The sequence below is a fragment of the Agrobacterium sp. ST15.13.013 genome (assembly GCF_027956525.1).
Lineage (GTDB): Bacteria > Pseudomonadota > Alphaproteobacteria > Rhizobiales > Rhizobiaceae > Agrobacterium > Agrobacterium salinitolerans.
Genome location: NZ_JAQKGP010000007.1, coordinates 1 through 214,644 on the forward strand (window position 1 = coordinate 1; position 214,644 = coordinate 214,644).

A 214,644-nucleotide genomic window follows, 5' to 3' on the forward strand; every position below is an offset into this window, starting at 1 on the left:
AATTGTCAAAAAACAGACCACACTAAGCAGTCAATCAATCAATCCCCCAAGGCTCAAAACCCCGGAAACAAACAAGCATTCAGCTCATCTTCTTGATTTATTTAGAACGAAAGACTTCGTCGCCAGCAGCGCCGCCGCCCTCGTTCAGTGAGCGGACTTATAAGAGATCACCATCAAACAAGTCAACACACCAAATTCGAAAAAATAAAGAAATGTGATATCTGCATGATTATAAAAGGAAATTTGAAAATTATCGTATAATTTAACGACTTTTAACGGTTTTCCGTCTTTGACCGTCAAGCTTGATGGGCCTTCCGCTATATAGGGTCTCCATATCGCAATAACAGGAACGAAGGCCTTGCGGATATCAGTCGGAAGACGGGCTGAAGCGGGCGACCAGCGCATGCGCATTTCCGGGATAGGTGAAGCGCACATGGGTAACTGCGCCCGAATTGCTCCAGGTGCGGCGCTCCACGACAAGACACGCCTGCCTGTCCGAAATACCGAGCAGGCGCGCGATCTCCTTCGACGGTGTTTCGGCGCTGATCCGGTGTTCGGCAGTGCTCCAGGGAACATGGCCGAGCAGCCAGGGGCCTGGCGCAATTTCGGTAAAGTCGGTTTCAGCCGCTTCCGGCACGGCCGTCAAATTGATGAGGCGCTGTTCGACACAGAATTCGCGCGCACCGGCAAAATGGATGCAGAGAACGTCGAGCAACGGCGTGCCGACGGAAACGTCGAGCCGCTCACGATCCGTGCTTTCTGCACTGCGCATTTTGCGCGCCAGAATTTTGAAGCCATAATCGAGGCCAAGGGATTCGACCTCGGCCCCGATATCGTGAATTTGAAGAACGGCGGACTGAATCTGCGGCTGGCGCACGAAACTGCCGGATTTCTTGCGGCGTTCGATCAAACCGGCCTTGACGAGCTGACCCATGACCTTGTTCACGGTCATGCGTGAACAATGATATTGATCGGCGAGGTCGACCTCGAAAGGCAGTCGGTGTCCCGGCGGCCATTCTCCTGAAACGATCCGCCCCTCGATCTCGCTGAGGATACGCTGGTGCAGGGTCTGCCCGGCTGATGCTTTCGTCACGTCCGCAATGCCTTTCCCCGCTGGCTTTTTCCTGTTACCGCCGCGCCCATATCAGCTATCGAGAAGTTCAGCCATGACCTTGTTGAAACGGTCGGATATTTCGCGGCGATGGATATGCCGGCCGGCCTGCACGCGCTTTTTGCCGCGCATCCAAACGGAATCGACGGAAACGCCGCCCGCGAATATCCACTGATCGAGAATCTGCGATATCGGAAGATAGGACACGGCGGAAATATCGAGAGCGACGAAATCGGCGCTTTTTCCTTTTTCCAGACCGTTTCGCGACGCCAGAGCCCTGCCGCCGCCCTCGAGCGCCTGCCGGAAGAGTTTTTCTCCCGTGGAGCAGCCGGCATCGGCGATGACATTGCGTGCCCGATGCGAGAGACGTTGCGAATATTCGAGCGTTCGCAATTCTTCCGACACGGAAATCAGAATGTTGGAATCGGATCCGACGCCATAATGGCCGCCTTCAGCAAGAAACGCCGGAGCCGGGAAGATGCCGTCGCCGAGATTGGCTTCGGTGATCGGGCAAAGGCCGGCAACGGCGCCGCTTTTTGCCATGCGGCGCGTTTCGGTTTCCGCCATATGTGTCGCATGGATGAGGCACCAGCGGCCATCGACCGGCGCGTTTTCAAGCAGCCATTCCACAGGTCTCGCGCCGGAAAAGGCAAGCGAATCTTCCACTTCTTTCGTCTGTTCCGCCACATGAATATGGATCGGCCCGCCTTTTGCCAGCGGCTCGATGGCTGACAGCTCTTCCGCGGTGACCGCACGCAGACTGTGCGGCGCTATGCCGAGGGTGGCGCCCGGCAGCCCGTCCACCACGGCCTGCGCGCCCTGCATCAGCTTTCCGTAACTGTCGAGCGAATGGATGAAGCGCTTCTGCCCGTCGATCGGCGCCTGGCCGCCGAAACCGGAATGAGCATAAAAGACCGGCAGTAATGTGAGGCCGATACCCGTCTGCGAGGCGGCTGCGCCGATACGCTCGGCCATTTCGGCGATATTGCCATAATGCGAGCCATCCCTCTCATTATGCAGATAGTGAAATTCGCCGACCCGTCCAAAACCGGCCTCGAGCATTTCCATATAAAGCTGGGCGGCAACCGCTTCGACATGGTCGGGCGTCATGGAGAGCGCGAATTTATACATGACGGTGCGCCAGCTCCAGAAACTGTCGTCGCCCGGGCCGCGGATTTCGGCAAGCCCCGCCATGGCCCGCTGAAAGGCATGGCTGTGGAGATTGGGCATGGCTGGAACGATGAGGGCATGCCGCTCATCCTGCGATTGCGGGGAAACACCGGTTTCGACGGATGAAATACTGCCCTCGTCGCAGACGATGCGGACATCCTTCGCCCATCCGCCCGCCAGAAGCGCTGCGCCCGCGTGAATTGCCATCATGCCACCCTCTCCTTTGGTTTTATCCGGCAAGGCCATTTCAAACACGAAATTGCAGCTTGCCAAGCCAATTATTATGTATATACATTTAACTCACAAAGGAAAGGCGAAAAGCAAATGCCCGGCAACGAATCTGCAAACGGAACGGCGACGGGGAACGTCACGGCTTTGTGGCGCAACGCCCGGCTGGCAACCTTCAATCCCGCCATGGAAGGCATCGGCGCCGTCGAAAATGCCGTCATTGCCGTGCGTAACGGCCGCATCGCCTTTGTCGGCCCTGAAAGCGATCTGCCTGCCGATCTCTCGAGGGCCGAGGTGACGACCGATTGCGCCGGTCGCTGGATCACCCCCGCCCTGATCGACTGCCACACCCATCTTGTCTTCGGCGGCAACCGCGCCATGGAATTCGAGATGCGGCTGAATGGGGCGACCTATGAAGAGATCGCCAAAGCGGGCGGCGGCATTGTCTCTTCGGTGCGCGACACGCGCGCGCTTTCGGAAGATGTTTTGGTGGCGCAGGCTTTGCCGCGTCTCGACACGCTTCTTTCCGAAGGCGTTTCCACGGTCGAAATCAAATCCGGTTACGGTCTTGATATTGAAACCGAGCTGAAGATGCTGCGCGTCGCCCGCAGGCTCGAGACATTGCGGCCGGTGCGTATCGTCACCAGCTATCTCGCCGCGCATGCCACACCTGCAGACTATAAGGGGCGCAACGCCGATTATATTGGCGATGTCGTCCTGCCGGGGCTGGAAAAAGCCCATGCGGAAGGCTTGGCGGATGCGGTTGACGGTTTTTGCGAAGGCATCGCCTTTTCCGTCGAGGAGATCGACCGGGTTTTCAAGACTGCGAAACAGTGCGGCCTTCCGGTCAAGCTGCATGCCGAGCAGCTTTCCAATCTTGGCGGCTCCGCGCTCGCGGCATCCCATAACGCCCTTTCGGCCGATCACCTCGAATATCTTGATGAGGCCGGTGCGAAGGCGCTGGCGAAAGCAGGAACCGTGGCAGTGCTTCTTCCCGGCGCTTTCTACGCGCTCAGGGAAAAGCAATTGCCGCCAGTGCAGGCCCTGCGCGACGCCGGGGCCGACATGGCGCTGGCAACGGACTGCAACCCCGGCACTTCGCCGCTCACCTCCCTGCTGCTGACCATGAATATGGGCGCAACGCTTTTCCGCATGACCGTTGAAGAGTGCCTGACGGCGACGACACGCAATGCGGCAAAGGCGCTCGGCCTGCTTGCCGAAACCGGCACGCTGGAGGCTGGAAAATCCGCTGATTTTGCCATCTGGGACATCGAGCGCCCCGCCGAGCTCGTCTACCGCATCGGCTTCAACCCGCTCCATGCCCGTATTTTCAAGGGACAGAAGGTTTCCTCATGACCATGAAGACCATCACGCTTCACCCCGGCAACGTGACCTTAGCCAATCTCGCCGAGATATACTGGGAGAACGGCAGCGCCAAACTCGACCGCAGCTTCGATAAAGGCATTGAAAAGGCGGCAGCCCGCATCGCTGAGATCGCTGCCGGCAATGCGCCGGTCTATGGTATCAATACCGGTTTCGGCAAACTCGCTTCCATAAAGATCGATGCGGCGGATGTGGCGACGCTGCAGCGCAATCTCATCCTGTCGCATTGCTGCGGGGTGGGCGCACCGCTTCCTGAAAATATCGTGCGGCTGATCATGGCGCTGAAGCTGGTGTCGCTCGGCCGCGGCGCGTCCGGCGTGCGGCTGGAACTGGTGCGGCTGATCGAAGCCATGCTGGAGAAGGGCGTCATCCCCGTCATTCCCGAAAAGGGTTCGGTTGGGGCTTCCGGCGATCTTGCGCCGCTCGCCCATATGGCGGCTGTGATGATGGGCGAAGGCGAGGCCTTCTATGCGGGCGCGCTTCTGCCAGCTGGCGAAGCGCTTGCGAAAGCCGGACTGACCCCGGTGGTGCTTGCCGCCAAGGAAGGGCTGGCGCTGATCAACGGCACACAGACCTCAACGGCGCTGGCGCTTGCCGGCCTTTTCCGCGCCCATCGTGCGGCGCAGGCTGCGCTGATTACCGGTGCGCTTTCCACGGATGCCGCCATGGGGTCTTCCGCGCCTTTCCATCCCGATATTCACAGCCTGCGCGGCCATAAGGGCCAGATCGACGCAGGAGCGGCGCTTCGTAATCTGCTGGAGGGTTCGGAAATCCGCGTCAGCCATATCGAGAGCGATGAGCGGGTGCAGGATCCCTATTGCATTCGCTGCCAGCCGCAGGTGGATGGCGCCTGCCTCGATCTTCTGCGGCAGGTGGCCCGCACGCTGGAAATCGAAGCCAACGCCGTGACCGACAATCCGCTGGTGCTATCAGACAATTCCGTCGTCTCCGGCGGCAATTTCCACGCCGAACCGGTGGCCTTTGCCGCCGACCAGACGGCGCTTGCCATCTGCGAGATCGGTGCAATCGCCCAGCGCCGCGTGGCGCTGCTGGTCGATCCGGCGCTTTCTTATGGCTTGCCGGCCTTTCTTTCCAAAAAGCCGGGCCTGAATTCCGGCCTGATGATCGCCGAAGTCACCTCCGCCGCGCTGATGAGCGAGAACAAGCAGATGGCGCATCCGGCCTCGGTGGACTCCACACCGACTTCAGCCAATCAGGAAGACCATGTATCCATGGCCTGCCATGGTGCGCGTCGTCTGTTGCCGATGACCGACAATCTTTTTGCCATTCTCGGTATCGAAGCGCTTTCATCCGTGCAGGGTGTGGAGCTGCGCGGGCCGCTGAAGACGAGCCCCGAACTGCAAAAAGCGATTGCGGCATTGCGCGCGACGGTCCCTTCGCTGGAGGAAGACCGTTATATGGCGCCGGACCTGAAGGCTGCGGCGGAATTGATTGCCTCCGGCGCGCTGGTCGCGGCAATTTCAAACGGCATTCTGCCGAAGCTGGAGGTCTGAGATGCGTGCCCTCGACGTCAAGGAAGGTTCATCGCCGATCATTCTCGGCCTGCCCCACACCGGCACGGATGTGCCGGCGGATATCTGGCAACGTCTGAACGACAACGGCAAGATTCTCGCCGATACGGACTGGCATATCCATGAGCTCTATGCCGGCCTTCTCGAGAATGCGACAACCGTAAGGGCGACCTTCCACCGCTATGTGATCGACGCCAATCGCGACCCGGCCGGGATGAGCCTTTATCCGGGCCAGAACACAACCGCGCTTGTTCCGCAGACCGATTTCGACGGCGAGTCGATCTGGAATGAAGGACAGGAACCCACCGAGGACGATATTGCCTACCGTCTGGAAAATTTCCACGCGCCCTATCACGCGGCCCTCGCCACGGAAATCGAGCGGGTGAAATCCATCCACGGCATCGCCATTCTCTATGATTGCCATTCGATCCGTTCGCATATCCCCTTCCTGTTCGAGGGCAAGCTGCCGGATTTCAACATCGGCACGGATATGGGCAAGACCTGCGATCCGGCCATCGAAAAGATCGCCGTCGAGGTGACCGCCGCGGCGCAGGGTTACGACAGCATTCTGAACGGCCGTTTCAAGGGCGGCTGGACGACGCGCCATTACGGAAAACCGCAAAGCGACGTGCATGCCATTCAGATGGAACTGGCGCAGTCCACCCATCTTCAAACCGAGCACCCGCCTTTTGCCTACGACACGGGTAAAGCCGAACGGCTTCGCGCCCATCTCAAGACCATTCTCACGCGCATGGAAAAATTTGCGCTCGATACGAAACGATAAGGGGAAAACACATGAACAATCCACGCCACAATATCCGCGATGTCCGCTCGCCGCAGGGCACTGACCTCAATGCCAAAAGCTGGATGACAGAAGCGCCGCTACGCATGCTGATGAACAATCTCGATCCCGACGTGGCCGAGCGCCCGCATGAGCTGGTGGTTTATGGCGGCATCGGCCGCGCCGCCCGCACCTGGGACGATTTCGACCGCATCGTCGCAACGTTGAAGGATCTGAACGAGGATGAAACCCTCGTCGTGCAGTCCGGCAAGCCAGTCGGCGTGTTCCGCACCCACAAGGATGCGCCGCGCGTCCTCATCGCCAATTCCAACCTGGTGCCGCATTGGGCGAACTGGGATCATTTCAACGAGCTGGATAAGAAGGGCCTTGCGATGTACGGCCAGATGACGGCCGGTTCGTGGATCTACATCGGCACGCAGGGCATCGTGCAGGGCACCTATGAAACCTTTGTCGAGGCTGGCCGCCAGCATTACGACGGCAACCTGAACGGCAAGTGGATTCTCACCGGCGGTCTCGGCGGCATGGGTGGCGCGCAGCCGCTCGCCGCCGTCATGGCCGGCGCCTGCTGCCTCGCGGTCGAATGCGACGAGACCCGCGTCGATTTCCGCCTGCGTACCCGTTACGTCGATGCGAAGGCGCATACGCTCGATGAGGCGCTGGCGCTGATCGACCAATGGACAAAGGCGGGTGAGGCAAAATCCGTCGGCCTGATCGGCAATGCCGCGGAAATCTTCCCGGAACTTGTCCGCCGCGGCGTCCGCCCCGATATCGTCACCGACCAGACCTCGGCGCACGATCCCGTCCATGGTTACCTTCCCGCTGGCTGGACGGTCGCCGAATGGCGCACCAAGCAGGAAAGCGACCCGAAAGCCGTTGCCGCTGCCGCTCGCGCCTCCATGAAGGTGCATGTGCAGGCCATGGTCGATTTCTGGAACGCCGGCGTTCCGACGCTCGACTACGGCAACAATATCCGCCAGGTCGCCAAGGATGAGGGGCTGGAAAACGCCTTCGCTTTCCCCGGTTTCGTTCCGGCCTATATTCGCCCGCTTTTTTGCCGTGGAATCGGCCCGTTCCGCTGGGCGGCGCTTTCCGGCGATCCGGAAGATATCTACAAGACCGACGCCAAGGTGAAGGAGCTGCTGCCTGATAACAAGCACCTGCACAACTGGCTGGACATGGCGCGTGAGCGCATCGCATTCCAGGGCCTGCCGGCGCGCATCTGCTGGGTCGGCCTTGGTGACCGTCACCGTCTCGGCCTCGCCTTCAACGAAATGGTCAAGAACGGTGAGTTGAAGGCGCCAATCGTCATCGGTCGCGACCATCTGGATTCCGGCTCCGTCGCCTCGCCCAACCGCGAGACCGAAGCCATGAAGGATGGCTCGGATGCCGTTTCTGACTGGCCGCTCCTCAACGCGCTCCTCAACACCGCATCCGGCGCGACATGGGTTTCGCTGCATCACGGCGGCGGCGTCGGCATGGGCTTCTCGCAGCATTCCGGCATGGTCATCTGCGCCGATGGCACCGACGATGCCGCGCGCCGGCTGGAGCGCGTGCTCTGGAACGATCCGGCAACCGGCGTCATGCGTCATGCCGATGCCGGTTACGACATCGCCGTGGAATGCGCCAAGGAGCAGGGACTGCGCCTGCCCGGCATTCTCGGCAATTGATTGTTGTGCCGCGCGGTCCATCGCCGCGCGGCCTCCCCTTCCGCCAACCAAGCCGGGCGGGTAATATCCAACCCGCTCATCCGTCTGAAACTTTCGAGTCGATTTTCTCGTTGTTACTGTCGCTCAGGCATAACGGTTCATTTTTCGCGCCGACGATAACGCGGCGAGCTTTGATGGAGTGCGGACGACAGCATGGCACCACGGCGTATCTCATTCGGCCTTTCCCTTTTGATTGGTGCAATTTTTCCCGCTTTTTCTTTCGCCGCCGCTCCAGCCTCCGAAGCCCAAAAGGCCGCTCCGGTGAGAATCGATGTCGGCGGATACAAACTCAGCAGCCTGTTGATTGAGCCGCAGAAACAGGCAGACCTGCCGCCGATCGTTTTCCTGCACGGCGCAAGCGCAAGTCTTTATGATCCGCTGTTTTCCTTTGCGGATAAACTCACTGGCCGCGCAAGACTGCTGTTCATAGACAGGCCGGGCCATGGCGGCTCCGACATTGGCGGCAAGGAGAATATCCTGCCGGATGGGCAGGCCGATGCCGTGGCTCAGTTGATGAGAAAGCGCGGCATCCACAAGGCCATCATCGTCGGCCACTCCTTTGGCGGCGCCATCACCGCGGCATTCGCGCTTCGTCACCCCGAGATGGTGTCAGGCCTGGTGTTTCTTTCTCCCGCCGTTTATCCTTGGCCTGGCGGCATTGCCTGGTATTACACAGCGGCAAGCGCCCCGGTAACCGGCCCGCTTTTTTCGACCTTCGTCGCGCCGCCCGCGGGTCTCCTCGCACTCGATCAGGCGACGCGTGGTGTTTTTGCGCCCAATAATCGTCCCCGTGAATATGTGGAAGCGACACGCGCATGGGCCGCATTGAGACCGCAGGCTTTTCGCCATAACGCGCAGGAAGTTGCCGCGCTGAATGCATGGGCGCGGAGCGCCTCGCCAAGTTACTCCAAAATCAAGGCGCCCACCATCATCATAACCGGCGACACGGACAATGTTGTTTCAACGGAAATTCATTCTCGCCAGCTTGCACGCACTATCGACGGATCGACATTGATCGTTGTGAAAAATCTCGGGCACAAGTCTGACTATGTCGCGCGTGATCTTGTCGTCGAGGCGATAGAGAAACTCGCCGGGAAAAAAGCTGATCTCCACGCGGCGCAAAAACAGCTTGAACGGCGTATCGCCAGCGACGGCAAGTAGCGCCACCCTATCCAGCCGAATACACAGGGAATGCAAAAGATGAGATACCTACCAAAGGGCACCTACACATCCATGCCCTGGAAAAACGGCGGCGGCGTAACGACCGAGATCATCGTTCATCCCGCAAACGCCTCGATGGCGGATTTCGACTGGCGCATCAGTATGGCGGATGTTGCGCAAGATGGGCCCTTTTCCATATTTGACGGGATTGACCGCACCCTCTGCATCCTTGAGGGGAACGGCATGAGCCTCAGTATTGACGCATGCGAACCCGTTTCGTTGACGATGGAAAGCGATCCCTTGCCCTTCGCTGCCGATGTTTCCGTATACGCCGTTCTGGGGAATGGTCCCATCGTCGATCTCAATGTCATGTCCCGTCGCAGACACTATGCGCACCGTGTCGAGAGACATCGCGGCGCGCTCACCGTTCACTCAACGGTGTCAACGGCGACGGTAATTTTTGCCGCTGATCCCGTCAGCGTCTCATCAGGCGGCAGAAACGTGAATTTGCAGCGACGCGACAGCCTCCTTCTGGAGCCCGGCACCGGATTCGCCATAGAGGGCGTTGAAAAGGATGCTCGTTTCTTCGTTGTGTCGTTTGATCAGGTGTGAAGCTGCCTCACCTCAATCCAGCCCCAGCGGATCGGCCACCCGCGGCCAAAGCTCAAGGCTCGCCTTCCGATAGGGCGTTCTTGCCGGATCGGTCGGATAGGATGTCGGGGCAGCAATATAAACGATCTCGGATGCGACCGGCGCAAACCCCGCATGGAAATGGTTGGTGGACTTGACCAGCAGTACGTCTTTTTTTGCAAAATCGACGCCGAGATTGGAAAAGATATCCGGCTCATAAGTTTGTGTGCGGCTGGTAATGAGGATGATATCGATCCGCGTACCGAGCGGCCGGACGACAGCGGCACGGCCGAGCGTGACGCGGCTGTTGCGGAAACTCTGCCAGCCAGCCTCGGCCGTGCGCATCACCTTGATGCGGAAATCGAGCGGCTCGCCGCCTTCAGGGCTGGATTTGCCGCCGATGCGCAGATCGATCTCGGCCCCCTCGCCCGCCGCGTGACAGAAAGACACCGCAATCGGGTCCCAGATCGTCGCGACAGCGATATTGTCCATGCCGCGCTCCACCATGCGCCGCAGAATATGGGTGGCGTCGCCGGCAACACCGCCGCCCGGATTGTCCCAGATATCCGATACGACGACCGGCCTGTCCGGATTATTGCTGCGAATGGCAAGAACCTGGTCGAGACCGGATTCCGTATCCAGCATCGGCATGGCGGTCGACTTGCGCATGGCATAAAGCTCATGGCCGAGCTTTTGGGCCAGCACATCGCCCTTTGCCCTGTCATTATCCGTCACGACAACGATGCGCGTTCCCATATCCGGCACGTCACCCGCCATGAAACCGTGAATAACGGAAATCGACAGGATGCCATCCTTGCCTTCCAACGCCTTCAGCCGGTCGACGTAAGAGCGCATCGGTTCACGGCTGGTGGGATAAATGGTGATCATACGGCAATCGAAAGTGGAGATGACCGGCTTTATCTCCCCCCGAAGCGTGCGCAGCGCCATTTCCACCACATGCTCGCCGCGCTCTTCGAAATCCGTATGCGGAAACTCCAGAAACGTCGCCATAATATCGAGATTTTTGACCCGAAGCGCCGTCAGATGGCTGTGCGGATCGAATTCCGCCGCGATAAGTACATCCGGTCCGACTAATGCGCGGACCCGGGACAGGAAGTCCCCTTCCGGATCATCATAACCCTGTGCCACCATGGCGCCGTGCAGACCGAGCACCACGGCATCGACCGGCATGGCGGCGCTGAGTTCGGCGAAAATCGTATCCCGCAGCGTTTCATAGGTCTGGCGCTGGATAAGGCCGGCCGGTTCGGCCCAGCATGAAGTTCCCTCTATCACCGTGAACCCTTCCGCCTTGCCGCGACGGCGCAAGATCGGCACAGGCGACGAGCAGAGCGTCGGCGTTTCGGGATGCTCCCCCGGCCCGGCATAAAAAGCCGCGCGAAAGGCATCCATATCCGTCGGGACTGGTGAAAACGTGTTGGTTTCGGTGGCGAGTGACGCCGTGAAAATGCGCATGTCTCTAGGTTCTCGTTACCGCAATCTGCCCATTGGCAGCTTTACTTCAGAATTTAATTAGCCGGGTAATTTACCAGACCGTACCGCGCGCCGCGACCTGCTCAACCCGCGTCACGACGCCGTTTCGATGGAAGACCATCCTGTCGAAAAGATTGCTGACGACGCAGGTGTGGTTCGGGACAACCTTGACCATGTCGCCGACTTCAGGCCGGCCCGAGGCGCAGCCGGATAGATCGACAACCGCATGTTCTTCCGAAAGCGAGGTAATTTTCGCACCTTCGTAGCTTTCAAGCAGCCCGTAATCGCTAAAACCCAGGAGATCCGAAGTCAGGGCCTTGGAACCGCAATCCAGCACGGCACGATCGGCTGTCGGTCGCGATACGACGGTGGCGAGAATATGCATGGCGAGATCGCCCGCCGTGCAATGTCCGGCGCGCAGCATGGCGCGATCATTATAGACATAGGTGCCGGCCCGGTGTTCGGTGGCGGAAGGAACCAGATGGGCGGCGTAAAAATCGGGAGAACCACCGCTGGACCGCACCGGACAATCCATGCCCTTTGCCGCCAGCAATGCCATCGTCTCGCGAAGAAAGTTTTCCACCGTCACGGCTCCGCCCGGTGCGGGATAGGTCAAAATGCCCCTGAATGTGAGGCCCGGTGCCGCGACGATTTGTTCCGCAAGCGCCAATGCCGCTTCCGGGGTCTGCACACCGCAGCGCTTGCCGCCCGTATCGCATTCGACCAGAACGGCGAGCGGTCTTTCCGGATCAAATGTAGCCGCAAGACCGGCAATCGTCACGGCGCTGTCGGCCACGACACTCAGCCTACCGATGCGCGCATTCAACACCTTCAGCCGCGAAAGCTTTGCTGCACCGAGAATATTATAGGTGATCAGAATGTCATCAAAACCGGCATCCGCAAAAACCTCCGCCTCACTGACTTTCTGGCAATTAATGCCGATGGCGCCGGCCTGAAGCTGTTGTTTGGCGACAGCGGGTATCTTGTGCGTCTTGATATGCGGCCGAAAGGCCTTGCCGTGATCATCCAGATAAGATTGCGCCCTGAGGATATTGGCGGCGAGCCTGTCCTCGTCGATGACAGGCATCGGCGTCGAAATCGCATTGAGGGGTGTGCCCGCATCAGGCCAGGGATAGGTCATCATCTACTCTCAAACATCGGCAAATTGGGCTTCATGCCAGCGGCTTATAGGCGATAACGTCCATTTCCACCTTGGCATCGACCATCAGCGGCGATTGCACAGTAGAGCGTGCCGGCGGATGATCGATGAAATATTTCTGGAAGACAGCGTTGAAGCTCGAGAAATCCCGGGCATCGTCCAGCCAGACATTGACCTTGACCACATCGGCCAGCGAACAATCGGCAAGCGCCAGAACATCCTTGATATTCGCAACCACCTGCTCGGTCTGTGCCACGATCCCGCCATTCACCACCTCGCCATCGACGGTTGGCACCTGCCCGGAAACATAAACGAAATCGCCGGCCCGGACGGCCTTGGCAAATGGCCGTCGCTGTCCGCCAGCTTGATTATCCGCCGTCTCATATCGTATCAGTTTCGTCTTTTGCATGGGTCCTCGCAAATAATTTTCATAATTCCAGAAATTTTTACGATACGTAGCCGATTTTATGATGCATTTCCATAATTAATGTAAATAATTTAGCAATCGCGCACATTGCGCGCGAAATCCGCTGCCGTGCTTACCGCCGATACGTTATAGGGCAATGTATCGCTGATGGTCGATATATGGCGTGATTCATGGGGAATTGCATCATGTGCCCCCGTGGGCATTCGCACTGCGTTCCACTCGTAAAATTCGGCATCCATGGAATTTCCAGCACATTATTCAGAAAGCAAGTTTGCCGCGGCTAACCTCTTAGGAGAGGTACTAGACACGTCTCGCTTCGGCTGGCCCCTCAACGAGCTCACCCCCTGCGGAAAGCCGATCGTTCTGTGTCACTCTGTCCGTGATCTCTTGCGCGATCCTCTGCGCCTGAACACGAATATCCGGAACGGCGGTAATTTCCCAGAAGCGGCCCGCCGTCAGCGCACCGGTGGCAAAAAGACCGGGTCAGCTTCGTCCGTCCGGCCGCAGCAAACGAGACGGTCCATCAACTTCCACTCCAAGTCCCAAGGGATCGAGCAAAATGACACCGTCGCCCCGCATCGCTTCAAGAAGCCGCGAACGGCCAATGCCGGCCCGCTCCATTCCGGTACAATTGACGACCCAATCGACCTGCAGTTCCCTCAATATCTGCGTATGCCTGCGGCGGTAACGCACGGCGACCCCCTCCTCCGTTTCTTCAATGGAGCGAAGGTAACCCGCATGAAGTTCAACAACGCCATCGGAAAGCAACGTCACGAAAGCGGCAGACACTTCAGGTGAAATACGGTGCCGGTGGATATTCCACCACGGCAAGGCATGCCGAAGGAACCGGCTGCGCTCCGCCGGTGTAAGACGTTGCGAAAGTGATTGAGTTTGCGGCCGCAAGCCATCCATGACGGTACGCCACGGCGCCCCATCGCGCACCTGATTTCGCAGAGAGTGCAGCAACCCGCTGATCTCCATCGAGCCTTCAGGTAAATTCGGCTCTGCTGACGGTGACGGCGGGCTGACATGCGGATGCGACACCAGGCCGCGACGGGACAGAACATGGATCGACCCTTGATGTCTTTTTCCCCTCAGAGTCAAAACCTGATCGATCATCGTCAGGCCCGACCCCAGAATGCAGATACGATCCCCGGCTTTGATTTTGGACAACCATCCCGGCTGCCAGCAGTGGCCGATGATACGTTGTGGCCCCTCTTCTTCCCTTGCGACAGTTTGCACCGGCAAACTCGCAGCGCCGACACCGAGACACAGAACGACATTCAGCGCGCGCAGCTGCTCACCATTGTCAAGTGTAAACGAGAATCCGCCCGTGCCATCCGGCCGACAGGCCGAAGCCTTGGCCCGGACAAAGTCCACCCGGGCTCGTTGCTCCCTATTTCTAAGCAAGCCAGCCAGCCTGTCACGAAGATAAAGACCATAGTCACCGCGTGAGGCGAACAGCAGGGGATTGTCAGCGATCCCGTTTTCCGCCAACCAATCGACAAAGTCATCAGCCCTGTCAGGGAAGGCACTCATTCGCCCGGCCGGTACATTCAGACGATGAAAGGGCAGTTCGGCGCGATAGGCGGTGCCGCGCCCGAAATCCGGCTTATCGCCGACGATAGCAATAGTGCCTTCCGCAGGTAGGGATGATAAAAGATGGGCGGCGGTACAGATGGCCGAAAAACCCGACCCTACGAGAGCGGCATCATAGGACATTCACTCCTCCAACCAGCGACACTTTGAACAGTCAGCCGGCGGGTGTCGAACCCAACGATACTCTAGTCAACGAGTAGAGACTAACAGATGCGAATGTCTATCCTTCACTTTCTGGCGCCACGATCATCAAAGGCGTGGAAGGTCAGACTTAAGAAGTTAGCCGCGGCAAACTTCCGAACTGGGCGTAGATTTCGCATGCAAAAGACGTGATCAACGCCCGTCACCATGACCTCCAGAAAGAAGTTAGCCGCGGCCAACCGTCAAACCGTCACAAAAACCAAATGTGATTCTTCCACAATGCTTTAGCGGCGCTTTCCAACCTGAGAAAAAAGCCTATTGCGCCGAAAAGAGAATCGGCGCTTATATCTCAGTTGCGGAAAAAACCGCCTTTTTCGAAAAAAACCGCTACTGCAATTTCGAGCGAAAGAAGACCGATGACACAGAGTGCCGATTTAAGACGTGCCGCAGGAGCACCCGACCTGACGAGTCTTATACAACAGCATTCGGCTGCGTTGTCAGCCCAATTGCAGGCTCATAATGCAAATACATTTTCACCGCACACCGAAAAGAGCATGCGCCATTTTTCGCCGGCAGAAACCGCACGGTTGATTGGCATCGGCGAGGCCTATCTTCGCCAGATCGCCGCCGAGCGTCCGGAGCTGGATGCGGCGCAGGCTTCCGGTCGTCGATCGTATTCCGTCGAGGACATGGACGAGATCAGAAAATTTCTCGATCAGGGCGCGCGTGGCTCGCGGCGTTATCTGCCGCATCGCCGTGACGGCGAAGAATTGCAGGTCATCGCTGTCATGAACTTCAAGGGCGGCTCGGGAAAAACAACGACATCGGCGCATCTGGCGCAATATCTCGCGCTGCGTGGTTACCGGGTGCTTGCCATCGATCTTGATCCGCAGGCCAGCCTTTCCGCCCTCTTCGGTCATCAGCCGGAGATCGATGTCGGTCCGAATGAAACGCTTTATGGCGCGATCCGTTACGACGATGAACGTCGGCCGATCGCTGAGATCGTTCGTGGCACCTATATTCCCAATCTCCACATCGTTCCCGGCAATCTGGAGCTTATGGAATTCGAACACGACACGCCCCGCGCTTTGATGCGTCGCGCACCTGGCGATACGTTGTTCTTCGCCCGCATTGGCCAGGCGATAGCCCAGGCACAGAACTTCTATGACGTCGTGGTCATCGATTGCCCGCCGCAGCTTGGTTACCTGACGCTTTCAGCGCTGACGGCCGCCACTTCGGTTCTCGTCACTGTTCATCCGCAAATGCTTGATGTCATGTCGATGAACCAGTTCCTTGCCATGACCGGTGATCTCCTTGCGGAAATCGGCCGGGCAGGGGCGCGGTCCGACTATAACTGGATGCGTTACCTCATCACCCGTTTTGAACCGAGCGATGGACCGCAGAACCAGATGGTCGCGTTCCTGCGTTCTATTTTCGGTGAAAATGTCCTCATCCACCCGATGCTGAAGAGCACGGCCGTCTCGGATGCCGGACTGACCAACCAGACACTTTTCGAAGTGGAAAGAACCCAGTTCACCCGGTCCACCTATGACCGTGCGCTGGAAGCCATGAACAACGTAAACGCTGAAATCGAAGGACTGATTAAAAAAGCGTGGGGTAGGGCAGCATGAGCAGAAAACAAATATTCGCCAATCTCGGTACGCCGGGAGCCGAAAGCAACGAGACTGCCGCCGAGCGGTCGCGTCCGCGTATCCGGCCTATTCTCGGTTCTCCGGAACTCGTGACGGATGTTCTGAATTCCCCGGTCGGCATGATTGGCCAGTCGCTCAACGAAGTATCCGAACGCGCCAAGCGCGCAGAAGAGATCGAAAAGCAGCTCGCTGAAGGTCTTACGATCGTTTCGCTCAGCCCAGCCGATATCGATCCTTCTTTCATACCGGATCGCATGCCGGCCTCTGAAGAGGCGGATGCAGGCCTGGTGGAGGCCATTCGTGAACAGGGCCAGCAGGTTCCCATTCTGGTGCGCCCGCATCCCGAATTCCCCGGCCGTTATCAGGTCGCCTTCGGTCATCGTCGCCTGCGCGCCGTCTCCAGCCTCGGTATTCCCGTCAAGGCGGTCGTTCGCGATCTTAGTGACGAGCAGCTCGTCGTTGCCCAGGGACAGGAAAACAACGAGCGCCGTGACCTCACCTATATCGAAAAGGCGCGTTTTGCCCAGAAACTGCAGATGCGGTTTCCCCGCGATACGATCATGGCCGCCATGTCGCTGCACAAGGGCGATCTTTCCAACATGCTGTCCGTTGTCGGCCGCATTCCCGAGGATCTCGTCGACCTGATTGGCCCGGCCCCGACTGTCGGCCGTCGTAACTGGATGGATCTTGCCGATCAGCTTTCCTCCTCGCAAGTCAAGGAAGCAGCCCGCGCATACGTCAAGGACCCATTGGTTGCCGCCCTGCCATCGGAAGAACGTTTCAAGTCGCTTCTGGATTTTCTGAAACCCAAGGCGCAGCCCAAAAGAACCGGCGTCTGGTCATCGCAGACCGGCGGCCGGCTGGCGAAGGTGGTCGAAAGCGACCGCAAGCTGGATATCTCTATCGACAAGAACGAAGCCCCGGAATTTGCCGAGTTCGTTCTGGAACATCTTCAGACGCTGTTTGCCGAATACCGGTCCAAGCAGTGATTTTTAACTCGAACGACTAACAGGAGACGCATCACAAAAGAAAAAAGCCCCCGAACGTTGCCGCGCGGAAGCCTTTCTTTGATTTAAGCACCCGAAGAATCTCATTTCCGCGAATCATAGTCAAGAGTCTTGGCATCGAATTTTTCGGTGAGCGATTTTCTTTTGCCTTGTGAAAGGTGAAAGACATGGACAGCACATGTGTAACGACGCCCTTTGGGCGGCGAGCGATGTCGTTTGGCGTCCTCGCAACCCAGTTCGCCGCGCAGAAAAACAGGAAAATCGAAGCGGTCGACAAATGGAAACTCTATCGTTCGGTCTGTGAAGCCAGGCCATTGCTCGGCGTGACTGATCGATCGCTTGCGGTCCTGAACGCGCTTTTGAGCTTTTATCCGAAAAACGAACTTTCCAGCGAAGCCGGATTGGTCGTCTTCCCGTCGAATACGCAATTATCACTCAGGGCCCATGGCATGGCCGAGCAGACATTGCGCCGGCATCTCTCGGCTCTTGTCGAGGCCGGGCTTATCATTCGCAAGGACAGCCCGAACGGAAAACGATACGCCCGCAAGCACAGGGGAGGGGAAATCAGCGAGGCTTACGGTTTTTCGCTGGCGCCGCTTCTTGCCCGCAAAGCGGAAATCGAGGAACTGGCCGAACGCATCGTCAGCGAGCGGCTCGATCTTCAGCGGCTTCGTGAAAACATCAGCCTTTGCCGCCGCGATATCCAGAAACTCTGCGAAATGATTGCCGCAAGCGGTAAACTCGAAACCTCCGAAGGATTTCAGACCCGCTACAACGCCATTGCCCGCTCTCTCGGCCGCAACTCCAAGCCCGCGGAACTTCGGGAAATCGCCGGATTTTTGGCCTCTTTACGCGCGGAAGTGACCAACTATCTGGAAAATATTGAAAAACCGGAAAAAATGGGCGGCAATGACTGCCAAAATGAGCGCCTCATAAAGAATTCAGAATCCGAATCTATATCTGAACGGCAAGATTTGCGCGAACCGGCAACCGTTGCACCTGCCCGCACGGCAAGCAACCAGCCGGCATATGCGGCACCAGTCAGTGCCAAAGCGTTGCCGCAGTCAGCAGAACCTGTTCTTCATAAGCAATTTTTTGTTCCTGATATTGTTTTGGTTTTGAAGGCTTGCCCGGATATCTCGCTCTATGCCCCAGGCGGCGCAGTTACCGGATGGCGCGATCTCGAAGTGGCGACTTCGGTCATCAAAACCATGTTCAACATCAGCCAGTCGGCGTATCAGGATGCGCTTGCCACGTTCGGTCGACAGGGAACGGCAGCCATTCTCGCCTGCCTTTTGCAGAAAGCGGACCAGATAAGCTCGCTTGGCGGATATCTGCGTAATCTCACCCGCAAGGCGCAGGAAGGCGGCTTCGATGTAAAGACCATGCTTCTGGCGCAGTTGCGAGGGCGTAAGGACACCATGGAGGCGAACATGCTTTTGTGAGCTAACACGGGCCTCGGGAAATGGTCATCGCTTGCGAAAAAAGCAGACGGAAGATACATTAACGCCGTTCCCGCAGGTAGAAAGAGATTCGCACGAGGCTGCTGTAACGATCAATGCAGCTGGTGGATTTCTATGGTTAATGCAAGGTAATGAAAACTAAGTTCCATTTAGCTTTCGTTTGCGTTTTTCCGTGATTGGTTTCAATCCCTTGAGTCGAGGGCGTTTTTCGTCGAAATTGCGACGAGAAGAGCGGAAAAGTGCAATCTGTATGCGCGGAGCATATGGCGAACAGGCGAGTGGCACTGCATATAGCAGGGCATGGTCCATCTGACGTAGATGGTCTGTCAACAGACAAAGACACGTCCCCGAGACAGTGAAGTTGAACTTTCTGCAAGGTCCTGCGTTTGCGCTTCATTGCTTGAACGGATGGCTGATCTGATGAATTTTCCGGACGACATGGAACTGGCTGTCGCTCTTTATATGGCGGACAACGCCTTGCCGCGGGAAAGGGCTATCGAAAAGCTCCTACGGGCGGAGTTCGAAAACACCGGCCATCTGCCCGGCGACGAAGCGCGGCCGCCGGAGATCGTCGGTGGGCAACCGAGTGCCGAGTATGTTCAATACAGCTCCTACCTCGATGGGGATAACTGAAGAGCGGCGGAACCAAAGCTGGCGAGGGCTGTTTATGGCGCAGATAATTGACGCCAGGATATATGTCCCATGTTTCCAAGATCATTTGTTTTCTCAGCCGCACTCGCCGCGATGACAGGCCTGCCGGCGATTGCCCAGCCTCTCGAGGTCAGCACGCTTGCGGTTTCCGGCGCCGACCGGATTTCAGTGTCGCCGAACCCTACCGCCCCGCACTACATTACCGACGTGTCCGGGAAGAAAGTCCGTCTGGTTGGGCCACGCTTTTATCCTGACAGTGCGCGGGCGCTGGAATTTCCCGGCCGAAGGTCTAACCCGGCTGTATCGGACAGCGAAGAGGCTTTGTCGCAACAGTGAGGATGCGTGGTGACAGAACCGGTCGCGACGATCGACATCTGGCGGCGGAGGTGGAATGAGAACCAGGGGTGAACTTCAAGGTGGCATATCAGATGCGAAAAGCTGGATAAGGCAAGAGGGTCAGGACGCCGACACGGCCAGTTTCCCCGAACTGTTCTTCGATCTGGTCTTTGTTTTCGCGCTGATCCAGCTTTCCCACGCGCTGGCCAAGGATTTTGGGCCAACGGCGGCGCTTGAGGCCGGCATCCTGATATTGTCGCTCTGGTGGCTGTGGATACACACCACCTGGATCACAAACTTGCTGAACACGGAAAAGGAGCCAATCAGGATCCTGCTTTTCGTGCTGATGTTCGGCGGCGTTCTGCTGGCCATTGCGCTGCCGGAGGCATTTGCGGAACAGGGCCTCGTCTTCGCCCTGATCTACAGCGCAATGCAGGTCGGCCGAAGCCTGTTCGCCCTTTATGCGTTCAGGGGCGAAGACCGGCAGTCTTTTCTGGTCTTCGTGCGTGTGACGATCTGGCTTGCGGTTTCCAGCCTGTTCTGGCTGGCCGGAGGGCTCGCCGATCTGACGGACCGCATTCTCCTGTGGGGTATCGCACTTGCAATTGAATATGCCGGCCCCGCCTGCCGTTATGTCGTGCCGGGTGTAGCCTCGAGCGACGAGGACCGGCTGCATCTTTCCGGCGAGCATCTGGCGGAGCGATGTGCGCTCTTCGTCATCATCTGTCTTGGGGAAACGATCCTCACCACCGGGCGCACGGCAACCGAATATATGAATTCCGGCCTGACATTCATCGTCTTCTGCTCCGCTTTCATCAGTACCGTGGCGATGTGGTGGATTTATTTCCATCATGGGCAGGAAGAGGCCTCAAGGAAAGCCGAGAACGCTGAAGAAAAGACGAAGATCGCCCATAATCTTTTTAACTATGGGCATTTGCCAATCGTTGCCGGTATCATCCTGACGGCGGTGGGTGAGGATTTCAGCCTCTCCCACCCGCGAGAAGGCGCGACAATGCGGGAGGCGATCGCCATTCTCGGCGGTCCTGTCCTGTTTCTGGCCGGCAATATCGGCGTCAAGATCGCCGCCGCCTATCAGCGACCGGTCTCGCATTTTGCCGGCGTGACGGCGCTCTGCCTGCTTTTGCCGGTGCCGGGCATTCCGCTTTTCGCGTTGCAACTGGCGAGCATGGGCGTTCTTCTGCTTGTGGCGCTTTGGGAATACCTGGCGCTGGAAAGGGCGGTCGCCAATGCTTGATCGCTGATCAGGCGTTGACGAGATCGCGCGCCCTGTCGTTCCAGAGCCGAAGGCTGCGGGCATAGGCTTCCTCGAAGGACAGAGCCATATCGTTGACCAGCATCAGCGCGATGGCCGTTGTGGAGATGATGATGGTTTCCGCCCTTTCGTCCTTTGCGGCGCCCGTCCACACCGCCCGCCAATATTCGAAGGTTGTGAACATGGTCGGCATTTCAGCGGGCGGCGTCTCACGTGCGGGAACGATGAATTCCATATCCTTGCCCTTCGAAAGACCGAAAATCCGAGTGCTGCGAAACGGTGTGAATTGCGCGAAATCCCGCGTGTTGCTGAGAATGGCGAGGTTTTCCATTGAAAGCAGCCGTGCCGTGTCCCGATGAAGTTCCTGGTAGGAGGGGCGAGCGACACCGATGATCGTGCTTCTGGCGCGAAGCGGATTGAGAAGATGCACGACCGTATTGAGCGGCAGGCGCATCTCCAGAATGCCGTGGAGGCCGAGCAGGCTTTGAAACTGCAGGGACAGTCCGCCAATTGGAAGGTAGGCGATGCGTTCTGAAGCTGTGGCTTTCGCCGCCTGCGAAAGCGACCGGCAGAGGGGAATGCCGCAGGCCTGCGCTGCAAGTTCAAGCTTGCCGCCGTTTTCCCCCTGCCCCACATGCCCGTGCAGCAAGACGCTGTATCCCGCCATGACGACAAGACGGGCGGAGTGGAGAAACCATGGCGCATCACGATGTTTCGGTGACATATAAGCGGGCCAGTCGAGGTCCACCGATGCAGGGCCTTGCTGATCCCTTTTTATATGTCTCCACATGGCGTCGATAAAACCGGCCAGCTCCGCCGCGGTTACGCCGCGATACTGCATGGTGGCGAGCAGCGCGCCTATCTGTATCGGATCGGCATCGCCATCGAGAATGATCGAGAGCGCATCCATCGCTTCCACCTGGCTGAGCGGGCGGCTGTTGCCGATGCCCATCGCCGAGGTTGCGATATATTTGGCGAGCCTCTGCTGCGGATCGGCATTGTGGCCAATGCGCGCGAGACGGTCGGCGATGTTTTCCGGTGTCGGCTGACCTTCCAGAAGAACGCTGGGGCGAAGGGAAAGCGGCGGCGCCTTCATCAGTACGGGCCGCTCCCAGCCGCTTGCACTGGCGCTGGCCGGGGCGGCGGGTTTTTCCTGCGAATAGTCCATAAGATTCTCGGCCTCCGCTGCCAGCGACCGGATGCGCAGGCGCATGCTTTCGGCAAAGGGGGTGGGACGAAGGCCCTGACCGGTGCGCAGAAAAAGCTGGTCGCCATATATGTCGCGCAGCTGCTGCAATATCCGGCTCATGGAAGATGTCGGCAGTTCCATGCCCGCCGCGGCACGGCTGACGCTGCCTTCTCTTAACAAAGCATCAAAAGCGACAAGTAGTTTCAGCTGCCCAAGCCTGTCGGGTTTTGTTGTGGAGACCCGTTCATCTTTTCTCTTGCCGGTTGTCATCTTGCGATTTTTTACTCCCCCCACTCGTTCGTGGAGCCCTTTTTGCAATTTCTAGAATTTAGAATTGTTCGAAAACAAACGCATTGCGCCTGAACTCCCTCCTAAATAAGTGGGGTTAAATTCTCAAGTTAAATGCGGGGGCATAACATGGAATTGAAGTACCGCGGCCGCGAGAAGTCCGCGACGATAATAAAGGCCGGTCTTTCGGCAGCAATGGCTGGAACGGCGCTTTGCATCGCTCTGCCATCTTTTGCGCAGCAGGCGCCTGAAGGAAGCACGGTTCTCGAGCAGATCGTCGTCACCGCATCCGGTTTCGAGCAGAATGTGAAAGATGCGCCGGCCAGCATCACGGTTGTGACGCGTGAAGATCTTGAAAAGGGATCCTATCGCGATCTGACCGATGCCCTGCGCGAAGTTCAGGGCGTGTCCGTCACCGGCATTGCCAATGAAAAGGATATTTTCATTCGCGGATTGCCCGGCGCCTACACGCTGGTTCTGGTTGACGGCAAGCGGCAGAGCACGCGCGACGCCCGCACCAACGGCAATTCCGGCTTCGAACAGAGTTTCGTACCGCCGGTTTCGGCGATCGAACGTATCGAAGTGGTGCGCGGGCCGATGTCCTCGCTCTATGGTTCGGACGCTATGGGCGGTGTCATCAACATCATCACCCGCAAGGTGGGCGATGTCTGGTCAGGTTCCGTCACCACCGAAGGCACGGTTCAGCAGCATTCCAAATTCGGCAATAGCGGCCAGGTCTCCTGGTATGCCAACGGACCGATACTTAAGGACCGGCTCGGTCTACAGCTTTGGGGCAGGGGCTTCACGCGTGGCGAAGACCGTATTCTGAGCGGCACCACGGGCGCCAAGGAATATGATTTCAACGGACGCCTGACATTCACGCCGAATGAAGATCACGACATCTATCTCGAAGGCGGCAAGACGCGGCTGCGCCGCAGCGCCGAGCCCGGCGACACGCTGGCGGCGACGGACGCCAACGGCACATACAATACCAATACGCGTGACCATTGGTCATTGTCGCATACCGGCCGCTGGGGGCCGACCACATCCGAATTCTCGTTCCAGCAGGAATGGGCGGAGCGTACCAACTTCACCAGAAATATCCGCACCGGCCGGGTGACCGAAAACCCGCGCTCGCCGGAAGTGCGCAACACCGTTCTCGATGGCAAGTTCACGACGCCGTTCGAATTGTTCGGCAACCACACGCTGGTGACAGGCGGACAATATTTCGAGGCGCGGCTGGCGGACCAGAACCCGGGACGCCGCACCGGCCGCGACGAAACATTTTCGGCGACGCAATGGGCGCTCTTCCTCGAGGATGAATGGCGCATTGTCGATAATTTCGCGCTGACGGGCGGTCTTCGTCTCGATAATCACGAAAAATACGGCAATCATTTCAGCCCGCGTCTTTATGGCGTCTGGAGCGCGACCGAAGAGCTGACTATCAAGGGCGGCGTTTCCACCGGTTTCCGGGCGCCGGAAATCCGCCAGATCGCGCCGGGTTATGCCTATACGACGGGTGGCGGCGGTTGCAGCTATGGCCCCAGCGGCACCTGCGGCGTCATCATTGGCGACCCTAACCTCGAAGCGGAAAAGAGCACGAGCTATGAAGTGGCCGCGCTTTGGGACAATGGCGACGTCGCTCTCGGCGCCACCTATTTCTACACCGATTTCAAGGACAAGATTTCCAATGCGCTGGTGCTCAATCCGGATGGAACGCCGGCCCGCTGGAGCGAAGACCGCAACTATCGTCTCTGGTACAATTACAACATCGACGATGCGGTCATTCAGGGTGTGGAACTGACGGCGACCTGGTATGCAACGCCGGACCTGACGCTGCGCGGCAACTATACCTATACGCATTCCGAACAGAAAACCGGCGATTATGAAGGCTTCCCGCTGGCGCGCACACCGGAACATATGGCTAATCTGCGCGGCGACTGGGTAACCCCAATCGATGGTCTGGAAGCCTGGGCCTCGCTGAATTACCACGGATCGGAAATCAATGCCGGCCCGCGCATCGGCACCAACGGCACGCCGGTAACGATCAACGGCAAGGCCGGGCGTAAATATGACGCCTACACCACGCTGGATATCGGGGCGAAATATGCGGTCGCCGAAAATGTCGATCTCAAGGCCGCCATTTATAATCTCTTCGACAAGGATGTCGGCACCGACGATTTCAACACCGTCATGGAAGGCCGCCGTTTCTGGATCAGCATGACAGCTAAGTTCTGATCCGTCGCCACATTCACGAAAATTGCAGGCGCCTTTGGGCGCCTCTTTTTTTGGGCTATCGCCTATTGACCTCAACTATGGTTGAGGAATTATACCGGCTGCTCTTCACTATGTTTCCGCGTTTTCCGAGCGGAAATCGTTACGGAAGCAGGAGCCAGAATGGAAAATACCGTATTCAAGCACAGCCTGACGGTTGGGGAGGTTGCCCGCCGCAGCGGCATCGCCGTGTCCACCATCCATTTTTATGAGGCGAAAGGATTGATCGAGGGCTGGCGAACCGCCGGTAACCAGCGCCGTTATCATCGCGCTGTTCTGAGACGCATCGCCATCATCCGCATCGCGCAGCGCGCCGGGATACAGCTCAGCATTATCAGGGACGCGATGGCTGATCTGCCGCAGGATCGGGTGGCGACGACGGCCGATTGGCGCAGGTTCTCCCAATCGTGGCGGGAAATGCTGCAGCTTCGCATCAATAGCCTGATCATGCTGCGCGATCAGCTTACCGGCTGTATCGGTTGCGGGTGTCTTTCGCTGGATGATTGTCCGTTGCGCAATCCGAACGATGTTCTGGCCGATGACGGCGCAGGTCCGCGCCGCCTCGTTTCTGCGGAATGAACGGGATTTCCGGACCGGAACGGCTGAGCCTCACTCGGAATCGGCTGCAACCCAGACACTGACGCTGCCGCCATTGGTGGGAAAGACGCCCTTGCCGCTCTCATCGAGGGTAACCCGTTCTTCACGGTGCCCGAGAAAGTCGCGCCAGACCGCCCTGGCGTGATCGGGGCCGAGATCGATCTGCTTTTCCGCCGGCTCACCATTCGACATTATCACCACGCAGCCCGGCGCATCGGCGGTGCCGTGGCGGATAAAGGCGACGCAGCTGGCATCATCGAAAATATCCGTCTGGGCTCCGTTGGCGAAACGGCTGCGGGCCTCTATGAGCTTCGGCAGGCATTCAATGGCGGGCATATCGATCTTATATTCGTTGCCGTCATTGCCGGTGTCGGTGTAGCTCGTGCCGAACAGATCGGGATAAAAGACGCAGGGCACCCCATCTTCGCGCAGCAGGATGATCGCATAGGCAAGAGGTTTGAACCAGGGTTCCACTGGCGCTTCCAGCGATTGCAACGGCTGTGTGTCGTGATTGTCGACCAGCGTAACGGCGTGGTCGGGAACGGCGGAGACAAGCGAGCCATCGAAGATGCCGCGCATATCGAAATCGCCGCCCTGTTTCGAGGCGTCGTGGAAGCTGTGGTGAAGGGCCACATCGAAAAGCATCAGCTGCTTGTCGACGAGTTCGAGATAGCTTTTCAGCGCCTCGAGATCAGGGTGCCAATATTCCGCCACGACGAAAAGATCGGGATCGACCGTTTCGCGCATATGGCCGACCCAGTCGCGAAAGAACCAGGCCGGGATATGTTTTGCGGCATCCAGTCGGAATCCATCCACCTGCACCTGCTCGGAAAGCCAGCGGCCCCAATATTTGAGTTCCTCGTAAACCGCCCGGTTTCTGAACTCGACATCCGCGCCCATCAGATAATCGAAATTGCCGTTTTCCTGATCGACTTCCTCATTCCATTCCCCATCGCCATATTCATTGACGAGGCGGAATATCCCGTCTTCAGTCGGCTCTTCGATGTGGTCGACACCGCTGAAGCACTTCAGGTCCCAGACGAATTTGGAATGTTGGCCGTTGCGGCCGGGAAAGGTGAAACGCGTATAGGCCAGCGCCTGAAAGTCTTCATCGTCGATCTCAGTACGGTCTTCGGGATTGACGCGGCGAACCCGCACCTTTTCCTTTTCATCCGCACCCATCTTGTGATTGAGAACCACGTCATGAATGACGCGGATGCCATTCTCTTTCAGGGTCTTGCCCGCGTGCTCAAGGGCGCCACGGTCACCATACTTTGTCGCGACCGTGCCCTTCTGGTCGAATTCGCCAAGGTCGAAGAGATCGTAGGTATCGTAACCCACCGAATAACCGCCGGCGGCACCCTTGTAAGCGGGCGGCAGCCAAACGTCGGTGATACCCATTTTCGCAAGGCTTTCGGCCTTTTCCGTCACCTCGCTCCATAACTTCCCTCCGTCCGGATAATACCAATGGAAGAATTGAAGCAAGGTGCGTCCGGCCATATTTCCCTCACGATGGTTAGCAGGTCGCGCCATAAACGGCCCGGCGGCGAAAGGGTTCCGCCGCCGGTGCCGCGCGATCTGCGATTGTGAGGCCGATGGTCCGCCCGTATATTAGCCGGCTATATCGAGAAGGGCAGCGCCCGCCGGCAGATAGTCGCCTTCCTTAACGATCAGACGGACTTTGCCGGCCATGGGGGCGACAATCTGCGTCTCCATCTTCATGGCTTCCATGACGGCGAGAAGATCGCCTTGCGAAACCGTGTCACCGTCTTTTACCTTGAAGGACTGCAAAGTGCCGGAAACCGGGGCGGTGATTTCGCCTTCCTTTTCCTTGGCGGCGGCGGTGCCGCCGGGAACAGCTGCGCTGTTGCCGCTAACCGCACCGAGGCTGGAGAGCAGCAGGCTGGGCAGACCGACCGATACACGTTTGCCGTCGATTTCCAGGAAAGTGCGGGTGACGGAGGGATCGTCGGCCGGTGCCGGGCGCTCCATGGCATCCGGCATGGCGGCGAAATCAGTCTCGATCCAGCGGGTGTGAACCTTGAAACCGTCAGTGCCGATGAAGTCTGCGGTCTCGATTGCGGCGCGATGGAAGGGCAGCACCGTGGCGATGCCTTCGATACGGAATTCCCTAAGCGCGCGGCGGGCGCGGCGCAGGACCTGATCGCGGTCGGCACCCGTGACGATCAGCTTTGCCATCAGCGAGTCGAACACACCAGGCACGCTGGAGCCGCTGACGACGCCGCTATCCATGCGAATGCCCGGGCCTGAAGGCGCATCGAAAACCGAGATCAAACCGGGCGTCGGCAGGAAACCCCGGCCGGGATCTTCGGCATTGATGCGGAATTCCATCGAGTGTCCACGCGGTTCCGGCGTTTCGAGTACCCGAAGCTTATGGCCCTCGGCAATACGGAACTGCTCGATGACGAGATCGATGCCGGTGGTTTCTTCGGTAACGGGATGTTCCACTTGAAGGCGCGTATTTACCTCAAGGAAGGAAATCGTGCCATCGACGCCGAGCAGGAATTCGACGGTGCCGGCACCGGAATAACCGGCGGCAGCGCAGATAGCCTTGGCGGCCGTATGGATTTTCTGCCGCTGTTCGTCGGACAGGAAGGGGGCGGGAGCCTCCTCGATCAGCTTCTGGTTCCGGCGCTGCAACGAGCAGTCGCGGGTGCCGAGCACCAGCACATTGCCGTGCTTGTCAGCGATAACCTGCGCTTCGATATGACGCGGCCGGTCGAGAAATCGTTCTAGAAAGCACTCACCGCGGCCGAAGGCGGCGGTCGCCTCGCGCACGGCGGATTCGTAGAGATCGGCGATCTCTTCCATCTTCCACGCGACTTTCAGGCCGCGTCCACCGCCGCCATGGGCCGCCTTGATCGCGACGGGCAAGCCGTGCTTTTCGGCAAAAGCCGTGACTTCGACAGCGGATGCGACCGGGCCGTCGCTGCCGGCGACCAGCGGCGCGCCGACGCCGGTGGCGATGCGCCGCGCCTCGACCTTGTCGCCCAGCGCCTCGATGACGTGCGGATCGGGGCCGATCCAGATGAGACCGGCATCGAGAACGGCACGCGCAAATTCGGCGCGCTCGGACAGGAAACCGTAACCGGGATGCACGGCATCCGCACCGGCGCGTTTGGCAATCGCGATCAGCTTGGCCATATCGAGATAGGTCTCGGCAGGACGTATTCCCTCCAGCGCATAGGCTTCATCCGCCAGCCGGACGAAAAGCGCGTCCTGATCGGGATCGGCATAAACGGCGACCGATTGCAGGCCGTAATCGCGACAGGCGCGGATGATGCGCACCGCGATCTCGCCGCGATTGGCAATCAGCACTTTTTTCATCGCTTTTCTCCTCGGAATTATGCGTTTGTAGCCGCGATTTCGGCAAAGGGGCCGATCGGGCGGAATTTGATTTTGGCGTTGACGGGGATTTGCCCGGCAAGATCGAGATGATATTCCGCCACTGCACCGATGACGGGATAACCGCCGGTCAGAGGGTGATCGGCAAGGAAAAGAACCGGCTGGCCGCTGTGGGGAATCTGGATCGCGCCCGTTGCCGTGCCTTCGCTCGGCAATTCGGCGCTGTCCGTGCGTTCCACCGGCACGTCGCCGGCAAGGCGAATGCCGACGCGGTTCGACTGCGGCGTGACCTGCCAGAGCTGGCCGGTCAGGGTCTCGATACCCTTCTGCGTGAACCAGTCGGTGCGAGGGCCGAGAACAATGTCCAGCGTGACGACCTCACCCGTTGCCGGCGGTTCGAAGGCCGGAACCTCGTCGATCGATACGCTGGAAAGGCCGGTCTTCTCGCCCTTAAGCGAAAGGATGGCGCCTGCCCCCACCGGCTCCGGACCGACGACAGCCAATGTATCGGTCGCAAAACTGCCGAGCACCGGCTCGACATCGAAGCCGCCGCGCACCGCAAGATAACAGCGCATGCCCTTCGGCGGCTGCCCGAAGGTCACCACATCACCGGGTTCGAGTGACACCGGGCTATGGGCCTTGGCCGCGAAGCTGCGATCTGCCGTGGTAATCGTGACGGGGCAGGGCGCACCGGCAATACCAATGACGGTACGGCTCGTGCTTTTAAAGGAAAAGCCGCCGAGCGTCAGTTCGAGACACGACGTATTGGCGGGGTTACCGACGATGCGGTTTGCAGCGTTGAATGCGCCACGATCCAGTGCGCCGGAGGCCGAGACGCCCTGCCCGGTCTGGCCGAAACGGCCTAGATCCTGGAAGATGGCGGGCATGGGCGCGGCAAGCACTTCGAAATGCGGGCCGTCCTTTTTCGGTTCTTTTTTCTGAGGTGCCGGTGCCGGAACATCGACCGTTCTGCCGGCCTTGTCCATGTCGAAGAAACGCACCCGGTACCCCGGCTGGAACAGTGCGCCGGGATCACGATCTATATCCCACATCTTCACCGGCGTCGTGCCGATGATCTGCCAGCCGCCGGGGCTGTTTTGCGGATAGACACCGCTGAAGGCGCCGGCCAGCGCCACGGAGCCTGCCGGAATACGGGTGCGCGGGCTTTGCCGGCGCGGCACATGCAGGGCCGGGTCGCCACCGACCAGATAACCGAAGCCGGGGGCGAAGCCGCAGAAGGCCACGGTGAACTCGCTTTGGGTATGGCGGCGGATGACTTCTTCGATGCTCATGCCGGTCAATTCGGCAACATCGGCGAGGTCCTCACCATTATAGTGGACGGGAATTTCCACGAGATTGTCCGAAGGCGCGATTTTTGCGGAAAGATCGCGGCTTGCCAGCCGCGCGGCTAGCGCTTCGACGCCGATCGTTTCGGGGCGGAAACGGATCATCAATGTGCGGGCAGCCGGCACCGTTTCTTCGATACCTTCGACCGGATCGTTCTGAAGCGAGGCGAAAAGCGCCAGCGTTTCATCGAGATCGGCAAGTTCGACAAGAATAGTGGTGAGGCTGACGGGGAGAAAACGCATCATATCCTCACGCGTGATAGGCGGAATCGGGAATGTCGGTGATGAACATGTGTCCCGGCGCATGGGTAATCGCAAAGGGCACGCCTGATGCCATCACGGCGGCCTGGGGTGTGACACCGCAGGCCCAGAACACCGGAACTTCGCCCGGCTCGATCCGCACCGCATCACCGAAATCAGGCTTTGAAAGATCGGTAATGCCGATCTCTTCGGGTGCGCCGACATGCACGGGCGACCCGTGTACGGCGGGAAAACGTCCCGAAATTGTTGCGGCATCGGCCACGCGCGACGCCGGGATCGGCCGCATGGAAACGACCATATTGCCCTTCAGCCGACCGGCCGGACGGCAGGGGCGGTTGGTGAGATACATCGGCACATTGCTCTTGTCGGTCATGTGGCGGATTTCGATGCCCGCTTCCACCATCGGCGTTTCGAAGGTGAAGCTGCAGCCGATGAGGAAGGCGACGAGATCGTCACGCTCCGCCCAGGCGGCGGTGGCGTCGGCCGTTTCCTCGACAAGCTTGCCGTCCCGCCAGATGCGGTAGAGCGGCAGGTCGGTTCTCAGATCGGCGCCGGGCGCCAGAAGTGTGGTGGGCGAACCGGGATCGGAGACATCCAGCACCGGGCAGGGTTTGGGATTGCGCTGCGCATAAAGCAAAAAATCGAAGGCCCAGTCGCGCGGCAGCACGATCATGTTCGCCTGTGTGAAGCCGGGTGCAATGCCGGAAGTTGGGGCGACGAGGCCGTCACGATAGGTCGCACGGGCCTTTCGTGCGACGTCGGCGTTCGTGTGGTTGAGATAGGATGTCGGTATCGTCATCGGCTATCCTTTCAGAGACTGGATGCAAAAGAGCGGATGTCGATGCCATCAGCCTCGAAACGGCGGCGGATTTCCTGGGCGATCGCGACCGCACCGGGGCTGTCGCCATGCACGCAGATGGATTGCGCCTCGATTTTTATGACGCTGCCATCGATTGCCTCCAACGTGCCTTCGCGGGCAAGCTGCACCATGCGGTCGGCGATTTTTGCCGCGTCGTGCAGCACGGCCCCGGCTTCGCGGCGGGAGACGAGCTGGCCTTGAGGCGTATAGGCGCGGTCGGCAAAGGCTTCGGCAACGACGGCAAGACCGGATCTGCGGGCGAGATCGAGGATGGGCGCGTTGGCAAGGCCCATCAGCACCAGTGAAGGATCGATGGCCTTGATGCCGTCGATGACGGCCTGTCCCTGTTTTGCGTCATTGGCGATGCGGTTATAGAGCGCGCCATGCGGCTTGACGTAACGCACCGTGGTGCCGGCAGCGGCGGCAACACCCTTCAGCGCGCCGATCTGGTAGATGACATCGGCAATCAGTTCTTCCGAGGTGGCGTCCAGATCGCGGCGGCCGAAGCCGACGCGGTCCGGATAGGAGACATGAGCGCCGACGACCACGCCTTTTTCCGCAGCGGCCTTGACGGTGCGGTAGATGCCGGCAGGGTCGCCGGCATGAAATCCGCAGGCAATGTTGGCGCTGGAAACGATGGCGAGCATCGCCTCATCATCTCCCATGCGCCACGCGCCGTAACTTTCGCCAAGATCGCTGTTGAGATCGATAGCGGCCATGTTTGCCTCCCTTTAGAGCATTTCCAGCAAAAGTGTGTCGCGGTTTTGCGTCCGGAAAATGCGTAAAAACAGATATGTAGAGCGTTTCCGCTTTTCTCCGAAATGCGGAAACGCTCCAGTTTATTACAGGCCGAGCAGGCCGAAGATGGTGCCAGCAGACTTGTAGCCCATGTACCACGTCAAGGCACAGGTCAGAACGCCAAGCCCGAGCAGGATGCGCGAGTAGCGATGGCCGCCCATCAGGTCTTCGCGTTTCCACGCGGCAAACAGGAAGATGCTCAGGCCGATGGGCAGGATGAGGCCGTTCAGGCCGCCGACGAAAACCAGCATGGCGGCAGGCGGCGTGGTGATCAGCAGGTAGCAGACGAGCGAAACGGCGATGAAAATAATCGTCGCTATGTTACGGGCACGTTCGCTCATGTCCTGCTTGAAGACAGGCAGGAACGATACGGAGGTGTAGGCTGCGCCGATGACGCTGGTGATGGCCGCTGCCCAGAAGATGATGCCGAAGAGCCGGAAGCCGAGATCGCCCGCAGCCGACCGGAAAGCCTGTGCGGCAGGGTTGGCGGCCTGGCCGGACGTATCGATGATGACGCCGCTGGCGACGACGCCGAGAATGGCGAGGAACAGCACATAGCGCATGATGCCGGTGACGGCGATGCCGGTCAGCGCGGCGCGGTTGACGACAGGCAGGTTTTCAATGCCGACCATTCCCCGGTCCAGCAACCGGTGTGCGCCGGAATAGGTGATGTAGCCGCCCACGGTGCCGCCGACGATGGTGGTGATGGTCGCGAAATTGATCGTATCGGGCAAGAAGGTCTGGCGGAAGGCGTCACCCACCGGCGGTGCCGAAACGAACGCCACATAGAGCGTCAGCACGATCATCATGAGGCCGGCGAAGATAATGAACCGGTCGACTGCCAGCCCTGCACGCTTGGAAACGAAGATGGCGATGGAGAATATCGCGCTGATGGCGCCGCCGATTTTCGGGTCCAGCCCGAAAATGGCATTGAGACCAAGGCCGGTGCCGCCGATATTGCCGATGTTGAAGAACAGGCCACCGATGATGACGAGGATAGCCAGGAAATAACCGGCGCCGGGAATGGCGGCATTGGCGATATCGGATGCGCGCATACGCGTCAGCGTCACAATGCGCCAGATGTTGAGCTGGACGACGAAGTCGATGAGGATGGAGGCAAGAATGCCGAAAGCGAAGGCCGCGCCCAGCTGCGTGGTGAATGTCGCCGTCTGCGTGATGAAGCCCGGACCGATGGCGGATGTCGCCATCAGGAAGATCGCTCCCAGAAGAGATGCGCGTTTTGACATTTTTAGGTCGGCAGTCGGGGTGAGCTTTTTCTGCTCCATGGATTTTCTCCGCTCCTATCGCTATCCGCCCCTCGCGGATGCTTTATGGCAAGAGTTTGTCGTGTTCCGTGAATTTGTCAATATTGTTCAACAATAAATAATAATCGTTCTCTCATTTTGTCTATTTGTTGGACGTTATGCGCATGAATTCACCACGTTTTTTTCGTGCTTTGCTAATGCTTTGTGCTATGGGCAGAACATAGCCGTGTCTGAACATGCCTGTCACGGAATTCCCGATGCTGCATTGCTCTTCAGAAAGGAGCGCCATGACGGAAACGATAGAGGGTCTGCCGCTTGCGGATCGATTGGCAAAGGGTATTCGCACCCTGCTGATATCTGGTGAGCTGGCGCCGGGGCAGCGCCTTTCCGAGGCAGCCTTCAGCGAACGTTTCGACGTCTCCCGCAATTCGTTGCGTGAAGCCTTCCGGCTTTTGACCAAGGACGGGCTATTGCGCCATGAAGCCAATCGCGGTGTCTTCGTTGCCGTGCCCACCATGTCTTCGGTGATCGATATCTACCGGGTGCGGCGCATGGTGGAATGCGGCGCGTTGCGTCAGGCCTGGCACAAGCACCCCGCGATCAAGACGATGCGGGCAGCGGTCGAGGACGCCAAGGTCAAGCGTGAAGATGCCGACTGGCTGGGTGTTGGAAGCGCCAACATGAAATTCCACGCTGCGGTCGTCGATCTTCTCGACAGTGCCCGTCTCAGCGATTTTTACGAGCGTATCGCCGCCGAGCTCAGGCTTTGCTTCGGTTTGCTGAAAGATCCCGAACAGCTTCATTCCCCCTTTGTGGACATGAACAGCAAGATCCTGTCGCTGATGGAAGAAGGCAAGGCGCAACAAGCCGGTGAGGAGATGGAAATCTATCTCAATCTGTCCGAGCGTACGGTTCTGAAGGCGCTTGAACGCGCCGTCGAACACGCTTCCTGACATGACGGGCGGCAGGGGAGGAAACGACCCTTGCCGCTCCCGCCATTTTTTGCATCCGCAGCCGATTGCCAAGTTTGCTGCGCTGCGTCATCAATGACGACATGACGCTTCGCGACCTGACCATTCTCGTTATCGACGAAAACGCGATCCGCGCCTCCATCATCGAGGAGGGGCTACGCGAGGCGGGCTATTATCGCGTCACGGTCATCCATGAGGTGAATGGGGTGGCGCGCACCATCGAGACGCTGCAGCCCGACGTCATTTTCATCGATCTGGAAAATCCCAATCGTGACATGATGGAGCATCTGTTCCAGCTCACCCGCACGGTTGGCCGGCCGATCGCCATGTTTGTCGATCGTTCCGACACGGCGTCCATCGAGGCGGCCGTCGAGGCGGGCGTTTCCGCCTATGTGGTGGACGGGCTGAAGAAGGAGCGGGTCAAGCCCATTCTCGATATGGCAGTCAGCCGCTTTAATGCTTTCAGCCGTCTGCAACGGGAACTTGCCGACGCCAAGTCGGCGCTTGAGGAACGCAAGGTCATCGAGCGCGCCAAGGGCATCCTGATGAAGATGCGTGGTCTTTCCGAAGAGGAGGCGTTTGCGCTTTTGCGCCAGACGGCAATGAACGAGAAAAAGAAGATTTCCGAGATCGCGCAAAGCGTGGTCACCGCGGCCGGTCTGTTGATGTGACGAACCGCCGGTCGGACAGTCAAGGAGTGCATGATATGGCGGCACCGGAAAAAACGGCCGGATCACACAGTGGAATAACGCAAGCCCAGGGCGCACCCGCAGTCGTCGGCAGCGACCGGCAGAAAATCCTGCGTGCCGGCTTTATTCCGCTTGTCGACGCATCCGTCCTGATTGCTGCGGCCGAATTCGGTTTCGCCGAACGCGAAGGCCTTTCGCTCGATCTCGTCAAGGATGTTTCCTGGGCGAATGTGCGCGACCGGCTGGCGTTTCGGCAATTCGATATCGCCCACATGCTGTCGCCGATGCCGGTCGCCTCCATGCTCGGGCTCGGCTCCAACCCGTCGCCGACGATCACGCCCTTTTCACTCGGACGGGGCGGCAATGCGATCACGCTCTCGACCCGGCTTTTTGAGCGGATGAAGGCTTTGACCGGGCTTTCCGAAACGGCGGGAGCGCTGGAAAACGCCGAGGCGTTGAAGCGGGTGCTCGATGATATGCGCGCCCGCGGCGAGCCGCCGCCGACGCTCGGCATGACCTATCCGTTTTCATCGCATAATTACGAATTTCGCTATTGGCTGGCCGCTGGCGGTATTCATCCCGATCATGATGTGAAGCTTGTGGTGGTTCCGCCGCCATTGACCTCGGATGCGCTCGCTGCCGGAGCCATTGACGGTTTCTGCGTCGGTGCGCCATGGAACATCGTCGCCGCCGAGCGTGGTGTCGGCCGGATCGTTGCCGCCAAGCAGGATCTGTGGCCTTCCGCACCGGAAAAGGTCATTGGCATGCGACCCGAATGGGCGGAAAACCAGCAGGAAACGGTCGGGCGGTTGCTGACGGCGCTCGATGCCGCCGCGCGCTGGTGTGATGTTGCGGGAAATCACGATGATCTGAGCCGGGTGCTTGCTGATCCCCGCTATATCGGCGCACCGGAAGGCATCATCCGCCGTGTGCTTGCCGGTGAGTTCAGCATCGACAGCCAGGGCAACCGCCGGGTGATCGACAATTATTTCATCTTCCACGGCCGTCACGCCAATTATCCGCGCCAGAGCCAGGCATTGTGGATTTACAGCCAGATGATCCGCTGGGGGCAGGCCGAGTTTTCACAGGCAGGTGTGGAGGCCGCCCTGTCTGCCTATCGGCCGGATATTTATAGGGCGGCGCTGGGCGATGCCAATGCGCCTGATGATGCCGATATCCGCATCGAAGGGCAGGAGGCTGGCGACCGTTTTGTGGACGGCTTCGTTTTCGATCCCGCTGACATTACAGGGTATGTGAATGGTTTTGCCGTGCGCAGTTCGGCCCCTGTTTCCACCTCCCAAGGCGAAGCCTGAGAGCAGTTCAGCCGGGCTAGCTGCGCAAATTTCAAGCGCGGAATTTCTCCAGTTGCGCAAACGATAGACAAAATTGCGGCTGGTTAAAATTTAATCGTTTGACGAGACTTCCGAAATTCTGTTTTATTTACAATAATATAGCTTCCATATAGAAAACTGGCACGCCTCTTGCGTCTCTTTGTTTGCACCGGTCAACGGCGATCGGGGCGAGCAGGGCGCGGCATAGGCGCTTTCAAAGACATAGACGTCGCAAGGTTTTGCTGCCCGGAACACCTCCCGTTCCGCAGGCGCAAACACCGAGCGGCGTTTTTTTATTTTCAGGTTTTTTCGCAAGCGAAAACGTCACCCGCAAAGGTGGCCTAATAAGGGGAACATGCGAATGAAAGAGATAGTCTCCGGCGCTGTCAGCCGCCGCACGATATTGAAGACGACAGCCGCCGTCGCCCTCGTCAGCGCCGTGCGCGCGGCCTTTCCTTCCGGTGCTTTCGCAGCCACCGCTGAGCCCGAGGTGAAAGGCGCGAAAATAGGGTTCATCGCGCTGACCGATGCCGCCCCGCTCATCGTTGCGGCAGAAAAGGGCCTCTTCGCCAAACACGGCATGCCGGATGTCGAGGTTCTGAAACAGGCCTCCTGGGGTGCGACGCGCGACAATCTCGTGCTCGGCGGCGCATCGAACGGCATTGACGGCGCGCATATCCTGACACCCATGCCCTATCTCATGCATACCGGCAGGGTGACCCAGAATAATGTGCCGGTGCCGATGGCCATCCTCGCCCGCCTCAACCTCGACAGCCAGGGCATTTCCGCCGCCAGGGAATATGCCGAAACCGGCGTTCAACTGGATGCTTCCAAGTTAAAGGCGGCTTTTGAGAAAAAGAAGGCCGAGGGCAAGGAAATCAAGGCCGCCATGACCTTCCCCGGCGGCACGCATGATCTGTGGCTTCGCTATTGGCTTGCCGCCGGCGGCATCGACCCGGACAAGGACGTCTCCACCATTGTCGTTCCGCCGCCGCAGATGGTCGCCAATATGAAGGTCGGCAATATGGACGTCTTCTGTGTGGGCGAACCCTGGAACGAGCAGCTCGTCAATCAGGGCATCGGTTTCACCGCCTGTACCACCGGCGAACTCTGGAAGGGCCATCCGGAAAAGGCGCTCGGCATGCGCGCCGACTGGGTGGAAAAGAACCCTAACGCCACCAAGGCGCTGCTGATGGCCGTCATGGAGGCGCAGCAATGGTGCGATGAAATGGCGAACAAGGAGGAAATGTCCGCCATCCTCGGCAAACGCCAATGGTTTAACGTGCCACCGAAGGACGTTCTCGGTCGCCTCAAGGGCAATATCAATTACGGCAACGGCCGCGTGCTCGAAAATACCGGCCTGCAGATGAAGTTCTGGCAGGACCACACCTCCTATCCCTTCCGCAGCCATGACAGCTGGTTCATCGCGGAGAACATCCGCTGGGGCAAATTCGCGCCCGATACGGATGTGAAGGCGCTGGTCGCGAAGGTCAACCGCGAGGATATCTGGCGCGAGGCGGCCAAGGATCTCGGTGTTGCCGATCTTCCCGCCTCCACCTCGCGCGGCAAGGAAACCTTCTTCGACGGCAAGGTCTTCGATCCTGAAAACCCGTCGGCCTATCTCGAAAGCCTGTCCATCAAGGCGGCCTCCTGAGGAGGAGAGCCGGGTGCCGCTCCTCATCCGCCAGCAGTGCCACCCAACCGGCGCCGCTGAAGACCGGATGAGGGGCGAGCCCAGACCGCAACCGAAATCAAGAGGGAACGCCCATGTCCGCATTGGCCCGTAAATTCAACGAAGAGCCGCATCAGCCGGTAGCGCAGAAGGCAAATATCGTGTCGCTTGCGCCGAAACAGTCACCGCGCATCGATCTGCGCAAATGGAGTGCGGCGGCGGCCCGCAACACCATACCGCCATTCCTCGTACTCGCCATTCTGCTCGGTGTCTGGCAGCTTCTCTGTTCCGCGCCGGGCGCATCGCTGCCGCCGCCAAGCCAGGTCTTCGAGGAAAGCTACGATCTCATCGTATCGCCGTTCTTCGAGAACGGATCGCAGGATATCGGCCTTGGCTGGCGTGTGCTGGTATCGCTGGAGCGCGTGGCTTACGGTTTCGGCCTTGCGGCGATCGCCGGCATCATTCTCGGTGCCGTCATCGGCCAGTCGGTCTGGGCCATGCGTGGTCTCGACCCGATCTTTCAGGTGCTGCGCACCGTGCCGCCGCTTGCCTGGCTGCCGCTGTCGCTGGCCGCTTTTCAGGACAGCAACCCATCGGCCATTTTCGTGATCTTCATCACCTCCATCTGGCCTGTCATCATCAACACGGCGGTCGGCGTGCGCAACATTCCGCAGGACTACCGCAACGTGGCGCAGGTGCTGCGGCTCAACCAGCTGGAATTTTTCTTCAAGATCATGCTGCCTTCGGCGGCGCCCTATATCTTCACCGGCCTGCGTATCGGCATCGGCCTTTCGTGGCTCGCCATCGTTGCGGCTGAAATGCTGACCGGCGGCGTCGGCATCGGTTTCTTCATCTGGGATGCGTGGAACTCCTCGCGCCTGCCCGACATCATCGTGGCGCTGGCTTACATCGGCGTTGTCGGCTTCATGCTCGACAAGCTGGTGGCTGCTCTCGGCAAGGTCATCACCCGCGGCGCTGCGGCTAATTGAGAGGGCCAAAATTATGAATGTTTATCTGAAGCTCGATCACATCGACAAATATTTCGACAAGGGCGGCGCACGCGCCGAGGTGTTGAAAGGCATCAACCTCACCATCGGCAAAGGCGAATTCGTCTCGGTCATCGGCCATTCCGGCTGTGGCAAGTCCACCATGCTGAACCTCATCGCCGGGCTGACGAAAGTCTCCGCCGGTGCGGTGCTTCTCGAAAACCGGGAGGTCAACGAGCCCGGTCCGGAACGCGCTGTCGTGTTCCAGAACCACAGCCTGCTGCCCTGGCTTTCAGTCTATGAAAACGTCAATCTCGCCGTGGAGAAAGTATTCCGCAACACCAAGACACGGGCCGAGCGGCACGACTGGGTCATGCGCAATCTCGATCTCGTGCAGATGGCCCACGCAAAAGACAAGAAACCGTCTGAAATTTCCGGCGGCATGAAGCAGCGCGTCGGCATCGCACGGGCGCTCGCCATGGAGCCAAAAATCCTGCTACTGGACGAGCCTTTCGGAGCGCTCGACGCGCTGACCCGCGCCCATCTTCAAGACGCGGTGATGGAAATCCACGCGCGGCTCGGCAACACCATGGTCATGATCACCCATGATGTCGACGAGGCGGTGCTGCTCTCCGACCGTATCGTGATGATGACCAACGGTCCCGCCGCCCATATCGGCGAAGTGCTGGACGTGCCGCTGGCACGCCCGCGCAACCGCATCGAGCTCGCCTCCGACAAGACCTATCTCAAATGCCGCGAGGCCGTTCTGAAATTCCTTTACGAACGTCACCGCTTCATCGAAGCTGCGGAGTAACGACCATGACGCAAAAACTCGTCATCATCGGCAATGGCATGGCGCCGGGGCGCATGCTGGAGAACCTGTTCGACACCGCCCCCGGCCTTTACGACGTCACTATTTTCAACGCCGAGCCGCGCGTCAATTACGACCGCATCATGCTCTCGCCGGTTCTTTCAGGCGAAAAGAGCTATGAGGATATCGTCATTCATGATGACGAATGGTATGCGGCCCATAATGTGACGCTGCATAAGGGCGCTAAGGTCACCGGCATCGATCGTGGCAAGAAGACCGTCACCAGCGAAAACGGCATCACGGCCTCCTACGACAAGCTGGTGATCGCCACCGGCTCTCTGCCCTTCATCATTCCCGTTCCCGGCCATCAATTGCCGGGCGTGCTTGCCTATCGCGATCTCGACGACGTCACGAAAATGCTGGAAATCGCCGAGGGGAAAGGCCGCGCCATCGTCATCGGCGCCGGCCTTCTCGGGCTGGAAGCGGCCTATGGCCTCAAGCGTCAGGGCATGGATGTCACCGTCATCCATCTGATGCCGACGATCATGGAACGCCAGCTCGATCCGGCAGCGGCCTATCTTCTGGAAAAGGCGCTCAATGAGCGCGGCATCGACATCATCACCAAGGCCAACACCAAATGCATTCTGGGTGAAGACAAGGTCGAAGGCATAGAGCTGGAAGACGGCCGTGTTATCAAGGGCGATATGGTGGTGATGGCGGTCGGCATCCGTCCCGCCTCCGGTCTCGCAAAGGAAGCCGGCATCGCCGTCAATCGCGGCATCGTCGTGGATGACGGCATGATGACCTCGGATGCCTCGATCTACGCGCTCGGCGAATGCGCCGAACATCGCGGCATCTGCTACGGGCTGGTTGCACCGCTTTACGAATCGGCGCGGGTGCTGGCCGACCGGCTTCGCGGCGGTTCGGCCGAATATCACGGCTCCGTCACCAATACGAAGCTGAAGGTCACCGGCATCAACCTGTTTTCCGCCGGCGATTTCGCCGAAGGTGACGACCGCGAGGAAATCGTGCTGCGCGATGCCACGGCCGGTGTCTACAAGCGCCTGATCCTCAAGGACAACCGCATCATCGGCGCGGTTCTTTACGGCGAGACGGCGGACGGATCATGGTTCTTCGACCTGATGAAGAAATCCACCGACATTTCCGCCATGCGCGAAACCCTGATCTTCGGCCAGGCCTATCAGGGAGGGTCGCCGCTGGACCCTATGGCGGCCGTTGCAGCCTTGCCGGATGATGCGGAAATCTGCGGCTGCAACGGCGTGTGCAAGGGCAAGATCACCACGGCCATCACCTCCAAGGGGCTGACATCGCTCGACGATGTGCGCGCCCACACCAAGGCGTCCGCCTCCTGCGGCAATTGCACCGGCCTTGTCGAGCAGCTGATGACGCTGACGCTCGGCGACAGCTACAACCCCGCCGCCGTGCAGCCCATGTGCAAATGCACGGATCTCGGCCATGACGATGTGCGCCGGCTCATTGAGGCCAAGGGTCTGAAGACCATTCCCGCCGTGATGCAGGAACTGGAATGGAAGACCTCCTGCGGCTGCGCCAAGTGCCGGCCGGCGCTTAATTATTACCTCGTCTGCGACTTCCCGGACGAATATGCCGATGATTACCAGTCGCGCTACATCAATGAGCGCGTTCACGCCAATATCCAGAAGGACGGCACCTATTCCGTCGTGCCGCGCATGTGGGGCGGCGTCACCTCCTCCTCTGAGCTTAGGGCGATTGCCGATGTGGTCGACAAGTTCGATATCCCTATGGTGAAGGTAACGGGCGGCCAGCGTATCGACCTGCTCGGCATCGAGAAGGAGGATCTGCCCGCCGTCTGGGCCGATCTCGGCAAGGCCGGCTTCATTTCCGGTCAGGCCTACGCCAAGGGCTTGCGCACGGTAAAAACCTGTGTCGGTCAGCAATGGTGCCGTTTCGGCACGCAGGATTCGACCGGGCTCGGCATCCGCATCGAAAAATTCATGTGGGGCTCGTGGACGCCCGCCAAGCTGAAGCTTGCCGTTTCCGGCTGTCCGCGCAACTGCGCGGAGGCCACCTGCAAGGATATCGGCGTCATCTGCGTCGATTCCGGTTTTGAAATCCACTTCGCCGGTGCTGCGGGTCTCGATATCAAGGGCACGGAAGTTCTGGGTCTCGTCCATACCGAGGACGAGGCGCTGGAACATATCGTCGCGCTGACGCAGATGTATCGCGAACAGGCGCGCTATCTCGAGCGTATCTACAAATGGGCCAAGCGCATCGGTTACGACGAGGTGCGCCGCCAAATCATGGAGGATGCTGACAAGCGCCGGGCCTATTTCGAGCGCTTCGTCTTCAGTCAAAAATTCGCGCAGGTCGATCCCTGGTCGGAGCGTGTCTCCGGCCGCGACAAGCATGAGTTCAGGCCCATGGCGGCGATCGGTTTCAGCGAGGCGGCGGAGTGAGAACGATGGACAGCAACTGGATCGATATTGGCGATATCTCCGACATCCCGCTGCGCGGCGCGCGGTGCGTGAAGACACCGATGGGCAAGATCGCCGTGTTCCGCACGGCGGAAAATCAGGTCTTCGCGATCGAGGACCATTGCCCGCACAAGGGCGGGCCGCTCTCCCAGGGCATCGTGCACGGGGCTTCGGTGACGTGTCCGCTGCACAATTGGGTGATTTCGCTGGAAACCGGCAAGGCGTTGGGGGCGGATGAAGGGGAGGTACGGACGATTCCGGTGCGTAATCTGGATGGGCGGCTTTCTATTGCGCTTGAGACCCTGATGATTGCGGCGGAGTGAATGGAGATGGCGGCGAAGATACCCCCCTCTGTCCTGCCGGACATCTCCCCCTCAAGGGGGGAGATCGACAAGCGGATGGCTCCCATCTTCATAGCCGCAGGCCGTATCGCAAGCTGTGAATCGGCGTTCGCGCCACAATTGATCTCCCCCCTTGAGGGGGAGATGTCCGGCAGGACAGAGGGGGGTAAACGCCACGCGCCGAGAGGGCAAATAAGAGGGCAAAACCATGCCCGTTGAAACCAAAACCACCTGTCCCTATTGCGGCGTCGGCTGCGGCGTCATCGCCACCGTTGCCGATGACGGCGTCGTTTCCGTCAAAGGCGATCCGGACCACCCCGCCAATTTCGGTCGCCTGTGCTCTAAAGGTTCTGCTCTGGCTGAAACCGTCGATCTCGACGGCCGCCTGCTTTACCCTGAAATCGCCGGCCGGCGGGCGGCATGGGGCGAGGCGCTCGATCTCGTCGCGTCCCGTTTTTTCGATGCCATTGCCGAACACGGCCCGGATTCGGTCGCCTTTTACGTTTCCGGCCAATTGCTTACCGAGGATTATTACCTCGCCAACAAGCTGATGAAGGGTTTCATCGGCTCGGCCAATATCGATACCAATTCAAGGCTCTGCATGTCGTCCTCCGTCGCCGGCCATCGCCGCGCCTTCGGCGCCGATACGGTGCCGGGCACCTACGAGGATATAGAGCTTGCCGATCTGGTGATCCTCACCGGTTCCAACCTCGCCTGGTGCCATCCCGTTCTTTATCAAAGGCTGGCGGCGGCGAAGGCGGCGCGGCCGGGGATGAAAGTCGTCGTCATCGATCCGCGCCGGACGATGAGCGCCGATATTGCCGATATGCACCTTGCCATCCGCCCCGATGGGGACGTGGCGCTGTTTACCGGCCTGCTGGCACATCTGTCCGACAGTTCGGCCATCGATCGCGCTTACGTGCAAAACCATACGGTCGGCTTCGATGCCGCCATGCAGACCGCACGCGCGCATAGCCTGACGGAAATCGCGGCGGCCACCGGCCTGACCATCGCCGAACTGATATCCTTTTACGAATTGTTCGAGCGCACGGAAAAAACCGTCACCTGCTACAGCCAGGGCGTCAACCAGTCTGAAAGCGGCACCGACAAGGTCAACGCCATCATCAATTGCCACCTCGCCACCGGCCGCATCGGCCGGCCGGGCATGGGGCCATTTTCGCTGACCGGCCAGCCGAACGCCATGGGCGGGCGAGAGGTGGGCGGGCTTGCCAATATGCTGGCCGCCCATATGGCTATCGAAAGCGCCGAGGATCGCGGCCGTGTCCAGCGCTTCTGGGGATCGCCCGTCATCGCGCAAAAGCCTGGCCTGAAGGCGTTGGACATGTTCCGGGCGGTGGCGGACGGTCGCATCAAGGCGCTATGGATTATGGCTACCAACCCAGTCGTATCCATGCCGGATGCCGGTGCCGTCGAGACGGCGATAAAGGCCTGTCCTTTTGTCGTCGTCTCCGATGTCATGGCGAGTACCGACACGGCTCGCCATGCGCATGTGCTTCTGCCATCGCTCGGCTGGGGGGAAAAGGACGGGACCGTCACCAACTCCGAGCGCCGCATTTCTCGCCAGCGCGGCTTTCTGCCTGTGCCTGGCCAAGCCAGGGCCGACTGGTGGCAGATGGCGGAAGTGGGCCGGCGCATGGGCTTCGGCGCGGCCTTCGCTTTTCGTCAGCCATCGGAAATTTTTGCCGAACACGCGGCTCTTTCCGCTTTCGAAAATGCCGGTAGCCGTGATTTCGATATCGGCGGGATCGACCGGGATGGCTACGACGGGATGACTCCCTTCCAATGGCCGAAAGCCGAGGCCGGCAAGGCCGAGGTGACGCGCTTTTTCGCGAACGGCCGGTTTTATCATGAAGATGGCAAGGCAAGGCTCATCCCCACCGCCTTGCCGCAGACAGACAGGACATCGGCGGACTATCCGCTGACGCTGAATACCGGGCGCGTTCGCGACCAATGGCACACGATGACCCGCACCGGCAAAAGCGGCCGCCTCACCGCCCATATCGCCGAGCCTTTCGCCGAGTTTCACCCGCGCGATGCGCAGGCGCTGGGAATAGAAAGTGCTGATCTGGTGGAGCTGGAAAGCCCGCATGGCAAGGTGCTGCTGCGGGTGCTGGTGAGCGAAAGACAGGCGCGCGGCTCGGTCTTCGCGCCGATGCACTGGAACGATCAGTTTGCCGCGCGCGGGCGCATCGATACGGTCGTAGCGCCGGTGACGGATCCGCATTCCGGCCAGCCCGCTTCGAAGAATGTGGGCGTCCAGGCAAGACGTTTCGAGGCGAGCGCCTATGGTTTCGCCATCTGCCGCAGCCGACCGGATGCGCCGGGTTGCGCCTACTGGGCCGTCGCCAAGGCAGACGGTGGCTACCGCATGGAACTTGCCTTCGCGGAAGCGCCTGAAGACTGGACGCTCTGGGCGCGGCAGGTCTTCGGCATTGAGGCCAGAATCGAGCCCTTGGGTTACAGCGACCGGCACACGGGCGACCTGCGCCTTGCCTTCTTCGACGGCGATATCCTGCTGGCGGCGCTGTTCATCGCGAGGCAGCCGGTGGCCGTTGCCCGCAATTGGGCGATCTCGCAGTTGACCGAACGCCATGAAGATTTGCGCATGCGTTTTGCGCTGGTCGCTGGTCGCCCCGGCGCCGGCCGCGCCGATCCGGGCGCCACTGTCTGCTCCTGCTTTAACGTCGGGGTGAACCAGATTACCGCCGCCATCCGTGAGGGTTGTCACAGCGTCGAAGCCATCGGCAAAGCGCTGAATGCCGGAACCAATTGCGGCTCCTGCCGCGCCGAAATCAGGGGGATCATCGATGGATGCCTTAAAACCGCAGCGGAATGAACCGGCCCGCATGGAAAGACTGGCCAAGCTGCCGGTCTTCTGGGGGCTCGAGAGCAAGCGTGTGGTTCTGGCGGGCGGATCGGAAGGCGCCGCCTGGAAGGCGGAACTTCTGCTGGCCTGCGGGGCGGAGGTGCATGTCTATTGCAGCAAAGGCGATTTGTCGGAGACCTTTGCGGCTCTTATCGAAAGAAACTCATGCCTGAACGTCCATGACGAGCCTTGGCATCCGGGCATATTCGAAAATGCCGAACTTGCGCTGGCGGATTGCGAAACGGATGTGGAGGCTGAAGCTTTTTATTCCGCCGCACGGGGGGCCGGCGTGCCCGTCAATGTCATCGACAAGCCGGAATTCTGCCAGTTCCAGTTCGGCTCCATCGTCAATCGCTCGCCGGTGGTGGTGTCGATCTCCACCGACGGTGCCGCGCCCATTCTGGCACAGGCCATCCGCCGGCGCATCGAGACATTGCTGCCGCTTTCGCTGAAGGACTGGGGCGCGCTCGCCCAGACAATCCGCGAGCGCGTCAATCTGCGGCTCGCTCCCGGCGCGTCGCGGCGTTATTTCTGGGAAAAATTCGTCGATCGGGCCTTCACCGAAAGGCTGGATGAGGGCAGCGAGGAACGGCTGCTTGCGGATATCGGAATGCAGGCTGCGCGGGCAGGATTAGGGCGCGGCCTTGTGACGCTTGTGGGCGCCGGACCGGGCGATGCCGAACTGCTGACGCTGAAAGCGGTGCGCGCTTTGCAGGCGGCCGATGTCATCCTGTTCGACGATCTCGTTTCAGCCGAGGTGCTTGAACTGGCGCGACGGGAGGCGAAGCGCATGCTGGTCGGCAAGCGCGGCGGTCGGGAAAGTTGCCGGCAGGAAGACATCAATGACATGATGATCCGCCTCGCCAAGGCCGGCAAACGGGTGGTGCGGTTGAAATCCGGCGATCCGATGATTTTCGGGCGCGCCGGCGAGGAGATCGCCGCGCTGGAAGCCGAAAATATCCCGGTCGAGATTGTGCCCGGCATCACTGCCGCAAGTGCCATGGCCTCGCGTCTGGGTGTTTCCCTGACCCATCGCGACCATGCCCAGTCGGTACGCTTCATCACCGGCCATTCCCGGCAGGGAAAGCTACCGGAGAATATCGACTGGCAATCCCTGTCAAACCCTTCCGTGACCACGATTTTTTACATGGGCGGGCGAACCGCAGCCAGCATAGAGGCCTGCCTGCTCGCTCACGGCATGCCCGCTTCAACGCCCGTTGCGGTCATGATTTCCGTCAGCCGGGCGAATGAGCAGCGCTGGTGCGGCCCCCTGATGGAACTCGGTGCCGCCGTCAAGAGACTGGGCGTGAACGAACCTGTGCTGATCGGTATCGGCGATGTATTTGCTGTCGCCTCCTCGGCGATGTCCCGCTCCAATCTGTTGATTGAGAAAGTCGGCTAAATAATATCGTCAAGTGGCTTAAGCCCTGCCTGCGGAACCGCATTTTGCTGTTTTGATACCGCCACTATCGCTACTGTGGAACGGTCCCTTGACATTGGTTTTCCCTTCGCTCTTCAATAAAACGAAAAAATTGAAAGAGGAGGGAGGGTGAAATGCTGCTCACACCGCGTCAAGAGGAAATCGTTGCGCTGGCGAAGGCCAATGGGCGGGTGCTGGTCGATGAGCTGGCGGCGCGGTTTTCGGTGACACCCCAGACGATCCGCAAGGACTTGAACGATCTCTGCGATACGCGGGTTCTGACCCGCATCCATGGCGGCGCGCTTTTTCCAAGCGGCAACGAAAACGTCAAATACGAGGCGCGTCGGGCGATAGCCTCTTCCGAAAAGCAGGCGATCGGTGCCGCCGCTGCCGCCCTCATCCCCAACAACTCGTCACTTTTCATCAATATCGGCACGACGACCGAAGCCGTGGGCGAAGCGCTGGCGGATCATCACGAGTTGATGGTCATTACCAACAACATCAATGTTGCCAACAGGTTGAGGGTCTTCCCCGGTATCGAGGTGGTGATTGCCGGCGGTGTCGTGCGCGGTTCCGATGGCGGTATCGTCGGCGAGGCGGCGGTGGATTTCATTCGCCAGTTCAAGGTGGATTTCGCCGTCATCGGCGTTTCGGCCATAGATGAGGACGGCGCCTTGCTGGATTTCGACTTTCGTGAGGTGAAGGTTGCGCAGGCAATCATCTCCAATGCGCGCCATGTCATTCTCGTGTCGGATTCGCTCAAATTCGAGCGCACGGCTCCGGTTCGTATCGGCCATCTTTCCCAGGTGCATACTTTCATCACCGATCATTGTCCGGTGGATTCGATCCGGTCCATCTGTGCCGATCATGACGTCCGGTTGATCGAAACCGAGATGCGCGAGTCCTGATCGGGACGATCTATCAATTTCGTTTGACATTCGTTTTGTCTTCGAATTAGATGTTCGTGCTTTCAATATGTCGATGGGGAGAGCGTCGATGAAAGCGCGGGAGGATTCATGTCTGACGAGGCAATTCACGATATTTTCGTGATCGGCGGCGGTATCAATGGCTGCGGAATCGCGCGTGATGCCGTCGGCAGAGGTTATTCCGTCGCACTTGCGGAAATGAACGATTTTGCCTCCGGCACGTCTTCCGCCGCTACCAAGCTCATACATGGCGGTTTGCGTTATCTCGAACATTACGAGTTTCGTCTCGTGCGCGAAGCGCTGATGGAACGTGAGGTGCTGTGGGCTATGGCGCCGCACATCATCTGGCCCATGCGCTTCGTACTGCCGTTCCAGAAGGGCGGGGTGCGCCCGGCCTGGCTCGTGCGTCTCGGGCTATTTCTGTACGACCATCTCGGCGGCCGCAAGCTTCTGCCTGCGACCCGCTCGCTCGATCTGCGCCGCGATCCCGCCGGGAAACCTTTGAAACCGATTTTTGCCCGCGCCTTCGAATATTCGGATGGCTGGGTGGACGATGCCCGCCTGGTGGTGCTGAATGCCCGCGACGCTGCCAATCGCGGCGCGCTCATCCTCAACCGCACGCAGGTGGTTTCAGCTCGGCGCGAAGGCGCCTTCTGGCGAGTCGAAACGAAAAATGCGGCCGGAGAGGCCAAGACCTACCGGGCGCGCATGCTGGTGAATGCCGCGGGTCCCTGGGTGGACAAGGTGTTGTCCTCGGCATTCGGCAAAAACAATGTCCATAATGTCCGCCTGGTGCAGGGCAGCCACATCATCGTGCGCAAGAAATTTTCCGATTCGCGTGCGTATTTTTTCCAGAATCCGGATGGGCGGATCATCTTCGCCATTCCCTATGAACAGGACTTTACGCTGATCGGCACGACGGATCGCGACTATACCGCCGACCCCCGGGCTGTTAAGATCAGCGACGAGGAGATCAGCTATCTTTGCAATGCGGCGAGCGAATATTTCGCTGAACCGGTGAAGCCTGAGGATATCGTCTGGACCTATTCCGGCGTGCGCCCGCTATTCGATGACGGGGCATCGAAGGCGCAGGAAGCGACCCGCGATTACGTGCTGAAAACCGAAGGGGCGGAGGGCGAAGCGCCGCTCCTTAATATATTCGGCGGCAAGCTTACCACCTATAGGCGGCTTGCCGAACATGCTCTTGAAAAAATTGGCGATGCGCTGGGTGAAAAGGGTGCGCCATGGACGGCGGGTTCACATCTGCCGGGTGGGAATTTCGGCGCGGAGGCCTACAACGCGGAGGTTTCGGCGCTGCGGTCGCGTTACCCCTTTCTTGAAGAGCGTCATGCGGAGCGGCTTGTGCGCTGCTACGGAACGGATGCGGCGGTACTGATCGGCGATGCCACAGAGGCGGCGGCGCTGGGGCGGTATTTCGGCGGTACGCTCTACGAAGCTGAGGTTCGCTGGCTGATGGCGCGGGAATGGGCGCTGACGGCCGAGGATATTCTGTGGCGCCGCACCAAGCAGGGCCTCTTTTTTACCCCGGAAGAGGTGCGTGCGCTGGAGGATTATGTCGAAGACATTGCAGGTGGGCGCTTAAGGGCAATCTGACGATCCGGATAAAAGCGGAGGAGGCTTTGGATCACCATGCTTGAATTGCGAAACGTCTCGAAGATGGTTGGCGGTGAATATCATATTCACCCGACCGATCTGACGTTGCAGCGCGGAAGCCTGAACGTCCTGCTTGGACCGACACTTTCGGGCAAGACGACGCTGATGCGGCTGATGGCCGGGCTGGACAAGCCGAGCGCCGGCTCGATCTTTTTCAATGGCGAAGACGTAACGGGTTTTCCGGTGCAGAAGCGCAACGTCGCCATGGTCTATCAGCAGTTCATCAACTATCCGGCGCTCAGCGTTTATGAAAACATCGCCTCGCCCATGCGCGTTGCCGGCAAGGACCAGGCGACCATCGACAGGGAAGTGAGGAAAGCCGCCGAGCTTTTGAAGCTGACGCCCTATCTAGACCGTACGCCGCTCAATCTTTCCGGCGGCCAGCAGCAGCGCACAGCACTCGCCCGCGCCATCGTCAAAAACGCCAATCTGGTGCTGCTTGATGAGCCGCTGGCCAATCTCGATTACAAGCTGCGCGAAGAGCTGCGCGAGGAGCTGCCGCGCATCTTCGCCGAATCCGGCGCCATTTTCGTTTATGCCACCACCGAACCTTCCGAGGCGCTGCTTTTGGGCGGCAATACCGCAACGCTCAACGAGGGCAGGGTAACGCAGTTCAGCCACACCATCGAGGTTTACCGGCGTCCGGTGGATATCGTCACCGCCGAAATTTTTGCGGACCCGCCGCTCAATACCATCGAGGTCGTCAAGGCGGGCGGCGCATTCACCCGTGCCGACCAGGCGGTAATTGCGGTGCCCGCGCATCTTGCCGCCGTGCCGGATGGACCTTTGACCATCGCTTTCCAGCCGCATCATCTTTTCCCGCAAGCGAAGGGCGAGGCCCGCCAGTCGATCCGGGCGCGAACGCTGATTTCGGAAATCGCCGGATCGGAAAGCTTCGTGCATGTAGAATTTTCGGGCCGGCGCTGGGTCATGCTGGCGCATGGCATTCACGACATCGAGCCGGACAGGGACATAGAACTGTTTCTCGATACAAAACACCTGATGGCCTTTGACGCGAATGGCCGCGCCATCGGCAAAGCGGCTTGAGGGAGATCGATCATGGCACGCATCACGCTCGATCACATCCGCCACGCTTATAACGCAAAGGCGCAGGCTGCCGGCGACTATGCGCTGAAGGAAGTCCACCACGAATGGGAAGACGGCGGGGCCTACGCGCTGCTGGGGCCTTCCGGCTGCGGCAAGACCACGCTGCTCAACATCATTTCCGGGCTGCTGCGCCCCTCCGAAGGCCGCATCGCTTTTGACGGAACCGACGTGACGGATTTCGCCACGGAAGACCGCAATATTGCGCAGGTGTTCCAGTTCCCGGTCGTTTACGACACGATGACGGTCTACGACAATCTGGCCTTTCCGCTGCGCAACCGGCATGTGCCGGAAGCCGAAGTCGACCGCCGGGTGCGGGAAATCCTGGAAATGACCGATCTTTCCGGCATGGCCAAACGCCATGCGCGTGGTCTGACGGCGGATCAGAAACAGAAGATTTCGCTGGCGCGCGGGCTGGTGCGGTCCGATGTCAACGCGATCCTCTTCGATGAGCCGTTGACGGTCATCGATCCGCACATGAAATGGGTGTTGCGCTCGCAGCTGAAGCGGTTGCACCGGCAATCCGGTTTCACCATGGTCTATGTGACCCACGACCAGACCGAAGCGCTGACCTTCGCCGACAAGGTTGTGGTCATGTATGACGGGCAGATCGTCCAGATCGGCACGCCGGCTGAGCTCTTCGAGCGGCCGGGCCATACATTCGTCGGTTATTTCATCGGCTCGCCCGGCATGAACGTGCTGCCCGCCAGTATCGCCGGCGCGACCGCAATGGTCGGCGGCCTCGACGTACCGCTGGCCGGTGCGCCAAAGGTTGAGGGAGCGCAACGCATCGAGATCGGCATCCGTCCAGAATTTGTCCGGCTGGAACGGGGCGGCATGCCCATCATTGTCGACAAGGTCGAGGATATCGGCCGGCAGAAGATCGTGCGCGCCCGGTTTGCCGGACAGAAGCTTGCGATTGTCGTTGCCGAAGACGAGGAAATCCCGGCTGAAGCGGGCGTTCGCTTCGATCCGGCCGCCATTGGCGTCTTCGCCGATTCCTGGCGTGTAAAGATGGGGGCCTGACCATGGAAAAGAGCTGGAACAACAAGGCATGGTTCATGGTGCTGCCGGTGCTGGTGCTGGTCGCCTTTTCCGCCGTCATTCCGCTGATGACCGTCGTGAATTATTCGGTGCAGGATACGTTCGGCAATAACCAGTTCTTCTGGGCGGGAACGCAATGGTTCGAGGACATTCTCCGTTCCGCCCGTTTCTGGGATGCGTTGGGCCGCAACCTTTTGTTTTCCTGCATTATTCTGGCGATTGAAATTCCGCTCGGCATCTTCATCGCGCTCAAGATGCCGAAATCCGGCATCGGCGTGCCCGTCTGCCTTGTCACCATGGCGCTGCCGCTGCTGGTGCCGTGGAATGTCGTCGGCACGATCTGGCAGGTTTTCGGCCGCAGCGATATCGGTCTGCTCGGCTATTACGCCAATCAACTCGGGCTCGATTACAACTATGTCAACGATCCGGTCGATGCGTGGATCACCGTGGTCATCATGGATGTCTGGCACTGGACGAGCCTTGTCGTGCTTCTGTGTTACGCCAGTCTCGTCTCCATTCCGGACGCCTATTATCAGGCGGCAAGGATCGATGGCGCGTCGCGTTTTGCGGTGTTCCGGTACATCCAGCTGCCGAAGATGAAGCGGGTACTGCTGATCGCCTTCCTGCTTCGTTTCATGGACAGTTTCATGATCTATACCGAGCCTTTCGTCGTCACCGGCGGCGGCCCGGGCAATTCCACGACCTTCCTGTCGATAGATCTCGTTAAGGTTGCGCTCGGCCAGTTTGACCTCGGGCCGGCGGCAGCCATGTCGCTGATCTACTTCCTCATCATCCTGCTGCTGTCTTGGGTGTTCTACACCGTCATGACCAGCCACGACGCGGAGACTTGAGACATGAGCGCCTCGAATGTCACCACAAGCGTGGAGCGCAACGGCATCGGCAGTTCGCCGGTGAGAGCGAATGCGACGGGGCGATCCGGACTTGCCGTCAATGCGCGGCGTCGCCGCCATGGGCCGTCGCGTTTTTCCTGGCTGGTCCCGACGATCTATATCCTGCTGCTGCTTGTTCCGATCTACTGGCTCGTCAATATGAGCTTCAAGACGAACACGGAAATCGTCTCGTCCATGACGCTTTATCCGCATGAGCCGACGTTGCAGAACTACCGGACGATCTTTACCGATTCGTCCTGGTATTCGGGCTATATCAATTCAATCATCTATGTCGTGATGAACATGGTGATTTCGGTCGCGGCTGCGCTGCCGGCGGCCTACGCCTTCTCGCGTTATCGTTTTCTGGGCGACAAGCACCTGTTCTTCTGGCTTTTGACCAACCGCATGGCGCCGCCCGCCGTCTTTGCGCTGCCCTTCTTCCAGCTGTATTCGGCTTTCGGGCTGATCGATACGCATATAGCCGTGGCGCTGGCGCATTGCCTGTTCAACGTGCCGCTGGCGGTGTGGATTCTCGAAGGCTTCATGTCCGGCGTGCCGAAGGAAATCGACGAGACCGCCTATATTGACGGCTACTCCTTCCCGAAATTCTTCGTGAAGATTTTCATGCCGCTCATCGCTTCCGGCATTGGTGTCGCCTGCTTCTTCAGCTTCATGTTCTCGTGGGTCGAGCTTCTGATCGCCCGCACGCTGACGACGACGGACGCAAAACCGATCGCTGCGACCATGACGCGCACCGTTTCGGCCGCCGGTATGGACTGGGGCTTGCTTGCCGCCGCCGGCGTGCTGACGCTGATCCCCGGCGCGCTGGTGATCTGGTTCGTGCGCAATTATATCGCCAAGGGCTTTGCGCTCGGGAGGGTTTGACCATGATGAAGATGCCCGATTTTACCTGGATGGCGTGGACTTGGCAGACGGGTGCGTTTTTCGGCGCTATCGCCGTGCTGCTCGTCGGCATGTGGGTGTGGGAGCAACTCTCGCCCGGCGGCAATCCCCGCTTCGGCCTGTTGCGCTTCGAGACCACGCGGGGCGACAGGTTGTTCATCTCGCTGCTCGGCAGCGCCTTCATTCATCTCGCATGGCTCGGGCTGGTCGGCCCGAACCTGTGGTGGGCTCTCGCTCTATCCTTGGTCTACGCCATCGGCGTTTTCCGTTTTGTCTAGAGCAGGAAACGGTGCGGCGGAGGAAAACCGCACCCGCAGACTTCATGCAATCGCAAACCCTTGGGAGGACTGATATGCGACGGCATTTGATGACGACGACGGCGGCCATGCTGCTGGCAATGACGGGTTCCGCTTTCGCCGGAATGGAGGAAGCAAAGCAGTTTCTGGATAAGGAAATCGGCGACATGTCGTCCCTTTCCCGTGCGGATCAGGAAAAGGAGCTGCAATGGTTTGTCGATGCCGCGAAACCTTTTGCGGGCATGGAAATCAAGGTCGTTTCGGAATCTCTGACGACCCATGAATACGAATCCAAGGTTCTGGCCCCGGCCTTCACCGCCATTACCGGCATCAAGGTCACGCACGACCTGATCCAGGAGGGTGACGTTGTCGAAAAAATCCAGACCCAGATGCAGACCGGCCAAAACCTTTATGACGGCTGGGTCAACGATAGCGACCTCATCGGCACCCATTGGCGCTACCAGCAGGTGCGCAACCTGACCGACTTCATGGCCAATGAAGGCAAGGACGTCACCAATCCCGGTCTCGACCTTAAGGACTTCATCGGCAGCGCCTTTACGACGGCGCCGGACAAGAAGCTCTACCAGCTTCCGGATCAGCAGTTCGCGAACCTCTACTGGTTCCGTTACGACTGGTTCAACGATGAAAAGAACAAGGCCGATTTCAAGGCTAAATACGGGTATGACCTCGGCGTGCCGGTCAACTGGTCGGCCTATGAGGATATTGCCGAATTCTTCACCGGCCGGGATGTCGACGGCAAGAAGGTCTTCGGCCATATGGACTATGGCAAGAAGGACCCGTCGCTCGGCTGGCGCTTCACAGATGCCTGGCTTTCCATGGCCGGCAACGGCGACAAGGGCCTGCCGAATGGTCTGCCCGTCGATGAATGGGGCATCAAGGTCAACGACAAGTCGCAGCCGGTCGGCTCCTGCGTGGCGCGCGGCGGCGATACCAACGGTCCGGCTTCGGTCTACTCCATCGAGAAATATCTTGAATGGCTGAAGAAATATGCGCCGCCGGAGGCGCAGGGCATGACCTTCTCCGAATCCGGTCCGGTGCCGGCGCAGGGCAATATCGCCCAGCAGATCTTCTGGTATACGGCGTTTACCGCCGATATGGCCAAACCCGGCCTGCCGGTCGTGAACGAGGACGGTTCGCCGAAATGGCGTGTCGCACCTTCGCCACATGGCGTCTACTGGAAGGACGGCATGAAACTCGGTTATCAGGATGTGGGTTCGTGGACGCTGATGAAATCCACCCCCGACGACCGCGCCAAGGCCGCCTGGCTCTACGCGCAGTTCGTGACCTCCAAGACCGTGGATGTGAAGAAGAGCCATGTGGGCCTGACCTTCATTCGCGACACCACCATCCACCACAAGAGCTTCACGGACCGGGCCTCCAAGCTCGGCGGTCTCATCGAGTTCTATCGTTCGCCGGCCCGCGTGCAATGGTCGCCGACCGGCACCAACGTTCCGGATTATCCGAAGCTGGCGCAATTGTGGTGGCAGGCGATCGGGGATGCTTCGTCGGGTGCGAAAACCGCGCAGGCCGCGATGGACTCTCTCTGCGCCGAGCAGGAAAAGGTCATGAGCCGTCTGGAACGCGCTGGCGTGCAGGGCGATATCGGCCCGAAGCTGGCGGAAGAGCACGATATCGAATACTGGAACAAGGATGCCGTTTCGAAGGGCAATCTGGCGCCGCAGCTGAAGATAGCCGACGAAAAGGAAAAGCCGGTCACCGTCAATTACGACGAACTGGTCAAAAGCTGGCAGAAGTAATGTCTGCGTAAAATCTGAAACCGGGGCGGCTTGCCGCCCCGGTCATTGCGTCTGAAAGGGAGTGGCATGATGGGCGGTTATATTCTGGCGATCGATCAGGGGACGACATCGACACGGTCGATGGTCTTTGATCGCGACATGCGGGTCATCGGTGTCGGGCAGCGAGAATTTCCGCAACATTTCCCGGCCTCGGGCTGGGTTGAGCACGATGCCGAGGATATCTGGAGAAGCGTGCTCGAAACCATTCGGCTGGCGCTTGCCGATGCCGGCATCGCCGCCTCCGATATCGAGGCGATCGGCATTACCAACCAGCGCGAAACGACGGTACTGTGGGACAGGAACACGGGCGAGGCCGTGCATCGGGCCGTGGTCTGGCAGGATCGGCGCGCCGCGCCCATCTGCGAGGATCTAAAACGCTGGGGACTTGAGCCGCTGTTTTCGAAAAAGACCGGTCTGTTGCTCGATCCCTATTTTTCCGGCACGAAGCTGAAATGGCTTCTGGACGGCGTCAGCGGTCTTCGCGAAAAAGCCGTGAAGGGAGAAATCTGCTTCGGCACTGTCGACAGTTTCCTGATTTATCGCCTGACTGGCGGCCGCCGCCATGTCACCGACGCCACCAATGCCTCGCGGACGCTGATCTACAATATCGAAGAAAATACATGGGACGATGAGCTTCTGTCGATCCTCGACATTCCCAGCGCCATGCTGCCGGAAGTGCTGGATTGCGCCGCCGATTTCGGCGTGACCGACAAGTCGCTGCTGGGCGCGGAAATTCCGATCCTGGGTGTGGCCGGCGACCAGCAGGCAGCCGTCATCGGCAATGCCTGCTTCGAGCCGGGCATGATGAAATCCACCTACGGCACGGGCTGCTTTGCGCTCCTTAATACCGGCACGGATCGCGTCGCCTCGACCAACCGGCTGCTGACGACCATCGCTTACCGTCTCGACGGTGTCACCACCTATGCGCTGGAAGGCTCCATTTTCATTGCCGGTGCCGCCGTGCAATGGCTGCGCGATGAGCTTGGTTTCATCTCGGTCGCTTCCGAGGTTAGCGCACTTGCGGAAAAGGCCGACGCCCATCAGCGTGTCTATCTGGTTCCGGCCTTCACCGGTCTTGGCGCGCCCTATTGGGACGCGGAGGCCCGTGGCGCGATTTTCGGGCTGACGCGTGGCACCGGTCCAGCGGAATTCGCCCGCGCGGCGCTGGAAAGCGTCGCCTATCAGACCTTCGACCTGCTGGACGCCATGCGCAAGGACTGGGCGGGAGACAACGGCAAGACAGTGCTCCGGGTCGATGGCGGCATGGTCGCTTCCGATTGGACCATGCAACGGCTGGCGGATATTCTTGCGGCACCGGTCGATCGGCCGATTTTTCTGGAAACGACCATTCTTGGAGCGGCCTGGCTTGCCGCCTCACGCGCCGGCATCTGGCCGGACCGCAAGGCCTTCGCCGAGCATTGGCGGCGTGATCGCCGTTTCAGCCCCGCAATGGAAGAGGCCGAAAGGAAAGACGCCATTGCCGGCTGGCGCGATAGCGTCGGCCGCTGCCTGTCGCGACGGGAGAATTGAACAGGCTACACGAAACTGCCGGGTGCGATGCTCTTGCTGGAAACGAGATCGGAAAGCGCGCGCACCAGCTTCGCATCCGCGCCCTTGCTTGGTTGAAGCACGAATTCCACGTCCTCCAGAGGCGGTAGCACGCCTGAGGTAATTTCCTTCAGGCCTGCCGGTGCCATGCTGCGCGGCTGCACCAGAATGCCCATGCCCGCCCTTGCTGCCGCGGTCAGCCCGCTGAGACTGCCGCAGGTGCAGACGATCCGCCAGGCGAGGCCGGCCCGGTCGAGCGCCTCCTGCGCCGCCTTTCGGGTGATGCTCGGCGGCGGAAAGGCAATCAGCGGCAGCGCATCCGGCTGGTTCAGCATCCGCTCCGGGTCGCGCGCCAGCCACACGAGCGGTTCGCGGTAGAGAAAGTGCCCGAGCTTGTCGCCAAGACGGCGTTTGGCGAGCACCACATCCAGTTCACCATTGTCCTGCATCTGGTAAAGCACGCCGCTCAGCGAAACCGTCAGTTCCAGATCTACGAGGGGATAAAGGCGGATGAACTCTTCCAGAATGGCGGTCAGCCGGCTGGCGACGAAATCTTCTGAAACGCCAAGCCTCAACCGTCCGCGTAGACGGTTCTCGCTGAACAGTGACGACACCTTGCTGTCGATTTCCAGCATATTTCGGGCATAACCCAGCAGCGCCTCACCTTCACCCGTCAGTTTTACCTGATGGGTGCTGCGCGCGATCAGCCGGCGGCCAAGTGCGGCCTCAAGCCTCTGGATATGCTGGCTGACGGTGGATTGGCCAATGCCCAGCCGCTCGGCAGCAAGCGTGAAACTGCCGGTTTGCTGAAGCATGACGAAGCTGGCAAGATGTTGAAGGTTCAGCATTATCCTGAATCGCGATAACTGTTAATCTTTGCATCGGAATTCATGATGAGCGATAGTAACGCGCGTTTCAAGCAAAACCGATGCCGGAAAGACCTCCCATGACCCGCTTCCTACCTGATCGCTTCACCATGATGCTGGTGGCCACCGTACTTTTGGCTTCCATTTTGCCGATCAGCGGTGAGCCGGCGGAGTATTTCGGGCTGGCGACAAAACTCGCGATAGCGTTGCTGTTTTTCCTCCACGGCGCGCGGCTTTCCCGGGATGTGGTGATTGCCGGTATCCTGCACTGGCGCCTGCATCTGGCAATCCTTCTCGTGACCTTCGGCCTGTTCCCGCTGCTCGGCGTGGCGATCGGTTTCATTCCCGAGAATATTCTGCCTGCCCCGCTTTATATGGGCATGTTGTTCCTCTGCGTGCTGCCATCCACCGTGCAGTCCTCCATTGCCTTCACCTCCATGGCGGGCGGAAACGTGCCGGCGGCAATTTGTTCTGCCTCCGCTTCGAATATTTTCGGCATGTTCCTCACCCCGCTGCTGGTCGGCCTGCTGTTTACGGTGGGCGGCCATGGCGGTGGATTTTCGCTGGATGCGTTTCTGCAAATCTTCCTGCAACTGCTTCTGCCCTTTATCGTCGGTCAGGTTTTGCAGCCGTGGATCGGCGACTGGATCAGGGCGCGCAAGAAATTGCTGGCGCCGGTCGATCGCGGCTCCATCCTTATGGTCGTTTATCTCGCTTTTTCCGATGCGGTTATCGAAGGCATCTGGCACACATTTTCGCTCAGGGATATTGGCGTGGTCATCGTCATCAATATCCTGCTGCTGGCGCTTGTTCTGTGCGTGACGATGTTCGGCAGCCGTTTGCTGGGTTTCGACAAGGCCGATGAAATCACCATCACCTTCTGCGGTTCGAAAAAGAGCCTCGCCAGCGGCGTGCCCATGGCGGGCGCCATCTTCGCCGGCCAGAGCATCGGCGCGATCGTCCTGCCAATCATGCTTTTTCATCAGATTCAGCTGATGGTCTGCGCGGTTCTGGCTCAGCGTTACGCGCGCAAGGCCCATGAAAAAGCGGCGATGCCGGAACCGGTTGCCACGGAAGGCGCGGCTGCTTCCAGCCGCTGACGCGAGGGTTCTCCGCAAATAAAACGGCCCCATGAAGGGGCCGTTCGTTTTGCATGAAGGAAAGCTTAGTTGACCTGAGCCGGCGAAATCTGGGCTTCTATGGTCTTCGGCGCATCTGCGCTGTCGGACGAGATCGCAATGCGGCGCGGCTTCATGGCTTCCGGAATATTGCGGACGAGGTCGATGTGGAGCAGGCCGTTCTTCAGGGAAGCGGTCTGGACTTCGACGTGATCGGCAAGCTGGAAGCGACGCTCGAAAGCGCGCGTGGCGATACCGCGATAAAGAAACTCGCCTTCCGTGGATTTCTCATCCGCGGATTTCTCGGCTTTTACAGTCAGCGCATTGGCGCGGGATTCGATGCTGAGTTCGTTCTCGTCGAAACCAGCGACGGCCATGGTGATGCGATAGGTGTTCTCGCCGGTCCGCTCGATATTGTAGGGCGGATAGGACTGGGCCTGCTCGGGCTGGCCGAGGCCGTCAAGCATCGAGAAAAGACGGTCGAAGCCGACGGTGGAACGATAGAGGGGGGAAAAATCAACGTGACGCATGGTGTCCTCCTTAAGAAGCGACTGTTTGCGGTTAAGCCCGGCATCCCGTTCTGGCGACGGCCGGACATTTGGCGCGGTCCCGTTCTGGCGACCGCATGAATGAGATGGGAATGGCTTGCCGCCGCGTCAAGGGGGCGTGAAAAGGCGAAAGCAACATGAACCATGGCTGAACGTCAGGTTCCGGCATCGTTCAGTTTGAGAGCCATAAAACATCGGTCATCGGAGACATTCTCCGTGGACAGAAGCAATAACGTCCCTTCTTCTTCTGTCTCATTCGCCGGAACCGCGACTGCTTTAACCGACGGTTCCGGCAATTTTTTCTTTGACCTTCCCGCGCCGCCGACCTATCCCGAAGAGGCAGAAAAGCCGGAAAAGACCGATGATCGAAGCCACATTGCGCGCCAGCGAAGACAACCCGGTTCCCGACAACCATACCGTCGGATATTTTACCGGCTATCGCGGCAAACAGCTTCGCTATGCGATCTTTCGCGCCAGCCGCCAGGTGGCCCGCGGAACCGTGGTTCTGCTACATGGCAGGAACGAATGTATCGAGAAATATTTCGAAACGGTGAGCGATCTCACCGCCATGGGTTTCTGGGTTGCGACCTTCGATACGCGCGGGCAGGGCGGTTCCGAAAGATTGCTGAAAAAACCGGGCGCCGGGCATGTGCGAAGGTTCTCCGACTACCAGCGTGATATCGGCCTTTTTCTCGAACAGGTGGTGTTGCCGGATACGCGGCTGCCGTTCTTCATGATCGCGCATTCCACCGGCGCGCTTGCAGCGCTTGCCGCCGCGCCCGGCCTGTCGAACCGGATCGACCGTCTGGCGCTTTGCTCGCCCTTCATCGAGCTGGACAGCCAGCAATCCGTCCCCTCATCCGTCATTCGGGTGGTGGCGACGGCTCTAAGTCTCGTTGGCCTCGGGCGGGTTCAGCTCGGCAAGGATCAGCGTGAGCGGGATTTTGACGGCAATCCGCTCACCTCGGACTCCAGACGTTTTGCAAGAAATCTCTCGCTGCACAGGCAGTTTCCGGAGCTTTTCATCGGTGCGCCGACGGCGCGCTGGGTCTATGAGGCGCTGAAGACCATGGGACGGGTGGTCACCCAGGACCATCTGACGAATATCACCATTCCGACCCTCATTCTGGCGCCGATGCTGGATACCATTACGCCCTACAAGGCACAGGAAGAACTCTCACGCAATTTCCGGGCAGCGCAGCTTCTTCCGATCACCGGTGCGCGCCACGAATTGCTGCATGAGCGCGATGTTTTCCGCAAACAGGCGCTGGCGGCCATCGACGCCTTTTTCGCGCCGGAGTGATGGCCGCTTAAGCGGGCTGCCTAGAGTTTCGAGAGAATGGCAAGAGCTTCTTCGTGCACGGCCTTGGAGCCGGCCGCCAGAATGCGCCCGCCATTTTCCGGACGCCCGCCATCCCAGGTCGTCATGATGCCGCCGGCCTGCTCGATCACAGGGATCAACGCGCCGACATCATAGGGCTTCAAGCCGGATTCGATCACCAAATCGACGTGGCCGGCCGCAAGCAGGCAATAGGCGTAACAATCCACGCCGTAGCGGAAAAGGCGGACCTGATCCTGTACTTTTTCGTAGAAGGGCTTTTCTTCCGCAGTAAAGATGTGGGGTGTCGTAGTGAACAGCACGGCGTCCGATAGCGACACACAGTCGCGCGTGTGGATTTTCCGCTCGCCATCCGGCCCGAAATACCAGGCCGCTTCGCCATCGGCGAAATAACGCTCCTTCGTGAAAGGCTGGTCCATCATGCCCATGGTGGCGCGGCCGGCGGACTGGAAACCGATCAGCGTGCCCCAGACAGGCACGCCGGAAATGAAGGCGCGTGTGCCGTCAATCGGGTCTATGACCCAGATGTGATCGCGGTCGAGACCAATATTGCCGTGTTCTTCGCCCAGAATGCCATGCTGCGGAAAACGCTGTTCGATAAGCGCGCGAATAGCTGTTTCTGCCGCCTGATCGCCTTCTGTCACCGGATCATAGCCGCCATCCTGCTTGTTGGTGACGGCAATGCCCGTGCGAAAGCGGGGGAGCGTTTCTGCGCTGGCGGCATCGGCAAGTTTGAAGAAGAAATCCCGGTCGGGCAGCATGCGAAACCTCATTGCCTGGATATTTGGTCTGAATTTTGTGGGGCAATGCATAGACCGGAATCACATCCGCCGTCCACTCATACGAATGGCGGTACCGGTGTTTCCATATTTTCAGCATAAGCCTAAAAAATATGCACATAAAAAAATGATTGACAATTGTGCAATTACTACGTAGCGTGATCCTGCAGTCTTTGACTGTAAATACCCTCCTTGGGTGTTTCCTCCCTAGACTTGACCGCGCCAAGGCGCGGTTTTTTTTGTCCGGCGGGCCGCCAGACGATACGGGATAAAAATTGAAATAGCGGATGATTCGCGCTGCTATTCGGCAGCGAGCGACGTTTCTATCGCGTATTCGGAAACGAAGGCGCCGAGCTGGCGCATGAAGATTTCAAGCGACGCCTGAATGGCGGGAAAATCGGCTTTTTTCAAAAGCGTTTTTTCATCCACGTAAAGCGCTCGGTTGACCTCGATCTGCAGTGCATGGAGAGAGCGGATTGGCCGGCCGTAATGTTCGGTGATGAAGCCGCCGGCATAGGGTTTGTTGCAGACCGCGACGAAACCCAGTTCCTCAAGAAAATGCAGCGCGGCGCGGGAGACTTCCTGGGATGCGCTGGTGCCATAGCGATCGCCGATGATCACATCCGGCCTCAGATTCGAGCCGGCGACGCGAATATTGCCCGGCATGGAATGGCAGTCAATCAGCACCGCCATTCCGAAATTGGCGTGGGTGCGTGAAAGCAGGCGGCGCAGACAGGCATGATAGGGCTTGTAAATCGTCTCGATCCGCGAAAGCGCCTCGTCGACGGGCAGGCGGTGGGCATAGATGTCCATATTCTCGGCGACGATGCGCGGCACTGTGCCCAGGCCGCCGGCGACCCGCATGGAGCCGATATTGGCGTAAGGCGGGAGCGTGCCGTCGAACATGCGGGGATCGAGTTCGTAGGGCTCGCGATTGACGTCCAGATAGGCGCGCGGGAAATTCGCTTTAAGAAGCGGCGCGCCGATCTCCGGCGCCGCCGCGAACAACTCGTCGACGAAGTGATCTTCGGAGCGGCGGATCTCATGCGAATCGAGCCTTGCCGATTCCAAGAAGGAGATGGGGTAGCAGCGGCCGCTATGGGGGGAATTATAGACGAATGGCAGGGTCTGAACGGCAGGTTCCGTTACTTCGAAGAGTTCATATTCACCCGTTACCCAGTCCATTCAGTGCCATTTACCATGTCGCAAACAATCGGGATGTTCATGTTGCCAGTTACGGTGCGGCAAGTCCATACTATCGCCCAAGCAGCGCTATACCGATTCACGTGTTCACAGGATATTTACCGTGAAAATCCTATAATCGGGCTAGGGTATCCCAAACATTGAGTAGTTACGGTCACTTATGATGAATCAGAAAATTCTTCTCGCTGAAGACGACAATGATATGCGCCGCTTTCTCGTCAAGGCGCTGGAAAAAGCCGGTTACAAGGTTTCTTCCTTCGACAATGGCGCCAGCGCCTACGACCGGCTTCGCGAAGAGCCTTTCTCGCTTCTGCTGACTGATATCGTCATGCCCGAAATGGACGGCATCGAGCTGGCGCGGCGCGCCACCGAACTCGACCCGGACCTGAAGGTGATGTTCATCACCGGCTTCGCAGCCGTCGCGCTGAATGCCGATTCGAAGGCTCCGAAGGATGCCAAGGTGCTTTCCAAGCCGTTCCATCTGCGCGATCTCGTGGATGAAGTGAACAAACTCCTTGTGGCGTAAGGCCTCTCAAAAAACCTTCACAAAACCGAAAAAAAGCAGTTGACGCATGAACCGGTTTTGTGGTCTATCCGCCGCCACGGAGGGCGTGTAGCTCAGCGGGAGAGCACTACGTTGACATCGTAGGGGTCACAGGTTCAATCCCTGTCACGCCCACCATCCGAATTTTGATATCATTGAGAAATCCCCTTCTGGGGATTTTTCATTTTTAGCGACTGACACGTGAACTAGCCTTGGAACAGTGTAGGTCACAAGCCAAGCGACTCGAAATAAGCGTCTATGGCCATTCGACCTGCGCTCGAGTAATCCGGCGCGAGAAGCTTTGTCTGGCGTGCGACCGACAATTTGTGCCCGCGGTCGATCATTTCTTTGCGCCCAGCAATCCTGCCTTGCCGAGCGCACCGGATAAAAATCGTTCTCCAGTGTCAGTTCGCCGATCTCCGTGCAAACGCAGTTTGTCACATGGCGTGCAGCGTTTTGACGTCGACGGTTGGACCCGCCGGTTCCGCTTTGGCTTCATCGCCGAAAACGCCTGTCGCCCCCTCAAGGAGCTGGTCTTTCCACTGTTTGATCTGGTTGGCATGCACGTCAAACTGCTGCGATAATTCCACCAGAGTCTGCTCGCCGCGGATCGTAGCGAGCGCCACCTTTGCCTTGAGAGCCAGGCTATGGTTCCGGCGCGGTCGTCTCGTCGTGGTATCTCCTGTTCCTGGCATCTAAGCCGAAGTCAGGCAGAAATTCCACTTATCCTAGCGGTGCAGATTTCCCGAGCCATGTGTGGACGGCCCCGTTTTTGCAAGTGGAAAAAGTAAGTTTCGATGCGGTCGGGTGCAGCCATGTGTCAGGCCTCGACCTGCGGCGCACATGTGGCCGCGGGCCTTGATGAAGTCCGCAGATTGGATCCCAATCACCTCTATGCGCACGAAGCGCTTGGCTCGGAAGGGTTGTCCCAATCCCCGGTTCGACCGGTGCGCCATCAATACTCAGTCCTCATGCAAACCACTTCGAGAAGATATGCCTCGAATGTGGATAGGTATTACGCAACCGCCGCTGCGTAGGATGGCTTCCGGATCAGCAAGGCCCAGACGATGCTCGAGGCGCCCCGAGTGGAATAGCAACATTTGCTCCTCGGGATTTGCGGGACCGGTCCTTGTCAACCTCAGCACGCATTTCATCAGCTGTGGTCTTGTGTCCCTGTCGGCCTCGGATGCGATCGCGCGATGAAAGCTACAATATTTTCCTAATCAGCGCGGCTCAGTGAAATAGCGCCGGCGATCCGTCATCGAATTCCAGGCGTCTAACAACGTCCCCGCCGTCCAGCCTGGAACATATTGGGAACATACACCTGTTTGCAAGTTAAGTTTTTTATCATTGAAATCAAGGGCTCCACTTACAGATGTGATGGTCGCGGGTTCGATTCCAATCAAGACCGCTTACCTCGTAATCGCTCCGCCGCCGTTAACACTCACGGAACACACGTGTGTTGATCAGAGTCGAAGTCCGACGAGGGAGGTTGATTTACGTGGGATGAGGGTCGGAGCTGACAAGCGAATGCGGTCATCTGCAGATGCGGCACCGTGTGTCAGCAAGTCGAGTGCATTAGAGGCGATTTGTTCGAAAGGTACACGCACCGTTGTCAGTGGGGTCGGCAGATGACTGACGATTGGAATGTCGTTATAGCCGACTATTGACACATCATCTGGAACTGAAAGACCCAGGCGTGATAAGCTTGATAGGGCGCCAATTGCCGTATTGTCGTTGACGGCAAAAATCGCCGATGGCCTGTCTTTCAGCCGCATCAACGTTTCGCCTGCGTGCGCTCCTGCATCTATTCCGAAGGTTGAGGGTACGATCCAATCCGGGTGCACGGCGAGGCCAGCCTCGTCAAAGGCCTGGCGATAACCTTCGAGGCGCCGGCGGGCACTGGAAGCATAGGACGGGCCGGCAATCACTCCGATCTTACGATGCCCAAGATCGAGCAAATGTCGTGTCGCCAGATAGCCCCCTAGCCGATCGTCACCTATGGCCGAGAGATTTCTGCCATCGGTACGCAAGGCCAGTACAAAAGGAATGCCCCTCTCCACCAACGTATCTGCAAAATCGTCGCCCTCCCGCGCCGTCGAAAGGATCAGGCCGTCTACGCCCCGCTTCAAAAGCGATTCGGCGGCGAGACGATCTGCACCGGGCTGGTCGTCTGTCGTCGCTACGATAGCAAAACGGCCATTTCGGCTGCATGCTTTGGTCAGCGCTTCGTAAAGCATGGCCATGACGGTATCCGTCAGTCGCGGCACGATGACCCCGATTGTCTGCGTGCTCCCACGCCGCAAACTTGCGGCGGACACATCGCGTACGTAGCCCATGTCTTCTGCAATTTTTCGCACCCGGCGCGCTGTGTCGTTGTCCGAGCGCGGCAGCCGTTCGTCGAGTATGCGCGATACTGTGGACTTCGATACCCCCGCGGCCAATGCGACATCGATTATTGTCACCCGCGTCTGTCGGCTCGTCTCGTCCGTCTTTGTCTCAAAGTCGCTCATTACTGGCACCAATCAATATTCTGCACCGTGATCATGCACCAAAATGGGGATTGACTCCAACATATTCGGAAACGATAGTGGGAACGTTCCCGATAACGATCCCAACGCTGCTTTAGTAGTGGCAGCGAGCACAACAGGAGGAGATGTTCGATGCAAGCAATGGATTTGAGAGGTCTGAGCCCCGCTCCGGTAACCGTTTTCACCCGCGACGGTGAAGTCGACTACGCGGCCAATGCTCGCCTGGCCAAGTGGTTGGTCAGCATGGATGGCGTGAAGAGCCTAGTCATTCTTGGTCACGCTGGGGAGGGCACTTTCCTGACCGAGGAAGAGCGCCTGAAGCTCGTCAGAACCTACGTCGAAGCCGTCGATGGCGCGGTTCCGATTATCGCCGGCATTACTGGCGAAGGCACGAAGGTTGCAGCCGAAGAGGCAAAGAAGTGCAAGGCTGCTGGGGCAACCGGCGCGCTGGTCTATCCCAATCACGGTTGGCTGCGCTTCGGCTTCCAGAAAGGCGCGCCGCAGGACCGCTATAAGGCGATCTGGCAGGAATCCGGGCTTCAGTGCATCCTGTTCCAGTATCCGGATGCGACCAAGGCAAGCTACGACCTGGATACTCAGCTTGCGATCGCTACGCAGGATGGCGTTGTCGCGACCAAAAACGGCGTGCGCAATATGAAACGGTGGTACGTCGAGATTCCTGAGCTCAAGAAGGCAAATTCGAACCTTCAGATCCTCAGCTGCCATGACGAGTGGCTACTTCCCACTATGTTCGATGTCGACGGTCTGCTTGTTGGATATGGCAACATCGCTCCAGAGCTTCTCATCGACCTGATTGCAGCCGGCAAGGCACAGGATTATTCCCGTGCTCGCGAAATCTTCGAGCGTCTGTTGCCAATCACTCGTGCCGTCTACCACCGCGGTTCGCATATGGAAGGCACCGTTGCACTCAAGCTCGGCCTCGTGCATCGCGGCGTGCTCGACCATGCAACGATCCGCGAGCCGCTGAAGAACCTGGGCGAAAAAGCGGAAGCTGAGATCTTCGCCGCGTTTGAAGCTGCCGGAATCGGTCGAGCCAAGGACTTGATCGCCGCCGAATAAGCACGCGGCCCCGTGCTCCTGGCGACGCGGGGCCAGTTCGCCCGTATTTGATGCAGGATCGACGCACAGCGTGAAGGAGCTGTATCAAGTTGGATGTCACGCCACCGCACGTTTCGGGAGGACGAAGTGTGTATGTGGCTCGAGGAGGAGGACACGCCTGTGCGTGAGCAAAATGATTCCGTGCTGCCGGCCATGCGCGCCGCAGCTGTCGAGAATTCGAAACCGTCTGCCTTGACCTGGAGCAAACGCCTGGCCCTTATAGGTCCGGCTTTCGTTGCTGGCGCCTGGCAGTTTGGTCCCGGCAATCTGACTTCGGCCGTGGAGGCTGGCAGCGCCTATGGCTATTCACTGATCTGGGTAATCGTCTTGTCGACGATCTTGATGATCGCCTTCACCGACATGAGCGTGCGTATCGGTATCATCGCCCGCGGCTCTATAATTCAAACGATCAAGGACACGTTGGGCAAGCCCGTCGGTGTGCTGGCCGGTATCAGTGTCTTTTTCATTACTCTTTGCTTTTCCGTCGGAAATGCCGCGGGTTCAGGTCTTGCGCTCTCCATGCTTTTTGGGGGCTCATCGATCCTGTGGACGCTCGTTTGCAGCTTTGCCGTCGGGTTCATCCTGCTGATGCGCAACGTATACAGCGTTGTGGAGCGCATCCTGCTTGCTCTCGTCGCGATGATGGCAATTGGCTTTGTCTGCAGTGCCATCCTCGCACGACCCGATTGGGTCGCCAGCGCGACCGGTGTCATTCCAAGCTTCCCCCCAGGCGCCCAACTCCTGATTATCGCCCTTGTAGGAACAAACTTCTCCATCAATGCGGCGTTTTTCACCAGCTACGCTACGCGTGCCAAGGGGACGCGCGCCGACCAGTACCGGGACTCGACGGTCACTGACACGCTCCCGGGCATTATTGCGCCCGGCATAATGACCTGCCTCGTGATCATGGTCGCGGCCGCTGTGCTCGGCCATACGGGGGAGCGTGTGCAGACACTGATGCAGCTTGCCAATGTGTTTCAACCGTTGGCGGGGTCCGTCGGCAGCACGCTCTTTGTCCTTGGCTTCTTCGCCGCCGCCTTCTCGTCCATGCTCGCCAATTCAACCGCGGGCGGGACGCTACTCTCCGATGGCGTTGGTTGGGGCGGTTCGTTCGATGCCCTGCGGACGAAAATTCTGGTCGGATGCGTACTCGCCTTCGGCGCTCTGGTGGTCGTGCTTGCACCCGGGTCACGTGTCCAGTTGATTATCTTCGCCCAGGCAATGACGGTATTGGTGGCACCGTTCCTGGCGGGCCTGCTGATGATCATCTCCAATCGTCGGGAGATGGGCACGCTGCGCAACAAGCCTTTTCAGAACGTGCTCGGCGTCTGCGGTTTTCTGTCCATCCTGGCTGCAAGCGGACTTCTCATCTGCAAGCTGTCGGGCATGCTTGGCAGTTGAAGGCGTCAACTGGCTCACTACATGCACGGGGTTGAGCCCCGTGCATGTTCACATTTATCAGCCTTCGGTGTCTGCTCCGAATTGTAGGCGTTGGATCTCATCCGCTTGTTCTTGATTACCGAGTTTTTGATCTGTCGGCGACTGCGTCGATTGCGACGAATTTTTAGATTGTCGTAGGCGCGCGAGAAAACTGCGGTGCCCCGCGTTTGTCTCCGTTCAAGACGGAGAACTGCTATTTCGGTGGCCGGGCTAACGTCCGCGACATCGCTAGATCAGGCGCTGCGGCGCAGCACCGCCCAGGGCTGGACGACGACACGCTACGCTTCTTAACGGCCCTCGATGGGGCGATGTCACGGTAACGCCTTGTGAGGAGCGGTTGCGATAGACGCACATGCATGAACACCTCGCCAGTCAGCTACAAGCGCCATCGCTCAGCCGGGCTGATATCGCCGAGATCATGACCATAAAGCGAGCGCGCCTGGTGCGGTAGCTTGTCCTTGAAATATCCTTCCTGCAACCGATAGCGGCGCAGGATATTAAAGCTGGCAACGGAGCGGGGCACGCGCTCCCCCTGCATCCAGGATAGCAGCGTCTTGCTATCGAATGTCTCATCCAGATGAACAACAGCGCGGTGGAGCTGCCAATATGTGTCACCGAAACGACGCATATGGTATATCAATGCGTCCTGAAAGCTCGCCGGATCATTTGTCGCTTCAAATAGTGCTTCCGGGAAAGGGCCTTATTGCTTTTGGTGCAGGCCCGCGCTGTGTCGACGCTGACCGGGTAAAGGCACCGTCGGTTGCCGCGCATTGCGGCTTCCTGGTTGAGGATGCAGAAGCTGCCTTCCTGGCGGGCGCCATTTTGCCCGAGCTAACTGTCGACTTTGGCGGTCGTCGTTCTTCGGCTGTTGGTGGTGCGCCGAGCCAGCGGATGATTGCATCCAAGCCTGGCCGGAGCTGCTTTTTCAGTTCTGCCGTCAGCTGGGCTTCGATCCCACGGGCCTGACTGATCATCGTCCAGTCGATATGGCCATTCAGAAGCGGTGGCGATGTGCGGGGACCTCTTTTCTCGCCTGATCAATGAAGCGGGGCCTCATCGACTTCACGACGTCCGGGATCATCCATAGCCACATCCCCGCTTCGGCTAAGCCATCGCGTCAGTGTCGACAGCCCGATTCCAAGATCATCAGCTATCTCGCGCTGCGTACGCCCGTTCGTTTCGGCCACGCGAACAGCCTCACGCTCGTATTCTTTCGTAAAGGCCACTTTCTTCGTCATAACGGTTTCCTTTCAACTCAAGAAAACCTCTCCACTTTTCCGAAGCAAGTCCATCATGAAGCCGCGCGCCTCGACTGGAGAGCGACCTGTAGTGATTGCCACAGACGCCGAGTCAGTAAGGACGCGTATTAGTCATTATTGTTTGGAATGTTGAGCAGGTGTCCGCAGGCCTTGCAATGGACCGCGTCAACCTCGTGCCTTTGCAGTCCGCATTTTCCGCAAGGAAAGAGTACCTTGCGGGGGCGCACGATCGACTGCGCCAACCTGACGAAGAGAGAAATACCGACGATCATCGTAACCACGGAGGTCAGTTTTCCGAGAGGTCCAGGAAGCGTAATGTCGCCGAAACCTGTCGTCGTCATCGTCGCGACCGTAAAGTAAAGGGCGTCGATGAAGCCGACTAAACCGCTCTGGTGATAGAAGAAGGTCGTGTAGACAAATCCTGTCACCATGAACAGGAAGACGAGGAAGTTAAGTGATGCGCGCGCAACGTCCTTGTAGTGATGGCAACCGAGCCGTTTCAGGATGACGGCGAAGAGCGGGCTTTCGCCCACGGCCCAGAGACGCATCGCCCTCAGGAAAGCAAAATTGAAAAGCGCGTTTGGAAACAACAACGTGGCAAGAATAACAAGATCAATCCAAGTCATCGGCCTCTTGAGGAGCGCGCCTAAAGAGCCAGTTGCGAATGCGCGTGCGAACAGTTCGGCAAGTATCCACACCGCGATCATGTAATCAATGATCAGATAGGAAGGCCCGCTGCGCAAAAATGGCCCGAAAATGAAGAACGAGATGATGCTGACATCGATAACAGCAAGCACAGCTTGCCAACGAAGTGCCCATGTGTCGCGCCCGCGCTCGATACGACGCAACTTCATCTGCAAGATCTCGAGACGAGACGAGACGGACCTTCTGGTTTTTGTCGTGAATATCATTTCTAACGGATAGGCGCGAGTGAAGACCGGGTCAATGCCAAGCAAAAGGCGCGTCATGCGGCAAGGCGGCAACGCTATTGACGAAGAAGATGGAGCCAAATCGTCGTTTCCGCATTCTCCAACAGCGGAAGATGTCCAGTCTGTGATGATCTTTTGCCGAAACTTGGGGTAAAATCAAAGAGCATATTTAAAATCCATCTGCTCATACGCATAAGGGAAGGCCATTGCAGCTATGAAATCGTTCATCATCAATCCGCCGGTGTTCTACGGGTCGGTGATTGTCATCACCTTGTTCGTCGCCATCGGTATCGTGCTCCCCGGCCAGGCGGAAGCACTTTTTGGTATCATTCAAGGTTCCATTCTCGGCGCTTTCGGCTGGTTCTACCTGCTTTCTGTCGGCGTATTTCTGGCGGCGATGCTGCTATTGTGTTTCGGCAGGTTTGGCCAGCTCAAACTGGGACCGGACGATTCAGTTCCCGATTTCCGTTTCCTGTCGTGGATTGCGATGTTGTTTGCCGCCGGGATGGGCATCGGTCTCATGTTCTATGCCGTTGGCGAACCGATGACCCACTATATGGCGCCGCCGACCGCCGAACCGAAAAGCGTGGCGGCAATGCGCGAAGCGATGACTGTGACTTTCTTTCACTGGGGCATACACGCCTGGGCGATTTACGCCGTCGTTGGCTTGTCGCTCGCCTATTTCGGTTACCGCTACAACCTTCCGCTGACAGTTCGCTCAGGCTTGTATCCATTGTTGAAGAACAGGATCAACGGCCCGATCGGACACGCGGTCGACATTTTTGCGATTGTCGGCACCATGTTCGGCATTGCGACATCGCTAGGGGTCGGCGTCGCGCAGATCAATGCCGGCCTCAACCACCTTGTCGGCTTGCCGATCAGCACCAGCGTACAGCTTGTCCTGATTGTCGTGGTGACCGGTATGGCCACCATCTCGGTTGTGACAGGCCTGGATAAAGGCGTGAGAATATTATCGGAGACCAATCTGGTTGTCGCCGTACTGCTCATGCTTTTCGTGCTGATCGCCGGACCGACGACACAGCTCTTCCGGGACTTCGTGCAGAATCTCGGCCTCTATCTCGATACGATCGTCCTGCGAACCTTCAACATTTACGCCTACGAGCCCACGCCCTGGATCGATTCGTGGACGCTATTTTATTGGGCCTGGTGGATTTCCTGGTCGCCGTTCGTGGGAATGTTCATCGCGCGGATATCTCGCGGAAGAACCGTGCGCGAATTTGTTGCTGCCGTGCTGTTCATCCCGGCCGGTTTTACATTCTTCTGGATGACGGTTTTCGGCAACACGGCAATGTTCATCGATACAGGTGTAGCCGCGGGCGCTCTGGGCGCCGCCATCTCGAACGACGTTTCCGTAGGCCTTTTCCGCTTCTTCGAATATTTGCCTCTTTCTGGCGTCACTTCGACACTGGCGGTTCTGCTGGTCTCCATATTCTTCATCACTTCGGCTGATTCCGGGGCGCTTGTGGTGGATTCCATCGCCGCTGGCGGTGAAACGGAAACGACAACGGGCCAGCGGATTTTTTGGTGTTCGATGGAGGGGCTCGTTGCCGCATGCCTGCTGATGGCGGGTGGTCTCACCGCGTTGCAGTCCGCAACCGTCGCCAGCGCATTGCCTTTTACCGTGGTAATGCTGGCCTTGGTCGTGTCGCTGTATCTTGGAATGCAGCAGGATTTAGCGCAGCGTGAGGTGCACAGCAGCCGAAACGTTGGGCCCGCGGAGCCCGCTTCTGGTCAGACCTGGCAACGAAGGCTCGCTCTGATGCTGAGCACCACGACGGAGAAAGAAGTTGCGATCTTCATCGATGACAAGGTCGCACCCGCGCTGGACAAGGTTGCTGCCGAACTTCAGTCGCGCGGGAGACCGACGGAGGTAGATCGGGAGGGGGCCGGCGTTGTCACCCTTCGATCTCCTGCGTCTGACGTCCGTGACTTTATCTATGGTGTATCGGTCCAGAAACATCGGGTTGCAAGCTTCACCACCATCCGCGCAGGCGAGGCAGAGTTTCGATACGAAGCGAGAACCTTTTTCTCCAGCGGCAATAGCGGCTACGATCTGATGGGCATGTCGCAGGATCAGATCATCAGCGATGTCTTGATTCAATTTGAACGCTACCTGCATCTGGTCAACTCGCCGGAGTTTCAGCTTGTCCATGGCGCGCCGGAACACACGGCATAATGTTCGGATTGCACGAGTTTTGACCACCCGGCACAAGCGACGGTCCGGGTGGTCGCTTTTGAAGGGAGCTGGCGAGTGATGAAGTCAAAGTGGCGGTGGTGGCTGGGCCAGATCGTTCGACGGATATGGTTCAGGGCAACGCTTTTTTCCATGGCTGGTGTCGTGACTGCTCTGCTTGCCGTCGCGCTTTCGCCTTACATCCCGCAAGAACTGCCAACAAAAATAGGCGCGGACGCCGTTGACAAGATTCTCGGTATTATTGCCTCCAGCATGTTGACGGTAACGACTTTCTCATTGAGCACAATGGTTTCCGCCTATTCCGCGGCCACCACCAACGTCACGCCGCGAGCCACGAAACTGGTCATGGAAGACAGTACGACACAGAATGTGCTGGCTACCTTCGTGGGCTCCTTCCTGTTCAGTCTGGTCGGAATAATTGCGCTTACGACAGGTGCATACGGGGATCGCGGACGCCTCATCCTTTTTGTGGTCACCATCGGCGTGATCGTTCTCATTATCGTCACGCTGCTGCGCTGGATTGATCATCTTTCGCGACTTGGGCGAGTGACCGAAACCACGGAGCGGGTTGAACGGACAACGATTGAAGCACTGACGGCATGGGTGGAAACGCCAAATCTCGGCGGCCACAGATTGCTTGAGGGTGACCCGAGATTAGGGGAGCCCAATACGCCCATTCACCAGAACGAGGTTGGCTACGTTCAACACGTCGATGCAACGCTTCTCTCCGAGATCGCCGAGGAGTTCGATTTTGACATTTTCATTGTCGCGATAGCGGGCAAGCTGGTTGCACCCAACACTCCGCTGGCCTGGGTTAACGGTGAGGTTCATGACAATGTTTACGAGCGTATCGCCTCGGCTTTTACTATTGGTAATGTCAGGTCGTTCGATCAGGATCCTCGCTTCGGGGCTGCGGTTTTGTCTGAAATTGCCTCCAGAGCGCTTTCACCGGCTATCAACGATCCCGGCACTGCGATTGATGTGATCTCCCGAGCGATACGCGTGCTGTCCGTCTGGGATTTGCAGGACAGCAAAACAAAGGTGGTGCATCCTCGGCTCTTCGTTACCCCAATTCGACTTGAAGACCTGTTTGATGACCTCTTCTTGCCCATCGCCCGAGACGGGGCGTCCATCATCGAAGTCGGGCTTCGATTACAGAAAGCCTTTCTTACCCTATCGAAATTCGGCGATGCGGAGTTCAAGAAGATTGCAATGCTGCACGCGGCAAGCGCTCTCAAGCGTTCTGAAGCAACTGCAATGATTGACGAAGACTTGGCCAGGCTACGACATACGGCAGCGCTGCTGAACAAAAACCAGGCGTAACCAGAATGTTTCGCCTGGCCTCTGCTTCCTGCGGAAGAACGAGAATTATAACCGAATGGCAAGACGTTCTCTTTGCGCCTTGGACTATGTTTTCCTGCAACTATTAAATTTACGGGGTGACGCCAAGATCGTCGCCATCAAGCAGCCGAACGGCGTCGTTCACGTCATAGACAAGGTCCTGCTTCCCGAAATGTAACCCTTTCGGCCGTGCAGATGGAAAGGGCTGGCTCCATTCAGGGGGCAGCCCTTTCATTCACGTTTTCATTGTCGCGACAAAGGCTCACATTGCGGGGAGAACGGTGATGTCGCGCAGCTCACCCTCGGCGCCGGTAATGGAACCAATTTCGGTCGCAGCGCCTGTTTCCAGATCGACGGTGTAAAGCATCTTGCCCGCGGCGAGATAGGCAGTGTTCTTGCCGCCTTCTTCTCCCTGGATATCAAAGGCATAGTTTGCCGGCATTTCCTTCAGGCCGAGCTTGCCGATCGCCTTCAATGTTCCGTCATTGGGTTTTGTCTGTTGGATCAGGGCACCGATGGTGGCATCGATATTGTACATTGCCGTTTTCTCGGGCTTGCCGGTCGAGTTGGTGTAGGCCGCAGCGACAATGTTTGGCGTTTCGCCCTTATGCATGTCGCCATCCTCGAAAGCGAGTGCGCCATCCACCGTGACGGCCCCGGTATCGGGATGCACGCGGTGATTTGTCGTGCCCGTCATGAAACGCAGACGGTCAGCGGCAGGATTGAAATCAACGACAACCGGCGCATCGGCAAGGGTAAGCATCTTGTCCATCTTGGCGACCTCGGTTGCAGCGCCGGTTTCGAGATCGATGGTGACAATGTTATGATCCGGCGTCACACCGACGACGGTCTTGTTGCCCGGACGAAAGTCGATGCCGACAAGCCTGTCTACACCAGTCACATCCATCGACTTTGTAACTGCGGGCTTCTCCGTATCGAACATGACGAGGGTCTTGTCTCCCATGAGGCCAAGGACCGGCGCTGAAACGGCAATGCCTGCCGATGCCGTCAGGGCCATTGAGGCGAGAAGAGTGAGGCGGATAGTGCGCATGTGTTTCTCCCGTGAATTGAGCCATTCGGAAGGCGTCGTTTGAACGCTTCCGTCTTTAGGACACGGGGGGCAACGCATTTGGATGCAGACAGGAAAAATTATTTTTAAAGTGCATCCATTAACCTGTCTGATGGGTATTATGCACAGTTGACGGTGCTTTCGATCACGAGTGGAAAGGATTCAAATGCAGACGGGCCCTGTGCCGAACGATCTCGACAGGGCGCTTGCAGCCTGCGCGAAAGGCGATAAAAGCGCCTTGCGCTTGATTTTCGATCGCGAGGCCGGACGTCTGGTCGCGGTCGCCCAACGCATTGTCAAGCGGCGCGAACTGGCCGAGGAGGTCGTTCAGGAGAGCTTTGTTCGGATCTGGACACATGCTCATCAATACCGTGCCGACCAGGGATCGGCACGAGGATGGATTTACGCGATCGTTCGCAACCGGGCACTCAATCTTGTCCGTGATACGAGACGCGAGCTCATCGTTGAGGATGTCGAGATGCTTCGCGATGGTGAAGAAGCAACGGAGGTGGTTGCAGTCTGGCAGAAACTCGACAGGAATTCGCGGCTCTATGAGTGTCTCGGAAGTCTCGACGAGACGAAACGCCAGGGAATCCTGATGGCCTATGTCGCGGGATACTCCCATGGGGAAATCGCCGGCAGGCTTCGCATTCCCCTGGGAACAACAAAATCCTGGATCAGGCGAGGGCTTATCGCTCTGCGGGAGTGCATGGCATGAAATTTGATCGCAAAGACATTCCCGATCTTGCCGACGACTACGTTCTGGGATTGCTGGACGCTCTCGAGGCCGAGGCTATTGAAGCTGCACTCGTGCATGATGATGCTCTGCGGGCGGCAGTCTCCAGAAGCCGCGAGCGTTTTCTTCCCCTCGATACCACTGTTGAACCTGCCGCGATCAAAGACGACCTGTGGGAAAAAATTGAAACCCGCCTGTTGCCGCAGACCGGCGCTGCATACGCTACGTCGCCCAAGACAGCAAACGACAATAGGTCTAACAGCTGGCGTGGCATCGCCCTCTCTGCCATTGCCGCGAGTTTCCTCCTGGCCGCGGGTCTGGCCTTCAGCCTTACCCGCCCGATCGATCCGCTCGTGATCGCCGTGCTCCTTGATGAGAACGGTCAGGTTAAGGCTGTTGTCGAGGATTTTGGAAACGAGAAGGCAACCGTGCGGATGCTGGCTGATTTTGCAGTGCCGCGCGACAAGACGATTCAGTTGTGGACCTTACCTTCGAAGGAGGTCGGCCCCGTTTCTCTCGGATTGATCGAGGGTGTGCGTTCAGCAAAGCTAGAAGGGCCGGCTCTGCCGGCTCCCAGAAGCGATCAGCTCTACGAAATCACCCTCGAGCAGGCGGGTGGTTCGCCAACCGGCAGGCCCACCGGGCCCATTCTCGCAAAGGGATTTGCTCGAATGCCGCGATAGGTGTGTTCAGTCCCCGAGAACCGCTCCTTCGCGCCTTGGATCGGCGCTACCGGCCAAACCCTGGGCGGTCAGCTCGATCGCATGCAAACCAGAATTCATCTCACCCGGTTTCACCTCGTAACCCAGCGCCTTCAGCGGTCCTGCCAGCTCCTCCGCGCTGGTGTCTGCCTCGATGTCGTAGGTGCCGAACCGGTTGATGAGATGCGGCTGGGCGACGATCACCTCAACCGGCATGCCCCAGTCGATATAGGCGATCAGCGCCTGCGCCACATAGCCGATGATCTGGCTGCCGCCGGGCGAACCAATAGCGAGCAGCGGTTTTCCATCTTTCATCACGATAGTCGGGGCCATCGAAGAGCGCGGCCGTTTGCCGGGCTCGACTCGATTGGCGATCGGCAGGCCGCCATCGTGGGTCTTGAAGGAAAAGTCCGTCAATTCGTTATTGAGCAGGAAGCCATTCGTCATCAGACGCGAGCCGAAACCGCTTTCGATCGTCGTTGTCATCGAAACAACGTTGCCCTGCCTGTCGACGATGACGAAATGGCTCGTCGAGGGCAACTCAAGCGCGGCATCCCGGCCGAAAAGCAGCGCATGGTCCCATTCCGGCTCGCCGGCCTTGACGACATCTTTGGCCAAGGCCTTTTCGCCGTCGAGCAAGCTTGCCCTTTCGCCTAGATAGGCCTTGTCGAGCAGGCCCTTGACCGGTAGCGGCACGAAATCGGCGTCAGCGACGTAACGCTCGCGGTCGGCGAAGGCAAGACGCTGCGCATCGCCGATAATGCGCCAGCTTTCGACATTTTTGGGCCCCAGCGACCTTAGATCGAAGTTCTCCGCCATGCCGAGTATCTGGCCAATGGCGATACCGCCAGAAGATGGCGGCCCCATGCCGCAAACATCAAGCGCACGATAGATAAAGCAGACAGGCTCGCGTTCGATGACGCGATAATTGGCAAGGTCGGAAAGCGACAGCACGCCGGCATTGTCGGCCGCCTCGCGCACGGTTTTGACAATGGCCTCGGCAATTTGCCCCTTGTAAAACGCATCTGCACCGCCTTTGGCGATCATTGCAAGCGTTTCGGCATAGGACGGATTTTTCAACAAAGTACCAGCCTGCAACGCGGCCCCGGCGGTGTCAAAGAAATAGGACCGCGCCTCTGGATATGTCTTCAGCCGGTCACCCTCGGACGCGATCAGAGAGGCAAGGCGAGGCGACACCTGAAAGCCCTCGGTCGCCAGCGTTTCCGCCGGTTTCAGCAGGCTTGCCCATTCAGCCTTGCCATAGCGTTTATGAGCTTCCTCCAGAAGTCGCACCGTTCCCGGCGTTCCGACGGAACGGCCGCCGATGACCGCGTTCATGAATTTAAGCGGCTGGCCATTTTCATCCAGGAAGAGTTTTGGCGTGGCTTCCATCGGTGCCGTCTCCCGGCCATCCAACGTCGTCAGCTTGCCGCTTTCTGCGTGGTAATAAACAAGGAAGGCGCCGCCGCCGAGACCGGAGCTCTGTGGTTCAACGAGGCCCAGCACGGTCTGCACCGCCACCATCGCATCTATGGCGTTGCCGCCCGCCGCAATCACGTCGCGTCCCGCTTTGGTCGCCAGCGGATTGGCTGCGGCGACCATGAAGTTCTTCGACTCGACACGTTTGGCGGTGGCAAGCCCGGTTGCCCTTTCCGGCGCCACCGTGTCGGACGCCTGCTGGGCGGAGGCGATTGCGGTGGAAAACATCAAGGCGAGAACAGCCTCACAGAGAAATCTCATTTTCATCGGCCTCATCCTTCAAAGCGGCTCAAACCATGAATGTGAGAAGGGCAAATCTCGCGGGGCGCTTAAGATCAACTCTCGGGCGACTGCCCTTCCCGGTCAAACATACGATTTTAATGGCAGTGTGATCAGCCAATCTGGAACGACGATCTGCCGGCGCCGTTCAGCGTTCAAGTTCGTAAGAAAACACAACAGCCTCCGGGTTGGCCAGAATATTCGGCGCCAATGGAATGCAGCAAGCTCCCGCAAGTCCCAGTTCATTCTCACTATGGCCTTATGTCAGGCCTTCACCCCGTGCAGGATGAGGCGCTATCCCTTTATACCGCTCGCTGCGATACTGGAGATGAACAGTCTCTGCAGGCAGAGATAAAAAATCAGCACCGGCAGCGTAATGATGGTCAGATAAGCCATGACTTCACCCCAGGGCGTGTTGAGCTGGAAAAAGTATTGCAGCCCGACCATGACAGGTCTGTATGTCTCGGATTGAGTGACAAGAAGCGGCCATAGATATTGCTGGCTGTACATGACGAGGAATTTCAAGATCGCAGCGGTTGCGATCACCGGGCCGCTGAGCGGCATCACCACCTGCGCATAAATCCGCAGCCAGCCGGCCCCGTCGATGCGCGCCGCCTCCAGCAACTCCTTCGGGAGATCCTTGAAATATTGCACGAAAAGGAAAATCGTCAGCCCGTCTGCGATCCATGGGATGATCTGCACATGCCAGGAGTTGAGCCATCCCCAGGTAAACCCGTTGCTGCCAATCCATGGCAGGCTGTTGACTTCCAGCAGCAACGGCACGGCAATGGTTTCAAAAGGAATGATGAGCGTGGCGAGGATGATCGAGAAGAGAACGTCCTTTCCGCGCCAGTTCAAGAAGGTGAAGGCGAAGGCCGCAAGCGAGCCAAGCAGCAGGGCGAGAAATACGGTAACGCCCGTCACCAGCACCGAATTGAATATGAAGGTCGCAATCGGCGCCCGGGCGAAAGCTGCTGTATAGTTTTCAAACGAAAGATCCCCGACCGGCAGAAAGGCTCGTATCGACGTGGCGTCATTCAGCAGCTGGTCGTTCGGTTTTAGCGACGAGAACCCCATGAACAACAGCGGCAAAATGAATATCGCCGCGAAGGCGAGCAAAAGTAGATAGTTGCCGATGAGAAAGCCGAGGCTTTTGCGTTGTCCGGCCCGCATCATTGCTTCTCCCTTGTGAGGTATCGCTGGGTCAGCGAAATGCACAGAACAAGCAGGAACAGCACGACCGAAATTGCGGAACCGGCCGCAATGTCCTGCTGGCGGTATCCTCGCTCAACCGCTTGATAGACGATGCTTTGTGTAGAATCGCGAGGGCCGCCTTTGGTCATCACGTCGATCTGCGCAAAAAGCGCAAAAGCCTGCATGGTAATGACGATGACAATCAACACCGCCGTGTTGCGCAGCAGAGGCCAGGTTATCATGTGGAATCTCTGCCAGCGACTAGCCCCTTCGATGTCGGCTGCTTCGTAAAGATCCGGAGAGATGGTTTGCAGACCGGAGAGCCAGATGACCATGTGGAACCCGACGCCCTGCCAGACCGACATCACCAGGATGGCCCATAAAGCGGTATCGGTTCTGCCCAACCAGTCGACAGGTTGAAACAGTCCGAAGCTCATGTAGCCCAAAAGGCTGTTCAAGAGCCCGTTATCGGCTGCATAGATAAACCGCCAGAGCAGCGCCACCACTACAACCGACAGCACCACCGGCATGAAGTAGATCGCGCGGAAAATCGTGACGCCGGGTATCTTCTGGTTCACCAGCAGGGCAAGAAACAGCGCCAGCGCCGCCTGAACCGGCGCGACGACCGCCACGAAAGCCAGCGTATTGACGAGCGCTGTTAAAAACACGACGTCGCGCGCCAGAATGACGACTTGATCGTCGCCCCAGGTGAAGCTCTTATATTCCCGCATTCCTTCCAGATGGGGATAGTCGGGATTGTTGCGGGTGAAATTGCGAATTCGCGGATAGGAGACGGAGCCATCCGCATCCTGGCTGATGCTGCCGTCCGCCTTTTTTTCCGGCTGGAGCGTCAGCACGCCGATACCCAGCAGCCGGGTGTAATTTTCAACGCCGACAAACTCGGTCGGATTGGGAGATGTCAGCCGCTGGTTGGTGAAGGAAAAACCGAGCCCCAGCAAAAAGGGTGCGATCAGAAACAGCCCGATCAGCACCATCGCCGGGGCAGCCATGAACCAACCCGTGAAGCTGTCCCGGGTCAGTTTTCCCTTTGAAGAAAAGAGCGCCATCGATAACCTGCCCCTATTTGGGTCGGTAACCGGAATTGCGCTCTATATTATTGTTTATCTCGTCGGTTGCGTTATCCAGCGTATCGGCAACATCCGCGCCGTTGGCAATGTCGGAAAGAGCCTTGGAAAAGACCGGCGAGATGAAGGCGTAAGCCGGAGTGACCGGCCGCAATGTCCCCTGACGTTTGGACAGCTCGAAGAAAACCTCAAGCGGGCCGCCCTGTTTGTAGTTCTTCGTCATCTGGGCAGCCGAAGACGTGGCCGGGATAAGACCGATCGCGTCGGAAAACTGCGCGAGATATTTGTCCTGTATGGCGAATTCGATGAAGGCCGATGCACCTTCGGGATGCTTGCTGGTGGCCGATACGCCAAACTGCCATGACCCGGCGCCGATCTTCGGGCCTTTCCCGAAATCGGGCGCAGGCAGGAACAACAGATCATCGCCGTATTTCTCCAGCGCCTTCACCGCAACCCAGTTGCCCATCCATTGCAAGGCGTGGCGACCTTCCAGAAATCCGGTTTCGTGATCGGCAGGCGATTGCGAGGTTCCCGGTGCGAGCTTCTTTTCGAACAGGGACTGCCACCATTCTCCGAACCTGACGGCGTTATCTCCATTCAGCGCGCCCTCGGCGGTCTGGTTGTTTTCCTTGTTGATCAAGCTGCCGCCGAAACTCTCCAGAAACGGGCTGAAGGCATAGCTGTACCACTCGGTTTTATCGGCCATGCCAAGGTCCAGCGCATATTCGAACTTGCCGGTGGCTGCGAGTTTTTCAAGCGCCGCGTTGAACTCTTCGCCGGTCCAGGGCTGTTCCAGCGTTGGAATACGAATACCATTTTCATCGAGAACGGATTTGCGGGCGAATACAGCTACGGCTGCATCCCACAACCCGACGGAATAGAGCTTGTCTCCCCACTTGCCCACGGCGCCGGGCAGGAAGTTCGCAAGCTTTGCCTCATCGATCTTTAAAGGTTGCAGATAACCGGACCAGGCCCAGTTCGGCATGTTCGGCCCATCGACATCCAAAATGTCAGGCAACTTGCTGGAAAGCGCAGCGGCGGTGACGGATTCGTTATATGCGGTTTGAGGGAACTCCTGAAGCGATACCCTCCAGTCTGTCTGGGATGAATTGAAGTCCTCGATGATGCCGGTCAGGATCTTGCGCTCTTCAACGTTTCCGGCACCATGATACCACATCGTCAGCTCGGTCTGCGCCAGCGCAACGGTGGAAAAAAGCGTCGACAAGGCAGTGGCTGCCCCCACTAAAATGGCTTTTGCGATCATGGATAGTCCTCCTCCTGATGAAGGGTAACTTCAACATCCACAGATTGTTCCGCAAAAAAAATGCGTTCTGGCATTGCGTCGTCTCGAGAACGCGACAGGAAGAAGCTTTCGAGGCATGAACATCAGGGAGAAACAACAAGGGCCCTGACCATGCCTGCGAAGATCGACGTTGCCAGCATCACGCCCTGGAATTCAGGCGGCCGGGGTGTTCCACGATCAACGTTCGGTCAGTGTCGGCGCAATTTGACAAGGGCATCCAGCGCTATCCGGCCGCCGCCATAGACCACGAGGGTCAGCGCCATGGCAGCCCAGGGCAGATGGAAATTGGCCCAGCCATCCGGAACGGTAAGCTGGATCACCGCCGTCATCACCAGCAGACCCAAAGCGGCGTAACGGGTGAAAAGGCCAAGAACTAGCAGCACAGGCAGAACGAGTTCGGCAATGCCCGAGGCCGCCGCCATGACCAGCGGCATAGGGTAGGGGATCAGGTTGCCGAAGATATGCAGCCTGAATTCCTGTTCGAACAGATATCTGGCGCCGGTCGATAACGTCAGAAATCCGTCCCATTTGGTCAGTCCCGATTTGAAGAACGGAATTGCCAGGCCAAACCGCAGCGCCAAAAGCGGCAATGATTGCGGAATGGAGGCGAGCAGGCATTCGGCGTGACGATGAAGTGCTAAGAACGCGCCACTGAGGCTGCGTGCGGAGGCAAGTTCTGTGGTCATGGAAGGTCCCCTTCACGGTGTTCAACGGCGCTAAAAGCGCCAAGGCCGATCAGGCCAATCAAGGCCGATCCGAAATCAAAGGAAGATTTTGCGGCCAAAGCCGTCTCAGCCGCTTCGCCAAGGCTTGCGCCGGCAAAGAGACGCGCCGCGAAGGCAACATCTGCCGATGGCAGGACGTTGATCTCGACCTGCATGGCCGGCCGCACGACAAGCACCGTTTCGGCTCGCCAGTCGACAGGCGGTGTCACGGTTTCGCCCTGGTGGGCGTTCCAGATGCTGCCGGCCGGAAACGGCGATTGCACAAGCCGGGCAGAAGGATGCGGGATAAGCACCCTATCGAGAAGGTGTTCGGGTGAAAGGGCGGCGAGTTGGGAGACTTCGAGCGGCGCTCTGTCTGCCGCGTGATAGGCCGTGCTCCACGCCGCCTCGATCCGCGCCACATCCGCGAGATAGGCGAGAGACGATGCCGGCGGGAAAGTCGCAACAAAATCCGGGAAATCGTCACCGTACTGCATGATGAGCGGTGAGGCCGGTTTGCGGTCGGCGGCATAGGCACGGGCCATTCCGGCAAAGAACTCAACGCCAACCAGCCGTTTCGTCACTGGAAAACGTTGCCCCAACGCCGTCGTCAGCCCGACATAGACGTTGTTGCGATAGATGGCAAAACGCGAGGGATCGGCAGCACCGCGCGCGGTGGTGATGCCGTACGGTAGCGGTTGGCCCGGATCGAGCAGGGCGGAGGCAAAGGCGCCTTGGCTTTCGTAAAACCGCATGGTCACGCCGCCTGGCTGGAGCGGCTTTTCAGGGCCGCTTCGTTCAACAGGATGTCAGCGCGCACCGCTTCTGCCTGAAGCGTCGCAAAGTCTGGCACGTCGTTGTCCCATTCGATCAGGGTTGGCAAAGCGCCGCTGCGCGATAGCGTGTGCCGGTAAAGCTCCATCACATCGGATCTGACGGCGGTGCCGTGGGCATCGATCAGCAGCCGGTCTCCAACGCTGTCGATGGTCTCGTCATAACCGGCAAGGTGGATTTCACCCACCAGCTCGACCGGGAAACGGTCGATATAGGCGACCGGATCGAGGCGATGGTTCACCGCCGAGACCATGACATTGTTCACATCGAGCAACAGCCCGCATCCGGTTCGGCTTGCAATGGCGGTGAGGAAATCCACCTCATCGATGGTGCTTTCGGAAAACAGCACATAGGTTGATGGATTTTAAAGCAGCATTTGCCGGCCCAGCCATTGCTGGGTCTCATCGACATGGTCGGCGACACGCGACAGGGTTTCGGCCGTGTAGGGCAAGGGCAGAAGATCGTTGAGGAAACCGGTGTCATGGGTCGACCACGCCAGATGCTCCGAAAAGCTCTGCGGCCGGTAACGATCGATAAGGTCGCGAAGCCGTCTCAGATGCCCGGTGTCGAGGTCACGGGCCGAACCGATCGACAGGCCAACGCCATGCAGCGACAGGGGATAAAGCGCTGCAACGGCTTCAAGATAACGGTGCGGCGGGCCACCGGCGCCCATATAGTTTTCCGCGTGGACTTCGAAAAAACCGATATCCGGCCTTGCGTCGAGAATGGTGTCGTAATGTTCCGGCTTGAGGCCGAGGCCAGCACGGGGTGGCAGGACGGTGGCGCGGTCGGCTGAAACGGTCATTGCTGGTCTCCCGGTTTTGACGGATGAGGAGGAGGCCCGGCAAGCGGGCCTCCGGTGTCGCGGCTCAGCTTTTAGACGGCTCCAGCATGCCCTTGTGGCCATCCACGTTCATCGTGGTGCACGTGCCGGCGGGTACGGCCTTCCAGGCATTGCCCTGGTAATCCATGGTGGAGGTTCCGGCGCAGGTCGTGCCGGCGCCGGCAGCGCAATCATTCTGCCCCTTCAGGGCGATGCCGTAGCATTTCTCGTTTCCGGCCATCTTTTCCGGTGCCAGCGGCGCAGCAAAAGACACAGATGCGACAGCGCTTGCGAGTGAGCCTGCCAAAGCGAGGGTGAGCGTGGAACGGTTCATAAATGATCTCCTCTTGAATGTCCGCAGACCGTTCATCGGCCGCGTATGGCTGTATTCGATCTTTCCGGGAGCGACGTTACAGCGTGAGGCGAACACGAAAGCGTGACCGCAATCTGTGACCAACGATTTTCGTCTCAACGTTCGGCGCGCGTCATCGCGGCCTGCAGAGGGCGTCGGCCGTCGCAGTATTTGATTTTCCCGCTCTCTCAACCCGAACCCGGTTTTCGTCGAGCAACTCGACATTGAAAAAAATATCATGTCGTGATATAAAATGAGTTGGGAGACTGTATCATTCGGGGGGAACAGATGAACGACGTCAGTGAGATTGCAAAATTGTCTTCGTTGCTTGAAACGCGACTTTTGCAACATGGCCTGATTGAAAGGCCGGGCGGTGCAGTTCGAACCCTACCCGCTGATTTTCTCGAAAAATTCGATGGGCTGATTGATAATTCAACGGAACTGGAAGGTCTTTTGCGGATTGGCTATGCGGCCAGGCAGGGCGAAACCCTATCGGCTCCGGTCGCGAGCGCCGCACGATTTATGATTCAGGAAGTGTGTGAAGCCCTCTTCGACCGGAATGAACTGCAAGCGTTTCGCCGGACACACTGATTGATGGGTGTGCGTGACATTTTGTGTTCTTCGGTTTCTCTCACTGTGGCTTTCGTCTTGTGCGCCCTGCTGAATTTGGTTGGTGCGCCAGCCGTTGCCCAGACTGACTGTGCCGCCGCCGCTGAAGCATTCATGCGTGGGACGTCGGACAGATTGCTGTCGGTAAGCTCCAGAGGCGATCAATGTGTCGTCACTTATCTGATGCATCGAAGAGACAAACGGCCGATTCGGGTATCGCAGGATTTATCATTGGGAAGGGCTGACATCCTTCAGGCCGGTGATGAGAAGGACTTCTCGCAAAATAACAACGTCGATGAGTAGCTGAATTACGACTGCGCCTCCTGAGATTGCGCGGTCGCCAGCCGATTGATCAGCGATCTATCCGCTTGGGAACTCCGGTGCGGCCGGTTGTACCTCTTCAGTTTTGTCAATCGTTGTTGTCGGGCTAACATGTTTCTCGTCGCTTTATCCCGCCATACGTGACGCGCAACACCTAAATGTGACCAAAATGTGTTCAGTACGGCCGGGCCGCGTCTGCCGCTTTATGTCACCCCGTGATATACTTCGCGGCTATCGGCTAAGGAGGATGTGGTTGTGTTTCATGCGGTGCCAACAACAACTCGGATATTGGCTGCAATCAAGGTTGCTGGCCGCGCGCTCGATGAAACCTACGGCTGGCTGATCTTGTGGCTTCCAATCGCTCCGGTAATCATTGTTGTCGGTGCAACGATGATTGCCTTGACTGGTGACAGTGTAACGCCACTCTGGTTAAGGCTGTTGGCCGGCATCGTCACTGCGACAAGTATTTTTGTCATTATATTTGGTGGATTTTTCAGCGCGTTGTTTTTCGCAGGGGCGGCGTGGCGACTTGCGCGGTCGCCTCAGCCTGGCAAAAAATCGACCGGCTCCTCTCAGTTGGAGCTCGGTCGATGGTTTTGGGTGTCGGGCACTGTATTGACATTGCTGTGGCTGATTCCATTTGCGATTACCATGGAGAATATCGCTTCAATGGTCATATCGTCCGCGGTTGTGACGCAGCCTTTAGGTTAGTTCGTTCAGATCGCGCAGTTTCCCAAGGGATTCGACAAGCAGGTCTTGATTGGCCAAGAGTCCTTCCAGATGTATTCTGGCAAGCGTTCGTAAAATGTGTTCGCCCTTTGGGGTGAGGCTAATCAGAATGCTCCTTTTGTCTCTCTGTGACGGTGTTCTTTCCACCAGACCGGCCGCCGCCAACCGGTCGACCAATTGCACCGCCCCATGCGCCTGGATGAGCATCAGTTCCGAGAAATCCCGTATTCTCATTTTCCCTTCCGGTGCGGTCTTGATGACCAGCATGGCCTGGTATTGCTGAGAAGTGACGTCGGCTTTTGCGAGAGCAGCGTCACTGAGCGACAGGAAGCGCCGCATGGCAAGCCGAAAGCCGGCAAGTCCATCATAGAGAGTAGAGGGGAGTTCAGCGTCTTCCGCGACATCTCCAGCGAGGCTCATTCGTAAAACCCTTCCAATAATTCACGGTATGACACTACATTATTATGGTCCGATTTAGGAGGACTGTGCGCGCAGCAAACCCTATGAACACAGGCCGGAAATGACTTGGGGTCACTGCGGTTCCCGCGAACTAATCTGCCGTCGCGGCCATAAAAAGATGGCGAGTTGCAAGAAGGCTGGCGGCGGCTTGTCGCCGAGCGATCGATAGGGCTGCACGCGCATGTCCAACTATGTTTCCACCAGCGAGATCCGTGCAGCGTTTTCAAGCGCCATGTCAGAAATGTACCGTGAGGAGGTTCCTGCCTACGGCACGCCGATGGCACTCGTGGCACGCGTCAATGACGAGGCGCTGAAGCGCAATCCTTTCCGTGTCTTCCGGATGCCGACTGTTTCGTAAAGGAGGTGCTGGAAACATTTCGTTGGCATGACAAGGCCAATGTCGATTTGCATATGCCTTTCGGAGAAGCCACGCGTTCCGAGGACTCCTATTACGTCGTTTATCCGGAGAGAAAGGCAAATAACCGCAACGTTGTGCTGTTCGGAGACTGGCTTATCAGGCAATCCCGAAAACATGCAGATCAAGAGGCCAATCTACCAGGCATTTGATATTCCATAAATCGTGATTTCGATGCTCGGAGCCGTCTGCGGCGCGGCGAATTGTCAGCACTTGCCTATCCCGGGTAACACTTCATTTAGTTATTTTGTGAAATCTAAAATACGCAGGTTCCAAGGTTTCATCGGCGGAGCCGGTAGAACAAGCGGACCCGGAACGACCCGCCCGGCGGCGACTCGAAAAAGGCGTCCGCTTGTCGCCCTATGAGGGGCAACAGCTACCCGCGATGTTTCATTATATCTTCTCCGGCCTCCCGCGAGGGCGGCTGGAGAAATGTTTGCCTTGAGGCCATTCATGTCTTTCCTGAACAATACCAAGATAAAAACAAAGGTCGTTTTTGTCATCGCGCTGATGAGCCTGATGTCGCTTTCCGGCATAGGCTACGTCAGCCTGCAATATAAAAGCACCGACAACGTCTATAGCGATTTTATCGGCCATGAGGCCCTTGCTGCGGTTCTGAACGCCAGAACCAGCGGAAACCTCAATGCGCTCGGCATGCAGATGCTTCGCGCCAGCCTTAACGACCCGACGAGCGCTGATTTCGAAGCCGCTGTCAAAACCTTCAGAGCCGACCGTAAGCAGCTTGAGGAACGTCAGAACAAGATCATGGAGCTGGTGCCGGCACGCACCGATGCCGCGCGCGATATCCTCAAGGGTGTTGTCGAAGTCGAGGAGATCGGCAATCAGGTCATCGCCCTCATGCAGGCAGGGCAACGCGCCGAAGCGCAGCAGATGGCGCTCAACGTGCTTCGGAAAATTGCCGAAGTCTCGCCAAAGATCAGCGCCGGCAATGAGCAGCTCATCCAGGTGATGAATGAGGGTAGAGAACGCCTTACCGCCAGCACCAATACGACGATCTGGACAGGCCTGATTACGCTCGCGCTCGTTTCGCTGGCCGTGATCGCACTTGGCCTGCTCATTTCCTCCCGGGGCATCACCACCCCGATTGCGCGACTTCGCGCGCGCATGGAATCGCTCGCGGCCGGCGATACGGCAAGCGAAATTTCCGGGATGGATCGCAGGGATGAAGTCGGCCAGATGGCGGCCGCGGTTCAGGCGTTTCGCGAGAGCGCAATCGAACGCCTCCGCCTTGAGACTGAGACGGAAGCCAACCGGTCGACTTCGGAAAAGGACCGGATCGAGCGTGAAAAACAGAAGACCAGGGAGGCCGCCGACGTACAGTTTGCCGTCGACAATCTTGCCACGGCCCTTTCGAAAATAGCACAGGGCGACGTTACTTACCGGATCGTTCAGCCGTTCGTCTCCGGTCTCGACGGTATACGCGGTGATTTCAACCGGGCTGCGGAACAGTTGCAGTCGACCTTAAGCCAGGTGGCGCAGAACGCCCGCGGTATCGACGCCGGCGCCAATGAGATCAGGTCTGCGGCGGACGATCTGGCCAAGCGCACGGAGCAGCAGGCGGCTGCCGTTGAAGAGACTGCGGCTGCGCTGGAAGAGATCACCACCACGGTGAAGGACGCCACGAAGCGGGCGCAGGAAGCGGGTCACCTCGTCGGCCGCGCCAAAGTCGGCGCTGAAAAATCAGGAGAGGTGGTGCAGCAGGCCGTCGCCGCAATGGAGCAGATCGCAACATCCGCCAATGAGATTTCCAACATCATCGGCGTGATCGACGAGATCGCCTTCCAGACCAACCTTCTGGCGCTGAATGCGGGCGTGGAAGCTGCCCGTGCGGGTGAGGCGGGCAAGGGTTTTGCCGTTGTCGCGCAGGAGGTTCGCGAATTGGCGCAACGATCCGCCGGCGCCGCCAAGGAGATCAAGAACCTGATCACGACATCCAATGGTCAGGTTCAGCAAGGCGTGCAGCTGGTTGGTGAAACCGGCAAGGCGCTGGAACTGATCGTGACGGAGGTGCAGGAAATCAACCGGCACGTCGCTGCCATCGCGGAATCGGCGCAGGAGCAATCCTCCGGTCTTCAGCAGATCAATACGGCCGTGAACCAGATGGATCAGGACACCCAGAAGAACGCCGCCATGGTGGAGGAAAGCACCGCCGCCAGCCACGGGCTTGCACGCGAGGCCTCTTCGCTCAACGGCCTGATCGCCCAGTTCAAACTGTCCGAAGGCGGTTATGGCGAGATCTCCGCCCCCGTGCGCACGGCGTCGGTTGCCGACAGGCCCACAGCGTCTCCCGCGCGCGCTCTTGGCGGCAGGATAAGGGCTGCGTTTTCAGGCAATGCCGCGTTGAATACCGCCCCCGACAATTGGGAGGAGTTTTGATCCTTGCCCTGTCTTTACGGCGCCTTCAGCTGAGGCGCTGAAAGCGTGGCTCTAAAAATTCGTTCCGGTGATCGGAGGTTTCGGACTCCGATCACCGGGACCTTGCTTTTGGGCAATATCAGCCGGCCCGTCGCGGAGCAGGAATTGTGGCCGTCCCGACCGGAGAAAACGGCGGTGCGACCCTAGCCCAGCATCACCATATGCGCGGGTAACTGCTCTTCGAAGAATTTCGAGAAAGTCGCGATGCGGGGCGGCAGCGCCTGATAGGGCGGATAATAAAGCGTCAGCCAAAGTTCCGGCGGAGCCCAGTCAGGCAGGACATGAACGAGCCGGCCGCTGCGGATATGTTCGGCAATGTGAAATCCCGGCAGCATGGCCACACCGGCGCCTTCCGCCGCCATATCGGCCAGAACCTCGCCATTATTGGCGCTGAATGCGCGGCCGGCCGAGATGGCGATGCTCGATCCGCCGTCCGACAGGACCCAGTTCTCCCGCCGGCTTTCGCCGCTATAGGCAAGGCAATCGTCAGGGGTCAGTTCTCCCGGATGTTCCATCTGCGTGAACCGGCTGCCCGGGGCCGCCACCAATATTCTCGGCACGGCCCTGATCTTGCGCCAGATGGTGAATTTGTCCGATGGGGCCGACGAAATGCGGATTGCCAGATCGTAGTCGTCATCCACGATATTGATCAGGCCGTCCGAGAGCGAAATCTCGAAGCACATCTTCGGATAGAGTTCCCGGAAGCCGGACAGGATCGGCGGCAGCACCGTCTTGCCGAGCCATGTCGGCGCGCTAATCCTCAGCCGCCCCTCATCGGCCTTGTGCGCGTTGCGGACATCGCGCCGGGCATTCTCCAGCGCCTCGACCGCCGGCTGGATCTGTGCGGCGAAGACGGCGCCGTCGGTCGTCAACGACACCTGGCGGGTGGTGCGGACGAATAATTGTACACCGAGATCGTCTTCAAGCGCGGCAATTGCACGGGTGACGGCAGCCGCCGTCATGCCCAGTTCGCGGGCGACCTGCGCGAAGTTGCGCTTTTCGGCCGCCATCAGGAAGGTTTTGAGAGCTTTATAATCGTTCATCGCTATTATTTCAAAAATCGCAATTCATTCGAGAGAAATATTGCAATTCCGCGAGGCAATCAAGCGGGTTACATCTTTATCCATCGAAACGGACACACCAAAGATGAAAGGCGCCGACGATGATCAAGGATATCAAGGGCCTGCACCACGTCACCTCCATGGCGTCGGATGCGCGGCAGAACAACAGTTTCTTCACCGATACGCTCGGCCTGCGCCGGGTCAAGAAAACCGTCAACTTTGACGAACCCAGCGTCTATCACCTCTATTACGGTGACGAGAAGGGAACACCGGGTACGGTCATGACCTATTTTCCCTTCGCCAACATGATGACCGGTCGTCCCGGTGTCGGCGAGGTGGGCGAGACGCAGTTTTCCATCCCGAAGGGTTCGCTGGGCTTCTGGAAAGAGCGTCTCATTGCCAAAGGCGCCGCCGGCATTCAGACCGACACGGTCTTTGGCGCCAATCGCCTGCGCTTCACTGGTCCCGATGGCGATGGCCTTGCACTGATCGAAACCGGAGATGACGCCCGTGCCGCCTGGCTGGCCGAGGGAATTTCCGAAGATAACGCCATACGCGGTTTCACCGGCGCACGCTTTAATTTGCATGACACTGCCGCAACCGAAGAACTGCTGCGTTTCATGGGTTATGATCGGACTGAAGTTGAAGGCAATGTGACACGTTTCGTCATTCCCGGCGGCAACGGGGCAGATACGATCGATCTTGCCGCCCTGCCCAAGACGCCCTTTGCCCGTCCGGGAGCAGGTTCTGTCCACCATATCGCCTTCGCGGTTGAAAACCGCGAGAAGCAGCTGGAAGTGCGCAAGGCGCTGATGGATACGGGCTATCAGGTCACCCCCGTCATCGACCGCGATTATTTCTGGGCGATCTATTTCCGCACGCCGGGCGGCATCCTGTTCGAGATCGCCACCAATGAACCCGGTTTCGACCGCGACGAGGATACCGCGCATCTGGGCGAAGCGCTCAAGCTGCCGAACCGCTACGAACCTTTCCGCAATCAGATCGAGGCGAACCTCGCTCCGCTTGCGGCATAAAGCGGGCTTTTGCTCCGCATCGACTGACTGAAGCATATCCAAGCCATTCAAGACGGCTGCCCCGCTGGCAGCCGACCGGCCAAGCCTTCTCAATTTCCATAGCCGCAGACCGGCAACAACCACCTGAACGGAGAACTGAAAATGTCCAAGCTCGAAGTCCTTACCCCCGCCAACAGCCAGCTCATCTTCATCGACCAGCAGCCGCAAATGGCTTTCGGTGTGCAGTCGATCGACCGGCAGACCCTGAAAAACAATGTCGTCGGCCTCGCCAAGGCGGCAAAGATTTTCAATATCCCGACGACCATTACCACGGTCGAAACGGAAAGCTTCTCCGGCAACACCTTCCCTGAACTGCTCGCGGTCTTCCCGGAAAACGACATTCTGGAACGTACTTCGATGAATTCCTGGGATGACCAGAATGTCCGCGATGCCCTGGCGAAGAATGCCGCCAACGGTCGCAAGAAGATCGTCGTCTCGGGCCTGTGGACGGAAGTCTGCAACACCACATTCGCGCTCTCGGCGCTCCATGATGTCGCGGATTACGAAATCTACATGGTGGCGGATGCGTCTGGCGGCACCTCCGCCGATGCGCACAAATATGCCATGGACCGCATGGTGCAGGCCGGTGTCATTCCCGTCACCTGGCAGCAGGTGCTGCTTGAATGGCAGCGCGACTGGGCACGCAAGGAAACCTACGACGCCGTCACCTCGCTGGTGAAGGAACATTCCGGCGCCTACGGCATGGGTATCGATTATGCCGTCACCCATGTCCATGGTGGTGAAGAACGCGTCAAGCACGGCAAGCGCATCGGCCCGAACCCGGCCAAGAAATAAGCTTTCACCCGCGCCGCGCCGGCAGGATCGCCATCCAGCCCGGTGCGGCTTTCATCCATCGAGGAGGTTCCCATGAAAGTCTATCTTCTGTCCCTTGGCGCCGGTCTGCTGGTCGGCATCGTTTACAGCCTGCTCAATGTGCGCTCTCCCGCACCGCCCGTCATCGCTCTCGTCGGTCTGCTCGGCATATTGGTCGGAGAGCAGATCATCCCCTTCGCGAAGACGATCGCCGGCAAGGAACCGGCCGCCGTTTCGTGGTTCAACCAGATCAAGCCGCACATGTTCGGCCATATGCCGAAGGGCGGCGCTGAAACAATTGGCCTTGCCGAAGTCAAGCAGCCGACCGAGCGGGAGAGAAGCTGATGACGACACGTCGCACCTTTCTTGGCGCGGCCTCGAGCCTTGCCTTTCCGAATCTGTTTTCACCGGCTAAAGCCGCTGATCCCATCAAGAGCGGAGGTTCTTCCATGCATCCAGATACGATCCTTCACAACGGCCGCGTCACGACGCTCGATCGCGGCAATCCGAATGCAACGGCGGTCGCCATCAAGGACGGCCTGTTCCTGGAGGTGGGAAGCGACACCGAGATCATGGCCCTTGCCGGGCTGGACACGAAGATCATCGACCTGAAGGGAAAGCGGGTTCTGCCCGGCCTGATCGACAACCACACCCACGTCGTGCGCGGCGGCCTCAACTTCAACATGGAACTGCGCTGGGATGGCGTGCGCTCGCTTGCAGATGCCATGGACATGCTGAAGCGCCAGGTGGCCATTACTCCAGCTCCACAATGGGTACGTGTCGTCGGCGGTTTCACCGAACATCAATTCGTCGAAAAGCGCCTGCCGACCATTGAGGAGATCAATGCGGTGGCGCCGGATACGCCGATCTTCCTGCTGCATCTTTACGACCGGGCGCTGCTGAACGGCGCCGCCCTTCGCGCCGTCGGCTATACCAAGGATACGCCGAACCCGCCCGGCGGCGAGATTACCCGCGATGCCAACGGCAATCCCACGGGTCTGCTGCTTGCCAAGCCGAATGCCGGCATTCTCTATTCGACGCTTGCCAAGGGGCCGAAACTGCCGCTCGACTATCAGGTCAATTCCACCCGCCACTTCATGCGGGAGCTGAACCGGCTGGGTGTGACCGGCGTGATCGACGCCGGCGGCGGCTTCCAGAATTATCCTGACGACTACGAAGTGATCCAGAAACTGTCGGATGAGAACCAGATGACGGTTCGGCTGGCCTATAATCTCTTCACCCAGAAGCCGAAACAGGAGAAGGAGGATTTCCTCAACTGGACGTCATCGGTCAAATACAAGCAGGGTAACGACTATTTCCGGCACAATGGTGCAGGCGAAATGCTGGTCTTTTCCGCAGCCGATTTCGAGGATTTCCGTCAGCCGAGACCGGACATGCCGCCGGAAATGGAAGGCGAACTCGAAGACGTCGTCCGGATACTGGCGGAAAACCGCTGGCCCTGGCGTCTGCACGCCACCTATGACGAGACGATTTCGCGGGCACTCGACGTCTTCGAAAAGGTCAATCGCGATATCCCGCTCGAAGGTCTGAACTGGTTCTTCGACCATGCCGAAACCATCTCCGATCGCTCCATCGACCGTATCGCCGCCCTTGGCGGCGGCATCGCCACCCAGCACCGGATGGCCTATCAGGGCGAATATTTCGTCGAGCGTTACGGCCAGGGCGTGGCGGAAGCCACACCGCCTATTGCCCGGATGCTGGAAAAGGGCGTGAATGTTTCGGCCGGTACGGATGCAACGCGCGTCGCCTCCTATAATCCGTGGGTATCGCTGTTCTGGATGGTGACGGGCAAGACGGTGGGCGGCATGCAGCTTTATCCGCGCGCCAACTGCCTCGACCGTGAGACGGCGTTGCGCATGTGGACCGAAAAAGTCACCTGGTTTTCCAACGAGGAAGGCAAGAAGGGCCGCATCGAAAAAGGCCAGTTCGCCGATCTCGTGGTGCCGGACAAGGATTATTTCTCCTGCGCGGAGGATGAAATCTCCTTCCTTACCTCCGAACTGACCATGGTCGGCGGCAAGATCGTCTATGGCGCCGGCGACTTCAGGACACTCGATGAAAGCAATATTCCGCCGGCCATGCCCGATTGGTCGCCTGTGCGAACCTTTGGAGGTTATGCCGCCTGGGGAGAGCCGCAGGGTGCTGGAAAGAACTCGCTCAGACGCGCAGCCATCACCTCTTGCGGCTGTGCCAGCGATTGCGGCGTCCATGGTCATGACCATGCCGGTGCCTGGACGTCGAAACTGCCGATTGCTGACCTCAAGGGGTTCTTCGGCGCGTTGGGCTGCTCCTGCTGGGCAGTCTGAGCCGATCTTAAAGACCCAACGGGCGGCGCATGCCGCCGTCCGTTGGCATGAAAATCGACCGCAAACTCAATATTGCGAAAATAACAATTATATCGAAACTATTGATGCAATTGTTGGCGGTAATCCTTTGCGCCAATATCGCTCCATCAGATGAACGCAGCGCCGCTCGAACCGACCGGCCAGATCGCAGGAGCAAAAATGACCGAGCCATCTTCAACCCTTCGACTTCGCGGCTTCCTCGCAAATGTCGTTGCCGCCCCCACCACAAAGACCCTTGCGCTTCTCGCGCTTTGCTCGGCCTATATTCAGGGGCCGCTGACCAAGATCTTCGACTTCCCCGGCGCTATCGCCGAGATGAACCATTTTGGCCTTCAGCCGGCGGCCGCATTCGCCGTCGTCGTCATCCTGTTCGAGCTTACCGCCTCCGCATTGGTGGTGTCGGGCTTCCTGCGCTGGGCCGGTGCTCTCTCACTTGCAGGTTTCACGCTTCTGGCCACCTTCATCGCTTTGCGCTTCTGGGAAATGGCGCCTGGCATGAACCGCATGATGGCCACCAACGCCTTCTTCGAGCATCTTGGCCTTGCCGGTGCCTTCATCATCGTCGCCGCAATCGATCTCACGAAAGGAACAGGCAAATGAGTGCCGCAAAATCCTCCGCGAGCAGCTTTGCTCCCCTTGCTCAACCGGTTTTCGCCGTCCTCTGGGCGGCGACGGTGCTTGGCAATACCGGCAGCTTCATGCGCGATGTCGCCAGTTCATGGCTGATGACCGATCTTTCAGCCTCGCCGGCGGCCGTCGCCATGGTTCAGGCGGCAGGGACGCTGCCGATCTTTCTCTTGGCAATCCCGGCCGGCGTGCTGACGGATATTCTCGACCGCCGCAAATTCCTGATCGCGGTGCAGCTTCTGCTGGCCTCGGTCAGCGTCACCCTCATGGTTCTTGCTCACACCGGACTTCTATCCGTCAGCGCCCTGATCGGGCTCACCTTCCTCGGCGGTATCGGTGCGGCGCTGATGGGCCCGACGTGGCAGGCCATCGTGCCGGAACTGGTGAAGCGTGAGGATATCAAGAGCGCCGTGGCGCTGAACTCGCTCGGCATCAACATCGCCCGTTCCATCGGTCCTGCCGCCGGCGGCATTCTGCTTGCGGCCTTCGGTGCGGCCGTTACCTATGGCGCCGACGTTGCCAGCTATTTCATTGTCATCGCCGCCCTATTGTGGTGGCCGCGGGTGAAGAACGCCGACGATGCGCTGGCCGAAGGTTTCCTCGGCGCTTTCCGGGCAGGCCTTCGTTACACCCGCGCGAGCCGGCCACTGCATGTCGTCCTGCTGCGGGCTGCGATCTTCTTCGCATTTGCCAGTGCTGTGTGGGCGCTGTTGCCTTTGGTCGCCCGGCAATTGCTCGGCGGCGATGCGAGCTTCTATGGCATCCTGCTCGGTGCCGTCGGCGCCGGCGCCATTGGCGGCGCGCTGATCATGCCGAAGCTGCGCGGCCGTTTCGATGCCGATGCCCTGCTGCTGGGTGCGGCTCTCACCACTGCGCTCGTCATGGCGGGGTTGTCCTTCGCACCGCCAAAGTGGCTTGCCATCATCATCCTGCTCTTCCTCGGTGGCGCATGGATCACGGCGCTGACGACGCTGAATGGTGCCGCCCAGGCGGTTCTGCCGAACTGGGTGCGCGGCCGTGGCCTTGCCGTTTACCTCACCGTCTTCAATGGCGCGATGACGGTCGGCAGCCTTGGCTGGGGCGCTGTTGGTGAAGCGACAGGCGTTCCGGGTGCGTTGCTGATTGGCGCTGCGGGATTGCTGATTGCGGGCGTCGTCATGCACCGCCTGAAATTGCCTGCGGGCGATGCGGATATGGTGCCGTCCAACCATTGGCCCGAACCGCTCGTTGCCGAGCCGGTCGCCCATGATCGCGGCCCGGTTCTGATCCTGATCGAATATAATGTCGAAAAGCATCACCGCTCGGCCTTCCTGCATGCGCTGGACGAACTTTCCCAGGAACGTCGCCGCGATGGCGCCTATGGTTGGGGTGTGACGGAAGACTCCGCCGATCCGCAAAAGATCGTTGAATGGTTCATGGTGGAATCCTGGGCCGAGCATCTGCGCCAGCACAAGCGGGTCTCCCACGCTGATGCGGATTTGCAGGGCAAGGTGCTGGCTTATCATTCCGGGCTGGAAAAGCCTGTCGTGCGGCACTTCCTCACAATCAATCGTCCGGGGAAGGCATAAGACAGAAAGGGGCCGAAAGGTCCCTTTTTTGTTATTGCCGCTGCAACTATCCGGCTATTGCGTAATCCGCTCCAGCACGCGGCTCAATGCTTCTTTCAGAGTCCTTGAACCTCCCTTGCCGTTAAAGTCCAGCAGCACTTGCTCGTTGAGGCCGCCTTTGGTGGCGAATTCGCGGCTGGTCTCGCTAAAATCAGCCTTGCTTCCGGCCAATACCGCCACCTCGGAGAGACCGGCGAAGAGGGGAGTAATATAGGAACGGGCCTTTTCTTCTGGCAGACCGTTTTCAGCCAACCATTCGGTCGTTGTCTGCATGATGCCGAAATAGGTGGCCATCAGCGCGCTGGCGGCGGCCAGAAGATCGTATTCCGCTTTCGTCTCGCATTCCACCGCATTACCAAGCACGTTGAAGATTGCAGCCGTATCCGTATCGGCGGGATAAATGGCGGTGACGCCCTTGCGCCGGGCGACGAAGGGCAGCGGGATCGCCTGGGCGAGACGCACATCCGCGCCGATCCAGTCCAGAAGCGTCTCGCGGCCGGTTGCGGCAACGACGCTGATGATTTTCTGCGCGTCCCGGAACCGGAGAGGCCGAATGACTTCCTCGGCTATCTGCGGCCGGATAGCCAGCATGACGGTATCGCAGCCATCGACGATTGCCTGATTATCGCCAGAGACGATCACCTGTGGGAAATCGGCGGCAAGCCTGGCGGAAATATCGGCACTGCGTTGTGACACCATCACATGTGGAACGGCGGCGGGCTTCGCGAGCAGGCCACGCACCATCGCGTCGGTGATGGCGCCGGTTCCGATAAAGCCGATTTTCTGGGGAAGTGACATGAAGTCTCCGCTGCGGCGATTGGACCGAGAGAAGCATCGGTCGTTTCATTTTTCGTCCAATGCTAAATTTTCTGCCGGGAATTGTCGACAAGCAGGCGACGCCAATCTGCGGGACCATAGTGATTATGCTGGGCGGTGCTCGCGAAATGCCGCGGCGAGTGTGCGTAACGCTTCCCGAGATCTGCCGTCCGTCAGGGTCGAGAACATGATGATTTCCGTGGAAGGCAGTGGCGGCAGGCCAAAACGCTGGCTGACCTCCACGGTGCCGGGTGGCGCAAGACGGCAGGAGAAGGCGGAAACCGCAAGGCCCGCCGAGACGGCGGCGGTCACCATCGACGATGTGCCGCCGAGAAACACTTCCGTCCACGCAATCGCAGCCGCATCCAGGGCGCGGGTGGCGATGTCACGCACGCCACAGGCGGGTGAGAGCGCCGCCAGCCGCAGCGGTTCACCCTGACGATATTCGAATTGCGGGGTCGCATACCAGCCGAAATGTTCCGGTCCGAGCACTTCGCCGTCGCGCCGGTCATCCTCGCGCCGGATGATCGCGGCATCGATCTCCCCACGGTCGAAGGCGTCCAGCAAGGATCGGGAATGATCCATACGCACTTCAATCGTAAGCCCGGGGTCGTGGTCGTTGAGACGTGCAAGCAGGGTCGGAACCTCCGGTCCCGCAACGTGGGCGGCAATGCCAAGGCCGAAGCGGCGGCGCGGCGAGGAAAGACCCGCCAGCGCCCGATCATGCGCGGCAAGAAACTCGCGGGCGGGGGCCAGAAACACCGCGCCCTGCGCTGAAAGCCGCACGGAGCGCGGCGTGCGTTCGAGCAGCCGCTGGCCGAGCCTATCTTCCAGCCGCTTGAGCTTGACGCTGATGGCGCCCTGAGTGGTACCGAGCGCTTCGGCAGCACGGGTGAAGCTCTGCATATCGGCGATGGCAACGAAGGCCTCGACGGCCTCAACATCCAGCGTGCTCATATCGATCATTCCAATTTGTTGTCTCTGAAATAGCCAATCATCCAATTCAGTTATGGTCAAGCTTTGTCTAGCGTACCTCCTCCACAGACCGGTTTTCGCAGTGGCGGACCGACCCATGAAAGGCTGAAGAATGACCCTTGCCGTTACCGCACCAGCAAACAGCAGAAGTGCCATGGCGCTCGCTGCCGTTTGCCTCTCCGCCCTGATGTTCGGGCTGGAAATTTCCAGCGTTCCGGCGATCCTGCCAACACTCGAACAGGTGCTGCATGCGGATTTCCGCCAGCTTCAGTGGATCATGAACGCCTACACGATCGGCGTGACGATGGTGCTGATGGCGACGGGGGCGCTGGCAGATCGCTTCGGTCGCAAACGTGTCTTCATCGCCAGCATCGCCGCTTTTGCACTCTCCTCTCTGGCCTGCGGAATGACGGAAAACGTCTCGGTGCTGATCGGCGCCCGTTTCCTTCAGGGGCTGAGCGGCGGAGCGATGCTGGTGTGCCAGATCGCCATCCTGTCGCATCAGTTCCGCTCGGCACGTGAACGCGGCATGGCGTTCGGGTGGTGGGGTGTCGTCTCGGGCATGGGGCTGGGCTTCGGCCCAATCGTAGGCGGCGTCATCGTTGCGCTTTGGAGCTGGGAATGGGTTTTCCTCGTTCACGTCCTGCTCGGCGCGGGAACATGGCTGCTTGCCGCCGGCGGCGTTGGGGAATCGCGTGATCCGGAGGCGGCGCGTCTCGATCTTGCCGGCATGGTCACGCTTTCAGTCGCCGTTTTTTGCCTTGCCTTTTTCATCACCCAGGGACCCGCGCTCGGTTTTGTGGGCCCGGCGGCGCTTCTGATCCTTGGCATTTCTCTGGCAAGCTTCATCGCCTTCGTAATTGCTGAAAAGCTTAGTTCAAGACCGATGTTCGATTTCTCCGTCTTCCGCATCAGGCCTTTTTCGGGGGCGATCATCGGCTCTGCGGCGATGAATATCAGCTTCTGGCCATTCATGATCTATCTGCCGATCTGGTTTCAGGCTGGCCTCGGTTATGACAGCGTCACCGCTGGCCTCGGCCTGCTTGCCTATACGCTGCCAGCGCTGGTGATGCCGCCCTTGGCGGAGCGCCTGTCGTTGCGCTATCAGCCGCGCCTCGTCATTCCGGCCGGGCTGTTCACCATCGGCCTCGGTTTTATGCTGATGAAATTGGGAAGCGGCATCGAAAACGCGAGCTGGCTCACCATGCTGCCCGGCTGCATCCTCGCCGGTATCGGGCTGGGGCTGACCAATACGCCCGTCACCAACACCACCACGGGTGCGGTTTCTCCCGCCCGTTCCGGCATGGCCTCGGGCATCGACATGAGCGCACGGATGATTTCGCTCGCCATCAACATCCCGATCATGGGCTTTATTCTGGTCGAGGGCGTCCGGGCTTCGCTTTGGGCGAACCTGCCTTCCGGTGCGGATGTGCATGAAGTGCAGTCGCTGGCGGAAAAGATCGCGGCAGGAACTGCCGGCGCCTCGGCGCAGGGGGTTTCGGAAGAACTCGTCCATCGCGCGCTTGCGGACGGGTTCGGGCTGGTCATGCTCTATGCCGGCATCAGCGTCTGGTTCCTTGCCGCCATCAGTTTCATGATCTTCGGTCCGGCGCGAAAACCCGCCCGAGGTTAGGGCGACGGCTGCAAGAGGGAAAGCTGTTTTCTTCGCCTCGTCATTAGCAGCGTTGCGCCTGCAAGCGCGGAAACAGGGCCGCAGCATGCTGGAATGGATCAGCTTTATGGATGATGCCAGCTCGGGAAAATCTGCGATCCCGTGGCTTGTTTACCATCGTATCGCACACGCCTGTGCGAATCTATCACAGGCGTGTGCAACTGCCGATGTCTTATTTCACCTGGGCGACGACCAGCTTGCCGTTTTCGCGTTCGGCGACGAACTCGATATTGGCGCCTTCCTTGAGCTTGGCGAGGATCGCATCGTCCTTGACGCGGAACACCATCGTCATGGCCGGCATGTCGAGGTTCTTCAGTTCTTCATGGATGATGGTGACCTTCTTGGCTGCAGTATCGACCTTTTTGACCGTTCCCTTGGTGAATTCTTCCGCGAATGCACTGAGGGGAGCGGTGAGCAGGAGTGCCGTTGCAACGGCGATTTTTACGATGGTCTTCATGGTCAGATTCCTTTGTTGCCGGGTTATTTTGCAGAAACTTTGAGATCGCCGCGCATGCCGGCCTCGTAATGTCCGGGCTTCAGGCAGGCGAATTCGAACATGCCGTCATTGGTGAATTTCCAGATGATTTCGCCGCTTTCGCCGGGCGCGAGGCTGATCGCATTCGGATTGTCGTGCTCCATTTCCGGAGCCTTCTCCATGGCGGCCTTGTGCTCCAGATTGGCCTTCTGTTCGTCGAGAATGAATTCATGGTCCAGTTCGCCGACATTCTTCACGGCGAAGCGAACCGTTTTGCCCTTTTTGAATTCGAATTTGGCGGGCGTGAACACCATCTTTCCATCAGGCGTTTCCTTCATCGTCACCTGAATGGTCTGGGTCACCTTGGCCTTGTCGCCCGGTTCACCGATCGCCATCGCTTCATGGCCGCCGCCGTGAGTGCCCGATGCAAGGGCGGGCGTGGCGAGAGCGGCAAGAAGCAGTGCAATTTTCAGTTTGGTCATTCCATATTTCCTTGATTTTGGTGAGGGATCTTGTGGGTGTGTGTGTCTGCGCGATCAGCCGTGTTTCATCGGTTTCGGCGTGATCTGCGTTTTGGGGTCATTGGTCTTGGTCGTATCCGGCAACGTGCCGGTCCATTCCCAGGCCTGGGTTCCGGGCGGATTTTCGTACCAGCCGGGATCTGAGTAATCGCCCGCGGAGATGCCTTCGCGGACCTTCACCACGGAGAACATGCCGCCCATTTCGATCGGGCCGTGCGGCCCCCAACCCGTCATCATGGGTACGGTATTTTCAGGGATTTCCATTTCCATCGCGCCCATATCGGCCATGCCGGCGGTGCCCATCGGCATATATTCCGGCCGCACCTTGCGGATTTTCTCTGCGACAGTCTTCTTGTCGACGCCGATGAAGGTCGGGACGTCATGTCCCATGGCGTTCATCGTATGGTGCGACTTGTGGCAATGGATCGCCCAGTCGCCGACATATTTGGCGTCGAATTCGTAGGCGCGCATGGCGCCGACGGGGATGTCGATGCTAACCTCCGGCCAGCGCGCCTCGGGCCTCACCCAGCCGCCATCCGTGCAGGTCACCTCGAAATCGTAACCGTGCATGTGGATCGGATGGTTGGTCATGGTCAGGTTGCCGACGCGCACGCGCACCCGGTCGTCCTTGGAAACCACCAGCGGATCGATGCCCGGAAACACCCGGCTGTTCCATGCCCACAGGTTGAAATCCGTCATCGTCATGATCTTGGGAACGGAGGCGCCCGGGTTGATGTCGAAGGCGTTGAGGAGGAACACGAAATCGCGGTCCACCGGCATGAAGGTGGGGTCCTTCGGATGGACAACGAAGAAACCCATCATGCCCATCGCCATCTGCACCATCTCGTCCGAATGCGGGTGGTACATGAAGGTGCCCGATTTCACGAGGTCGAACTCGTAGACGAAGGTCTTGCCGACAGGAATATGCGGCTGTGACAGGCCGCCCACCCCATCCATGCCGGACGGCAGGATCATGCCGTGCCAGTGGATCGTCGTATGTTCCGGCAGCTTGTTGGTGACGAAAATACGCACCCGGTCGCCTTCGACGGCCTCGATGGTCGGGCCGGGCGACTGACCGTTATAACCCCAGAGACGGGCGGTCATGCCCTCCGCCATTTCGCGCTCCACCGGCTCGGCGACAAGGTGGAATTCCTTGACGCCGTTGTTCATCCGGAAGGGCAGGGTCCAGCCGTTCAACGTGACCACAGGGTTGTAATCGGGGCCGGTGGTGGGCTTGACCGGGGCCTGGGTCGCGGCCGTTTCCATCACGGCCGCTTCCGGCAGGCTGGTGTTGGATGTTTTCGCCCAGGCCGCCGAGGAGACCATGGCGGCGCCGACACCCAGAAAGTTTCTTCTATTGAACATGGTGATTTCCTTTCTCAGTGTCCGCCACCGCCGCCAGCGGCGGCAACCTCGGTCTCCGCACCTGCCGCAGCACCCGTACCTCCCCCGTAGATGGCGGGAGCGAGGCCGGCCTCCGCGAGCCAGAAGTCGCGTTTGGCATTGATGGCCAGCAGGTTGGAACTGACCTTTTCCCGGCTGTCGGCCAGAAGCTCGAAGGTGTTGGTGATCATGCCATTATAGGTCAGTAGCGACTGCTCCTCGATTTTGGTGCGCAGCGGCACCACGCTGTTGCGGTAGTGTCGGGCGATGTCGTAATTTGAGCGATAGGCCTGATAGGCGGAGCGGGCTTCCGAGCGGACATTGACCGCCTTTTCCGCCAGCAGGTTCGCCGCGCGCATATAGGCGAGTTCGGATTCCCGCATGCGTGCCTGACCGGAATCGAAGATCGGAATGACGAATTCCAGCTCTGCATTGCCGGTTGTCTGCTTGTGTTTTTCGCCATCCTCCAGCTCGCGTTCGGTCTCGAAGCCGGAGCGGATTTCGAGATCGGTCACATATCGGGTGGCTTCGGTGAGCTTGAACGATCGGGCGGTTGCCTCCAGATCGAGCCTGGCCATCTGCAGGTCCACGCGGCGCTGCAGCGCCTCGGCCTCGATCATGTCCCGTTTGGCAAGCGCCTTCGGAAGCGGGGGCAAGCGGTTGGGAATGGTGTATTCGATGTCGGCGCCCCACAGTCCCATCAGCCGCGTCAGTTCCTCCTTGGCAAGGCGGGCCTCAAGCCGCGCCTTGGCGATCTGGCCCGTCAGTTCGGCGTAAAAGACCTGCTCGCGGGCTTGGCCCTCTTTGTTGAGCGAACCCGCTTCCCCAAGCTTGACGGCAAGTTCCGAGGCGGCATCCGCCGCGGTCTGTGCCTGCGCCAGCTGGCTGACATTTTCCCATGCCGCCACTGCGGTTATCCAGGCGCGGCGGGTATCAGACGCCAGTTGCAGCGTCTTCAGCGCGGCGCCAAGCTGCGCCTTGCGGAAACCGGTATCGGCGATCTCGACATTTTTCTTGAGGGTGGCGAGCGCCAGAATATTGGTGACGACGACACCTTCGATCGCCTTGTAGGCCCTGAGACCTGGGGTGCCGATCCCCGTCAGCCCGATGCCGATCCGCGGATTGATCAGCATGGTCGATTGCCATGCGGTGGCGGCGGATTCGCCGAGATTGGCATAGGCCGCCTGAAGGCCTTTGTTATTCAGCAGCGCAACCTGCACCGCCGTCTCGACATCAAGGGTCTTGCTCGCTGCCATCAGCGATTTAACGCGGGCCTGCGTCGCCTGCGCCTCGGTCCGGTTCTGCACCCAGACCGCCTGTTTTCCCGTCGCCTCGGATGTTCTGACCGAAACATTGGTGAAACCGGCGTCGCGCGACGCATATTGGGCGGCCGTAACACAGCCGCCAAGAAGAAACGGCAGGCAAAGGGTGGCCGCGAGTTTCGCGCCCAGTTTGAAGGTAAGTATCGTCATGATGCGTCTCCTTTCGGAGCCTGCGCATCGTTCTGGTTCCGCCAGGGCTTCGGGTCCACCGGCGTGCGGTGCGCGTAACCCGCGACCGGGGTCTGATAGCGGATGGGGCCGGCGCCGAGCGACGGGTTTGCCGCGTCGTCATAGGAGGCGGTCTCGTTCATCAGGGATGTGGCTGTGCAGCCGCCCAAAAGCAGGGGCGCTGCAACCACAATGTAAATTGGGTTCATGGTTATTTTCCGAACAGGAGATTCAACGGCGCGACGGCGCTAAAGCCGCTCACGCACGGTCACTGCCCAAAGGCGGGCTTTGCCTGTTCAGATATTCGGGGGACGGTGAAGCAGCGGAGTCTGGCCCAGCGCCTTGCTGTCATCGAGGAACGAGCGGATGCTGTTGACGACGGGTCTGCCAGTAGTGTCGTGGCTGATCAGGACCGCCATGCCGAGACAGAAATCGCCGCAGCATTGGGGCTTTGCGTTTTTTTGGGCGCCGCTATCATGCTCGGCGGTCATGTCGTTGTGATCATGACTATCGGACATCATGGTTGAACCGCCATGGTCCATCATCGCGCCGTGGTCGATCATGGCGGACTGATCGTGCTGCATTCCACCGGCTTCGGCAGGATGCATTGCGGCATCGACAGTGGAAACGCTATAGCCCGCCAGTGACAGGATCATCACCAGTCTGAACAACAGGGCCATTAATTTCGATGCTCGCAACATCTCACGCATGCTGGATAGAAAAGCTGCAGTCCTGTGATTTGTCAATGGATATGCCTGATAACCATCGACGAAAGCCGTCATGTCGCATTCGCGCGGAGCGAGGATGGCAAGTGGCGTAGCTCGCGGCCTATTCTCCCGTCGCGCGACATTGAAGAGGAGCGAGCGGATAGGGTCGCCCCTGTCCGTCGAGGGCGGAGCGTCCCGTCTGTTCGAATCCCAGCCGGCGATAACCCCATGGCCCCGACGATTCTGCTCCCGCATCTGCCGCCCATCTCTCCTGTCAAAAAATCTTTCTCGAAAAAAGTGCTTGCAAAACGGGGTTCGAGAAAAATAGATAAAACGAACTTCTATCTATTTATTTTGAGGGAAAGATCGACAGATGGGCCAGATCGTGACGCAAATTGACAGAAATCTAGCTCAAATTGCGAGTCCTGGAGATCGTTCGTCGCTTAAGGAAGCCATAATTATCTATAATTTGCCGTTTAACGATCTTCTGTTCCGCGCCCAGCAGGTGCATCGCTGTCATTTCGATCCCAACGCCATCCAGATGAGCCGGCTTTTATCCATCAAGACCGGCGGCTGCCCGGAGGATTGCAGCTATTGCAGCCAGTCCGCCCGCAACCCGACAGGCCTCAAGGCCTCCAAACTCATGGAAGTGGAGCGGGTGCTGGCTGAGGCGCGCAAGGCGAAGGAAGGCGGTGCGACGCGTTATTGCATGGGTGCTGCCTGGCGCAATCCCAAGGAGCGCGACATGGAGGCCGTGGTGGCCATGGTCGAGGGCGTGAAGGCGCTCGGCATGGAAACCTGCATGACGCTCGGCATGCTGACGCCGGAGCAATCCGAACGGCTGGCCGATGCCGGTCTCGACTACTACAACCACAACGTCGACACTTCCGAGCGGTTTTATTCTGAGATCATCACCACCCGCACCTTCGAGGACCGGCTGGAAACGCTGGCCAATGTCCGCGACGCCGGCATCAAGGTCTGCGCCGGCGGCATTCTCGGCATGGGGGAAACGGTGGAAGACCGGATCTCGATGCTGGTGACGCTCGCCAATCTACCGGTTCCGCCGGAAAGCGTGCCGATCAACATGCTGATCCCGATCCCCGGATCGAAGCTTGCCAATGCCGATCCCGTCGATCCCATCGATTTCGTCCGCACCATCGCGCTGGCGCGTATCCTCATGCCGCATTCGCATGTGCGGCTTTCGGCCGGGCGCACGGAGATGAGCGATGAGACACAGGCGCTCTGTTTCCTGGCCGGCGCCAACTCCATCTTCATCGGCGAGACGCTGCTGACGGCGGATAATCCGGGTGAGGACCACGACACGGCGCTTTTCCGCCGTCTGGGCCTGAAGCCGATGGAATTGCAGTCCACGGAATTGCAGTCTGGGGAGGCGGGAGGGTGCCGGTGAACCTTGCGGCGTTCTCACCCTATGAGGCGAAGCTTGCCGGCCTGGAGCGCAAATCGCGGCTGCGCGCGCTTGCTCCTCAACAGGGGGTCGACTTCACCTCCAACGACTATCTTGGGCTTGCCGATTCACCCCGGCTGAAGGCGGCAATCGCCGACGCCATCGGAAGGGGCGTGCCGGTGGGGGCCGGCGGCTCGCGGCTGCTGCGTGGCAACCATCCCGAACATGAGGCGCTGGAAGCGGAAGCGGCGGTGCTTTTCGGGGCGGAAAAAGCGATCAATTTCGGCAGCGGTTTTGCCGCTAATGTCGCACTGTTCTCCACATTGCCGCTGCGGGAAGACCTCGTTCTTCACGACGCCCTGATCCATGCCAGCGTCCATGACGGTATCGTGGCCGGCAAGGCGAAGGCGATCGCGGTGCCGCATAATCAGGTCGAGGCATTCGAACGGGAAATAATCCGCTGGCGGCAAGAGGGTGGCCGGGGCCGACCGTGGGTCGCCGTCGAAAGCCTTTATTCCATGGATGGCGACCGTGCGCCGCTTTCGGCCCTGGCTGATCTTGCCGGGAAATATGAGGGCTTCCTTGTCGTCGACGAGGCCCATGCCACCGGTGTTTTCGGCCCCGGCGGGCGTGGCCTTGCCGCGGAGCTGGAAGGCCGGGACAATTTGGTGGCGTTGCACACCTGCGGCAAGGCGCTCGGTCTTTCCGGCGCGCTTTTGAGCCTGCCGGCGGTTCTCGCCGATTATCTCGTCAACCGCGCCCGAGGTTTCATCTATTCGACCGCACCTTCGCCGCTGATGGCTGCGGCGGTTCGGGAAGCCCTGCGCATCGTCGACGATGAACCATGGCGGCGCTTGCGGCTGGCGGAACTGGTAAGCTTTGCTGGCGAGGAGCTTCGCTCCCGGCTCGGCGTTGCGCCCAGCGGCTCGCAGATATTACCGGTGATGATAGGCGACAATGCCCGTTCGCTGCGTATCGCCGCGCATTTGCGGGAGGGTGGTTTCGATGTGCGGGCGATCCGCCCGCCGACGGTGCCGGAGGGCACGGCGCGCCTGCGCATCGCCATCACGCTCAATGTGGATGAAAGCCAGATCGCCAATATGATCGGGCTGCTCGCCCTTTCGCTTGCGGAGGAGCGGAAATGAGCCCTCGTTTCGTCATCTCCGGCACCGACACGGGCATCGGCAAGACGGTTTTTTCCGCAGCGCTGACCCAGGCCCTGCAGGCATATTACTGGAAACCCGTGCAATCCGGGCTGGAGGAAGAAACAGACAGCGAGACGGTGGAACGGCTGGGTGGCGTGCCGCGCGGGCGTATTCTACCGGAGGCCTATCGCCTGAAAATGCCGGCTTCGCCGCATCTATCGGCCCGCGGCGAGAATATAACGATCGATCCCGCGCTGCTGCTGCCGCCGCAAACGGATGGACCGCTGGTGATCGAGGGGGCGGGCGGGCTTCTGGTGCCGCTGACGGACACGGTGCTCTTCGCCGATATCTTCGCCCGCTGGCAAATTCCGCTTGTGTTATGCGCAAGGACGTCGTTGGGCACCATCAACCACACGCTGCTCTCGCTCGAGGCGTTGCGGCACCGTGCCATTCCCGTGCAGGGCGTGGTTTTCATCGGGGACGAGAACCGGGAAAATGAGCGCGTCATCGCCAATATAGGCGCCGTTCGCCCGCTTGGACGTCTGCCGCGCCTGCCGGAGATGACATCGGAGGCGCTGCATCGGGCCTTTGCGCGACACTTCAATCTCGCTGATTTTCTGGAGACGCCGGCATGAGCCGTTCCCCGATCTGGCATCCCTTCACCCAGCATGGGCTGGAACCGCCAATGAAACGCGTGGTTTCTGCGGAAGGCGCATTTCTCGTCGATGAGGACGGCAATCGCCTGTTCGACGCCATTTCCTCCTGGTGGGTCATCACCCACGGGCACCGGCACCCGGCGATCATGGCGGCCATCCGCGCTGCGACAGAGGCCTTCGATCAGGTCATTTTCGCCGAGTTCTCCCATGAACCCGCCGAAACGCTGGCGCGCGGGCTGATCGAGCTTGCGCCCGCCGGGCTAAACCATGTGTTTTATTCCGATAGCGGCTCGACTGCGGTTGAGGTAGCGCTGAAAATGGCGCTGGGATATTTCCATAATCGCGGAGAAAAGCGCGACCGTATCGTGGTAATGGAACACGGCTATCACGGCGACACTATCGGCACCATGTCGACCGGTGAGCGCGGTGTCTTCAATGTCGCTTACGAACCGCTGCTCTTCGGCGTCGACCGGCTGGCTTTTCCGGAAGCGGGCAACGAACAGCACACGCTGGACATGTTCGAAAACTTCTGCCGTTCAGGCCGTATCGCCGCCCTGTTGGTCGAGCCGCTGGTGCTCGGGGCGGGCGGCATGAAGATTTACGGCGCGGATGTTCTGGCCGGGCTGAAACAGATCGCCGAACGCCATGGCTGCCTCGTCATTGCAGACGAGGTGATGACGGGCTGGGGCAGAACCGGAACCATGTTCGCCTGCGAACAGGCCGGCATTGCCCCGGATATTCTGTGTACCTCCAAGGGCCTGACCGGCGGCTCCTTGCCGCTGGCGGCAACGTTGTGCAGTGCGGAGATTTTCGATGCGCATTTTTCGACGGATCGCCGCAAGACCTTCTTCCATTCCAGTTCCTATACGGCTAATCCGATCGCCTGTGCTGCGGCTGTCGCCAATCTTCAGGTCTGGCGGGATGAGCCCGTGCTTCAACGCATGGGGCAATTGCAACAGGTTCTGCACGACAATCTCCAGCGATTTGCAGATGACCGGCGTTTTACCGGTATTCGGCAAATGGGGACCATCGCGGCCCTCGATCTCGTGACGCCCGCCGGCGGGTATCTCGCCGAGGCGGGGCCGCGCATGCGGCAATTGTTCCGTAAGCGCGGGTTCGTTATCCGCCCGCTCGGCAATGTGCTTTACCTGATGCCGCCCTATTGTTCGACGGCGGAAGATTTAAGCAGCGTCTTTGACGCCATCGACGAGGTGGCCGGGATCGTCACCGAAACCGCTCCGCTAAAATCGCGCGCGCTCGGCATCGCGTGAAAACAGGGTGCGGCCATTTTCAGCCTGTTCCAGAACTGTCTCCGAAAGTCCTGACAATGCAGACCCGTTCTTCCCGCATGGCCGGTTTTGGTCATGCCGTTCCGTCAAGATGTGTTGAAAATGCCGAGATTGAGATCAGTCTCGGGCTGGAAGCCGGCTGGATCGAGCGGCGCACCGGCATCCGCACGCGTTATTGGGCGCAAGAGGGCGACACGCTGAGCGGCCTTGCGGCGAGAGCCGGCCGCATGGCGCTGGAAGACGCCGAAATCGCCTCCGATGACATCGCGTTGACGCTGCTTGCGACTTCCACGCCGGATCATCTTCTGCCGCCCTCGGCGCCGCTGCTCGCACACAGGCTGGGCCTTACCCGATCCGGCGCGATCGATCTTGCCGGGGCCTGTTCCGGCTTTCTTTATGCGCTCACGCTTGCGGATGGCTTTGTCCGCACCCACGGCCGCGCCGTGCTCGTCGTTGCCGCCAATATATTGAGCCGTCGTATCAATCCGGCGGAAAGGGCAAGCGCTGTCCTGTTCGCCGATGCCGCCGGCGCTGTCGTACTCAAGCCCTGCCGCCAGGCGCCGCGTGGGCTTTTGTCGGCCGATCTCGTTGCGGATGGCGGCGGTTACGATCTGATCCAGATAGCGGCGGGGGGCAGTAGCCAGCCCTTCTCAGCCGATACCTCCACTGAGGAGGCGCTGATGACAATGCGTGACGGCCGCGAGGTTTTCTCCCGTGCCGTGACGCTGATGACCGAGACCGCGCAAAGGGTGTTGCATGAAGTCGGAATGACGGCAGTCGATATCGACCGTTTCGTGCCGCATCAGGCCAATGCCCGTATGTTCGACGCCGTCTGCGGCAATCTCGGCATTGACAGGCAAAAGACGGTCCGCACCATAGAAAGCTTCGGCAATTCTTCCGCCGCAACCATTCCGCTTTCGCTCTCCGTCACCAACGCCGAAAGGCCTCTCGCGGAAGGCGAAACCCTGCTTTTGACCGCCGCCGGCGCCGGTATGACGGGTGGAGCGGCCGTTTATCGCGCATGAACGATGCAGGGCACGGGATGTCGCGATGCTGTGCTGTATTCACAACTCAGGAAGCTGACTTTATTTGGAGAAATTTGGCTGGGGAACCTGGACCTTCATGGGGTACGGAGGTGCTGCATAAGGCGGGTTTCCACATCAAGGATGAGCTGCCTGATTTAGGCAGGTTGTTCAAGCTGGGCCGTGTGGTTTCGCGACATTAAGCGCATGATGCCGATGAAAGCTGCGACTGCAGCTGAACCGAGCAAGGCGGCGACCGACAAGGCCCATACGACGCCGACCTCGTTCATCATGAAAGCCAAGACAAACGGTGCAGTCGACGAGATGACCAAACGGATCGAAAGGATTTGGCCTTGACGTTTTCCGTAACCTTGGCTTCCGAAGAGGACTAGCGGAAGAGTGCCTTGCACAATGCTGCTGAGGCCTGAACCCAGGCCGAAAACCACCGCAAACACCAGAGCACCTGGAACAGATGGAGCGGTGGCGATCAGAATAATGAGCGCCGCTGGCAACAGAACGGCGGAAATGAGTGCCAAGGTCAATTGAGACAGACCGCTCCCGAAAACCATATTAACGAAGCGGCTCAGAACTTGAGATGGACCAAACAGTGTGCCGACCATGACGGCCATGGCTCCAAGCCCGAGTCCGGAGAGAACGGGAACCATGTGTACGAGCAGCGCGGCGTTGACGAAACTCTCAAGCGCAAAGCCCGTCACCATCAGGACGAACGCAGCTGGTCGTATCGAAGGTTGCAGACCGGGAGCCACTTGCCTGGCCGGTTCTCCGCTCGCGCCCTTGCGGTTTCTTGTGACCTTGAACGACAGCCACGCGTGAAGTGGCAAGCAGACCGAGAGATTGAGCGTAGCGAAGACCATATAGACCTGCTGCCACGACATGTGAGCCTGTAGCGCTGTCGTAATCGGCCAGAAGATCGTTGAAGCGAAGCCGGCGATCAGTGTCAGGTAGGTGATGCTGCGCTGCGCGACCTGCGGCTTGATCTGGACGAGCAATGCGAAGGCCGCTCCGTACTGCACCAGGTTGGATGCCGTCTCGATCGCGATCAGTGAGAGAACGAATGCCACCTTGCCGGAAGAGAGGGCGCAGGCCACCAGCGCCGCGGCGGCGATTGCCGAGCCGCCCGTCATGACACGGCCGGCGCCGAACCGATCGATCCATTTCCCCATCGTGGGCGCGGCGAGGCCCCCGATCAGGAGAGCGGCGGATAGTGCGCCGAAAATCCATTCCAACGACCAGTCCAAATCTCGCGCCATGGCGGGCGCGAGAATGCTGAAGCTGTAATAGAGACTTCCATAGCCAATGATCTGGGTCAGACCGAGGGCAAGGATCGCGGCGACAGGAACCTTGTTATCGCTCATCGAACCTGTACCAACGTGTTGTCGGCACGGGCAGCACCGTTGCATCCGCATCCCGTTTGCTGGGCCGCCTTCGCCGCCGCGTCGGCCACGCAGCAGGCATCAACATTCGCTGGCGCCGGGCCGCCGCAACACCCCCCGGACTTGCCGTCTTGCGTGCCGCTCACGCCAAGATCGACGCTGCAGACACCTGTCTTCGGCAATACCAAATGGACCTCGCGCGCCGCCTTGTGATCGCCGGCGATCTCCGCCGCCACGGAGCGCACCTGCTCGTATCCGGTCGCCATCAGGAAGGTGGGCGCGCGCGCGTAGGACTTCGACCCGACGATCGTAAAGCCAGGTTCCGGATGCGCGAGTTCGACGATGCCATGCGGAGGCACGTCGCCACAGGAGTGGAGATTGGGATCGATCAGCGGCGCAAGCGCCAACGGCGCCTCGACGGTAGGATCGAGTGCGATACGCAGTTCGCGCAGGAACGAGTGATCCGGCCGGAATCCCGTGGTCACAATGATCCGATCGACGACGATCGAGTATCGCGCACCAGCGAGCATTGCCTCCACGCGCAGACTGTAACCTTCCTTCTGAATCCTGTTCACCGCGAACGGTGTCAACATATTCAGGCGACGATCCTCCATGGCGCTCTTGGCGGCAAGGCCGAGCGCGCCGCGCTCCGGCAACTGATCGTTCAATCCGCCGCCTAGCAGGCGGTCGAGGCCACCACGACGAAGCGCCCAGAATATCTCCGTGCCCGGTTCTGCCTCCTGAACCTCCATCAGCGCCAGCGCCGCATTGATCGCGGAATGGCCGCCGCCAATCACGAGGACGCGCTTGCCCGCAAACTTACGCCTCTCTACGCCAGCGACATCGGGAATGCCATACGAGATGGAATCGGAAGCCGCCGTCTCGCCGGGGACGGGTAGGCCGTCGACGCCGATCGGGTTCGGTTGCGTCCAAGTGCCGGAGGCGTCGATCACAGCGCGGGCCCGAACCCGAGCTTCCTCGCCATCTTGGTCCCTGTATCTGACGAGGAAGGCCGAAACGTCGCGGCCGGCGGACGAGACTTTGTCCAGACCCTCGCGGGTGATCGCGGTGACGGTGACGCCCAGCTTGAGGTTCTGCGCGATCTGCGGGAGTGCGGCGAGCGGCTGCAGATAGGCGCCAACAATGTCGGACCCGGTTGGCAGAGCATCTTCATCAGGGCCTTGCCATCCCGCGTTCTCAAGAAGGGAGCGGGCGGCTGCGTCAATATTGTATCTCCATGGAGAGAACATGCGGACATGTCCCCACTCGATCAGCGAAGCACCAACCGTGTCGCCGCGCTCGAAAACAATTAACGGGATGCCACGGATGGCGAGATGCGCTGCGGCGGCGAGACCGACCGGTCCAGCACCAATGACGGCCACGGGAAGTTCACCAGCATTCAACATGACAGTTCCTTCGATATTTCTAGTAATTTAGAATTATATAGGCAAAAAAAGGGATCATTCCGCGGCCTCCACGGTCTTCGATGAACAGTTGGCATCGGCACAGCATTCGTCAACGAGATAGCCGACTAGTGCCTGCATCTCCGGATAGTTGGCGCGGCAGATCAGCGTCGTCACTTGCCGTTCCTGGGTCACGAGGCCGGTATCGACCAGGCGCTTCAGATGATGGGAGAGCGTCGACGCCGCGATATCCAGCTTTTCCTGAATGCGGCCTACGGGTAATCCATCCTCTCCGGCGCGAACAAGCGTCCGGTAGAGTTGGAGGCGGGTGATATTCCCGAGGGCTTCAAGCTGGGCGGCTGCCATTTCGATTTTCATGGAAATAAAATGACTCGCATTCACCACGACGTCAAGGCTATTTCGATAGATGTGGAAATAGCCTTGACGCGGTCAGATCGTAGCAGGAGGATGGCTTCATGCGCCCGTCGGCGTCGAATTCCTGAAAGGCCTCGGCGACCGACGACTGGTTGGGAACGGTGATCATGCGCATCCAGCGGCTGAGAACCCGGAGCTGGTTGATGGCGTTGAACGACTGCGATCCGCTCAACACCTGCATGAGCGCAAGCGTCTTGCCCTGCGTCGGCCGGACTGAGTCGACAGACAGCGGAATCCAGTCGATCTGCGCTATCGGCAGCAATGGTCGGAAGGTCATCCGATGAACAGCCAACCCAACAGTGCCATCGAGAACGGCTTGACCGCCCAGTTCACCAGCAGCGTTACGCCGATGCCGCACCAATCGACCGGACTGTATCTCGCCGTCAATAAAGCGGATCAAAGTGGCCGGCTCCGTATCCACGAAACGCGGCTTCAACGGCTAATTCATCGGTATCAACGCCGAGAGCGCACGATCATTGAATGAAGCGGATTGTAGCAGAATTCAGGCGGAATCTTGCCAGTCATCCGCGCGCGACAGGCGGAATTTCGCCCGCTGTCGTTCGGGACTCTTTTTCTTCCCCGCAAATTCAATTAGTTAGAGTTGGCCCGTCTTTTGCTGCTTTGGCGTCACGCGGTTCCGTTCCGGTAACGGTCGCGTCGATCACAAATGAGTGGGAGGAACCCAGTGAACAGCATACTGAAACGCGCCATCATTTTGGCAATCGCAAGCACGTCCATCACCTTTTCCGGGACAGCGGCAAAGGCGGCGGATTTCATCAACATCCTGACCGGCGGCACATCGGGCGTCTATTACCCGCTCGGCGTTGCGCTCTCCAAGATCTACGGCGAGAAGATTGAAGGTGCTCGCACCCAGGTTCAGGCGACGAAGGCCTCGGTCGAGAACCTCAACCTGCTGCAGCAGGGTCGCGGTGAAATCGCCTTTGCACTGGGGGATTCGGTCAAGCTGGCCTGGGAGGGTAACACGGATGCCGGATTCAAGGCCCCGCTCGATAAGCTGCGCGGGATCGCGGCCATCTATCCGAACTATATCCAGATCATGGCGTCGAAAGAATCCGGTATCGCCACCCTTGCCGATTTCAAGGGCAAGAGCCTTTCCGTCGGCGCGCCGAAATCCGGCACGGAGTTGAATGCCCGAGCGATTCTTGCCGCTGCCGGCATGAGCTATGCAGACCTCGGCAAAACGGAATATCTGCCCTTTGCCGAATCCGTCGAGTTGATGAAGAACCGGCAACTCGATGCGACGCTGCAGTCTGCCGGTCTCGGCGTCTCCTCTTTCAAAGATCTGGCAACCTCCGTCGAGGTACAGATGGTCACGATACCCGAGGAAATCGCCACGAAGCTCGGCGCGCCCTACATCAGCGCAACTGTTCCAGCCGGCACATATCAGGGCCAGACTAGCGATGTGAAGACGGTTGCGGTCGTCAATTTCCTCATCACACATTCCGAGGTTTCCGACGAAACCGCCTACCAGATGACCAAGCAGTTGTTCGAGAACCTGCCGGCGCTCGAGGCGGCGCACAAGGCGGCAGCGAATATCCGCATCGAGGACGCGCTCAAAGGCATGCCTGTTCCCCTCCATCCAGGAGCTGAGCGCTTCTATAAGGAAAAAGGTCTGCTTTAACGGCGACGGGCGGCGTCCGGCGTCGAGGTTGCTGCTGCGGCCATTGCGCGTCGGCCTCTGGAAGCACGGCCCTCCAGCGGGCCAGCGCCGCCCACATTTGCTCGGATTTTCGGGAGGAATCCATGCTCGACAATACAAATGAACAAAATCATGCCGCGGAGCTTAACGGGCACGAGACTCTGACCCAGGCCTTTCCGAAGACCTGGGACGGACGACTCCTGTTTGCGATCGCGCTTGCCTTCTCCATTTTCCAGATCTCGACCGCTGCGCATCTGCTCGACTTGCCGAGTCAGATCGTCAGGGCAGTGCACGTCGGCTTCGTCACCGTGCTCGTATTCCCGTTGCTGGCGACATTCGCCGGGCGCGGCGCGCCCGCAAAGGCGTTTGCCTGGGTCCTTGCCCTGCTTGGCGCGGCGGTGGCCTTCTACCAGTGCTACGAATATGCCGAACTGCTCGTTCGTGCCGGCGATCCGCTTCCGCGCGATGTTGCCGTCGGCGTCCTGGCGATTGCTATCGTCTTCGCCGCCGCATGGGCGATCATGGGACCGGCCCTGCCAATCATATCCGGCGTCTTTCTCGCCTACAGCCTGTTCGGTGAATATCTGCCGCCGCCGCTTGATCATCGCGGCTATGGTTTCGCACAGGTGATAGACCATATGGCCTATGGTACGGAGGGCATCTACGGCATTCCGACCTTTGTGTCGTCGACCTATATCTTCCTGTTCATTCTCTTCGGCGCCTTCCTCGAAAAGGCCGGTATGATCCGGCTCTTCACCGATGTCTCACTAAGCTTCGTCGGCCACAAGCGCGGCGGTGCGGCGAAGGTGGCAATCATTTCCTCCGGCCTGATGGGCACGATATCCGGCTCCGGCGTTGCAAATGTGGTGACGACCGGGCAATTCACCATTCCCCTGATGAAGAAGTTCGGTTATCGACCGGCTTTTGCCGGCGGCGTCGAAGCGACGGCCTCGATGGGCGGGCAGATCATGCCGCCGGTCATGGGCGCTGTCGCCTTCATCATGGCAGAGACGCTCGGCGTCGAATATCACGAGATCGTCAAGGCGGCGATCATTCCGGCTATTCTTTATTTCGCTTCCGCCTTCTGGATGGTGCACCTCGAGGCCGGCAAGCGCGGGCTGCTCGGCCTGCCGAAGGCGGATTTGCCTTCGGCCAAGGCTGCGGTCGTCGAGCAATGGTATCTGATCCTGCCGCTCGCGGCGCTGGTCTGGCTGCTGTTCTCGGGCTATACGCCGCTCTTCGCAGGCACGGTCGGCCTTGCCTTCACGACCCTGCTGATCCTCGGCAGTTCGGTTGTCTTGGGTTTGCCCGCCGGCGTAATCCGAATCATCTTCTGGATCGGCCTTGGTCTCGTGGCGGCCGCCTTCTTCCAGTACGGCATCGGCGTGATCGTCGCCGCGCTGGCATTGCTCATCGGGGCCAACGCGTTTTCGAAGGGCGGCCGGGAGACGCTGGTGACCTGTCGCGACGCCCTTGCAGAAGGTGCGAAGACAGCCTTGCCGGTCGCAATCGCCTGCGCGCTTGTCGGTGTGATCATCGGAACGATGACGCTGACGGGTGCGGCCAACACCTTCGGCCAGTTCATCGTCTCGGTCGGCGGCCAGAGCCTCTTCCTGTCGCTGCTCCTGACCATGGTGACCTGCCTCGTGCTCGGCATGGGTATACCGACGATCCCTAACTACATCATCACCTCGTCGATCGCTGGCCCGGCGTTGCTGGAACTTGGCGTGCCGCTCATCGTCAGCCACATGTTCGTCTTCTATTTCGGAATCCTGGCGGACCTGACGCCGCCGGTCGCGCTCGCCTGCTTTGCGGCAGCACCAATTGCGCGCGAAAGTGGACTGAAGATCGCGATGCAGGCGATCAAGGTGGCGGCGGCGGGTTTCGTCATCCCGTTCATGGCCGTCTATTCGCCGGCGCTGATGCTTCAAGACGGCGGAGCGATGGCTGCGGCCGTCGGCTATCCGCTCGCGGTCGCCTATATCGTCATCAAGACCGGCCTTGCGATCGGGCTCTGGGGTACGGCCGTGATCGGCTTCGTTGCCGTCCGGCTGTCGATTGCAGAGCGCGCGCTTGCGGCCGCGGCTGCTTTTACCCTGCTTGCGGCCCTTCCTTTGACCGATGAGGTGGGCTTCGGGCTTGCCGCTCTCTTCGTATTTCTGATCTGGCGGCGGGCGCGAACGGCGAATGGCAAGCCGGCGTCGGAGGCCGTGTGAGCACGCTGGTCTGCATCATTGCTGGCGGCAAGGCCGTTGCCTTGGCCGCCAGCGTCTTCACGCTCGGCTGGACGCATTCTGTCGAGAAAACCCAGTGGCAGGAGCGCTGGGCTGCCACATCGCAGGGCCTTCTTCTCGAGGAGGCGCGCGTCCAGGGCTCGGGCGCCGGTATGGAACCGGGAGAAAATGCCCATCGCGAAGGCGGCTGGTCAATCTGGACGCCGGACCTTCCGCCGATCCCCGAGTTGGTCCTGGCCGCTTCCGGGGCGACAATCTCCGGCTGGACGCTCTGCGATGTCGGTGGTTGCCGCGAGTTCGGGCGAGAGAAACAGGAGCCGATCGTCCTGCGGCCATGTGACGCCCCTCCGTCGTGACGGCCTGCTGCAGGGGGCCTTAAATCGCAAGGTATTTGAAGAGGGAACGATGCAGCAGTTCAGATCGCTCGCTTGCCGATCTGCTGTTCTCTCTGCAAGAAAGAGGCGCTACACTTCATGCATCGGACAATTCTTGCGGCACGACACGGTTTTCAGATCCGCAAAGGTCGCTGCAACACTTACAATCCGTCCTTGGGTCGCTTTCGATCTAAGGACACATCCGGAAGGCAGGTCGACTCGGCAATGGCGCGCAACATCGGCAGAATGACTGTCCTGATGCTGGTCGTGACCTGCATTGCGCCTTTTGTCGCCTACCATCTTGCGAGCAGTTCGGCGACCGGCGCCCTGGAAGGGCAGATTCAGCGAAGTCTATTCCTGACCAACAGGGCGATTGCCACGGAGATCGAACGGTTTCGTTATCTACCACTTGTTATGGGCGAGGATGCCCGCATACGCGCCCTTGCAGAAAGCGAACCCAGCCCGGCTGTTCTTGATGCCGCCAACCGTTATCTTCAGACAGTCGTAAGGCAAGCCGGCGCCGCCGAGCTCTACGTGCTCGACGCCCGCGGGATCGCGCTTGCCGCAAGCAATTTCGCGACTGGTGAAAGCTTCGTCGGCCACGATTACAGCTTCCGCCCTTATTTCCAGGATGCGCTGCGTGCGGGCGAGGGACGTTATTACGCGATCGGCGTTACCACTCGCAAGCCTGGCTATTTTCTCACGTCGCGGATAGACGTGCCGGGTCGTCCGCCGATCGTCGCCGTCGTTAAGGCGGATCTGCTGCCGCTCGAATTGACCTGGGAGGCTGCGGGTGTCCAGACTGCGATCGCCGACCGCTGGGGCATCGTCTTTCTCTCTGGCAACCCGGATTGGAAATACCGGCCGTTGGCGGCACTTTCCGATGAAGCCGTCGAGCGGCTTGCCAAGGAACGGACCTACGAGGGGGCCGATCTCGCGGCGAGACAACCTATCCTCCCTTCGGGCGTAACCCCGCCGGCGGACAATACGGACGAGCGGGCGGTCCATGTGGAGGAGGGCGGGCAGCGGCTCCTGGCAAAATTCTCGCGCGTCGAGCCGGACGGTTGGATGGTGTTGGCGGCAACGAGCACGGGTGACGCCGGCAAGATCGCCGGCTTCTGGGCGCTCGCGGCGCTGATCGCCGGCCTCATATCCACCGGCGCGCTCTACTTCCTGCATCAGCGCGCGCTCATCATCCGGATGCGGCTGCGCCAGGGCGAAATCCTGGAACGCAAGGTGGCCGAACGCACGCAGGACCTCGCCCGCGAGATCGACATGCGCAAGCGGACAGAGGACGAGCTTCGCCGCGCGCAGGAAGGGCTCATCCATTCCGAAAAGATGGCTGCCCTCGGCCGGATGTCGACTGCGATCGTGCATGAGGTCAGCCAGCCGCTGGCGGCGCTTGAAGCCACATTGGCGACCGCCGGTGTTCTGGCGGAGAAAGAGGCCGCCGCGAAAGTGGGCGACCGGCTTCTCGATGCGCGCGCGCTGGTCAAGCGGATGCAACGAACGGTCAAGCACCTCAAGACATTTGGCCGTAAGGGGGCTTCCGACCTCGAAGCGGTCACCATCGACGCGGTCATAGGAAATGCTCTCGATCTTGCGGCTCCTCGGGCGAAGGCGCTTGGTGTCACGCCGGCGTTTGAGGCGAGGGGGCCGTCGCCGGTTGTCGTTGCCGTGGCGGTGAAGCTCGAACAGGTGACGCTCAATTTACTCCTGAACGCTCTCGATGCGGTTGAAGGCATACAGAACCCTTCTGTCACCATCCAACGGACTGCGCATGCCGGGCGGGTGAGCGTAGCGGTGATCGACAACGGTTCGGGTATCGCACCGGAGCACCGTGATCGTATTGCCGAGCCCTTCTTCACCACCAAGCTCACGGGTGAGGGCCTTGGCCTTGGCCTGTCCATTGCAACCGCGATTGTTCGGGAGTTCGGCGGTGAGATTCTTTTTGCCGAAACGCCAGGCGGCGGCACAATGGCGACGATTTCGATGCCGGTGGGCAAGCGGCCCGCACATCCGCTCGAGGCGGCGCAATGACCCGCGGACATATTCTTCTTGTTGATGACGACCGCGACCTCCTGAAGGCGGCAACCGACTGGTTGGAGGTCAGCGGGTTTTCCGTATCCGCTTTCCATCGGCCTGAAGAAGCGTACCAGCAATTCTTTCGTGACGAGCCGGATGTCGTGTTGAGCGATATCCGCATGCCCAGCATAGACGGCATGACGCTTCTGAACTCCCTGATCAAGGCCCGCAGCGAGGTTCCTATCGTTCTGATGACTGGTCACGGCGACGTTACCCTGGCGGTCAAGGCGATGAAGCAGGGAGCGGAGGACTTTATCGAAAAGCCCTATGATGCCGAGCATCTGCTTTCGATCCTCGACAAGGCGGTCGAGAAGCGTCGGATGAAACAAGAAATCGCCCGCCTTCAGGGGTTGGTCCAGACGGGCGGCGGCGTCGAGATCGTCGGCGACAGCCCGGCGCTCCGGGACTTGCGCAGCCGCATCCAGATGCTGGCGAATGTCGATATCGACGTGCTGGTCGTCGGTGAAACCGGAACCGGCAAGGAGCTCGTCGCCCAGGCGCTCCACCAGCAAAGCCGCCGGGCGGGCGGTCCCTTCGTAGCGATCAATTGCGCAGCGCTGCCCGAAAGCATCTTCGAGAGTGAAATTTTGGGTCATGCGAAGGGGGCCTTCACCGGCGCGCTCGCCGACCGGCAAGGCAAGTTCGAGCATGCCGCGGGTGGAACCATCTTTCTCGATGAAATCGAGTCGATGCCCCTGGGACTGCAGGCGAAAATCCTGCGCGTGCTGCAGGAGCGCTTGGTCGAGCGACTGGGCGAAAACCGGCTGCGGCCGATCGATGTGCGGGTTATCGCGGCTGCCAAGAGCGACCTTTCCGGCGAAATCGCCGCCGGGCGGTTCCGCGAAGATCTGTTCTACCGGCTGGCGACCGTGGATGTGCGCATCCCGCCGCTCAGGCAGCGCCGGCAGGATATCGGCCTGCTCTTTGGTCATTTCGCTTCGCTTGCCGCCCATCGCTACGGCCGGGCCGAGCGGAGCGTATCCGCCGATCTCCTGGCGCGATTGCGGCAGCAGGAATGGCGAGGCAACGTCCGGGAGCTCAAGGCGTACGCCGAGCGCTTCGCTCTTGGGCTCGATGACGCCGCATCCGGAGGGGAAGTCCTGCAGCCCGGCGATCCCCTGACTTTGCCCGAGCAATTGGTCGCCTTCGAGGCTGACGTCATCGGCCGCGCGATCGATGACAGCAACGGCAATACGGCTAAGGCGGCCGCGAGGCTCGGCATCCCCCACCGCACGCTCAATGAGAAAATCGCCCGTCTCGGCCTGAGGGATCGGCCGGGAGAGCCCGCGGATACAGGGTTAAAGCGATAGAAGCGCGCGAGAGAGATAATGCTGAAGGGCTTCCGGCACTAAAAAAGCGTGCGATTGGCGATGCTCCTGGTTGGCCCGCGGCGGATTCGGATTCCTTCGACGCGAAGATAAAGTTGCCGCCCGCCTCAGTTGTGTAGGCCCAGCGTTTTTCTGAGCGCTTCCGACCAGACGGCATAGCCTGCGGCATTCAGGTGAACCAGATCGGGTAAATAATAACGGAACATCGGGAGGCCGTTCTCACCAATGAGGCCGGCGTTCGGGTCAAGCCATGTTGTACGTTCGCTGCTATTGCACCAGTCGCGCGACATCTGGTTGAAGAGATCGAATTCATGGCGGTATATCCAGCGCGCCGGACTGTGCTTGATCGCCACAACAAACACGTCCGCCTGCGGTAGCGCACGATAGATTCCATCCCGCAAATCGTGCAGGTGCCGGAGCGACGTCTGAGCCTTGAGGCCGTCGCTGGCAATATCGTTTTCGCCGAAATAAAGCACCACTCTGTTTGGTTTTAAAGGAACCAGAAGCTGGTGCATGTAGTGGCTGGCGGAGAGGTAAGTGCCGCCGCCAAATCCCAGATTGACGATATCCAGCGAGCCGAGATCTTCGGCAATGGAACCCCAGATTCGAAACGAAGATGAGCCATAAAAGGCGATCGGATTGTCTGGGAGGCCGATGCGTTGAAGGCGGACCAGAGCGGTAATGATATCGTTTTCGTGACGGCTGGTGCCGATATTGGCTGGGAAGTCGTACATGACGGTCCTAAAAACATGGGGTTTGAAAGCAGGATGCCGCCATTTGGGCATCCGGCGCTCGGCAGAGGTTACGAAATCGCTTGGCGCAGGACAGCCAGGGCACCCTTCGTGAGAGCATCGTCCGCCCCCATGGATGTCTTGAGCCCGAAAAAATCTGCGGCAACCAGATAGAGATCATTCAGCCCGTCATTGCCGACGATCGCTGCCTCGTCTCCCTCCGCATACCATCCGGCATCGCGGGCCTGCCGAAACTCCTGCCCGATGACCAGTCCCCGCACATAGGAGCGCAACTGATCCGGCGAAAGCCGGCCGGCAAGCCCGCCAGTTCGCGCCGAAAACAGCAGCGACAGCATGGCGGCGGATCGTTTTGCCTCTTTCAGACCCCAGCGATAGGCCTGCGGATCATCGACCGGCGGCTGCGTGGAACCGCGCGCGATGAAAGAGTTATTGATCAGCAGATTGAAGATTTCACCGGTCACGAATGTCTGGAAACCGTCGATCCGACCCGCCTTTATCCGCGCCCATTTGCTGTGCGTTCCGGGGATGATGAGGGTGGCGTCTTCGCCGAGGCCATGGCCGACGATCTGGGTTTCTTCGCCGCGCATCACGTCGGGAAAGGGCTGGCGGGCGGGGTCTTTGAGACCCGGCAAGAAGACGAGATCGGAGCCGTTCGGCAGCGATTTGCGCACCGTTCCGGCGGCAAGTTCCGCCGGGCCTGCCGGGCACGGCACATAAGCGACTTCGACCCAGCCGTTGCGGCTGGTGATCATGCCGAGCGCTGCGACGGGCAAGGCCCCGTGACGCGAAAACCAGGGCGCGAGTGCTGCCATCAGCGCCGCCTCGTGCTCACCCTTGCCGAGGCTCGAAATGCCGTCGGCGGTTTCCAGATGATCGAGTTCTTGACCACTTTCACCAACGAGCGCCGCCCTCAGTGATGTCGTTCCCCAATCAACGATGATTGATGTCGCCGGTGCTGGCATGTCTTGAACCTCCTCGTTCATTTCATCTTGGGGCTTGTCATAGGGTGCGAGTCTATGTAGTGTCAATTAGTGAATTCAAGGTATCAAAATATGATACTTAATTGGGAGGAGAATGATGGTGGCTGGCCTCAAGGGGATTTTGCCGGTTCTGCCCACGCCTTTTCTGGCGGATGGCGGCATTGACGAAGCGGGTATGAAGCGGCTGGTGGTCTTTGCGCTCGACAAGGGCGTGGATGGTGTCGTGTTTCCCGGTTTTGCCAGCGAGGTGGAGACTTTGAATGCCGCCGAGCGTGCAGCGCTCTTGAAGATCGTCGTGGATGCGGTGGCCGGTCGGGTGCCTGTTGTGGCCGGCGCCAGTGCGGCCGACTGGTGTGAGGTGGTCGAGCACGGGCGGGCGGCATCGGCGCTTGGCATTCGCCACCTGATGGTGCAGCCGCCCAAATCCGTCGGCACGGATGCGCCGGCGCTGATCGAATTCCTCGGGCGAATCGTCGAGGCACTGCCCGAGGTTGAAATCATCCTGCAGAACGCGCCTGCGCCGCGCGGCTCCGACCTTTCGCCACAGGCGATTGTGGAGATCGTGGGCGCCTTGCCGCAGGTCGCCTACGTCAAGGAAGAAACGCTTCCCGCCGGCCCGGCCATCAGCCACATCATCGCCCACGCGCCTTCGACGCTGAAGGGCGTCATCGGCGGCGGCGGTGCGCGGTACATTCTCGACGAATATGCCCGAGGCGCTACGGCGGCGATGCCGGCGCTGGAGATTGCCGAGGAACATGTGGCCATCGACCGGGCGCTTGTCGCGGGGCGGCAGGAGGAGGCTCGGAGAATCTATATCCGAACCCTGCCGCTTCTGGTGTTGCAGGCTGTTTATCGCATGCGGCTGACCAAATATGTGCTGGCCCGCCGAGGGGTGATCGACGGCATTGGCGTGCGCGCGCCGACACCCGAGCTCGATGCGGCGGCGCTTGCCGATATCGATGCCAATCTGGTCGAACTCGGCCTTGTTGCCGCGGAGGCCGCATGAATAGCCCCATCGCAACAGTCGAAGTCTTCACGCTGACCCAGCCGCGGAAGGTGCCCTATCTTGGCGCACTCAGGGAAGGCGAGGTGGTCAATCCCAACGGCTACATCGTGCGCAAGGGCAATCGCACGGTCTACCCCACCTTCGACCGCAGCGTGTTGGTGCGCATGATGACCGAGGCCGGCACTGTCGGCTGGGGCGAGACCTATGGCATCGTCGCCCCCGGCGCGGTCGCCGCCCTCATCAATGATCTTCTCGCCGGTTTCGTGATCGGCCGCGATGCGTCCGATCCTTCGGCTGTTTATGACGACCTCTACGACATGATGCGGGTGCGCGGTTATACCGGCGGCTTTTACGTCGATGCGCTCGCCGCGCTTGATATCGCGCTCTGGGATATTGCTGGGCAGGAAGCCGGAAAATCCATCCGCGATCTTCTTGGCGGCGGGGTAGATACGTTTCCGGCCTATGTTTCCGGCCTGCCTGAAAAAACGCTGAAGGCTCGTGGAGAGTTGGCGAAATACTGGCAGGATCGTGGTTTCGATGCCTTCAAATTCGCAACGCCGGTGGCTGATGACGGCCCGGCGGCGGAAATCGCCAATCTCCGGCAGGTGCTTGGTCCACAGGCGAAGATCGCCGCCGACATGCACTGGAATCAGACGCCGGAGCGGGCGCTGGAGCTGATTGCCGAGATGAAACCGTTCGACCCTTGGTTCGCCGAGGCTCCGGTCTGGACGGAGGACATTGCCGGTCTTGAGAGGGTTTCGAAGAACACCGATGTTCCGATAGCCGTCGGCGAGGAATGGCGCACCCATTGGGATATGCGCGCCCGCATAGAGCGCTGCCGTATCGCCATTGTGCAGCCGGAAATGGGTCACAAGGGCATCACCAATTTCATCCGCATCGGCGCTCTTGCCGCCGAGCATGGCATTGATGTTATCCCGCACGCAACAGTTGGCGCCGGCATTTTCCTTGTCGCCAGCCTGCAGGCGTCTTCGACATTGTCGATGCTGAAGGGGCACGAATTCCAGCACTCGATCTTCGAACCCAACCGCCGCCTGCTGGAGGGCGACATGGATTGCCGCGAAGGCAGATATCACCTGCCTTCGGGACCGGGACTTGGGGTAAGACCGTCGGAGGCGGCACTCGGTCTGATTGAACGCATCTGATTTGGTTTTTTGGAGGAGGAAACCATGACAAAAAGAATGAAAAAGCTGGCGCTCAGCACCGCGGCCGCCGTTTTGGTAACGATGGGGGCCGTTGCCCCTGCCATGGCCGATACCGTGCTGAAGTTCATTTCCTGGCAAACCGACGATGCCGGCACGGGCGAATGGTGGCGTTCCGCCATTGCCGCCTTCGAGAAACAGCATCCGGGCGTGAAGATCGAGTTCACCAAGGCGGAGCGCAGTTCCTATGCCGACACGATGACGACTCTTTTTGCAGCCAACCAGCCGCCGCAGATCGTCCATCTGGCGTCTTTCGAATTCCAGATGTTTGCCGATAGCGGTTGGCTGGAGCCGCTCGATCCGTGGCTGAAGAAGGACGGTATCGACATGACGGGCTGGGCCGGCCAGCAGAAATGCGAATGGAACGGTGAAACCGTCTGCATCATGACCAACTATTTCGGTTTCGTGATGGCCTACAACAAGAAGCTTCTCGAAGAAGCGGGCGTTGCAGTTCCGAAGACCTATGACGAGTTTCTGGCCGCTGCAAAAGCCACGACCAAGGATCTGAACGGCGACGGTATTGTCGATCAGTTCGGAACAGGTCATGAGACAAAGGGCGGCCCGGGGCAATATCTCACGGAGATGCTGAACTACATTCTCGACGCCGGCGCCTACTGGACCGACAAGGACGGCAAAATCACCATCGACACGCCGCAGATGGTGGAAGGTTTGACCCGATGGAAAACCGTGATGAAAAGCGGCATCAGCCCGGTGGACATGAGCGCCAGCGACGTGCGCAAGCTGTTTGCCGATGGCAAGATGGCCATGCGGCTCGATGGGCCGTGGCTTTATGGCACAACCGAAAAGGGTTCGGCCAAGAGTGACATTGTTTATGCCGTACCGCCGCTTCATCCGCCGCTTGGCGGGTCTTCCAACGTGCTTGCCATGCCGGCCGATATTCCCGACGACCAGAAGGCATTGGTCTGGGATTTCATCAAGCTGACGATGACGCCGGAATTCCAGCGTAGTTACGCTATCCTCGGCGGCAACACCCCGCCCAGCCCGAAAGCGGATGTCTCTGGCGTCGAAAAGACCATCCCGCATTTTCCGGTGCTGATCGAGACAATGAAGGCCGCGTCTGAAGCCGGTATCGACCGCATTCCGACCGGGCTTGAGCTTTTCTACAACGAGTTCAGCAAGATGGTGATGGAAGAAAGCCAGCGGATGATCATTCAGGATCTCGATCCGGCGGAGGTGGCGAAAACCATGCAGGCAAAGGCCGAAGCCATCAAGGGTTGATCCCCCATTGTCCTGATCTTGTTGTCTTGCCATGGCCCGCAAAGGGCCATGGCCATCATCCGCATCCGGCAGGAGGACCATCCATGACCGAACCCGTTCGGGCTGGGCGTCGCAAGTTCTTTGATCTTGCGCGTCCCAGCCGGCAACATCTCCTCGGCTATATTCTGATCGCCCCCGCGGTCCTGATGGTTGCCGCCATCATTGTCTGGCCGCTCGTTTTGGCAATCGACCTGTCGTTCCAGCAGGTCAAGATACCGAGGCTCGGCGGCGCCAGCCGCCCGTTCTCCTTGACGAATTACAACTGGCTGTTTTCGTCGCCGGAATTCTGGCTGGCCTGCTGGGTCACGCTAAAACTGGTCATCGTCGTTACTGCCGGCAGCGTCGCAGTTGGCCTCAGTACGGCGCTTCTTGCCAATAACCGTTTCAAGGGCCGCACCGTCGCGCGGCTGGGGATGGCGCTGCCCTGGGCGGTGCCGGAAATCATCGCGGTCGTCATCTTTGCATGGATGTTCGACACCTCCTTCGGCCTTTTCGGCTGGCTGGCGATCAAGCTCGGTTTTACCGACCAGATGATCCCGTGGGTGAGCAGCTCCACGGCAGCCTTCTGGGCTGTTGCCATCACCATGGTGTGGAAGGGTTTTCCTTTCGTGTCGATCATGTGTCTGGCCGGCCTGCAGTCCATCCCCGCCGATTATTATGCGGCGGCGAAGGTCGATGGCGCGAGTGTGTGGCAGCGTTTCCGCTGGATCACCATGCCGCTTTTGATGCCGGTGCTGGGCGTGACGCTGGTGCTGACCCTGCTTTGGGTATTCCGCGACTTTTCCATCATCAAGGTTCTGACCGGCGGCGGGCCGCTGCGTTCAACCCAGACGCTGTCGATCATGACCTACGATCAGGCCTTCCAGTATCACAATTTCGGCCGTGCCGCCGCCGTCGGCGTGCTGACACTGGTGATCTGCATCGTCGCGAGCCTCCTGATGCTCGGCCGGCGCTCGAAATCGATCTATTGAGGAGGCTTTGATGAAACGGACATTTTTACAGAGCCTTGCCCTTTACGCGGCTGTGATCTTCACGCTGGTGATGATCCTGTTCCCGGTCTACTGGCTGCTGGTCACGGCGCTCTCCACCACCGATGAACTCTACCGCCTGCCGCCAACCTTCTGGCCGGACGATCCGCAGTGGGACATCTTCGCCCGTGTCTGGGCGGCAAAACCGATCCTGCTGTGGCTTTGGAATTCGATGCTGGCGGCCATCGGCTCGGTGGCGCTGTCGATGTTGGTCTCGGTCAGCGCCGGTTATGCGCTGTCGCGTTATTCCATGCGGGGCGGCGCGACCATGGGTCTCTTCGTCCTGACGGCGAAGATGCTGCCCGCGACGCTGCTCGTCATTCCGCTGTTTTCGATTTTTTCCAGCTTCGGCCTGATCGGCAGCCTGTGGACGCTGGTTCTGGCGCATTCGACAATGATCATTCCTTTCGCCACATGGATGCTGAAAGGCTATTTCGACACCATTCCGAAGGAACTGGAACAGGCTGCCATGGTCGACGGCTGCTCGCCCATCGGCGCGATGGTGCGTGTTGTGCTGCCGATCGCCACGCCGGGGCTTGCCGCTACCGCACTTTATGCCTTCGTGCTCAGCTGGGCAGACTATGCCTATGCGCGCACCTTCCTCGTCAACTCGCCGGACAACTGGACGGCCAATCTCGGCATCACCACGATGCAGGGCGAATATGTCACCTACTGGAACGACATTTCTGCCGCATCCGTGTTCATCGCGTTGCCGATCATCGCAATCTACCTGTTCCTTGAACGTTATTTGGTCGGCGGCCTCACCGCTGGCGCGGAGAAATAAGCATGGCCAATATTTCCATTCGCAACGTCAGCAAGTCCTACGGCGCGCTCAACGTGCTCAGGCCCTTTTCGCTGGAGATCGAGAACGGCGAGTTCGTGGTGCTGGTCGGGCCTTCCGGCTGCGGCAAGTCGACGATGCTGAAAATCCTCGCCGGTCTCGAACCGGCAAGTGAAGGCCAGATCTTCATCGGCGACAACGAAGTGACGGATCTGGCGCCGGGTGACCGCGACATCGCCATGGTGTTTCAGAACTATGCGCTTTATCCGCACCTGACCGTTCGCCAGAATATCGGCTTCGGTCTGAAGATGCGCGGCACGGACAAGGCCGAGATCGATCGCCGGGTTGACGATGCGGCGCGCATTCTGGAAGTGACCCCCTATCTCGATCGCAAGCCCAAGGATCTCTCGGGCGGCCAGCGCCAGCGCGTCGCACTCGGCCGTGCCATCGTGCGCCAGCCGCAGGCCTTCCTGATGGACGAGCCTCTTTCCAACCTCGATGCCAAGCTGCGCGTCCACATGCGTGCCGAAATCGGCGCATTGCACAAGCGCATCGGCGTCACCACCGTTTATGTGACGCATGATCAGGTCGAGGCGATGACGATGGCGGATCGCGTCGTCATCATGCAGGGCGGCGTCATCCAGCAGATCGCCGCACCTGACGAGCTTTTCAACAATCCGGCCAATCTTTTCGTTGCCGGTTTCATCGGCTCGCCGGGCATGAATTTCCTCAATGCGGAACTGCACGACGGCACAGTGACCCTCTTTGGGCAACAGGTTGCCCTGCCGGGGGTCGTCGACCGTCAGGGCGGCGTGATCGTGGGCCTGCGGCCGGAACATCTCGTTCTGGGCGATGCGCCTGTTACCTTCGATGTCCGACCGACACTGGTTGAAAGCCTGGGATCGGAAAAATACGTGTATTTCGATGCGGAAGGCGCAAGGGTCGCAGATGGCGAAGAAGGCAAGTCAAAGGGGCTGATCGCGCGTGTCTCGCATACCGGCAACCTTCCCGGCAATGGGGCGCTCCGGCTCGGTTTCGATCCAATGCAGCTTTATCTTTTCGATGCAAAGACCGGAGCACGGCTATGATCCTCGTCACCGGATCGGCAGGTCGTGTCGGCCGTGCCGTTGTTGCCGCCTTGCGCGCGCAGGGCCGCACCGTTCGCGGTTTCGATCTCAGGCCATCGGGAAGCGGCGGCGAGGAGGTTGTCGGGTCACTTGAGGATGCGCGGGCGCTGTCCGACGCCATCGAGGGTGTGAGCGCCGTTCTGCATCTGGGAGCTTTCATGTCATGGGTCCCGGCGGATCGCGACCGCATGTTCGCCGTCAATGTCGAGGGCACCCGCCGGCTTCTGGATGTGGCTTCAGCGGCTGGCGTGCGGCGGTTCGTTTTCGCTTCGTCGGGTGAGGTCTATCCGGAAAACCGGCCGGAATTCCTGCCCGTCACCGAGGACCATCCGCTTCGTCCAAATTCACCTTATGGCTTGACCAAGCTTCTCGGCGAAGAACTGGTTCGCTTTCACCAGCGAAGCGGCGCCATGGAAACGGTGATCCTGCGTTTTTCGCATACGCAGGATGCGGCGGAACTGCTGGATGAGGAGAGTTTCTTTTCCGGTCCCCGGTTTTTCCTGCGGCCGCGCATTCGCCAGCAGCAGAATTTTGGAAACACTGTCATCGCCGAATTGCTTCAGTCCCGCGATATCGGTGAGCCGTCGCACATTCTGGCGCGCAATGAAAACGGCCGGCCGTTCCGCATGCACATAACCGATACGCGCGATATGGTGGCGGGGATTTTGCTTGCCCTCGATCACCCCGAAGCGGCGGGCGGCACCTTCAATCTCGGTGCCGATGAACCGGCCGATTTCGCCGTGATTTTGCCGAAGATAGCGGCGCTGACCGGCCTGCCCATCGTGACAGTCGATTTTCCCGGCGACGGCGTTTATTACCATACGTCCAACGAGCGGATCAGAAACACTTTGGGGTTTGAAGCTGAATGGACGATGGACCGGATGCTGGACGACGCGGCGGCCGCAAGGCGGCTGCGATTAGCGAAGGAGCAGAGGCGATGAAACCGGAGACACCGGGCGGCACGGCGGCGCTGGCCAAGGGGCTGACCCTGCTCGACATGGTCGCCGATGCGCCGGAACCGCTGCGTTTTGCCGAGCTGTTGCGTGCCTCCGGTCTGCCGAAGCCGACATTCGCGCGCATCCTGCGCACTCTCATCGCCTATGGCCTCGTCCGTCAGGATGAGGCCCGTGGCACCTATGTCTTGGGCCAGCGTTTTCTGGAAATGTCCCACAAGGTCTGGGAGAGCTTCGATCTCGTCTCGGCGGCGACGCCGGAACTCGAGCGGCTGGCGGCCGAACTGGGGGAAACGGTTGCATTGTGCCGGCTTGACGGCACCATGACGCAATATCTGGCGGAACGTTCGCCGAACGGTCTTTCGGTGCGCGTCGAGGTGGGACGCCGTGTTCCCCTGCATTGCACCGCACCGGGCAAGGCGCTGCTCGCCTTTCAGGACCCCGCCGTCGGCCGCGCCCTGCTGGATCGCCTGACGCTCGATCTGCAGACACCCAAAACCATCACCACCCTCGATGCTCTGCAGGCCGATCTGACGCTGACGCGGGCGCGGGGTTATTCGATTTCCTACGAGGAGCATCTGCCGGGGGTAAATTCGGTCGCCGCCCCTGTGATGGGGCGTGACAATACGCCGATGGGCGTGCTTGTTGCGCTCGGGCCGTCCTCGCGGCTCGATTCCTCCAATATCCATCCCGCCGGGCGTGAATTGATTGCCGCCGCCCGCCGCATTACCGGCGCCGCCGGGGCCGTGGCGATCAGCTCGCGGCCCCGCCCGCGTTCGGCAACGGGCCGCCCCAGCGCCGAACTCAGTTGCATTCTGCCATGGGGTGCGCAGCTGGGGGAAAGCCCGGTCTGGCACGAGGGGGAAAACGCGCTCTACTGGGTGGATATCCTGCATCCGGCGGTGCACCGCTTCGATCCCGTCACTGGCCGCAACGAAACCTGCGAGACTGGCAAGCTGGTCAGCGCGGTCATTCCGGTCACCGAGGGACGGTTACTGGTGGCATCGCAGGACGGCGTCGAATGGCTGGATTTCGCCTCCGGCCGGCTAACCCCCTTCGTCAGTCCGGAGGCTGGCATTGCAGATAACCGCCTGAACGACGCCAAATGCGGGCCGGATGGCGCGATCTGGGTCGGCTCGATGCGTATCGACGCCTCCAAGCCCACGGGTGCGCTTTATCGGATCAATGCCAATGGCGCATCCGAGCGCAAGGAAGGGGGCATCATCGTCTCCAACGGTCTCGGCTGGAGCCCCGATGGCAGGACCTTCTATTTCGTCGACACCGTGCCCGGCCTTATCCACGCCTATGATTGCGATCCGGCGACGGGCGCCCTGTCGCAGCGCCGTGAGTTCGCCCGCATTCCCGTGTCAGACGGCCGGCCGGATGGGCTGGCCGTGGATGCGGAAGGCGGTGTCTGGTGCGCGATCTGGGATGGCTGGTGCGTGCGCCGTTATCTTCCGAACGGCAAGCTGGATCAGGTGATCGACATGCCGGTGCCGCGTCCTTCCAGCATCGCTTTCGGCGGGCCGGACCTGTCGACGCTGTTCATCACCAGCGCCCGCACGCGCCTGCCGGCGTCGACACTCGCCGACGCGCCGCTCTCCGGCGGCCTGTTTTCCTGCCGCCCGGGAATCGCCGGCGCGCACATCTCGCTGTTTGAAGGATAAAGGATGCGTCTCGAAAGCGTGTTTGGACTGAAAGGCCGCACGGCGCTCGTCACCGGTTCCAGCCGCGGCATAGGCGCCGCCATTGCCGAGGGGCTGGCGGGCGCGGGTGCCCATGTCATTCTTCATGGCGTGAAGCCGGGCGCCGCAGCAGCCGTGCAACAGCGGATTGTCGCAGGCGGCGGTACGGCGCAGGAACTGGCGGGCGATCTTTCCCAGCCGGGCGCCGGCCGTGATCTCATCGAGCGGGCCGAGGCGGTCGCACCGGTCGATATTCTTGTCATCAATGCCAGCGCCCAGATCAACGCCGTGCTGTCGGAACTGACGCCTGACGATCTGGCGTTTCAGCTGGCGGTCAATCTGGGCTCGACGGTGGATATGCTGCAGGCGGCTCTGCCGCGCATGGCGGCCCGCAAATGGGGCAGGGTGGTTTCCATCGGCTCGGTCAATCAGCTGCGGCCGAAGGGCATCGTTACCGCTTACGCCGCCACTAAGGCGGCGCAACACAATCTGATCCAGAGTCAGGCGCGGGACTACGCGCGCGACAATGTGCTGCTCAACACGCTCGCGCCCGGCCTCATTGACACCGACCGCAATGCCAACCGTCGTGATGAGGATCCCGAAGGCTGGGCCGAATACGTCCGGACGCTGAACTGGATGGGCCGTGCCGGGCAGCCGCAAGAAATGGTGGGTGCCGCGATCTTCCTGTCGTCGCAGGCCTGTAGCTTTATGACAGGCGAGACCATCGCCCTGACGGGTGGTTATTGACGGATTTGCCGGTGTAGCCGAATTGGATAATCGTTTGCGATCAGCGCTTGAATAAATCCAGCTTTGGCAAGCTGTATGGCCGGATCAGTCGGTACCAGCTATCGATAAAGGTGCGCCGTTGAATCTCGTCCTGGGCCGCCAGCAGTGTGGGTCCAATGCGGATGGGCCTCCCCACTCCGGATTCGATCAGATCTTCAGGTCCCTCTACACCCTCGGGAAGTGGCGCATTCTCGGCGAAAAAGAAAGACGAGCGCGACGCGATGTCTCGGCTGCGATCAGAGAGGAGATAGTCGAGAAAGCGGCGCCCCAATACAGCGTCTCGTGCTGTCGAAGGTATCATCGCGCCGCGAGACAGCACCAGAGTGTAATCCTGGGGAATAACGATACCCAGCGCCGGGTTGGATCGCATCGCGAAATAGGCGTAGGACCCAAGGACGTTGTAGGCAATACGAATCTCGCCCGTCGACAAGGCGCCGAGCACCTCATTGTTGCAGCAACGGATCACGGGCTCCACGCGGCTGATGCTCTCGAGCAGGCGACCATAGGTCGTCGGCGCCTGGCGCGAGTCGTAGAAGGCCAGAAGATAACCAATTCCAGAGGCGCTGATATCATAGGTGCCGATGCGTCCGCGATATTCATCCGGCTTGCGGCGCAAAAGATCGACCAGCGCCACGTGGCTGGTCGGAACGTCTTCTGGTGGAATCGCACGCTTGTCATAGGCAAATACGACAGGTTCGAAGGTAAAGCCAAACACTTCGTCACGCCAGTTGGCCCAGTTGGCAACCTTGGCGGTTTCACTGGACTGGTGCGGTTGTGCGCAGCCGTCATTTGCCAAACGAACGAGTTGATCAACGGAGGAAGACAGGATGATGTCGGCATTTTGCCTTCCGTCCGCGCAGGCAGCAGCAACCTCACGAAACAAATCATTGGTCACAAAGTCGAGGATCTCGACAGCGACCCCCGGCGCGGTCTCCTGGAAATCCAAAACGATTGGTCGCATGGCTTCAAGATCCGTGGCCGCATGAATGAGAAGGCGCCCGGTTTCCTCCATTCCCTTCGCCGGGAACAACTCCCTATCCCCTTCCACTGCATGGGCGCTGGTGATGAGGCAGAAACATGAAATGGCTGCGATGGCGGAGTAAACGCTTTTCATGGCCGTTCCTGCTTGATCAGCGGCAGTTCCAAATAGACGGCAAACAAATCCGTTTCTGTCTTCTCGCGAAACCCAAGCCTCCCCCCCAGCGCGCGCGCTACTTCCGCAGCAATTGCAAATCCCAAACCAGACGCCGGTCCCTGGCTACGCGTCGAGAAGAAACGTTCGGTGACGCTCTCCCAATCGGCTTGAGGAATGCCAGGACCGTCATCCTCGATGACGATCAACCCGAAGTCGCCACAATTTTCCACGCGCACTGCCAGCTGTGTCTCGGCTCCGTGCCGCAATGCATTGTCGATAATGTTGGCCACGGCCTCTCGAAGGCTTAACGTGTCGCCCATCACTTGAAGCTGTTGTTCATCCGGCTCGAAGGACACCACAATATCCGGATCGATCGTGATCGGTATTGCCTGGCGAAAGGCTGCACGGGCGACCTCGTTCAGGAACAGGGGTGCAAGTTGCGCAGAATCGACCCGATGGATCACCATGGCATGATTGAGGAGTTGGTTGGTCAAGCGTGAAAGCTCCGACGTTCTGTTGCGGACACGCTCCAGATGGCGCCGATCCTCCGGTGCAAGCCTTTCCTCATTGATGAGACTAACCTGCGCCGATAACGCTGTAAGGGGCGTTCGTATCTGATGCGCGCTGTCTGCGACGTAACGTTGCATCAAACGCACGCGTTCATCGAGCCTTCGGATGAAGTGGTTTATAGAGGCAACGAAGGGCCAAAGTTCGCCGGGGACCGACACGGACAAGGGTGTTAGGTCTTGCGGTTCGCGGCTTGCCAAAGCCTCGCCAAGCGTCTCGACCGGTCGCAGCGAATAGCGGATTGCAAAGGCAGTGCCGACGAGCGCAAGCAGGCTCATCAGGCTCACGATGAAAATCGCCCTCGTCATCAGTTCCGAGATGAGCGCACGGCGTGCCTCCGTCGTTTGGGCGACCATCATATAGGCCCATTTCGTTTCCTCATTGATCGTGATCGCGTGGGATAGCGTGACCATGCGAACATCGACGCCGCGATAGACGGCGTTTTCAATGAGCGGAGCGGGGCGGCTGTGCGAAATCTCCAGGGGAGTTCCAAGATCGCGATAACCTGTCAGCGTCTCCCCTTCAGTATCAAGGACGCGATAGAAGATGCGGTCGCGTTGCGCGAGCCCCAGAAGTTCAAACGCAGAGGTTGGAAGTTGAAAAGTGAGTTTGTCATCGGAGACGACGAGCCCTTCGCTCATCTGAAACGCAGCACCCAGCAGAAGCCGGTCATACGCTTCGTCGGCGGCAGCGCGCGCATAATACAACGCAGCTGTGATCATGGCTGCTGCGCCCAGGGCCAGCACGATGCCGACGCGGCGCATCAGGCGAGAGAAGAGGGAGCCTCTATGCGCCAGCATCGGAAACCAGTTGGTAGCCCATGCCACGCACTGTCACGATGCGGGTCTGGGCGCCTTCGAGCTTTTTACGCAACCTGCCCACATAAAGCTCGATCGCATTCGGGCCTGCCGCCTCGTCGAAGCCAAACAGGCGGTCCAGCAGTTCCTCCTTGCTGAACACCTTGCCGGGGCGCGAAGCCAGCACTTCGAGCAGCGTCATCTCCCTCCGCTTCAACTGCACCTCCCGTTTGCCGACCCGAACGCTGCGATTGGTCCTGTCGAGACTGACATCGCCGCAGACGAGTATGTTCGTGGCGTCGCCGCCGCTACGTCGTCGCAGCAGCACCCGCGCGCGCGCCTCCAGCTCACGGAAATCGAACGGCTTTATCAGGTAATCGTCGGCGCCAAGATCCAGTGCGCTGACCCGATCGTCGATCTCGGAACGAGCGGTCAATACGAGGACAGGCGCGGTGCTGCCAGATTTTCGCAACGCCTTCAGTATGGCAAAGCCATCCATGCCCGGTAGCATCACGTCGAGAATGATGAGGTCGTAGTCGGTGTAGGAAAGGACGTTGGACGCAGAAAGCCCATCCGAAATCCAGTCGACGGAATGCCCCGTCTGCTGAAATCGGCGGCAAATTGCCTCTCCAACATCTTGTGTATCTTCGACCAGAAATACCCGCACCTGAAAACCATCGCATAGCACTCTGTGCAGATCAAGATCGGCCCGATCCAGAGGTCAAGGCGGTCGCTAACGGCTTGACAGGATCCTGACAGGAACAGGCTTTATTTTCTGCGCGTCGACTTCAAGGGAGAGAACAAGTCGACCCGAGGAGGAATTCTGCACCGTCGCCGATAGCCAACCACTGTTCCGGTTGTGCTGGACCGATGCGAGCATTGCGGTCCTCCCGGTCTCAGGGATGAATGGGAGAGATCAATGATCCGTATGACGATGAAGACAATCGCCGCTGCCGCTTTCGGTACGCTCTGCATGACCATGGCCGCATCCGCCGAACCATCGAAGCCTGAATGCCTTGCTGGTGCAAAACCCGGCGGCGGCTTCGACCTGACGTGCCGATTGGCCGGCAATGCTCTTTTGGAGACCAAACAGATCTCCAGACCCATGGTTGTGACTTACATGGAAGGGGGCGTCGGGGCGGTGGCCTTCAACCATGTGATTGGCAAACGGGGCAAGGACGGCAATCTGATCACGGCTGCTTCGTCCGGTTCCGCCTTGCTGATCGCCCAAGGGAAATTCGGCAAATATGACGAAACGGGTGTGCGCTGGCTCGGGGCGCTCGGCGCCGATTACGGTGTTCTCGTCGTGGCCGCCGATTCGCCATACAAGACGCTCGGCGAACTTGTTGATGCATACAAGGCAAGCCCGAACGATTTTCCTATTGCCGGTGGTGGCGCCGTTGGCTCGCAGGATTGGATGAAGGGGTCGCTGCTCGCAAAGGCAGCCGGCCAGGACGCCAAGAAAATGCGCTATGTGGCTCTTGAAGGCGGCGGAGCGGTGCTGACTGCACTCGAAGGCGGCCATGTGAAGGTCGGTTCCGGTGATGCAGCTGAAATGGTCAAGCATCACGTTGCCGGCAAGGTTCGCATCCTGGCCGTGATGGCGCCGGAGCGTCTGCCGGGTGAGCTAGCGAGTGTGCCCACGGCCAAGGAGCAGGGATTCGATATCGATTGGCCTATCTGGCGTGGCTACTATGTCGGCAAGGATGTTTCCGACGAGGACTACAACTGGTGGGTCGACGCCCTCAAGAAAATGGCCGCCACCCCTGAATTTGCAAAGGAGCGCGAAGCGCGCGGTCTCTTCGAGTTCACCCTTCTCGGTCAAGATTTCGAGAACCGCGTCAAGGAAGATGTGGCGCGCTTCAAGGTTCTTGCCAAGGAATCCGGCATGTGAGGCAACCCTTGCCGGGCTCGATGCTTTCGCCCGGCAAGTTTCGATCTGAAGCGATCTCCGGACCACGGGATTGGTGCGAGAGCTTCGAAATCCGTCCAGCTTTTTACACATGGCGAGGGCTGAAAACAGCCTCGCCTATCATCCCCTTTTGTGAGGCTATAATGTCAGAAGCCCGTAACACCGAGCCGCGTAACGCCCGGCTGATTGGTCGCGTCTCGGCTGTCATTCTCCTGCTGCTTGCGATTGCCTATGGCTTTGGCGGAAGCGTCATCGACTACGCTTTCGCCTCCGATCCGCTCGGCCCCCGCGTTTTCCCGGTGGCCCTTGCCTTCATCCTCGGTGCGCTCGCAATCGTCTATTACCTTTCGCCCGGTTCGGTGGAAGGGTTTCCAGACGGGCCGCTTCTCACCAGGGTGCTCGCCATACCGGCTTTGGTCTTGATCGCTGCGCTGCTTTTTGAACCCGCCGGCTTTTTCGTCTCCATTCTCGTGCTGACCTTCGGCTCCGGTCTCCTCTTCGGTGCGCCGCTCAAAACGGCTCTGGCTGGTGCTGTGGGACATGCGCTGCTTTGGTGGTTCGTCTTCGACTTCTTGCTCGAAGTCTATCTGCCGGTCGGTTCCATGTTTGGTGGCTGAGCCAAGTCGCAATCCCGAAAGGTTCTTATCATGAATTTCGACTATCTCTGGCACGGCTTTGCCGTTGCTCTCACCGGGCAGAATCTTCTTATCGGTTTCATTGGCTGCTTCATCGGCACAATGGTTGGGGCACTGCCAGCCATTGGCCCGATCAACGGGATCGCGCTGCTGATGCCGATCGCGTATTCGATGGGGCTGCCGGCGGAAAGCACCATGATCCTGTTGGCCGCGGTTTATTGTGGCGCAGAATATGGCGGACGTATTTCCTCAATTCTGCTCAATGTTCCAGGTGATGCCGGCGCCGTCATGACGGCGATGGACGGCTATCCGATGGCCCGGCAGGGACGCGCTGGCGAAGCGCTGGCGCTTTCCGGAATTTCATCCTTTGTCGGAGGTATAATTGGCTCTATCGGTTTGGCGCTGTTTGCGCCCGTGCTATCCGGGCTTGCCATCGGTTTCGGTCCCGCCGAATATTTTGTGCTTATGGTCTTCGCCTTTGCAACGCTCGGATCCATGGTCGGCTCCCAGCCCACCAAAACGCTGATCGGCTGTATGCTCGGTTTGATGCTGGCAACCGTTGGCCTTGACGCCACCTCCGGCGCTTATCGCTTCACCTTCAACGAACCGGAACTGGGCGACGGTATCGAATTCGTCGTGCTCGTCATCGGTCTGTTCTCGATTTCCGAAGCAATGCTCATTCTGGAGCACCAGGGCAGGGGCGTCACGGTGATCCGCGAACTCGGGCGCACGACCGCTCGCTGGGCGGATGTCGTCAAAAGCGCCGGTGCGACGGTACGCGGGTCGCTTATCGGCTTTGTCGTCGGCGTCTTGCCAGGGACCGGCGCGTCGGTATCTTCCGCTGTATCCTATACCACTGAAAAACGCATCTCGGACTCGGAAGGCACCTTCGGCAAGGGCGATGTGCGAGGATTGGCGGCGCCCGAGGCGGCGAATAATGCGACAGCCGCCGGCGCCTTCGTTCCCATGCTCACACTCGGTGTTCCCGGATCGGGCACCACCGCCGTGATGCTGGGTGCGCTGATGCTTTACAACATACAGCCAGGCCCAATGTTGCTTGCAGAGCGCCCCGAAGTCGTCGGCGGCCTCATCGCCTCGCTTTTTGTGGGCAACTTTATCCTGCTCGCACTCAACCTGCCGCTCGTTAACATATTCGCTCGCGTGCTGACGGTGCCGAACTGGTTGCTTGTTCCAGGCATCCTCGTCCTGTCGATCGTCGGCGTCTATTCCACGCACGCCTCGGTCTTCTCGATCGTGCTCATGCTGGCTATCGGCTTCCTGGGCTGGTTGTTGCGCAAGGTCGGTTTCGATATGGCGCCGATCATCCTTGGTTTCGTGCTGGGACGCGTCATGGAGGTGAACTTGCGCAATGCCCTCGCGATCTCCGGGGGAGACGTCTCCATCCTCTTCAGCAGCACCATCTCCATCGTCTTGTGGTGCATGGCGGCAGGTGTTGCCATCCTCCCATTGGTGCTGGCCCGCCGCGCGCGCAGGATCAAGGCCATGGCTCTTGCCAAAGAGTAAGGCGTGATAACGACCGTTGCCGTTCTGACGGCAACGGTCTTGACGGGATATCGGTCGCTATTGGTATCGCCCATCCCCGCAGCGCGGATGGGATGTCCCGCTTTATCTCAAGACCGACCAGCAGGACGAGGCCTCCCAAGGCCCTGAGACCCAAGTTTCCTCCGGAATTTCGGAGAGTCTTCGATTTCTTGCCCCGCGACCAAAATTCGGAAGAAGTTCAGTGGCTCAGGTCAACGCTTAGAACCCGCACTCGGCGAGAAATGCTCTGCTGGCCGCCAGATCGTCCAGAATGCCGCCGGCATTGCGCGGGTCGCGCTCCTGTTCGATGGTGATATAACCGCCATAGCCAAGTTCCGTCAGAAGGCGGCGGATGGCCGGATAATCGATTGAGCCGCGACCGATAGGGCACATGACGCCCTTGGCGCAGGCGTCGAAGAAGCGGATGCGTTCTGCCATCACCTTTTCAAAAACCGTGGCGTCGATGTCCTTGAAATGAATATAATCGACGCGATCCCAATAGCGACGAAGCGTGGTGACGGGGTCCATGCCCGAATAGGCCATATGGCCGGTATCGAGGCACAAGCCAGCCAGATCGGCGGGAATGTCGTCGACGATCTGCTGCAACTCATCGGCAAATTCGATGTAACCGCCGGCATGGGGGTGGATGGTGGCGCGCACGTCATATTTGTCACGGGCGAGGGTTGCGATGGCGCGGATGTTTTCGACCATGCCGCTCCATGCGCCGCCATCGAGGCGCGGCGCACGATCGGAATGGCCGGCGGCATAGTCCCGCTCGTCATGGCCCCAGTCCATCACCGTCAAATAGGGGGCGGAAAAGCGTTGGCCGGCATGGGTTTCCGGTTTTGGCAGGCGGGTGATCAGCGCGCAGATTTCATCAGTCTGGCGCAGCAGATTGTCGCGGTTCTGAGGTGAGACCAGATCGTCGAAGATCGTGCCGGCGACGATCTTCAAGTCGCGCCCATTGAGCGCCTGCGAAACGCGCTCGAGGTCGAGCGGCAGATAACCGTAGGGGCCGAGTTCCAGGCCGCCGAAACCGGCGGCCTTTGTCTCGTCCAACACCTTTTCCCAATGGGGCAGATGGGGGTTTTTGACGTCGTCGACGCCCCAGCAGCAGGGAGCGGTGGTGATGGTGATCTGGTTGGTCATGGCATCCTCGGGGCGCAATTGATGCTGGCCGCGTTCTGCGGCCCGAAGCAGGTCTCGGCGGCTGATAGTGGCTTGAAGGGCGTGTAGCCAATCTGATTATGCGAAGTCGATCCAGGCGGCGCCGGCGTCGGCCGAGCGGACGCAGTTCTCCAGCCAGCGAACGCCTTCGGTGCCGGCCGCGATGCCGGGATAATGGTGGGTTTTCAGGAAAGCCCTGTCACCGCGGTTTGCCGCGTCGATCGCCTGGGCGATCCAGAGATAGATATTCGACCAGCTATCCCCAAGACCTTCGGTATGCAGCGCGCCCATGCGGTCTATGGCGAGGCTTTCCTGTTCCAGATAAGGCATGCCGTGATGCAAGATGCGTCCGGGTTCGCCCTGAACCTCGTAGATCAGCTGGTCGGGGTGGGAATCTGACCATTCGAGTGAGGCCTTGGAGCCGACGAAACGGTAACGCTGCGACCCCATATTGCCGGCATTCACCGAAGAGACCCAGAGACGGCCGCGTGCGCCATTGTCATAATGCATCAAGACTGTGGCGTGGTCTTCCAGCGGCGCGCGCGTGGGGATGAAGGCCTTGCGGTCGCAGAGCAGCCGTTCCACCTTCATGTGAGGGAGCACGATTTGCGAGAGATAATAGAGATGCGTGCCGATATCGCCGAGCACGAAGGTTGGGCCGGCAGTGCGGGGATTGGTGCGCCACTTGACGGCTTCGCCCGCGCCCACGTCGTCACCGGCATTGAAGCCGTGGGTATATTGCAGGTCGACGATACGGATGTCGCCCAGCATTCCCTTTTTGACCATGGCCGCCATCTGGTGGACGAGCGGATGCCCGGTATAGCCATAGGTAACGCCGACAATCAGCCCCTTCTGTTCGGCCAGCCGCGCCACCTCATCGCATTCGGCCACCGTGAAGAATAGCGGTTTTTCGCAGATGACATGCAGTCCCGCCTGAAGACAGGCTTTAGTGATTTCGTAGTGGGTGAAATTGGGGGTGGCGATGGAGACGACGTCAACGCCGTCTTCGCGCGCGGTTTCGCCGGCAATCAGCGCCTTGTAATCCTGATAGCAGCGTTCCGCCGCCACGCCGATGTTGACGCCGAAATCGCGGCCCATTTCGGCATCGAGATCGAAGGCGCCGGCGACGAGTTGGTAGCCGCCGTCGCGCAGAGCGCCTGTGCGATGTTTGTAGCCCACCTGTCCTGTGCGACCGCCGCCCACCATGGCCCAGCGCAACGGGCGCGAAATCAGTCTTTCTCCATTGATCATGTCAATCGTCTTTCCATTTGATCGTTCGAATGACGGTGTTCCCCAAGGGCCGTCTCGGCCGCAGCGCCCGGCTGCCTCGTTATTTTCTGAAATAAAGGTCGATATAGTCCTGCATCTTGGTGCGCATGAACCGGCCTGATTCATCCGCCCTGTCCTCCCAGGCGAAGACGCAGGAGGTCATGATGCCGTCAAAGCCGATTTCGGAAAGCGTGGCGAAGAAGTCGTCCCATGGCACTTCGCCCTGGCCGATATTCAGGTGCTGGTGCACTCGCGCCTGCGTGCCCGGCGGGTTGAGGATATAGCGCAACCCGGAGCTGGCCTTGTGGTTGAAGGTATCGCCCACATGCACATGGGCGAGCACGTCCTTGGCTTCGCGCAGCATCGCCTTGGTGTCGTCGCCGAAATAAAAGGTATGCGGTGCGCAATAGAGGAACTTGACGTTCTTCGAATTGACGGTGCGGATGATGTCCAGCGCCGGCTGCAGCGTTTCGCACCAGTCTTCCGGATGCGGCTCGACATGCAGGTTGATGTTTTCGCGCTCGAATATCGGCACCAGTTCTTCCATCGAGCGCCACCAGGCATCCTCGCAGGCCTCGATCATCGAGCCGGTGTGGCAGCAATAACATGAACCCTTGTCGGGATGCGGTCCGCGGCCGAATTCGGAGTTCATCGTGTCGACTTCGAGTTCGATGGCGATCTCGATGGCGCGTTTCCAGTGTTTGACCGCCGCCTGCCGCTCGGTTTCGTCATTGGAGGCCCAGCGATACATCGGCAGCAGCGAGGCGATGCCGACATCAGCGTCCCTCAGCGCCTTCTTGAAAGACTTGATCCGCTCGGGAAAGGCGCGCGGTGCCTTGAACCATTCGAGGAAATCGGCGCGCGGACTGAGTTCGATCCAATCGTAACCAAGTTCCTTCACCTTGGCGGGAAGGACTTCAAGGCTGAGATGGCGGTGCATATGGGGGTCTAGGGCGATTTTCAACGGTCCTGATCCTTGCTTTGTGTTTTTGTTTTTACGAATTTTCCGGACGTAAAAGCGCAATCGCTCTTACTCGAAATGCTTTAATTCGATGGCGGCTGCGGCGGATGGCCGTCATGGTTGGCCATTAAATTTTCCACCTCGGCGCCGAGATCGGCGAGCGCCTCACCGCGACCTTCTGGCCGATGGCGGCCTGGATCAGCTGCACCACATCTGGCGCGAAATTGTCATAGGTCTGCAAACGCAGGTAGTTGACCTTGCCGCCATTCGCCTCGGCCGCGAGGCGTGCGTTGTTGACATCCTTTTGGATGAGGTTCCAGACCGCATCGTCATTCTTGTCTCCGACAAGGGCTATAGTGGCTGCAACCGCGCCGGACGCCACCACGAGCGACACCGCGCCCGTTGCGAGAAATTTCCTGACAAATGCCATTGTTTCCTCCCTGCCCATTCTCCCGACGGGCCTTAACGACAGGAGGGTTTATATCTTCCATCTTCATGGAAATGGAATTTATATTTCATTTAATGTTGCAATAAATATCATTTTATGTCATTCATGGATGATACAATTGTGAGGCGTCATGAATCGACCGACCATTGCCGATCTTGCGAAAGCCGCCGGTGTAAGCATCTCCACGGTCAATCGGTTGCTGCACGGCTCGACTGCCGTACGTCAGGATACGATCGATCAGATATTCAAGGCGGCGGAGGAGATCGGTTTTTATGGTCTCGGCACTATCAGGGACCGTCGCCGCGAGGCCATGCCTCATCACCGGCTCGGTTTTCTGTTACAGCAATCCCACCGGTCGCTTTACCGGCTTTGGGCGGAAGGGATTGTCGCTGCCGCACGCCAGCGGCCGGATAGCATCATCGAGCCGGATATAGTTTTCGAGGATGATCTTTCACCGGAAGCTGTGTCCTCCGATCTCTTGAAAATGGGACAATCCTGCGGCGCAATCGCGGTGGTGACGGCCGATCATCCGCTCGTCAGCCAGGCGATCGACGAGCTGCGAGGCAAGGGCGTTCCCGTGGTGACTTACGTATCCGATCTGTCGGCGGCGAGCCGCGCGGGCTTTGTCGGCACCGACAGCTGGAAACGCGGCCGCACGGCGGCATGGTTCCTCAGCCAGACGGTTAAGGGCGAGGGCGTGGTCGTGCCGCTGATCGGTAGCAATCGGTATCAGTGCCAGGATGTTTCGGACGCAAGCTTCCGCTCCTATATGCGCGAAAACACACCCGAACTTCAGGTCGTGGAAACCCTGCTGACCCACGAGGAACCGGAAAATGCCTATGTCATCGTGCGGGATATGATTGCTGCCGAACCGGGGCTCAGGGGGATTTATGTCAATGGCGGCGGCATATCGGGTGTTCTGCGTGCACTCAGGGAATTGCCTGCCGAGCGGCAGCGCGACATAAAAATCATCTGCAACGACATCGGACCGGAAACAAGAAAAGGCCTCAACGAAGGGCTGATCACCGCCTCGCTGCCGCTTCCTCTCGACAGGATGCCGCAGCAGTTGATCGACGTGATGTTGCGGCGCATCGAGAACGGAGATTCGTCCTCCGTTGAACAGCGGATCGTTCCTTTCGAAATCCTGACGCCCGAAAGCATCTGGACCTGACCGGCACGATCACTGGAATTCGAGGCTCATCCGGGCAAGGTCGTCCCACAGGCTTTCGGCAAAACCGCGCAGCACGATGACTTCGAAGACCCGCCCGTCAAGCCGGGTGAGGTGGGCGGCGATGTGGCCGATCAGCGTCGCGACGGAATGTCCTACCGGGAAGGCTAATAGAGACAGGTCGACCGCCGTGCCTTTGGCCAGAACCCGCTCGGCCATCTTGCCTTCGATGCGAATGCGAACGCGTCCCTGGCTCTGGTCGACACCCGTTGCCTGAGGTTCGAGCGCCGTAAGAAGCGCCTTCACATCAGCGTGAGGCAGAGGTTGTTCACCGACGATAAACCATTGGCCCGGTGAGACCGCGCGTATATCGCCTTTGGCAAGGTGGCGAAGGCGGGCTTCCAAATCCGTTGCGTCGGGTGCGGCCAGAACATGGATGATCGCGCCTTCCGGCAGGGGAGAGAGCTTGATGGCGGTGGAGGCAATTGCCCGCTTCGCGCCCAGCACCGGGCGCAGCGCCGGCCGGAAGCCAGACTTGAAATCAGACATGGAGTTTCTCGTTTTGAGGATCGACAAAAACCGGGTTGCAAAGGCGGGCTTGAGTAAATTCGCTACGCAGGCCGTTCCAGACCATGATTTCCTCGCCATGCCGCGCACGGCCATTCTTGACCAGGGCGAGACCGATCGTTGAACCTAAATGCGGTGAGAACGCGCTGGAGGTCACATAACCCTGATCGTTCTCCAGCGTTGCCGCGGCATCCTTCGCAAGAATATGCGAGCCGGTGCGGAAAGACTGTCTTGGATCAAGCGGCACGACGCCGACGAGGCTCGGACGGTCGGTGGCGGAAAGCCCCTCGCGTTCCAGCATCCGTCGGCCAATGAAATCGGCCTTCGTGGCGGAGACCATTTTGCCGAAGCCGAGATCGGCGGGCACCACCGTGCCGTTGATTTCATTGTGGGTGACATGGCCCTTTTCGATACGCAACACACCGAGCGCCTCTACGCCATAGGGCATGATATTCTCCGGCTTGCCAGCTTCCAGCAGCGCGTCGGCAACGCTTTCACCGTAACCGGCCGGGACGGCAAGCTCGTAGGCCAGTTCACCGGAAAAGGAGATCCGGAACAGGCGTCCATGCAGTTGCCCGCCAAACAGAGAGACTTCCCGGGCTGCAAGGAAGGGAAAGGCCTCGTCGGAAATATCTTCATCGACGATTTTCTGAAGAATGGTGCGCGCCTCTGGTCCGGCAATCGCCATCTGCGCCCACTGGTCTGTGACGGAGGAAAGTCGCACGTCGAGGTGCGGCCAGAGCGCCTGGGCGCAGAATTCCAGATGGTTCATGACGCCCGCCGCGTAGGCGGTGGTGGTCGTCATGAAAAAGCGGTTTTCTTCCAGCCGGCTGGTGGTGCCGTCATCATAGATCATGCCGTCTTCACGCAGCATCAGGCCATATCGCGCCTTGCCGACCGGCAGCTTTAGGAAAGCGTTGCAATAGACCCGGTTGAGGAATTCGGCGGCGTCCTTGCCACAGATTTCGATCTTGCCGAGCATCGACACATCGCAGAGCCCGGCATTCTTGCGAACATTCAAAACCTCACGGTCGACGCTTTCCCGCCAGCCGTTTTCACCCTCGCGGGGAAACCAGGAGGAGCGATACCAGAGACCTGTTTCAACGAAGACCGCGCCATTTTTCTCGGCCCAGCCATGTAGCGGCGATTTGCGCACCGGCTGGAAATGATGGCCGTGATAGGCTCCTGTCAGGGCGCCGAAGGAGACGGGCGTATAAAAGGGCCGAAAGGTGGTGGTGCCGACCTCCGCCGGGGAAACGCCACGCGCTTCGGCCAGCAACCCGATGGCATTGACATTGGAAAGCTTGCCCTGATCGGTCGCCATGCCGTTTGTCGTATAACGCTTGGCCAGTTCGACATGGCCATAACCTTCACGGATGGCGAGGCCCAGATCCTTGCGATGAACATCGTTCTGGTAATCGACAAAGGCTTTCGCCTTGATACCGGGGATGGACCAGAGCGCCTTTGCGGGAGGAGCCACGATATCGTTTTCCACCATGCCGAATGCCGGTATGGTTGATGCAAAACCGAGGTCTTGCGCCAGTGCCGCGCCCTTTCGCGCGCCGTCCTCAAGGCAGGCTGCGATACCGTTTGTTGCGCAAACCGCGCCGGCGAGGTCCAAACCTTTGAGGTTGCCGGGTGCCAGGAAAGCGGCATGGTCTTCCGACCAGACCAGTTTGCCGCCGCGATGGCAGGCGAGATGGATGACGGGGCTGAAACCGCCCGACATCGCCAGCGCATCGACATCAAGGCTTTCCGTGCGCCCATTCGCATAAATCTCGATGGCGGAAAGCGCCTTGCCGCCCTTCGCATTCGAAACGACGCCACCCTTGATGACACGCGCCTTGCCGTCATAGCCGGGATGACCCTGCTCGCGGCTATCGATGATGGCGGCAAGAGGAATGCCCTGTGCCTCCAGATCGCGGGCGAGTGCATAACCGCTGTCATTGGTGGTGAAAATCGCCGCCGTTTTGCCGGGGCTGACGGCATAGCGGTTGAGATAGCTGCGCATCGCGCCGGCCATCATCACGCCGGGAATATCGTTGCCGCCGAACACCAGCGGTCGCTCTTCCGCGCCGGTGGCGAGCAAAGCGCGCTTGGCCACAATGCGCCACAGGCGCTCCACAGGCACATGCACGTTCGGGTTCGCCAGGTGTTTCTGCACCCGCTCCACCGCGCCGAAGACATTGCCGTCATACCAGCCGAAAGCCGTTGTTCGCGTCAGCACCGTCACATCAGGCAGGGCTTCGAGTTCGGCGACGCAGCTCGCGGCGAAATCCGCAGCGCTCCTGCCGCCGACGGTCGCGGTTTCGGAAAGAAGCCCGCCACCTGCCACGGAATGTTCATCGACGATGATGACGCGCGCTCCGGCGCGGCCGGCGGCAAGGGCTGCCGCAAGTCCTGTAGCGCCCGCGCCGATCACCAGCAGGTCGCAATGCGCCCAGCATTTGTCATAGGTATCCGGGTCCGCCTCGTAGCTCGCCTTGCCGAGGCCGGCCGCCTTGCGGATGAAGGGCTCGTAGATTTTTTCCCAGAAGGCGGCGGGCCACATGAAGGTCTTGTAGTAAAACCCTGCGCTGAGGAAGGGCGACAGCAGGCCGGTCAATGCGCCGATATCGAAATCCAGCGAGGGCCAGCGGTTCTGGCTTTTCGCTTCCAGCCCGGCATAAAGCTCCTGCATGGTGGCGCGTGTGTTCGGCTCGGTGCGGCCACCGCTGCCGATGGTCATCAGCGCATTCGGCTCGGCGGCGCCTGCTGTCAATATGCCGCGCGGGCGGTGATATTTGAAACTGCGGCCGACAAGCTGCTGGCCATTGGCGAGCAGGGCGGAGGCAAGGGTGTCACCCGCAAAGCCTGACATCGTCTTGCCGTCGAAGGTGAAGGAAAGCGGTTTGGAGCGGTCGATCAGACCGCCGGTCTTCAGGCGGTTGGAACTCATGCGCTTGTCACTTTCGTCTTTTCGGCAGCGTCGCGGCAGGCGGATATTTCGTGGGTCACGGTATCGCGGGCCACGACCAGCCAGCGGCGGCAACCGGAGGTGTGGTGCCAATATTCCTCATAGGCTCCGCGCGGATTGTCGCGCAGATAGACATAGTCGAACCATTCATCGGAGCCAGCATCGGCGGCGGGCCTTTGGAGGGCTGCACCCTTGACGGTGAATTCTTCCTTGGGTCTTTGCCCGCAATGCGGGCAGAGTACGAGACTTGCCATATCGAACGTCCTTGATCCGCTGGATTAATGAAGGTTGGGCTGTGCGCCCTGACCTTTTTCATCGATGAGATAACCATGCCGGAAACGATCCAGCCGGAAGGCCGTCGCCGTTTCCTGCGGTGTGCCGCGTGCGAGAAGATGGGCAAAGCAGAAACCGGAGGCGGGCGTCGCCTTGAAGCCGCCGTAACACCAGCCGGCATTGAGATAGAGATTGTCGATCGGGGTTTGGTCGATGATCGGAGAGCCGTCCATCGACATATCCATGATGCCGCCCCAGGAGCGCAGCACCCGGACGCGGGAAAGCGCCGGTATCATCGCCTTGCCGGCTTCCGCCACATGTTCGACCGTCGCCAGATTGCCGCGCTGGGCATAGGAATTGTAGCCGTCTATATCGCCACCGAAAACGAGGCTGCCCTTGTCGGATTGCGAGACGTAAAAATGGCCGGCCCCGAAAGTGACGACGCCATCGATGAAGGGTTTCAGCCCTTCGGACACGAAAGCCTGCAGCACATGGCTTTCGATCGGCAGTTTCAGCCCGGCCATGGCGGCGACCTGTGAAGAATTGCCCGCCGCTGCCAAAGCCAGCTTGCCGCAGCCGATGAAGCCGCGGCTCGTCTCGACGCCCACGACCGCGCCGTTTTCGCGGCGAATGCCTGTTACCTCGCAGCCCTGAACAATATCGACGCCACGGCTGTCTGCACCGCGTGCATAACCCCAGGCGACGGCATCGTGACGGACGGTGCCGCCGCGCTTTTGCAGCAATCCGCCCTGAATGGGGAAGCGGGCATTGTCGAAATCGAGAAACGGCAACATCGCCTTGACCGAGGCGCGGTCCAGCAAGTCGGCATCGACGCCGTGCAGCCGCATGGCATTGCCGCGCCTTGTATAGGCATCTCGCTGCGCATCGGAGTGGAAGAGGTTCAGCACGCCACGCTGGGAAACCATGGCGTTGAAATTGAAATCCTGCTCCAGACCTTCCCATAGCTTCATCGAAAGCTCGTAGAACGGGTTATTGCCCGGCAGCAGATAATTGGAGCGGATGATCGTGGTGTTGCGGCCGACATTGCCGGAGCCGATGTAGTTTTTCTCCAGCACCGCGACATTGGTGATGCCGAATTCCTTGGCGAGATAATAGGCCGTCGCCAGCCCGTGCCCGCCGCCGCCAACGATGATGACGTCATAATGTAGTTTCGGCGATACATCCCGCCATGCGGGTTTCCACGCCTTGTTGCCAAAAAGGCCGTTCTTGAAAATCGAAAAAGCAGAATAGCGCATCTGGCGTACCTCGAACCATATCGAGCAAGCTTAGCGATGCCGTTCGGATGGGGATTGCAGATAAGGGACATTATGATTTAAAAAAGAGACATGACGATCATCGAGCCGAAGAATATCCATCGCATTGGTTTTATCCTCGTTCCGAATTTTGCACTGATGTCCTATGCCTCGGCGGCGGAGCCGTTGCGCGCCGCCAATCTGATCGCAGGAACCGATCTTTACGATGCGGTTTCCCTGTCTTTTGATGGCGAGGCGGTCAGAAGCTCGTCCGGTATCATTGTCGGCTGTGAGGCGCTTACCGCTGCCGGCGAGAAATGCCACACGATTTTCGTCTGTGCGGGCGGCGGGCCGCAGGACTGGACCGCTGCGGAAAATTCTTACGGGACGTTACGGCGGCTGGCGCGGCAGGGTGTCAGGATCGGGGGCATTTCCAGCGGCGCTTATGTGCTGGCCGCGGCGGGATTGCTGGAAAACCGCGATTTCACCATCCATTGGGAACATGCGCCGGTGCTGAAAGAGGCCTTCGGCCATCTCACGCCCCGGCAGGCGCGGTTTGTTTTCGATGGCGACCGCATTACCTGCGCCGGCGGCGTTGCGCCCCTCGACATGATGCATGCGATGATTTCGCAGAGAATGGGCGCGCATTTCGCAAGGCGTGTCAGCGACTGGTATCTGCACACGGCCGTCGCCGAACCCGGTGCACCGCAGCGCGGCTCCTCGGCGGAGCGTCATGGCACCAACCATCCGGCCTTGCTGACCGTGCTGGAAAAAATGGAAACGACCATTGAAAGCCCGCTCGACCGACAGACCATGGCAAAGCTGGCGGGCACAAGCGCGCGCCACCTCGACCGGCTTTTTGCGACCCATTTGAAGTCGACATTTCTGGAGACATATCGCGCGATCCGCCTCGATCATGCCCGGCGATTGCTCGAGCAAAGCCCGCTCTCCATCGCGGAAGTTGCCTTCGCCACCGGCTTTTCCAGCGCCGGACATTTTTCAGGGAGCTTCAAGGCCCGCTTTGGCGATACGCCGAATGCCATGCGGCAAAGATTTCCTCCGAATTAAAATAGTTTTCCTGTAAGGAAGGAAAAACACGACGATACCGGAGGATACCATGGCCAAGGATGCCACCCAGAGCGAAGCTGCGCAGTTCCTGTCACAGGATCCGCATGCCGTTCGCGAGCCAAGGGTGAATAATCTGGAAATGGCGATCGGCCACGAGGTCCGCGCCTATCGCAAGAAGCTCGGCATCACCGTCACCGATCTTGCATCGGCCACGGGCGTTTCCGTCGGCATGCTCTCGAAGATCGAAAACGGCAATATCTCCCCATCGCTTACCACCCTGCAGACGCTTTCAAAGGCGCTCGGCGTGCCGATCACGGCTTTCTTCCGCGGTTTCGAGGAACCGCGCAGCGCCACTTTCGTCAAGGCGGGGCAGGGCGTGAATATCGAGCGCAGGGGTACGCGCGCCGGTCATCAATACAGCCTGCTTGGCCATATCGACAACAATACCAGCGGCGTCACCGTCGAGCCCTATCTCATCACGCTGACCAAGGACTCGGATGTGTTCCCAACCTTCCAGCATGAGGGAATGGAGTTTCTCTACATGCTGGAAGGCGAGGTGGTTTACCGCCACGGCGAGCAGCTTTTCACCATGCAGGCCGGCGATAGCTTGTTTTTCGACGCCGATGCACCGCACGGGCCGGAGGAATTGGTGAAGCTTCCCGCCCGTTATTTGTCGATCATTTCCTATCCGCAAAGGCGGCTAGGCAACGATTGATAATTTGCCTTAGAAGAAAAAAATATTCCTCATAGTTGACGGAATAGAATTCCATATGTTAGCCCTTCATTCGGAAACGAATGGAGGCGCCTGTCGATGTGCGGCATTGTTGGACTATTCCTGAAAGACAAAAGCCTTGAGCCGCAGCTGGGTCAGCTGCTCTCGGACATGCTCGTCACCATGACCGATCGCGGGCCGGATTCGGCCGGCATCGCGATCTATGGAAGTGCGGCCGATGGCCGTGCGAAAGTGACGATCCAGTCGGCCGATCCTGCCGCCGATTTTTCCGGCCTTGCCGTGACGCTGAAGGAAAACGGCGTTGACGCCGTGGTCACGGTAAAAAGCACCCATGCGGTTCTCGATATTCCCGCCGGGAAGCTGGATGGTATTCGCGCGATTCTAGCCGCCATCCGGCCGAATGTGCGGGTGATGGGTTCCGGCGACAGTGTGGAAATCTATAAGGAAACCGGCTTGCCGAAGGATGTCGTCGCCCGTTTCGACGTGCGTTCCATGGCCGGCAGCCACGGCATCGGTCACACCCGCATGGCGACGGAATCGGCGGTGACGACGCTTGGCGCGCATCCCTTCTCCACCGGTGCCGACCAGTGCCTGGTGCACAATGGTTCGCTCTCCAACCACAATAATCTGCGCCGTGAACTGGTGCGCGAAGGCATGACCTTCGAAACCCAGAACGACTCGGAAGTGGCCGCCGCCTATCTCACGGCGGAAATGGCCAAGGGCAAGGATCTGGGCGAAGCACTGACAAGTGCGCTCGATGATCTCGATGGTTTCTTCACTTTCGTCGTCGGCACCAAATCCGGTTTTGGCGTGGTGCGTGATCCCATCGCTTGCAAGCCTGCTGTCATGGCCGAGACCGACCAATATGTCGCTTTCGGTTCGGAATATCGCGCTCTGGTCAACCTGCCCGGCATTGAAAATGCCCGGGTGTGGGAGCCGGAGCCGGCGACCGTCTATTTCTGGGACCATGAAAAGGCCGCCTGAGACCCGTCATCGGCGCCTGTTTTGAAAGTCATAATCCATGCCAGTTTTCGATCTCTCCCACACGCCGTTGCGTGAACTCAACAAGGCGCTCCACGGTCTTTCCTCCGGTGTCAACGATACCGAATTCGAAGTCGTCAATCCGCGCGGCCACCATGCCGTCGCCGTTGGCATCGACAGCCCCGTCACCGTCGATGTGCGCGGTTCGGTCGGTTATTATTGCGCCGGCATGAATGATGGCGGCACAGTCACCGTTCATGGCTCGGCCGGACCGGGCGTTGCCGAAAACATGATGTCGGGCACCGTCGTCATTGAGGGCGATGCTTCGCAATATGCTGGCGCCACCGGCCGCGGCGGGCTTCTGGTCATCAAGGGCAATGCCGCCTCCCGCTGCGGCATTTCCATGAAGGGCATCGATATCGTCGTGAAAGGCAATATCGGCCATATGTCCGCCTTCATGGGCCAGTCCGGCCATCTCGTCGTCTGCGGCGATGCGGGCGATGCGCTGGGCGATTCCCTTTATGAGGCGAAGCTTTTCGTGCGCGGCTCGGTGAAGAGCCTGGGTGCCGACTGCATCGAGAAGGACATGCGGCCCGAACATCTCGAAAAGCTTGCAGAACTCCTCGAAAAGGCCGGCGTCAGCGATGTCCGGCCGGAAGAGTTCAAGCGCTATGGTTCGGCCCGCACGCTCTATAATTTCAACATCGACAACGCCGACGCGTATTGAGGCGAGGGATATTCCGATGAGCTATCACAACCCCTTCACCCCGCCGCGTAAATCCGCGACCTTCGACGACCACACGCTGGCGGAAATCCGCCGTGCGGCGGCGACCGGCATCTATGACATTCGCGGTGCGGGCACCAAGCGCAAGGTTCCGCATTTCGATGACCTCCTGTTTCTCGGCGCGTCCATTTCGCGTTATCCGCTCGAAGGTTATCGTGAGAAATGCGATACGACCGTGACCCTCGGCACGCGCTTCGCCAAGAAGCCTATCACGTTGAAAACGCCGATCACCATTGCCGGCATGAGTTTTGGCGCGCTTTCGGGCAACGCCAAGGAAGCGCTCGGCCGCGGCGCGACAATCGCTGGCACCTCCACCACGACGGGCGATGGCGGCATGACGGATGAGGAGCGCGGCCACAGCCAGACGTTGGTCTATCAATATCTGCCCTCCCGTTACGGCATGAATCCGAAGGATCTGCGTCGCGCGGACGCCATTGAGGTCGTTGTCGGCCAGGGTGCGAAGCCGGGTGGTGGTGGCATGTTGCTCGGCCAGAAGATTTCCGATCGCGTCGCCAATATGCGCAACCTGCCAAAGGGCATCGACCAGCGCTCCGCCTGCCGTCATCCTGATTGGACCGGCCCCGACGATCTGGAAATCAAGATCCTCGAACTGCGCGAAATCACCGACTGGGAAAAGCCGATCTACATCAAGGTCGGTGGTGCGCGGCCCTATTACGACGCCGCACTGGCGGTGAAGGCCGGTGCCGATGTGGTGGTGCTGGACGGCATGCAGGGCGGCACGGCCGCCACGCAGGATGTCTTCATCGAAAATGTCGGCATGCCCACGCTCGCCTGCATTCGCCCCGCTGTTCAGGCGCTTCAGGATCTCGGCATGCACCGCAAGGTGCAGCTCATCGTCTCCGGCGGCATTCGGTCGGGCGCTGATGTCGCCAAGGCGCTGGCGCTTGGTGCGGATGCTGTCGCCATCGGCACGGCGGCGCTGGTGGCGCTGGGTGATAACGATCCGCATTGGGAAGACGAATATCAAAAACTCGGTACGACAGCAGGCGCTTATGATGACTGGCACGAAGGCAAAGACCCCGCAGGAATCACCACGCAGGATCCCGAACTTGCCGCACGCCTCGATCCCGTCGCCGCCGGCCGCCGTCTTGCCAATTATCTGAAGGTCATGACGCTCGAGGCGCAGACCATCGCGCGCGCCTGCGGCAAGAACCATCTCCATAATCTGGAGCCGGAAGATCTGGTGGCGCTGACGATGGAGGCCGCCGCCATGGCGCAGGTTCCGCTGGCGGGAACCAGCTGGTTCCCGGGCAAAGGCAGCTTTTAAGCCATAAAGACGGACGGGCGCATTTGGGAGGATGTGCCCGTCTTTTTTGATGAGTGTCTGATATTCAAAAAAGGGGAATGACGTGACACTGGACCTCTCCAAGTTTGCTGCCGAAAAGGGCGTCAAATATTTCATGATCAGCTATACCGATCTCTTCGGGGGCCAGCGCGCCAAGCTGGTTCCTGCAGAAGCGATCGCTGATATGCAGAAGGATGGCGCGGGTTTTGCAGGCTTCGCCACCTGGTTCGATTTGACGCCCGCCCATCCCGATCTATTCGCCGTGCCCGACGCCTCTTCGGTCATCCAGCTTCCATGGAAAAAGGATGTCGCCTGGGTCGCCGCCGATTGCATGATGGAAGACCAGCCGGTGGAGCAGGCGCCGCGCGTGGTGCTGAAAAAGCTCATCGCTGAGGCGGCCAGCGAAGGGCTCAGGGTCAAGACCGGCGTGGAGCCGGAATTTTTCCTGATTTCGCCGGACGGTGCGAAAATCTCCGACGAATACGACACAGCGGAAAAGCCCTGCTACGACCAGCAGGCGGTGATGCGCCGTTACGATGTGATCGCCGAGATTTGCGACTATATGCTGGAGCTGGGCTGGAAGCCCTACCAGAACGACCATGAGGACGCGAACGGCCAGTTCGAGATGAACTGGGAATATGACGACGCGCTGCAGACCGCCGACAAACATTCCTTCTTTAAATTCATGGTCAAATCCGTCGCCGAAAAACACGGGCTGCGCGCCACCTTCATGCCGAAGCCTTTCAAGGGCCTGACCGGCAATGGCTGCCATGCCCATATTTCGGTCTGGGACCTCGACGGCAAGGTCAACGCCTTCGCCGACAGGGAAATGCCGTTCGGTCTGTCGGCCAAGGGCAAGACGTTTCTCGGCGGCATCATGAAACACGCGTCGGCGCTTGCGGCCGTCACCAATCCGACGGTCAACTCCTATAAGCGCATCAACGCACCGCGTACCGTTTCCGGCGCGACCTGGGCGCCGAATACGGTGACCTGGACCGGCAATAACCGCACCCATATGGTGCGCGTGCCGGGGCCGGGACGGTTCGAACTGCGCCTGCCGGATGGAGCCGTGAACCCTTATCTGTTGCAGGCCATCATCATCGCGGCTGGCCTTTCCGGTGTCCGCTCCAAGGCCGATCCCGGTCCGCACTACGATATCGACATGTATCGCGAGGGCCATACGGTCACGGATGCACCGAAGCTACCGCTCAACCTTCTCGATGCGCTGCGCGAATATGAGAAAGATGCGGAATTGCAGCAGGCGCTCGGCATTGAATTTTCGAATGCCTATCTGAAACTCAAACAGGGTGAGTGGAACAGCTACTGCTCGCAATTCACCGCATGGGAGCATCAGACGACCCTCGATGTCTAAGCCCGATTTTCCCCGCCGCGCTTGCGGCTTGCCCCGCGCGTCCAGCCGCGCGGGCGTTTTCCATATTGATGACAGAAAGATCGCCAGATGACGAACTTCGTCCTGACCGTGACATGCAAGTCTACCCGCGGCATTGTCGCCGCCCTTTCAGGCTTTCTCGCTGAGAAGGGGTGCAACATCGTCGACAGTTCGCAGTTCGACGATCTCGGCACAGGCCGTTTTTTCATACGCGTGGGTTTCATTTCCGAGGAGGGTGAGACACGCGACGCGTTGATGGACGGGCTGGCGCCCATCTCGGAAAAATTCGGCATGGAGGTGGCGCTGCACGATCAGGCAGAGCGGATGAAGGTTCTTTTGATGGTGTCGCGCTTCGGCCATTGCCTCAATGACCTGCTCTATCGCTGGCGCATCGGGGCGCTGCCGATCGATATTGTCGGCGTCGTCTCCAATCATTTCGATTACCAGAAGGTTGTCGTCAATCACGACATTCCGTTCCACCACATTCCGGTGACGAAACAGAACAAGCCGCAGGCCGAAGCCCGGATCATGGAGATCGTGGAAAGCTCGGGTACGGAACTCATCGTGCTGGCACGTTACATGCAGGTGCTTTCCGACAGGATGTGCGAGGCGATGTCGGGCAGGATCATCAATATCCACCACTCCTTCCTGCCCTCTTTCAAGGGCGCCAACCCTTACAAGCAGGCCTATCAGCGCGGTGTGAAACTGATTGGCGCGACGGCGCATTATGTGACCGCCGATCTGGATGAGGGACCGATCATCGAACAGGATATCGTGCGCATCACCCATGCCCAGTCGGCGGAGGATTACGTGTCGCTCGGCCGCGACGTGGAGGCGCAGGTGCTGGCGCGCGCCATACACGCCCATATTCATCGGCGTTTATTCCTGAACGGCAGCCGAACCGTGGTGTTCCCCCCCGGTCCCGGCTCTTACGCTTCAGAAAGAATGGGATGAGCATTCTGCGTGAGCCGGGTTGATGTTGTCGACACCTATCCCCGTAAGCGTGGTTTGCAACATTTCCCGAATGGCGGCTACCAGATTGTTGAGCGGCTGGTCATCGCGGTAAAATGGCGCCGCCGTCCGGACGCGCTGATAAAGCCTATTGGTGCCGGGCGCACGGCCGCCTTCGTCTGGCTGCATGTCGTAAGCCTGCGCGGCGCTCATGATCTCGATTGCGAGAATGGTTTCCAGGTTGCCGATAATCGAAAGCGTCTTGTCGGCGGCGGCGGTGGCGTGAGTCAATATATCCTCCTGCAAGGCGGAGGTGATGCCGCCATCGAGGCTGGCGGGGGCGGCGAGGCGGCGGTTTTCCGCGGCAAGCGCTGCGGCGGTGTACTGGATGATCATGAAACCGGAACAGACACCATCACCTTCCGCCAAAAAGGCGGGCAGCCCGCTGACAAGCGGGTTGACGAGCCGGTCGATACGCCGCTCGGAAATCGCCGCGAGTTCGGCTGCGGCCGTCGCCAGCCCATCCATGGCAAGCCCGAGCGACGCACCGACGGCGTGGGCCTGGGAGTGGACCTCGGGCGACTGCGGCGTGCCGCCGACGACCGGGTTGTCCGTGACACTCGCGAGTTCGCGGTCTACGACGTCTACGATCTGCGCGACGCTGTCGCGAACGGCGCCGTGCACCTGCGGCACGGCGCGCAGGCTAAGCGGATCCTGCGTGCGGGATCCGGCCGACCGGGCAAGCAGCGGGCTTGCCGCCAGAAGCTGGCGCAGGTTTGCGCCGACAGTCTGGATGCCGGGCGAGCTGCGCAGTGCCAGCGGCCCTGCGGCGAAGGGATCGGCCTGCGCGCCAAGGTTTTCATAGCTCATTGCTGCTGCCGCATCGGCCCAGTCAAGGAGCGAAGCCGTGCGCGCAAGCGCGAGGCTGGCGAGGCCGGTGGCGCAGGGTGTGCCGTTGACGAGGCTGAGCCCTTCCTTCGCCTGCAGAACCATGGGTTCGAGGCTAAGCTTTGCGAGCCCCTGCCGGCCGCTGATGAGTTCGCCCCCATGGCGGGCCCGGCCTTCGCCGATCAGCACCAGCCCTATGGCCGCGGCATGGGTGAGGTAACCCACCGAGCCCTTTGACGGAATAACGGGAAGAATATCGCCATTCAGCAGGGCGAGCAGCGCTTCGACCGTTTTGACCTGCACGCCGGAATAACCATGCGCGAAGTTGTTGATCTGGGCGGCCATGATGGCCCGTGTTTCTTCGCGCCCGAGCGGTTCGCCGACGCCGCAGGAGTGGCTGAGCAGGATGTTGCGGGAAAGAGCCTGCTGCTGTGGGATGTCTACAATCACATCGCAGAGCGCGCCGACACCTGTGTTGATGCCGTAACCGCGCACCCGTTTTTCGACGAGCGCATCGACGACGGCGCGGGCTTCGGCAATGCGCCGCCACGCTTTGTCCGACAGGGAAAGCGTGGCGCCTTTTGCAACAGCGGCGATCTCTTGCCAGGTGAGGGGACGATCGATGGTGATCGTGTCAGCCATGCTGGCCTTCCCCCGCACCCGCGCGGCGTTCCACGAAACGGGCGACATAATCATTTGCGGGGCTGTTGAGAATCTGATCCGGCGTTCCAACCTGCACCAGTTTGCCGTCCTTCAGGATCGCGATCTGTGCGCCGATGCGGAGCGCCTCGTCGAGATCGTGGGTGATGAAAACGATGGTCTTGTGCAGGTTCTTTTCGAGCTGCAGCAACTGGTCCTGCATGTCGGCGCGGATCAAGGGGTCGAGCGCCGAAAAGGCCTCGTCCATCAGTATGACGTCGGTATCGGCCGCGAGTGCCCGGGCCAGACCGACGCGCTGCTTCATGCCGCCGGAAAGCTGGTGCGGAAACTTGTCCTCATAGCCGGAAAGGCCGACGGTCTCGATCCACTTCATGCCGATGGGCCGCGCGTCGGCCTTGGTCAGCCCGCGCACGCGCTGGCCATAAACGACGTTCTGCAAGACGGTGCGGTGCGGCATCAGACCGAAATTCTGGAACACCATGCTGACGCGTCGGTTGCGGAAGTCGCGCAGGTCTTTGGGCTTCAGTGCTAGAACATTGTCGCCGCCGACGAGAATCTCGCCGCTTGTCGGTTCGATCAGCCGGTTGATGTGGCGCACCAGCGTCGACTTGCCGGAACCGGAGAGGCCCATGATCACGAAAATGCGGCCGGCTTCGATGTCGAGGCTGACATTGTCGAGGCCGACGCTGCATCCCGTTTTTGCCAGGATTTCGCTTTTTTCCGCGCCCTGCTGGGCCATGGTCAGCGCAGCTTTCCAGTTGCCGCCGAATATCTTGGACACGTTGCGGATATGGATATCAGTCATTGCCCATTTCCTTCCGGCTGGATCGACCAAAACCCTGGGTGATGCGATCGAGCACGATTGCGAGAATAACGATGCCGAGACCTGCTTCGAGGCCCTTGCCGACATCGAGCGTCTGGATGCCGTTCAGCACCTGCTCGCCAAGGCCGCGCGCGCCGATCATCGAGGCGACGACGACCATGGAGAGCGCCATCATAATCGTCTGGTTGAGGCCGGCCATGATCGTGGGCGTGGCGAGCGGCAATTCGACGCCGAAGAGGATTTGTCTCGGGCTGCCGCCAAATGCGGTCGCCGCCTCCACGACCTCCCGGTCCACCTGCCGGATGCCGAGATCGGTCAGGCGGATCAGCGGCGGCACGGCATAAACGATGGTGGCCAGTACGGCCGGGACCTTGCCGAGGCCGAAAAGCATGATGGCGGGAATGAGATAGACGAAGCTCGGCATGGTCTGCATGACATCGAGTATCGGCAGGGTGATGCGCCGAGCCCATTCGCTTTTGGCAAGCAGGATACCTATGGGTACCCCGATGACGATGGAAATGAGGCTGGCAATCAGCATCAGCGCCAGCGTCTGCATCGTCAGGTCCCAGAGACCGAGCGCGCCGACGATGAACAGCATCACCGCCACCATGATGACGAGCGAAATCTTCTTCGCCGCGAACCAGGCGAGCACCAGGAAGACCAGAAAAATGGCCCACCACGGCAGACCGCGCAGCACCCATTCCACAAAGAGGATCGCCTGCAGGATCGTCTGCGAGATCGCCTTGAAAACGGAGCCGTAATTCACCACCAGCGAGCGCACGATCTCATTGATCGGGCCGCGGATGGAAATATGGAAAACTTCAGGAAACATTGGTGTCGTCCTCGCGCCTGCCGACCCCATGTGCGGTAGCCGGCCCCTGTCCTGACGGGAAAAGGCGCGCCGGAAGCCCGGCGCGCGTGCGATGTTTACTTGACGGCGGCTTCGATACGCGCCTTGGCGTCGGCAGAAACCCAGCTGCCCCAGACATCGCTCTTGGTCTGAAGGAAGGTTTTGGCGGCGGCTGTCGCATCGACCTGCTTGTCGGTCATGTAGGCGAGGCTGGCGTTGATCTCCGTCAACGGGAAGGTCGCCTTTTCAAGGATCGCAATGATCTCCGGTGCTTCCTTCGCAAAGGTGCTGTTCACGCCATAGGCCACCTCGACGGAGGGGAAGGCGCAACCGGCGTCGCGCTTTCCATCGGCGCTCGTCAGTTCCTTCCAGCAGGCTTCGCTATAGGCCGGCTCCTGCAGCTGGATGAGCTTGTATTTGCCCATGATTGCCGTCGGGCTCCAGTAATAGAACAGCATCGGTTCGCCCTGGAGATAGGCGGCGGCAATTGCGGCGTCGAGAGCGGTGCCGGTGCCGGGCCGGAAGTTCACATAGTTTGCTTCCAGCTTGTAGGCCTGCAGCTTTGCGGTGTTGACGCCTTCGCAGGTCCAGCCCGAGGGGCAATTGAGGAAGCGGCCCTTGGCGGGCTCTTCCGGATCCTTGAACAGTTCAACGATCTTCGGGTCGGAAAGCTGGTCGACGTTCTTCAGGTCCGGAGCTTTGGCTTCGATGCCTTTCGCCGGGTCGCCCTTGACCAGATACTCCGGCACGAACCAGCCTTCGGCGGCGCCGACGAAGGTCTTGCCGACCGATGTTACCTGCCCGGCTTCCGCAGCCTTGTTCCAGACGTCGGAGCGGCCGATCCATTCTTCAGCAAAGATCTGCACGTCGTTATTGGCGGTTGCCTGTTCCAGCGTCACGGAGTTGCCGGGAATGGAATCGACCTTGCAATCATAGCCCTTGGAGAGGATTTCCTTCATGACTTCGGTGATGAAAGCGCCGCTTTCCCAGTCGATGCCGGCGAAGGTGATGGTCTTTCCAGCGGCGCAATAGCCTTCCGCTCTCGCTGACCCGGCATAGGCTCCCATGATGAGCGCGGTGGTGGCCAGCGCGATTTTCAACTTTGAATTCAGCATTGCATTCCCCTTTTGGTTTGATGATTGGCAAGTTGCTGGCATGCGTTTTGTGGTTTCAGCCGGGCGTGCCCTGGGCAGATGCCTACCCCTGAGCCCGGCGGTCATTGGTGCATTTCATGTCCCGGCGAAATCGGCGGTCGGGCGCTCGTCGAATCAACGTGGAATTGGATGTTCGCCTTGAAGCGGTATGCTGGAAGTTCACTATACAACTTTGAAAAATTCGCATGGGACGCGCGTATCGGCGACGTTGGGTCGAACGCGCCTGCGCTGGTTGGTTCTGAAAAGGGTGAGCTTTCAGCGCATATTGCCTAGCCGCGCCATCAAATACAGCTTCTCCTTCGGCATGGCAGCCGCTGCCCTTGCGCTGGGCGGGCATTTGAGTATCGCCACGACCATCGGCGGGAGACCTGCTGTTGCCAGAGATCGAGTCTTCGCTCGCCATTATTTTCCCCTCAAGTTGTATATGTAACTTCACACATTTGCGAAAGACAAGCAAGGCGGGATGTGATAATTTTGTGCTTGTGCGGATTCTGGCTGCGTTTTGTGCAGTCGCCCGATTTTTAGGAGTTTCAATGCTGTCCGTCATCGAAAACGAGTTTCCTGTCTCGGGCGATCGCTCCTCCCTGCCGCTGTATGAGCGAGTGAAAGAACAGATCAAGGAAAAGATCGCCGGCGGAGAGTGGTTGACGAACCACAGGATACCCTCCGAAAACGAGATCGTGGACATGCTGGGTGTCAGTCGGATGACGGCGAACCGAGCGCTGCGGGAGTTGGCAACCGAGGGGGTGATCGTTCGTGTGCAGGGGCGCGGGTCTTTTGTCGCCCCGAAAAAGCGAAGCGCTGGCATGATGGGCGTGCGCAACATTGCCGACGAGATCAAGGAACGCGGTTCGACGCATCGACCGAGCCTGATCCTTGCCCAGACGGAAGTTTGCGGTCCCGATCTCGCAACGGCGCTGGAGATCGCCGTGGGAGCGAAGGTTTTTCACTCCATCATTGTCCACCACGAAGACGATGTGCCGATCCAGCTTGAAGATCGCTTCGTCAATGCGGAGATCGCTCCAGATTATCTGATGCAGGATTTCAATACGCTCACCCCGAATGCCTATTTGACAGCGGCGGCGCCAATTTCGCGAACAGAGCAATTCATCGAGGCCGCGTCGCCCCAGCCCTGGGAGTGCAAATTGATGGCCATAAGCCGAAACGAGCCTTGCCTTCTCGTGCGCCGCAGAACCTGGTCATCGAGCCGCGCCGTCACATCCGTACGGCTGCTCTACCCCGGTTCCCGATATCGGCTTGAAAGTCAGGAATAGAGGTCCGCGGCCGCGTGCCTTGATGCCTATGCCAGCAGTCCGCGCATAATCAGTTCGAGATGAATCTTGAGAACAGCCTGCCTGTCCAGAATGCGCCGGTCGTTGAAAATCAGCCGAAACACCAACGTTCCAACCATGGGCGACATCACGACCTTGGCGAGTTCGGGGGGATTAGCCCTGAACCTTTTTTTCGCCACGCCCTCCTCCAGGATCGTATCGATGCGCGCAAAGACCGGCGCCATCATCGTGTCATAGTGCTGGTCGATGAGATCCGGGAATTTTGCGCCTTCCGCGACGATTAGACGAAACAGTTCCCGCATTTTTCTGTTGTCGACGAGTGAGTCGAACAGGAATTCGAGCAGCAGGCGAAGCTGCTCGACGGGATCGTCTGACTTATGCGTATAGGCGCTGAACGTCTCCCGGAACGGCATGGAGGCACGTTTTACCATGGCCTCGAAAAGCGCCTCCTTGGTTTCGAAATAGACGTAGACCGTGCCTTTCGTCACTCCCACCCGTTCCGCGATGTCCTCCACCCGGGTCGCGGTAAATCCCCTTTTGGTGAATTCCTCGAATGCTGCATCGAGAATTTGCAACGGACGTTGTATCTTCTGTTCAGCACGTGTCAGCTTTGCTTTCGGCATGGCCCCGGATCCTTCTGTTTTCGACGCGCGCCCTTCCGTCCGTCGCGATTGGCGGAAGTGAGAGATGGGTTTGCCTATAGCACCGGCGCAAAAACCGGAACGATTTTTGTGAAGGCGCGCACATGCTTCGCTATGCCGGATCATTGCCAATGCGCCCGCAGGTATGTGCCGGACGACGAGGGAATGATCATTCGGGAACCCGTGCGGATGCTCCGGACAGCTCCTCGATCAGCAGCATAAGAATTTCATTGACTATTCAGTCAGTCAAATATTATAGGATGAGGCGAAAATCAAGAGGTCACCATGAGAACCATTCTTATCGCGGCGGCGCTTGGCGGCATTTTCGCCCTGTCGTCCTGCAGCAATGACGAGCCGCCCGCCGAAAAGCCGCTTCGCACCGTCGATGTGGTCGCGGTTGAGAAAAAGCCCGTCGATCGCGGTAGCGTCATCACGGGCGAAGTAAAGGCGCGGGTCCAAACGGATCTGTCCTTCCGGGTCAGCGGCAAGATCACCGAGCGGCTGGTGGATGTGGGCGCACGGGTCAAGACCGGGCAATTGCTTGCCCGCATGGATCCCGAAGAGCAAAAGGCCGATCTCGATGTCGCCTTGGCCAACCTGCAATCTGCGGAGGCGCAGCAGACGCAGGCGCAATTGACGTTCGATCGTCAACAAAGCCTTTTCAAGACGCAGGTGACCTCGCGTTCGGCGGTCGACAAGGCCCAGGAAACCCTGCTCACGACGCAGGGTGCGGTGAGATCGGCGCAGGCGCAGCTCGATACGGCGCGCGATGCCCTGTCCTACACCGAACTCAGGGCGGATGCGGATGGCGTCATCACGGCGCGTAATGTCGAGGTCGGCCAGGTGGCGCAGGCCGCCCAGCTCGTCTTCACGCTGGCGCATGACGGGCCGCGCGATGCGGTCTTCGACGTTTATGAATCCCTGTTCCTCGAGCGCGATATCGATAATCTCGTCAATGTCAGCCTCCTGTCGGATCCCACCCACAGAATTGCGGCGCCGGTACGGGAGATTTCGCCGACTATCGACCCCGACAATGGAACGATCAGGGTCAAGGTGGGCCTGAACGGCGACATGACCATGCCGCTCGGCGCGCCCGTTTCCGGCCATTTCCGTTTCGAACAGATCGATGCGATTGAGCTTCCGTGGTCGGCGATGACGTCGCAGGACGGCCTGCCTGCCGTCTGGGTGGTCGATCCGCAATCTTCGGAAATCGCCATGCGGCGTGTCGAGGTCGCCGACTACGAGACGGGTCAATTCGTCGTCGCACAAGGGCTCAATCCCGGCGAACTTGTGGTCACCGTTGGTACCAAATTTCTCCGCGCCGGCGAAAAGGTCGCCTATGAAAAGGGGCAGGCACAATAATGTCCAGTATATACAGAAGCTTGTTTTTGGCGGTTGCGGCCATTGCGGTTTCCTCCTGCGAGGAGAAGCAGGAAGCCGCCGCCGAGGCGCCGCGTCCGGTGCTTTCCGTTGTCGTGGAAGAGAAGTCGGCCGACGCCCTGCGGCTGACCGGCACGGTGGAATCGCGCATTCAGACCGATCTCGGCTTTCGCGTTCTCGGGCGCATTATCGCGCGCAATGTCGATGTCGCCGATCTGGTAAAGAAAGGTGATGTGGTCGCGTCGATCGATCCGCTGGCGCTGGAGCTTGCGGTGAAGAGCGCGCAGTCCGACCTTTCCAATGCGGAAGCGCAGCTCGCCAATGCAATAACGACCGAGCAGCGCCAGCGCGTGTTGGCGGAGGCCCGCAGCGGCACGGAGGCCGCGCTGGAAGAAGCCCAACAGGCAACACGCACCGCCAACGCCGCCGTCGCCAAGGCCCGCGCCAATCTGGACAAAGCCGAGGAGCAGCTGGGCTATGCGCAGCTGCATGCGGAATTTGACGGCGTGGTTACGGGGACTTCGGGCGAAATCGGTCAGGTTGTCTCGGCCGGCCAGACAGTCGTGACCATCGCTCGCCCGGAAGTGCGCGATGTGGTGGTCGACGTTCCGCAATTTGCGGCGCAGCGCCTGGAGATCGGCTCCGCCTTCGAGATCGCCCTGCAGCTCGATCCGAAAATTCGAACCACCGGCGTGGTGCGCGAGATCGCTCCGGAAGCCGAAACGGCGACGCGCACGCGCCGCACGAAGATCAGCCTGCAGGATGCGCCGTCGGCATTCCGGCTCGGCTCCGTTGTCACGGCTTCGGTGCTTGCCGCATCCGAACCGCAGATCATGCTTCCGTCATCGGCCCTGCTGAAAACCGACAATGGCTGGGGTGTCTGGATCGTCAATGCCGAAACGGCGACGGTAACGCTCCGCACGGTCAAGATAGATGGCGAGCCTGCTGAAGGCGGCAACGTGCGCATCACCGGCGGTGTCAAGCCCGGCGAGCGCGTCGCCAGCGCCGGCGTTCACAAGCTCAAGGATGGACAGGCCATCAGGATCGATCAGGAGGTCCGTCAGTGAAGAAATTCAACCTTTCCGACTGGGCGCTCGAGCACCGTTCGCTCGTCTGGTACTTCATGCTGGTTTTCGTTCTTGCCGGCGTTTTCTCCTATATCAACCTTGGTCGCGAGGAAGATCCGAACTTCACCATCAAGACGATGGTGATCAGCGCGCAATGGCCAGGCGCTTCCGCCGAAGAAGTGGCGCGGCAGGTGACCGACAGGATCGAGAAGAAGCTCGAGGAACTCGACAATCTCGATCATCTGCGCAGCCAGACGGTGGCCGGCCGCACGACGATCTTCGTGGAGTTGGTGCCGGAAACCAAGGCGCGCAACGTCGAACCGACATGGTTGCGGGTGCGCAACATGATCGGCGATATCAAGGGCGATTTCCCCTCGGGCGTTGTCGGTCCCTTCTTCAACGACCGTTTCGGCGATGTCTATGGAAATATCTACGCTTTCACCAGCGATGGTCTCAGCCAGCGACAATTGCGCGATCTGGTGGAGGATGCCCGTGCGAAGGTGCTGACTGTCGACAATATCGGCAAGGTCGATGTCATCGGCGCGCAGGACGAAACGATCTATCTGGAGTTCTCCACGCGGAAGATCGCGGCGCTTGGCATCGACCAGCAGTCGATCATCAAGACGCTGCAATCACAGAACGCCGTCACGCAATCCGGTTTCGTCAATGCCGGGCCAGAGCGCGTGGCGCTGCGTGTCAGCGGCCAGTTCACTTCGGAAGACAGCCTGCGGTCCATCAATCTGCGGGTCAACAACCGGTTCTTCCCGCTGACGGAAGTGGCAACGATCCGGCGTGGTTATGTCGATCCGCCATCCTCGCTCTTCCGCTTCAACGGTCAGCCGGCCATCGGCCTTGCAATCGGCATGAAAACCGGCGCAAACCTGCTGCACTTCGGCGAGGCGCTGGATGCGCAGATGAAGCGGGTGGTGGCGGATCTGCCGGTTGGTGTCGATGTGCATCGCGTGTCCGATCAGCCGGCCGTGGTCGATGAGGCGGTCTCGGGCTTCACCTCGGCGCTGTTCGAGGCCATCGCCATCGTTCTTGTCATCAGCTTCATCAGCCTTGGTCTCAGGGCCGGCATGGTGGTTGCCGTTTCCATTCCGCTCGTGCTGGCGATCACCTTCGTCTACATGGAATATACAGGTATTTCGCTGCAACGTATCTCGCTCGGCGCCCTCATCATCGCACTCGGGCTTCTTGTCGACGATGCGATGATTGCCGTCGAGATGATGGTCGCGCGGCTCGAGGTCGGAGACGATCTCAGGAAAGCGGCGACCTATGTTTATACCTCGACCGCTTTCCCGATGCTGACCGGAACGCTGGTCACTGTCGCCGGCTTCATTCCGGTCGGTCTCAACAACAGCGCGGCGGGTGAATTCACCTTCACGCTCTTTGTGGTGATCGCCGTTTCGCTGATCGTGTCATGGATCGTCGCGGTTCTGTTCACGCCGTTGCTCGGTGTGACGATCCTGCCGAAGACGATGAAATCGCACCATGAGAAAAAGGGTCGTTTTGCCTCCGCCTTTTCCTGGCTTCTCGGCCGGGCGCTGCGCTGGCGCTGGGTGACGATCGTCGCTACGGTTGCGTTGTTTGCCCTGTCCATTGGCGGCATGGGCCTTGTGCAGCAGCAGTTCTTCCCGTCTTCCGACCGCGTGGAGCTGATCGTCGACTGGAACCTGCCGCAGAACAGCTCCATTGCCGAAACCAACCGGCAGATGGCCAAGTTCGAACAGGAAATGCTGGCCAACAATCCGGATGTCGATCACTGGACAAGTTATGTTGGTGAGGGCGCACCGCGCTTCATCCTGTCTTTCGACGTTCAGACGCCTGACGTCACCTTCGGTCAGACGGTCATCGTCACCAAGGGGCTGGATGTGCGCGACAAGGTGCGCATCGAGTTGCAGGACTATCTGAACAAGACTTTTATCGGCACCGACGCCTTCGTGAAATTGCTCGATATCGGCCCTCCCGTCGGGAAACCGGTTCAATATCGCCTGAGTGGACCCGATATCCAGAAAGTCCGCGAGCTTGGACAGCAATTGTCGGGCGTCGTCAGCGAAAACCGGCTGCTGTCCAACATGGTCATGGACTGGAACGAGCCGACGCGCGTGGTCAAGGTCGATGTTCTGCAGGACAAGGCCCGCCAGCTCGGCGTCTCCTCGGAAGACATCGCCAATGCCATGAACAGCATTGTCGAAGGCTCCACCGTCACGCAGGTGAGAGACGATATCTACCTCGTCAACGTGGTGGCGCGGGCGCAGATGTCCGAGCGCGGCTCCATCGAGACGTTGCAGAACCTGCAATTGCCGGCGACCAACGGCAAGGCCGTCCCGCTTTCGGCGATCGCCAATTTCCGCTATGAGCTGGAGCAGCCGGCCATCTGGCGTCGCGACCGAATCCCGACTGTCACGGTCAAGGCCGCCATTATCGGCCCAACGCAGCCGGCCACGATTGTGGAGCAGCTGAAGCCGAAGATCGAGGCGTTCCAGAAAACGCTTCCCGTCGGCTACACGCTGGAGACGGGTGGCTCGGTGGAATCCAGCGCGGATTCGCAGGCGCCGATTGTCGCTGTTGTGCCCATGATGCTGTTTGCTATGGCGACGATCCTGATGATCCAGCTGCAAAGCTTCAGCCGGCTGTTCCTTGTATTCGCCGTCGCGCCGACTGCCCTGATCGGTGTCGTGGTGGCGTTGCTCTTCTCCAATGCGCCGATGGGCTTCGTCGCCATCCTCGGTGTGCTGGCGTTGATCGGCATCCTGATCCGCAACTCGGTCATTCTCGTCGTGCAGATCGAGCATCTGAGAAGCGAAGGGGTTTCGGCCTGGCGGGCGGTCATCGAGGCGACCGAGCACCGCATGCGGCCAATCATGCTGACGGCGGCGGCAGCCACACTTGCCCTCATTCCCATATCCCGGGAGATTTTCTGGGGGCCGATGGCCTATGCCATGATGGGTGGTATCGTGGTGGGTACGGCGCTGACGCTGCTTTTCCTGCCGGCGCTCTATGTCGCGTGGTTCCGGATTCCGCGCGAGGATGACAAGCCGGAAGGACACGACGTCACGGCCTGATACTAGAAAAGGAGTGAGGGCGTTACCTCATCATTCCCATAAAAATATCCGCCGTCGTTGTTCCCATGGGCAGGATAATGTTAGGAAGGTCGGCTTAGCTGCGAGAGCGGCGGCCGTCCTTTCGTTTTCGGACGCCGCATGATCTTGCATATCGAATCCGTATGTCGCCGATATTGCGGATCACATTGGGGTGCCGGAGGGCTTGAAGATGGGCGGGTTGTCGGATTGGCTTGCGGATGCGCAGCCGATCAATCGCAAGAATGCCGCAGAAGCGGTGTTCGATGATATCCGTTCCGCCATCACTTCGGGGCAGCTTGCGGTCGGCACCCGGCTGCCTTCCGAAGCCCATCTGGCCGCCCGATATGGCGTCAGCCGACCGATTGTTCGCGAGGCTTTGCGGTCTCTCCAGACCCTGGGGCTGACACAGACCCGCACCGGAAGCGGCACCTATGTGATGACGCCGACGCCGCCTTCCGAATTGAATTACGGCGCCTATTCCGCCCGCGATCTGATCGAGGCTCGCCCTTTCATCGAGGTTCCCGCGGCCGGTTGGGCGGCGTTGAGGCGGACCGACGCCCAACTGGCGGTCTTGCTTGATCTTTGCGGCCGGATGGAAGCCGAAGAAAGGCCGCATCCCTGGGTGCTGCTGGATGGTCAATTTCATTGCGCCATTGCGGAAGCTTCGGCCAACAGGCTGTTCGCCAAGGTGGTGGCCGACGCCCGTGAGGCGCTGTCCCAACAGTCAGAGATGGTCAACCTTATGGCCGGTCGCCGCGTGGCCTCGAATTTCGAGCACCGCCGGATCGTCGAGGCGATCCGGCGGGGTTCAGCGCCTGAGGCGCGGCAGGCGATGGAGCTTCACCTTGGGCAGGTGAAACAGGTGGTGACGACGATCATTGGCGAAGATCGGCTTCGCCAGCCGTGAGGGCGGGCAGGTTGGCAAGGTGCCGCGGGCTCAGCGCCTGCTGCAATTGTGCGTTCGTTAGATAACCGCGTTCCAGAACCACTTGCGGCACCGTGCGGCCGCTGGCAAGCGCTTCCTTGGCCACTTCTGTCGCCGCATAATAGCCGATCAGCGGGTTGAGCGCGGTGGCGAGGCCAATGGATTCTTCCACGCGCTGCGCCATGATCGCCGGATTGGCGACGATGCCGTCGACGCAGCGTTCCGCCAAGGTGCGGCAGGCGGCGCTGAGTTGGCTGATGCTCTGTGAAAGCGCGCGCACGATGATCGGCTCGAAAGCGTTCAGCTGCAACTGCCCGGCTTCGGCGGCCATGGTGATGGTGATGTCATTGCCGATCACCGCATAGGCCACCTGGTTGACCACTTCGGGAATGACCGGATTGATCTTGCCCGGCATGATGCTGGAACCCGCCTGGACGGAGGGCAGGGTGATCTCACCGATGCCGGCGCGCGGACCGGAGGAGAGCAGGCGAAGGTCGTTGCAGGTCTTCGACAGCTTGACGGCAACGCGTTTCAGCACGCCGGAAAGGTGCACGAAGGCACCGGGGTCCTGTGTGGCTTCGATCAGGTCGGCAGCCGTCACGAGCGGCCTTCCCGTCAGTTCCGCCAGATGCTGGCAGGCGAGCGCTGCATAACCGCGCGGTGCATTCAGCCCGGTGCCGATGGCGGTGGCGCCAAGATTGATTTCGTGCAGGAGTGCTGCGGATTCGATGAGACGCGCCTGATCTTCTCCCAGCATCACCACGAAGGTACGGAATTCCTGGCCGAGCGTCATCGGCACGGCGTCCTGCAATTGGGTGCGGCCGATCTTGATGAAGCCGGCAAATTCCTGCGCCTTGCGGTCGAAAGCGTCCTTCAGAACGCCCATGGAAGCCGCCAGATCATCGATCGCCTCGATCAGGCCGACATTGATCGCGGTCGGATAAGCGTCGTTGGTCGATTGGCTGAGATTGACATGGTCATTCGGGTGAAGACGGGCATAATCACCTTTTTCGTGGCCGAGCAGTTCAAGCGCGCGGTTGGCGATCACCTCATTGGCATTCATGTTGGTGGAGGTGCCGGCGCCGCCCTGGATTTCATCCACCACGAATTGCTCGTGCAGCGCGCCGGCGCGGATTTCGCGGCAGGCTTCCGCGATCGCTTCCATGCGCTCCTTGTCCAGCAGGCCAAGTTCGTGATTTGCGCGTGCGGCCGCCTCCTTCACATAGGCCAGTCCCCGGACGAGATAAGGGTTGTGGCCTATGGTCACCCCGGTGATCTTGAAGTTTTCCGCAGCGCGCGCCGTGTGCACGCCCCAATAGACATCCGCCGGAATTTCCTTCGTCCCGAGCAAATCATGCTCCTTGCGCGTCACGCTCACTTTTTCCTCCACTGGCTTTTAAGTGTTGTAATATCTGTAAAGCTGTCTTACAGATTTTTTGACCTTAAACTTGGTGGAGGAGAAGGTCAATCATGTCGAATGCCCTTGACGAGCGGCATTATCTGCCATTATGACGGCAAAAATCTGTCATGCAGCTTTACAGCATGCATGCATTCGCTGGCCATAGTTCCAGCATTGGGGACGACGCCGGTTCCACTTTGATTTCCGGCTTATTGCCGACTACAAGCGTTTTATCGGGAGGATAAATCCATGCATTCTGGAAAAACGGCACCCGCCGAACGTGAGGTCTTCGTCGAAGAGGATCTCGGTTATCATAAAGCCCTGAAGCCGCGCCAAATCCAGATGATCGCCATCGGCGGCGCCATCGGCACGGGTCTGTTTCTGGGTGCCGGTGGGCGTCTCGCGCAGGCTGGTCCGGCGCTGGTTTTCGTTTATGCGCTTTGCGGCTTCTTCGCGTTTCTGGTGCTGCGCGCGCTCGGTGAGCTGATCATGCATCGCCCGAGCTCCGGTTCCTTTGTGTCCTATGCGCGCGAGTTCTACGGCGAGAAGATGGCCTTTGCAGCCGGCTGGATGTATTGGCTCAACTGGGCCATGACCTCGGTGGCCGATGTCACCGCCGTTGCGCTTTATATGAATTTCTTCAAGCAATACGTGCCGTGGCTTGCGGGTATCGACCAGTGGGTCTTCGCGATGACGGCGCTGGTGGTGGTGCTGGCGATGAACATGCTGTCGGTGAAGGTGTTCGGCGAACTGGAGTTCTGGTTCAGCCTGATCAAGGTTCTGGCTCTCGCGATCTTCCTCGTCGTCGGCATTTATTTCGTCATTTTCGGTACGCCCATCGAGGGCCACGTCACCGGCTTCAGCCTCATCACTGACAATGGCGGCTTTTTCCCTAACGGTATTCTTCCAGCCTTCGTCATCATTCAGGGTGTGGTTTTTGCCTATGCGTCGATCGAGTTGATTGGTACGGCAGCAGGCGAAACCGAAGACCCGCGCAAGGTCATGCCGCGCGCCATCCGCGCGGTGGTTCTGCGCCTCGTCGTCTTTTACGTCGGCTCCGTGCTGCTGTTCACGCTGCTTCTGCCCTATACCGCCTACAAGGCCGGCGAGAGCCCCTTCGTCACCTTCTTCGGCTCCATCGGTGTAGAGGGCGCTGACGTGATCATGAACCTCGTCGTGCTGACAGCCGTGCTCTCCTCGCTCAATGCCGGCCTGTATTCCACAGGCCGCATTCTCCACTCCATGGCAGTTTCCGGTTCGGCTCCGGCAGCGCTCGCAAAGATGAACAAGAACGGCGTGCCCTATGGGGGCATCGCGGTTACCGCCGTCGTTACCGTATTCGGCGTCGCGCTCAATGCCGTTGTCCCCTCCGCCGCGTTCGAAATCGCACTTAACCTGTCAGCGCTTGGCATCATCTGCGCCTGGGCCGTTATCGTGCTCTGCCAGCTGAAGCTCTGGCAGCTGTCGCAGCGCGGTGAGATCGTGCGTCCGGATTTCCGCATGTTCGGCGCGCCCTATACCGGCATCCTCACACTCATCTTCCTTTTCGGTGTCCTTGTGCTGATGGCGTTTGACTATCCTGTCGGCTCCTGGACCATCGCCTCGCTGATTGTCATCATTCCAGCGCTCGTCATCGGCTGGTATCTGTTGCGTGAGCGCATCTACCGCCTCGCGGACGAGCGTGCGGGAGCGATACAGTGAGCGGGCAGGGCGCAATGCCTCTGGTGGCGGTCATCGCCACCGGCGGCACCATCGCCAGCCGGCGTGGCGTCGATGGCGCAAGCCAGCCCAGCCTTTCGGGTGAGGACCTGCTGGCGCTGGTTCCGCAGATCAACGCCCGGCTGAAGCCGGTCGATTTGATGGCGAAGGATTCCTCAAGCCTGACATTGGCGGACATGCAGCGCATCAGTGATGCGGTGGGAATGGAGCTTGATGATCCCGCCGTTGCCGGCATCGTGGTTCTGCATGGCACCGACGCCATGGAGGAATCCTCGCTGCTCGTACATTTGCAGCGGGCCATCACAAAGCCGGTGGTCTTCACCGGCGCGCAGTTTACCGCAGACCATAAGGACGCGGACGGACCGGCCAATCTGGCCAAGGCCATAGAAACAGCGCTCGATCACGCGAATGCCGCAAAAGGTGTGCTCCTTTCCTTCGGCGGCCGCTGTCTGCCGGCCTGGGGGCTTTACAAGCTGAGCGCGGACGAGGCGGATGCCTTCCGCTCGGCCCGGCCAATGGTGGCTGCCGCAACGCTGCGGCTTTCCGCCCCGGTAACCGATCAGCGCGTCGATATCGTCGCCATTTATCCCGGCTGTGACGCCACCCATATCGATGCAAGCCTGCAGGTGGGCGCGAAAGGCATCGTTCTTGCCGCACTTGGTTCCGGCAATGCCAATCCGCGTATCGCCGAAGCCGTGAAGCGCTGCGCAGAACGCGGCGTTCCCGTCATCGTTTCCAGCCGCGTGCCGGAAGGGCGGCTCGTGGCAAGTTACGGCGGCGGTGGCGGCGGGCATGACCTTGTCGCAGCGGGCGCCGTGCATTCATCCACCCTTCGTCCCGGACAGGCCCGCATTTTGCTGGCCGCGCTGCTTGCCAGTAAAAGCCCGGCGGAAACCATCGTTTCCGCTTTCGGTGACAGCCGGCTTGCTTAGAGCACTTCCAGGAAAAGTGGACCCCGGTTTCCCGTCCGGAGATGCGTCAAGACTCTAAGTAGCGGTAGCGATGCCCGCAACCGGCGGGCATAAAATTCCTATAGGATTCCTATTTTATTCCATCTGTGGCCGTCTCGAACCTTTATGCGGTTCGGGTGCATTCTTCTGTTCGGGAAGGGATGGTGTTCCCTTTCCAGCCAGAAAGATTGAAAAGCGACGTCCCACATGACGGCGCTTTTCTTCCTGTACGGCTCCTCGATTAAAAAGGAGTCCCATCGATGATGGATGTTGTTCTGATCGGTGCAGCCACGGTGTTTTTCGCCCTCTGCTTTGCCTATACGCGCGCCTGCGACCGGCTTTAGACGGAGGCTGCGATGACATTCGACTATATCTTGAGCGGTGCTGTCACGGTCTTTATCGCCGCCTATCTCACCTATGCTCTCATTCGCCCCGAACGCTTCTGATCGGGAAGCGGCGGCTATTGAAAGTTAAAGTACCATGACCCTCAATGGATGGTTTCAGATTCTGCTGTTTTGCGGGATCATTTTTGCGCTGGTGAAGCCGCTCGGCTTCTATATGGCGCGCGTCTTTAATGGCGACCGCACCCTGCTGTCGCCGGTTCTCGCACCCGTAGAGCGTGGCCTCTATGCCCTTGCAGGAACAAGCGAGCGCGAGGAACAGCACTGGACGACTTATGCTTTCTCCATGCTTCTCTTCAACCTCTTCGGCTTTGCCCTGCTTTACGCCTTGATGCGCTTTCAGGCCGTGCTGCCCTACAATCCGCAGGCGATGCCGGCCGTCGGGCCTGAATTGTCCTTCAATACGGCGGTCAGCTTCGTCACCAACACCAACTGGCAGAACTATGGCGGGGAAAGCACCCTGTCCTATCTGACCCAGATGGCCGGTCTCACCGTGCAGAACTTCGTCTCCGCCGCAACAGGCATGGCCATAGCCATCGGCCTCATCCGCGCTTTTTCGCGTGCTTCCGGCAAGGCGATCGGCAATTTCTGGGTGGATATGGTCCGCGCGACCCTCTACGTGCTTTTACCCTTCTGCATCGTGCTGACCCTCGTTTACGTCTGGCTCGGCGTGCCACAGACGCTCGGCGCCTATGTGAATGCGCAGACGCTGGAAGGCGCAAAGCAGACCATTGCCGTCGGGCCCGTGGCGTCGCAATTGGCGATCAAGATGTTGGGCACCAATGGCGGCGGCTTCTTCAGTGCCAATTCCGCGCACCCGTTCGAAAACCCCAACGCCATTTCCAACATGATCCAGATGGTGTCGATCTTCGCCATCGGGGCAGCCTTCACCAATGTTTTCGGCCGCATGGTCGGCAACCAGCGTCAGGGCTGGGCGATCCTCGCCGCCATGGGCGTGCTGTTCATCGCCGGCGTCGCCGTCACCTATTGGGCGGAAGCGGCTGGAAATCCGCTGATGCATGGCTTCGGTCTTGCCGGCGGCAATATGGAGGGCAAGGAGGCCCGTTTCGGCGTGGCGCTCTCGTCGCTCTTCGCGGTCATCACCACCGCGGCCTCGTGCGGTGCGGTCAATGCCATGCATGGCAGCTTCACGGCGCTGGGTGGTCTAATCCCGCTTATCAATATGCAACTGGGCGAAGTGATCGTCGGCGGTGTCGGCGCTGGTTTTTACGGCATTCTGCTCTTCATCGTCATCGCCATCTTCGTGGCGGGGCTGATGGTCGGGCGGACGCCGGAATATCTCGGCAAGAAGATCGAGGCCAAGGAAATGAAGATGGCGGTTCTGGCCATTCTCTGCCTGCCGCTCGCCATGCTTTTCTTCACGGCAATGGCCACTGTTCTGCCTTCGGCCGTGGCGTCGATAGGAACGGCGGGGCCGCACGGCTTCTCCGAAATCCTCTATGCCTATACCTCGGCGGCCGCCAATAACGGCTCCGCCTTCGGCGGGCTTACCGGCAATACGACCTGGTACAACATCACGCTTGGTTTCGGCATGTTGATGGGCCGTTTTCTGGTTATCATTCCAGCACTCGCCATTGCCGGTTCCTTGGTCGCCAAGAAGACCGTTCCGGCCTCGGCTGGCACCTTCCCGACGGATGGCCCGCTTTTCGTTGGTCTGCTGGTCGGCACGATCCTGATTGTCGGCGGCCTTACCTTCCTGCCTGCGCTGGCACTCGGCCCCGTTGCCGAACATCTGGCGATGGCGGTAGGCCAGGTCTTCTGAGGTGATGCCATGAACGACGACAAATCCCGAAGTAACCGCGTCGTTTCCATCCGGAAAGGCGCTCCCGGCAGGGGGAGCGCGACGCCCGGCGGCTGGTGCGCTTCCAATGTCATTCTCGCGATGATGGCGGCTCTTGTCGCCGCCGTCGTCGCTCTCGAAGTTATCACGGGCTGATCGATCTTTATCGGTCGCCCCGTTTCAAACGCTGGAGCCTCTTCATGAGCCAGTCCAAACAAGCGAGCATCCTTGATTCTCGCATTCTCGTTCCGGCCATCGCCGCCGCATTCAAAAAACTCAATCCGCGCACATTGGCCCGCAACCCGGTCATGTTCGTGGTCGCGACGGTGTCGGTGCTGACAACAGTGCTGTTCATCCGCGATTTCATCATGGGTGGCGACAATCTCGGGTTTTCCTTCCAGATCAATCTCTGGCTCTGGTTCACCGTATTGTTCGCCAATTTCGCGGAAGCCGTCGCCGAAGGGCGCGGCAAGGCGCAGGCGGATTCACTGCGCCGGACCCGCACCGAAACCCAGGCGAAACTGCTCACCGGCGATGACCGCAGCCAGTATAAGATGGTGGCGGGCGCCGGCCTGAAGGTGAACGATGTCGTTCTCGTCGAGGCCGGCGATATCATTCCCTCCGACGGAGAGGTTATCGAAGGTGTCGCCTCCGTCAACGAGGCGGCAATCACCGGCGAATCCGCTCCCGTCATCCGTGAATCCGGCGGTGATCGCTCTGCCGTCACCGGCGGTACGCAGGTGCTGTCGGACTGGATCAGGGTTCGCATCACGGCCGCTGCGGGCTCCACCTTCCTTGACCGGATGATTTCGCTGGTTGAGGGTGCTGAACGCCAGAAGACGCCGAACGAGATCGCGCTCAACATTCTGCTCGCCGGCATGACGCTGATTTTCGTGCTGGCCACCGCGACCATTCCGAGCTTTGCATCCTATGCCGGCGGTTCCATCCCCATCATCGTGCTGGTGGCGCTGTTCGTGACGCTTATCCCCACCACTATCGGTGCTCTTCTCTCCGCCATCGGCATTGCCGGTATGGACAGGCTGGTGCGTTTCAACGTGCTCGCCATGTCCGGCCGCGCCGTCGAGGCGGCCGGCGATGTGGATACGTTGTTGCTGGACAAGACCGGCACCATCACGCTTGGTAACCGGCAGGCAACCGAATTCCGCCCCGTTGCCGGCGTTTCCGAGCAGGAACTGGCCGATGCAGCGCAGCTTGCCTCCCTTGCCGACGAAACGCCGGAAGGCCGTTCCATCGTGGTTCTCGCCAAGGAAAAATACGGCATCCGCGCCCGTGACATGCAGAAACTGCATGCGAATTTCGTACCCTTCACCGCCCAGACCCGCATGAGCGGTGTCGATTTTGAGGGCTCCTCCATCCGCAAGGGCGCAGTCGACGCCGTTCTCGCCTACGTCAACGGCGGCGCTTCGCAACAGGGCAATGCGGCGGTTGCCGTCAAAACCGAAACGGACGCCGCACGCGGCATCCGGACAATTGCGGAAGAGATCGCCAAGACAGGCGGCACGCCGCTCGCCGTCGTGCGGGATGGAAAGCTGCTCGGCGTCGTGCAGCTGAAGGATATCGTCAAGGGTGGCATTCGCGAGCGTTTCGCGGAGCTTCGGCGCATGGGCATCCGCACCGTGATGATCACCGGCGACAATCCGATGACGGCCGCCGCCATCGCAGCGGAAGCCGGCGTCGATGATTTCCTCGCCCAGGCGACACCGGAAAACAAGCTGGAGCTTATCCGCGAGGAACAGGCCAAGGGCAAGCTTGTCGCCATGTGCGGCGATGGCACCAACGACGCGCCGGCGCTGGCGCAGGCCGATGTCGGCGTTGCCATGAATACCGGCACGGTGGCTGCACGTGAGGCGGGCAATATGGTCGATCTCGACAGCGACCCCACCAAGCTCATCGAGATCGTCGAAATCGGCAAGCAATTGCTGATGACGCGCGGTGCGCTGACGACGTTCTCCATCGCCAACGATATCGCAAAATATTTTGCCATCATCCCGGCAATGTTCCTGGCGCTTTATCCGCAGCTTGGCGTCCTGAACGTGATGGGGCTCTCGACACCGCAGAGCGCCATCCTCTCTGCCATCATCTTCAACGCGCTCATCATTATCGCGTTGATCCCGCTGTCGCTGAAAGGCGTCAAATATCGGCCGATCGGCGCGGGCGCGCTGCTGTCGCGCAATCTGGTCATCTATGGCTTCGGCGGCATCATCGTTCCCTTCATCGGCATCAAGGCCATCGACCTCACTATTACGGCGCTCGGTCTTGCTTGAGGAGTAAAGACAATGTTTAGACAGTTTCGTCCCGCACTGGTGCTGATCCTTGCCACCACGGCCATCACCGGCCTCGCCTATCCGCTGGGCATGACGGGCCTCGCACAGGCGATCTTTCCCGTTCAGGCGAATGGCAGCCTGATCGAGAAGAATGGCACTGTCGTCGGATCGCAATTGATCGGGCAGGCTTTCACCGGCGAGAAATATTTCCATGGCAGGCCGTCGGCCGCCGGCGACGGCTACAATGCTGCTTCGTCTTCCGGCTCCAACCTCGGTCCGACGAGCGCAAAGCTCATTGACCGGGTGAAGCAGGATTACGAGGCGGCGAAAACCGAAAATCCGACAGCTGAGGTGCCGGCCGATCTGGTGACGGCCTCGGGCAGCGGCCTTGATCCGCATGTTTCGCCAGAGGCCGCCTATTTCCAGGTTCCGCGTGTCGCCAGGGCAAGGGGCATGGATGAGGCCGCACTTCGCGCTATCGTAGAACGACATGTGGAAGGACCGGAACTCGGATTTATGGGAGAGCCGGTCGTGAATGTGCTGGCGCTCAACATGGCTCTTGACGCAGCCGGCTCATGAACTGAAATGGCTATGGCTTGTTCGCAAGCCATAGCCTCGACCACTGGTGGGTTCAATGCCTGACGATATCAGCAATATGCCAAGCCGACCATCGCCCGATGCGCTGCTGGAACACGCCCGGCGCGAGGCGCGGGGCCGGCTGAAGATTTTTTTAGGGGCGGCGCCCGGCGTCGGCAAGACCTATGAAATGCTGATGTCCGGCCGTGCGAAGCTCGCGGATGGTGTCGACACCGTCATCGGCGTTGTGGAAACGCACGGCCGCAAGGAAACCGAAACGCTGGTGCAGGGCTTCGAGATCGTTGCGCGAAAGCGCATCGACTATCGCGGCCAGACGCTGGAGGAGATGGATCTCGACGCCATTCTCGCCCGTCGTCCCGCCTTGGTTCTGGTCGATGAACTTGCCCACACCAATGCCGCCGGCAGCCGCCACCCCAAGCGCTACATGGACGTTCAGGAAATTCTGGCGCAGGGAATCGACGTCTATACGACGCTGAACATCCAGCATGTCGAAAGCCTGAACGATGTCGTTGCGCAGATCACCCGCATCCGTGTTCGTGAAACGGTGCCCGATAGCATCATCGACCGGGCCGACGATGTCGAAATAATCGATATTACGCCAGACGATCTGATCAAACGGCTGCAGGATGGCAAGGTTTACCTGCCCCGCACCGCCCGGCGTGCCATCGAGAATTATTTCTCGCGCGGCAATCTGACGGCGCTGCGGGAGCTTGCGCTCCGGCGCACCGCGCAACGGGTGGATGAGCAATTGCTCAACCACATGCAGTCTCACGCCATTTCCGGCCCTTGGGCGGCAGGAGACAGGGTTCTGGTCTGCCTTGACCATGGCAGCAACGGCCCGGGGCTGGTGCGTTATGCCCGCCGGCAGGCGGATCGCCTACGCGCGCCCTGGACGGCACTGCATCTCGATACGCCGCGTTCGCAACAATTGTCAGAGTTGGAGAAGGACCGGCTGGCTGGCGCGATGCGGCTTGCCCAGCAGCTCGGCGGCGAGACGGTGACCCTGCCGGCGCTTGATCTCACGCGGGAAATCGTCTCCTACGCCAACGCCAATAATTTCACCCACATCATCATCGGCCGCCCGCGAAAATCCTGGTGGCAGCGGATTTTTCAGCGTTCGCTGACGCATGATCTGATCGACCATGCGGGCGATATCAGCGTTCATGTCATTTCCGGCGATAAAAAAGAAGAGAAACTGGGCCAGGCCGCAAAGCCGGCCTCGGCGCAATCGCATCCTTCTATACGACCCTATCTTAACAGCACCCTGTTCGTCGGTTTGGCGATCGTGGCCGGCATCGTGCTGGACCAGACACTCGATGTCAGAAATCTGGCGCTGGTGTTCCTGATGGCGGTTCTGGCCGCCGCCGTACGCGGCGGGCTGGGGCCAGCGCTTTATGCTTCCCTGCTCGGCGCTTTTGCATTCAATTTTTTCTTCCTCGAGCCGCGTTACACCCTGACTGTTCGCGATCCGGAAAGTGTCGTGGCGCTGCTGTTTTATCTCGGCGTGGCGCTTGTCGCCTCCAATCTCACGGCGGCCGTGCAAAGACAGGCCGCCGCCGCGCGGGCAAGAGCGCGAACGACGGAAGATTTATATCTGTTCTCCAAGAAGCTTTCGGTGACGGGAACGCTGGACGACGTGCTGTGGGCGGCTGCTTTCCAGATGGCCTCGATGCTGAAGGTTCGGATCGTTCTGCTTTTACCGGAAAACAATACGATCATGGTCAAGGCGGGATATCCGCCGGACGATACGCTGGGGGATGCCGATATTGCCGCCGCGCAATGGGCCTGGGAACATAACAAGGCCGCTGGCAGGGGCGCGGATACGCTTCCTGGCGCCAAACGTCTTTACCTGCCCCTGCGCACCGGCAGCGGCGCCGTCGGCGTGGTGGGACTGGACGATGACCGGCTCGGTCCGCTTCTGACGCCGGAACAGCAGCGGCTGTTCGATGCCCTGGCCGATCAGGCGGCGCTCGCTATCGAGCGAATCCAGCTTGTCTCGGATGTCGACCGGGCAAGGCTTGCGGCGGAAACCGACCGGCTGCGCACCGCGCTCCTGACGTCCATTTCCCACGACCTTAAAACACCGCTTGCGGCCATTCTGGGTTCGGCCGGAACGTTGAAGGATTTCGCCGAGGACATCCCGCCGGATGCGCGCGCCGAACTGCTTTCGACGATCATTGAGGAATCCGAGCGGCTGAACCGGTTCATCTCCAATCTTCTTGATATGACGCGGATCGGCTCGGGCGCGATGGAGCCGAATTACGGTCTGCATTTCTTGGGCGATATGGTTGGAACCGCGCTGTCGCGCGCCGCCAAAATCGTCGCCAGGCATGAGATTGTTCTGGATATTCCCTCCGACCTGCCGATGCTGAAGGTCGATCCCGTGCTTTTCGAACAGGTCCTGTTCAATCTCATCGACAATGCCGCCAAATACGCTCCCGAACATACCGCCATCGAGATTCGCGGCTGGCGGCAGGGCAAGAATATCTTCCTCTCCGTGGCCGATGCGGGACCGGGTATTCCACCTGACGATACGGAGCGGGTGTTTGACAGCTTCTACCGCGTGCGCAAGGCGGATCATGTGCAGGCCGGAACCGGCCTGGGACTATCCATCTGCAAGGGGTTTATCGAGGCCATGGGCGGTTCGATCCACGCGGAAAACAGGTCAGGCCGTACCGGTGCGCAATTTACCGTCAGTCTGCCGATTTCCTCCGGAGCTCCGGTGATCGATCATGATTAAGGCGCGATTGCCGACGACAAGCGATCATGCCGCTGAAGGAGATCGGGAATGACCAATTCCGCCGTTCGTATTCTAATCGTCGACGACGAACCGCCGATCCGCAAGCTTTTGCGTGTAGGGCTGTCGACCCAAGAATATGCGGTGAGCGAGGCGATGAATGCCAAGGTCGCCATGGAGTTGGTCAGCGAGGACAAGCCCGATCTCGTCGTTCTCGATCTCGGCCTGCCGGATATGTCGGGGCATGATCTTCTGGCGAAATGGCGCGGCGAAGGGCTGGCGCTGCCGGTCATCATCCTCTCCAGCCGCACGGATGAGGCGGGTATCGTCAAGGCGCTGGAGCTGGGGGCCGATGACTACATCACCAAGCCTTTCGGCATGAACGAACTCGTCGCCCGCATCCGTGTCGCCCTGCGCCATCGTCTGCAAAGCCAGGGGGAGAGGCCGGTGTTTCAGACCGGTGATCTTTCCGTCGATCTGGTCAGGCGTATCGTCAAGGTGGAGGACCGGGAGGTGAAGCTCTCACCCAAGGAGTATGACATCCTGCGGGTTCTGGTACAGCATGCCGGGAAGGTTTTGACCCATCGTTTCCTGCTTGAACATGTGTGGGACGAATTGACCGACGTGCAATATTTGCGCGTCTATGTGCGCCAGCTTCGGCAGAAGATCGAAAAAACCCCGGATCAGCCGCGCTATATCCTGACGGAAACCGGTGTCGGTTACCGGCTGCAGGAGGTGTGAGGGCGCCGCAAGGCGACGCCCTGCGATAGTTTAAACGGCGGCGCAGATCGACAGGAATTCGTCCACATCGGCTTCTGTCGTGGCAAAGCTCGTGACCATGCGGATCAGCACTTCGTCCTTGCCGACATTTTCCGGCATATCGCGCGGCTCCAGCCAGTCATAGAACTTTGCACCCTTTGCCGTGGCGGCTTCTGCGGCGGCCTTTGGAAGAATAGCGAAAACTTCATTGGCCTGAGTCGGCCATGCAAGGCGGGCGCTGTTCAGCGAAGCGAAACCGGCACGCAGACGATTGGCCATGGCGTTGGCGTGGCTGGCGAGACCGAGCCAGAGGTCGTCCTGCAGATAGGCCTCGAATTGCGCGGCGATGAAACGCGATTTCGAGAAAAGCTGGGCGGTGCGCTTGCGCAGGAAGGAGAAATCCCTGGCGAGCGAGGGATCGAAGAAGACGATCGCTTCCGCACACCAGCAGCCATTTTTCGTGCCGCCGAAAGACAGGACGTCGACGCCGCGTTTCCAGGTCATTTCGGCGGGTGTGGTGCCGAGTGCGGCCAGCGCATTGGCGAAACGCGCGCCATCCATATGCAGCGGCAGGCCATTGTCTTTTGCGATTTTGGCGATGGCATCGATTTCATCGAGTGTGTAGACCGTGCCGGCCTCGGTCGCCTGCGTCATGGTGATGGCTGCGGCGCGGCCGTGATGCACGGCATCCTGCGGATAACGCGCAATACGCTCAATGAGGTTCTCCGGCAGCATCTTGCCGTTCGGCCCCTCGACGGCGACCATGCGCATGCCGGAAAAGAAATCCGGCGCGCCGCACTCGTCCTCGATCACATGCGCTTCGGAGTGACAGAAGGTCAGGCCGCCGGCGCGGGCGATGCTGGCCAGCGAGAGCGAATTGGCCGCCGTGCCGGTGGCGACGAAAAACACCGCGACTTCGCGTTCGAAAATCTCGTTGAAGCGCTTTTCGATGGAAAGATCGAGTTCGCTGGTGCCATAAGCCGCGGCAAAGCGTGTGGATTCCCGCGAAAGCCGTTCGTTGACGGCCGGATGGGCGCCAGCCCAATTGTCTGAAGCAAAAAACATCTCTGAAGGCTTTCCGATAGCTGAGGTTCTGTTCGGGCTGTTCGAAGCGATAACGGGGAAAGTTCTAGGTCGGAACATTGAGATTGGCAAATCCGGTAATGAAAGCAACGGGTCGACCTGCTTTGCGACAAGAAAGTTTCGCGCAATAGGTCAGTATCGAAACTTCGCTGCGAAATGCGGCTTTCACTAATTGGATTCGCACCCTTGCTAAATCCGCCCGTTTCTGCCAAAATCCTACTGAATTGAGACAGCTTTGCTGTCCTAAATTGACCAAAGCCGGGTTGAATGCGAGTTTTGCGGGAAGCGAAAATTCGTGTCGAGCCGGATCTTCGCATGAAACCATGCAAGTAATTTTGCAGGAGGGACACAAATGACGAACAAGCCGCAGGCGAACATCGCCGCCGCCACCCTGACCACAGACTGTCCCACCGCGGCTGCGGCCGCGCCCGTTTCTGCGAAAGCGCGTTTCGCGGGCGGTTTGCCGGAAAGGCAGGGTCTTTACGATCCGGCTAATGAACATGATGCCTGCGGCGTCGGCTTCGTTGCCCATATGAAGGGCCAAAAGTCGCACCAGATCGTCAAGGACGGCCTGTTCATCCTGGAAAACCTCACACATCGTGGCGCTGTCGGCGCTGATCCGCTTATGGGTGATGGTGCGGGCATTCTGGTGCAGATTCCTGATCGTTTCTTCCGTGAGGAGATGGCGACGCAGGGCGTGACGTTGCCGAAGGCGGGTGAATACGCCGTCGGCCATATCTTCATGCCGCGCGATCCTTCCCGCATCGAGCACTACAAGAAGGTCATCGTCGACGTTATCGGCGAAGAGGGGCAGCAGTTCCTCGGCTTCCGCGATGTGCCGGTCGATAATTCCTCGCTCTCCAAGGCGCCGGATATCGCCGCGACCGAACCGCACCACGTGCAGGTCTTCATCGGCGCCGGCCGCGATGCCGCGAGCAATGCCGATTTCGAGCGCAAGCTGTTCCTGATCCGCAAGGTTCTCTCCAACCGCATCTATGACGAGGGCGGCGGCAAGGAAACGCAGGATTTCTATCCCGTTTCTCTCTCCTCCTCGACCATCGTCTACAAGGGCATGTTCCTCGCCTATCAGGTGGGCGCCTATTACAAGGATCTCGCCGATCCGCGCTTCGAATCCGCTGTCGCCCTCGTGCACCAGCGTTTTTCGACCAACACCTTCCCGTCCTGGAAACTGGCGCACCCTTACCGAATGGTCGCCCATAACGGCGAAATCAACACGCTGCGCGGCAACGTCAACTGGATGGCGGCGCGTCAGGCGTCGGTTTCCTCCGCGCTGTTCGGCGATGACATCTCCAAGCTCTGGCCGATTTCCTACGAGGGTCAGTCGGATACGGCCTGCTTCGACAACGCGCTCGAGTTCCTCGTGCGCGGCGGTTATTCCATGGCCCATGCCGTGATGATGCTGATCCCGGAAGCCTGGGCCGGCAACCAGTCCATGTCCGCCGAACGCAAGGCGTTCTACGAATATCATGCAGCGCTGATGGAACCGTGGGACGGTCCGGCTGCCGTCGCCTTCACCGACGGCAAGCAGATCGGCGCAACGCTCGACCGTAACGGTCTGCGCCCGGCGCGTTATCTCGTCACTGATGACGACCGTGTCATCATGGCGTCCGAAGCCGGCACGCTGCCGGTGCCGGAGGAGCGCATCGTCAAGAAGTGGCGTTTGCAGCCGGGCAAGATGCTGCTGATCGACATGGAAAAAGGCGCGATCATTTCCGATGAGGACGTGAAGCACGAGCTTGCCGCCAAGCATCCTTACCGCACCTGGCTCGACCGCACCCAGCTCATCCTTGAAGATCTGAAGCCGGTGGAGCCGCGCGCGCTGCGCCGCGACGTGTCGCTGCTCGACCGTCAGCAGGCCTTCGGTTACACGAGCGAAGACACCAAGCTCCTGATGTCGCCGATGGCGACGACCGGCCAGGAAGCCATCGGCTCCATGGGCACCGATACGCCGATTTCGGCCATGTCGGACAAGTCGAAGCTGCTTTACACCTATTTCAAGCAGAACTTCGCGCAGGTCACCAACCCGCCGATCGATCCGATTCGCGAAGAGCTCGTCATGAGCCTCGTCTCGTTCATCGGTCCACGCCCGAACCTGCTCGATCACGAAGGGGCAGCCCGCGCCAAGCGTCTGGAAGTGCGCCAGCCGATCCTGACCAATGGCGATCTGGAAAAGATCCGTTCCATCGGCCACACGGAAGACCGCTTCGATACCAAGACGCTCGACTTCACCTATGATGTGGAGCGCGGTGCGGAAGGCATGCCTGACATGCTCGAACGCCTCTGCGAGCGGGCGGAATCGGCCGTTCGTGGCGGTTACAACATTATCGTTCTTTCCGACCGCCAGCTTGGCCCTGATCGCATCGCGATCCCGGCACTTCTGGCGACGGCCGCCGTGCACCATCACCTGATCCGCAAGGGTCTGCGCACCTCTGTCGGCCTCGTCGTGGAAACCGGTGAGCCGCGCGAAGTCCATCATTTTTGCCTGCTTGCCGGTTATGGTGCCGAGGCGATCAATCCCTATCTCGCCTTCGATACCCTGCTCGACATGCACAAGCACGGCGCCTTCCCGAAGGAAGTGTCCGACGACGAAGTCGTTTATCGTTACATCAAGGCTGTCGGTAAGGGCATCCTGAAGGTCATGTCCAAGATGGGCATTTCCACCTACCAGTCCTATTGTGGCGCTCAGATTTTCGATGCCGTCGGCCTGTCGTCGCAATTCGTCGAGAAATATTTCTTCGGCACCGCTACCTCCATCGAAGGTGTGGGCCTGACGGAAATCGCCGAAGAAACCGTGGCGCGCCACACGGCGGCTTTCGGCAAGGATCCGATCCTTGCCAATACGCTCGATATCGGCGGTGAATATGCCTATCGCATGCGCGGCGAAAGCCACGCCTGGACGCCGGATGCGGTTGCCTCGCTGCAACATGCGGTGCGCGGCAACAGCCAGGACCGCTACCGCGAATTTGCCGGCATGGTGAATGAGACGGCGTTGCGCATGAACACCATTCGCGGCCTGTTCAACATCAAGTCTGCGGAAGCGCTCGGTCGCAAGCCTGTTTCCATCGATGAGGTCGAACCCGCGGCAGACATCGTCAAGCGGTTCTCGACGGGCGCCATGTCCTTCGGCTCCATCAGCCGCGAGGCGCATACGACGCTCGCCATCGCCATGAACCGCATTGGTGGCAAGTCCAACACGGGTGAGGGCGGCGAAGAATCCGACCGTTATCTGCCGTTGCTCAATGGCAAGCCGAACCCGGAACGCTCTGCCATCAAGCAGATCGCGTCTGGTCGTTTCGGTGTGACGACGGAATATCTGGTCAATGCCGATATGCTTCAGATCAAGGTCGCGCAGGGTGCCAAGCCCGGCGAAGGCGGCCAGCTGCCCGGCCACAAGGTGGATGCGACGGTTGCCAAGACCCGCCACTCCACACCGGGCGTCGGTCTCATCTCGCCGCCGCCGCATCACGATATCTATTCCATCGAAGATCTGGCGCAGCTGATCTATGACCTGAAGAACGTCAATCCGGAAGCCGATGTTTCGGTGAAGCTGGTGTCGGAAGTCGGTGTCGGCACGGTTGCGGCCGGTGTCGCCAAGGCGCGCGCCGACCACATCACCGTTTCCGGTTTCGATGGCGGCACGGGTGCTTCGCCGCTCACCTCGCTCAAGCACGCGGGCAGCCCTTGGGAAATCGGCCTTGCCGAAACCCAGCAGACACTGGTGCTGAACGGCCTTCGCTCGCGCGTCGCGCTGCAGGTGGATGGTGGTCTGAAGACCGGCCGTGACGTCATCATCGGCGCGCTTCTGGGTGCTGATGAATTCGGCTTTGCAACCGCGCCGCTGATTGCGGCCGGCTGCATCATGATGCGCAAGTGCCACCTGAACACTTGCCCCGTGGGCGTCGCCACGCAGGACCCGGTTCTGCGCAAGCGCTTCAAGGGCACGCCGGAACACGTCATCAACTACTTCTTCTTCGTTGCCGAAGAAGTGCGCGAAATCCTCGCCTCGCTGGGCGTGACCAAGCTGGACGAGATCATCGGCGCTTCGGAACTGCTCGAAAAGGATGAGATGCTGGCGCACTGGAAGGCAAAGGGGCTGGATTTCAGCCGCATCTTCCACAAGGTCGAGGCTCCCAAGGAAGCGACCTTCTGGACCGAACGCCAGAAGCATCCGATCGACGACATTCTCGACCGCAAGCTGATCGAGAAGTCTCTGCCGTCGCTGGAAAACCGCGAGCCCGTGGTCTTCGAAGTACCGATCAAGAACGTCGATCGTTCCGCCGGTGCCATGCTTTCGGGCGCGTTGGCGAAGCGCTGGGGCCATAAGGGTCTCAAGGACGATACGATCCATGTGACGCTGCGGGGCACGGCGGGGCAATCCTTCGGTGCGTTCCTCGCCCGCGGCATCACCTTCGATCTGGTGGGTGACGGCAACGATTATGTCGGCAAGGGTTTGTCAGGTGGCCGTATCATCGTGCGCCCGCCGGAAAATACCCGGATTATTGCGGAAAACTCGATCATCGTCGGCAATACCGTGCTTTATGGTGCGATCACCGGCGAGTGTTATTTCCGCGGTGTGGCGGGTGAGCGCTTTGCGGTGCGTAACTCCGGTGCCGTTGCTGTTGTCGAAGGTGTCGGCGATCACGGTTGTGAATATATGACCGGCGGTATCGTCGTCGTTCTCGGTGAAACGGGCCGTAACTTCGCGGCCGGCATGTCCGGCGGCGTGGCTTATGTTCTCGACGAGAAGGGCGACTTTGCCACCCGCTGCAACATGGCCATGGTCGAGCTGGAGCCGGTTCCGGAAGAAGACGACATGCTGGAAAAGCTGCACCATCACGGCGGCGACCTCATGCACAAGGGACGTGTGGACGTTTCCGAGGACATGACGCGCCACGACGAGGAGCGCCTCTACCAGCTGATTTCCAATCACTTCCACTACACCAACTCTGCACGCGCCAAGGATATACTCGACCGCTGGAGCGAGTTCCGTCCGAAATTCCGCAAGGTCATGCCGGTCGAATACCGTCGTGCGCTTGAGGAAATGGAGCGCATGCGCATGGGCGTGGCGGCGGAGTAATCCGCCGCGTGAGGATACTACACCAACTGGTCTCGCTGATGATCGCGGTCGCCGTTCCCATGGCGATCTATGGACAAGCGGCGAGACCGGATTTGAATTCATCGTATTGGGGGCGGCTTTTGGTGTCGCTTGACGGTACTGGGGCCCGACAGGCGCTCCGCTTTGATGTGAGGATTTAAACGTGGGCAAGGTTACAGGTTTTCTGGAGATCGACCGTCAGGTGGGCAAGTATCAGCCCGCATCGGATCGTATCCGCCATTTCCGCGAATTCACCATTCCGATGTCGGATGCCGAAGTGCAGAAGCAGGCGGCACGCTGCATGGATTGCGGCATTCCCTATTGTCACGGCGATACAGGCTGTCCCGTGCACAACCAGATCCCCGACTGGAACGATCTAGTCTATAACAACAACTGGGAAGAGGCGATCCGCAACCTCCATTCCACCAACAACTTCCCGGAATTTACCGGCCGCGTCTGTCCCGCGCCCTGCGAAGAAGCATGCACGCTGAACCTCGAGGATGCACCGGTCGCCATCAAGACGGTCGAGCAGGCGATTGCCGACAAGGCCTATGAGCTGGGCTTCATCGTGCCGAAACCGGCGACAATCCACACGGGCAAGAAGGTCGCGATCATCGGTTCCGGTCCTTCCGGCATGGCGGCGGCACAGCAGCTTGGCCGCGCTGGTCATGAGGTCCACGTCTACGAGCGTGAATCCAAGCCCGGTGGCTTGCTGCGTTACGGCATCCCGGATTTCAAGATGGAGAAGAACTTCATCGACCGGCGCGTCGAGCAGATCAAGGGTGAAGGCGTTACCTTCCATTGCGGCGTCAATGTCGGCGTCGATGTTACGGTCGAAGCGCTTTTGGCCGACCACGATGCGGTTCTTTATTGCGGCGGTTCGGAAACCCCGCGCCCAGCCGGTATCGGTGGTGCCGATTTTAATGGCGTTTACGATGCCATGCCTTACCTCGTGCAGCAGAATCGCCGCGTCGGTCGCGAGAACATCGACAGTGTCGGCTGGCCTGCCGATCCGATCCTCGCCGGTGGAAAGCATGTCGTCGTTGTCGGCGGCGGCGATACCGCATCCGACTGCGTTGGCACCGCGTTCCGTCAGGGCGCGGTGAAGGTCACCCAGCTCGACATCCGCCCCATGCCGCCGGAAAAGGAAGACAAGCTTGCGGTCTGGCCCTTCTGGGCAACCAAGATGCGCACCTCGTCCTCTCAGGCCGAAGGAGCGGTGCGCGAGTTCCAGGTGGCGACGCTTGAATTCGTTGGCGAAGACGGCGTGTTGACGGGTGTGAAATGCTGTCAGGTGGATGATCGCCGCAAGCCTATCGCAGGCACGGAATTCATCATCAAGGCCGATCTCGCCTTCATCGCCATCGGCTTCTCCGGTCCCTTTACCGATAGCGTGCTGAAGGAAATGGAAGGCAAGCTGACGCTCAACACCGACCGTCGCGGTTCCACCAACGTTGTCGCCAACGAAACGGACTACAAAACTTCGGTCGACAAGCTGTGGACGGCGGGCGACGTTCGCCGTGGTCAATCGCTGGTGGTCTGGGCGATCCGGGAAGGCCGCCAGGCGGCGCGTGCAATCGATGAAGCGCTGATGGGTGCGACCGTCCTTCCGCGCTAAGCACTGACGGTAACACGAGCCGAAAAGGCCTGTTGCAGATGCAACAGGCCTTTTCTTTTGGTTGCGAAAATGAGGACTTTTCTTCAGCAATAGGGAAGGGTGATACGGAAGCAGGCGCCACCGGTGGAAGCATCGCTGATGGTAATTTCCCCACCGTGATAGCGGACGATTTCCTGCACGAGGTTGAGCCCAAGCCCGGTGCCGCGATCTTTCGGTCGCAGGCGGTGGAAGGCATCGAAAACCAGTTCCCGGTCCTCTTCGGGAATGCCATTGCCTTCGTCGGCTATCTCGATCACCCGGTTTGCTGCCACCCTTATCGTGATCGTGCCGCGATTGCCGCCATGTTCGATGGCGTTTTGCACGATGTTCATCAGGGCGCGCTGCAACGAAGCGTGGTCTGCAAGGGCGAGGATCGGCTCTTCCTCCGGTTCGAAGGACAGCGCATATCCCTGTGATATGGCGAGCGGGGCCATGTCAGCGACGACCGATCTGCACAGGTTGACAAGATCAAGCGGGACCAGAGGGGCCTTCTGCCCGCCAAGGCGCTGCAAATCGAGCAATTGTTCGGCCAGCACGGCGACACGGCTGGCATCCGCCAATATTCTACTGCGGGCCGGGCCGTCCAGCAGCGTTTCAACACGGGTTTGGAGAATGGCGACGGGGGTTCGCAATTCATGGGCGGCATCGAGAATGAAGCGCTTGTGTCGTTCGTAGCCGTCGTCCAGCCGCTTCAACGCGCCGTTGACGGCGTGAACGAGAGGCTGCACTTCCTTCGGAATATCGCCATCCGGCAATCGGTATCCGCGCCTGTCGATATCGATGGTTTCCGCTGTGCGAGCAATGGTGGAAAGGGCGCGAAATTCCCTGCGGATGATCCAGGGGATGGTCACGACCGTCACGATGGACATGAGAATGAGGACAGGCATGATCAAGATGTTCGAAAACAACAAAACCGGTAACGTCATGCTGAACGGCCCGCCTTTGCCGATCATGACGAATTCTCCCGCCGGCCCCGAAGCGCGGCGAACGACGGCGATTCGCACCACGGCGAGGTAGGAATAGGACAGCGCCGCGTCGCGCACGTCTGAGACCCTGATGTCGCTCAATTGCTGATCCATATTGCTGAATGCCTCGGGCACCTGCCCGCCCTGCACGATCTCACCGTTTTCGCTGACCGCGACGAACCAGAAATCGGAGGTATTGCTGCGCAGCTTGACGAATTCGGGCGTTTCTTTGAGAACCAGCCGATTATCTTCATTCCGTATGATCGCGTTGGCGGTTGTCTGGGCCGCCTCCGGGCTGAGCAGCGCGCTGCCTGCACCGCCGCTCGACATATAGGTAACCATGGCGGCGGTGACGAAGAACAGGCTGCCGATCTGGAACAACAGCAGTTGAAGGGTCAGCCGGCGCTTGAGCGATTTTCTTCTGGCCAGCTTCACGAGGTCGCCCTCAGCAGGTAACCCACGCCGCGAATGCCATGGACCTCAAGGCCCGCATCCGCGGCCGCCAATTTGCGGCGCAAGCGGGAAATATGGGAATCGAGTGCATTGGACTGGATCTCATCGTCGAAATTATAAACGGCTTCCTCGAGCAATGAGCGCAGCACCGTCCTGCCCTGTCGCCGCAACAGGGCTTCGAGGATCAGCAGTTCGCGTCTGGTCAGCGGAAGGAATTCACCCTTGATGCGCACTTCGCGGGTTTCGAAGCAGAATTCCAGCCTGCCCAGTTTTGCCGTCATCGTCACGGCGCCGGCCGGCCGGCGCATCAGGGCGCGGATGCGCGCAAGCAGTTCCTCGACCGCGAATGGTTTGGCCAGATAATCGTCCGCGCCGAGGTTCAGACCGTTCACCCGATCCACAAGCGCTCCCTGCGCCGTCAGCACGATGACGGGCGGGGTGAGGGGCAGGAGCCGCAAATCTTCGATAAGCTGGATGCCGTCACCATCGGGCAATTGCCGGTCAAGCACGACAAGGTCATGGACGCCGTCCATGATGGCGTGACGGGCAAGATCGAGCGTGCCGACCGTATCCACGATAATATCGAACCGGTGGAGCGCGGCGGACAGGGCTGCTGCCATTTCGCGTTCGTCTTCAACAAGCAGCAGGCGCATGAATTCCATCTCGGTATTGTCCGGTATCCCTTCCGGGAAGGGGCGCGGCGAAAGGCAAAAACGTCGACGCCGCTCGCGCTAAGGACAAGCGAGGCGTCGCCGCCAAATCGATGTCACCATGCAAAAAAGGGACTGGGGATGGCGGATGGCCAACCCCGCATTCCTGCAAAGCTGTACCTATCCTGTCATGTGCGGATTGCCTAAACATTACGCCCGCTGCGGGGCGGTCGGGCCGCTCCGAAAGCCTCTATTGTTTTGTCTGCGCGGTATCGGGCGCCACACGATAGTCATCGATTCGGCCTGCCGGCGCATCGGCCATCTCGCCGCGCTTGGTCAACCTTTCGCGTGGCGATTCCACCACGGAGACGCGTGTCGGCCCGGCGGCCAAAGGCGCATCGCCTAACAGCTTGTCGCCGCCGTCGAGATTGGGATCGGTGAGACTGATAGGCTGGGTGCGCACCTGCCCGGCATCGATGCCGAGTGCGGGCAGGGAGGTAAGTGCCGGTAGATTGCTGCCGTCCAGTTTCACAAGGTCCGGTCCGGCGCTATCGAGGTGTCTGCGCACGAATTTCTCAACGTAAAATGCAAGCTTGCGTTTGCCGGCCTGGGTCATGCCTATGCCATCAGCCTCGCGCAGGCGGGCCTGTTGGCCGTTCATGTCGTAACCGGTAATGACGAATTTTCCCGCCTCATCGACGAAACCGTCCCAGACGTCCACGAATTCACCGCCATATTTTTCGACATGGCTGCGATAAAGCCGGTTGAAACCGACAAGATCGGCCGAAAGCGACGGCGACTGGAAGGCAGGCAGGCCGACCCACAGCAGCGGCGCCTTCTGGCGTCCGGCAAGCGCCAGCAGCTCGTCGATCCGCCGTTCATATTCCTTGAACCAGACCTCCGTGCCGAACTTTTCCCTGGTGTCGCCGATCTGCATCTGCTGGCGATCGTTCGATCCGATCATGATGACAATGGTAGCCGGATTGGTTTCGCTGATAAACTGCGGAAGGTTTTTGAACCAGTCGTAATAATCGGTACGCACGAGGCCGGAGGAGCCGTTGGCACGCACATCGACGGCGATTGCAGGCGAATTGGCAAAGGCATTGACCAGTTCGTCCCCCATGCCGCCGGCGAGAAAATCGCCTATGACCAGAACGCGCCGCGCATTTTCAAGCTTGGCGGCTGGCTCCGGCTTTGCGGTCCGCATCTGAACCACCGAGGGCGCTTTTCTGGCGGGTTGGGGGCGGGTGACCGATCTTTCGCGCGGAGCAGACGGAAAGTCGCGGCGGTTGCGGGGCTGGTAGTCGCGCCCGGATCCGCCGTCGCGGCCCACCGGTTTGCCAAAGAGCATTTCAAACAGTGTACGCCGTTGCTCCTGTGCAAAGCTTTCGGAAGGAACGAGCGGCACGGTAAGGACGGCTGAAAGAAGGACGGCCGAGAAACGCCAGCCGGTTCTTCCGTTTTTCACCTGAGGCTTCCCACTCATCACATCAACCCTTCCGGATATTTCGGCGGCGTTTCTTGATAGCCGCCGAATTCACCGGCACATTATCAATTACGCAAGGCTCTCAGCAACCGCTGCGACGGCTGGCCGTCGGTTTCCATACCCATGCGCGACTGGATGGCGCTGATTGCGGCTTTCGACCCGGAGCCGAAGTTCCCATCGACCTCACCGTTATAATAGCCGAGTTCCTTCATGCGGGTCTGCAGCTCGAATTTTTCGCGAATATCCAGCGTCCCATCGGGGCGTGGCCACTTCTGCTGCATACCGCCATAACCGGCGATCTCATCCGCAAGCAGGCCGACGGCGAGCGCATAGCTGTCGGAGGCGTTGTATTTCTTGATGGTGAAGAAGTTTTTCATCATCAGGAAACCGGGGCCGTTTGCCCCGCCCTGCAACTTCAGCATGGCGCGATCGGATCCGCGGGTGAAGTTCTTGCCGTTCGGGCGGGTGAAGCCAAGCTTCGCCCATTCCGCAATGGTCTTGGTCTGCCCTTCATAACGGGCGCCGCCACGCGGAACGGCGGTTTCATAACCCCAGGTCCGTCCGGGCTGCCAGCCGTTCTTGGAAAGCAGATTGGCCGCGGTCGCCAGCGCGTCCGGAATGGAGCGCCAGATGTCGCGCTTGCCGTTGCCATCCGCATCCACCGCATAAAGCAGGTAGCTGGTCGGGATGAACTGGGTATGACCCATCGCGCCCGCCCAGGAGCCCGTCAGCTGTTTCGGCGTCACATCGCCCGCCTGGAGAATCTTCAAAGCGGCGATCAATTGCGTGCGCGCGAATTTGGCGCGTTTGGGGTCGGAATAGCCGAGTGTTGCCAGCGCCTGCGGAATATTGTGCAGCCGCTCAGGCTTTTCGAGAACCGCACCGTAATTCGATTCCATCGACCAGATGGCCAGAATGATATGCTTGTCGACATTGAAGTTACGCTCGATCCAGTTGAGGGTCGTTGCGTGCTTCATCTTCATCTCGCGGCCGATCCGCACTGTATACGGATTGACGCGGGAATCGAGATAGTCCCAGATTTGCGTGGTGAATTCCGGCTGGAAGGTGGCCTTGCGCAGCGCGTCGGGATCCGGCTCGCTGACACCGGCAAAGGCCTTCTGATATGTCGCTCTGCTAATGCCTTCTTTTGCGGCTGTTGCGTAGAACTGGTTGATCCACTGACGGAATCCTTGATCGGCGCGGGCCGAAACGGGCGCCAGCGAGATTGCCAGGCCTGCAACCACCATGCAGCCGAATTTGCGGACATCGGAAAGGATCATCTTTGTCATCGTCTGTCTTTCGTTCTCTCGAATGTCATTTCGATTGCGAAAACGCATCGGGCGTCATCATGGATAACAAAAGAACGTCAACAAATTCTTTACCATTAATAGATGGTAGCGTCACCCTTTACAAAACGTTGTTATTTTTGAAATAACAACAGCGTGCGGGGATTGTGATCAAGCTTTATCTCTCAGGAGGGATATGTGGTAGAACAGAAGAAAATTCGGAAGGCCGTATTTCCGGTCGCGGGTCTCGGCACGCGTTTCCTGCCCGCAACCAAGGCGGTTCCGAAAGAAATGCTCACCGTCGTCGACAAGCCGGTCATTCAATATGTCGTCGATGAGGCGGCGGAAGCGGGCATTGAGCATTTTGTATTTGTCACCGGCCGCGGCAAGGCGGTGATCGAAGATTATTTTGATATTCAATTTGAACTCGAACAGATGCTGCGCGAGCGCAACAAGAATGCCGAGCTGACATTGCTGGCCGGCCTTCTGCCCAAGGCGGGCACCGCGAGCTTCACCCGCCAGCAGGTGCCGCTTGGTCTCGGCCATGCAGTCTGGTGCGCCCGCGATATCGTCGGCGACGAGCCTTTCGCCGTGCTCTTGCCCGACATGATCATGCATTCGCAGAAAAGCTGCCTGAAGGGCATGGTCGAACTATACGACCAGACCCAGGGCAACGTCATCGCGGTGCAGGAATGCGCTCCCGATCAGACGCATAAATACGGTATCGTCGGCGTGGGTGACGCCGTGGGCGAAGGTTTCAAGATCACGGAAATGGTCGAAAAGCCGGCCAAGGGTACGGCGCCGTCGAATTTCTATATCAACGGCCGTTACATCCTTCAGCCCGAGATTTTCGACATTCTCGAAAATCAAGAGCGTGGCGCCGGCAACGAAATCCAGCTGACGGACGGCATGCTGACACTTGCCAAATCACAGCAGTTCTCCGGCTATCATTTCCGCGGCCAGACCTTCGACTGCGGCGCCAAGGATGGTTTCATTCTTGCCAACGTCGCTTTCGCGCTGGAGCGTGGCGATATTCGCCCTGCGATCGAAGAGCCGATCAAGGCCCTGATCGACGGGCTGAAGTAATCCACCAGAACAGAAACGGGATCCCGGCCTCAGCGCCGGGATTTCTTTTTGGCCGAAGCCTATCGCTTGAGGACAAGTCCTGCGCCGACACGTAGCTCGCTGCTGTCATAAACCGGTGTCCACTGGTAGCTGACGTCCGCCGTCAGGTCGAGATAGCGGTTCAACCCCCAGGTCAGGCCGGCGCCTGCGGTATATTCAACGGCATTTTCCATGTCTGAAGAGGGGAATGTGCGATGCACGACCTGTCCCGTCAGGCGGGCAACGAGGTTGCTGCGCAATTCGTGGGTCAGGCCGGCATCCAACCGATAGGAAACCCAGCCGCCCTGTGGTCCGCCGGCGAAGTCCTCTATCGTCGTGCGCAGACCGAGATTGACGTTCGTGCCGCGCTGGGGTGACCAGTTGAGCTCGCCATCCAGCGTCAATGCGCCGATCGAGGCAAGGCGATCGTCGTCATATTGCTTGCGCAAATAACCGATGGCGGCCTCGCCGCGGGTCTTCTCGCCAAGATCGACTTCCGCGCCGACCTTCGCCCCATAGGCATTGGAGGAACGGGCATAGCCGGAATTGTCGAGACGCCTGTCATATTTGGTCGTCCCGGCATTCAGTTCCAGGAAGGGGATGAGCGCCGGCGACAACTCATAACCGATGCGTCCACGCAGGTTCGCGCCGTTCTGATCGCGGTCGCTGAGGCTGATCGGCCGGCCGTCGATGCCTTTCGCATCCGTATAGACCGTGCGCGACAGATCGAGCGCCGCCAGGCCGCGCAGCTTGCCGAAATCCCGCTCTATCGACGCGCCGGTGGTGAAGCGGTGCTCACCGCCCTGCACGGCAGCGCCGGTGAGAGCATTGGGGTCCGTCGTGTCCTCGCGGCTGAATTCATAACCGGCCTTGAGATTGGCCGTCGTTTCTTCACCGAGATCGAGGCGTAGATCGGCCTCTATCCTTGCCCGGGGCTCTTCGCCGTCCTTGTCGCTGCCGAAGTTCCTCTCCCAGGCCCCGTCGCCCGTCACCGTCAAAGCATGACGGGACCAGTCGCTGGTGAGCGTGCCCCGTATGCCTGTCGTCAGATAGTTGCGTCTGGAGGGGCCGCCGGTATTCGTCTGCTTTTCCGTATTGATCGTCTGGCTGATTGACGGTCGCAGCAGGAACGTGCCGAGCCGGATGCCGGGCGTCTGTCCGGGTTCGGTCGCTATCCGTGGGTTTTCGCCACCGTCTACCGTCGGCTCATAGGGGTTTTCGGCCTCGGCAGAGGGTTGGCTTGCGTCGTCCTGCTGTTCGTAAATAGGATCGCCGGGATTGGTGGAGGGACGCCAGAGTTGTGGTGCGGGCGTGGTCGTAGCTGTGGCCGTGACAGTGCCAGTGCCAGTGCTCACCCCGCTGTCCGTCGCCGGTGTGGGTGAAGCTGCTCCGTCGACGGCAGAAGCGGCGCCCGGCAAGACAGGTATGGCTGTCGTTGCAGTCTGCGCGAAGACGCTTCCCTGCGGGTAAAGAATCGTGCAGGCGAGCAGCAGGGTTGCTGCTTTCCGCGACGTCGGCAGACGTGTGGCGGCGCCCTTCACGTTCATTCCTTTTCACCCGGCAAGTTTGGCCGATGCCGGATCGAAGGGCCACCAAGACATCCCCTCAGGCCCGATGAGTAATAGGCCGATGAAATGACGTGAAGAAACCAGGGACCAGACAGGCGACGCAAGTTTTAACATCGCTTTAACAATAGGTTTTTTATGGTTAACAGTTGATAAACATCGCCGGGATTTCGGTGTTATGGTAGGAGCGCAAAGCCAACGGCGCCGATCATCAGGCCCGGTGGGACGATTACACCCGTCACCATGACTGGAAGAAAATGGTCAAGAATGCAAAATATTCCTAATATGAGAAGATTAAAACGTTTCAATTTGGTGCGGAATCGCCCTATGGTTTATGTGGGCTGATCTTCTATTGCCCAGCAAGTGGTATTGAATTTTATTTTGTGTGACAGCATCGTTTCATGAATCCGGTTTTGAACACCAAGCAGCTCGGTTTTTATTGTTGGGATATTACCAATGACCGTTTCTATCTAGACGAAGTATGTGCCAAACTCTTTGGGATTCCGCTGCGACAGGCAATGCAGGGGATCAGCATTTTTCAGATGCTTGAAAAAGTGGATCTCGATCATCGAAACCGCGTGATCGAATCGGCATTGATCACCCTGAAGGCCGCAAGTTTTTATAATCAGGAATACGCCGTGCGCCGCAGCGACGGCTCGGTCTCATGGGTAAGGACGCTCGGGCGGTATCTGGTCGACGAGGAAAACATCCCCTTCAAACGGCTTGGAACGATGGAGGAGATTTCTCCGCCGGATCGGCGTCATTGACGAGGCGCCGCTTTACCGAAACCGTTGGAGATTCTCGGGCGGTATCTACTAAAACCCTGCGCCCGCCGGTGAAGAGTGGACTTATTTCGGTTGAAAGAGTAACAGTCGGCCATGATTACACGCGCCGTCAAATTGGTCGAAGACAACGCCATCGAATCCGCCGTGCGGACGATCTCAATGGAGCGGGCTGGCCTTGCCGCCCTCGAGGATGCTCTGAGGAACGGTCTTTCTGACCCATTCTGCAAGGCGATCGAGACCATCGGCCAGTCGAACGGCCGTCTCATCATTACCGGGGTCGGAAAAAGCGGCCATATAGGCGCAAAACTTGCCGCCACCTTCGCTTCCACCGGCACGCCCGCCTTTTTTGTGCATGCGGCTGAGGCCAATCACGGCGATCTCGGCATGATCGGCGGCGATGATGTGGTACTGGCCATTTCCAAGGGTGGTGAAAGCGCTGAATTGCGCAGCATCATCAATTATTCCCGCCGTTTCTCGATTCCGCTGATCGCGCTCACCTGTTCGGAAAATTCATCGCTGGCGCGGGCTTCCGACATCGTGCTGCTGGTTCCCAATGAGCAGGAAGCCTGCCCGCTCGGCCTTGCGCCGACGACCTCTACGTTGATGCAGCTTGCGCTGGGCGATGCCCTGGCCGTTGCGCTGCTGGAGGCGCGCAATTTCACTGCCGGTGACTTCAAGGTGTTCCATCCCGGCGGCAAGCTGGGGGCGAGCCTGACGCTGGTCGGCGATATCATGCATACGGGCGATCGCGTGCCGCTGGTCAACAAGGGAACGGCCATGCCGGAAGCAGTCGGTGTTCTCTCGCGCAAGCATTTCGGCTGTGTCGGCGTTCTGGACGAGGATGGCCGCCTGTGCGGCATCGTCACCGAGGGCGATATGGCGCGCAACCTGTCGCGCAACCTCGCCGAGATGACGGTCGATGACATCATGACCCGCACGCCGAAAACCGTCAAAAAATCCGTGCTGGCGACCAGTGCGCTGGCGACGCTGGAAAAATTCCACATTGGCGCGCTGATTGTCATCGATGAGGATAACCGGCCCATTGGGCTGGTGCATTTCCACGATCTCTTGAGAATTGGCGTGGCTTGAAGCTGTCGCCGATCTTGAACTTATCGGTCTAGCGGCTCGATTGTCAGCGTGCGTCCGCGTGCGGAAGCTATTCTTACCCGGGTGCCGGCCGGCAGGTCTTCGCCGTTGACCGGCCACCATGTGTCGTCCAGCCTGATCCGGCCACGCCCTTCGACAATCGGTTCCCGAAGGGTCGCGGTGCGTCCGACAAGGCTTGCCTCCCGCTGGTTGAGGAAGGGTTCGTCGCTTGCAGCCCGGTTTCTTCCGAAATATTTCCGGCCGAGCAGGGCGAAAACGATGGAGAGCGCGGCAAACAGCACCAACTGCAATTGCCAGGCCCAGAATGCAGCATCCCACAAAAGCAGCGAGACCGCGCCGATAACCAGCGCGGCGAGGCCGATCCAGATCAAGAACACGCCGGGAGCGATGAGTTCGGCGGCCAGAAGCACGAAGGCGACGATCCACCAGCTCCACGGCCCCAGCTCAGTGGCAAGCTGTTGTAACATCGTCATTTCTCCGACGAAGAACCGAATGGATTACCAGGGATCGTGACGTTGATGCTCTGGCCGGAGGGTCGCGTCGGCGGCACGGAGCGGGACGCCGTGGAGGTGGCAGGCGCAGTCGGTGCGTCGCCCCTTTCGCCGAAAACCTCTTTCGCAATCGTGCCGATACCGCCGAGGGAACCGATCAGCGCCGAAGCCTCCATCGGCATCAGCACGATTTTGGAATTCTTCGCGGTGCCTATCTCGGCGAGCGCCTCGGTGTATTTCTGGGCGACAAAATAGTTAATGGCGTGGACATTGCCGGCGGCAATGGCTTCCGAGACCATGCGGGTGGCGTTGGCCTCGGCCTCGGCCAGACGTTCGCGCGCCTCGGCGTCGCGGAACGCCGCCTCGCGTTGGCCTTCGGCCTCAAGAATGGCGGATTGCTTTGCACCTTCCGCGCGCAGAATCTGGGCGTTGCGGGCACCTTCGGCTTCCAGCACCTGTGCGCGTTTTTCGCGCTCCGCCTTCATCTGCCGCGCCATGGAATCGACGAGATCCTTCGGCGGCGCGATGTCCTTGATTTCGATGCGGGTGACCTTGATACCCCATGGCCCGACGGCCTCATCGACCACGCGCAGCAGGCGATCGTTGATGGCGTCACGGTTCGACAGCAACTCGTCGAGGTCCATCGAGCCCATCACCGAGCGGATATTGGTCATGGTAAGGTTCTGGATGGCGTTTTCCAGATTGGCGATCTGATAGGCGGCCTGCGCGGCGTTCAAAACCTGGTAGAAGGCCACCGCATCGGCAGAAACGCTGGCATTGTCGCGGGTAATGACTTCCTGGGTGGCGATATCCAGCACCTGTTCCATCACATTCATGCGGGCGCCGATACGCTCGAAGAAGGGTATGATCAGGTTAAGGCCCGGTTCGAGCGTGCGGGTATAACGCCCGAAACGTTCAACCGTGTAGCGATATCCCTGCGGCACGGTCTTGATGCCGGCAAACAGCACCAGAATGACCAGAACCACTGCCGCCAGCACGACGATATCGAAACCGCCCAATGCAATCATTACTTTTCCTCCAGATCAGAACCATGCGGGTTTTAGCCCGGCATCGTTATGGCAAGATTACACCCACCCTTGCAACTCCCGTCTAACAACCTTTTCGAGAACATTCATGCCCTCGGCACTGTCGTTCAGGCAGGGAATATGGGTAAATTTCTCTCCGCCATTATGCAGGAAAATCTCGCCCGCTTCACCGGCGATTTCTTCCAGTGTCTCAAGACAATCCGAAACGAAGCCGGGATTCATCACGGCGATGCGCTTGACGCCTTCCGACGCCAGCTTTTCCACGGTCTTGTCGGTATAGGGCTGCAACCATTCCTCCGGCCCGAAACGCGACTGGAAGGTGATCATGAAATTTTTCTCTGTACGCCCCAGCGCCTCGCGCAGCAGCCGGGCGGTTTTCTGGCAGTGACAATAATAAGGATCGCCTTTTTTGAAATAGGATTTCGGAATGCCGTGGAATGACGTGATCAGCATTTCCGGTTCCCAGTCCAGCGTCGCCAGATGGTTTTTCACCGAGGCGGCAAGCGCCTCGATATAGGCCGGATCGTCATGATATGGCGGGACGGTGCGGATGGCTGGCTGCCAGCGCAGCTTCATCAGGTGTTCGAAAGCCTTGTCGTTCACAGTTGCCGTCGTCGACGCAGCATATTGCGGATAAAGCGGGAAGAGCAGGATTTTTTCGCAGCCCAGTTCCTTCAGCGCGTCGATCCTCGAGGCGATGGAGGGCTGGCCGTAACGCATGCCCCAGTCGACCACAACATTTGGCAGGTCTTTCAGCGCTTCCGCCAGCAACTCGCCCTGGCTGCGTGTATAGGTGCGCAGATAGCTTTCGTTGCGCTCGTGGTTCCAGATTTCCTCATAGGCCTTGCCGACTTTCTGCGGGCGCTTGTTGAGGACAATGCCGTAAAGTATCGGATACCAGTAGAGACGCGACCATTCGATTACCCGCTTGTCGCTCAGGAATTCCGCCAGATAACGGCGCATCGACCAATAATCCGTACCGTCAGGCGTGCCGAGATTGACCAGCAGGACGCCGACCTTGCCAAATGCCGTGCGGGGATGGTTTGCGGGGAGTGCGGATAGTTCTGTCGCCATGAATGACACCCTGAAACTCTGACTGTTTGCGTGAGGAGCGGTTCGTTCCGGATAAGGGCTGAAACGCTCCATCTTCTGTTGATGCGCGCCGAACGCCAACCGCGGCGGGGTTTGGGCCGACGATGCCCGAGCTATACGCTCGTGCGGTCTATTCGTTCACGTGTTCTAGACGAAATTTTTCAGGATTAAACTACCGGTGAAGGCTATTTCCCGGGGGGAGAAAGCCACGCGCGGTCCCTTGCAAAAATTTGATCCGTAACGATTTGTTTTAAAAGGAAAATAGGAAGCCGGCCCCGATATCCGAGGGCCGGCTTCCTGTCTGCGGCAAATTGCCCTGTCTGTTCCCGTTCGGCTTATTGAGCCGGCAGTTCCAGTTCCTCACCGATCTCGATGTGGTTCGGATGCTTCAGCGTGTTTGCCTTGGCAATTCTGCTCCAGAGAGCGCCGTCGCCATATTTCTCCGCTGCGATCTTCCAGAGCGAGTCGCCCTTTTCAACGACATATTTGCTGGCGGCAGCAGCGGTTGCGGCGGGCGTCGTCGTGGCCGGTGCCGTGGCGGCCGGTACTGTGGGAGCAGGTGCAGTGGCGGCGGGTGCCGCGGGAGCGGGGGCCGGTGTGGTGGCCGGCGCAGGTGCGGTTGCGGCCGGCGCGGGTGCCGCAGGCTTTGCCGGAGCGACATAACCGGCAGGCGTCACTTCGCTGATGCGGCCATCCGTGTAGGGCTTATAGGGGCTGTTGGCGGTGATGTAGGCCGCAACGGCTTCCTCAAGGTTGGGGCCGAAGTCATAGGCGTTGACTGCCTTGGTCGCAAAGACCTTGAAGCCGTCGCCGCCGGTGCGTACGTAATTATTGGCCGCGACGATATATGTCTTGGCGGGGTCGAGAGGCACGAAGGCGTCGCCTTCCTTGACCTCGACCGAAACGACCCGGCTGCCGGCCGGCTTGGAGCGGTCGAAGGAATATTTCAGGCCGGAAACCTGCATGAAACGACCGGCGCCGTCGTCGATCTGGCTGACGCCGTTTTCGAGAGCGGCGCGAATATCCTCGCCCTTCAGCTGAAAGGTCGCGACCGTGTTCTGGAATGGCAGAACCGTCAGCACTTCGCCCATGGAGACATCGCCGGCATCGATGGAGGAGCGCAGGCCGCCGCTATTGGCGAAAGCGATGGTCACGCCCTGATCCTTGACGCGGGCGAGCGTCGCATCGGCCACCAGATTCCCCATGGAGCATTCCTTCACACGGCAAACCTTGCGGTCTCCCTCGATCGGGCCTTCCGAGGAGCCGACAACCTTCGATTTCAGAGTCTCGATCGGCGCCTTCAACTCATCGATGCGCTTTAGCGTGGCTTCATCGGGCTTGAAGGAGGAGTCGATCAGGATGGGATCGCCCTTGCTTTCCTTGACCACGCCGCTGTCGTCGAAGACCACTTTGAGGTCGCCCAGATATTTGCTGTACTGCCCGGCCTGAACGACCGGAACCTTGTAGCCACCGGGATTGTCGACGAGGGTCGGATAGGGGCCTTCGGCCTTCTGGTCGGTGTTAGAAAGCAGCGTATGTGTGTGGCCGCCGACCACGACGTCGACGTCAGGGATTTTGGCGATGAATTCGAGATCGCGCGGATAGCCGACATGGGTGAGGGCGATGATCTTGTCGACGCCGTCCTGCTTCAGCTTTTGCACCTGCTCGCTGATTTTCGCGACATCTTCGGCGATGGTGATATTGGGACCGGGCGTTGCCAGTTCTGCCGTATCGTTGGCGACAGCGCCGACAATCCCGATTTTCTGTCCGCCGACTTCGAGCACGATGGACGGCTTGACGCGGTCACCGATTTTCGAGGCGGCGGTGGCCACCACATTGGCGGTCACGACGGGGAACTGCACCTTGTCGAGGAAGCCGGCAAGCCCGTCTTCGCTGTCGTCGAACTCATGGTTGCCCACGGTCATGGCGTCGAACTTCATGGCGTTCAGAACTTCCGCTTCCACGGTGCCCTTGTAGGTGGTGTAGAACAACGATCCCTGGAAATTGTCGCCGGCATTGAGCAGGAGGACGTTCTTGCCGTCGGCCTTCAGGGCGTCACGGGTCTGATTGATTGCGGTCAGAAGGCGGGCGGCGCCTCCGAAGCATTCGTTTTTGCCTTCTTCCTCCGCCGAGCAGGTCGAGTCGAACTTGTTGATCGATTCGATACGGGAGTGAAAATCGTTGATGTGAAGAATGTTGAGCTCGTAATCGGCTAGAGCCGCTCCGGCAGAAAGCGTTATCGCCGAAACGCTCAGCATGCCCAGTCCCAAAATTTTCTTCATGGTCCCTCTCTCCTGTTCAAAGCGGAAGCCCGGGCCGGTCGATCATCCTCCAGCCGTGCTCATTTCCTAATCTGAAATCATGTCAGTCTTTCAAAGCGCGATGTTTCCATTTAGCGGCAATCGCCGCAAGCGAAATTATGACGGGTGCGCAATAAACGAAAACGCACGCTCAAGGCGTGCGTTTTAGAAGATCATCTTTTTGAAAAGATAACGTTATCAGCCCTGGCGCGTTAGCGAGAACTGGCTGTTCGTATCCGTCGTGCAGTTCAATTGTGACGGGGAGACGAGGGCGCAGTTTACGCGCGACTGCGTGTTGCGCACCAGCGAGGTCATGTTGATTTCGTAAAGCGTCGGCGAAATCGTGACATAGGTGCCGGAGGCCAGAAGCGTGTTGGTGTCGGTCGAACGGGTGGAGAAGGCGCCGTTCTGGAAGGTCGATACGATGCCGTTACGGTCGATCCAGCGACCGTCGACGGCCGGGCCGCGGGAAAGCGAAGGCGCCATCGAGGACTGCTGCGAGGGTCCCGGCGCGACGCATGAAGACACCGCTATGGCGGCTGAAAGCAAAGCAGCGCTTGTCTTGAAGTTCATGAGCCTGTTCTCCTGCGATTCGATGAAACTTTCTATGCTTCGACCATGCCGTGAAGCGTTTCTTATTTCAAGGCAACGTTGCTCGCTCTCCCCGGTTCCTGACGTCATTCAGGAAAGCCTCTGCGTGACAAATATGAGACTCCGTCCCGTCAGCGCACGAGGATGTTGCGAAACTGCCAGGGGTCGGACGTATCGATGTTGTCGGGAAACAGGCCGGGGCGGCCATCGGTCGGTTTCCAGTCGGTATAATGGCCCTCCACGGGTCCGAGATAGGGGCGCTGCACCTCGAGACAACGGCGGTAATCCATTTCATCCGCCTCGACGATGCCGGCTTCAGGATTTTCGATTGCCCAGACCATGCCGGCCAGAACCGCGGAACTGACCTGCAATCCGGTGGCATTCTGGCTGGGCGCAAGCAAACGCGCCTCCTGCAGGCTCAACCGCGACCCATACCAATAGGCATTCCTGTCATGGCCATAAAGAAGAACGCCGAGTTCATCGGCGCCGTCGACAAGCTCGTCTTCGGTAAGCACATGCTGGATGGGCTGAGGGGTGCCGCCATTGCCGAAAAGTTCATGCAGGGAAAGAATGGCGTCGTTGCAGGGATGATAGGCATAATGGCAGGTCGGCCGATACGTCACGTCGCCATCATCGTTGCGGACGGTGAAATAGTCGGAAATCGAAATCGCTTCGTTATGCGTGACGAGAAATCCATATTGCGGACCCAGACCCGGACACCATGTCCGCACCCGCGTATTGGCGCCGGGCTGGTCGAGATAGATCGCCGCCTTGCTTCCCTTTTTCTGTTTTTTCGCGTTTTTCGGCATCCAGTTTTCATGTGTTCCCCAGCCGAGTTCGGCGGGCTGAAAACCCTCCGCGATAAAACCTTCAACGGACCATGTGTTCCAGAAAGCGCCGAAGGGCTTGGGTTCCTTCGCCCGCTGGGTGTCGCGTTCGGCCACGTGAACGCCTTTGACGCCAAGCCGCTTCATCAGCTTTGCCCAGCCCTCCCGATCATGTGGCTGTGGCTCCTCGATGTCGTGGCCGGTATCCTTGGCGAGATTGACGAGCGCCTGTTTCACGAACCAAGACACCATGCCCGGATTGGCGCCGCAGGTGGAAACCGCCGTCGTTCCGCCCGGCTTGCGCGCCCTTTCCTTCAACATGGTCTCGCGTAGCGAATAGTTGGTACGGGCCGCATTGTCGGCATCGGCGTCGAAATAAAACCCGGGCCAGGGTTCGACGACCGTGTCGATGTAAAGCATGCCATGCTTGCGGCAAATCCGCATCAGATCGACGGAGGCGGCATCGACCGAAAGATTGACGCAGAAGCCCTGGCCCTGAACGCCCTTGAGGAGCGGCTTCAAAATCTCGCGGTAATTTTCCTTGGTCAGATGCGTCTGGATATGGCGGATGTTCCTTTCGGCCAGAAAGGCGGCGATGTCCTCGCGCGGGTCGATGACGACGAGCCGGGTCCTGTCGAAATTGAAATGACGTTCGATCAACGGAAGAGTACCGCGCCCGATGGAGCCGAAGCCGATCATGATGATGGGGCCGTCAATATCGCCGTAAATCGGGTGGTTTGCATCCGTCATTCGTCAATTTTCCTTTTTCAGCCAATAAGTAAGCTAGATCACAAAAGCGTGCCACAATAAAGGGCAGGTGGATGACGGACATATGACGATGGTTATGACAGGACGGGCTCGGGCATCCTTTCCACCGCATTCTGCCTCTTCGCATTTTAGAGAGTGCGTTTATAATTAAGTTCTTCTTTTCCTCTCTATGTCCAAAGGCTTGGGGGCTTTGGCCGGATGACGACGGGGGAGTTTTCGCCATCGCAGGGGAGTTGCCCGTTGAATAATCTTATCGAGCGTGTCGCAGCGCTTCAGAGCGCCACCCCCGTTCTTATTGCCCTTTACGATTCCGAGGATCGGTTGCGCCATGCCAATCCGTCGTTTCGGGAAAGCTTTCAGCTTGCTGCCGGCGATTTTCCGACCTGGGCGGACATCATGCGGTTGAACCATCGGCTGCGCAGCGGCGTCGTCGTCCGCAACAATGATTTCGAGGGGTGGCTGTTGTCGGCGCAATCCCGACGCGGCAAGCTGCCTTATCGCGCCTTTGAGATGGACATGGATGACGGCCGCTGGTTCTGGATGACGGAAACGGTGCAGCAGGATGGCTGGATGCTGTGTGTCGCAAGCGACGTTACCGAATTGCGCCAAGGTTACAGGACGCTACGACAGGACAGGGATCTGGCGGTGCGCGCGTCGCAGACGGATGAATTGACCGGGACCGCAAACCGCCGCTTCGTCTTCGCCAAGCTGGCTCTGCAGGTGGAACGGGTTGCCAAGGGGCTGGAAACGCCCTTTTGCCTGTGCACGCTCGATATCGATTTCTTCAAGCAGATCAACGATCGTTTCGGCCATAAATGCGGGGATGCGGTGCTTCGCGATTTCGTCGGCATCGCCCATTCCGTCATCCGGCGGGTGGATTGTTTCGGCAGGATCGGCGGCGAGGAATTCATGCTCGTCCTGCCGCGCAGCACGGTGGTCGAGGGCCGGGAGATCGTCGAACGGCTGCTGCAGAAGGTGCGTCTTTCGAGACCCCTCTCTGAATTCCCGGATTTTTCCTACAGCTGCTCGGCCGGGCTGACGGTGTATCGCGCACCGGAAAGCACGGATGATGTTTTCATGCGGGCGGATCAGGCTCTTTATGCGGCCAAGGACAAAGGCCGCGACCGGCTTCTGGCGGTGACTGCTTAGACGAGTTCCGCCGCAATCAATCCATGCAGCGAATTGCCGACGAAGAGTTTCCGGCCAGCAATGTCGTCCGGTTTCAGCGACTGTCCGCGCGCCCTGCGGTCGCGGATCAGATCGGCGCGCAGCACCCCCGGCAGAATGCCGCTGTCGAGCGGCGGCGTCAGCAATTGCCCATCCGGCATTTCGACGAAAATGCTGGTCGACGATCCCTCGCACAACTCGCCGCGCTCGTTGAGGAGCAGAACCTCGTCGGCCTCTCCGGCTGAAAATTCGGCCCGGGCGGCGTCATAGGGCTCGCGGCGTGAGGACTTGTGACGATAGAAGGTGTCGGAAGAATCGAGCGTGGTCTGCCGGGCGATGCGAACCCGCCAGACGGTATCCTGCCGCAAGGGCTGGAAGTCGGCGGTTTCGACGTCGAGTTCGCCCTTGTAGTTCATGACCAGCCTGACACAGAGCGGCTTTTCGCCGCCCACCTTCTTTTCCAGCACCTGAAGCGCATTGACCGGCGCGCGAAAACCGAGCGCGTCGGCCGAGCGCAGCAATCGGCGCATATGCTGGTCGATGCGCTGAAAGCCGGTCTGCGGCTCCCAGCGCAAGGTTTCCCTCAAGGTCAGATCGGCGGGTTTGCGTTTCATTGCCTGTGCTCGTCGCCTGAATTGTTTACCGGTGTTTCCGCCGGCAATATCAACCGGCAAAGCTTGTCCGAAATAGGATAGCCCTGCCGGCGGGAGAGATTAAGCCTGTTTGTTATCCAGCGCTTCCAGCTCGTCGATCAGCCCTTCGATCATCGAAAGCCCCTTGTCCCAGAACGAGGGATCGGTCGCGTCGAGGCCGAAGGGTTTCAGAAGCTCCGAATGGTGTTTGGTGCCGCCCGCCTTCAGAAGCTCGAAATATTTCTCCTGAAAGCCCGTCTCGGCCTTCTGATAAACCGCATAGAGCGAGTTCACCAGGCAGTCGCCGAAGGCGTAGGCATAAACATAAAAGGGCGAGTGAATGAAATGGGGGATGTAGGTCCACCATGTCTCGTAGCCTTCGGAAATCCGGATCGCCGGACCAAGGCTCTCGGCCTGAACGGACAGCCACAATTCGCCGATCTGCCCGGAAGTCAGCTCGCCCTGCTTGCGGGCGGTATGCAGCTTGCGCTCGAATTCATAAAAAGCGATCTGGCGCACGACCGTGTTGATCATATCCTCGACCTTGCGGGCGAGCATGGCCTTGCGTTCCCTGATGTCTCTGGTGTCGTCAAGCAGCTTGCGGAAGGTCAGCATTTCCCCGAAAACGGAGGCTGTCTCGGCAAGCGTCAGCGGCGTGGCGCACATCAAGGCGCCCTGTTCGCCGGCCAGAACCTGATGAACGCCGTGACCAAGCTCATGGGCAAGCGTCATCACGTCACGCGGTTTACCGAGATAGTTGACCAGCACATAGGGATGGGCCGAAGGCACGGTCGGATGCGCGAAGGCGCCCGGCGCCTTGCCGGGGCGCGCGGGGGCGTCGATCCACTCTTCATCGAAGAAACGACGGGCAATATCGGCCATCTCGGGGGCGAAACTACCATAGGCGGAAAGCACCGTGTCCTTTGCCTCATCCCAAGGGATGATCGTGTTCGACGTATCGGGAAGCGGCGCGTTGCGGTCCCAATAATTCATCTGCTCCATGCCGAGCCATTTCGCCTTCATGGCGTAATAACGATGAGAGAGGCGCGGATAGGCTTTCTTGACCGCCGCGGCCAAAGCATCGACCACTTCGCGCTCGACGCGGTTGGCGAGATGACGGCTATCGGCAATATCTTCGAATTTGCGCCAGCGGTCGGAAATATCCTTGTCCTTGGCGAGCGTGTTGGTGATGAGCGTGAAGACGCGCAGATTGTCCTTGAAGGTGGCGCTCAGCGCCTGAGCCGCCTTCTTGCGGGTTTCCGGCTCCGGCTCCTGCAGCATGTTGAGCGTCACTTCCAGCGGCAGGCTCGCACCGTCTATGTCGAAACGCAGATCGGCCATCGTTTCATCGAACAGGCGGTTGAAGGCCGCTGCGCTGGTCATCGATTTTTCGAGGAAAAGCTGTTCCAGCTGGTCGTCGAGCTGGTGCGGCTTGTCCTTGCGCAAATCCACCAGCCAGGGGCGGTAGTGACCCGCTACTGCGTCATTCGCCATGCAGGCGTCCATTGTGGCGTCATCGATGCGGTTGAGCTCAAGGGTGAAGAACAGGAGGTGGGAGGAAATATCCGTCAGCTTCGCCTGGGCATCGCCGTAAAGCTTGCCGTTTGCCGGGTTCGACGTATCGGAAAAATAGGTGAGCCCGGCAAAGGAGCCGATGCGGCCGATGAGATCATCCAGCGCTTCATATTCCTTGAGCGCCGCGCCGATGCCCTTGTCGCCCGTCGCCTTTGCGGCAGCTTCAAGCCTGCCCTTCCATTTCTCCTCGAAAGCCGCCGCCATCGACATCGCCTTATCGAGATCGCCCTTGTATTCTGGCGAATCCCCCGATGGATAGAGGTCCGTCAGCTTCCAGCCGGGAAGGTCGCCAAGCGCCGGACCGGCGGTTTCGGCAAGGGAGAAGACGTGTTGCGGGGTCGGGCGGTTGAGGGTCATCGAACGTGTCCTTCTGATTATGCGTGCGAAGCATATGGGGACCTTGTTTCCCGCGGCAATGGATAAAATGCAAGCAATTCTCAAAACTGGATGTTCAAGTCTCCCATGCCAGAGTGCGGAATAAGGGACCGCATGAAGCAGGTCCATAAACCGGAAACCGGAGCTAAAAATGACCGCGCATGTTCTCGTGATAGACGATGATCCCGTCCAGCGCCGCCTGCTCAAAAATGCGGTGGAACGTTATGGGCATCTCGCCTTGCTTGCCGAAAACGGCAAGGCGGGGCTGGAACTGCTCAAGCAATATAGCGGCGAGATCAACGTCATTGTCCTCGACCTCATGATGCCTGAAATGGACGGGCTTACCTTTCTCAAAGCTATCGGCGAAGTCGGCACCGATGTTCCTGTCATCGTTCAGACCGGTCAGGGCGGCATCGATACCGTCGTGCAGGCCATGCGCGCCGGCGCTTTCGATTTCGTCGTCAAGCCGGTTTCGCCGGAAAGGATCGGCGCTGCCATCTCCAATGCGCTCAAGCTCGACAGGAGAGAGGCAAAAGCCCGCACGGGAAGGCGCGGACGGAGCAATGCAGTGAATTTTACCGATATCGTTTCCGCAAGCCCGGCAATGCTGAGGGTTATCGAACTCGCGCAGCGCGCTGCCCAGTCCAGCATTCCCGTGGTGCTGGAAGGCGAATCCGGTGTGGGCAAGGAAATGGTCGCCCGCGCCATCCAGTCGGCCGGAGACAGGGCGAATAAGGCCTTCATTACCGTCAATTGCGGCGCCATTCCCCATAATCTCGTGGAAAGTATCCTCTTCGGCCATGAAAAGGGAGCCTTCACGGGCGCGACGGAAAAACATGTCGGCAAATTCATGGAGGCGGACGGCGGCACGCTGTTCCTCGATGAAATCGGCGATCTGCCGCTGGATGTGCAGGTGAAGCTGCTGCGCGCGGTCCAGCAAGGCGAAATCGAAACCGTCGGCTCCGCACGGGTGCAGAAGGTGAATGTGCGGCTGATTTCCGCCACCAACAAGAACCTCATCGAAGAGGTGAAGGAAGGCCGATTCCGCGAGGACCTTTATTATCGCCTCAACGTCTTCCCGATCACCATTCCGGCGCTGCGCCGCCGCAAGGAAGATATTCCCCATCTGGCGCGCGTTTTCGCCGAGCGCTTTTCGGCGGAACAGAAATTGCCCAATCCTGTTGGCCTTGACGCCAGCGCGCTGGCGCTGCTGACGGCCTATGACTGGCCGGGTAATATCCGTCAGCTCGAAAACGCCGTCTTCCGCGCCGTGGTGCTGTCGCAGGGTGAGGAACTGTCAGATTCCGATTTTCCGCAGATCGCCCTGCAACTGCCGGAATTTTCGACCGGCGACGACGCGGACGATGTCATTCGCTCGCCTTCAGGGGCGTCGCTGAAGCTTGCGGCCTATTCACCGCCCCCGCCGGCGGTTGCTGAAAGCCATGCCGTCATCGAGGAGCCATCGGATATTTCCACCACCATCTACCGGGGCGGAAACCTGATCTCCAGCATGGATGAATCGGGCAACATCCGCAAACTGGCAGAAATCGAGGAAGAACTCATCCGTTTCGCTCTGCGCTTCTATCGCGGCCAGATGAGCCAGGTCGCCAGAAAGCTCGGCATTGGCCGCTCGACGCTCTATCGCAAGCTGAAGGATTATGGCATCGATCCCGACGATCCCCTTCGAGATGCAGCCTAACGGCACAAACCCCGCATTTGGAGGCAGATCGCAAAATTCGTTAACTTCTGAGCAAGGATATCCGCTTACCGTCTATAAACCTCTTGTTAGTGGCTGATTCACTATATAGAGGAAGGTTGTATGTGTGTGGCAATTTTGCCATCGTGTCACCGTATTTGACGTTCATTTGAGGCAATGTGACAGAAATTGTCTTCCAGGCGGGGATCGAATTGCCATATCTGCATCGGAATAACGCGCTTTCGACCAAGGTCGCGCGCGGCTTGATCAAGGATATATGCACGAAGCTGTCGGCACGCGCTGTCACCTTTGCCTGCCTGATGCTCGCCGCAATGCCTTTCGTAGGTATTTCGGCGACGGAAGCCGCCGCCGAAACGCGCAGCCTCAAACTGTATTATATCCATACACGCGAAAAGGCGGTCATCACCTTCAAGCGCAATGGAAAATATGATCAGAAAGGTCTGCAGGAGCTGAACCGATTCCTGCGCGACTGGCGTCGCAACCAGCCGACACGCATGGATCCGCGCCTTTTCGATCTCGTCTGGGAAGTTTATCGCCGCAGTGGCGCGACTGACTATATCAACGTTGTTTCGGCCTTCCGTTCGCCCGAGACCAATGGTCTGCTGCGCTCACGCACGAAGGGCGTTGCGGAAAAAAGCCAGCATATGCTCGGCAAGGCCATGGACTTTTATATCCCCGGTGTGAAGCTTGCCCGTCTTCGCGAAATCGGCATGCAGATGCAGATCGGCGGCGTCGGCTTTTATCCGACCTCAGGCTCTCCCTTCGTGCACATGGATGTCGGCGGCGTTCGCGCCTGGCCGCGCATGAGCCGCCAAGAACTCGTCCGCATCTTCCCGAACGGCAATACGCTGCATCTTCCTTCCGACGGCAAGCCGCTTCCCGGTTATGAGCAGGCGCTTGCCGATTACAAGAAGCGCGTCAGCTCCTCCTCCATTCAGGTTGCTTCCAGCGCCGGTGCAGGCCCTGCCTCATCTGGCGGCGGCAAGCGCAAGACGCTGTTGCAGGCCCTCTTTGGCGGCGGTGACGAGGATGAAGATCCAGATAGCATCGCAGCGCCGGCGCCCGCAGAGCGCCCCGCCGTTGCTCGCCCGGCGGCTCCGGAGCCTGAACCCACGATTGCAGTTGCTTCGGCACAGACGCTTCCGGGTGTAAACGATGCGCCGCTGCCGACGGCCCGACCCGCCTTCGGCAATCAGCCGCCGGCCAATACCGGCCTTGCGACGGCGCTTTATTCTCCGGCTCGCAATGCCGCGCAGGATGCCCTGCAGGCGGCGACCACACCGACGCCGGCTTCCGCGCCTGCCGAGCGCCAGCAATTTGCCGATCTGGCTGAGGTATCCGTTCCGGTGCCCACGCTTCTCGGCCCGCGCGGCATGAGAGGTGATGCGGAAGGATCGATCCTGACGGCTTCTGTCGAGGGTGCGACACCGGTTGCAACCGGCGAACTCGCCTCTGTTCCGGTTCCCGCCAATCGTCCGGCCGTGGCGGAAGCCCTGCTGGCGGCGGCCAATGCCGACCCTGAAGGTGAGGACGATCTCGCCGAGGCGCAACAGGGTACGCTTTCGCCCACGGTGGTTGCCGCTCTTGAACAGAGCGGTCAGGCCGCCCGGTCGCAGGTCCAGTCGGCCGCGATGCCAACAGCTGCGCCATTCCCGGCCGCCGTCAACCACAAGGTTACCGTTGCGCCCGTCGAAACGGCCAAGGCCGAACCGCAGGCTGGCTTCGGTGATGCTTTCGACCTGAAGCCTGCCATCAATGGCGGCCTCAGCGCCGGCCTTCCGACCAAGGGTTCGCGCCCGAGCAAACAGGATGCCGCCGTTTCCCAGCAGGCCATGGTGGGCGGTGGACGCCTGACGCAGGATCTTATTTCGGATTGGGCGCTCAACCAGAACAAGGGTACGACCGGACGCTCGGTAAAGGCGCCGCGTGTTGTCGCCAATCGCATGCTCAGCAACGATATGTCGGCTTCCGCGACCTCCGCGAGCTTCAAGCCCGGTGCCGCGGCCATCGAACCCAGCCGGTTCAGCACGCCGGTGAAGATGCACTGAGCCAACTTTCATAAGGAAGACGGCGGAGAGGCCAAAAAAAACCCCGCCGTTACCGGCGGGTTCAGACTGCTGACAAACCCCTGGCGTGGGCTGGGGGGTTATGATTCATTGGGGCATGTTGAAGAAACCTGCTCCTGAACAGACCGCTCTCGAGATGGTGA

General features: G+C 59.5%; 177 protein-coding genes, 1 tRNA gene and 9 pseudogenes. 107 read left to right on the forward strand and 80 right to left on the reverse strand.

Annotation, left to right across the window (positions count from 1 at the left end; genetic code table 11):
* Positions 1 to 367: 367 nt before the first annotated feature.
* Together hutC (PL597_RS09120) and PL597_RS09125 are read right to left on the reverse strand one after the other, a co-directional pair.
* Complete coding sequence (hutC, locus tag PL597_RS09120; protein ID WP_271364995.1) at positions 368 to 1,093, reverse strand: histidine utilization repressor; 726 nt, start codon at positions 1,091 to 1,093, stop codon at positions 368 to 370.
* A 51-nt stretch (positions 1,094 to 1,144) separates the two neighbouring features.
* Positions 1,145 to 2,491 carry a formimidoylglutamate deiminase gene (locus tag PL597_RS09125; protein ID WP_271364996.1) on the reverse strand — a complete coding sequence of 449 codons (1,347 nt, stop codon included), beginning with the start codon at positions 2,489 to 2,491 and terminating at the stop codon, positions 1,145 to 1,147.
* Positions 2,492 to 2,605: 114 nt separating this feature from the next.
* On the opposite strand from PL597_RS09125, the gene hutI reads away from it, so the two are divergent.
* The 6 genes from hutI to PL597_RS09155 all read left to right on the forward strand — a co-directional run bounded on the left by hutI (position 2,606) and on the right by PL597_RS09155 (position 9,705).
* On the forward strand, positions 2,606 to 3,865 hold the full coding sequence (gene hutI, locus PL597_RS09130) for an imidazolonepropionase (protein WP_271364997.1): 1,260 nt from the start codon (positions 2,606 to 2,608) through the stop codon (positions 3,863 to 3,865).
* Entirely contained in the window at positions 3,862 to 5,406 is a 1,545-nt protein-coding gene (gene hutH / locus PL597_RS09135) for a histidine ammonia-lyase (protein WP_271364998.1), read from the forward strand. Before hutI ends, hutH begins: the two co-directional genes overlap by 4 nt.
* Position 5,407: 1 nt before the next feature.
* Complete coding sequence (gene hutG, locus PL597_RS09140; RefSeq protein ID WP_191218368.1) at positions 5,408 to 6,208, forward strand: N-formylglutamate deformylase; 801 nt, start codon at positions 5,408 to 5,410, stop codon at positions 6,206 to 6,208.
* A gap of 11 nt (positions 6,209 to 6,219) precedes the next feature.
* On the forward strand, positions 6,220 to 7,893 hold the full coding sequence (gene hutU / locus PL597_RS09145) for a urocanate hydratase (protein WP_271364999.1): 1,674 nt from the start codon (positions 6,220 to 6,222) through the stop codon (positions 7,891 to 7,893).
* 192 nt (positions 7,894 to 8,085) lie between these two features.
* Entirely contained in the window at positions 8,086 to 9,093 is a 1,008-nt protein-coding gene (locus PL597_RS09150) for an alpha/beta fold hydrolase (RefSeq protein ID WP_271365000.1), read from the forward strand.
* Between the two features lie 39 nt (positions 9,094 to 9,132).
* Positions 9,133 to 9,705 (forward strand): HutD/Ves family protein, encoded by a 573-nt coding sequence (locus PL597_RS09155; protein WP_271365001.1) that lies wholly within the window; start codon positions 9,133 to 9,135, stop codon positions 9,703 to 9,705.
* Between the two features lie 12 nt (positions 9,706 to 9,717).
* Here the strand turns inward: PL597_RS09155 and PL597_RS09160 are convergent, their stop codons facing one another.
* The 4 genes and pseudogenes from PL597_RS09160 to PL597_RS09175 all read right to left on the reverse strand — a co-directional run bounded on the left by PL597_RS09160 (position 9,718) and on the right by PL597_RS09175 (position 14,522).
* Positions 9,718 to 11,196 carry a M81 family metallopeptidase gene (locus PL597_RS09160; RefSeq protein ID WP_271365002.1) on the reverse strand — a complete coding sequence of 493 codons (1,479 nt, stop codon included), beginning with the start codon at positions 11,194 to 11,196 and terminating at the stop codon, positions 9,718 to 9,720.
* A gap of 70 nt (positions 11,197 to 11,266) precedes the next feature.
* Positions 11,267 to 12,355 carry a D-TA family PLP-dependent enzyme gene (locus PL597_RS09165; protein ID WP_271365066.1) on the reverse strand — a complete coding sequence of 363 codons (1,089 nt, stop codon included), beginning with the start codon at positions 12,353 to 12,355 and terminating at the stop codon, positions 11,267 to 11,269.
* A gap of 31 nt (positions 12,356 to 12,386) precedes the next feature.
* The gene (locus PL597_RS09170) at positions 12,387 to 12,782 is read right to left on the reverse strand and encodes a RidA family protein (RefSeq protein ID WP_137411273.1); all 396 of its coding nucleotides are present in this window, start codon (positions 12,780 to 12,782) and stop codon (positions 12,387 to 12,389) included.
* A 318-nt stretch (positions 12,783 to 13,100) separates the two neighbouring features.
* Positions 13,101 to 14,522 (reverse strand): annotated as a pseudogene (locus PL597_RS09175) (FAD/NAD(P)-binding protein).
* Between the two features lie 434 nt (positions 14,523 to 14,956).
* Here PL597_RS09175 and repA point away from each other — a divergent pair.
* From repA to PL597_RS09205, 6 genes are all read left to right on the forward strand, one after another.
* Positions 14,957 to 16,171, forward strand: coding sequence for a plasmid partitioning protein RepA (gene repA / locus PL597_RS09180; RefSeq protein WP_077983221.1), 1,215 nt, complete (start codon positions 14,957 to 14,959; stop codon positions 16,169 to 16,171).
* A complete protein-coding gene (repB, locus tag PL597_RS09185; RefSeq protein WP_077983222.1) occupies positions 16,168 to 17,181 on the forward strand; it encodes a plasmid partitioning protein RepB in 1,014 nt (337 codons plus the stop codon). The genes repA and repB overlap by 4 nt, the downstream gene beginning before the upstream one ends.
* A 185-nt stretch (positions 17,182 to 17,366) precedes the next feature.
* A complete protein-coding gene (gene repC, locus PL597_RS09190) occupies positions 17,367 to 18,644 on the forward strand; it encodes a plasmid replication protein RepC (protein WP_271365003.1) in 1,278 nt (425 codons plus the stop codon).
* 438 nt (positions 18,645 to 19,082) lie between these two features.
* Positions 19,083 to 19,295 carry a hypothetical protein gene (locus PL597_RS09195; RefSeq protein WP_137411275.1) on the forward strand — a complete coding sequence of 71 codons (213 nt, stop codon included), beginning with the start codon at positions 19,083 to 19,085 and terminating at the stop codon, positions 19,293 to 19,295.
* Between the two features lie 69 nt (positions 19,296 to 19,364).
* Positions 19,365 to 19,649 carry a hypothetical protein gene (locus tag PL597_RS09200; protein WP_077983224.1) on the forward strand — a complete coding sequence of 95 codons (285 nt, stop codon included), beginning with the start codon at positions 19,365 to 19,367 and terminating at the stop codon, positions 19,647 to 19,649.
* 55 nt (positions 19,650 to 19,704) lie between these two features.
* A complete protein-coding gene (locus tag PL597_RS09205; protein ID WP_269823892.1) occupies positions 19,705 to 20,904 on the forward strand; it encodes a low temperature requirement protein A in 1,200 nt (399 codons plus the stop codon).
* Positions 20,905 to 20,911: 7 nt separating this feature from the next.
* Here PL597_RS09205 and PL597_RS09210 read toward each other — a convergent pair whose 3' ends face one another.
* On the reverse strand, positions 20,912 to 22,381 hold the full coding sequence (locus PL597_RS09210; RefSeq protein WP_271365004.1) for a glycosyl transferase family protein: 1,470 nt from the start codon (positions 22,379 to 22,381) through the stop codon (positions 20,912 to 20,914).
* 147 nt (positions 22,382 to 22,528) lie between these two features.
* Here PL597_RS09210 and PL597_RS09215 point away from each other — a divergent pair, with 147 nt between their 5' ends.
* A complete protein-coding gene (locus PL597_RS09215; RefSeq protein WP_271365005.1) occupies positions 22,529 to 24,637 on the forward strand; it encodes a TonB-dependent receptor plug domain-containing protein in 2,109 nt (702 codons plus the stop codon).
* Positions 24,638 to 24,796: 159 nt separating this feature from the next.
* The gene (gene soxR / locus PL597_RS09220; protein WP_003519761.1) at positions 24,797 to 25,252 is read left to right on the forward strand and encodes a redox-sensitive transcriptional activator SoxR; all 456 of its coding nucleotides are present in this window, start codon (positions 24,797 to 24,799) and stop codon (positions 25,250 to 25,252) included.
* A 30-nt stretch (positions 25,253 to 25,282) separates the two neighbouring features.
* Here soxR and amyA read toward each other — a convergent pair whose 3' ends face one another.
* The 6 genes from amyA to PL597_RS09250 all read right to left on the reverse strand — a co-directional run bounded on the left by amyA (position 25,283) and on the right by PL597_RS09250 (position 33,186).
* Entirely contained in the window at positions 25,283 to 26,770 is a 1,488-nt protein-coding gene (amyA, locus tag PL597_RS09225; protein ID WP_271365006.1) for an alpha-amylase, read from the reverse strand.
* A 111-nt stretch (positions 26,771 to 26,881) separates the two neighbouring features.
* Positions 26,882 to 28,618 carry an acetyl/propionyl/methylcrotonyl-CoA carboxylase subunit alpha gene (locus PL597_RS09230; RefSeq protein WP_271365007.1) on the reverse strand — a complete coding sequence of 579 codons (1,737 nt, stop codon included), beginning with the start codon at positions 28,616 to 28,618 and terminating at the stop codon, positions 26,882 to 26,884.
* Between the two features lie 17 nt (positions 28,619 to 28,635).
* The gene (locus PL597_RS09235) at positions 28,636 to 30,225 is read right to left on the reverse strand and encodes a 5-oxoprolinase/urea amidolyase family protein (RefSeq protein ID WP_271365067.1); all 1,590 of its coding nucleotides are present in this window, start codon (positions 30,223 to 30,225) and stop codon (positions 28,636 to 28,638) included.
* A 7-nt stretch (positions 30,226 to 30,232) separates the two neighbouring features.
* Entirely contained in the window at positions 30,233 to 31,042 is an 810-nt protein-coding gene (locus PL597_RS09240) for a putative hydro-lyase (protein WP_271365008.1), read from the reverse strand.
* An 11-nt stretch (positions 31,043 to 31,053) separates the two neighbouring features.
* On the reverse strand, positions 31,054 to 31,821 hold the full coding sequence (locus PL597_RS09245) for a LamB/YcsF family protein (protein ID WP_077983234.1): 768 nt from the start codon (positions 31,819 to 31,821) through the stop codon (positions 31,054 to 31,056).
* 123 nt (positions 31,822 to 31,944) lie between these two features.
* A complete protein-coding gene (locus PL597_RS09250) occupies positions 31,945 to 33,186 on the reverse strand; it encodes an NRAMP family divalent metal transporter (RefSeq protein WP_077983236.1) in 1,242 nt (413 codons plus the stop codon).
* 266 nt (positions 33,187 to 33,452) lie between these two features.
* On the opposite strand from PL597_RS09250, the gene PL597_RS09255 reads away from it, so the two are divergent.
* The 19 genes from PL597_RS09255 (at position 33,453) to glpK (ending at position 56,931) form a co-directional block, all read left to right on the forward strand.
* The gene (locus tag PL597_RS09255; protein WP_077983237.1) at positions 33,453 to 34,118 is read left to right on the forward strand and encodes a GntR family transcriptional regulator; all 666 of its coding nucleotides are present in this window, start codon (positions 33,453 to 33,455) and stop codon (positions 34,116 to 34,118) included.
* A 101-nt stretch (positions 34,119 to 34,219) separates the two neighbouring features.
* Positions 34,220 to 34,807 (forward strand): ANTAR domain-containing response regulator, encoded by a 588-nt coding sequence (locus PL597_RS09260; RefSeq protein WP_077983262.1) that lies wholly within the window; start codon positions 34,220 to 34,222, stop codon positions 34,805 to 34,807.
* Positions 34,808 to 34,842: 35 nt separating this feature from the next.
* Complete coding sequence (locus PL597_RS09265) at positions 34,843 to 36,138, forward strand: CmpA/NrtA family ABC transporter substrate-binding protein (RefSeq protein WP_271365009.1); 1,296 nt, start codon at positions 34,843 to 34,845, stop codon at positions 36,136 to 36,138.
* A gap of 379 nt (positions 36,139 to 36,517) precedes the next feature.
* On the forward strand, positions 36,518 to 37,810 hold the full coding sequence (locus tag PL597_RS09270; protein ID WP_077983239.1) for a CmpA/NrtA family ABC transporter substrate-binding protein: 1,293 nt from the start codon (positions 36,518 to 36,520) through the stop codon (positions 37,808 to 37,810).
* Between the two features lie 113 nt (positions 37,811 to 37,923).
* Complete coding sequence (ntrB, locus tag PL597_RS09275; protein ID WP_077983240.1) at positions 37,924 to 38,817, forward strand: nitrate ABC transporter permease; 894 nt, start codon at positions 37,924 to 37,926, stop codon at positions 38,815 to 38,817.
* A gap of 13 nt (positions 38,818 to 38,830) precedes the next feature.
* Positions 38,831 to 39,628: an ABC transporter ATP-binding protein gene (locus PL597_RS09280; RefSeq protein WP_269823885.1), complete on the forward strand. Its 798-nt coding sequence runs from the start codon at positions 38,831 to 38,833 to the stop codon at positions 39,626 to 39,628.
* A 5-nt stretch (positions 39,629 to 39,633) separates the two neighbouring features.
* Entirely contained in the window at positions 39,634 to 42,081 is a 2,448-nt protein-coding gene (nirB, locus tag PL597_RS09285) for a nitrite reductase large subunit NirB (protein WP_269823884.1), read from the forward strand.
* A gap of 5 nt (positions 42,082 to 42,086) precedes the next feature.
* The gene (gene nirD / locus PL597_RS09290) at positions 42,087 to 42,422 is read left to right on the forward strand and encodes a nitrite reductase small subunit NirD (protein ID WP_003519747.1); all 336 of its coding nucleotides are present in this window, start codon (positions 42,087 to 42,089) and stop codon (positions 42,420 to 42,422) included.
* Positions 42,423 to 42,648: 226 nt separating this feature from the next.
* The gene (locus tag PL597_RS09295) at positions 42,649 to 45,297 is read left to right on the forward strand and encodes a nitrate reductase (RefSeq protein ID WP_271365010.1); all 2,649 of its coding nucleotides are present in this window, start codon (positions 42,649 to 42,651) and stop codon (positions 45,295 to 45,297) included.
* Positions 45,269 to 46,729: a siroheme synthase CysG gene (cysG, locus tag PL597_RS09300; protein ID WP_271365011.1), complete on the forward strand. Its 1,461-nt coding sequence runs from the start codon at positions 45,269 to 45,271 to the stop codon at positions 46,727 to 46,729. The genes PL597_RS09295 and cysG overlap by 29 nt, the downstream gene beginning before the upstream one ends.
* A 152-nt stretch (positions 46,730 to 46,881) precedes the next feature.
* Positions 46,882 to 47,655, forward strand: a complete 774-nt coding sequence (locus tag PL597_RS09305; RefSeq protein ID WP_142913548.1) for a DeoR/GlpR family DNA-binding transcription regulator — start codon at positions 46,882 to 46,884, stop codon at positions 47,653 to 47,655.
* Positions 47,656 to 47,763: 108 nt separating this feature from the next.
* Entirely contained in the window at positions 47,764 to 49,287 is a 1,524-nt protein-coding gene (locus tag PL597_RS09310; protein ID WP_271365012.1) for a glycerol-3-phosphate dehydrogenase, read from the forward strand.
* Between the two features lie 36 nt (positions 49,288 to 49,323).
* Complete coding sequence (locus PL597_RS09315; RefSeq protein WP_077983249.1) at positions 49,324 to 50,394, forward strand: ABC transporter ATP-binding protein; 1,071 nt, start codon at positions 49,324 to 49,326, stop codon at positions 50,392 to 50,394.
* Between the two features lie 12 nt (positions 50,395 to 50,406).
* Positions 50,407 to 51,477 carry an ABC transporter ATP-binding protein gene (locus PL597_RS09320; protein ID WP_077983250.1) on the forward strand — a complete coding sequence of 357 codons (1,071 nt, stop codon included), beginning with the start codon at positions 50,407 to 50,409 and terminating at the stop codon, positions 51,475 to 51,477.
* 2 nt (positions 51,478 to 51,479) lie between these two features.
* Entirely contained in the window at positions 51,480 to 52,346 is an 867-nt protein-coding gene (locus tag PL597_RS09325) for a carbohydrate ABC transporter permease (RefSeq protein ID WP_269823880.1), read from the forward strand.
* A 3-nt stretch (positions 52,347 to 52,349) separates the two neighbouring features.
* Entirely contained in the window at positions 52,350 to 53,270 is a 921-nt protein-coding gene (locus PL597_RS09330; RefSeq protein ID WP_077983252.1) for a carbohydrate ABC transporter permease, read from the forward strand.
* A 2-nt stretch (positions 53,271 to 53,272) separates the two neighbouring features.
* Positions 53,273 to 53,566: a DUF2160 domain-containing protein gene (locus tag PL597_RS09335; RefSeq protein ID WP_077983253.1), complete on the forward strand. Its 294-nt coding sequence runs from the start codon at positions 53,273 to 53,275 to the stop codon at positions 53,564 to 53,566.
* Positions 53,567 to 53,640: 74 nt separating this feature from the next.
* A complete protein-coding gene (locus PL597_RS09340) occupies positions 53,641 to 55,362 on the forward strand; it encodes an ABC transporter substrate-binding protein (RefSeq protein WP_077983254.1) in 1,722 nt (573 codons plus the stop codon).
* Between the two features lie 69 nt (positions 55,363 to 55,431).
* On the forward strand, positions 55,432 to 56,931 hold the full coding sequence (gene glpK / locus PL597_RS09345; protein ID WP_271365068.1) for a glycerol kinase GlpK: 1,500 nt from the start codon (positions 55,432 to 55,434) through the stop codon (positions 56,929 to 56,931).
* 5 nt (positions 56,932 to 56,936) lie between these two features.
* On the opposite strand, the gene PL597_RS09350 is transcribed toward glpK, so the two are convergent.
* Positions 56,937 to 57,797 carry a LysR family transcriptional regulator gene (locus PL597_RS09350; RefSeq protein WP_080794657.1) on the reverse strand — a complete coding sequence of 287 codons (861 nt, stop codon included), beginning with the start codon at positions 57,795 to 57,797 and terminating at the stop codon, positions 56,937 to 56,939.
* Between the two features lie 98 nt (positions 57,798 to 57,895).
* Between PL597_RS09350 and PL597_RS09355 the strand changes: the two genes are divergently transcribed.
* Positions 57,896 to 58,915 (forward strand): bile acid:sodium symporter family protein, encoded by a 1,020-nt coding sequence (locus PL597_RS09355; RefSeq protein ID WP_077983256.1) that lies wholly within the window; start codon positions 57,896 to 57,898, stop codon positions 58,913 to 58,915.
* Positions 58,916 to 58,980: 65 nt separating this feature from the next.
* On the opposite strand, the gene hspL is transcribed toward PL597_RS09355, so the two are convergent.
* The gene (hspL, locus tag PL597_RS09360; RefSeq protein ID WP_003519731.1) at positions 58,981 to 59,463 is read right to left on the reverse strand and encodes a heat shock protein HspL; all 483 of its coding nucleotides are present in this window, start codon (positions 59,461 to 59,463) and stop codon (positions 58,981 to 58,983) included.
* A gap of 379 nt (positions 59,464 to 59,842) precedes the next feature.
* Between hspL and PL597_RS09365 the strand changes: the two genes are divergently transcribed.
* Entirely contained in the window at positions 59,843 to 60,784 is a 942-nt protein-coding gene (locus tag PL597_RS09365; protein ID WP_077983611.1) for an alpha/beta fold hydrolase, read from the forward strand.
* 20 nt (positions 60,785 to 60,804) lie between these two features.
* Here the strand turns inward: PL597_RS09365 and hisN are convergent, their stop codons facing one another.
* Positions 60,805 to 61,581, reverse strand: a complete 777-nt coding sequence (gene hisN, locus PL597_RS09370; RefSeq protein WP_271365013.1) for a histidinol-phosphatase — start codon at positions 61,579 to 61,581, stop codon at positions 60,805 to 60,807.
* A 318-nt stretch (positions 61,582 to 61,899) separates the two neighbouring features.
* A complete protein-coding gene (locus PL597_RS09375; RefSeq protein ID WP_137411295.1) occupies positions 61,900 to 62,784 on the reverse strand; it encodes an N-formylglutamate amidohydrolase in 885 nt (294 codons plus the stop codon).
* A gap of 181 nt (positions 62,785 to 62,965) precedes the next feature.
* On the opposite strand from PL597_RS09375, the gene cpdR reads away from it, so the two are divergent.
* Positions 62,966 to 63,328 (forward strand): cell cycle two-component system response regulator CpdR, encoded by a 363-nt coding sequence (cpdR, locus tag PL597_RS09380; protein WP_003497910.1) that lies wholly within the window; start codon positions 62,966 to 62,968, stop codon positions 63,326 to 63,328.
* A gap of 81 nt (positions 63,329 to 63,409) precedes the next feature.
* A tRNA-Val gene (locus PL597_RS09385) sits at positions 63,410 to 63,484 on the forward strand.
* Between the two features lie 155 nt (positions 63,485 to 63,639).
* On the opposite strand, the pseudogene PL597_RS09390 reads toward PL597_RS09385, so the two are convergent.
* Both PL597_RS09390 and PL597_RS09395 read right to left on the reverse strand, forming a co-directional pair.
* Positions 63,640 to 64,041: pseudogene (locus PL597_RS09390) on the reverse strand (transposase); the annotation flags it as partial.
* Between the two features lie 771 nt (positions 64,042 to 64,812).
* Positions 64,813 to 65,859, reverse strand: coding sequence for a LacI family DNA-binding transcriptional regulator (locus PL597_RS09395; protein ID WP_137411296.1), 1,047 nt, complete (start codon positions 65,857 to 65,859; stop codon positions 64,813 to 64,815).
* A gap of 150 nt (positions 65,860 to 66,009) precedes the next feature.
* On the opposite strand from PL597_RS09395, the gene PL597_RS09400 reads away from it, so the two are divergent.
* Positions 66,010 to 66,957: a dihydrodipicolinate synthase family protein gene (locus PL597_RS09400; protein ID WP_173991273.1), complete on the forward strand. Its 948-nt coding sequence runs from the start codon at positions 66,010 to 66,012 to the stop codon at positions 66,955 to 66,957.
* A 132-nt stretch (positions 66,958 to 67,089) separates the two neighbouring features.
* Complete coding sequence (locus tag PL597_RS09405; protein ID WP_271365014.1) at positions 67,090 to 68,397, forward strand: Nramp family divalent metal transporter; 1,308 nt, start codon at positions 67,090 to 67,092, stop codon at positions 68,395 to 68,397.
* Positions 68,398 to 68,815: 418 nt separating this feature from the next.
* On the opposite strand, the pseudogene PL597_RS09410 reads toward PL597_RS09405, so the two are convergent.
* The 3 genes and pseudogenes from PL597_RS09410 to PL597_RS09420 form a co-directional block, all read right to left on the reverse strand.
* Positions 68,816 to 69,452, reverse strand: a pseudogene (locus PL597_RS09410) (hypothetical protein); the annotation flags it as partial.
* 93 nt (positions 69,453 to 69,545) lie between these two features.
* Positions 69,546 to 69,674, reverse strand: a pseudogene (locus PL597_RS09415) (IS3-like element IS1953 family transposase); the annotation flags it as partial.
* Positions 69,675 to 69,802: 128 nt separating this feature from the next.
* Positions 69,803 to 70,549, reverse strand: a complete 747-nt coding sequence (locus PL597_RS09420) for a potassium channel family protein (RefSeq protein ID WP_244634994.1) — start codon at positions 70,547 to 70,549, stop codon at positions 69,803 to 69,805.
* A gap of 289 nt (positions 70,550 to 70,838) precedes the next feature.
* Here PL597_RS09420 and PL597_RS09425 point away from each other — a divergent pair, with 289 nt between their 5' ends.
* From PL597_RS09425 to PL597_RS09435, 3 genes are all read left to right on the forward strand, one after another.
* The gene (locus PL597_RS09425) at positions 70,839 to 72,821 is read left to right on the forward strand and encodes a BCCT family transporter (protein WP_137411297.1); all 1,983 of its coding nucleotides are present in this window, start codon (positions 70,839 to 70,841) and stop codon (positions 72,819 to 72,821) included.
* Positions 72,822 to 72,899: 78 nt separating this feature from the next.
* Positions 72,900 to 74,162, forward strand: a complete 1,263-nt coding sequence (locus PL597_RS09430; protein WP_142913574.1) for a DUF2254 domain-containing protein — start codon at positions 72,900 to 72,902, stop codon at positions 74,160 to 74,162.
* Between the two features lie 55 nt (positions 74,163 to 74,217).
* On the forward strand, positions 74,218 to 74,358 hold the full coding sequence (locus PL597_RS09435) for a hypothetical protein (protein WP_161596373.1): 141 nt from the start codon (positions 74,218 to 74,220) through the stop codon (positions 74,356 to 74,358).
* Positions 74,359 to 74,442: 84 nt separating this feature from the next.
* On the opposite strand, the gene PL597_RS09440 is transcribed toward PL597_RS09435, so the two are convergent.
* Complete coding sequence (locus PL597_RS09440; RefSeq protein WP_077983604.1) at positions 74,443 to 75,231, reverse strand: DUF4394 domain-containing protein; 789 nt, start codon at positions 75,229 to 75,231, stop codon at positions 74,443 to 74,445.
* A 184-nt stretch (positions 75,232 to 75,415) separates the two neighbouring features.
* Here PL597_RS09440 and PL597_RS09445 point away from each other — a divergent pair, with 184 nt between their 5' ends.
* The gene (locus PL597_RS09445) at positions 75,416 to 75,967 is read left to right on the forward strand and encodes a sigma-70 family RNA polymerase sigma factor (protein ID WP_077983603.1); all 552 of its coding nucleotides are present in this window, start codon (positions 75,416 to 75,418) and stop codon (positions 75,965 to 75,967) included.
* Positions 75,964 to 76,668: an anti-sigma factor gene (locus PL597_RS09450; RefSeq protein ID WP_077983602.1), complete on the forward strand. Its 705-nt coding sequence runs from the start codon at positions 75,964 to 75,966 to the stop codon at positions 76,666 to 76,668. Before PL597_RS09445 ends, PL597_RS09450 begins: the two co-directional genes overlap by 4 nt.
* A 6-nt stretch (positions 76,669 to 76,674) precedes the next feature.
* Here the strand turns inward: PL597_RS09450 and ggt are convergent, their stop codons facing one another.
* The 8 genes and pseudogenes from ggt to PL597_RS09490 form a co-directional block, all read right to left on the reverse strand.
* Entirely contained in the window at positions 76,675 to 78,432 is a 1,758-nt protein-coding gene (gene ggt / locus PL597_RS09455; RefSeq protein WP_271365015.1) for a gamma-glutamyltransferase, read from the reverse strand.
* Positions 78,433 to 78,738: 306 nt separating this feature from the next.
* Positions 78,739 to 79,620, reverse strand: coding sequence for a carbohydrate ABC transporter permease (locus PL597_RS09460; protein ID WP_271365016.1), 882 nt, complete (start codon positions 79,618 to 79,620; stop codon positions 78,739 to 78,741).
* Positions 79,617 to 80,705, reverse strand: coding sequence for a carbohydrate ABC transporter permease (locus PL597_RS09465; protein WP_271365017.1), 1,089 nt, complete (start codon positions 80,703 to 80,705; stop codon positions 79,617 to 79,619). The genes PL597_RS09460 and PL597_RS09465 overlap by 4 nt, the downstream gene beginning before the upstream one ends.
* A 13-nt stretch (positions 80,706 to 80,718) precedes the next feature.
* Positions 80,719 to 81,987, reverse strand: a complete 1,269-nt coding sequence (locus PL597_RS09470; protein ID WP_077983598.1) for a sugar ABC transporter substrate-binding protein — start codon at positions 81,985 to 81,987, stop codon at positions 80,719 to 80,721.
* 227 nt (positions 81,988 to 82,214) lie between these two features.
* The gene (locus PL597_RS09475; RefSeq protein ID WP_142913539.1) at positions 82,215 to 82,712 is read right to left on the reverse strand and encodes a DoxX family protein; all 498 of its coding nucleotides are present in this window, start codon (positions 82,710 to 82,712) and stop codon (positions 82,215 to 82,217) included.
* Complete coding sequence (locus PL597_RS09480; RefSeq protein ID WP_271365018.1) at positions 82,709 to 83,491, reverse strand: HvfC/BufC N-terminal domain-containing protein; 783 nt, start codon at positions 83,489 to 83,491, stop codon at positions 82,709 to 82,711. The genes PL597_RS09475 and PL597_RS09480 overlap by 4 nt, the downstream gene beginning before the upstream one ends.
* Positions 83,488 to 84,369 (reverse strand): annotated as a pseudogene (bufB, locus tag PL597_RS09485) (MNIO family bufferin maturase). The gene PL597_RS09480 and the pseudogene bufB overlap by 4 nt, the downstream one beginning before the upstream one ends.
* Before the next feature lie 64 nt (positions 84,370 to 84,433).
* A complete protein-coding gene (locus tag PL597_RS09490) occupies positions 84,434 to 84,721 on the reverse strand; it encodes a BufA1 family periplasmic bufferin-type metallophore (RefSeq protein WP_080794706.1) in 288 nt (95 codons plus the stop codon).
* 306 nt (positions 84,722 to 85,027) lie between these two features.
* On the opposite strand from PL597_RS09490, the gene PL597_RS09495 reads away from it, so the two are divergent.
* A complete protein-coding gene (locus PL597_RS09495; RefSeq protein WP_077983593.1) occupies positions 85,028 to 85,330 on the forward strand; it encodes a hypothetical protein in 303 nt (100 codons plus the stop codon).
* 594 nt (positions 85,331 to 85,924) lie between these two features.
* A complete protein-coding gene (locus PL597_RS09500; protein ID WP_142913536.1) occupies positions 85,925 to 86,380 on the forward strand; it encodes a hypothetical protein in 456 nt (151 codons plus the stop codon).
* On the opposite strand, the gene PL597_RS09505 is transcribed toward PL597_RS09500, so the two are convergent.
* The gene (locus PL597_RS09505) at positions 86,372 to 86,818 is read right to left on the reverse strand and encodes a MarR family winged helix-turn-helix transcriptional regulator (protein ID WP_080794712.1); all 447 of its coding nucleotides are present in this window, start codon (positions 86,816 to 86,818) and stop codon (positions 86,372 to 86,374) included. The genes PL597_RS09500 and PL597_RS09505 overlap by 9 nt on opposite strands.
* Before the next feature lie 220 nt (positions 86,819 to 87,038).
* Here PL597_RS09505 and PL597_RS26315 point away from each other — a divergent pair.
* Positions 87,039 to 87,271 (forward strand): annotated as a pseudogene (locus PL597_RS26315) (2-oxoadipate dioxygenase/decarboxylase family protein); the annotation flags it as partial.
* 454 nt (positions 87,272 to 87,725) lie between these two features.
* Complete coding sequence (locus PL597_RS09515; RefSeq protein WP_271365019.1) at positions 87,726 to 89,669, forward strand: methyl-accepting chemotaxis protein; 1,944 nt, start codon at positions 87,726 to 87,728, stop codon at positions 89,667 to 89,669.
* Positions 89,670 to 89,851: 182 nt separating this feature from the next.
* Here PL597_RS09515 and PL597_RS09520 read toward each other — a convergent pair whose 3' ends face one another.
* Positions 89,852 to 90,751: a LysR family transcriptional regulator gene (locus PL597_RS09520; RefSeq protein ID WP_137411308.1), complete on the reverse strand. Its 900-nt coding sequence runs from the start codon at positions 90,749 to 90,751 to the stop codon at positions 89,852 to 89,854.
* A 119-nt stretch (positions 90,752 to 90,870) separates the two neighbouring features.
* Here PL597_RS09520 and PL597_RS09525 point away from each other — a divergent pair, with 119 nt between their 5' ends.
* The 6 genes from PL597_RS09525 (at position 90,871) to PL597_RS09550 (ending at position 97,216) form a co-directional block, all read left to right on the forward strand.
* Positions 90,871 to 91,803 (forward strand): VOC family protein, encoded by a 933-nt coding sequence (locus tag PL597_RS09525; RefSeq protein ID WP_077983586.1) that lies wholly within the window; start codon positions 90,871 to 90,873, stop codon positions 91,801 to 91,803.
* Between the two features lie 141 nt (positions 91,804 to 91,944).
* Positions 91,945 to 92,637, forward strand: coding sequence for a hydrolase (locus tag PL597_RS09530; protein ID WP_137411309.1), 693 nt, complete (start codon positions 91,945 to 91,947; stop codon positions 92,635 to 92,637).
* Positions 92,638 to 92,709: 72 nt separating this feature from the next.
* Positions 92,710 to 93,000 carry a XapX domain-containing protein gene (locus tag PL597_RS09535; protein WP_271365020.1) on the forward strand — a complete coding sequence of 97 codons (291 nt, stop codon included), beginning with the start codon at positions 92,710 to 92,712 and terminating at the stop codon, positions 92,998 to 93,000.
* Positions 93,000 to 94,982 (forward strand): amidohydrolase, encoded by a 1,983-nt coding sequence (locus PL597_RS09540; RefSeq protein WP_271365021.1) that lies wholly within the window; start codon positions 93,000 to 93,002, stop codon positions 94,980 to 94,982. The genes PL597_RS09535 and PL597_RS09540 overlap by 1 nt, the downstream gene beginning before the upstream one ends.
* Positions 94,983 to 95,180: 198 nt before the next feature.
* Entirely contained in the window at positions 95,181 to 95,621 is a 441-nt protein-coding gene (locus PL597_RS09545; RefSeq protein ID WP_142913532.1) for a DoxX family protein, read from the forward strand.
* Positions 95,618 to 97,216, forward strand: a complete 1,599-nt coding sequence (locus PL597_RS09550; protein WP_077983581.1) for an MFS transporter — start codon at positions 95,618 to 95,620, stop codon at positions 97,214 to 97,216. The genes PL597_RS09545 and PL597_RS09550 overlap by 4 nt, the downstream gene beginning before the upstream one ends.
* Positions 97,217 to 97,270: 54 nt before the next feature.
* Here PL597_RS09550 and PL597_RS09555 read toward each other — a convergent pair whose 3' ends face one another.
* The gene (locus PL597_RS09555; RefSeq protein ID WP_269835281.1) at positions 97,271 to 98,053 is read right to left on the reverse strand and encodes a pyrroline-5-carboxylate reductase; all 783 of its coding nucleotides are present in this window, start codon (positions 98,051 to 98,053) and stop codon (positions 97,271 to 97,273) included.
* A 123-nt stretch (positions 98,054 to 98,176) separates the two neighbouring features.
* Complete coding sequence (locus tag PL597_RS09560; protein WP_173991226.1) at positions 98,177 to 99,028, reverse strand: LysR family transcriptional regulator; 852 nt, start codon at positions 99,026 to 99,028, stop codon at positions 98,177 to 98,179.
* A 130-nt stretch (positions 99,029 to 99,158) separates the two neighbouring features.
* Here PL597_RS09560 and PL597_RS09565 point away from each other — a divergent pair, with 130 nt between their 5' ends.
* Positions 99,159 to 100,679, forward strand: coding sequence for an MFS transporter (locus PL597_RS09565; RefSeq protein WP_271365022.1), 1,521 nt, complete (start codon positions 99,159 to 99,161; stop codon positions 100,677 to 100,679).
* A 211-nt stretch (positions 100,680 to 100,890) separates the two neighbouring features.
* On the opposite strand, the gene PL597_RS09570 is transcribed toward PL597_RS09565, so the two are convergent.
* From PL597_RS09570 to PL597_RS09600, 7 genes and pseudogenes are all read right to left on the reverse strand, one after another.
* Positions 100,891 to 101,175 carry a copper-binding protein gene (locus PL597_RS09570; RefSeq protein ID WP_142913527.1) on the reverse strand — a complete coding sequence of 95 codons (285 nt, stop codon included), beginning with the start codon at positions 101,173 to 101,175 and terminating at the stop codon, positions 100,891 to 100,893.
* A gap of 23 nt (positions 101,176 to 101,198) precedes the next feature.
* Entirely contained in the window at positions 101,199 to 101,675 is a 477-nt protein-coding gene (locus tag PL597_RS09575; RefSeq protein WP_173991220.1) for a cupredoxin domain-containing protein, read from the reverse strand.
* Between the two features lie 54 nt (positions 101,676 to 101,729).
* Positions 101,730 to 103,079: a multicopper oxidase family protein gene (locus PL597_RS09580; RefSeq protein ID WP_269823866.1), complete on the reverse strand. Its 1,350-nt coding sequence runs from the start codon at positions 103,077 to 103,079 to the stop codon at positions 101,730 to 101,732.
* A gap of 14 nt (positions 103,080 to 103,093) precedes the next feature.
* Entirely contained in the window at positions 103,094 to 104,569 is a 1,476-nt protein-coding gene (locus tag PL597_RS09585) for a TolC family protein (RefSeq protein ID WP_271365023.1), read from the reverse strand.
* Positions 104,566 to 104,796 (reverse strand): hypothetical protein, encoded by a 231-nt coding sequence (locus PL597_RS09590; protein WP_142913523.1) that lies wholly within the window; start codon positions 104,794 to 104,796, stop codon positions 104,566 to 104,568. Before PL597_RS09590 ends, PL597_RS09585 begins: the two co-directional genes overlap by 4 nt.
* 87 nt (positions 104,797 to 104,883) lie before the next feature.
* Complete coding sequence (locus tag PL597_RS09595; protein WP_271365069.1) at positions 104,884 to 105,297, reverse strand: hypothetical protein; 414 nt, start codon at positions 105,295 to 105,297, stop codon at positions 104,884 to 104,886.
* A gap of 118 nt (positions 105,298 to 105,415) precedes the next feature.
* Positions 105,416 to 105,517: pseudogene (locus PL597_RS09600) on the reverse strand (acetyltransferase); the annotation flags it as partial.
* 150 nt (positions 105,518 to 105,667) lie between these two features.
* On the opposite strand from PL597_RS09600, the gene bioB reads away from it, so the two are divergent.
* The 5 genes from bioB to PL597_RS09625 are packed head-to-tail and all read left to right on the forward strand — an operon-like array spanning position 105,668 to position 110,814.
* Positions 105,668 to 106,702 (forward strand): biotin synthase BioB, encoded by a 1,035-nt coding sequence (gene bioB, locus PL597_RS09605; RefSeq protein WP_271365024.1) that lies wholly within the window; start codon positions 105,668 to 105,670, stop codon positions 106,700 to 106,702.
* Positions 106,699 to 107,844, forward strand: coding sequence for an 8-amino-7-oxononanoate synthase (locus PL597_RS09610; protein ID WP_271365025.1), 1,146 nt, complete (start codon positions 106,699 to 106,701; stop codon positions 107,842 to 107,844). The genes bioB and PL597_RS09610 overlap by 4 nt, the downstream gene beginning before the upstream one ends.
* Positions 107,841 to 108,479, forward strand: a complete 639-nt coding sequence (gene bioD, locus PL597_RS09615) for a dethiobiotin synthase (protein WP_077983570.1) — start codon at positions 107,841 to 107,843, stop codon at positions 108,477 to 108,479. The genes PL597_RS09610 and bioD overlap by 4 nt, the downstream gene beginning before the upstream one ends.
* Positions 108,476 to 109,771, forward strand: a complete 1,296-nt coding sequence (locus PL597_RS09620) for an adenosylmethionine--8-amino-7-oxononanoate transaminase (protein ID WP_271365026.1) — start codon at positions 108,476 to 108,478, stop codon at positions 109,769 to 109,771. The genes bioD and PL597_RS09620 overlap by 4 nt, the downstream gene beginning before the upstream one ends.
* Before the next feature lie 56 nt (positions 109,772 to 109,827).
* Positions 109,828 to 110,814 (forward strand): beta-ketoacyl-ACP synthase III, encoded by a 987-nt coding sequence (locus tag PL597_RS09625; protein ID WP_271365027.1) that lies wholly within the window; start codon positions 109,828 to 109,830, stop codon positions 110,812 to 110,814.
* A 155-nt stretch (positions 110,815 to 110,969) separates the two neighbouring features.
* Here PL597_RS09625 and arsK read toward each other — a convergent pair whose 3' ends face one another.
* The 5 genes and pseudogenes from arsK to PL597_RS09650 form a co-directional block, all read right to left on the reverse strand.
* Positions 110,970 to 112,187, reverse strand: a complete 1,218-nt coding sequence (arsK, locus tag PL597_RS09630) for an arsenite efflux MFS transporter ArsK (RefSeq protein WP_271365028.1) — start codon at positions 112,185 to 112,187, stop codon at positions 110,970 to 110,972.
* Positions 112,184 to 113,611: an NAD(P)-binding domain-containing protein gene (locus PL597_RS09635; protein ID WP_271365029.1), complete on the reverse strand. Its 1,428-nt coding sequence runs from the start codon at positions 113,609 to 113,611 to the stop codon at positions 112,184 to 112,186. Before PL597_RS09635 ends, arsK begins: the two co-directional genes overlap by 4 nt.
* A gap of 54 nt (positions 113,612 to 113,665) precedes the next feature.
* Complete coding sequence (locus PL597_RS09640) at positions 113,666 to 113,986, reverse strand: ArsR/SmtB family transcription factor (protein WP_191216867.1); 321 nt, start codon at positions 113,984 to 113,986, stop codon at positions 113,666 to 113,668.
* Between the two features lie 76 nt (positions 113,987 to 114,062).
* Positions 114,063 to 114,293: pseudogene (locus PL597_RS09645) on the reverse strand (NAD(P)H-dependent oxidoreductase); the annotation flags it as partial.
* A pseudogene (locus PL597_RS09650) lies at positions 114,282 to 114,403 on the reverse strand (arsenical-resistance protein); the annotation flags it as partial. The pseudogenes PL597_RS09650 and PL597_RS09645, both read right to left, overlap by 12 nt.
* A 337-nt stretch (positions 114,404 to 114,740) precedes the next feature.
* Here PL597_RS09650 and PL597_RS09655 point away from each other — a divergent pair.
* The 5 genes from PL597_RS09655 to PL597_RS09675 all read left to right on the forward strand — a co-directional run bounded on the left by PL597_RS09655 (position 114,741) and on the right by PL597_RS09675 (position 121,706).
* A complete protein-coding gene (locus PL597_RS09655) occupies positions 114,741 to 115,685 on the forward strand; it encodes a TAXI family TRAP transporter solute-binding subunit (protein ID WP_077983564.1) in 945 nt (314 codons plus the stop codon).
* Between the two features lie 122 nt (positions 115,686 to 115,807).
* Complete coding sequence (locus tag PL597_RS09660; protein WP_269823858.1) at positions 115,808 to 117,919, forward strand: TRAP transporter permease; 2,112 nt, start codon at positions 115,808 to 115,810, stop codon at positions 117,917 to 117,919.
* Positions 117,916 to 118,293, forward strand: coding sequence for a DUF1850 domain-containing protein (locus tag PL597_RS09665; RefSeq protein WP_271365030.1), 378 nt, complete (start codon positions 117,916 to 117,918; stop codon positions 118,291 to 118,293). The genes PL597_RS09660 and PL597_RS09665 overlap by 4 nt, the downstream gene beginning before the upstream one ends.
* 243 nt (positions 118,294 to 118,536) lie before the next feature.
* Positions 118,537 to 120,351 (forward strand): ATP-binding protein, encoded by a 1,815-nt coding sequence (locus PL597_RS09670; RefSeq protein ID WP_170985600.1) that lies wholly within the window; start codon positions 118,537 to 118,539, stop codon positions 120,349 to 120,351.
* Entirely contained in the window at positions 120,348 to 121,706 is a 1,359-nt protein-coding gene (locus PL597_RS09675; RefSeq protein WP_077983560.1) for a sigma-54-dependent transcriptional regulator, read from the forward strand. The genes PL597_RS09670 and PL597_RS09675 overlap by 4 nt, the downstream gene beginning before the upstream one ends.
* A gap of 125 nt (positions 121,707 to 121,831) precedes the next feature.
* Here PL597_RS09675 and PL597_RS09680 read toward each other — a convergent pair whose 3' ends face one another.
* Positions 121,832 to 122,458, reverse strand: coding sequence for a GDSL-type esterase/lipase family protein (locus tag PL597_RS09680; protein ID WP_271365031.1), 627 nt, complete (start codon positions 122,456 to 122,458; stop codon positions 121,832 to 121,834).
* 68 nt (positions 122,459 to 122,526) lie between these two features.
* The gene (locus tag PL597_RS09685) at positions 122,527 to 123,438 is read right to left on the reverse strand and encodes a 2-dehydro-3-deoxygalactonokinase (RefSeq protein WP_271365032.1); all 912 of its coding nucleotides are present in this window, start codon (positions 123,436 to 123,438) and stop codon (positions 122,527 to 122,529) included.
* Positions 123,439 to 123,553: 115 nt separating this feature from the next.
* On the opposite strand from PL597_RS09685, the gene PL597_RS09690 reads away from it, so the two are divergent.
* The 9 genes from PL597_RS09690 to PL597_RS09730 all read left to right on the forward strand — a co-directional run bounded on the left by PL597_RS09690 (position 123,554) and on the right by PL597_RS09730 (position 133,281).
* Positions 123,554 to 124,462, forward strand: a complete 909-nt coding sequence (locus tag PL597_RS09690) for a dihydrodipicolinate synthase family protein (protein WP_269827133.1) — start codon at positions 123,554 to 123,556, stop codon at positions 124,460 to 124,462.
* On the forward strand, positions 124,459 to 125,625 hold the full coding sequence (locus tag PL597_RS09695; RefSeq protein ID WP_271365033.1) for a mandelate racemase/muconate lactonizing enzyme family protein: 1,167 nt from the start codon (positions 124,459 to 124,461) through the stop codon (positions 125,623 to 125,625). The genes PL597_RS09690 and PL597_RS09695 overlap by 4 nt, the downstream gene beginning before the upstream one ends.
* Positions 125,626 to 125,649: 24 nt before the next feature.
* Entirely contained in the window at positions 125,650 to 126,921 is a 1,272-nt protein-coding gene (locus PL597_RS09700; protein WP_077983616.1) for an ABC transporter substrate-binding protein, read from the forward strand.
* 83 nt (positions 126,922 to 127,004) lie between these two features.
* A complete protein-coding gene (locus tag PL597_RS09705) occupies positions 127,005 to 127,931 on the forward strand; it encodes a carbohydrate ABC transporter permease (RefSeq protein WP_077983557.1) in 927 nt (308 codons plus the stop codon).
* Positions 127,932 to 127,941: 10 nt separating this feature from the next.
* A complete protein-coding gene (locus PL597_RS09710) occupies positions 127,942 to 128,772 on the forward strand; it encodes a carbohydrate ABC transporter permease (RefSeq protein WP_142913510.1) in 831 nt (276 codons plus the stop codon).
* Between the two features lie 2 nt (positions 128,773 to 128,774).
* Positions 128,775 to 129,857 (forward strand): ABC transporter ATP-binding protein, encoded by a 1,083-nt coding sequence (locus PL597_RS09715; protein WP_271365034.1) that lies wholly within the window; start codon positions 128,775 to 128,777, stop codon positions 129,855 to 129,857.
* A complete protein-coding gene (locus PL597_RS09720) occupies positions 129,854 to 130,837 on the forward strand; it encodes an NAD-dependent epimerase/dehydratase family protein (protein WP_271365035.1) in 984 nt (327 codons plus the stop codon). The genes PL597_RS09715 and PL597_RS09720 overlap by 4 nt, the downstream gene beginning before the upstream one ends.
* Positions 130,834 to 132,516 carry an SMP-30/gluconolactonase/LRE family protein gene (locus PL597_RS09725; protein ID WP_269835275.1) on the forward strand — a complete coding sequence of 561 codons (1,683 nt, stop codon included), beginning with the start codon at positions 130,834 to 130,836 and terminating at the stop codon, positions 132,514 to 132,516. Before PL597_RS09720 ends, PL597_RS09725 begins: the two co-directional genes overlap by 4 nt.
* Before the next feature lie 3 nt (positions 132,517 to 132,519).
* A complete protein-coding gene (locus PL597_RS09730; protein WP_271365036.1) occupies positions 132,520 to 133,281 on the forward strand; it encodes an SDR family NAD(P)-dependent oxidoreductase in 762 nt (253 codons plus the stop codon).
* 40 nt (positions 133,282 to 133,321) lie between these two features.
* On the opposite strand, the gene PL597_RS09735 is transcribed toward PL597_RS09730, so the two are convergent.
* Genes PL597_RS09735 through PL597_RS09745 form a run of 3 tightly spaced genes read right to left on the reverse strand, consistent with a single transcriptional unit; the run spans position 133,322 to position 136,486 of the window.
* Positions 133,322 to 134,434 carry an ABC transporter substrate-binding protein gene (locus PL597_RS09735; protein WP_271365037.1) on the reverse strand — a complete coding sequence of 371 codons (1,113 nt, stop codon included), beginning with the start codon at positions 134,432 to 134,434 and terminating at the stop codon, positions 133,322 to 133,324.
* The gene (locus tag PL597_RS09740; RefSeq protein ID WP_244614269.1) at positions 134,431 to 135,849 is read right to left on the reverse strand and encodes a sensor histidine kinase; all 1,419 of its coding nucleotides are present in this window, start codon (positions 135,847 to 135,849) and stop codon (positions 134,431 to 134,433) included. Before PL597_RS09740 ends, PL597_RS09735 begins: the two co-directional genes overlap by 4 nt.
* Entirely contained in the window at positions 135,809 to 136,486 is a 678-nt protein-coding gene (locus PL597_RS09745) for a response regulator transcription factor (RefSeq protein ID WP_077983549.1), read from the reverse strand. Before PL597_RS09745 ends, PL597_RS09740 begins: the two co-directional genes overlap by 41 nt.
* A 252-nt stretch (positions 136,487 to 136,738) precedes the next feature.
* Here PL597_RS09745 and PL597_RS09750 point away from each other — a divergent pair, with 252 nt between their 5' ends.
* From PL597_RS09750 to PL597_RS09760, 3 genes are all read left to right on the forward strand, one after another.
* Positions 136,739 to 137,713, forward strand: coding sequence for a Bug family tripartite tricarboxylate transporter substrate binding protein (locus tag PL597_RS09750; protein ID WP_077983548.1), 975 nt, complete (start codon positions 136,739 to 136,741; stop codon positions 137,711 to 137,713).
* 161 nt (positions 137,714 to 137,874) lie between these two features.
* Positions 137,875 to 138,348, forward strand: coding sequence for a tripartite tricarboxylate transporter TctB family protein (locus PL597_RS09755; RefSeq protein ID WP_137411346.1), 474 nt, complete (start codon positions 137,875 to 137,877; stop codon positions 138,346 to 138,348).
* 30 nt (positions 138,349 to 138,378) lie between these two features.
* Positions 138,379 to 139,890 carry a tripartite tricarboxylate transporter permease gene (locus tag PL597_RS09760; RefSeq protein ID WP_142913505.1) on the forward strand — a complete coding sequence of 504 codons (1,512 nt, stop codon included), beginning with the start codon at positions 138,379 to 138,381 and terminating at the stop codon, positions 139,888 to 139,890.
* Between the two features lie 237 nt (positions 139,891 to 140,127).
* Here the strand turns inward: PL597_RS09760 and PL597_RS09765 are convergent, their stop codons facing one another.
* The 4 genes from PL597_RS09765 to PL597_RS09780 form a co-directional block, all read right to left on the reverse strand.
* A complete protein-coding gene (locus PL597_RS09765; RefSeq protein WP_137411347.1) occupies positions 140,128 to 141,057 on the reverse strand; it encodes a sugar phosphate isomerase/epimerase family protein in 930 nt (309 codons plus the stop codon).
* 96 nt (positions 141,058 to 141,153) lie between these two features.
* Positions 141,154 to 142,326, reverse strand: a complete 1,173-nt coding sequence (locus tag PL597_RS09770; RefSeq protein ID WP_077983544.1) for a Gfo/Idh/MocA family protein — start codon at positions 142,324 to 142,326, stop codon at positions 141,154 to 141,156.
* Between the two features lie 79 nt (positions 142,327 to 142,405).
* Positions 142,406 to 143,308: a sugar phosphate isomerase/epimerase family protein gene (locus PL597_RS09775; protein WP_137411349.1), complete on the reverse strand. Its 903-nt coding sequence runs from the start codon at positions 143,306 to 143,308 to the stop codon at positions 142,406 to 142,408.
* Positions 143,309 to 143,432: 124 nt separating this feature from the next.
* Complete coding sequence (locus PL597_RS09780) at positions 143,433 to 143,735, reverse strand: hypothetical protein (RefSeq protein WP_244614268.1); 303 nt, start codon at positions 143,733 to 143,735, stop codon at positions 143,433 to 143,435.
* Positions 143,736 to 143,883: 148 nt separating this feature from the next.
* Between PL597_RS09780 and PL597_RS09785 the strand changes: the two genes are divergently transcribed.
* Positions 143,884 to 144,924, forward strand: coding sequence for a LacI family DNA-binding transcriptional regulator (locus tag PL597_RS09785; RefSeq protein ID WP_077983543.1), 1,041 nt, complete (start codon positions 143,884 to 143,886; stop codon positions 144,922 to 144,924).
* 9 nt (positions 144,925 to 144,933) lie between these two features.
* Here the strand turns inward: PL597_RS09785 and PL597_RS09790 are convergent, their stop codons facing one another.
* From PL597_RS09790 to PL597_RS09805, 4 genes are read right to left on the reverse strand one after another with little or no spacing between them, the layout of a single operon-like run.
* Positions 144,934 to 145,470, reverse strand: coding sequence for a sarcosine oxidase subunit gamma (locus tag PL597_RS09790; protein ID WP_271365038.1), 537 nt, complete (start codon positions 145,468 to 145,470; stop codon positions 144,934 to 144,936).
* Entirely contained in the window at positions 145,463 to 148,426 is a 2,964-nt protein-coding gene (locus PL597_RS09795) for a sarcosine oxidase subunit alpha (RefSeq protein ID WP_271365039.1), read from the reverse strand. The genes PL597_RS09790 and PL597_RS09795 overlap by 8 nt, the downstream gene beginning before the upstream one ends.
* Positions 148,423 to 148,698 (reverse strand): sarcosine oxidase subunit delta, encoded by a 276-nt coding sequence (locus PL597_RS09800; protein WP_271365040.1) that lies wholly within the window; start codon positions 148,696 to 148,698, stop codon positions 148,423 to 148,425. Before PL597_RS09800 ends, PL597_RS09795 begins: the two co-directional genes overlap by 4 nt.
* Positions 148,699 to 148,722: 24 nt before the next feature.
* Positions 148,723 to 149,973, reverse strand: coding sequence for a sarcosine oxidase subunit beta family protein (locus PL597_RS09805; RefSeq protein WP_271365041.1), 1,251 nt, complete (start codon positions 149,971 to 149,973; stop codon positions 148,723 to 148,725).
* 90 nt (positions 149,974 to 150,063) lie between these two features.
* Here PL597_RS09805 and PL597_RS09810 point away from each other — a divergent pair, with 90 nt between their 5' ends.
* From PL597_RS09810 to purU, 7 genes are all read left to right on the forward strand, one after another.
* Positions 150,064 to 151,038: a GlxA family transcriptional regulator gene (locus PL597_RS09810; RefSeq protein WP_271365042.1), complete on the forward strand. Its 975-nt coding sequence runs from the start codon at positions 150,064 to 150,066 to the stop codon at positions 151,036 to 151,038.
* Between the two features lie 49 nt (positions 151,039 to 151,087).
* Entirely contained in the window at positions 151,088 to 151,753 is a 666-nt protein-coding gene (locus tag PL597_RS09815) for a helix-turn-helix domain-containing protein (protein ID WP_202048287.1), read from the forward strand.
* Between the two features lie 96 nt (positions 151,754 to 151,849).
* A complete protein-coding gene (locus tag PL597_RS09820) occupies positions 151,850 to 152,755 on the forward strand; it encodes a class II glutamine amidotransferase (protein WP_271365043.1) in 906 nt (301 codons plus the stop codon).
* Positions 152,756 to 152,792: 37 nt separating this feature from the next.
* Positions 152,793 to 153,479: a GXGXG domain-containing protein gene (locus PL597_RS09825; protein WP_271365044.1), complete on the forward strand. Its 687-nt coding sequence runs from the start codon at positions 152,793 to 152,795 to the stop codon at positions 153,477 to 153,479.
* 16 nt (positions 153,480 to 153,495) lie between these two features.
* Positions 153,496 to 154,824, forward strand: a complete 1,329-nt coding sequence (locus PL597_RS09830; protein ID WP_271365045.1) for an FMN-binding glutamate synthase family protein — start codon at positions 153,496 to 153,498, stop codon at positions 154,822 to 154,824.
* Positions 154,825 to 154,906: 82 nt separating this feature from the next.
* Positions 154,907 to 156,214 carry a type III glutamate--ammonia ligase gene (gene glnT, locus PL597_RS09835; protein WP_137411358.1) on the forward strand — a complete coding sequence of 436 codons (1,308 nt, stop codon included), beginning with the start codon at positions 154,907 to 154,909 and terminating at the stop codon, positions 156,212 to 156,214.
* An 87-nt stretch (positions 156,215 to 156,301) separates the two neighbouring features.
* Entirely contained in the window at positions 156,302 to 157,186 is an 885-nt protein-coding gene (gene purU, locus PL597_RS09840) for a formyltetrahydrofolate deformylase (RefSeq protein ID WP_077983533.1), read from the forward strand.
* Here the strand turns inward: purU and PL597_RS09845 are convergent.
* The 4 genes from PL597_RS09845 to PL597_RS09860 all read right to left on the reverse strand — a co-directional run bounded on the left by PL597_RS09845 (position 157,169) and on the right by PL597_RS09860 (position 161,519).
* Positions 157,169 to 158,713 carry an HAL/PAL/TAL family ammonia-lyase gene (locus tag PL597_RS09845; protein ID WP_271365046.1) on the reverse strand — a complete coding sequence of 515 codons (1,545 nt, stop codon included), beginning with the start codon at positions 158,711 to 158,713 and terminating at the stop codon, positions 157,169 to 157,171. The two genes, purU and PL597_RS09845, sit on opposite strands and share 18 nt — an antisense overlap.
* Positions 158,706 to 159,536: a quaternary amine ABC transporter ATP-binding protein gene (locus PL597_RS09850; RefSeq protein WP_269823837.1), complete on the reverse strand. Its 831-nt coding sequence runs from the start codon at positions 159,534 to 159,536 to the stop codon at positions 158,706 to 158,708. Before PL597_RS09850 ends, PL597_RS09845 begins: the two co-directional genes overlap by 8 nt.
* Positions 159,529 to 160,386, reverse strand: coding sequence for an ABC transporter permease (locus PL597_RS09855; protein ID WP_271365047.1), 858 nt, complete (start codon positions 160,384 to 160,386; stop codon positions 159,529 to 159,531). The genes PL597_RS09850 and PL597_RS09855 overlap by 8 nt, the downstream gene beginning before the upstream one ends.
* A 95-nt stretch (positions 160,387 to 160,481) precedes the next feature.
* Positions 160,482 to 161,519: an ABC transporter substrate-binding protein gene (locus tag PL597_RS09860; RefSeq protein WP_269823836.1), complete on the reverse strand. Its 1,038-nt coding sequence runs from the start codon at positions 161,517 to 161,519 to the stop codon at positions 160,482 to 160,484.
* A 572-nt stretch (positions 161,520 to 162,091) separates the two neighbouring features.
* Here PL597_RS09860 and hutC (PL597_RS09865) point away from each other — a divergent pair.
* Positions 162,092 to 162,832, forward strand: a complete 741-nt coding sequence (gene hutC, locus PL597_RS09865) for a histidine utilization repressor (RefSeq protein WP_077983528.1) — start codon at positions 162,092 to 162,094, stop codon at positions 162,830 to 162,832.
* A 26-nt stretch (positions 162,833 to 162,858) separates the two neighbouring features.
* Here the strand turns inward: hutC (PL597_RS09865) and PL597_RS09870 are convergent, their stop codons facing one another.
* Positions 162,859 to 163,473, reverse strand: coding sequence for a TetR/AcrR family transcriptional regulator (locus tag PL597_RS09870; RefSeq protein ID WP_077983527.1), 615 nt, complete (start codon positions 163,471 to 163,473; stop codon positions 162,859 to 162,861).
* A gap of 303 nt (positions 163,474 to 163,776) precedes the next feature.
* Between PL597_RS09870 and PL597_RS09875 the strand changes: the two genes are divergently transcribed.
* The 4 genes from PL597_RS09875 to PL597_RS09890 all read left to right on the forward strand — a co-directional run bounded on the left by PL597_RS09875 (position 163,777) and on the right by PL597_RS09890 (position 169,931).
* Positions 163,777 to 164,853: an efflux RND transporter periplasmic adaptor subunit gene (locus tag PL597_RS09875; RefSeq protein ID WP_173991151.1), complete on the forward strand. Its 1,077-nt coding sequence runs from the start codon at positions 163,777 to 163,779 to the stop codon at positions 164,851 to 164,853.
* Complete coding sequence (locus PL597_RS09880; RefSeq protein ID WP_142913490.1) at positions 164,853 to 165,938, forward strand: efflux RND transporter periplasmic adaptor subunit; 1,086 nt, start codon at positions 164,853 to 164,855, stop codon at positions 165,936 to 165,938. Before PL597_RS09875 ends, PL597_RS09880 begins: the two co-directional genes overlap by 1 nt.
* On the forward strand, positions 165,935 to 169,006 hold the full coding sequence (locus tag PL597_RS09885; protein WP_271365048.1) for an efflux RND transporter permease subunit: 3,072 nt from the start codon (positions 165,935 to 165,937) through the stop codon (positions 169,004 to 169,006). Before PL597_RS09880 ends, PL597_RS09885 begins: the two co-directional genes overlap by 4 nt.
* 208 nt (positions 169,007 to 169,214) lie before the next feature.
* Entirely contained in the window at positions 169,215 to 169,931 is a 717-nt protein-coding gene (locus PL597_RS09890) for a FadR/GntR family transcriptional regulator (protein ID WP_137411365.1), read from the forward strand.
* Here the strand turns inward: PL597_RS09890 and PL597_RS09895 are convergent.
* On the reverse strand, positions 169,900 to 171,327 hold the full coding sequence (locus PL597_RS09895) for an aspartate ammonia-lyase (RefSeq protein WP_271365049.1): 1,428 nt from the start codon (positions 171,325 to 171,327) through the stop codon (positions 169,900 to 169,902). The two genes, PL597_RS09890 and PL597_RS09895, sit on opposite strands and share 32 nt — an antisense overlap.
* 270 nt (positions 171,328 to 171,597) lie before the next feature.
* Here PL597_RS09895 and PL597_RS09900 point away from each other — a divergent pair, with 270 nt between their 5' ends.
* The 9 genes from PL597_RS09900 (at position 171,598) to PL597_RS09940 (ending at position 182,579) form a co-directional block, all read left to right on the forward strand.
* A complete protein-coding gene (locus tag PL597_RS09900; protein WP_271365050.1) occupies positions 171,598 to 173,049 on the forward strand; it encodes an amino acid permease in 1,452 nt (483 codons plus the stop codon).
* The gene (locus PL597_RS09905; protein ID WP_271365051.1) at positions 173,046 to 173,999 is read left to right on the forward strand and encodes an asparaginase; all 954 of its coding nucleotides are present in this window, start codon (positions 173,046 to 173,048) and stop codon (positions 173,997 to 173,999) included. The genes PL597_RS09900 and PL597_RS09905 overlap by 4 nt, the downstream gene beginning before the upstream one ends.
* A 374-nt stretch (positions 174,000 to 174,373) precedes the next feature.
* Positions 174,374 to 174,463 (forward strand): K(+)-transporting ATPase subunit F, encoded by a 90-nt coding sequence (gene kdpF, locus PL597_RS09910; RefSeq protein WP_003506089.1) that lies wholly within the window; start codon positions 174,374 to 174,376, stop codon positions 174,461 to 174,463.
* 34 nt (positions 174,464 to 174,497) lie between these two features.
* The gene (gene kdpA / locus PL597_RS09915; protein WP_077983519.1) at positions 174,498 to 176,201 is read left to right on the forward strand and encodes a potassium-transporting ATPase subunit KdpA; all 1,704 of its coding nucleotides are present in this window, start codon (positions 174,498 to 174,500) and stop codon (positions 176,199 to 176,201) included.
* A gap of 9 nt (positions 176,202 to 176,210) precedes the next feature.
* Positions 176,211 to 176,375 (forward strand): hypothetical protein, encoded by a 165-nt coding sequence (locus PL597_RS09920; RefSeq protein WP_162854292.1) that lies wholly within the window; start codon positions 176,211 to 176,213, stop codon positions 176,373 to 176,375.
* A gap of 44 nt (positions 176,376 to 176,419) precedes the next feature.
* Positions 176,420 to 178,504 carry a potassium-transporting ATPase subunit KdpB gene (gene kdpB / locus PL597_RS09925; protein ID WP_077983518.1) on the forward strand — a complete coding sequence of 695 codons (2,085 nt, stop codon included), beginning with the start codon at positions 176,420 to 176,422 and terminating at the stop codon, positions 178,502 to 178,504.
* Between the two features lie 12 nt (positions 178,505 to 178,516).
* Positions 178,517 to 179,083: a potassium-transporting ATPase subunit KdpC gene (kdpC, locus tag PL597_RS09930; protein ID WP_269823829.1), complete on the forward strand. Its 567-nt coding sequence runs from the start codon at positions 178,517 to 178,519 to the stop codon at positions 179,081 to 179,083.
* A 55-nt stretch (positions 179,084 to 179,138) separates the two neighbouring features.
* Positions 179,139 to 181,841: a sensor histidine kinase gene (locus PL597_RS09935; protein WP_142913485.1), complete on the forward strand. Its 2,703-nt coding sequence runs from the start codon at positions 179,139 to 179,141 to the stop codon at positions 181,839 to 181,841.
* A 48-nt stretch (positions 181,842 to 181,889) separates the two neighbouring features.
* On the forward strand, positions 181,890 to 182,579 hold the full coding sequence (locus PL597_RS09940; RefSeq protein ID WP_077983515.1) for a response regulator transcription factor: 690 nt from the start codon (positions 181,890 to 181,892) through the stop codon (positions 182,577 to 182,579).
* 30 nt (positions 182,580 to 182,609) lie between these two features.
* On the opposite strand, the gene PL597_RS09945 is transcribed toward PL597_RS09940, so the two are convergent.
* On the reverse strand, positions 182,610 to 183,662 hold the full coding sequence (locus tag PL597_RS09945) for a threonine aldolase family protein (RefSeq protein WP_077983514.1): 1,053 nt from the start codon (positions 183,660 to 183,662) through the stop codon (positions 182,610 to 182,612).
* 370 nt (positions 183,663 to 184,032) lie between these two features.
* Between PL597_RS09945 and gltB the strand changes: the two genes are divergently transcribed.
* Together gltB and PL597_RS09955 are read left to right on the forward strand one after the other, a co-directional pair.
* Positions 184,033 to 188,778 (forward strand): glutamate synthase large subunit, encoded by a 4,746-nt coding sequence (gene gltB, locus PL597_RS09950; protein WP_271365052.1) that lies wholly within the window; start codon positions 184,033 to 184,035, stop codon positions 188,776 to 188,778.
* A gap of 181 nt (positions 188,779 to 188,959) precedes the next feature.
* On the forward strand, positions 188,960 to 190,414 hold the full coding sequence (locus tag PL597_RS09955) for a glutamate synthase subunit beta (protein WP_271365053.1): 1,455 nt from the start codon (positions 188,960 to 188,962) through the stop codon (positions 190,412 to 190,414).
* Positions 190,415 to 190,497: 83 nt separating this feature from the next.
* On the opposite strand, the gene PL597_RS09960 is transcribed toward PL597_RS09955, so the two are convergent.
* The 4 genes from PL597_RS09960 to PL597_RS09975 form a co-directional block, all read right to left on the reverse strand.
* Positions 190,498 to 191,853 (reverse strand): sensor histidine kinase, encoded by a 1,356-nt coding sequence (locus PL597_RS09960; protein WP_271365054.1) that lies wholly within the window; start codon positions 191,851 to 191,853, stop codon positions 190,498 to 190,500.
* Positions 191,850 to 192,524: a response regulator transcription factor gene (locus PL597_RS09965; protein WP_077983614.1), complete on the reverse strand. Its 675-nt coding sequence runs from the start codon at positions 192,522 to 192,524 to the stop codon at positions 191,850 to 191,852. The genes PL597_RS09960 and PL597_RS09965 overlap by 4 nt, the downstream gene beginning before the upstream one ends.
* A 247-nt stretch (positions 192,525 to 192,771) precedes the next feature.
* Complete coding sequence (locus tag PL597_RS09970) at positions 192,772 to 194,007, reverse strand: SGNH/GDSL hydrolase family protein (protein ID WP_142913481.1); 1,236 nt, start codon at positions 194,005 to 194,007, stop codon at positions 192,772 to 192,774.
* 65 nt (positions 194,008 to 194,072) lie between these two features.
* The gene (locus tag PL597_RS09975) at positions 194,073 to 195,296 is read right to left on the reverse strand and encodes a lytic murein transglycosylase (protein ID WP_077983613.1); all 1,224 of its coding nucleotides are present in this window, start codon (positions 195,294 to 195,296) and stop codon (positions 194,073 to 194,075) included.
* 195 nt (positions 195,297 to 195,491) lie between these two features.
* Here PL597_RS09975 and galU point away from each other — a divergent pair, with 195 nt between their 5' ends.
* Positions 195,492 to 196,379 (forward strand): UTP--glucose-1-phosphate uridylyltransferase GalU, encoded by an 888-nt coding sequence (gene galU / locus PL597_RS09980; protein ID WP_077983509.1) that lies wholly within the window; start codon positions 195,492 to 195,494, stop codon positions 196,377 to 196,379.
* A 59-nt stretch (positions 196,380 to 196,438) separates the two neighbouring features.
* On the opposite strand, the gene uppP is transcribed toward galU, so the two are convergent.
* A complete protein-coding gene (gene uppP / locus PL597_RS09985; RefSeq protein WP_271365056.1) occupies positions 196,439 to 197,944 on the reverse strand; it encodes a polysaccharide biosynthesis protein UppP in 1,506 nt (501 codons plus the stop codon).
* A gap of 419 nt (positions 197,945 to 198,363) precedes the next feature.
* Between uppP and PL597_RS09990 the strand changes: the two genes are divergently transcribed.
* On the forward strand, positions 198,364 to 198,729 hold the full coding sequence (locus PL597_RS09990) for a PAS domain-containing protein (RefSeq protein ID WP_137411377.1): 366 nt from the start codon (positions 198,364 to 198,366) through the stop codon (positions 198,727 to 198,729).
* A gap of 111 nt (positions 198,730 to 198,840) precedes the next feature.
* Positions 198,841 to 199,836: a KpsF/GutQ family sugar-phosphate isomerase gene (locus tag PL597_RS09995; RefSeq protein ID WP_137411378.1), complete on the forward strand. Its 996-nt coding sequence runs from the start codon at positions 198,841 to 198,843 to the stop codon at positions 199,834 to 199,836.
* Between the two features lie 20 nt (positions 199,837 to 199,856).
* On the opposite strand, the gene PL597_RS10000 is transcribed toward PL597_RS09995, so the two are convergent.
* From PL597_RS10000 to PL597_RS10025, 6 genes are all read right to left on the reverse strand, one after another.
* On the reverse strand, positions 199,857 to 200,321 hold the full coding sequence (locus tag PL597_RS10000; protein WP_271365057.1) for an NfeD family protein: 465 nt from the start codon (positions 200,319 to 200,321) through the stop codon (positions 199,857 to 199,859).
* 2 nt (positions 200,322 to 200,323) lie between these two features.
* Positions 200,324 to 201,373 (reverse strand): SPFH domain-containing protein, encoded by a 1,050-nt coding sequence (locus PL597_RS10005; protein WP_077983504.1) that lies wholly within the window; start codon positions 201,371 to 201,373, stop codon positions 200,324 to 200,326.
* A 57-nt stretch (positions 201,374 to 201,430) separates the two neighbouring features.
* The gene (gene hemH, locus PL597_RS10010) at positions 201,431 to 202,465 is read right to left on the reverse strand and encodes a ferrochelatase (RefSeq protein ID WP_271365058.1); all 1,035 of its coding nucleotides are present in this window, start codon (positions 202,463 to 202,465) and stop codon (positions 201,431 to 201,433) included.
* A 353-nt stretch (positions 202,466 to 202,818) separates the two neighbouring features.
* On the reverse strand, positions 202,819 to 204,765 hold the full coding sequence (locus PL597_RS10015) for a 5'-nucleotidase C-terminal domain-containing protein (RefSeq protein WP_142913478.1): 1,947 nt from the start codon (positions 204,763 to 204,765) through the stop codon (positions 202,819 to 202,821).
* A gap of 216 nt (positions 204,766 to 204,981) precedes the next feature.
* Positions 204,982 to 205,356 carry an outer membrane lipoprotein Omp10 gene (omp10, locus tag PL597_RS10020; protein ID WP_077983501.1) on the reverse strand — a complete coding sequence of 125 codons (375 nt, stop codon included), beginning with the start codon at positions 205,354 to 205,356 and terminating at the stop codon, positions 204,982 to 204,984.
* Positions 205,357 to 205,505: 149 nt separating this feature from the next.
* Entirely contained in the window at positions 205,506 to 206,951 is a 1,446-nt protein-coding gene (locus PL597_RS10025) for a homospermidine synthase (RefSeq protein WP_271365060.1), read from the reverse strand.
* Positions 206,952 to 207,209: 258 nt separating this feature from the next.
* Between PL597_RS10025 and PL597_RS10030 the strand changes: the two genes are divergently transcribed.
* A complete protein-coding gene (locus PL597_RS10030) occupies positions 207,210 to 208,118 on the forward strand; it encodes a GGDEF domain-containing protein (RefSeq protein ID WP_271365062.1) in 909 nt (302 codons plus the stop codon).
* Here PL597_RS10030 and PL597_RS10035 read toward each other — a convergent pair.
* Positions 208,115 to 208,750 (reverse strand): aminotransferase class IV family protein, encoded by a 636-nt coding sequence (locus PL597_RS10035; RefSeq protein ID WP_077983498.1) that lies wholly within the window; start codon positions 208,748 to 208,750, stop codon positions 208,115 to 208,117. The genes PL597_RS10030 and PL597_RS10035 overlap by 4 nt on opposite strands.
* 99 nt (positions 208,751 to 208,849) lie before the next feature.
* A complete protein-coding gene (locus tag PL597_RS10040; RefSeq protein ID WP_271365063.1) occupies positions 208,850 to 210,700 on the reverse strand; it encodes a M3 family oligoendopeptidase in 1,851 nt (616 codons plus the stop codon).
* 169 nt (positions 210,701 to 210,869) lie between these two features.
* Between PL597_RS10040 and PL597_RS10045 the strand changes: the two genes are divergently transcribed.
* Positions 210,870 to 212,417 (forward strand): sigma-54-dependent transcriptional regulator, encoded by a 1,548-nt coding sequence (locus PL597_RS10045; protein ID WP_077983496.1) that lies wholly within the window; start codon positions 210,870 to 210,872, stop codon positions 212,415 to 212,417.
* A 176-nt stretch (positions 212,418 to 212,593) separates the two neighbouring features.
* A complete protein-coding gene (locus tag PL597_RS10050) occupies positions 212,594 to 214,483 on the forward strand; it encodes a DUF882 domain-containing protein (protein WP_271365064.1) in 1,890 nt (629 codons plus the stop codon).
* Positions 214,484 to 214,644: the final 161 nt, after the last annotated feature.

What these genes read in the sequence shown, in the direction of transcription:
- PL597_RS09125 (WP_271364996.1), bottom strand. Translation starts at nt 2,491, where the DNA reads ATGATGGCAATTCACGCGGGCGCAGCGCTTCTGGCGGGCGGATGGGCG.
- hutI (WP_271364997.1), top strand. Translation starts at nt 2,606, where the DNA reads ATGCCCGGCAACGAATCTGCAAACGGAACGGCGACGGGGAACGTCACG.
- hutH (WP_271364998.1), top strand. Translation starts at nt 3,862, where the DNA reads ATGACCATGAAGACCATCACGCTTCACCCCGGCAACGTGACCTTAGCC.
- hutG (WP_191218368.1), top strand. Translation starts at nt 5,408, where the DNA reads ATGCGTGCCCTCGACGTCAAGGAAGGTTCATCGCCGATCATTCTCGGC.
- hutU (WP_271364999.1), top strand. Translation starts at nt 6,220, where the DNA reads ATGAACAATCCACGCCACAATATCCGCGATGTCCGCTCGCCGCAGGGC.
- PL597_RS09150 (WP_271365000.1), top strand. Translation starts at nt 8,086, where the DNA reads ATGGCACCACGGCGTATCTCATTCGGCCTTTCCCTTTTGATTGGTGCA.
- PL597_RS09155 (WP_271365001.1), top strand. Translation starts at nt 9,133, where the DNA reads ATGAGATACCTACCAAAGGGCACCTACACATCCATGCCCTGGAAAAAC.
- PL597_RS09160 (WP_271365002.1), bottom strand. Translation starts at nt 11,196, where the DNA reads ATGCGCATTTTCACGGCGTCACTCGCCACCGAAACCAACACGTTTTCA.
- PL597_RS09165 (WP_271365066.1), bottom strand. Translation starts at nt 12,355, where the DNA reads ATGACCTATCCCTGGCCTGATGCGGGCACACCCCTCAATGCGATTTCG.
- PL597_RS09170 (WP_137411273.1), bottom strand. Translation starts at nt 12,782, where the DNA reads ATGCAAAAGACGAAACTGATACGATATGAGACGGCGGATAATCAAGCT.
- repA (WP_077983221.1), top strand. Translation starts at nt 14,957, where the DNA reads ATGACACAGAGTGCCGATTTAAGACGTGCCGCAGGAGCACCCGACCTG.
- repB (WP_077983222.1), top strand. Translation starts at nt 16,168, where the DNA reads ATGAGCAGAAAACAAATATTCGCCAATCTCGGTACGCCGGGAGCCGAA.
- repC (WP_271365003.1), top strand. Translation starts at nt 17,367, where the DNA reads ATGGACAGCACATGTGTAACGACGCCCTTTGGGCGGCGAGCGATGTCG.
- PL597_RS09195 (WP_137411275.1), top strand. Translation starts at nt 19,083, where the DNA reads ATGAATTTTCCGGACGACATGGAACTGGCTGTCGCTCTTTATATGGCG.
- PL597_RS09200 (WP_077983224.1), top strand. Translation starts at nt 19,365, where the DNA reads ATGTTTCCAAGATCATTTGTTTTCTCAGCCGCACTCGCCGCGATGACA.
- PL597_RS09205 (WP_269823892.1), top strand. Translation starts at nt 19,705, where the DNA reads ATGAGAACCAGGGGTGAACTTCAAGGTGGCATATCAGATGCGAAAAGC.
- PL597_RS09210 (WP_271365004.1), bottom strand. Translation starts at nt 22,381, where the DNA reads ATGACAACCGGCAAGAGAAAAGATGAACGGGTCTCCACAACAAAACCC.
- PL597_RS09215 (WP_271365005.1), top strand. Translation starts at nt 22,529, where the DNA reads ATGGAATTGAAGTACCGCGGCCGCGAGAAGTCCGCGACGATAATAAAG.
- soxR (WP_003519761.1), top strand. Translation starts at nt 24,797, where the DNA reads ATGGAAAATACCGTATTCAAGCACAGCCTGACGGTTGGGGAGGTTGCC.
- amyA (WP_271365006.1), bottom strand. Translation starts at nt 26,770, where the DNA reads ATGGCCGGACGCACCTTGCTTCAATTCTTCCATTGGTATTATCCGGAC.
- PL597_RS09230 (WP_271365007.1), bottom strand. Translation starts at nt 28,618, where the DNA reads ATGAAAAAAGTGCTGATTGCCAATCGCGGCGAGATCGCGGTGCGCATC.
- PL597_RS09235 (WP_271365067.1), bottom strand. Translation starts at nt 30,225, where the DNA reads ATGCGTTTTCTCCCCGTCAGCCTCACCACTATTCTTGTCGAACTTGCC.
- PL597_RS09240 (WP_271365008.1), bottom strand. Translation starts at nt 31,042, where the DNA reads ATGACGATACCGACATCCTATCTCAACCACACGAACGCCGACGTCGCA.
- PL597_RS09245 (WP_077983234.1), bottom strand. Translation starts at nt 31,821, where the DNA reads ATGGCCGCTATCGATCTCAACAGCGATCTTGGCGAAAGTTACGGCGCG.
- PL597_RS09250 (WP_077983236.1), bottom strand. Translation starts at nt 33,186, where the DNA reads ATGGAGCAGAAAAAGCTCACCCCGACTGCCGACCTAAAAATGTCAAAA.
- PL597_RS09255 (WP_077983237.1), top strand. Translation starts at nt 33,453, where the DNA reads ATGACGGAAACGATAGAGGGTCTGCCGCTTGCGGATCGATTGGCAAAG.
- PL597_RS09260 (WP_077983262.1), top strand. Translation starts at nt 34,220, where the DNA reads ATGACGCTTCGCGACCTGACCATTCTCGTTATCGACGAAAACGCGATC.
- PL597_RS09265 (WP_271365009.1), top strand. Translation starts at nt 34,843, where the DNA reads ATGGCGGCACCGGAAAAAACGGCCGGATCACACAGTGGAATAACGCAA.
- PL597_RS09270 (WP_077983239.1), top strand. Translation starts at nt 36,518, where the DNA reads ATGAAAGAGATAGTCTCCGGCGCTGTCAGCCGCCGCACGATATTGAAG.
- ntrB (WP_077983240.1), top strand. Translation starts at nt 37,924, where the DNA reads ATGTCCGCATTGGCCCGTAAATTCAACGAAGAGCCGCATCAGCCGGTA.
- PL597_RS09280 (WP_269823885.1), top strand. Translation starts at nt 38,831, where the DNA reads ATGAATGTTTATCTGAAGCTCGATCACATCGACAAATATTTCGACAAG.
- nirB (WP_269823884.1), top strand. Translation starts at nt 39,634, where the DNA reads ATGACGCAAAAACTCGTCATCATCGGCAATGGCATGGCGCCGGGGCGC.
- nirD (WP_003519747.1), top strand. Translation starts at nt 42,087, where the DNA reads ATGGACAGCAACTGGATCGATATTGGCGATATCTCCGACATCCCGCTG.
- PL597_RS09295 (WP_271365010.1), top strand. Translation starts at nt 42,649, where the DNA reads ATGCCCGTTGAAACCAAAACCACCTGTCCCTATTGCGGCGTCGGCTGC.
- cysG (WP_271365011.1), top strand. Translation starts at nt 45,269, where the DNA reads ATGGATGCCTTAAAACCGCAGCGGAATGAACCGGCCCGCATGGAAAGA.
- PL597_RS09305 (WP_142913548.1), top strand. Translation starts at nt 46,882, where the DNA reads ATGCTGCTCACACCGCGTCAAGAGGAAATCGTTGCGCTGGCGAAGGCC.
- PL597_RS09310 (WP_271365012.1), top strand. Translation starts at nt 47,764, where the DNA reads ATGTCTGACGAGGCAATTCACGATATTTTCGTGATCGGCGGCGGTATC.
- PL597_RS09315 (WP_077983249.1), top strand. Translation starts at nt 49,324, where the DNA reads ATGCTTGAATTGCGAAACGTCTCGAAGATGGTTGGCGGTGAATATCAT.
- PL597_RS09320 (WP_077983250.1), top strand. Translation starts at nt 50,407, where the DNA reads ATGGCACGCATCACGCTCGATCACATCCGCCACGCTTATAACGCAAAG.
- PL597_RS09325 (WP_269823880.1), top strand. Translation starts at nt 51,480, where the DNA reads ATGGAAAAGAGCTGGAACAACAAGGCATGGTTCATGGTGCTGCCGGTG.
- PL597_RS09330 (WP_077983252.1), top strand. Translation starts at nt 52,350, where the DNA reads ATGAGCGCCTCGAATGTCACCACAAGCGTGGAGCGCAACGGCATCGGC.
- PL597_RS09335 (WP_077983253.1), top strand. Translation starts at nt 53,273, where the DNA reads ATGATGAAGATGCCCGATTTTACCTGGATGGCGTGGACTTGGCAGACG.
- PL597_RS09340 (WP_077983254.1), top strand. Translation starts at nt 53,641, where the DNA reads ATGCGACGGCATTTGATGACGACGACGGCGGCCATGCTGCTGGCAATG.
- glpK (WP_271365068.1), top strand. Translation starts at nt 55,432, where the DNA reads ATGGGCGGTTATATTCTGGCGATCGATCAGGGGACGACATCGACACGG.
- PL597_RS09350 (WP_080794657.1), bottom strand. Translation starts at nt 57,797, where the DNA reads ATGCTGAACCTTCAACATCTTGCCAGCTTCGTCATGCTTCAGCAAACC.
- PL597_RS09355 (WP_077983256.1), top strand. Translation starts at nt 57,896, where the DNA reads ATGACCCGCTTCCTACCTGATCGCTTCACCATGATGCTGGTGGCCACC.
- hspL (WP_003519731.1), bottom strand. Translation starts at nt 59,463, where the DNA reads ATGCGTCACGTTGATTTTTCCCCCCTCTATCGTTCCACCGTCGGCTTC.
- PL597_RS09365 (WP_077983611.1), top strand. Translation starts at nt 59,843, where the DNA reads ATGATCGAAGCCACATTGCGCGCCAGCGAAGACAACCCGGTTCCCGAC.
- hisN (WP_271365013.1), bottom strand. Translation starts at nt 61,581, where the DNA reads ATGCTGCCCGACCGGGATTTCTTCTTCAAACTTGCCGATGCCGCCAGC.
- PL597_RS09375 (WP_137411295.1), bottom strand. Translation starts at nt 62,784, where the DNA reads ATGGACTGGGTAACGGGTGAATATGAACTCTTCGAAGTAACGGAACCT.
- cpdR (WP_003497910.1), top strand. Translation starts at nt 62,966, where the DNA reads ATGAATCAGAAAATTCTTCTCGCTGAAGACGACAATGATATGCGCCGC.
- PL597_RS09395 (WP_137411296.1), bottom strand. Translation starts at nt 65,859, where the DNA reads ATGAGCGACTTTGAGACAAAGACGGACGAGACGAGCCGACAGACGCGG.
- PL597_RS09400 (WP_173991273.1), top strand. Translation starts at nt 66,010, where the DNA reads ATGCAAGCAATGGATTTGAGAGGTCTGAGCCCCGCTCCGGTAACCGTT.
- PL597_RS09405 (WP_271365014.1), top strand. Translation starts at nt 67,090, where the DNA reads ATGTGGCTCGAGGAGGAGGACACGCCTGTGCGTGAGCAAAATGATTCC.
- PL597_RS09420 (WP_244634994.1), bottom strand. Translation starts at nt 70,549, where the DNA reads ATGAAGTTGCGTCGTATCGAGCGCGGGCGCGACACATGGGCACTTCGT.
- PL597_RS09425 (WP_137411297.1), top strand. Translation starts at nt 70,839, where the DNA reads ATGAAATCGTTCATCATCAATCCGCCGGTGTTCTACGGGTCGGTGATT.
- PL597_RS09430 (WP_142913574.1), top strand. Translation starts at nt 72,900, where the DNA reads ATGAAGTCAAAGTGGCGGTGGTGGCTGGGCCAGATCGTTCGACGGATA.
- PL597_RS09435 (WP_161596373.1), top strand. Translation starts at nt 74,218, where the DNA reads ATGGCAAGACGTTCTCTTTGCGCCTTGGACTATGTTTTCCTGCAACTA.
- PL597_RS09440 (WP_077983604.1), bottom strand. Translation starts at nt 75,231, where the DNA reads ATGCGCACTATCCGCCTCACTCTTCTCGCCTCAATGGCCCTGACGGCA.
- PL597_RS09445 (WP_077983603.1), top strand. Translation starts at nt 75,416, where the DNA reads ATGCAGACGGGCCCTGTGCCGAACGATCTCGACAGGGCGCTTGCAGCC.
- PL597_RS09450 (WP_077983602.1), top strand. Translation starts at nt 75,964, where the DNA reads ATGAAATTTGATCGCAAAGACATTCCCGATCTTGCCGACGACTACGTT.
- ggt (WP_271365015.1), bottom strand. Translation starts at nt 78,432, where the DNA reads ATGAAAATGAGATTTCTCTGTGAGGCTGTTCTCGCCTTGATGTTTTCC.
- PL597_RS09460 (WP_271365016.1), bottom strand. Translation starts at nt 79,620, where the DNA reads ATGATGCGGGCCGGACAACGCAAAAGCCTCGGCTTTCTCATCGGCAAC.
- PL597_RS09465 (WP_271365017.1), bottom strand. Translation starts at nt 80,705, where the DNA reads ATGGCGCTCTTTTCTTCAAAGGGAAAACTGACCCGGGACAGCTTCACG.
- PL597_RS09470 (WP_077983598.1), bottom strand. Translation starts at nt 81,987, where the DNA reads ATGATCGCAAAAGCCATTTTAGTGGGGGCAGCCACTGCCTTGTCGACG.
- PL597_RS09475 (WP_142913539.1), bottom strand. Translation starts at nt 82,712, where the DNA reads ATGACCACAGAACTTGCCTCCGCACGCAGCCTCAGTGGCGCGTTCTTA.
- PL597_RS09490 (WP_080794706.1), bottom strand. Translation starts at nt 84,721, where the DNA reads ATGAACCGTTCCACGCTCACCCTCGCTTTGGCAGGCTCACTCGCAAGC.
- PL597_RS09495 (WP_077983593.1), top strand. Translation starts at nt 85,028, where the DNA reads ATGAACGACGTCAGTGAGATTGCAAAATTGTCTTCGTTGCTTGAAACG.
- PL597_RS09505 (WP_080794712.1), bottom strand. Translation starts at nt 86,818, where the DNA reads ATGAGCCTCGCTGGAGATGTCGCGGAAGACGCTGAACTCCCCTCTACT.
- PL597_RS09515 (WP_271365019.1), top strand. Translation starts at nt 87,726, where the DNA reads ATGTCTTTCCTGAACAATACCAAGATAAAAACAAAGGTCGTTTTTGTC.
- PL597_RS09520 (WP_137411308.1), bottom strand. Translation starts at nt 90,751, where the DNA reads ATGAACGATTATAAAGCTCTCAAAACCTTCCTGATGGCGGCCGAAAAG.
- PL597_RS09525 (WP_077983586.1), top strand. Translation starts at nt 90,871, where the DNA reads ATGATCAAGGATATCAAGGGCCTGCACCACGTCACCTCCATGGCGTCG.
- PL597_RS09530 (WP_137411309.1), top strand. Translation starts at nt 91,945, where the DNA reads ATGTCCAAGCTCGAAGTCCTTACCCCCGCCAACAGCCAGCTCATCTTC.
- PL597_RS09535 (WP_271365020.1), top strand. Translation starts at nt 92,710, where the DNA reads ATGAAAGTCTATCTTCTGTCCCTTGGCGCCGGTCTGCTGGTCGGCATC.
- PL597_RS09540 (WP_271365021.1), top strand. Translation starts at nt 93,000, where the DNA reads ATGACGACACGTCGCACCTTTCTTGGCGCGGCCTCGAGCCTTGCCTTT.
- PL597_RS09545 (WP_142913532.1), top strand. Translation starts at nt 95,181, where the DNA reads ATGACCGAGCCATCTTCAACCCTTCGACTTCGCGGCTTCCTCGCAAAT.
- PL597_RS09550 (WP_077983581.1), top strand. Translation starts at nt 95,618, where the DNA reads ATGAGTGCCGCAAAATCCTCCGCGAGCAGCTTTGCTCCCCTTGCTCAA.
- PL597_RS09555 (WP_269835281.1), bottom strand. Translation starts at nt 98,053, where the DNA reads ATGTCACTTCCCCAGAAAATCGGCTTTATCGGAACCGGCGCCATCACC.
- PL597_RS09560 (WP_173991226.1), bottom strand. Translation starts at nt 99,028, where the DNA reads ATGAGCACGCTGGATGTTGAGGCCGTCGAGGCCTTCGTTGCCATCGCC.
- PL597_RS09565 (WP_271365022.1), top strand. Translation starts at nt 99,159, where the DNA reads ATGACCCTTGCCGTTACCGCACCAGCAAACAGCAGAAGTGCCATGGCG.
- PL597_RS09570 (WP_142913527.1), bottom strand. Translation starts at nt 101,175, where the DNA reads ATGAAGACCATCGTAAAAATCGCCGTTGCAACGGCACTCCTGCTCACC.
- PL597_RS09575 (WP_173991220.1), bottom strand. Translation starts at nt 101,675, where the DNA reads ATGACCAAACTGAAAATTGCACTGCTTCTTGCCGCTCTCGCCACGCCC.
- PL597_RS09580 (WP_269823866.1), bottom strand. Translation starts at nt 103,079, where the DNA reads ATGTTCAATAGAAGAAACTTTCTGGGTGTCGGCGCCGCCATGGTCTCC.
- PL597_RS09585 (WP_271365023.1), bottom strand. Translation starts at nt 104,569, where the DNA reads ATGACGATACTTACCTTCAAACTGGGCGCGAAACTCGCGGCCACCCTT.
- PL597_RS09590 (WP_142913523.1), bottom strand. Translation starts at nt 104,796, where the DNA reads ATGAACCCAATTTACATTGTGGTTGCAGCGCCCCTGCTTTTGGGCGGC.
- PL597_RS09595 (WP_271365069.1), bottom strand. Translation starts at nt 105,297, where the DNA reads ATGCGTGAGATGTTGCGAGCATCGAAATTAATGGCCCTGTTGTTCAGA.
- bioB (WP_271365024.1), top strand. Translation starts at nt 105,668, where the DNA reads ATGGGCCAGATCGTGACGCAAATTGACAGAAATCTAGCTCAAATTGCG.
- bioD (WP_077983570.1), top strand. Translation starts at nt 107,841, where the DNA reads ATGAGCCCTCGTTTCGTCATCTCCGGCACCGACACGGGCATCGGCAAG.
- PL597_RS09620 (WP_271365026.1), top strand. Translation starts at nt 108,476, where the DNA reads ATGAGCCGTTCCCCGATCTGGCATCCCTTCACCCAGCATGGGCTGGAA.
- PL597_RS09625 (WP_271365027.1), top strand. Translation starts at nt 109,828, where the DNA reads ATGCAGACCCGTTCTTCCCGCATGGCCGGTTTTGGTCATGCCGTTCCG.
- arsK (WP_271365028.1), bottom strand. Translation starts at nt 112,187, where the DNA reads ATGAGCGATAACAAGGTTCCTGTCGCCGCGATCCTTGCCCTCGGTCTG.
- PL597_RS09635 (WP_271365029.1), bottom strand. Translation starts at nt 113,611, where the DNA reads ATGTTGAATGCTGGTGAACTTCCCGTGGCCGTCATTGGTGCTGGACCG.
- PL597_RS09640 (WP_191216867.1), bottom strand. Translation starts at nt 113,986, where the DNA reads ATGAAAATCGAAATGGCAGCCGCCCAGCTTGAAGCCCTCGGGAATATC.
- PL597_RS09660 (WP_269823858.1), top strand. Translation starts at nt 115,808, where the DNA reads ATGCTCGACAATACAAATGAACAAAATCATGCCGCGGAGCTTAACGGG.
- PL597_RS09670 (WP_170985600.1), top strand. Translation starts at nt 118,537, where the DNA reads ATGGCGCGCAACATCGGCAGAATGACTGTCCTGATGCTGGTCGTGACC.
- PL597_RS09675 (WP_077983560.1), top strand. Translation starts at nt 120,348, where the DNA reads ATGACCCGCGGACATATTCTTCTTGTTGATGACGACCGCGACCTCCTG.
- PL597_RS09680 (WP_271365031.1), bottom strand. Translation starts at nt 122,458, where the DNA reads ATGTACGACTTCCCAGCCAATATCGGCACCAGCCGTCACGAAAACGAT.
- PL597_RS09685 (WP_271365032.1), bottom strand. Translation starts at nt 123,438, where the DNA reads ATGCCAGCACCGGCGACATCAATCATCGTTGATTGGGGAACGACATCA.
- PL597_RS09690 (WP_269827133.1), top strand. Translation starts at nt 123,554, where the DNA reads ATGGTGGCTGGCCTCAAGGGGATTTTGCCGGTTCTGCCCACGCCTTTT.
- PL597_RS09695 (WP_271365033.1), top strand. Translation starts at nt 124,459, where the DNA reads ATGAATAGCCCCATCGCAACAGTCGAAGTCTTCACGCTGACCCAGCCG.
- PL597_RS09700 (WP_077983616.1), top strand. Translation starts at nt 125,650, where the DNA reads ATGACAAAAAGAATGAAAAAGCTGGCGCTCAGCACCGCGGCCGCCGTT.
- PL597_RS09705 (WP_077983557.1), top strand. Translation starts at nt 127,005, where the DNA reads ATGACCGAACCCGTTCGGGCTGGGCGTCGCAAGTTCTTTGATCTTGCG.
- PL597_RS09710 (WP_142913510.1), top strand. Translation starts at nt 127,942, where the DNA reads ATGAAACGGACATTTTTACAGAGCCTTGCCCTTTACGCGGCTGTGATC.
- PL597_RS09715 (WP_271365034.1), top strand. Translation starts at nt 128,775, where the DNA reads ATGGCCAATATTTCCATTCGCAACGTCAGCAAGTCCTACGGCGCGCTC.
- PL597_RS09720 (WP_271365035.1), top strand. Translation starts at nt 129,854, where the DNA reads ATGATCCTCGTCACCGGATCGGCAGGTCGTGTCGGCCGTGCCGTTGTT.
- PL597_RS09725 (WP_269835275.1), top strand. Translation starts at nt 130,834, where the DNA reads ATGAAACCGGAGACACCGGGCGGCACGGCGGCGCTGGCCAAGGGGCTG.
- PL597_RS09730 (WP_271365036.1), top strand. Translation starts at nt 132,520, where the DNA reads ATGCGTCTCGAAAGCGTGTTTGGACTGAAAGGCCGCACGGCGCTCGTC.
- PL597_RS09735 (WP_271365037.1), bottom strand. Translation starts at nt 134,434, where the DNA reads ATGAAAAGCGTTTACTCCGCCATCGCAGCCATTTCATGTTTCTGCCTC.
- PL597_RS09750 (WP_077983548.1), top strand. Translation starts at nt 136,739, where the DNA reads ATGATCCGTATGACGATGAAGACAATCGCCGCTGCCGCTTTCGGTACG.
- PL597_RS09755 (WP_137411346.1), top strand. Translation starts at nt 137,875, where the DNA reads ATGTCAGAAGCCCGTAACACCGAGCCGCGTAACGCCCGGCTGATTGGT.
- PL597_RS09760 (WP_142913505.1), top strand. Translation starts at nt 138,379, where the DNA reads ATGAATTTCGACTATCTCTGGCACGGCTTTGCCGTTGCTCTCACCGGG.
- PL597_RS09765 (WP_137411347.1), bottom strand. Translation starts at nt 141,057, where the DNA reads ATGACCAACCAGATCACCATCACCACCGCTCCCTGCTGCTGGGGCGTC.
- PL597_RS09770 (WP_077983544.1), bottom strand. Translation starts at nt 142,326, where the DNA reads ATGATCAATGGAGAAAGACTGATTTCGCGCCCGTTGCGCTGGGCCATG.
- PL597_RS09780 (WP_244614268.1), bottom strand. Translation starts at nt 143,735, where the DNA reads ATGGCATTTGTCAGGAAATTTCTCGCAACGGGCGCGGTGTCGCTCGTG.
- PL597_RS09785 (WP_077983543.1), top strand. Translation starts at nt 143,884, where the DNA reads ATGAATCGACCGACCATTGCCGATCTTGCGAAAGCCGCCGGTGTAAGC.
- PL597_RS09790 (WP_271365038.1), bottom strand. Translation starts at nt 145,470, where the DNA reads ATGTCTGATTTCAAGTCTGGCTTCCGGCCGGCGCTGCGCCCGGTGCTG.
- PL597_RS09795 (WP_271365039.1), bottom strand. Translation starts at nt 148,426, where the DNA reads ATGAGTTCCAACCGCCTGAAGACCGGCGGTCTGATCGACCGCTCCAAA.
- PL597_RS09800 (WP_271365040.1), bottom strand. Translation starts at nt 148,698, where the DNA reads ATGGCAAGTCTCGTACTCTGCCCGCATTGCGGGCAAAGACCCAAGGAA.
- PL597_RS09805 (WP_271365041.1), bottom strand. Translation starts at nt 149,973, where the DNA reads ATGCGCTATTCTGCTTTTTCGATTTTCAAGAACGGCCTTTTTGGCAAC.
- PL597_RS09810 (WP_271365042.1), top strand. Translation starts at nt 150,064, where the DNA reads ATGACGATCATCGAGCCGAAGAATATCCATCGCATTGGTTTTATCCTC.
- PL597_RS09815 (WP_202048287.1), top strand. Translation starts at nt 151,088, where the DNA reads ATGGCCAAGGATGCCACCCAGAGCGAAGCTGCGCAGTTCCTGTCACAG.
- PL597_RS09820 (WP_271365043.1), top strand. Translation starts at nt 151,850, where the DNA reads ATGTGCGGCATTGTTGGACTATTCCTGAAAGACAAAAGCCTTGAGCCG.
- PL597_RS09825 (WP_271365044.1), top strand. Translation starts at nt 152,793, where the DNA reads ATGCCAGTTTTCGATCTCTCCCACACGCCGTTGCGTGAACTCAACAAG.
- PL597_RS09830 (WP_271365045.1), top strand. Translation starts at nt 153,496, where the DNA reads ATGAGCTATCACAACCCCTTCACCCCGCCGCGTAAATCCGCGACCTTC.
- purU (WP_077983533.1), top strand. Translation starts at nt 156,302, where the DNA reads ATGACGAACTTCGTCCTGACCGTGACATGCAAGTCTACCCGCGGCATT.
- PL597_RS09845 (WP_271365046.1), bottom strand. Translation starts at nt 158,713, where the DNA reads ATGGCTGACACGATCACCATCGATCGTCCCCTCACCTGGCAAGAGATC.
- PL597_RS09850 (WP_269823837.1), bottom strand. Translation starts at nt 159,536, where the DNA reads ATGACTGATATCCATATCCGCAACGTGTCCAAGATATTCGGCGGCAAC.
- PL597_RS09855 (WP_271365047.1), bottom strand. Translation starts at nt 160,386, where the DNA reads ATGTTTCCTGAAGTTTTCCATATTTCCATCCGCGGCCCGATCAATGAG.
- PL597_RS09860 (WP_269823836.1), bottom strand. Translation starts at nt 161,519, where the DNA reads ATGCTGAATTCAAAGTTGAAAATCGCGCTGGCCACCACCGCGCTCATC.
- hutC (WP_077983528.1), top strand. Translation starts at nt 162,092, where the DNA reads ATGCTGTCCGTCATCGAAAACGAGTTTCCTGTCTCGGGCGATCGCTCC.
- PL597_RS09870 (WP_077983527.1), bottom strand. Translation starts at nt 163,473, where the DNA reads ATGCCGAAAGCAAAGCTGACACGTGCTGAACAGAAGATACAACGTCCG.
- PL597_RS09875 (WP_173991151.1), top strand. Translation starts at nt 163,777, where the DNA reads ATGAGAACCATTCTTATCGCGGCGGCGCTTGGCGGCATTTTCGCCCTG.
- PL597_RS09880 (WP_142913490.1), top strand. Translation starts at nt 164,853, where the DNA reads ATGTCCAGTATATACAGAAGCTTGTTTTTGGCGGTTGCGGCCATTGCG.
- PL597_RS09890 (WP_137411365.1), top strand. Translation starts at nt 169,215, where the DNA reads ATGGGCGGGTTGTCGGATTGGCTTGCGGATGCGCAGCCGATCAATCGC.
- PL597_RS09900 (WP_271365050.1), top strand. Translation starts at nt 171,598, where the DNA reads ATGCATTCTGGAAAAACGGCACCCGCCGAACGTGAGGTCTTCGTCGAA.
- kdpF (WP_003506089.1), top strand. Translation starts at nt 174,374, where the DNA reads ATGACATTCGACTATATCTTGAGCGGTGCTGTCACGGTCTTTATCGCC.
- kdpA (WP_077983519.1), top strand. Translation starts at nt 174,498, where the DNA reads ATGACCCTCAATGGATGGTTTCAGATTCTGCTGTTTTGCGGGATCATT.
- PL597_RS09920 (WP_162854292.1), top strand. Translation starts at nt 176,211, where the DNA reads ATGAACGACGACAAATCCCGAAGTAACCGCGTCGTTTCCATCCGGAAA.
- kdpB (WP_077983518.1), top strand. Translation starts at nt 176,420, where the DNA reads ATGAGCCAGTCCAAACAAGCGAGCATCCTTGATTCTCGCATTCTCGTT.
- kdpC (WP_269823829.1), top strand. Translation starts at nt 178,517, where the DNA reads ATGTTTAGACAGTTTCGTCCCGCACTGGTGCTGATCCTTGCCACCACG.
- PL597_RS09935 (WP_142913485.1), top strand. Translation starts at nt 179,139, where the DNA reads ATGCCTGACGATATCAGCAATATGCCAAGCCGACCATCGCCCGATGCG.
- PL597_RS09940 (WP_077983515.1), top strand. Translation starts at nt 181,890, where the DNA reads ATGACCAATTCCGCCGTTCGTATTCTAATCGTCGACGACGAACCGCCG.
- PL597_RS09945 (WP_077983514.1), bottom strand. Translation starts at nt 183,662, where the DNA reads ATGTTTTTTGCTTCAGACAATTGGGCTGGCGCCCATCCGGCCGTCAAC.
- gltB (WP_271365052.1), top strand. Translation starts at nt 184,033, where the DNA reads ATGACGAACAAGCCGCAGGCGAACATCGCCGCCGCCACCCTGACCACA.
- PL597_RS09965 (WP_077983614.1), bottom strand. Translation starts at nt 192,524, where the DNA reads ATGCGCCTGCTGCTTGTTGAAGACGAACGCGAAATGGCAGCAGCCCTG.
- PL597_RS09970 (WP_142913481.1), bottom strand. Translation starts at nt 194,007, where the DNA reads ATGAGTGGGAAGCCTCAGGTGAAAAACGGAAGAACCGGCTGGCGTTTC.
- PL597_RS09975 (WP_077983613.1), bottom strand. Translation starts at nt 195,296, where the DNA reads ATGACAAAGATGATCCTTTCCGATGTCCGCAAATTCGGCTGCATGGTG.
- uppP (WP_271365056.1), bottom strand. Translation starts at nt 197,944, where the DNA reads ATGAACGTGAAGGGCGCCGCCACACGTCTGCCGACGTCGCGGAAAGCA.
- PL597_RS09990 (WP_137411377.1), top strand. Translation starts at nt 198,364, where the DNA reads ATGAATCCGGTTTTGAACACCAAGCAGCTCGGTTTTTATTGTTGGGAT.
- PL597_RS09995 (WP_137411378.1), top strand. Translation starts at nt 198,841, where the DNA reads ATGATTACACGCGCCGTCAAATTGGTCGAAGACAACGCCATCGAATCC.
- PL597_RS10000 (WP_271365057.1), bottom strand. Translation starts at nt 200,321, where the DNA reads ATGTTACAACAGCTTGCCACTGAGCTGGGGCCGTGGAGCTGGTGGATC.
- PL597_RS10005 (WP_077983504.1), bottom strand. Translation starts at nt 201,373, where the DNA reads ATGATTGCATTGGGCGGTTTCGATATCGTCGTGCTGGCGGCAGTGGTT.
- hemH (WP_271365058.1), bottom strand. Translation starts at nt 202,465, where the DNA reads ATGGCGACAGAACTATCCGCACTCCCCGCAAACCATCCCCGCACGGCA.
- PL597_RS10015 (WP_142913478.1), bottom strand. Translation starts at nt 204,765, where the DNA reads ATGAAGAAAATTTTGGGACTGGGCATGCTGAGCGTTTCGGCGATAACG.
- omp10 (WP_077983501.1), bottom strand. Translation starts at nt 205,356, where the DNA reads ATGAACTTCAAGACAAGCGCTGCTTTGCTTTCAGCCGCCATAGCGGTG.
- PL597_RS10025 (WP_271365060.1), bottom strand. Translation starts at nt 206,951, where the DNA reads ATGACGGATGCAAACCACCCGATTTACGGCGATATTGACGGCCCCATC.
- PL597_RS10035 (WP_077983498.1), bottom strand. Translation starts at nt 208,750, where the DNA reads ATGAAACGCAAACCCGCCGATCTGACCTTGAGGGAAACCTTGCGCTGG.
- PL597_RS10040 (WP_271365063.1), bottom strand. Translation starts at nt 210,700, where the DNA reads ATGACCCTCAACCGCCCGACCCCGCAACACGTCTTCTCCCTTGCCGAA.
- PL597_RS10045 (WP_077983496.1), top strand. Translation starts at nt 210,870, where the DNA reads ATGACCGCGCATGTTCTCGTGATAGACGATGATCCCGTCCAGCGCCGC.